Origin of the sequence: Vibrio sp. 1-Bac 57, from assembly GCF_037546855.1 — a bacterium.
Taxonomy (GTDB): Bacteria; Pseudomonadota; Gammaproteobacteria; order Enterobacterales; family Psychromonadaceae; genus Psychromonas.
In genome coordinates this window covers 1-206699 of sequence record NZ_JALAAC010000006.1, presented here as the reverse complement: position 1 = coordinate 206699, position 206699 = coordinate 1, and the positions used below count along the sequence as shown (strand labels likewise).

Below are 206699 nucleotides of genomic sequence, written 5' to 3'. Positions count from 1 at the left end.
AAAGCGACATAAAACTAAAAAAGCCGTTTTCCGATGCGCTCGGTAATAAATGAGTAAATGCTTCTCCCATAAACGCACCTACACCTGAAACATTAACCAATGTACCTAAGCCGAGTGCTGCAGCAACAAATACGACGGTACCAAAATCAACTGAACTGTTAAATTTCTTTGTTTCAAGTACACCCCATCGTGGTAATAATAAAACGATAGTCGCAACAAGACCGACCCAAGCTGGGTTCACACCATGTATTGAGTCAGTGATCCAAAACAGTAAGGTGAGTCCGAGAATAATGACAACTTTTCTTTGTAATTTATTGATATGTATATGGTCACTCGGTTCATTTGTATCCTGAGCATGCAGGCTCTTAGTAGGTTTGTCGACAATTGACGCAGGAAACAACTTCAATACTAAGTATATAATTAAGAGTGATTTAACAATTCCTAGTATTGGAAAATGTAATAGTAAATATTCCATATAACCAAAGTGTACATTAAACAGTGTTTCACTGGATCCGACTAAAATCATATTAGGAATATTTGCTGGTAGTACCGCAAAACTAGGCATGTTGCATGAAATTGCTAACGCCGTTGCCACACCTTTACGGCCATTACTTCCTTGAGCAAAGCCCACATGCTCAGCAAGCGCCATCCCCACTGGAATTAATACCACGGCGCGACCAACTGAAGAGGGCATAATAAACCCTAAAATAATGGCACTAAACACTAACCCTGAGATAAGTCGTGGATAGCTAAGTGTTAAATGTGGTGCGATGAATGATGCACATTTTTTATCTAAAGCTGAGGTGGAAATAGCTGAGCCAATAATAAACCCTGAAATAATAAGCCAAACAGCGGTGGATGAGAATCCTGAAAATAAAGCACTAGGTTCGATTAATTGCAATATCACTGATAAAGCAAAAAACATTAATCCAGTTAAGAAAGGGGGGAGCAATGAAGCACTCCAACAGGTCAGAGTTATTAGTATAACTGCAGCGCTATATGAAAATGAAACGGGATAGTTTGCTAATGGAAACGCCATCATATAGAGAGCGGCAGCAATAGCCGTAAATGCAGCTATGCTTTTAAAATTAAGTGTAGGCGCCACGACAGTGATCCTTGTTGTGTTGAAAAATGTTGCAACGAAGACGTTGATGCGTCTATGATATCTGACCTTTGTTGGCGTTTTAAGTGGTTATTATGACAAAAGATATCGCTAATGCGACAATGTTACCTCCGAGCAATGTCGCCTTTATTGTAGACTCGACCAAACCTCTACTTACCCATCAAAGGAGTATGCCGGCAGAAGCTAACATCATGTCCCATGCTCATCCTCGAGGTCAATTATTATGGGCTGAGAAAGGTGTATTGCGAGTGACAGGAGAAGAAAACGTTTGGGTTGTTCCTTCTTCACATGCAATGTGGATCCCTGGTGATATTACCCATCAAGTTAGTAGCGAAACCAATACACGTATTCGTAATTAATACCCGTTACCACTCAATATGCATTATTCAGTCGCTAACTCGGACATCAAGACAAGGCGTAACATGACGACAATGGTTAATCCTTATCGAATGTTACAACGCAGTATTGGTTTTCGAGTTAGCGACCCACAGGGCATGCCGTGAGATAACCATCTTCGTTGTTATAAAGTTTCGATTTAACTCATTATATCTTCAACTTTATGCCTAGAACCTGTTCACCTCACGTCTTGCTGATTTTTGCATCTTGAATGATAACGGGTATGTATCGACCCCAGTTATAAAGTACGGAAGAAAGAACAAACGATAGTGATGGTCGCTATTAGTCCGCTATTACAACAAATAATATTGCGTTTAACTGATACCAAGCAAACATTATCTGAAATACGTAAACAACGATTGGGTTTAGTAGCAATCGATGAATTAGAAATCTTGCCCGCGGTTAACGCGTGTATACATTCAGGACATGATCCAAGGTTACAACGTCTAGTTAGCTATATTGTGCTGCACCCTAAGCAGTCGCTCTCATTAGTAGAATTATCTAGGTTAGCTGGCGCAAGTGTAAGAACCATTGAACGACTCTTTAAAACTGAAACTGGTATGACCTTTCGTCAATGGCGAAGCCGGTTTCGATTAATGAATGCATTGGTGCAATTATCTGAAGGTGAAAGTTCAACGGCCGTAGCCTATGAATTAGGGTATAAAAGTGTCAGCAGTTTTATCCAAGCGTTCAAAATACAGTTTGGTTGTACACCCCAAGAATACAATAGGCGCCAATCATTGTAAGGCTTGTAACACACCAATTTAACGCATTATCTATTTATACCTGTTAAATGCTGTTTCGTTATTTTTTATGTAAAGGGCTGCTTCATTATTGAGCTACTTAATAGAACACGTAATGGACCATTTAATAGATTACGTAACCAAGGTAATTTGTTACCAAAATTAACATTTCCCTTTTATCCATTTTTCCTGACGTTCAAAAAATAACTTGGTCCTTATTACGCGAATCCAAAGAGTAATTAGATTGCGATTATTTGAAACAATAGACTGCTACAGATAAGTGTTATATTTTTTTGATTTATTAATAATTAATTTTAATGTGTTGATAAATAATGATATTTACATTTTATTGCTTTATAAAGGATGTTTCGAATTTGTATTAAAATTTAAGCGTGCTATAAATAATTGTCTAATTTAATTTTTATCAATTCGATAAATTAATATCATAAATAATAATCTATTGCGCTAATGCATCTGATTCAGTAATTACAATATTATTAGCTAGAAAAAGGCAACTTAAGGGAAACCTTAATACGCAAAACCACCGGCCTATTGACAATTTATTGTCTACGGTAGCGGAGTTACCGAGGCGATGATACTTCTCATTTATCCTCTTTATTTTTTTCTTCTGTTATATATAAAAATTTCTGAATCATCACTTTTGTTGGAGACAAAAATGATGATTTTAAAAACCACGCTATTTAAAGCGATGTTATGTCTTTGTCCTGTTTTATTAATGGGTTGTGGTTCATCTGGCTCATCAAGTTCAGAGTCAGCTAAAGTATCAGAACAAGCTGATTCAAGTGAAGAATCTGCTGCTAAAGAGTCATTAGATACAATAATCGCCACAGAAGATGATGCAGTAGAAGACTCTACTTCAGAGAACACTCTAGTTGAGGACTCAAGAAGTGAGACTCCTATTCTTAGTGAGTCGATTGATAATGGAGCGATTGTTAATGAATCTATTCTTGAAGAAGAAAGCACACAACAAACGGATACGTCTTCAAATACCGATGATTTACTCAGCACTCCTGAGTCAGAACAAGCGAGTGAAGTCGATTTATATATCACTTGGGGTGATAATTCTGATAATGAAGTAGAATTTATTATCGAGCGCCGTATTCAATCTAATGTTGATTATGGAACTACGTATTATGTTGCTGAAAATACAACATCATATAATGACGAAGGTGTTCAAGTAGGTGAAACTTACTGCTATCGTGTTAGTGCATCAAACAGTATTGGTAAATCGTCATCGTCTGAACAATGTATAGAATTATAATTTCAGTCCAAATCTAAGCCAAACACTCTGTTTGGCTTTGCAAATAAATCACTTTTTTATTCCATATCAAAACCCAGTGCTGGCATCGTACTGATATCAATACTATACGTTTGTGCTGATCATGGTATTTTCATGTTCGTTAGTAGTATTTTATCCTGTTTCGCTTTGCTAAAAGCAATTGATGATTTGCTAAGGCTTAACGTGGCTGGATGTAACTATGTTGAGCATGGTCTTATTCGAAGTGATTTTAGGTCATGGGGCAAAAGGCAATGCTTCTTCGGTTAGCTCTACACTCTCATTAGTCACTTAAAAGTAACCTATCCCAATTATAAGATTCTAATCTAAACGTAGATCAAATTGTCTTAGATCAATAAAGCTATTATAACACAATTGACGTATTCAAATTCCTACCTATTATTAACTGTTAATTTTGCAAATTTTGCTGAAATTAAATATATGACTGAAGATGATTTAAATCAATGGGGAAGGCAATACTGACCCCATCCATTGATACTTTTTTATTACCTGCTTATTCAATGACTGGAAGTTATTTAAAGCGGATCACTAGCTCATGAAGATCGTCAGCCGTTTTACTCAGGTCATTAATAGAAGAGGCTGCATCGCTTGTAATAGTTACATTGTCATCGGTTAAGTCTGAAATACTGACTACTTGGCGATTAATATCTTCAGATACGTGAGTTTGCTGTTCAACAGCTGCGGCGATTTGGATAGACATATCTGAAATTTTACCAACAGAGTCAACAATACCATTAAGCATTTCCCCACTCTCTAATACCCTTTCTAAACCGTTATTGGCTTCAATGGTGCCTTTTTGTACGTGAGCGACGGCATCGTCTGTTTTTTGGGTTAATAATTCAACGATATTATAAATCTCACTGGTTGAATCTTGTGTATTCTTCGCAAGGTTTCTCACTTCATCGGCAACAACCGCAAAACCTCTGCCTTGTTCGCCTGCTCGAGCGGCTTCAATCGCGGCATTTAATGCAAGTAAATTGGTCTGTTTTGCAATTTTCTCAATCATATTCGTCGCTGTAGCAATTAATTTTGCTTGTTCTGATACGCTAATAACCGATTGACTAATGGTTTGCACCGTTTCTCGAAGTTCATTGATTGAATTACTGGTAACTTCAGATAGTTTTTTACCCTCTATAGCAAGTCCAAATGCAGTTTCAGTATATTTTGCCGTATCGTTAACTCGTTCAGAGACCTCTGCAATTGTTGATGTTATTTCATTCATTGCAGTTGCAACTTGCGTGGTTTCTGACTGTTGTTGCTCCAGGCTATTTTTAGAGTTTTGCACAAGTGTCGATGATTGATGAGAGCTTGCAGACACTTTTTTTGCCGCATCTTCAATACGACTAATAATAGTTGTTAAATGAGCCTTTTGACTAAGAATTGCCACTTCTAAACTACCCAACATACCAGTGTTGTTTGTATAGGATTGCACTGCTTGTTCGTGTGAGAAGTTATGTTTTGTACATTGAGAAAAATTAGTGATAATGCGCTTTTTTACCGCGCTAACCCAAATGCCATATAAAATAGTTGAACAAACAAGAAGGTTAAATGCAACGGGTATTGACCCTGCTATATAACTAACAATAGACAAAATCAACATGACACTTGTAAATATAGTTGGCGCTGAAACAGGCGCAGGTTTCTTCAGTCCCTTTCCTGCAGTTACTCGTTTATAAAGCTTTTCTGCTCTTTCTACATTCTCCTGTTTAGGGCATGACCGAACAGACTCATAGCCAATAATTACACCATTTTCAGTCACGGGTGTGACATAGGCATCAACCCAATAATATTGCCCATCTTTGCAGCGGTTTTTAACCAAACCCATCCAAGGTTTACCTTGCTTTAGGTGCTCCCACATTACTTCAAATACTGCTGGTGGCATATCAGGGTGTCTGACTAGATTATGCGGTTGGCCAATTAACTCATCACGCGAAAAACCACTTATTTCAACAAAAGCATCGTTACAATAAGTTATATTGCCATCGTTATTTGTTACTGAAATTAACTTGGAATCTGGAGAGAATGTTTTTCGTTGATCGATAACGGGCAGATTTTTACGCATTAAATTTAACCTTGGTTGATATTAAAACTTGGTTGATATTAAAACCCATTAAATACAATAGATTTTTGATAAAAGTAAACTGTAGTGTGTCAAATAAGTTGTAAGGACTTAATACGAAATTAAATCGTTAATTACTGTAAAACCATAGTAAGAGCTCTGATGAATTTGCATGTAAGTAACTCCTACGAGGTATTTTTGGAGATGTTACAGGACTTGTTAACAAAAAAACACCTGATATCTGCCGGTTAATACTTTGTTTCTTATATAGTGATTTAGCCTTGTCTTTTGATGAAAATATTACTCTTTAAATACGTGAATGATGTAGGTAAGCAGTCGGGTTTTTCTCTTTTTATTTATATTCATGCACGAAGGTTGGCCCTATTTAAAGCACATTATTTATACCCTAGTAAGGTGGAAATTACGAAATTATTCAAATCTCTGGTTTGGTTTTGTTAAAAGCCATGCTTTTAAGAAAATATAACGGGGATGGATATTGCCTAAATTGCTTAAATGAATAAGGTTTTAAACGGAGAAACAGGCGCACTTACAAAATAAAAACGTTATTTTTTAGAACACTTTTAGTTTCTAATGGGTTTAAGTCTAACTGGTTTAATTTTAATTACTTTAACTACTCTAATCGCTTTAATCTTAATTTGTGTCTTATTTATTAAGCTTAATTATTTTCAGGTGTGGCGCATACCCTATAGGAGGTGTTTTTATTTTTTCATTAAAAATGAAAGGCTTTCATTACTTATTGTGCATATACTCGGCGAGTTAAATCAATTAATGTAGACAGGAGAATTTCGTTTATTTAGATAAAAGATTCAATAATACAGCGTGCTTTATCTGTATTTATTGGTTGTTATGGCGAACATCCATTAGAGGTTGTATGTTATGTATTTAGTCAATATATCTTCAGAGCTTATTTATACCGTTGAATCTCCCTCAAGCTTTGTTTTTAACATTGCAGCTGCGAATACTGTGCATCAAACAACAGTACAAGAAAATCTTATTATCTCTCCTTCCATCGACAGTGAATGGTTTCAACTTAATGATTTTGGTTGTCGTGGCTTGCGTTTAACAACAGAGCCCTGTGAGCTTAGCATTCGATATAATGCCAGCGTCGAATTATCACCAGAAATAGAACGCGTATTTTATTTAAATGAAGTAGAACATAAAAGGCTACCGGCTTCTGTTCTGCCTTTTTTAAGCCCGAGTCGTTATTGTGAATCAGACCGATTAGGGCGCTTTGCTTGGAAAGAGTTTGGTCAGTTAGCCAGTGGTTACTCGCGCGTTCAGGAAATTTGTAACTGGGTCAATACGCATATTGATTATGTTGCGGGCAGTACAGATAGTTCGACAAGTGCCTGTGATGTGCTCATTCAGCGTGCGGGTGTTTGTCGTGATTTTGCACATGTGAGTATTGCGCTATGTCGTGCTTTGGGGATCCCAGCACGCTATGTGTCGGGTTATGCGGTTGGATTAAAGCCGCCTGACTTTCATGGTTTCTTTGAAGTTTATTTGGAAGATCGTTGGTATCTTTTTGATGCAACCCGTATGGCGCCCATTAGTGGGTTGGTTAGGGCGGGGATTGGCCTTGATGCAGCGGATGCGTCATTTGCGAATATTGTTGGTCAAGTAACTATGTTGTCGATTAATGTGCAGGCGGATGCTGCAGATCCGTCTTTTTTATATAGTGATGGTGTACCAGTATCGACGGCGTAGTTTAGCTTTTTGAGTTATGCAGTATTTTATTATGTAGATATTCCTTTTAAATAAACACCATGTCACTGTGTAGTTATATAGCTATGGGGTTGATGTTCGTCTGCGCTCATTCAGTCATTTTTATTATTTTTTGTTTGTTGTTTCGCCCTTGCGGCGACTTTACTTTCCTTTGAGTGGCCAAAGGAAAGTAAGCAAAGGAAAGGCTAACCGAGTCCTTTTCTGATCCAAGTTGAGTATGTTTTATTTGAAGAGTGAAAAAAAGCAGTTTTTGTCCTTGTTAAAAAATTTAATTTGTAATGTTCTGCCGAGGTTGCTTTACATGGCTTAGTTTATTGGGGTAAGTAACCTGTAAACTCCCTATTTTTACCCAAGTTTTTTCAGGCGCATAAACATGAAGTGAAGGTATTGGAATAGTTTTTTTTCCATTATAGTTATACCTTTTGGCGCTGTATGTTTCGCATAAAAGTAAATGTGCAAATAATGCAGAATATTTTCGATTAATTTCTAATGATATATCCCATTTTTTTAAATAATTATGTTTATACAATTGTTTAAAATTTTTATTAAGTTTATCAATATCAAGTGGCTTGTGAGATTTATGGCATAGAAATGCTATTAAAATCAAAGCAAAATTCTTTTCTAAAGCTGAGCTAACTTCATAATTCTCAAACCTATTTTTTTCATAGAAACTTGTTTTTCCTGCTACGTATTTTATCCAACTACTTGCAAGAATTTCGGCTGCAATGGTTACATCAGAATTATTTGCTGTAAGTGGGTATTGGAGTTTCAAACCTTTAGGAAGAGGTAAGAAGTCATGTTGTTCAAGCTTGTAGTAAAAAGACTCTAAATAGGGGATTACGCTTAGATAATTACTTTTTGCCTGTTTAATATGGACTTCATCAAGTATACCTATGTAGCTTGCGTTTAGACGATAATATGTATTTTCAATTACCACCCATTTTTCCTCTGTAGACAATTGTCTGTCTTTGAGAACAGAAACCAGTCCGTTTATAATTTCTTTTTGCTCATCAAGTGAAGCCTTAGATAGCGCAAGCTTAGCTTTATATTTATTATCTAAGATTATAAATGCAAGGGTGCCTACTGTGCCAATAGCCGCGAATACAGTTGCTAGAGCTCCTACCCACATTGCCCAATTTCCAAATTCTGGCGAGTGATAAGCTACTATTTTTCCAGTTAAAACAAGAGTGATAAACACACTAACTGCGAACCCTAAAGCAGCCACTAACGTTAATAATAACTTTTGTATTATTGCTATGAGGGTCATTTTTTAGTTCCTTCAATTTCAAGCTGTTGTATAAGATCGGCATTTTCTTTTTTGAGTTTATAGGATTCTTGTTCCAGAGCTTTAAATTTTTGAAGTAATTTATTATTATAATTTTGATTTATTATTAATTGCTCAGTAAGAGTTCTTACCTCCTTATTCCTATTTAGGGCTTCTTCTTCTAATCGAATGAGCTTTATATCAATATTATTTTGATATTTTGAAACCGTCATAGTTAATTTAAGTTCAGTCTTTAAGTTTATATTTTCTTGCTCAAGTCTTGTTAGTTGAGCTTTAGAGCTATCAACAACAATAATATCAACCAAAATGACACTAATAACAAATCCCAAAATAAGAAAGGCAACAAAAAAGATAGCGTAAGTAAGCGGATTTTTTATGCATTTTTGGTCTGGCATCACAATGTATATCCTGATAAATAAAATATATTAATGTAAGTGGTAGTTGTCGCCAATCGTCTAAAGAAACCGAGAGAATAGCTAGAGTTTTTATGAGTGAATGGGACTGGCAAGCTCAATTCAATTGTTTCATAATGTATACTCTTAAGGATTAAGAGTATACAACGCGCCCGAAGAAAGCATCAAATTGATATGGCGTTAACCCATTGATTTAAAATATCTCCTAACGGTCGTAGATAACTAGGCGCTAAGTTAATACTTTACAAACTATTAATAGTTTCATTTTAAGTTGTTCTATTATTCGTTATCACATCAATCAAAAATAATTCCAAATAACTCCTCACTTTTCCACATAAATTCAATTGCTTAACCCAATCACGCTGGTGGCTTTTCATATTTAAAAAAATAACCATTGTCGAACTTGAAACTCGCTCTATAATGCGGCTAATTTTAGCGCTATAAAGCCGGTATTGGTTGCTTAAGGCGTATTGATAATGTGTTAAATAGTCATCAATTTGGGTGGCTATAGTGTGATGAAAGGGTTGGAAGATGAGTGATGTGTTGAGCATTGTTTTATTAATACTAGCAGGTGCTTTATTTGCTATGTCGGAGATTTCGGTTGCGGCGGCTAGGAAGATTAAGCTACGTGTGATGGCGGATGAAGGCAGTGCTAAAGCACTTGATGTGATTGAGCTGCAACAGCAACCGGGTAACTTTTTTGCAATGATGCAAATTGCATTAAATGGTATCTCTATTCTTGGCGGTATTATTGGTGAGCAAGCATTAACCCCTTATATTCGTAAGATGGTCAGTCTGTTTTATCAAGGCCCGTTATTGGGTGAAGTCAGTTTTGTCCTTTCTTTTATTTGCCTAACTTCTTTGTTTATTTTGTTTGCTGATTTATTACCTAAACGGTTGGCTATTATTATGCCGGAAGCGGTGGCTATTCGTATTGTGTCCTTGATGCGCTGGATAACCTTTTTGTTAATGCCGGCGGTGTTTTTGTTTAACGGCCTGACTAATATTATGCTGCGTTTGTTTGGTATTCCTACCGAGCGTACGGAGTTGGTGACAACGGAAGATATTATCGCAATGATGGATGCGGGCGCGGAAGATGGCAGTTTGCAAAAGCAAGAATATCAATTGATTGGTAACGTGTTTGATTTAGAAGTTAGCACCATCGGGAGTGTGATGACTCCGCGTGACCAGATCATCTTTTTTGATTTAGATGATAGTAGCGATGAAATCAGCAAGAAAATTATTGAACAGCCTCATAATGACTTTCTAGTGTGTGATGGTGGCTTGGATAAAATTCGTGGCAGTATTGAATCAAAAGAGATTTTACGCCTAGTGTTAAAAGGGGAGTTGGCACAAATTCACCCAACACAGGTGGATAAAGATTTGTTCTACTTACCTGAAACATTGACGCTTTCTGAAGCATTGAATGCCTTTAAAGTGGCGACTCAACCTTTTGCGGTGATTGTTAATGAATACGCCACTGTGGTGGGTATTGTGACGGTAAAAGATCTGTTGAGCAGCTTTATGGGTGAATTGATCACGCATCAAGACGAAGAGCAAATAGTACAAAGGGATGATTCGTCTTGGTTGATTGAGGGCTTAACACCAATTAATGAAGTGATGCGTTGCCTGGCGATTGAAGAGTTTCCTGATCGTATTCAATATGAAACGATTGCTGGTTTTATGATTTATACACTGAAACGTTTACCTAAACGCACCGACCATTTTACCCACCAAGGTTACAAGTTTGAGGTGTTGGATCTGGAAGGTGTTCGCGTTGAACAAATTCTGGTGACTAAGCTTAAGTAACCTCAGTTCTGGATAAGCAAAGCGATACAACACCGTTATTTCCGCGGATTTCTTTGTTAAACACTCTCTCAATAACCAGTTGTTGAGAGATAAAGTAGTTCATTTAACTTGTTTGATAGATACAAGCAAATATCTAGAACCACATAACCATCGCCACATAACCATCACCACACAACAATCACACAATAAGCGCACAAAATAAATTTTATTATTGTGCGCTTATATCCTGCCCATTCTCTTCTTATTTTGCACACTATTTAGCATCACTTTTTTGTAAGCTTAACTTGTCATTTTTGTGTATTTATTTTGTATAACGCTTTTTAAATCAATTACTTTTATTTCCCTAAGTTGCTTGTTTTTCAGTCTATATTGGCATTTTCAATCAATAAAAATTGTTGAACTAGCTGTCTGTTCAATTTTTTTTGTTGAACAACACAAAATTATTATCTAGACGTGATGCCGTTATTACCCAATAATCCGCGCCATAAATTGTGCGATAGCCATTGTTTTTAATTCTATTTAATTCTATTTAATTCCTGTTAATTAGAAAAATAAAAAGGCGGCCATCGAGCTGTGATTTCAGTTCACTGAGTCACCATTATTCCTACATTATTATTGAGAGATCTAAATTTGCAACATTCAACTGATATGGAACGCATTCGAGCGGAATACAATGTTCGTTACTGGAGCCAAGGTTTTTATGGGATCAACGACCAAGGTGAGGTGTATGTTTCACCGCGCAGTGGCAGTGATCATCAACTTGCATTAAGTGACATTGCAACGCAATTGGCTGAGCGTAATTTAAGCATGCCTGCATTAGTGCGTTTCCCACAAATATTACACCAACGTGTACATAATATTTGTGATGCTTTTAACCAAGCAATTCAAGAAGTTGAATACGATAATCGTTACTTATTGGTTTACCCTATTAAAGTTAACCAACAAAAAGAAGTGGTTGATGAAATTTTAGCAAGCCAAGCTGGATTAGAGCATAAGCAACTTGGGCTTGAAGCGGGCAGTAAACCGGAATTATTAGCCGTATTAGCGTTGGCGCATAAAGCCAGTTCAGTGATTGTTTGTAATGGTTACAAAGACAGAGAATATATTCGTTTAGCATTAATTGGTGAAAAACTAGGACATAAAGTACTGATCGTATTGGAGAAATTATCTGAACTTGATTTAGTGTTAGAAGAAGCTCGTTCGTTAGGCGTTAAACCGCGCATGGGCTTGCGTATTCGTTTAGCTTCTCAAGGTGCAGGTAAATGGCAATCAAGTGGTGGTGAAAAGTCTAAATTTGGTCTTGCTGCTGCTCAAGTATTAACGGTTGTTGAACGTTTAAAAGCAGAAAACCAATTAGATACATTACAGCTAGTACACTTTCATCTAGGTTCGCAAATGGCGAATATTCGTGATGTACGTAATGGTGTGAGTGAAGCGGCACGTTTTTATTGTGAATTACGTACGATGGGTGTGCCATTAGATTATTTAGATGTCGGCGGCGGTTTAGCGGTAGATTACGATGGAACACGTAGCCAATCTCATAATTCAATGAATTATAGTTTAGCGGAATATGCACGTAATATTGTGATCACGATTAGTGATATTTGTAATCTTTATGATCAACCTAAACCTGCGATCATCTCTGAGTCTGGTCGTTCATTAACAGCGCATCACGCGGTGTTAATCACCAATGTTATTGGTGCAGAAACTTACAAACCAGAAGTAATTGAAGCACCGGTTGAGCCTGGTTCGTTATTACTACAAAACATGTGGAATAACTGGAGTTTATTATCTGGCGGCAGTGATGACCGTGCGTTAATTGAGATTTACAACGATACACAAAGCGACATTGTAGAAGTACATAATCAATTTGCGACTGGTGTATTAAGTTTGCAAGAACGCGCTTGGGGTGAGCAAGTTGCATTACGCATTTACCATGAATTAAGTGCGCAAATGAGTACAAAAAACCGTTTTCATCGTCCTATCTTAGATGATTTAAACGAGCGTTTAGCGGATAAGTTCTTTGTTAACTTTTCACTATTCCAATCAGTACCAGATGCGTGGGGAATTGATCAAGTTTTCCCAATTTTACCGCTGTCTAATTTACAGAATGCGGGCGAACGTCGCGCTGTATTGTTAGATATTACCTGTGATTCTGATGGTGTGATTGACCAATATGTTGATGGACAAGGCATTGAAACAACCTTACCGGTACCAGCTTGGTCTGCTGATAAACCTTACTTAATGGGCTTTTTCTTAGTGGGGGCTTATCAAGAGATTTTAGGTGATATGCATAACCTATTTGGCGACACGCACAGCGTTGTGGTTAATGTGGATGAGCAGGGTGGATGGGAAATAGAATCGATTAATGAAGGTGATACGGTTGAAGATGTGATGAAATACGTACACATCGACGTTGAAGCGATTCGTGATAATTACCGTGCATTGGCATCATCGCGTATATCGGTTGACGAGCAGCAAAGTATTTTAGATGAGTTAGAGCAAGGTTTAGCGGGTTACACTTATTTAGAGGGTTTTTAAATGTCGGCATCCTTTAACGATTTATTCACCAAAGAAGATTACTCATTATATTCTAATGCGATGACGTTTATGCGTCGTCCGTTAGTGAAAAATCCTTTAGCGAAAGATCCATTGGCAGAAAGTGCGGATGTAGTGGTGTTAGGTGTGCCTTTTGATATGGCGACATCAGGTCGTTCTGGTGCGCGTATGGGCCCAGATGCTGTGCGCCGCGCATCGGTTAATTTATCTTGGGAAAGTAAAAAATTCCCATGGGAATTTAAACTGTTTGATCATACTAAGGTGATTGATGCCGGTGATTTAGTATTTGATTGTGGTGATGCAGAAGACATGACACAACGCCTTGAAGCTGCAGCGGATCAAATTCTAAGCAGTGGTAAAATGTTGCTGAGCTTAGGGGGCGATCACTTTGTTACGCTTCCTTTGTTACGTGCTTATGCGAAGCATCATGGTGAGATGGCATTAATTCATTTTGATGCGCATACGGACACCTACAATAACGGCAGTCGTTATGACCACGGCACGATGTTTTACCATGCGCCTAAGGAAGGGTTGATTGACCCTAAGTCGTCGGTACAAATTGGTATTCGTACTGAATATAAACAGCAAGGTCATGGCTTTAATGTGATTAACGCAATGCAAGCGAATGATTTATCAGTTGATGAGATTGTGTCTCAGGTAAAACAGATTGTCGGTGACAAACCGGTATATTTAACCTTTGATATTGATTGCTTAGATCCTGCTTTTGCGCCAGGTACTGGAACGCCTGTTTGTGGTGGTATTAGCTCCGATAGAGCGTTAAAGATTATTCGAGCTCTGCAGGGGATTAATTTGGTGGGTATGGATGTGGTCGAAGTGTCACCAGCCTACGACCAAAGCGAGATCACTGCGCTTGCTGCTGCAACAATCGCATTAGAGTTATTGTACGTTTGGACAGCTAACAAATTGAACGCGTCTAACGTCACTGCTTAGCATTTGCTTGGTACTTACTTAGCATTACTGCTATTTACTTTCTAATACAGCGTCTATTTACGGTAGGATTTTAAAAAATCCTGTAAATAGACGTTATGCACTTCAAAGTTGAATCTGCCGTTTAATTAACTGATTAATATACCAACTTAGTAAACCAACTTAGTAAACTATCTTAGCCTGCTAGTCTGCCGAAAAGTCATCTTAAACGTCATTAAAAATTGTTATCTAATAATGCTTTTAATACACGACGGCGAGATATCACACCAACCACTTTATTATTTTAGCTATTGTTTTCGTTGATAACTGGATAAGTTTTTGGTTGAGGACCCCACCATCTTTTCAGCTAATGAGAAAATCGTTTGATCTGCTCTAACACTTAATACTTCTTTACGTTACTTGATTTATTGCAAGGGGCTGTAGTTTGCTTTGAGCTTATTTTCTCTCATCTTATTTCTTTTCATCTCAAAACAATATTAATACAGGTATGGCTGGGGCAAGCTAGGTTAATGAGATTAATGAGTCGCAGAGCAGTCGTTAATTGAGCTGATATGTATAACGTTTAATTATTATTATGATAATTAATCATAATTTTAATGTATCAATAGGAAGGCGTATATTGCTACCTATCGAAGCGATACTGCGCTTCATAATTAATCATTACGCTTGGCGTTGAAGATATTTACGCAGCTTGCAGCAAGGTAAATGCAACAGGTAAAAAAGTGACTCGGCACTATTAAAGGTGGAATCACTCATATTACTTTTAATAAAGACTCCGATGAATATCAAACAGAATTGATTCAAAGTGAATCTTAATGCCAAGCTGAATAACTTTTAAAGGAAATTATAATGACAGATTTACTCTTTCAACCACTTCAATTAGGCAACATTTCATTAAAAAACCGTATTGTAATGCCTCCGATGACACGCTCTCGTGCTACTCAACCGGGAAATGAAGCGAATGAAATAATGGCTGAGTATTATTCACAACGCACAGGTGCTGGGCTTATTGTTAGTGAAGGCACACAAATTTCTGCATTAGGTCAAGGCTACGCTTGGACACCGGGTATCTATAGTGCAGCACAGATCGCAGGTTGGAAAAAAGTAACAGATGCCGTACATGAAAAAGGCGGTGTTATGTTTGCTCAGCTTTGGCATGTTGGTCGAGTATCACACCCAGATAACACGGGTGGTGTTCAACCGATTTCTTCTTCTACCTTGAAAGCTGAAAATGTAAAAGTATTTGTTGATGACGGTGTTGGCGCGCCTGGTTTTGTTGATGTAGTTGAACCTCGTCAAATGACGAAAGCGGATATTAAAGCTGTTATTGAAGAATATCGTCAAGCGGCACTGAATGCTCTTGAAGCGGGATTTGATGGTATTGAACTTCATGCTGCCAATGGTTATTTAATCAATCAATTCATTGATTCAAATGCTAATAATCGTACTGATGAATACGGTGGCAGTATTGAAAATCGTCTGCGTTTTCTGGGTGAAGTGGTTGCTGCAATGGCTGAAGCTATTGGCGCAGATCGTGTGGGTGTTCGATTGGCGCCGTTTACGTCATTAAATGGTACGGTTGATGAAACGCCTGTTGAGACTTATAGCGCCGCCGCTGCATTATTGAATACGCATAATGTTGTTTATATTCATATTGCAGAAGTGGATTGGGACGATGCACCTGAAACACCTTTATTATTTAAAGAAAATGTTCGCACAGCTTATCAAGGAACATTAATTTACGCGGGACGTTATGATGCTGAAAAAGGCGAGCAAGCTATTAAAAGTGGATTGGCTGATATGATTGGTTTTGGGCGTCCATTTGTGTCTAACCCCGACTTACCAAATCGTATTAAAAATGGATACCCATTAGCAGCTCATGATCCGGAGTCGTTATTCGGTGGAGCTGAAAAAGGCTTAACGGATTATCCTGAATACAGTCAGGCTGAGTAAGCTAAGCTGTCTCTTAAAAAGGTATACCTTAAAAACTATACCAGAATAAATCTAAGCATGGTTAATCTGAATGTTGCAAATAAGTTAAGCTAATTCTTGTGACTCAGTTAAACTAGCCTGACTAGTCATTCAGTTTATTAAAAGCAACCTTACGGAACAGTCTGGTTGCTTTTTTGTGTTTATAAAACGTAAAAATAAAACAACTAAAAAGAGAAAACCGATGCGCGGAGAGTTTCATTTATTATTAGCTACATTGCTAGCAGCTGTTGGTTGGATTGCTTCTAAAATAGTGATTGAGTCAGTACCGGGTGACATCTTTTTATCGGTTCGATTTTTGTTCGCGAGTCTTATCTTATTTCCTTTTTGTTACAAAAAAGTATTACGCTTAAACTTCAAACAAGTTATATCAGTGTGTTCCATTGGCCTTATTTTAGCCGCTTCAATGAAGGTCTGGGTATATGCGATGTCTATTACAGCAAGCGTCTCAGAAGGGGCTTTTATCATGAGTTTAGCGATGATTATTGCGCCTTTTACTTCATGGTTGTTTTTTCGTCAACGCCCTAACAGAGCATTCTGGTTCGCGTTACCTATTGCGATTGCTGGCATGATGTTGATGACACTGTCTAATGGTTGGCAGGTAGAGAAAAGCCAATGGTGTTTTTTACTTGCTTCTGCGTTACTGTCTATGCATTTTGTATTTAATAAAAAGATGTCCAGCAGTGTTAAACCGCTTATCTCTATCTTTATACAGTTATTGACGGTAGGTATTTTTACTGCACTTTTTGCTGTGTTTAGCGAACAAGCTCATTTTGAATTAACCAATTACGTGATAGTTTGGTTCGTTATTTCTGCTGTTGTTGCGACTTCAATCCGTTATTTATTACAAACCATGGGACAACTTTCAATTAAGATCGAAACAGCCGCATTAATCATGATTTTAGAACCCATTTGGACACTGCTCATGAGTATGCTGGTGCTTGGAGAAATACTTGAAACACAAAAACTGATAGGGGCTGCTATTATATTTTTGTCGTTATTTCTTTATATTAAGCTTTCTAGAAGATAGTGAAGTTTTGTAGAGAATAGTGCTGTTTTGTAGGAAATAGTGAAGTATTGTAGAAAATAGCGCAGTTTTGTAAATATTAGCTTAGTGATTAGTTTGCTTTAAAAGAGGAAATAGAATGTACAATCTAGACTTATTTTCAGCGCTAGAAGAGTCGCCGATTAACATTATTAATTACGATGGGATAGTAGAGTACCATGGGCTGTTAATTCCCTTTGATGAAGCGAATTATTTCTTTGATATCTTGCTTAACACCATTCAATGGAAACATGACCAAGCAAATATTTTAGGTGAAGTGATTGTGACTAAAAGAAAGGTCGCTTGGTATGCTAATGAATCTTTTAATTACACTTATTCTAATATGACGAAAGTCGCCTTACCTTGGACGCCTCAACTGCTAGTATTAAAAAAGAGAGTAGAAGAAGCAACGGGGCATAAGTTTAATTCTTGTTTATTAAACCTCTATAGTACGGGTGAAGAAGGGATGGCTTGGCATAACGACAGTGAAACTGATTTACAAAAGAATGGGGCAATTGCTTCATTAAGTTTTGGTGCAGAGCGTAAGTTTTCTTTTAAACATAGAGTAAACCAAGATACGAAGTCGATTTTCTTACAACATGGCAGTTTATTAGTCATGAAAGGCGCCACCCAAACTCACTGGTTACATCGATTGCCACCGACTAAAAAAGTCACTACAGCACGTATTAATTTGACGTTTCGTACCATTGATCAGAACTATTAAGTTATAGGCGGTTAAATAGTTAAGGAGCCTGTTAAAGCACTTTTATTATACCCGATTCAAAATTGATAATGCCGAAAAGCAAACACCTTCGTTGTTGTTATTAAAGAAATAGAGTTGTTATTAAAGAAAGAGATATCGACTTATACTTCTTGAATTCAAGACTTCTTTAACCTAACTATAAGATGATTTAAATCTGCTACGCTTATGGTTGTAGTGGTATGGGTGCAAATTTATAAATAAGAGCTAAACATATATTTCTTGTATTGCGGTTAATGATATTAGCTTAACGGGTATAAGTTCATGAAAGGGAGCAGTGTTAGTGAGTCAGCATCAACAAAGTGATTATCAACAAAGCAATGATTATAAAAGTGAGCAGAAAAACAAGGAACAAAAAAATAGCTATCACAACAGTCGTTTATTAAAAATGCTTAAAGGTTATCCGCAAGGGATCAAAGAGTATAATCTGTTAACACTGTTACAGCAGCAACAATGTCCACAACAGCCTCCACAAGAATCTCCAAAAAAAACGCCTGAATCGGCACCAAAAACACCACCAGAACAAGAGCAGCAAGAAAATTCGATAGATACGGCTTACTCGAAAAAAGAACCTTTTTCTAGAAATGCCACCTTCTTTGATAACTTAGACCTCTTTCAGAAACACTTTCTTTTATTTCATGCGCTCTATAAGTTAAATGATCAATTACAAGCAGCTCAAGAGGGCATGCTTATTATTGAAGCCTTAAATATTCAATTTTTACCCGCCGAGCAAGGTCAGCAAAATAGAGCTAATGACCCTAAGTATAATCTACACCTTGAGTTGGCGAATAATGATCCATTAAGGGATTATTATTTGGATATCGAAAACTTGCACGACACATCAAGTGAAGATGTCGATAATTTACTAGACAGTTTTTGGCTTAATATGGGAGACAATAGTGAAAAGGACAGCGCATTAGCTTTACTTGATTTACAAGAACCCTGTGATTTAGTGATTATTAAAAAGCGCTATCGACAATTATTGGCAAAATACCATCCCGATAAAGGCGGGTGTGTTGAAACGACTAAGGCATTGAATGATGCGATGTCAGTATTGAAGCGTTGTTATCCAGCTTAATGCTTGAGTTGAATAAGCTTTGTCTGGTTACGCTGTTATTCTAGCTAAAGTGAAAAGTGAATTAAAAGTGAAGTGAAAAAGGGCATCAAAAACTTTGTATATTTCCCCGATACTAGATTGTTATTTTTGGCTTTATGATATGTTTGCAACTTACAAAGCCGCAAAAAAAATGCATCGTGTATTAGCACGATGCATTTTTGTTAACTATTAGCATATTTTAGTGATATTTTAAGCCATGCTTGAAGTTATTCTTAAGGCTATGCTTAAAGCTATATTAGGCTAAAAGGTAGTTAGTTTTTAGTTCACCTTAATATGTTATGGCTTAGTGATTAACAGTCTTTATCTTCAGCGCCTAATTTACCTTTAACATCTTCACAGGCATCTTCTATTGCATTACCTGTATCAGTCGCTGCGTCTTTTATTTTGTCACCTGCATCGCTAGCGGCATCTTTAGAATCAGAGACAGCTTCGGTTAGTGTATCGCCAGCTTCTCCCGCTGCATTTTTAGTATCTGAGACAAGCGTATCAAGATTATCGCCAGCGTTTTCTGCAAATGATTTAGTTTCTGCAGCTGCTTCGTCAATGTTTTCGCCTGCTGTTTCTGCGCTATCATCGCTACAAGCCGCTAAACCTAATGTTGAAGCCAGTGTTAATACTAATAGTGTTTTTTGTTTGTTAAAGTTCATAGTCGATCTCCAGTAATAATTAATTTATGTGATATAGATTCACTTTAATGTTTAAAGTTCAAATGTTTAATGTGTATAAAATAGATTTGCTTAAATGCGTAACATTCAAATCCTTAAAGCTTTGGTGTTCGACCTCTTAGCGCATTAGCAATTAATGAAATCACCAGTAATACGACAAACACAAAGAATATTATTTTAGCTATTCCTGCCGCTGCTCCGGCTATTCCTGCAAAACCTAACACACCTGCGATAATTGCGACGATAAAGAAAGTTAATGCCCAACCTAACATGTGACGCTCCTTTTTTTGTATGTTGAATGATGTTGTTGATATAGATATTGCGAGATACGTGCCAGTTTTTAAGTGATTGATTTTAAAGTATTAAAATGTTTTTCCTGTTTTTTGGGAAATGAGTTGAAGTAAACTTTACAAGATAAAATGTAAAGTTTGCAGAGCAAAGAAGGCGTTAATTACTCTATTGCTGATGCTGTTTCAATACTGCGAGGAAGGCTGTTATTGAACTTGATTGGTTATGAGAGAGGGTTGGTTATGAAATTTGATAGGTTTTGAGACTTGGTAGGTTTTGGGAATAATAGGTCGAATAATCTTTAGAGGCATTTAATTTATTTTTAATAAATTGCACCGATAGCCATCGCAAATAATAAGCAATGGTTATCGGTGTAGTGATGTAATAGGGGAGTAGTTTAGTGATGCAGTAGCTTTAGCGATTTAGCTAAAAAGTTAAAACTACTTCAAGATTTAACTCGAAGTTAAATAGAAGTTAAATAATACTTTTAAGCATCGCTAAATTGATGGGTTTTAATAACGCTTGGTCAATCGCAAACTCGGTTAAGGTTTCAGTGCTAATTTCATTGCCGCTGATGATGGTTATTTTACTATCTGGCAATAACAAGCGTAATTCTTTTGAAAAAGCTAACCCGTTTGCATCGGGTAAATTGATATCCAGTAAAATACGGTCGTATAGATCATCTTTAGTTGGTTGATCTTTAATGGTTAATAAAGATATCGCTTCAGCGGCGCTGTGCGCAATTTGCGTTTGTACATTGAGGTTATTCAGTAATAATGCAGTTATTTGAGCGGCATCTTGATCGTCTTCAATAATTAAAAAGCGTTTTGACACCTCGGCAACCTCTAGATTCTGTGCTGTCGATTGAGAGCTTATTGTTGAAGTATTGCTCAGGTTATTCGTATGCAGTTGATCATCGATTGAGTTGTTTTTTGTTTGTTGCGGCGCGATTAAATGGCCATCTTTAGTATTAACAAGTGCTGACGAAGCGTTGCCAATTGTTTCAGTTTCAGTTTCAGTTTTAATATCAGAGGAGCTTATATTGATGCCTAAACAATTTATTAATGCTCGATATAATACTTCTCTATCTACCGGTTTTGCCACTACATCATTAAAACCGAGCAATTTTAGTTCTTGATCAACACCCTTCATGGTGGCAGCTGTAACCGCGATAACCGGTGTGGCGATCTCCATGCTTCTTAGTTTAGCAATGGCTCGTTTACCATCTAACACTGGCATATGAATATCCATCAAGATGCTATCAAAGGGCGTACCTTGTACCTGTGCTTCGATGATTTTAGTAACTGCTTGGCCACCATTAACTGCATAGCAAACACTTAACCCAAAGGAGCGGCAAATAAAGCCAATTAAGTTTCTAATATCTTTTATATCATCAACAATTAAAATACGTCCGCTTATTTGCGGCAGAGTAGCCTCAGGTGCTTGCGCGTTGATAGGGTTAAAGGCAAATGGTTCAATAGGTGTATTAGATAAGTCACCAAGATTCAAACTAATAATGAATTTACTGCCAACATTTTCCTCTGATTCAACTTTTATTGTGCCATCCATCTTTTTTAATAATTCGCAGCAAATGGCTAGCCCTAATCCCGCTCCTTCCTCATTACGAGAAACAATGTCTTCAACTTGCTCAAAGGGTTTAAAGATGGTTTTTAATAAATGTTGAGGAATACCAATACCTGTATCGGTGATAGTGAAATATAAGGTATTTTTATCCGCCTCTGTTTGTAACCAGATATCAATGGTCACGGCCCCATTATCGGTAAACTTGATGGCATTATGAATCAAGTTTATAAATACTTGCCTTAAACGAATAGGATCGGCATTGATTTCAAGTGGTAGTGGGGTGGTTGTGTTGATATTTAGTGAAATACCTTTGTCTTCTGCGGTCACTGACATTAACGCGTACAGGTCTGTAATAAAGTTGTCTAAGGCAATATCTGCATTATTTAATTCTAATTTATCTGCGGCTATTTTAGAGAGGTCTAATACGTTATTTAACAGCCCTAATAAATGCTTACCATTATTTAATATCGTATTTAATTCAGACTTAATATGGGTATTTTCCTGGTGCGATAATAAAAGTTCCGTATACCCCAAAATAGAGGTCAGGGGAGTTCGTAGTTCATGGCTTAGATGTGCAACAAACTTATCCTTAGAACGGTTTTTAGTCTCTGCTTTAATGCGCTCTAAGCGTTCATTTTCAACTTCTTTACGAGAAAGTGCATAGCGAATCGCACGGTGAAAACGCGTGGTATTAAGTTCTGACTTGATAACGTAATCAACCGCGCCGGCATCCAGCGCATTATTATCTAATTGGCTATCCGACTGCCCAGTCAACATAATAATAGGAATGGTACAGCCTGCATTAATCGCTTGCTTTAACACTTTTAAACCATTCAATGAGCCAAGTTGAAAATCAAGTAAACAGATATCGTGTTTATTTTGTTTGAGTAAGACTAAAGCTTCAACGGCACTATCTGTCCATTGAATTTCAAATTGATAATTGGAGACCTGTTGAAGATAGTCACTGGTTAATAGGTAATCATCTTCATCGTCTTCTACCAGCAATACTCTTTTTATAGATTCAGTCATGGCTAAGTCTTCATTGATTATAATTTAAATTGAATTCAGCTTTTAAAGCGCTTGGTTCAGGCGTTACAGAGTACTACTTCGGCGCTATTTAGAGGCTAGTTAAGTACTAGCCATATATTTTCAGACAGTAAGTGATGAGTTCTGTTGCTTTACGGACAAGTAACTCAAGCATTTTTAAAAACAATTAACATTTACAACTTACGCTAACAATTAATGCGAACAACAATTAGCGCTAGAAAAAATTGGTTATTACAAGAAGCGGTTAATCATCATTAGAAACAGGAAACTCAACAAACTCAATCCAATATTTCCCTAATACTTTCATCAATTCAACTAAACCTTCAAAATTGACGGGCTTAGTAATATACGACGCAGCGCCTAAGTTATAGCCCTTAATTTTGTCTTCTTCTTGTTTTGAAGTGGTTAAAATAACTACCGGAATACCCTTTAAGTTTGGGTTCTCTTTAATCTCTTTAAGCGCCTCGCGTCCATCTTTACGCGGCATATTAAGGTCTAGTAATATTAAATCAGGTCTTGGTGAGTTGCATTTATCTTGGTATTGACCTTCTCGGTTTAAATATTCAAGTAATTCAACACCGTCTTCAACACAATGCAGTTTATTTAATACACGGCTTTCTGCTAGCGCATCTTGAGCTAATAGGCGATCATCTTCATCATCATCTGCGATTAAAATGGTAATTGCTTTTGTATTCATTTATGTAACCTTAACTGGTTGTTGTAAAAGTAAAATTATGTGGGATTTTGATTGTAAATTCAGTGCCTACATCAACCTCACTTTGTACTGAAATAATACCGCCATGGCGCTCTACGATACGTCTACATACCGCTAGACCAATGCCTGTTCCTTTATACTGCGTACGTGCATGTAAACGTTGGAATGGAATAAATATTTTATCTTCAAACTCTTGTGAAAAACCAATGCCGTTATCTTTTACGATGATTTCATACCATAAACTGTCGGTTTCTAATTGCGGGTCGTAGACCATGGTTTCTTTGTAATTGACATTGATATGCGGTGAAACGGCTTCTTTTTTGAATTTTATTGCATTGCTTAGCAGGTTCAAAAATAGTTGATCAAGTTGTGATTTATCACCATTTATCATGGGTAATGAGGTTACTATGATCTCCGCCTTACTTTCTTCAACGGCCACTTCTAAATCATCTAATACGGCTTCTAATACTTCATCTAGCGCAACATTTACCAATTGCTTACCTCGAGTGTTGATACGAGAATACTCGAGTAGGTCATTGATTAAATTCGACATCCGTTCTGCCGCATTATACATTCGTTGAAGGTAATCCTGACCTTTAGGGTCAATTTCAGTAGCGTAGGTGGTCATCAGGCGATCACCAAAAGCCCTAATTTTTCTTAACGGCTCCTGCAAGTCATGTGATGCCACAAAAGCAAAGTCTTCTAATTCTCGGTTACTGCGTGATAACTCCTCGGAGTACAGAGTTAACTCTTTTGTACGCTCTCTCACTTCATCGGCTAGTTTTTCATTTTGTTGCTCTAAATTATCTTTGTATTGTTGCTCTGTTTTATTATTAATACGCACTAAAAACCATAATCCAAACAATAATAAAAAACTGGTGATAGCGGAGATACTGAAGGTCACCTGTGCTTCTTTTTCAATCTTATTGAGTTTTTTGTATAGGTTATAACGATGTTGAACTTCAGCATTTTGCAATTCATCAAAATAGGTTTTGATTTCGCTATAAAGGTTTTTACCTCTACCCGTCATTACTGCGCGAATAGCACTTTTTTCTTTGTCGTTCAGGGCGAGTTCAACGGTGTAGGTCAGTTCATCTAATTTTGTTTCAACGAGCTTCAGCAATACTTGTTGTTTTTCTTTATTAGCGACCATATCTAACTGCAGTGCTTTGACTTTTAGAATTTGACTTAATACTAATGAAAGCGCTTCTTGGTAGGGTGCTAAATATTCTTCATCTTCAGTTAATAAATAGCCACGTTGCCCAGTTTCTGCTGATAAAACAAGTATATGCAATTTATCTAACGCTAAAATAACTTCCCCTGTGTTGGTTAAGCTTTTCTGTGTTTTTGCTAGTTCATTGATTGTTTTTAATGCTAATACGACATTAATAGTGATCATGCCGATGACGATAAAGTAGATTAATGCCCATGAAATTCGTTTGTTATCTAATAAGCGAGCAATCGATGTCATTTATTTTCCTATATATTTGCTTTAAAAGCGTTTTTAAAGGTAAGTTACAATTTAATTTACCCCAGATAATCTAGCCTCGATTAATTCGATTTTTTATTCGCAATGTGTTCTAAAGACTCGCTGCATTGTTGGCACGAAATAAGAATTTTATCAGCGGCTTCTAATGCTTTTTCGATTGGCATATTATTTTCAAGTACTAATTTAATCATCTCTGCCTGCATTGAAATTCTATTTAATGGGGCACGGGCATCATGAATTAGTTCATTGATTTTTTTTGCTTCACTGTTGTTTATTTGCTCACTCATTACTTAAGTAACCTTATCTATTAGTTAATGATTTGTCGTGGAAGTCTTTGAAAATAGAACCTCACTCAGCTTTCGTTTTAGTTGCTAACTCAGCGCTTATACAAATGGCTTACTGAAATGCTTTACTCTTTAAATTCGCCATAGGCATGCAGGCGGTTGTATAAGGTTTTAGTACTAATGCCTAGCATCTCAGCTGCCAGTGATTTATTACCATTTACATCTTTTAAGGTGACTTTGATTAATTCTTTTTCAACATCTTCTATGGTTTGCCCCGCACTTACACTGTGGCTACTTTCTGATATCGAAGAGAAAGGTGACCTGAATATTGTTGGTAACTCAATCGATGTCGACTGTGGATCTGACATAATAAAAGCGCGATGAATGGCATGACGCAATTCTCGTACGTTACCTGGCCAGTCATAGTCCATAAGGCGTTGTAATTGTATCGCTTGCCATTGGTACTGGCGGTTATTCTCTTCATTAAGTTCATGCAAAAAAGTATGGGCTAATAAAGGGATGTCCTCTTTACGGTCGCGTAAAGCAGGGATCGCAATAGGAAAAACTGCCAACCTAAAATAGATATCTTCGCGTAAACATTTCTTCTCTGCAATCTCTGCAACGCTGCGATTAGAGGCTGAAATAACACGGCAATTAACCGTTACTTCTTTGGTACCACCTACCGAGGTGACTTTTTTATTCTCTAATACACGTAATAAATTCGGTTGCATATCAATTGGCATTTCAGTCACTTCATCTAAAAATAAAGTGCCATCACCTGCACGTTGAAATACGCCTTCTTTTTTAGCAATTGCTCCCGTAAAAGCACCTTTTTCATGACCAAACAATTCACTTACAATGAGCTCTTTGCTTAAAGCGCCACAGTTGGTTGCTATCAGTTGATGCTCTGTATTGTTCACTTTATTAGTCGCGCTATGAATAGCTTGTGCAACAACCTCTTTACCAACGCCGCTCTCTCCCATCAACATCACATTAGCCTGTGTCAAAGAAACACGTTCAATCATGGTATAAAGCGCTTTCATCGCATCGGACTCACCAATTAAACAACCAAAATGTTTATTTGGTAACGATGAATTATGTTTTTTATTTGTTGCTTTGGGACTTTTGTGTGAAAGCGCTTGTTCTAAATCTTCACGTTGTAAAGGTTTAGCAAGGTAGTCTATTTTAGGGCCACATAAGCTGTCTAACATCCCTTTTACTAAGGGGTGTCCTGTGATCAGTGTGATATAAGGTGTTTGATCAGACTTATTAATGTAATCAATTAAGTGCAAGCCGCTTCCATCGGGCAACATAAAGTCTAAAAAAATATGCTCAAAGTCATTATTTTCTAGTATCTGATACGCTTCCTGCAAAGAATTAGCCGTCATGATGTCATGCCCAAGAAATTCAATAATATGACATGCTACACTTGTAAACTCTTCATCGTCATCAACTAATAATATATTTAACACGGTCATCCTTTATGGTCATTCAATAGACTTTTTGCCTATCACTAAAATATTTTATAATGTCACATACTAGCAATTTTTAACGGCAAGTGATTACACATTTTTATTCAAATATCGACTTTTTAACAACCTGCCTCGTTTAAAAGGAAGATTTTTTATTGTGTATTATTAATTAGTTAAAGATCTTTATACAAATTACTCCTTAAGATATAGGCATTAATACTTTAGAATTTGATAGGGAGGTTTGTATGATTTAATCAAAAGGTTTAGATAGCTTTTAAATAGTTTTTAAATGGCTTTGAATTAGTAATGGCTTTATGTGCATGAAAAAAGCACACCGAAGTATGCTTTATTTGATTCTTGAGCACTGATTAATATTTAACTGTCAGCAACTTCTAATTTGTTTATAACAGATTTCACATCTTCGCTGTTTTTAGCGATCATCACTGCTAATTCTTCTTCACTGTCTGAGTCAACTTCACCGGTTAATATCACTACGCCATTAAGCACTTCAACTTCGATGCTTGTTCCGCTCACGTCCGATGACATTAATAATTTACTTTTAACCACGGCTTCAACTTTTGAGTCGGTTAACGAAGCAACCAATTCACTATCTTGTTCTTTATTAATCACTGAAAGTTTGTTGTCAACTGAATCAACACCTTCAAGGCTTGCTACTAGCTCTTCCGCCAAAGATTTATCTACGGTGCTATCTACTTTACCCGTTAGGATCACAACACGGTCTTGCACATCGGTATTAATATCAAAAGAGTTTAAATGACTGTTAAATAAAAGCGTTGTTTCTGCTTTACCATCTAACCATGCATCTTTAGATTTATCTTCCCATGTATTGTCTGCGAATACGGCTGTTGAACCTGCAGTGAACAAAGTAAGTGCAATAATTGAACGAATTGAGTTTTTCATCATTTTCTCCTTTTTGATTAGGTAATATAGATTAGCGATTATTATGCCAAAACTGTAAGTTGTTGATTTTTAATTGTTATAGTTTTTTTAGGTGGCTTTTTAGTAAACTCACTTTGTTTTTATTACATGCGTTAATGTAAAAATTACAAGGGAGTATCGCCGGTAAGCATTGACCTCACGGCTCGCTGGTTTTGCATCTTAAATGATCACGGTTATAGCACCCCTCTAGGATAACTTCACGAGTAATCCTAGAGGGGTGCTTTTGCCTATTATTAACGACTAGATATTAACGATTAGATTACTTAGTAATTATTTGTCGTGTTTGATTTAGCATCTGCATGAGTCTGTTTATTATGCGTTTCGTTAGTTGATGTAGCGCTTTGTTTGTCGTTAACTTGTTCAGTTAATACCTGACCTAACTGTTTTCCCCCTTTAATTGCAAAATCCAGCGTACGAATAGGGAATGGGATCAAGATATCAGCTTCTTCTAGCGTATTTTTAATAACAGAAATAGCTTGGTGTCTTGCTGCCATGAAACCTGTTTGGCCAGGGTAATCAATCCAAAACCACACTAGTAAATTAATAGCGCTATCTCCAAAACTTTCAGCGTATACATTGGTTTCCTGTTTTTTGATCACAAAGTCACATTCATTTAATGCGTTAACTAACAGCTTCGCAGCCTGGTCGGGATCGTCGGCATAGGAAATTGAAACGGGGATTTCAATACGTCTTTCTCCAATCACTGTGTAATTGGTTAATATATTTCTGAACAATATTTTGTTAGGGATGATTTCTAGTTGGCCAAAAAATGTTTCAACTAAGGTATTGCGTAAGTTAATGGTTTTAACAGTACCAAATACACCATCAGCTTCGACTATATCGCCGATTTTAAATGGTTTTCGTATACCCATTACAATGCCGGCAATTAGATTTTCAGTCATATCTTGGAAGGCAAAACCGATTGCCAAACCTATTATCCCTGCACCCGCTAATAACGAGGTGACTGTACCTTTTAAGCCAACAAAGTCTAAGCAAATGAAAATACCCATTAATATTAAGCAGGTTTTAAGAATCGCTGTGATTAAATCAGCTATTTGGTGGGAGTCAAATGTGCGCCTTAATACTTTACGCATTACATTACCGGCAATACGTGCGAATAAAGAGAAGAAAATAATAAAGATAATTGCCACGATTAAATTGGGTATATGCTGAATACCTGTCTCTATCCAAGTATTTAGCTTTTCTTCAATCAGCTTCCAATATTGATCAATATTTAATAAGTCCACGCCGTACTCCTAGAAAAATCATACATAAAACCCATACATACAAATTACACTGCAAATTTTAGGCCCGAACTTAACTTGCTGATATTATTTAATTTATTGGTTTTTTGATGGGTTTAAAAAAGCGAAATAGTAAATTTTACAAAGAAAATTGTCAGTTATTCCTAGAGCCGCATTCTCTTTGCTGAGGATAATATAGAGTTAAGTGCAATGACTGTTGCGCTGATGGAAGGGGGCTTGAAATAAAAGCGCTAAGTGTTATTCCCTATTGTGAACAGGTTCACTAAGCGCTGTTATTTTTATTGTTTTAAAAAAACCGTTAACGCACTGGGGTTAATACAAATATTGAGCGTATCACTTTCAAATAATTCACCATCAATGACGTATTTAATCGTTTCTTTACTATTGATTTTTATTTTTTTAACACGCTTAGCCCGAATATTTTGTTCACTATCTACTGGCCTTGGTTGGTCATTATTAAAGCTCAATCCAGCTGAAATTAATTCACCTAACCCCATTAATTTACTGCCTACCTGTTGTGTTGAGTTAATCCAAGTAACATCAAGGTAACCGTCTTGAATGTTAGGTGCACCATTACCTTGTGCTAGCAAACTTGTTACGGGAGCGGCATTGGCAACTACAAAACTTGTGGTTTCGATAGGGGTAAAATTCTGATCATCAAAGGCGACATCAACATGATAGGTTTTTCCCTCTGAATAGGCTTTCCAAAAACCATTTAAATATGCAAATTGCCCGTTATCATCTTTTACTTCTCTGTCTGCAAAATTGATCATGTCATATTCAAGGCCAATCCCTGCTAATAACAGCGCCGTTTTACCATTACATTTTGCTGTATCAATTTTAACTGTTTGCTTATTACATATGTGTGATAGCGCAAGCTCAACGGGGGTTATTTTAGACAGGTGGCCGTATAAATGGTGGGCTAATGCATTCGCGGTACCCATAGGTAAAAAACCAAATGTGATATTGGTATTCACCACCTCTTCAGCAACTTCTCTTAAAGTGCCATCTCCTCCCGCAGCAATGACTGTCGAAGTCTTAGCCGCCAGCGCTTGTTCGGTATAGTGTTTAGCGGATACTGTTGGGGTTGTTTCTCTTACTGTTAATGAGAAGTGTTTATTAAGTTGATTGATAACATCGACTTTATATTGCTCCCATTTCCCACCGCCTGCAGCCGGATTTACAATTAACCAAGCCGTTGGATAAGTATTAAGGCTTTTCTGTTCTCGATATTGCGCTAAGCGTCTTAACTGTTTTTTGTTTAAGCCTGCTTGGGTTCGCACACTTGATATGCTATCTAATACTTCTCGAACGGTTAAGTCCGGATTTTTTGCTAATAAATAAGCCGCGGCAACAAATACCGAACGTCCTCTGCCTAAAGCGCAGTGAACCACTACGTTGTTATCGTCATTAATATGGTTGTCGATCCAAGTGATTGCTTGCTGTAAAGAATCGAGATCCGGTGTTTGATGGTCTAATGTTGGAATATTCAAATAATCTAGTTCTAATGCAGTACTTCCCCAATCTAAGGCACTAAATTCAGCGGTCATATCTACAATTGCATGAATATCACTGATGTCTCCGGATATAAAGTCTTGTGTATTTAAACGCGTTGCGACGAATAAACCTTTGCCTACTTTATGTATTTTAGGGGTCTTATCCAGCCTCCTGGCAATGCCATTATAAATATAAACACCTGCAATAAATGGCCATAATAAAACATTGATATAGAGGGGAATGCGTCCATCGCTATTTTTTCTAAATATACTGGGCATCTTAATCAGGTAAGCAATTGAAATAACGGCGAGAGAGGCACTGATCCAATATAAAATAAAAGACAGTAAAAAAGTGTTGAAATAACCCAATAAAGCAAAAATGAAGGTTAATGCGATGTAATAAAAATAAATAGGCATTACTAATCCCCTTATGAAAAAACGATAGCATTACCAGAGGGGCGCACCCATCTATCAAAGCAATCAATAATTGAGTGTATTTGCAAAGGCCGTACCAAACTTTAACTTACTGATAAATATTGTTTTATTGTTTTTTCTAAATGAAAATTTAAACTGGTTGTGTAAATTTTACATGAGTGATTGTTAATACTGCTCGATTACAATGGCAATGGTGGCGCTTAAATTGGTAAGTTGTTTTTGTTTTAGTTGCTGTCGTATTTGTTGTAGCTATTGTCGGGAGTTTTTTAGCTTCTTGGTATCTGAGAAAGTCAGAGGTTATTGTCTTTTAATAACTGAATAAATTCACTTAATGAATGTTGGTAAAAATCACGGATTAAATTCTCTGTTTCAAGTGCATTTTCATCCATAAAAAGACTAAAAACATCTTGTTTAAAAAAGGGGCCTAAAAAGCGTCGGCGTTGAGAAACCTTGGCCGAAATAATCCATTTATCTTTCTCTAAGCTAGAAATCTGTAAAGAGGTATCGTCAAGCTCTGGAATTTGTAACATTAACATTTTCATCGTGGATGTTGGTTGTTTATTCTCCCATTGAAAGTTTCTAAAAAAATGTAATGCTTCATTTAAGGTCGGCTGTAACGGAACATCTTGTTCCATTTCTTGATCGTAATAACCACAAAAGATTCCGTTCACTTTTAGCTCCTATTCTAAGATCCTGAACAATACTGAGTCCAATACCTTACATAATTGATTTATTTAAAACCAGTAATTTTGAGCTGTATTGTTGATGAAAGTTAAAAAATAATGATGATTTTGTAATAGGCCATAATGCTGATTGTTACTGGCCCTTTTCTTTTAACAATAGCAATAACAATAAATGTAATTAGTTAATAATAACGCCCAATTGATGCAGTACAAAAAACATAGAAAAGCTGATTAATAAACCACTAATCCCTAATATCACTCCTACTTTAAGCATTTGAGAACTTCTTATATGTCCACTAGCATAAGCGAGTGCATTAGGTGGTGTACTGACGGGTAAAGACATACCTAAAGAGGCTGCAAAGGTTACTGATAATATGAGGACCATTTGACCGCCATAGGGAAGTAATGAATGCATCGATGCACCTAATGTGGCGACTAAAGGTAATAGCAGGTTAGCACTGGCTGTATTAGACATAAAATTAGCCATCAATAAACACAACATAGAAGCGCCAACAATCAGCACTAATGGGTGAAAGTGATGGAATGGAATCGCTTCGATGGTGCGTGCTGCTAGTCCTGTTTTATCTAATGCTAAACCTAAGGCTATGCCGCCGGAAACAAGCCATAAAACATCCCAGGAAATATGCTTTAAGTCTTCCTTACTAATGATATTAAAAATAGAGAATATAGCGACGGGTAACATAGCAACTACGTAAGAACTCATTCCATGCAAGTCTCCTAGTAACCATAATATGATGGTTAATAAAAAGGTTCCATAAACGAGCCAAGCCTTGGGCGTTTTTAAAAATGTGCCTTCGATATCTAGTTTTATGACATTAACGGAAGCAGGAAATAAATGGTTTAGTAACAACCAAGCTAGCAATAACATTACCGCAACAAAGGGCACACCCATTGCCATCCATTCTGCAAAGCTAACACTGTTTTCATTGACTAAGTATTTAAGCGCAACCGCATTCGGTGGTGTACCAATAGGCGTGGCGATACCGCCGATGTTAGCTGCAACAGGAACCGATAATGCAAAGGCTATCTTACCCATGTCCTTATTACCAAATAATGCTAACACTGGGGTTAAAATAGATAGCATCATAGCGGTGGTTGCGGTATTACTCATAAACATTGAAAAAACAGCGGTGATCAACATTATTCCAAGCATTACATATTTAGGCTGGTGGCCAAATGGGCGCAACAGTACGCGGGCTAAATTAATATCCAAACGATATTTGGTCGAGGCAATAGCTAAGAAAAAACCACCGAGAAAAAGCATGATAATCGGTGATGCGAAGGTGGCCATAATGTCAGTTTGGCTAAGTAAATTCCCTTGCAGTTGTGGTGTGTCATTGGTGGCAAACCATAATCCGTGATCGGAAATAAGCAGCAACTCTAATACAATAATTAACACGGAAGTGGCGTAAATTGGAATCGGCTCCAAGACCCAGCACAAAGCAGCCATTACAAAAATAGCCATCACACGTTGCTCTACTAATGTTAAACCAGCGAGTCCAAAGCTATCTGCGGGTAATAAAATAATAATTAAGGGCAATAAAATAGGCAGAATGTACTTCAAGTTTTTTTTTATCATTTAATATGCCTCCCACAAAGCGATCCAATTTACGTTGATATTAATGTTAAGCTGTTGAAGTAATTCTGTTTGTATCCTCGCGTTATTTTATTGTCTGCTGTTATTACGAACTCGTTATTATCAAAAGCTAATGCAGCAAAATTTATGATTTAAGTAATCGATACAGAGTAGGGGCATCGAGTTTCTTTATAAAAGGTTCATAGTCAATTCCTTTTTCAAGGATGAATTGTGTCAATAACTCCTTCACCATTTGAATTAGCTCGTCAGAGTCCCAGGTTTTGGCTAAGAAGCCATCAACCTTGGCGCTGTTAATCGCTTTGATAGTATCTGCTTGTGTGGCATGGCCCGTAAGCAGAATTTTTTTAGTGCCAATGAAGCGATTGTCGGTTGCTACTTCTGTTAATAATGCAACGCCTGATTTAACGGGTAAAAAATGCCCTGAAATAATTAAAGCGACATATTCTTGCTGAGCATCGAAGGTTTCTAATAATTGCTCACATTGCTCTGCAGATTGGCACTCTTCGATAGTGAACATTTCACTAAAAAAGCTAAGGTCTCGATTGACGGCCTCTAGGATTTCGCGATCATCGTCAACGCAAATAATATTAATTTTTTCCATTTTAATCCCTCCTACACAGCCATCAATAAAAGTAATCATTGCTAATAAAATGAAAAGTCATTCACTCCAATAAAAAAGTAATTAGCTCCAGTAAAACAAAAAGTAACGCTCTTCAATAGTAAGGTAATTAGTACTAACAAACGATGTTCATATCTAAGCGTTAACAAAGATACAGATAAAGGTATAGCATAGCCTCAACGGTCGAAATAGGTGGTCAGATCAAGTAAAGACAGGATCGCTATATCTTTTAGTTGAGTTTGATAAGGGCGTCTTTAAAAGGTGTTTTAGCGTTTTATTACCCGTTGAATTATTAGTGCTTAAATCCACATTTAATTCATATTTGAGAACTATTTATTTGCTATAGTATAACCATGGTAATAGTAGGTGAATTGCGTCGTTTTGAGCGCCTATTTAAGTCGCTATTACAATCCTTATTTAAGTTCTTAGAAGGCGAGGGTTATGCGTAGAATAAAATGGTTTATACCGGTTTTTTTTGGTTCATTGACCCTGTTATGGGTATTAGCCGAAAATTTTCAATTACTTCCCTGGTCTTACTTTCCCATTCGTAAAGTATTGATGCAGTATAGCGGTATTTTAGCAATGGCTACGATGAGCATTATTATGCTGCTAGCACTGCGTTTAAAGCCCTTAGAAAAGTTATTAAATGGTTTAGATAAGTCATATCGTTTACATAAATGGTTAGGCATAAGTAGTTTGGTGTTTATTCTTATCCATTGGTTTTGGACTAAAGGTTCAAAATATTTGGTCAACTGGGGGCTATTAGATAAGCCTGGTGGAAAAGGGCGAATGCTGTCAACGATTGATGCATCTTCATTTGAAGGGCTATTACATAGCTTACGTCATTCCGCTGAATCGGTAGGTGAGTGGAGTTTTTATGTGCTGCTACTATTGATTGCTATCGCCTTATTCAAAAAGATCAGTTACCCAATATTTTTGACAACACATAAACTAATGTCCGTTGTTTATCTATTGTTTGTATTTCATAGTTTAGTATTAGTGAAGTTTAGTTATTGGCAGCAACCTATAGGCTGGTTTGTTGGGTTATTAATCGTCATCGGTTGTTGGGCTGCAATACAAAGCTTAATAGGTAATATTGGACAAAAAAATAAAATACAGGGCCATATTGAAAGCTTTCATTTTTATAAAAGTAACCACGTATTAAGTCTCTGCGTGGGGACTTCAAAGCAATGGCCTGGTCATGAACCTGGGCAGTTTGCTTTTGTTACATTTTTGGGACAAGAGCCACATCCATTTACTATTGCGAGTATGCCAAACTCATCGGGTTCTGTGCGTTTTCATATTAAAGCGATTGGCGATTTTACGGATAGACTTAATACCAGTATTAAAGTGGGTGATCCGGTCACATTAGAAGGTCCTTACGGTTGTTTTAACTTTAAATCTAAAACCGGTCATCAAATTTGGATTGCAGGTGGAATTGGTATCGCTGCCTTTACTGCGAGAATGGAAGCGTTGGCGAATACAACTCAGTCTTGCTCTGTGGATCTTTTTTATTGTACTCAAAGCCCTGATCCTATTTTTATTCAATACATTAGCTCATTAGCTAAACAAGCAAATGTTAAATTACACCTTTGGGATGTGAATAATCAGGGATTTTTAAATGCTAAACAGATCACTGAAATGGCAATGGATTGGGCGGATTCAGATGTTTGGTTTTGTGGGCCTCAATCTTTTTCTAGTGCATTACAGCATGCATTTGATGAGCTTGGATTAAGCAAAAGTAAATTTCATTATGAGTTATTTCAGATGCGTTAGTGGTTAATTATTTGCAGTAGTAGTTAATTATTTACAGTAGTAATACTGCTGCTACATGTTTTGATGAGTGTATTAATAGTAATTTATTCTAATTGATACACTTAAATTCATACACCTAAACTCGTACATCAAAAATCCCAAATCAAGGTGTTAGCGTGATTATGGAAGTGTCAGAGGTCTTTGGCGGTTACAAATATGAGTTGGTCGCTATAAACATTCGCTAAGTACAGTCCAATTCGCATGAGATTACTTGCTCATCAATAAAACCTATTCATTCTGAGGGTTATATAAATTATTAAATACAAAAGTATGATGCATAGCATTATTTTTTATTATTTTTAGGACTAGGATGAAGTTCAAATCAACCGTGTCTATTAAAGAGATTTATTATGAAACAACCGAATGCTTTTCAACCTTTTTTATTTTCAAGTTTCCAAAAAATGCACAGTTTGACCTTGGGGGACTTAAAATGGAAAGCATTTGAGTCTCATGATTTTTTAGGTGATAGCGATGACTGGGGAATGGTAATTGAAAATATGTTAACCGAGAAAAACCCCGATCTTTTAGCAAAATTAACGCTGTGTAGCGACCATGATATGTTTTGTATTCGCAGCCAAGATAGAGATGCATTGCATGACGTAGCTGAAATGGTGTCTGAGTTTTATGATGATGATGCGCGTTTAGATACTTTTATTGAACGTTATGCGCAGTATGACTTTGTACCTAACGCATCTGCTTGAAAACCTTTGTACTTAATGCATCCGTTTGAAAGACTCTGTAAATAAAATCTTTGATTATCAAGAGGTAATATTGAGTAAATAGCGAATTATTACTCGTTCACTATTTGCTCTCCTTCCTTGTTATTCTTATTAACAATAATTCTTAGCCACCTGTGAGTCAGGTATTTAGCTACGTACTCTGCTATGTATACATTGAACTGTTCTACTATGTATTCGGCTTTCTATTCAATTTTTTAACTTTCTATTCACGTTCTATTCAGTTATTTATTCAGTTAACTATGCTGCAATGTAACTGCGATATATTTAACTATTACTCATCCAGACTCTTCCTGCCAATTATTATTGTTCGCCTTTTAATTTTAATTTTACTTTTGTCATTTGTAAAGTGATGTAAGGTTGTTGTTATAAGGTAAGTAGCTATAAGATAAGCCATTGTAAGGTAAGTGGCTATAAGATAAGTTGTTGTAAGTTCGGTAGTTATAAATAGGTGAGTATCTAATTCTTTTTATAAAGTAATCATGAGGGTGTTATGGATTTAGTGATTTTTGATTGTGATGGAACATTGGTCGACAGTGAGTTTCTCTGTAACCTAGCGATGCAGCAACAGCTGGCTGAATTAGGTCTTGAGGCAAGTGCTGAACAACTTGTTGCTGAGTATCGAGGTGTTAAGCTTAATGTGATCATGTCGAGCTTAGAAGCAGTATTTTCAACCACCTTTCCTGATAATTTCGAAGTTGAATATAGAAAGAAAGTAGCTCAACTTTTTGACCTTCACTTAACCCCTAATCAAGGTGTTATTGAGTTAATTGAATCGCTGAGTATTCCCTATTGTATTGCTTCATCAGCCCCTAGAATGAAAATAGAACAGGCACTACGGGTGACAGGGTTGGATAAGTATTTTAAAGGTAAAATATTCAGCGCCTATGAAGTCGGCTCTTGGAAGCCTGACCCAGGTTTATTTTTACATGCAGCAGAAACCATGCAGGTTGATCCCGCTAATTGTTATGTGATTGAAGATAGTCTAGTCGGTTTACAGGCAGCCAATGCAGCGCAGATGAAGAGTGTTTATTACGCGCCTAATGACGTTGAACAAAGTCCGCTTGCGATGTTGCAAGTACAACATATGTCGGAATTGATTGGCAAACTTTAAGTATGATTGATGTGCAAAGAATAAGGCGTTAAATCATCAACATACTCGATGATTTAACGCCTTTGCTTATGGAGTTGCTATCTTAAACCTATTTATCTTTAACATAGCTACTTTATAAATAGCTACCTTAAACTTGAGTGCGGTTAAGGTTATTTAAGCATCATAGGTGGTGGAGGAGATATTACCTCCATGTCCTGTCCAGTTGTTATGGAAGAACTCTCCAGCAGGTTTATCTATTCGCTCAAAGGTATGCGCGCCAAAATAATCTCGTTGTGCTTGGATCATATTCGCTGGCAATTGCGCCGTCGTGTAACCATCTAAAAAGGTCAGTGCAGAGGTCATACATGGCATTGGTAGCCCAATCTGCAGAGAGCTAGATGCGACGTCTCTCCATGCTGGTAAACAACGTTCTAGAATATCTTTAAAATAAGGGTCTAAGCCTAGGAAGTTGAGTTCAGGTTGTGTCGCAAAGGCATCTCGAATATTACCCAAAAATGCACTACGTATAATACAACCACCGCGCCACATTAATGCCACGTTACCGTAATTTAGCTCCCAATTATTTTCGTCCGATGCTTGTCTCATCAGCATAAAGCCCTGTGCATAGGAGATGATTTTACTCGCTAATAGTGCATCACGTAGGGCATTAACCCATTTTGCTTTATCTTCTTTGATAGGCGAAATAGATTTGTTAAATAGGCTACTCGCTTCCACACGTTGTTGTTTAATAGAAGATAAGTAACGCGCAAAAACAGATTCAGTAATTAATGTTAAAGGAATGCCGAGGTCAAGGGCATTAATACCTGTCCATTTGCCGGTACCTTTTTGCCCTGCGGTATCCATGATTTTTTCAACCAGTGGTTCGCCATCAGTGTCTTTAAAGGCCAGAATCTGTATGGTTATTTCTACTAAGTAACTATTTAACTCTGTTTCATTCCATTCACGGAAGGTGGCTTCCATCTCTTCATGTGACATCAATAATGCTTCTTTCATGAAGTGATAAGCTTCACTGATTAACTGCATATCACCGTATTCGATACCGTTATGGATCATTTTTACAAAATGGCCTGAGCCAGCATTACCTACCCAATCACAACAAGGTTCACCTTGATCTGTTTTTGCAGAAATACCTTGGAAGATAGGTTTGATATGCGGCCACGCTTTAATGTCGCCACCTGGCATAATAGAGGGGCCAAAGCGCGCACCTTCTTCACCACCTGAAACACCTGCACCTACAAAATGAAGGCCTAACTCGCTTAGTTTTTGAACACGGCGGTTACTGTCAACATAATTAGAATTACCGCCATCAATGATAATATCTCCTTTATCTAGGAGTGGCAGTAGGGCATCTATAAAATGATCAACAACGTCACCAGCTCGCACCATTAACATTATTTTACGCGGTGCTGCTAATAAGCTCACCATTTCCTCTAAGGAGTGTGCGCCAACAATATTGGTATCTTTTGCTGTTGATGCTAAAAATTGATCAACTTTTGACACGGTACGATTATAAGCAACCACTTTAAAACCATGGTCATTCATATTTAAAATTAGGTTTTGCCCCATCACGGCTAGGCCTATGACTGCGATATCAGCATTCATCATTGTTTCCTTTTTGTAATAGTGTTGCGGATTCTGGATCTAAATAAAACTCGGTTAATCCTGATTTAGTTGAAATATGAGCTGCAGGGTAGATGTCCCCACTGTTTGCTTGAGTATTTATGGTATAAATCATCTCAGCTTTACTCGCGCCCATCACTAAATAAGTAATGCGTTTACTCTGCTCTATTAAATGTGCAGTTTTAGAGATACGTAGTTGACCAGATTGCGGTTGTGTTGCAATAAAAGTTAAGTTGGTTTCTTCGTAATTAGTTTGCCCTGGGAAAATAGATGCTGTGTGTCCATCTCCCCCCATTCCTAAAATGATCCAATCAAATTGTGGAATATTATCATCACCGCAAGGGATTATGTCTTGTATCTCTTGAGCATAGCGCAGCTCCTCTTCAGCGGGAGGGTTTTCACCTTTAATACGATGAACATTTTCTGCTGGTATATCGATATGATCAAATAAACGTTGTTTACATTGACCGTAATTACTTTCTTCGTGGTCAGGGGCAACACAGCGTTCATCACCCCACCAAAAATGCAATTGCTGCCAATTGATGGTGTTTGCGTAATCGGAACTTGCTATATAATCAAATAACAGATTAGGCGTAGAACCTCCCGATAAAGAGATATGGATTTTATGCTCACTAAGACTGAGTTGTTGTAAATCAGTCGCAAGTTTATCAAGCAATGCTTGAGTGGAATTGAAAATTATATTATTCACATTAAAGCTCACAGTAGTCAGTATCAGTTAAATTCTTACAAGGAGAACGCCATGTTTGATCTTTTTCAAACAGCGCTTCTGCCTCAATCGGCCCCCATGTCCCTGCGGCATAACCGTAAAGATCAAAGGATTGTTTTTTATAATCAAGAATAGGTTGCACAAATTGCCAACAGGCGTGAACGGCATCACTTCTAGAAAATAAGGTCGCATCACCTTTTACAACATCCAATAATAAGCGCTCATAAGCGGTTAATAGTTGTGTGTTTTTTAAGTTTTTGTAATGGAAGTCCATGGAAACTTCCTCGGTGTTAAAACCAGACCCTGGTTTTTTTAAACCAAAAGTAAGTAAAGTACCTTCATCGGGTTGAATACGAATGATCAGTTTATTATCTGGTGGGTTTGCTGAAAAAACCGGATGTGGTGTTTTTTTGAAGTGAATAACTACTTCAGTAACACGAGTAGGCATGCGTTTAGCGGTACGTACATAAAATGGCACTCCGTCCCAACGCCAATTTTTGATAAACATCTTCAATGCTACATAGGTTTCAGTACGAGAATCATTAGGTACACCTTCTTCTTCTCGGTAGCTTGATAAGCATTTACCACGCACATGTGATTTTGTATATTGCCCTAACACTAGGTTATGTTTTAGGTCATGGTCGGTGAGAGGTTTTAGGCATTGCAAAACTTTGACAACTTCATCACGCATTGAATCGGCGTTAATCACTGCTGGCGGTTCCATTGCGACCATTGCGATCACTTGTAATAAATGATTCTGGATCATGTCGCGCATTGCACCAGAATTATCGTAGTAACCTCCACGTGTTCCTATGCCTAAATCTTCTGCGCCAGTGACTTCGATATAATCGATATATTTAGCATTCCATAAAGGTTCAAAAATACTATTTGCAAAGCGTAAAACTAACATGTTTTGTACTGTTTCTTTGCCTAGGTAATGGTCTATGCGATAAAGTTGTTTTTCGGTAAAGTCTTGATATAAGCTTTTGTCCAGTTCTATTGCAGATTCAAGGTCATAACCAAAGGGTTTTTCAATAACTAAGCGTTTCCATCCGTTATCTTCTTTATTCATGCCATGCGCAGCAAGATTTTTAGGGATGACGGAGTAAAGACTAGGTGGTGTTGCAAGATAATAGAGGGTATTACTTGGTATTTCTAATTGTGTCTCTAAGGACTCAATACGCTCTTTAAGGACTGCATATTGATCTACTTTAGCAGGATCTATCGCTTGGTAAAATAAGTGTTTAGAGAATTTATCCAGTGCTGCTTGATCAACATCAGGGTCAGATTCGATATGCTTAATTAACTTATCTCGAAAACTCTGGTCACTATAATCACTTCTACTGACCCCGATAATAGCAAATGAGGTTGGTAATTCTTTTAGCATATAAAGCTTAAAAAGGGCGGGTATTAACATGCGTTGTGTCAGGTCGCCAGATGCGCCAAAAATCACAATGCAGTTATTATCAAGAGTTAACATTAATCTATCCTTATTTAAATAGGCGAAAAAGATTAAAAAATCTGATTATTAGGTTATCGCGAATATAGATTTCATTTTTGTGTTTGATTAACAGCCAATGATATGGACACTGTTTAAAACATAAAGTTTTGCTTCTATAGACTGTTTACTGAGACACCATATTCTAAACATGTTTTGTTTAGCAAGGATCTTTTTTATAATAAATTATTATCAACATATACTCCTTACCAATCAATATACATTATTCAGTCGCTAACTCGGGCCTCGGACAAGACGTAACATGACAACAATAGTCAATCCTTATCGAATGTTATAACGCAGTATTGGTTTTCGAGTTAGCGAGCCGCAAGGTGATTATCTTCATTTTCGTGGCAGGAGGTTTGTAAGTCATTTATTTTAAACGTTATATATTCAAGCCTATATCTTCACCTTATGCATTGAACTTGTTCAATTCTCTTCTTGCTGATTTTTGCATCTTGGATGATAACGGGTATGATTAATGAATTTCATTTTATAAAATGACGACGGTGATAATGATGAAAACAATACTATGCTTTGGTGATTCAAATACTTGGGGAACAGTACCCGATGAGAATCGACGTTATGATTTAACTGAAAGGTGGACAAGCTTATTAAAAAACGCGCTTCCTGCTCATTTTGAAGTTATTGAGGCAGGGCAACCTGGGCGTACAACTGTGCATGATGACCCTTTTAATGCTGGCCGAAATGGACTGCAATATTTACGTCCATGTTTAGAATCTCATGTGCCTGATTTGGTGCTGATCATGCTCGGTACCAATGATTTAAAGCATCGTTTTGGCCTGTCTCCCGATGACATTTCACGTGGTGTGTCTGTGTTAGTTGAAACGGTACATAAATTTGACACTGCTTGTAAAAAAAAGGCACCTAAAGTTTTATTGATCTCTCCTCCTCCTATTTATGAGGTTGGTGAATTCGCTGATATGTTTGCAGGTGGGACTGCTAAATCCTTATCCTTAGCAGAATACTATCAACGTAGCGCAGAAAAACTAGGGTGTAGCTTCTTTGATGCTGGTAGCGTCGTTACCTCATGTAATAAAGAGGGAATCCATTGGGATGTAGAGCAACATAAACTTTTTGCTAATGCCTTAGTGCCAGTGATTCAAGCTATTTTTAGTCATGATATCTAGCGCAGTCCCTCACTATTAACACTCGCTAGTAAGGTTCGCTATTAAATCTTAATCATTTGATAGAAGCGACTAAAAGAGTGGCGCTGTTTTTTCATGATTTAGTGTTAATCAGAGTGCCACTTCCCCACCATGCTATTAGGCCAAGCTGTTCGATTGTAATTTATAGTTGTCGCTTTTTACTGATTGCTAAACTTCTCCACAGAATCCGATAGCCCTCAACCGTTAACAACCTCTATCAATTTTTATAAATTTGTTCAATAAGACTTATTTTTCAATTGGCCGACATTTTTTAACTGTTTGATTAAATAATTATCTTTGATATTGTGGTCGCGCACGTTGATAGCAATATTAATGTCGCATATCCACCGTGAATATGGACTTTTACTTATTGTGTTGAATTCATGATTCAATGATTACAATCGGTATTATGCAACTTAACAAAGATGTTGAGGCGATGGTGTCTGTAGGTTTTTTTATCATAATTAAAAATTAATGGAGTTTTTCATGAAAATTATATCGAGCATCGCATTGCTACTTGTTTTTTTATCACCTAGTGCTTTTGCAAAATGGCAACTGCAAGGGAATGAATCTAGCGTCAATTTTGTCTCTGTAAAAAGTTCACAAACGGCGGAAGTACATCATTTTAAAAAGCTCACTGGCGCTATTAGCGATACTGGCGCAGTTGAACTCAATATTGATCTTACTAGTGCAGAAACGAATATTGGTATTCGTAATGATAGAGTTAAAGCGATGTTATTTGAAACATCAACATTTTCAAAAGCAAAAGTTAGCGGTGCTATTGATATAGAGAAAGTTGCGCACTTAAATGTAGGCGATAGCTATATTGAAACCGTTAAGTTAGACCTCGACTTGCATGGGGCTTCACAGGAAGTATCAAACGAAGTACAAGTGGTTAAACTCAATGATGGAAAATTATTGGTTAGCTCGATAAGACCGGTTGTTATTAATGCAAGTAGTTTTGGATTAGAGAAAGGCATCGAGCAATTGCGAGAAGTTGCTAAGCTGCCATCAATTAGTACTGCCGTTCCGGTAACATTTAACCTCATCTTTGTGCAATAAAAACGTCGAAATTCCGTTCTACTTATCGTTACAAGCAAACAGTTGGTTATTGAATTGAATTACAAAGTCTATATGGACTGATTCATAACCGACTTTTTTCATGTTGTTTATAACAACGTAAATCTTGAAATTTTACAATTTAGAATTTAACTAATTAGGAGAAATATAATGACTCATTCAACAATGCAAGCTGGTGCGCTATTTCCGAGTACCGTGGTTACAAGTATTGACGGTGAAGCGGTTGATATCAGCCAGATTAGTGCAAATGCAGATTGGAGAATGGTGGTAGTTTATCGTGGAAAGCATTGCCCATTATGTACTAAATACCTGAACTTATTAGAAACTTATAAAGAAAGGTTTGCAGCTAACGGAGTAGAAATTGTTGCCGTTTCGGCAGACAGTAAAGAACAGCTTGAAATGCAATTACCTGCTTTAGAAATAAGCTTTCCTATCTACCATGGTTTGAGCATTGAGCAAATGAAAGCTTTGGGTGTCTATATTTCAGACCCTCGTTCTGAAAAAGAGACGGATCATGCTTTTGCTGAACCAGGTTTGTTTGTTATTAATACTAAAGGCCAAGTACAGCTAGTAGATATTTCAAATGGTCCATTCAGTCGACCTGATTTAGCTGTTTTAGCGGGTGGGTTAGAGTTTATTAAAGCGCCTGAAAATGATTATCCAATTCGTGGAACACATTAATAAACGAGTATAACGGTATAGTTTGTATTAGTTTAAACTAGAAAAATAGGGCTAAAATAAAAGAAAGCACTTTCTTTTTTTTAGCCCTTATTGTTTTAGTCTTTTTATTTTTCTGTTTGCTATTATTTTAGTTGATAAGCCTATAAAGCTTATTATTAACGAGGTCTTTATGGAATGGAGTACATGGTTAGTTTATATCAGTGTGATTAGTATATTGATATTCAGCCCTGGACCATCGGCGCTATTATGTATTGCTGATGGTGTTAAGTTTGGCAACAAGAAAACAATCCCTACTATTTTAGGTGGTGCAATAGCCGCTCTTATTTTGATGAGTATTTCAGCAATTGGACTTGGCGCTATTTTGGCCGCTTCAGAACATCTCTTTTTTGTTATCAAAATGCTTGGTGCGCTGTATTTGATCTATTTAGGTTGGAGTGCATGGAAAGAAGGTAAAATTGACCTTCCATCTGAGACTACAATAAACACTAAATTAGTCTCTTATTCCAGTGTTACACTTTTTCGTAAAGGGTTTATGGTTGGTATTAGTAACCCTAAAGATCTGCTGTTTTTTATCGCTTTGTTCCCAAGTTTTATGGATGCACAATTACCTCAAGTTGAACAATATATTGTATTAGCCAGCACTTGGTTTTTAATCGATTGTAGCTCTATGTTTATGTATGCGGGTTTAGGGTCCAAAATAAGTCCATTATTAGCTAAGCCTCGTACCATGAACATTGTTAACCGTGTTGTTGGTAGTGTGTTTATTACATTAGGCGGCGCATTAGCGGCTTCTGCTGGATTCGATAGGAAAGGGTAAGTATAAAACTATTCGAGCAGTAATGAGCATACTGATTCTTTAAAGCATTCAGTTGAGGTCGGTTTTACTAAACAATTAACCTCAACTGAATCAGTACTAATAATAACTATAAGCTAAAAGCTAATAACTATAAATTGAGTAAATAGGCTTCAATAAACTTACCTTGATTAGGTGCTTTAGGCGCAGTTTTGAAGGTTAGAGTTTTATTATTTTGACGTAGTTTTAGCGTATTACCAAATTCACATTCAATTTTATTAAATTGTGCAAACTGAGTTTTAAAGGTTTGATCATTTTTACACATATAAGCCATTTGCTCGGCAACTTGAGCACAAAAAGCACCTACAGCATATTGCTGCAATGTTTTATCATCGATAGCAGTCCATTCCACGTTTGTTTTTATTGCTAGCCCGCACTGTTTATTAATATCAGTATTGGCTTCAGCGACTTTCTGTTGCTGATAATTCAGGTGCTTCTGACGATTAAAAGTAGCCAGTTTAGCTTGTGTGCCTTGCTTTAATTGCTGCTCGTACTGCGCTTTTAAATCGGCGACTATAACTGGATCAGACTGTTTTTTTTTTGATAAATACATGCCGTCACGGGTATCCGGTATATACAGTGTGTACGAACAACAACCATAACTGTCTCCCACACTGACTAAGCCGCGCTCGGTACCATCATAGGTATATTTGTAAGCATTATTACTTCCATGAGGCTTAAAATCGGTCAGAAATGTAATGCCGTCAATCTCATGATTAATACCGGTTATTTTTATTAATGCTTGTTTTTTATCTGTTGTCGGTGCGATAACAACATTAACACCTTCTCTTGAACTGAGTTCAATAGGATATTTAGCTAGCTCCAAAGCATAGCTTTTTGATGATAGGAGTAGGCAAGTTAGTAATAATATTTTTTTCACAATAAGTCCTTTTAAGTATCTTAATTTTATATTTAAATTAGTTTATAGCATTGATCATAATGATTTAAAAGCACTATACGTGAAGGGAGTTTTAGATATTTTTAACCTTGGCGTGTAAAGTAGCGAATCAAAAATAATTAATGGGCAATAAGATGAAAAAAGTAATCGATAAGCTTGCTTGGTTGATGATCGTTGATGGGAAATTACTTAATGCACGCTCTAAAGATAAAAGTCTTTTTTATTTACCCGGTGGTAAACGCGAAATAGGTGAATCTGATCAACAAGCATTGATTAGGGAAATAAAAGAAGAAGTTTCTGTTGATATCATAGCCGACTCGATTCAATACGCCGGCACATTTGAAGCACCTGCCGATGGCGAAAAGGCTGAAGCGGTTGTGAAACTAACCTGTTATTTTGCTGATTTTGAAGGACAGCTTTGTGCTCAATCTGAAATAGCTGAGATCGCATTTATCGACTTTGAAAATAAATCGCGTTGTTCCTTGGGATCTATTCAAGTAATGCAATGGCTTAAGAATCAGAATTTAATACAATAAGACATTGTTTTTTTGCAAATTTTATACAGATACTTTTAAGCGAAGATCTGTTTTAATAGTTTCCATCAAATAAGATTAGTTAGGAAATATTATGAAAATTACAGGAAAGTGTCACTGTGGTGATATCGTTTACCACGCAGAAATAGATGAAACTAAAGTAGTAAGTTGCCACTGTAGTGATTGTCAGGTGATGTCCAGTGGACCTTTTAGAAGTGCGGTAATGTCATTACCCAATGCAGTTACTTTTATCGGAAAAAAACCCAAAGAATACATTAAGACAGCTGAAAGTGGTAATAAGCGAGCGCAAGGTTTTTGTGAAAACTGTGCAACAACATTGTATGCAACATCGGTCGGTGAGGGTGATAAAATCTATGGTTTACGCCTAGGTGCGATTGAACAACGTGAGTTGTTGACGCCAAAAGCACAAATATGGTGTCGTTCTGCAGCTCCATGGTTGAAGGCATTAGCGGATATTCCTGCCTTTGAGACTTCAATACCTAAATAAAATACTTTTACTTACAAGCCTAAACCTATATCTAACTTGATGGTAGCTCTATAAGTTAGGGCTTGTATTATATTAATCCAATCTGATTAAAGATGTTCATTGAAGGTGATGTTACGCCCACCCAAATAACCAAAAACACCACATAATAAACTGGATAATGCGCATAACCACAATACTGGAGTCCAGCTATCAAATTGAGAATGTAATAAACCTGCAAGCATTGGTCCTATCGCTGCTAGTAGATAGCCTATACATTGCGCCATTCCCGATAGTGAGGCTGCTTGTCCTGAATGATGGGTGCGTAAACTAATATATGATAGTCCGAGGATAAAAATAGCACCTGAACAAAACCCCATTGTTATTGACCAAACAAAAGCAAATTCCGGTAGGTACAATAATCCTAATGCACATATAAAACCTAATATCGCTAATGATAACGCCAACACTCGTTGATCTTTTAGTTTTGATAGCAGGGGAATCAAAATGATCCCGGGTACAGCAGAAGCAAGTTGAAAAGTGCCATGTAACACTCCCGCTTGCTGTGCATCATGCCCACCTTCCATCAATATATTGGGTAACCACGCAATCATTATGTAGGTAAAGAAGGAATTCAGTCCTAAACATAGTGTTATTTGCCACGCTAAGGCATGGTGCCAAATTCTTCCTGGCGAAAGTGCTTGGGTGAGGTCTTTAGTGGGTTTGGTATGTAATTTTAATTGCGGTAACCAAATAAGTGCGCTGAATAAGGTGACTAATCCAAAACAAGCCAAAGCAATCTGCCAACCTAAATCCTGATAAGCCGCAAGTGGAATAATCAGTGCTGAATAACTTCCGGCAAAAATACCCATTGCTAGCACATAAGCCGAAGTCATCACTGCTACTTTATGTGGAAAGTCACGTTTAATTAAACTGGGTAATAAAACATTACCAATGGCGATACCAACACCGATTATCGCGGTGCCAATGTAAAGCAATATCACCGAATCAATCAAACGAGAGCTTAACCCTAACCCAATCAATAACAATGCAATAAATAGTGAAATTTCAAGACCTTGTTTCTTGGCTAAGGTAGTGGCCACAGGTGAGGCAATCGCAAATGCGAGTAAAGGTAATGTGGTTAACATACCAGCTTGAGAAGCACTTAGATTAAAACTATTAATAACTTGATCTAACACTGGGCCAATACCGGTAATTGGCGCACGTAAATTAGCGGCAATAAATAAAATACCAATAATTAGAATAGCAGAAGCAAGTCGGGACCGTTGAGGCGAAATGGAATGCATAATCAGACTCTATTATTATAAAAAAAAAGAGCGCAGATGATAACAGATAATAGTAATTAAACGCATCTAATCGTCACTAAATAGTTGAGTAAAAATGATTTAAAATAATGGTTATTTAAGTAGAGATTTAATGCATAGCTACAGATAAAAAATCTGCTTGTTGTTGCTTGTATGAAATTATTTTTATTTAACCCCACTTTTACAAGTCATCCGTTTATATCAATAACAAAGGTTTATTAACCATCAATCGCAGAGGTTGATGAAACGTCTATTGACATAAAAAGTGATATTAAAGGTGATAATATGATGAACAACTTACAACAAAGCTCACAAGCAACTCATAGCATGAAAAAATACCGTTTAACTGTATTGAGTGGCGCTATTTTATGTACTTTAACTGCCTGTAATCAACCCAATATGGGCAATGTGAAAGAGAATGTTAAGGGCAACGAAAAAACAGCTCCTATTGAATTCCTTGAGCTGGAAAAAATCGCGATTGAAGATGCCGCCTTATACCAAGCTGCTGAGTCCCAAGCTGCCAAGTCGCATGCAGATCAATTAATGCATAAACAATCTCGCCTTCAATCCATGCAGTTAAGTGATATGGCAATAGTCGATTCAACGGTTTTATCGAAGATGATTGAGCCACCAATAACCAATCCAGAAGTTACCATTACACAATCTACCATTACACAATCTACCATTACACAAGATAATAATGAGCATTATTTAAGTTCACTTTCAAACCCTGTTAAACAGGTTAAAAGCGAACCATTGTCTACATTCTCAATTGATGTTGATAGTGGCAGTTATAGTAATATGCGTCGTTTTATTAATCATGGACAGTTGCCTCCTACAGATGCAGTACGTGAGGAAGCATTCATTAATTATTTTAATTATCATTACCGTGCACCTACCGATATCGATAGTCCGTTTAAAGTACATACGGAAGTAGCTAATGCTCCTTGGAATCATCAACGACAATTATTAAAAATAGGTATTAAGGGATTTGAGATAGCAAAATCTGACCTAAAATCTGCTAATTTAGTATTTTTATTGGATGTCTCTGGATCAATGAATACCGCAGATAAATTACCTTTGCTTAAAACAAGTTTATCGATGCTGACTAAGCAGCTTGATGGAAACGACTCCGTAGCGATTGTGGTTTATGCCGGTGCTGCAGGAGTTGTATTGCCAGCTACCGCTGGAAGTGATCAACAAACGATTACTAATTCGCTTAACAAATTAGCTGCGGGTGGATCAACCAATGGCGCACAAGGTATTGAACTTGCCTATCAAATAGCACAAAAAAACTATAAAGAAGGGGGCGTGAATCGAGTGATATTAGCTACCGATGGCGATTTTAATGTCGGTACTCAATCAATTGATAAGTTAAAAGAGATGATCGCCAAAAAACGTGAGTCAGGCATTGCTTTAACAACCTTAGGTTTTGGACAGGGGAATTATAATGATGCATTGATGGAGCAATTAGCGCAGATTGGAAATGGTCAACATGCCTACATTGATAATATTAATGAGGCACGCAAAATATTAGTTGATGAAATCAGTAGTACCATGCAGATAATCGCTAAAGATGTGAAAATTCAGGTAGAGTTTAATCCACAGCAAGTTGCTGAATATCGATTAATTGGTTATCAAAATCGTTTATTAGCCCGTGAAGATTTTAATAATGATAAGGTTGACGCGGCTGAGTTAGGAGCCGGTCATAGGGTTACTGCGTTATATGAAATTACCTTAAGTAACACACATCATAAATACATAGATGCATCGCGTTATCAAACTGACTCACTAAAAGGTCAGTCTCAAAATCAGCCAAACAACCAAGAATTAGCATTTGTGAAAGTACGTTACAAACAGCCTAATAGCGAAGTTAGTCAATTAATAACTCAAGCTGTGATGCTCGAAGACCAACCGACAGCAGCAAGTGATGACTTTAAGTTTGCTAGTGCAGTTGCCGGTTTTGCACAACTATTAAAAGGTGCAAAATACACTGGGCAATGGCAGTATCAAGATGTCATAAAATTAGCCTTAGAGAGTAAAGGTGAAGATCTTTTTGGTTACCGAGCTGAATTCATTCAGCTAGTAAGAACAGCAGATGCTTTACAATAAGGTCTTGGATTCAGATTATAAAAGGGTAATGGTAATTAAGGATATGATGACAGGGATCGCAGATGAAATGCTGATGCAACAATATGCCCAGGGCGATGTACAGGCTTTTAGTCAGCTGTACACTCGTCACAAAAATAGCCTCTATCGATACTTTCTACGCCAAGTGTCAACACCTGAGTTAGCAGAAGAATTATATCAAGAGGTCTGGAGTAAATTGATTAAAGCCAGCCCTAGTTATCAAGTGCAAAGTAAATTTAGTACTTGGTTATACCGAATTGCACATAATGAATTAATCGATTATTACCGACGTCATACCTCCCAAAAGAAAGTGTTCTCGACCAATGTAGAGCAAATAGAACATCCTTCAGTAGTTGAGAATGGTGAACTTGATCAAAGTGGTCAATCAAGCGAAAATTTTCTATCGGATACAACAGATACTACTGTCGAGGATGATATCTATGCAACGCAACAGATAAAACAGGTTAAATGGTGTTTACAGCAACTGCCGAGAGAGCAAAAAGAAGCCTTTTTACTTAAGCATGAATCAGGTTTTGCGGTGAATGAAATTGCATTATTAGTTGGCGAGTCCCATGACAGTATTAAAAGTCGCATTCGTTATGGATTAAATAAATTAAAGCATTGTGTGATGCATAATATGAGGAAATTTTATGAGTGATAAATTAACTGATCACGACCTTATATCCCTTTATCATCAAGGTGCAAAAGAGCAGCCGAGTACTGACTTGAACTCGAAAATTTTAACATTAGCGGAAGCACAAACTAATGCCACTGAGCAAAAGGTCGAGGAAACAACGGTAGCAACAACAAGGCTAGGCTTAGATAAGTCAAAACCGAATAAGAATTCTTCGACTGATATTGACTCTAGATTAAATAATGTAACACCATTATCCGAGCATTTGATAAACCATAACACCATAAAAAATAGCACCACCAATGAGTCTCCAAATAAGCTTCCTCAAAAGAAACCTCTTTACAAAACATGGTATGGACAGCTTTCAACGGCTGCTTCGTTAGTTTTGGTGGGCGTGTTGTACTTACAAAATTTACAGCCAATGCAAAGCATAGCGCCAATGTCAGATAAAACCTCAATGCAAGAGCAGCAGCAAATTGAAGAGCAATTACTGCAAAGAAAAAGTATTCAAGTAGAGTCTGAAGCTTTAATGGAAAGGGCTGGAAATAAGATCATGATGCAATCTAAACGCCTATCGCAGGAAGCCCCTCAGTTCAATACTGATAGTGCTAATAACTCTGACAGTATAAATAATGCTAAAGAAAACTTAATGGTAGATCGTTCGGTAGCAACAAAGAGCCAGAAATTAAACATAACTAATACGTTGCAGCAAATTGCGTTGTATTTGGATAAAGATGAAAAAGAACAAGCAGACAGACTTTTTAACGAGTTATTAACTAATTACCCAGAAATGACAAAAGAATTAACAATAAGTTATGAAGCCTTATTGTCTGAATCCAAGTAACTTATTTAATCAGTAATGCAATATGAAATAGTTGTGATCCTTTGATTAAATAAGCTGTTAAACTAGGTGCAGAAAAATGACAATGTAAATAGGAATATAAATGTTAATAGTAGATTATCAAAGTAAGAGTTATCACCGTTTTTTAAATGATATGCCTCAGATCGTAAACCATAAAACACGTTTTTTGATTACTGTAAATGGAGCGGATGATGCTGAGATTAGTGCTGCTACGGCAGAACTAGCTGCTATTACAAAAAGTATTGTGCAGCACTCTACTGCGATCAGCGATAAAGCTTCAAATGAACAAGTTGACCAATTATTTGTTGATGCTAGAACAAGCCGTAATATCTTATTATTTGAACAGTCTGATTTATTATTTGATAAAAAAACGATAGTAAAAAATTCACATCAACGCGATATCGGTTTTGATCTTAATAATTTATTCAAAAATATAGCAAAGCATAATGGCATGGTAATTTTAGCAACTGACCAAAAACAAACTTTAAGTGCCTCTATGTCTACTAAAATGGACGTATTGATCCGCTTTAGATAACCAGTTTTTTAGTCTCAATAGCTACAGTAGTAAAAATAACGAACAGCCATTCTTCTTAACTTCATTCAATAAAGCGAGTCTGTATGATCTTGCTCTTTTTATTGAATGGATCCCGCCCAATACAAACCTTTTTGAACTGCACAAAAGTCTATAACAAGGTTTATTTGCAACATATTGAAAAAATAAGTTTAGATTTCATTAGTCCGTGCAGAGGTTTCCTAATTATGCTTCAACTCACATTGATGACAATAAGAAGATATATTTTGCAATATTCCTCCCAAGTTGACTACAATACAATTATGGATGTACCTATAAAGTAGTGCTTTTAATGGTGAAGTCACTTTTTAGCTATGCCTTAACTTATTATACGAATCATATCTAATAAGTGATCTATATTTTAATAGGTGAAATAGCGCACTTGATTACTTGAATTCAAGTTTTGATTAGTATCACTAGGACTATTTAATGAAACAGCCAGATATTCCATTTAACGAAATAAATCGACTTGAGGTACTTCACAGCTTACGGATCATAGATACTCCCGCTGAAGAACGTTTTGATAGGCTAACGAGAATGGCTAAGCGTATGTTTAATGTACCCATTGCATTAGTCACTTTGGTTGATGAAAATAGGCAGTGGTTTAAGTCTAGTATTGGTATCGAGGCAACTGAAGTGTCGCGTGATATTTCATTTTGTGGCCATGCAATTCTCGATAGTGAAGTTTTAGTTGTTCCATCTGCAAGCAACGATCATCGTTTTGTTGATAATCCGCTAGTTATTGAAGAGCCAAATGTAGAGTTTTATGCGGGATGCCCTTTAGTAGTAGGGGGTTACCGACTCGGTACTTTATGTATTGCGGACAATCATGCAAGGGACTTTGATGATCAAGATATTGCAGCATTAAAAGATTTAGCGGCGACCGTTGAACATGAGCTTTCTGCATTACAAATGGCCACCCATGATGAACTAACTGGAATATTAAATAGACGTGGTTTTATCTCATTAGCTCAAAATAGTTTAACGCTAAGCGAGAGAAACGGGTTTACTTCTACACTTGTTTATTTAGATTTGGATGATTTTAAGGTTATTAATGATAGCTTGGGGCACGCAGTTGGAGACAAAATATTACATTCATTTGCTGCTTTATTAAACCGCTCATTTCGTGATTCAGATATTGTCGCTCGGCTTGCTGGGGACGAGTTTGTACTACTTTTAAACAATGCTTCACAGCGAGAGGCACAAAAAATAATGGTTAACTTTAAGCAGTCGCTATCAGATTACCTGCAACAAAGTGAAATGCGCTGTAATGTTTCGTTTTCAACGGGTTTTGTTGAGTTTGATCCTAATAAACATAGCTCCATAGACCTATTATTATCAGAAGCAGATCAGCAAATGTATGTCTGTAAAGGTGCAAAAAGGTAAAGCTTAGTGCTTTGAATGCGTAGCTAATACACTCTATGTAATATGAAAACTTTAAGCTAAATTTTTTAACTGCGAACTACTTTCACTAAACACTTCTTAATTAAATACTTTATGAGCAACAAATAAAAAAGGACCAATATTATATTAGTCCTTTAGTAGTAAGCAGTTCTTAATATTTGAGTATTAATGCTCGTTTATTAACGCTTCATAAATTAACTTTTAACAAATGATTTAGCATCTATATGGTTAAAAGCAAATGATTTATGAGTTTTGATCTCTTCAAGTGATAACCCTTGTAACTCATAGGGAAATACAACCCAATCATCGGTCTGATTAACAAAGTAGTCCGGGCCTATATTTTCCGGTAATGATGCTTTTTTCCATACGGTTGCAATACGGACATCAGAAGGCATGTTTCGCTTAAGTCTAACTTTAAGCTCGTTGATTACCGCATCAGCGTTTTTACCAGAGCGATACATGTCATCTACAATCAGTAACTTATCATCGGCATTTAGCTGTTTTACTAAGTAAGTTAAACCATGTACATGAATAGGTTGGTTTACACTATCTTGATCATGATAACTATCAAAACCACCGTAGGAAGTACGGATAGAGATATGGTCAGTTTTGACACCTAATGTTTGCAAACACTCCTGCACATAGATACCTACCGAACTACCACCGCGCCATAAGCCAACAATAAAGGTTGGCTTAAAATCACTTGCCATAATTTGCGTTGCTAATTGAAAGGATTCTTCGATTAGCGTGTCTTCATCTAAAAAGATTTTTTCACTGTATTTAGCCAAGAAATTACCAACTTAATGTGTTAAATTTACAAAATAATTTATCGAAAAATTAGAACATAAACAAGATTTTAATTCAATCTTTAGTGGCACTATCTTTAAATGTTTTACTGGGAAATAACATGTCAGACAAACAGTATTTAACCGCACAAACCCTATTAGAAGATTCTTATGCTTTAGCGCGTAAAATTTTAGACAGTGAGTTTAAACCTACTTTTATTGTTGCTATCTGGCGTGGTGGTGCGCCAATTGGTATTGCGGTGCAGGAGTTCTTAGCCGTACACGGAACTCAATCGGATCATATTGCTATCAGAACGTCTTCTTATGCTGCTGCCATCGACCAACAGCAAAAGGAAGTACGTGTACATGGTTTGAACTATTTAGTTAAAAACTTACAACATCACGATAAATTATTATTGGTGGATGATGTTTTTGACACAGGTCGTTCTATTGAAGCGATAATTCAAGAGTTACAAAGAAAAACCAGACTTAACATGCCTGAAGATGTAAGAGTGGCGGTGCCATATTACAAACCATCACGTAATCTAACCAACCGTGTGCCAGATTATTATATTCATGAAACCGATGCTTGGTTAAAATACCCGCATTCTCTTGAAGGTTTATGTGCACAGGAAATTGCTGCGCAACGTCCGCGCCTCTATGAAATTATCAAAGATTTCCTTCCTGCTGAAGATAAGTAGTTTCGGTAAAACTTTTTCCATAAACAACTATCCTACAAACCAGTGTTACGTTAAACACTGGTTTTATATCAAACATATAGCTGCTATTTCTATAGCGAAACCGGTCGTCTCACCCCCTATTGATTATTGCATCTGCAATGATAAAGGCTAAATAATAAACAAAACTCCCATTGGATTTTTAATTGTCGATATTCGACTAACATAAAGTGGCATAATTGGAGATTGCAGACTAGGCTAAGTGTCTAATTTAAAATCTTATACTATTTCAGAGTGGAACTTTATGACTATCAATTTACGTTTAATTATTGGTTTTGGCGTGGTGATTTTGATGATGATAGTGTTAACCGCTATCAGTATACATAGGGTTAATTTTATTGATGCTACGATCAGTGAAATGACAGATGTCAATTCGGTTAAGCAGCGTTATGCTATTAATTTTAGAGGCAGTGTTCACGACCGAGCGATTGCGATTCGAGATGTTGTGTTTGCAAGAAACGAAAGTGAATTAAATACCGATATTGCTAATATACAAAAACTAGATAAATTCTATCAACAATCTGCTGCAGAAATGCAATCACAAATGTCGTCTGCGGATGTTAGCGCAGAAGAAAAACGCATTTATACCTCGATTAATCAAATTGAACAGAAAACTATGCCTTTGATAGAGCAAGTGATAAGCGCTAAGCAAAGTGGCAATATTGTATTAGCGAATGATGTCTTACTTAACCAAGCAAGAGGTGCATTTGTAGACTGGCTGAGTATTATCAACGAATTTATTGATTATCAGGAAAAGGTTAACCAACAGGCCACTAAGGAAGTTCGTGAAGTTGCGAGTTCGTTTCAGAGCTGGATGATTATATTAACCAGTATTGCGATGGTAATAGGTTTAGCGGTTGCTTATCGCATTAGTTTTCAAGTTAGGCGGTCAGTGGGCGGCGATCCTCAGGAAGCGGCTAAAGTTGTGGCTAGAATTTCAAAGGGTGATTTGACGGGGCAGATAAACTCATGTTGTCCAAATAGCATGTTGGCATCGGTTGGTTTGATGCAACAGCAACTAAAAACGACTGTGAATAGTATTGTGGCTTCTTCGGCTGAGTTATCAGAACGTGCAATATCTGTAACCGCTGGCTCGTTGCAAGCACTGCATGCCGCTGATAAACAGGTTGTGCAAACTAATCATGCCAAAAACGATCTCGATTCTATGAGTCATAGTATTCACAATGTTGTTGATACCGTGAAACAAACTGAAAGTAATTCTCAAGCTACGGTTGAGCTATCAAAACGAGGTCGAGAAGCGGTTCAAAATGTTGCCACTGAAATTGAAAAAATTTCTAATACTGTAAAAGCGACAGTGACACAAGTTAACGTATTGCAAGAAAGAACCCGTGAAATTGGCGAAATTATTAATGTTATTCGTGGTATTTCAGATCAAACCAATCTTTTAGCTTTAAATGCAGCTATTGAGGCAGCCCGAGCTGGTGAAACTGGTAGAGGGTTTGCAGTTGTTGCCGATGAAGTTCGCCAACTGGCATTAAGAACAGGTGAGGCAACGGGGGAAATTGAAACCATGATTAATCAAGTACAGGGTGATACGCAAGCTTCTGTTACTGCAATGGAAACAACGGTACCGCAAGTAGAAAAAGGGTTAACACTGACCCATCAAGCAAATGAATTATTGAATGATATTCAACGCCAGGCTGATGATTCGTTAGTTAAGGTATTAGAGGTTGTCGGCGCTACCAATGAACAGGTTGCTACCATTGATAACGTGGCACAAGGAATGGAAGAGATAACGGTTATGTCTCGAGAAACGAGTGAAACATTGAAAAATAATGTTAACCAAGCTGAGCTGCTTGAGAATTTAGCCAAGAGCCTGAAAAAAGATACTGACTACTTTACTATTTAGTCACTTAACTTTCATACTATCATTCTCCAATCAAAGCCCTGTCACTGTTTTAGTGACGGGGCTTTTAGTAACTAACGCAAGCGTACCCATCTTATAGGTTTTGATCGTTAGCGTGCGATAAGAGAGCAATAGATAATAGAAGATGCATGATGAATCTACTAAAAAGCGCTAGCAAGGTCTCCCCTGATAGCGCTTAATATCGGCTACGTTAATCTCTAATTTGTTACCGGCTAAAGTTATTAAGATTAGTCCTGTAGCAGTGCGTTATTTGTATAGAGATCGTTCGCTATTTAAGCCTTTGATTAAACTCACGCACATAATCAACAGTACAAAAGTAAAGGGCAGTGCAGTGGTTACTACACCTGATTGCAATGCTTGTAGTGCTTCTTTACCACCAATCCACAGCATTACAGCTGCAATAGCACCTTCTATTGTTGCCCAGAAAATACGTTGAGGAACCGGTGCGTCAATTTTACCGCCTGCAGTAATACTATCGATAACTAATGACCCTGAGTCAGAAGATGTAACAAAGAATATCAGGATTAAAACAATTGAAATTACAGAGATGACATCACCATAAGGTAATGCATCGTATACGTGGAATAACGTTAACGATATATCTGTTAAGCCATTGGCGCCTAACTCACCTACTTTATTAATAACTTGATCAATTGCAATGCCACCAAAGATAGCCATCCAAATAATGGTCATAAAAGTGGGTACAAAGATCACGCAGAATAGGAATTGGCGAACGGTACGGCCTTTAGAAATACGAGCAATAAACATACCTACAAATGGTGACCAAGAGATCCACCAAGCCCAATAAAAGACGGTCCACCCTTGCATCCAAACTGTATCATCACGGCCATGAGGGTTACTCAATGCAACAATATTTTCAGCATAAGCGATAAAGGTCTCTGGAATGGTGACTACGATAATGTCAAAACCTACGTAAGCCACAAATAAAAGTAGAGCAAATGCAAAAATCATATTGATATTACTAAGTAATTTTACACCGCCTTCAATACCTCGAATGATCGATAAAATAGCAATAAAAGTAACAAAAGCAATCACTATAAATTGCATGCCCAAGCCACCGTCGGTACCAAATACATGATTAATACCACTGGTTGCTTGTTGTGCACCTAATCCTAAAGAAGTCGCTAAACCGAACAGTGTTGCTAATACCGCTAAGATATCAACAACGTGCCCTAACCATCCCCATGCTCTATCACCGAATATAGGAAAGAAGACAGAGCGAATTGATAAAGGTAACCCTTTATTATAAGCAAAAAAGGCTAATGATAAGGCCACAATGGCATAGATAGCCCAACCATGAATACCCCAGTGGAAAATAGTTGCGCCCATTGCGAGTGCTTTTGCTTCGGGTGTATAAGGGGTTACATTAAAGGGAGTTCCCCACCAATCTGTAAAGTAAGCTGTTGGTTCTGCTACGCCCCAAAAAAGAAGACCGATACCCATTCCTGCTGCAAATAGCATCGCTAGCCATGATGGTGTCGAATATTCAGCTTTTGCCTCTTTACCTCCGATGCGAATTTTTCCTAATGGCGAAACCATTAACACTAAGGAGAAAAGAAGAAAGAAGTTAGTGGCCCACATGAATAGCACGTCAAATTGTTCCATAATACCGTTTTTGACGCTATTTAATGCTTCTTTAGCTGTGATTGGGTCGACTAGTAAGGTGATTGCAATGAATAGGCAAATAAGTCCTGCACTGGTACCAAAGACAGGGTTGTGAATATCAAACCCCCATTTTTGTAAGTTATCTTGACCTACCTGATAGTCAGTAGTCTCGATACTGTATTTTTGTTGTTGATTATCCATAATATTATTCGTTTATGCCTTTAAAACATCTGTTAATTAAAAAGTAAATTAAAACGCTTAAAAAATTATTAACCGTCGTTAATCGTTGTTATTGATGATTAAGCTTAGCTTAGCTTAGCTTAATTAATGTTTGTTGCACCTTTGAGGGTGAAACGGTTACCGCATAGCGATAGTACAATGTAATCAGTAAATATCTAACTTTTATTCACTATTAGAACATAGTTTTTTGCAGTTAAATAAAACGACAAAAAATAATTATTCAGTGGCTAATTAGTACTGTTAAGGTAAAGGTATTCAATAGTAATTCTATTTTAGTTTGGTTAGATTATTCACTGTATCTTTTTGTTTATTAGCTGCAAGTTGTTTGAAAGTGTTCGAGCTAACCATATACGCTTTGCCTATTTAAGTGAACGTTGAAGTTGATTTTTAGCCATTGGGTTAATTTTGCTTTGCTTAGTTTTTTTATTGGCAATTAGTAATGTTAAGTTGCCGCTAAACTTTATAGCTTCATAAATAGTTGTATTAAACTGGGTAATATAGACTTAGTAGAGGAGGTTGGTTGACTAACGATACCTTTGGCAAAACCTGCACCAAAAGAAGCCATGAGCCCCTTTTTTGATGCTAATAATGTATCGATATTAGCTTTAGCATCAAGTGTGGCTTGCTTATCTAGGAGACTGGCATTAGTGTATTCTTGCTCAGTAAGACGTACTGCATCTATCTCGTTCTGAATAATAAACTTCATATTTTTATCCTGCTATGACTTCAGTGCAAGTTGCGCCAGCGTTGCATTAAATCCAACTAACTGCCATATGCTTTTTAATTGTTTAAATAACCAAAACCCTAATCCGATATTAATCACTAGCAATAATATAATTGGCATGCTCAGGGATAAGCTTAAGTAATAAATGATGAATCCAATACCGACATTAAGTAGTGCCCATACCATGACTGTAATCACTATTAATGTAATGCTAATAGCAAATGAGAGTAGAATCGCGCTGAGGCTTAACTTAGCCTCAGCGGCAACTAAATTCTTGGCGGCAATTAGCTTGACTACTTTACTGCCTAATAACGTTTCTAAACTGTCATAAGTGTTCTGAAATGATGCTGACTGTTCTTCTAAATCGTTATCAGGTTGCTTTTCAAATGAGTCTTTTTGCTCTGGAATATCCATACTAACCTTCGCTTCGATTGTTTACTTGACGGTTTCACTTTTTACTTTCTTTTTAATAGTGATGAGACCAGCATACCAACAGTGAATGCGATACCAGCAGCAGCTATTGGGTTTTCTGTCGCGTATTTTTTAACCGCAGACTTATTCCATTTATCTTCTATTTCACCCTGTTTCTTTGCTAGTGTTTCAGAACTGCTGTGCGCAGTTTCACGTAATGATTCTTCAGCTGTACCTACTTTATCAGCTAATGTATCTACAGAATCGTGTAACGTATCTTGTAACTTATCAGTAACTGGGTGATCTTCTTTTAAGGTGTTTTTTAAATCAGCTTTCGTTGCTTGTTTTGACTGTGCCATTTTATTTTCCTCTTCAGTTATTGAAATCGACAATGATTGAACTATGTAATCTCATGTAATCTCGGTAATGTTGATTACTTCATATTGTGTTCAATAAGGTAGTTGCAACTAATGGGCCAGTTATTTAATGTTTACTTATCAGTTACTTACTGTTTTCATTCGAGTGACATTAAAAGCGGGCATGTAAATTTTTCAGGCATTCGTTGTAATATTTTCACAATATAACAAATAGTGATTCTAATGACGTTTACTTCATCTATTAGTGTGAATATGACTTCCCCCTTAGATGTTTGGTCTTATTCAAACCTTTTGAGCCATTCAAATCCTTTTACTTATTCAAACCTTTTACTTATTCAAACATAAGGTCATCTATATTTTTTCTACATATGATTCATGTGACAGTGAATGTGTGAAGTAATAGAGCATATAAATCTTATCGTGTTTGCTTGTGAATTAACTGCTTGTACTAAATTGAATTAATAGGGGAAGTACTTAATTTTGAATAATTATTAATATTCCCATTTGTAGTACAAGTGTTGGCTTTATTTCAACTTTAATCATTGTTTTAAATAAGTTAATTGTCGCTACATTAAAATTTGAAAATACTATCTCACGAGTGATAGGTATTAAATACTTGATTTTTGTTTTTAAATTTAATTTAAGCTGTTGTTTTTGATTGTTTATTTTGTTTTTTGTTTGTTTTTGGTCATCTGATTGGATTCTTTGATATTTATGCGAACATCATTTAATAGTGATAAAGGTCTAAGTTTGTAGGGACTAAGCGTGATCCGTATCATACCCGTATGTTTTATTATTGTAATACTTAATGTTGTTTGTAATATACAAGGGTAGACGATTAATAACGACACAGTTTTTACAAAAATTTTTACCACTCATTGTAGTCATTACCCATTTATTTAATGAACCATGATTACAAAAATAAATATTTTTAATAAGGAAATGAAAATAATGAAAAAGATCTTATTACCTTTAGTAGCTACATTGCTACTTGCACCAAGTGCATATGCTAAAACACTAAACTTAGGGCACGCTATGTCTCTAGAAAGTGCTGCTCACCAAGGTATGGTTATCATGGCTGAGAAAGTTAAAGAAAAGTCTGATGGCGACCTTACTATTAAGATTTTCCCAAATGGACAACTTGGTTCTGAACGTGATCAGGCGGAGCAAGTGGTAACGGGTGCTATCGATATGGCTAAAATCAACGGTGGTTTAGCAGAATCTTTCGAACCCACTTTTAAAGTTAATGCGCTACCTTTCTTATTCCGTGATGTTCCACACATGAGAAAATTCATGAGAAGTGAAGCAGCAAAAGAGATGTTAGTTTCAAGCGAAGGTAAAGGTTTCATTGGTCTTACTTTTTATGATTCAGGTACACGTAGCTTTTACGCTAAAAAACCAATTAACTCTCCAGCAGATCTAGCCGGCATGAAAGTACGTGTTCCAGGGTCTCCAACTATGATGGAAATGGTTAATTTATTAGGCGGTAAAGCGACACCTGTACCATTCAATGAAGTTTACACTGCTTTGCAACAGGGCGTAATTGACGGTGCAGAAAATAATATTTCTAGCTTAGTTGAAATGAAACATAGTGAAGTTGCTAAATTTTACTCTATGGATCAGCATATGATGACCCCTGATGTGATTATCATTTCAGAAAACAAATGGAATTCATTAACAGCAGCAGAGCAAAAAATCTTAAAAGAAGCAGCGGCAGAGTCTCTTGAAGAACAGATCAAAATCTGGGACGCAACGGATAACATGAATAAAGCGAAAGGCATCAAAGAAGGCGTAACATTTATTGAAGTTGATAAAGCCCCTTTCCGCGCAGCTGTTAAACCAATGATTGATGAAGCTAAAAAAGATCCTAAGTTAGCGCACTTCATTGATAAAATTGAAGCACTTTAAATAAGTATTAGTAAAAATATAATTTTGCCCTGGCCTTGCTAGGGCAAAATCCTTCGAGGTATAACTACATGTTAACATCTTTCAGAAACCTACTTGATAGGTTGATTCTATTTATTTCTTCTTTTGCATTAATGTTGCTAGTAGTAACCGTCACCTGGCAAGTCTTTAGTCGTTATGTGTTAAATGACCCAAGCAGCTGGACTGGTGAACTTGCTCGCTATACGATGGTGTGGCTTGGATTATTAGGAGCTGGTTATTTATTTGGTGTTAAAGGACATTTAGCGATAACGCTATTAGATGGCTATCTTAGAGGAAGAGCACATACAGCATTACAATTACTCATCAATGGGATCTCTTTTGCATTTGTCTCTTTAGCAATGTTTAAAGGTGGTATTGCACTGATGGGAAGAACCGGCCAACAACTATCACCTGCGTTGCAACTACCAATGTCTACCGTTTATTCAATATTACCTATTTCAGCCGTTATTATTCTTATTTATTTGACATTAAATACGATTGAACTTTTTTGTAAACCTCACAAAAAATAAATTTTAAAAGGATTCATATTATGGACTTGTCCATTGGTGTTTGGCTACTAGGCCTATTTTTATTCATGATTGCGATAAGCGTGCCAATTGCCATTGCTATTGCCATGTCATCTTTAACCATCATGTACTTCATTTTACCCTTTGATGTAGCAAGTATTACAGCCGGCCAAAAAATTATTACTGGTATTGATAGTTTCAGTTTATTAGCTATCCCTTTCTTTATTCTCGCTGGGAATATTATGAATGTCGGTGGCATTGCGGGGCGGCTTATCAACCTAGCAAAGCTAATGGTTGGTTGGATCCCAGGATCTCTTTTACACGTAAATATATTTGCTAATATGATGTTTGGTGCCGTTTCTGGTTCTGCAGTTGCTGCCGCTGCTGCAGTTGGTAAAACCTTAGGTCCAGAACTAGAAAAAGAAGGTTATGACAAAAACTTAGCAACAGCAGTCAATGTTGCATCTTGTCCTGCAGGCTTACTGATTCCACCAAGTAACTCATTAATTGTATTTTCAGTCGTATCGGGTGGAACATCCGTTGCCGCACTGTTTATCGCAGGCTATGTCCCTGGTATTTTAATGGGATTAAGTTGTATGGTTGTGGCTTATTTTATCGCTAAAAAGAAAGGCTATAAAACAAGTGCCAATGACGGCTTCACAGCTAAAGATGTATTAAGAATTATTTGGCAAGCAACACCAAGTTTAGGGCTTATTTTTGTTGTTATTGGGGGGATTATTGGCGGTGTATTTACTGCAACAGAAGGCGCGTGTATAGCTGTGCTTTACTCTTTCACCCTATCACTCTGTTACCGAACACTTAAGTGGTCACATTTTCCAACAATTTGTAAAGAAACAACACTGATCACCGGTATTATGCTGTTCTTGATTGGTGCATCAACCATTATGTCATGGGCAATGGCTTTTACAGGTTTACCGACGATGATAAGCGATTGGATGTTATCAATTTCTGATAATCCAATTATTATATTTATTCTAATGAATTTAATTTTGCTAATTGTTGGTATGTTTATGGATCTTACGCCTGCCGTATTGATCTTTACACCTATATTTATGCCAATTGCAGAGCATCTGGGTATGCATCCAATTCACTTTGCAATGATGCTTATATTCAATCTATGTATTGGTATTGCAACACCACCCGTTGGCACCGCATTATTTGTTGGCTGCAGTGTGAGCGGCTCTAAGATTGAAAATGTAATAAGAAGTATTATGCCATTTTGTGCGGTATTGATTGTGACCTTATTATTAATCACTTTCATTCCTGAGATTAGTTTATTCTTACCAAGATTCTTTGGATTAATTTCTTAATCTGAATGCTTAATCGAATCTCTTAAGCTAACCACTTAAGCGCATTAATGAATTAATGCGCTTTAATATCATTGTTATTGTTCAAACGGCCAAAATCAGAAAACCTTTCGGTGGACTGATTTTGGTATTAAGCTAAAAGCCTAATAAGTTAACTCCCGCCTGGTCGTATTAAATATCTTTGTCTCTCAGATTTACTTTGATTATTATTATTCCGCAATACTTTGATCGCTTATGGTGTGAGTCACACTGTGAATGGTAAGATATTACCTTTATAACTTTTAAAGTTATCAGTAACCGTTTGTAGGGAGTTTCAATTGTCAATTACTAATCAGTTAATGCTATTTATCGATGTGGTGCAACAGGGCTCTTTTGCTAAAGCTGCGGCTATTCATGATATGGATAACTCCTCATTATCGAAACAAATTAAAAAACTAGAAACTGAGCTAGGTGTGCAACTACTGAATCGCTCAACACGTTCATTTTCTTTGACTTCTGCTGGAGAAGAGATTCTGCATCAAGCCCATATTATGATGGATACGCTGGATGATATGAAAAGTATTGCTGATTCCTATCAGGTTGAACCGAAAGGTATGTTACGTATTACTTCGGGGATGTTTTTTGGGCAACAATTCATCCAGCCTGCGATTAACCTGTTTATGCAGCAATACCCTGATGTAAAAATAACATTGATGTTAGATGATAAACGCAGCGATATTATTGCAGATCACTTTGATTTAGCCTTTAGAATTGGCAAATTGGATGATTCCAGTTTAATTGCTAAAAAAATTGCTAATACACATTTTGCGTTAGTTGCATCTGAAGATTTTATTTCTCGGCATGGCTTACCACAAACACCTGAACAGTTAATCGCTTTACCCGCGGTTATCTATGGCAATGGCGATGTGAGCTTGGATCAAATTAAAATAAGTGAACAAGCGCATAGCGATATACAGAAAACATTTAAAATGCGCGGCAATTACAAAGTGAGCGATGTTCGCGCTATGATGGAGGCGGTGCAAGCTGGACTAGGTTATACTTTGATTGATCTTTTTAATTTAGAAAAACCTATTAAAGAGATGGGGTTAGTTGCGTTGTTAACTGATTATAAACTATCAAATATGGATACCGCCATTTATGCTCTATATCCACATCGTAAACAAACTTTACTGGTCAGTGAGTTTATTAAAACGGTGCAAAATTATATCGGTGAGCCTGCTTTCTGGGTTGAACATATCCCTAATTACAAACAGCTTTATAAATAAAATTAGCACTGGATAGCGATGGTTTCGCTTCGATTATCCAGAGTAAATATTTAAGATTAATAGTCAGTTTTTGACTGCAATGACACCCAAAATATAGCTCAGACAATAAATTATTTACAGGGTTTAGTAATAAAGCTCATTACATGAGCTTTATTACTAAAAAGTAAGGTTAAAGCGATGGTTCTTAAAAACAATGGTTCTTAAAAACCTTCTAAAACAACTTTACCTTTTGCAGTTTGCGTCTCAAGGAACTGATGTGCTTTACGTAAATTAGCGGCATTAATTGGACCTAAATTTTGACCCACTGTAGTTTTAATTTGCCCTTTATCAATCATATTCGCCACGTTATTTAAAATTTCATGCTGCTTTTGCATATCATCTGTTTTGAAGATTGAACGTGTGAACATTAACTCCCAGTGAACTGAAACCGCTTTAGTTTTAAAAGGTACGATATCTAATGTCGCTGGATCATCAATTAAACCAAACTTGCCTTGAGGTTTAATGACTTTTTCAATCTCAACTAAATGCTGCTCTGTATTATTTAAGCTAACAACATAATCCACATTTGCTAAGCCTTTTGCTGCAAACTCTTCACTTAAAGGATTACGGTGATTAATAATGTTATCAGCACCTAAATCTTCTAACCAAGAAATAGTTTCTGCACGTGATGCCGTTGCAATAATTTCAAGTTTTGTTAGTCGTTTTAATAGTTGCACCATGATTGAACCCACGCCGCCGGCAGCACCAATGACTAAAATACTTTTAGATGCATCATCTTTTGCCACGTTAAGGCGATCGAATAACAATTCCCATGCCGTGATGCTGGTTAATGGTAATGCCGCTGCTTCACCGTAAGATAATGTAGTTGGCAAACCACCAACAATACGTTCATCAACAAGATGATATTGTGCGTTACTACCTGAGCGAGTTACATCACCAGCATACCAAACCTTGTCACCAGGCTTAAATAAGGTTACGTTTTCACCCACGGATTTAACAACACCTGTAGCGTCATAGCCTAATACTTTGTATTCACCTTCAGGAGCAGGGGCCGTCTGACGAATTTTAAAGTCAGCAGGGTTTACCGAAACAGCTTTAACTTCAACCAAAATATCCTGTCCCTGTGCAATAGGCATCTCTAATTCTATGTCTTGCAGAGATAGTTCATTTTCTACGGGTAAATTTTGTTGGTATCCAATTGCTTTCATTTTAAATCCTCTTCAGTTTAATGAGTTACGCTTGTTAGTTACGCTGTTAGTTACGTTAATGGGGACATTTTGAAGGGTTCTGCTGCTGTTGCACAGAGAAGAAAGTTCCAATTATTATGGAATAAATACCCCACAATTAAAGACTATCTATGAATAAAATTTATTAATTGAATTCAGATTAAGACTTAAATTGATGATGAAATGATTGAATTAAATGATTTTTATTTAAATATCTGGACCAGAGAGCCTGCAATTAGGGCTTACTATTATTTATTATTGTGCATCAATAGTGACTTCGCTGTACGTTGCCACTTTTTGAACATGATTGATCACTGAATGGACACTTTTTCGTTAACAAAATAGTTTATGATAGAATTTTTAAGATAAACTTAATGTCATTTTTATAATAACTGATAGCTAACAACTCATTGTTTATAGCTGATAGTTAACAGCTCATAGTTAACAGTAATTGGAGAGTCCTCATGTGGTTTAATAAAGTATTAAATGTCAGCTTATGTTGTTTGTTATTATTAGGGTGCCAGGAAAATACCGATCAACCATTAGTTGCTGAGCCATCGATTGCTGAATCCTCGACTGCCGAACAATTATCTGCAGAGCAATTACCGGTTGAAAAATTAGTTGAGCAGCAAGCTAGCACTGTCAATGTCGCACCGAATCCCAAATCGACTGCAGTATCAGTAGCGTTAAGGTTACTGGATGTCTCCGAGCGTGAAGTGGGCAATAGCAATGCCATCGAATTATTGTTTAATAGTCCCTTACAAGCAGAACAAAACTTTGATCGTTTTGTTGAAACTTCCCCTAAATTAGCCACTCCCGTGTTGAGCAAAGACGGGAAAAAGTTACAATTTTTTGGTATTCAACCGCAAACTGATTATACAATTAATGTGATTGCTGGATTAATGGCTGAAAATGACAGCTCTCTTAATAAAGCTTCACAATATTCAGTCACCACAAGAGCAATGCAGCCAGTTGTTAGTTTTAAAATGCAAGCGGGTGCAATATTAGTACCAGGACACTCTGAAAATTTAGGTATCTATTCAGTCAATGTTGAAGCTGCGAACCTTAATATTTATCGCGTTAAAGCCGATAAACTTAGCCGTTTTATTGGTGACTTCGATTATATTGCTAATAGCGGCGCCTATCATTACCAAAATGCAAACCGTGAGGAAATGGTTGAACATATCTATACGGCTCGCATTGAAACTGCAGGTAAAGCCAATCAACGCCATGTTACAAAATTTGCCATTGCAGATAAAAAATGGGCCAATGAAAGCGGTGTTTATTTTGCCACTATCGGTAAACCCGGGGGCTTTGAATTCGATGCAGCTACTTGGTTTTCGGTGTCTGCAATCGGTTTACAAATACGTCAATTTCCGACAAAAACCTATGTGATTGCGCAAGATATTAAAACCGGACAATTACTTTCGAATGTACAGATAGATTTTTTAGATAATAAATCAACACGATTTTCTTCATTAACCACCGATTCATCGGGTAAAGTCAGTATTAATAATAGTGACCGTTTAGCATTAATTGTGGCGCGTAATGACCAACAAGTAACTGTATTACCTTACCAACATCCACGTTTTGACCTTTCAGATTACAATGTAGCTGGCCCAACGCACAGTGATAGTCAAATATTTGTTTATTCTGAGCGAGATATTTATCGTCCGGGTGAAACCTTAAGGTTGAATATGCTACAGCGTAATGCGGATGGGCAAGTACTGCCATCTGAATTAAGCGTGACTGTGTTTAAACCTGATGGAAGCACTTACAAATCAATTTGGTTGAAAGCAACTGATAAAAAAAATGGTTACTATCAATATCAACTTGATCTGCCTAAATCTGGTCCAATGGGTAATTGGCAAGCTAAAGTTAATGCTAAAGGTAACAGTCAATATAGTGCGCGTTTTCATTTTAAAGTAGAAGATTTTTTACCGGATCGTATGCGCTTAATTTTTAACGGCGAAGAAGCATTAAACACCACTAAACTAAATAGTTTCAATGCCACACAAAAGCTAACCGTTAATGTGTTGGGAGAATATTTGTATGGTGCGGCTGCCGCAGGTAATAAATTACAAACTAAGGTCAGTGTGTCAGCTTGGACTTACCCATTTAAACAATGGCCTGATTATTACGTGGGGGATATTAACGGTGCTCGGAATGAAAATTTCGAATTGGCAGATGCTCAGTTAGATGAAACTGGGCAAGTTGTTACGAAAGTAGATAAAGATTGGAGTGATTGGAATGTACCCGTTAAAGTGCGCCTGCATTACAGTCTTTTTGAAACAGGTGGACGTGCAATTAACCGTTATTATGATAATTTATTATGGCCTAAAGCCAGCTTTATTGCGGTAAAACCAGGCTTTGATAATGACCAATCTGCAAGTAATAGTGGTATAAATTTCAGTCTATTAAAATTGAATAAAGCGGGGAAACCCCTTACCTCCGGTAATGTGAAAGCGGAATTGATACGTGAAGAAAAACGTTATTTTTGGAGTTATAACGATAATAATGGCTGGCACTATCAACGTATAGAAAAAGAGTATGTTGTTGATGACCGTATACTTAGCTTTGTCGACTCAACGCCACTGAACTTATCACAACAAGTTGAATGGGGTGATTACCGATTACAACTTACTGACTTAACAACGCAAGCGCAAACTGTTTATCATTTTCGCGCTGGACAGGATTGGTATAACGATTGGCAAAATAATAGTGCGACGATCCGACCTGATCGTGTCAATTTGGCGTTAGATAAAGCCGCTTATTTACCAGGAGAAAACTTAATATTACGTATTGGTTCGCCTACATCGGGTAGTGCATTGGTAACAATCGAATCCGACCAAGTATTATGGCAACAGTTAGTGGAAATAGACAAAGGTGAGTCTACGTTATCCTTAAGCGTACCGAAAAATCTTGCTAGGCATGATTTGTACATTTCTGCTTTTGTTGTCTCAGCAGCTGACAATGCATCCAAATCCATCACTAAGCGTAGTTTTGGTATTATTCCTTTGCCTTTGAATCGAAGTGATCGTCAATTAAATGTTGAAATTGATACTGCATTAAGTTGGATACCAAATCAGCAAGTAACGGCCAAAGTACTGGTAAAAGATGCACAGGGCAATCCTGTAACCGGAGATGCCAAAGTCACTTTATCCGCCGTTGATGCAGGTGTATTGAGCGTGAGTGGGTATCAGGTAGAAGACCCTCATCATTTCTTTTATAGCCAGCGAGCTTATCAAGGCGCCATAAGCGATGTTTACGATCAAGTGATGACTCCCTTATTAGGAGACTCGGCAAACATACGTTGGGGAGGCGATGCCGCATTAACACGTGGTGGCGAACAAGCACAAAGTGAAGTACAAATTGTAAGTCTATTCAGCGGGTTAGTATCGGTTAAACAAGGTATCGCCGAGATCCCTCTACAATTACCTGCCTTTGATGGACAACTAAATTTGACCGCGATTGTATTCAATAAAGCACAATTTGCTAAAGCAGAAAAAACCGTCAAGGTTGCTTCACCTGTGGTGATGCAAGTGGCGATGCCAAAATTTATGGCGCAGGGTGATAATAGTCAGATTGCGTTAGATTTAAGTAATAGCACAGATAAACCTCTACAAGGCGAGTTCACCTTCAGTGTCGGTGGCAAATTATTAGCGCAGAAACAGGTTAAAAATATCACTTTATTGCCTCATAAAAAGCAGACGTTGTATTTCTCTTTAGATGCTGAGCAAGCAATAGGGAAGGGTGAAATTAATGCCAGTATGGCTTTAGGGAAGGTTGTTATTAAGCGTCACTGGGCATTACCTGTTCGCCCAACACAAGCTAGTGAATACCACTCAGAGAAAGCATTGTTAATGTCTAATGAGCAAATGACATTGCCAAACGATTCGCTCTCTGCTTTTACTGATAGTAGTAAAAAATTACAATTGTCAGTGGCATTAAACCCACATTTAGATGCACAGGCACACTGGCAATATCTTGCGGATTATCCTTATACCTGCCTAGAGCAAACCACCAGTAAATCACGTCCATTTGTGACAGCATTGCACAGTCCAGTGAGCAATATAGAAGCTGTTGATACACAGATGGCACAACAAAAAATGCAAGATGCAATTCAACGATACAGTCAATTGCAACGCGCTGATGGTAGCTTTGGTTTATGGAGTAATCATTCACCAGAGCAGCACTGGTTAACTGTTTACGCCACCGACTTTCTTTATGATTTGCAAGCAAATGGAGTGACGGTGCCAGCGGATATGTTGGATAAAGCCACACAACGTTTGCAAAGTTATTTAAGCTCTCGTAGTCGCCATCGTGTTAACACTTGGTCTAGTAACCCGCAGCATTATGATGCCGCTTATCGTGCCTATGCCGCTTATGTGTTAGCAAAACAAAATAGTATTACCCTTGGGCCATTACGTGATATTGCTGAAAAAGATATGCCAGCGGCAATCGGTAAATTACCTGGTGTTCACCTTGGTTTAGCGATGTTAATGGCCGGTAGTGAACAAGAGGGGAATGCTTTAATTAAACAAGCATTAACGCAACAACGTGGACAAGATTACCTCGGAGATTATGGTAGTGAATTGCGCGATCAAGCGATGGCTATTAATGCAATATTAACCTCAGCTTCAGTAAACGCGTCATTACAACAAATAGCATTAAAGATGGTACCTGATTTAGCATTAAACATGCAGCAAAAACAGTGGTTAAGCACTCAAGAACGTAGTGCTATTTTGTCCTTGGCAATGACCATGAAAAAACAATATACAGCACACAAATGGCAGGGTGATCTGCTCATTAATGATAACAATATAGCGCTACAAACAAGCGGTGAATATCATCAAAATATTACAACCGATAATAATCAAAACAAAGGGATTCAAACGAGTTTTAAAAATACAGGCACTAGAGCTGTATATGCTTCCTTCGATTGGTCTGGCGTAAAAAAACAGCCTGATTATGACCTTGACCATGGTATTAAAGTGACTACACAACATTTCTTAGTGGATAAAAACAGTGCAATAGAGCTGCCTGATAATAGTACTTTACAATCAGGGCAATTATTATTAACGCGCATTACAGTGCGCAGCGAACAAAGAGTGGCAGATGCATTACTGGTTAATTTGATGCCGGCTGGGGTGGAGTTAGAAAACCAACAATTAAACAACAGTTTAAAATTGTCAGATCTTATGATTGAAGGTGAGCAGGTGGAAGTGACTGCCAATATTGTACATCAAGAATATAGAGATGATCGTTATGTGGCTGCGCTGGATTTGCGTGCGCAACAGATTCAAACGTTATACGTGTTGTCACGTGCAGTAAACCCCGGCAAATATGTGGTGCCTGCGGTACGTGTTGAATCTATGTATCAACCTTCTGTATACGGTGTTGGTGGAAGCATTAAGCATATTGACGTGAAAGCACTTGATTAAGCTTGTGTTTCAGCGGTTTACTGGTGTAGTGACAAAGACAACCTATCAAGGCTTATTAAAATGGCCATGGCTTTGTTTAGCATGGTGCTTTTTATTCATGATTTTAGTGCTGTGTAGTTTATGGATTGCTAATCGTTGTTATCCATTACTATTGTCTGATCAGCAACAGGATTTCGCTAGCGTGGTATTAGATGATCAAGGTTACCCGTTACGTGCCTTTGCGGATCAGCAAGGAGTGTGGCGTTATAAAGTCGATATAGAAAATATTTCCGATGAGTATTTATTAGCCTTAATTGCCTATGAAGATCGTTATTTTTATCAGCATCCTGGTGTTAATCCGATTAGTTTTTTAAGAGCAGCATGGCAATATTTAATCCATCAACGTATTGTTTCTGGTGGTTCAACTATCACCATGCAAGTTGCACGAATATTACACCCTCATCCGCGTACTTTATTGGGAAAACTACAGCAAGTATTGCGCGCTTTACAATTAGAATGGTATTTAAGCAAACAAGAAATATTAAATATTTACATTAATTACGCCCCATTTGGTGGCACTTTAGAAGGTGTGCAAGCTGCAAGTTATCAATATTTTCGAAAGCCTGCCTCGGCGTTGCGGCCTGCTGAAGCTGTTTTATTAGCGGTTTTACCACAAGCTCCCTCGCGATATCGACCAGATCGTTATCCTCAACGTGCCACGCAAGCAAGAAATAAAGTCATTGATCGACTAGTCAAGCAGGGCGATTGGAGCCCACAAAAAGGAAAACAAGTAAAACAAGAACCTGTGGTGGTATGGAAACCTGAGCAACCTTTTGTAGCACCGCTGTTAGCAAGGCGATTACATCAAGAAAACCCCAATGAAGCCGTTATCAATACTTATATTAAACGTGATTTACAACTGCAAATTAGTAGTTACGTTCAAGAATATGCGATGTTACAGGGGGCTGGTGTTTCGATGGCTGTGCTGGTGGTTGATAATCAAACACAACATGTAGTCAGTTATGTAGGATCTGCCTCGATGTTAGATGCAAGTCGTGCTGGCCACGTTGATATGATTCAAGCTATCCGCTCTCCTGGATCAACTTTAAAACCATTATTATTCGCTTTAGCGATTGATGACAACCTTATTCATTCACAATCCTTATTAGCCGATGTGCCTCGTTTAAATTCTCGCTATCAACCCGGTAACTTTGCTAAAGGGTTTGATGGCCCTGTGACTGTAACGGATGCATTGCAACGCTCTTTGAACATTCCTTTTGTGCAATTGATTGAAGCCTATGGAGAACAAAAGTTTGTGAATAAACTTGCACATGTATTGTATCCATTACGTATTCCCAATGGTCAAGCTAATGCGTCCGTTATATTAGGAGGTGCGGGGATTTCATTACAAAGTCTTGTGACTTTACACAGTAGTTTTGCTAATCAAGGTTGGGTTAAACCACTTATTTTTAAAAAGCCCGAAACTAATGAAAAGCCTAAAAATAGCAAAAATAATGCAGTTAAAGGACGTAGATTAGTTAGTGATGAAGCAGCTTGGATCACATGGAAAACCTTAACCGGATTAACTCCTCCTGCACAATTTAGTTGGGGTGTTTCACAACAAGTACGTCCAGTACTTGCTTGGAAAACTGGTACAAGTTGGTCTAGCCGGGATGCATGGGCAATTGGTAGCACTGAACAATATAGTATTGGTGTGTGGGTTGGGAAACCCAGTGGAGAGCCATTAAAAGGTGCACTAGGCGTAACCACCGCAGCGCCAGCATTATTTTCTGTGTTGAGCATGTTAAATAATGCAAAACAAGCGGATCTTCAATCTGTTTCAGCAATGCCTGAGCGGCCATTTAACGTACAGGAAAAAGAAATTTGTTGGCCCGATGGCAGAGCGAGCCATTTAAGTGAAGGTAGCTGTGATCGCCGTTTTGTTGCACTTACTAAAGGAGGGGTCACACCGAGAACGCTACAAATAGAATCGGGATTAGCTTTTCATCAGGTGATAGAAAACATTATGATTGATGCCGATAGCGGGCTGCGTTTATCGGGTCATTGTGGATCGTTAGTGGCAAAGCATAAAAAAGTTAGTGTATGGCCTCGACAGCTAGAACCTTGGCTTGCCGTTAATGAAAAAAGAGGACACCGTATTCCCATCTATTCTCCTCACTGTTTAGTGATCCCCAAACAAGCTGATGCACTTACTATTGTTGGTTTATTAAATCAACAACAAATATATAGACAGCAGCAGGAGTTAATTCTACAAACTGTCTATGCCGCGGGTGCTTCGGGGAAAGTTAGCTGGTATTTAAATGGACAATGGTTGGCCACACAAGCCGGTGCATTCACTTTAAAATTATTACCTCAATTACAAGGAAAAGCGGAGCTTGTTGCCATTGATCAACATGGCGTAACGGGACGAATCACTTTTACCATGAAAGATGATTTAATATCATTCTAGGTTTTATCTAAGTAGTTTATTTTGTAAAAATAACTACCTAGACAAAACCTAACTGCCTTAATAAAGCCCATAAATTGCCTTGTAATCATACGGTTAAACAAAGTAAGTTAGATCTAACTCTAAAATGGGGTTTAATTGATTATTTTTTTACATTATAAGTAAGCAAAAATATGCAAATTGCTTATACTCAGCGCAAATGTTTACCCCTATGCATTTTTACCCCTATGCATTATTTTCACTTCCTTAAAAGGAGGAGCAGGACTGAGTATGAATAAATTAAATCTTCTTCAAAAGCTGTTATTACTAACCCTATTGCCATTAGTGATCATTATTGTTTCACTTTCTTCTATCTCTTACTCTGTAGAAAAAGAAGGACTTGAGCGAGATGTTACTGAATTTCGTCAATCCTTGATGAAAGAGCGTAAGCAAGAACTAAGAGAAGTTACTGAAATTGCGTTAGGCATTATTGCTTATCAAAAATCTCTACCTAGTGGTGGTGATATTGATGCCGCACTGCGTGATATTCGATTTGGTAGTGCGGGATATTTTTATATTTATGATACCAAAGGCACTAGTATTTTCCATGCAGTAAAACCTGAAATGCAAGGCAAAAATTTTATTGATTTAAAAGATACAAAAGGCAATAAATTAATTGTTGGTTTATTAAATGCAGCTCAAAAGGGCGATGGCATCTATTCATTTTATTTCCAAAAACCAGGTTCTTCTGAGCAAATCGAGAAAATTGGTTATGCAACGATGATCCCCAATAGTAATTGGATGATAGGGACTGGTGCTTATGTTGATGATATTGAAAAAGTAATCGCTAACTATTCCAATAAAGCTGAGAAAGCATTATCTGAGAAAGTAATGTTTACTTTCATGATTTCGATCGCCTTAATCATTGTTACTGCCATTATCATCTATATCGCTGCAGTTAAAATGGTAAGACCGATTCAACGTATGGCTGATAACTTAAATGATATTGCTAAAGGCGAAGGAGACTTAACTCGACGCCTTGAAATTAATGGAAACGATGAAATTGCACAATTAGGCCGTTCTTTTAATCTGTTTGTTGATAAATTGAAAAATATCATTACTGATATCAGTGAAGCGACGATTGGCATCAATCAAGCTGGACGTGATATGGACCAACAAAGCCGCGGTATTGCGACACAATTAAAAGATCATAACAATGAAACAGAGCAAGTTGTATCTGCTGTGACTGAAATGTCATCAACGGCTAATGAAGTTGCAAGCAATACTAATCAAGTAGCGGAAGCAACCCGCGCAGTTTCAGAAGATGTTAATCACGCCCAAAGTTGTGTTGAAACGTCATTAACAGAAGTCTCTGCTTTAGTAGAGGAAATTAATGGTGCCGCAAGCAGTATGAATGCTTTAACGGAACAATCGCAAGAAATTAATAAGGTGTTGAGTGTGATTGGTGCGATTGCAGATCAAACTAATCTATTAGCATTGAATGCAGCCATTGAAGCAGCGCGAGCAGGAGAACATGGGCGCGGTTTTGCTGTGGTGGCAGATGAAGTAAGAAGCCTAGCAAGCCGTACACAAAAGAGTACCCTTGAAATCAATGAAATGCTTGGTGAATTACATCGTTTAGTAGAGCTTTCTGCCAAAGCGATGTCACTGAGTCAAGAGCGAAGTGTACGTTCTGTGGATTCATCGCGTGCTATTTCAGATAGTTTACATTCGGTGACTTCTGGTATTACCTCTATCAATGATATGAGTACTCAAATTGCTACTGCGGCAACGGAACAAAGTTCTGTGACGGAAGAGATCACTCGTAATGTTTATCAAATCCAAAGTATTGTGAATTCATTAACTGAAGGTAGCAGTGAAGCTGAAAAAATTGCGCGCGGTGTATTAATTGAAGGTAACAAACTAAATCAATTAGTGGGCCAATTTAAAATAAAGTAACTTGATGACGAGCAACGAGTATATTATTCATATGCTCGTTTGCGTCATATTGTTAATTAACATGGTTATTGCTTTATTATTTGAATCTAATCTTCTATGGATATCATGAGATAAGTTTACATAGGTATCAGGAACTAAGTTTAATAAAATAACGAGTTCTGATATTACACTAGCTCCTTTTTGCTGTTTTGTAATGTAGTGTTACTTCTTTGTTATGATTGCAGGAATAAAAACACATAAAAACACATAAAAACACATAAAAACACATAAAAAGAGTCATCTATGCCCTTACCTATGCCTTTAACTATGCCTTCATCTACACCTTCATTAACTCTGATACTTATTCGAGGTTTACCGGGAAGTGGAAAAAGTACTTTAGCTAAAAAAATAGTTAAAGAAGCGCAATATACAACGCAGCACTTAGAAGCTGATATGTTTTTTGTTAATGACAGTGATCGCTATCTATTTCAACCTGCTTTACTCAAACAAGCTCATGATTGGTGCCAACAACAGTGTCAGCATTTTTTAAAGTTGCAGCACAATGTGGTGGTCGCTAATACCTTTGTGGAGCAATGGGAGATGGAAGCTTATAGACAACTAGCCAAAAAGTATAATGCAACCTTACAAATTAAAGTATGCACAGGAAAGTTCATCAGCATTCATGATGTTCCTGCTGAAACAATTAAAAAAATGCGAAAGAAGTGGCAACCCTAGATATTTGTCACTTTAATTCACCGTGCTGTCACAATATTCTTTAGTCGTTAATCATTTTAAAATAGCAAAAATATGTCACAATTTATTGTATGAAAATACAAATATAGTGTATAAAAACACAAATATAGTGTCATTCCTCACGCAGCTTCTATCACCCACTTCACAGTTTTTATTTTATAGATAATACTGAAGGTATCTGTTTCTTTTTTAATTTTGCTGCTAAGAGCTATTCTTCTTTAGTACTGGTTCACCACGTTGAAAGTAAAAGATTGCCGATTAATTGACTTTTTCAGATTGAATAAAGTAAACAGATCCATTTTTAGTTCGATGGTAAGACCTTAAACTAAGGAAGTAAATCTATGCATAATCCCTCCGCTAATGAGCAACATGTTTTAAAAAATGGTCGCGCTACTATTGCAGTGTTAGTCGGTTCAATGTCCTCAGCATACCAAGAGGGAATTATGCGTGGCGCGGCTCATGTGGCAGAGAAAAATGATTATAACGTGATCGGTTATTGTGGTGGCGCGGTTAATTCTACAGACCCTTTATCATTAGTGCGAGACCGTGTTTTTGGGCTTGTTGATATGGACTTAATTGCGGGGGTGATTGGCCCCTTTAGTTCTCACTTACGTTTTTTAGATGATCACTCTAGTCAAAAACTGATCCATCGGTTTTCTACAGTACCCACGGTCAATATCGGTAGTTATGTGCAAGGGCACAGCAACGTCATTACCGATTATGCAATTGGTTTTGAACAGTTATTCGAGCACTTTTATGTCAAACATCAGTATCGTCATATTCTTATAATGAGAGGCCCTAAGCACCACGCCTCTTCAAATAGTCGAACCGAAATATACAAAGAAATGTTAATTAAGCATCAGCTTCCCTTTGATCAAGATGCTGTTTTATATGCTGATTTAAATCGCTTGGCTGCAAAGATCTCCTTTGAAAAATTCTTAGATCAAGTGGGTAAACCCGTTGAAGTTGTGATTGCAGTAAATGATAACCAAGCCCTCGGGGTTATCGACGCCTGCAAGGAGCGAGGTATTTCTGTTCCCGAAGAAATAGCAGTGATAGGGTCGATGGATACATTAGAAGGTGCCTTTGCTTCCCCTGCTTTAACTAGTATACAAGAACCGCTCTTTGAACTTGGTAGCGTTGCTGCTCAGGCACTTATTGATCAAATTGAAGGTAAATCACAACGAGTTGATATTTATGTCCCCACATCATTAGTGATAAGACAATCATGTGGGTGTTTACCTGAGGCTCATTTTAGATCCAATAAAGAGCAGTGCGACCTGACCAAAGCATTAGGGGATATAAAGAATAATGATCTCATTTTTAAAGGCATTCTGGATTATTTTGAGTCTAAGGTGGTCCCTTATAAGGGAGGTATTATTCGCGATGATGTCGCCTCAGTGATTCATTTATACCAGCAGGCGGTTCATGAAAAAGATTTTGATGGCTTTTTAAAAATACTACAATGCTACTTACAAGAGTCGGTGAAAACGGAAGAAATTATTCTATGGCTTGAATTGACTGACTGTATACAGTTTAGTGCATTACAATATTTAGAACAGGACAAAGATGCACATGGATTGGTTGGTTTTATAGGACAATTGATCTCTTTAAAAAATAAAATTGAGAAAGTGGCCATTAATTTTCAGCGCTTTGAAGCTGAATATTATTTGAATTATTTTAGAACCATCGTTAATAACCTCAACTCCTCATTTGATTTAACACGAATAAAAGAATATGCCGTTGATATTTTAAATTTATCGGAGCTACACATCTCTTTATTTAACGAGCTAAATAGCGAACCTCTTTACGCTACTAACATTGTATCTGTTCGTAATAACCAATTTATGCAAATAGAGAATAAAGAATTTCTTGCCAAGAAATTATTGCCGGATGGTCTAATACATTATCAAGATCGTTTTACATTGATGGTTTTTCCTTTGTCTTTTAGAAAGAAAGCATTGGGTTTTATGACCTTGAATTTAAGTAACCGTAAAGGCACTGCGTTTGAGAATTTGCGCGCTATTATTAGTGCCGCATTAAAAAATGAAATTTTGATTCAAGATTTAAAGAAAGAACAAATACGGTTTAGTGAGATAGCACATAGCTCATCTAATTGGTTATGGGAAACCGATAAAAATAATGAGTTTACGTATTGTTCCAACTCAACGAGCGAGATCATTGGTTATCCACCTGAATTATTGATGAAGAAAAAAATTAATGAATTTAATGTCGGAAAAGAAGGGTGTTTTATCAATAGAATGCATAGTCATGAGGTGATAATTGATTTTGAATGTTGGTATCGACATCACAATGGCAATGTTATTTGTTTGTTAATTTCAGCTAAACCTATTTTTATTAATCAGGTATTTACTGGTTATCGTGGGCTATTTGAAGATGTAACAGAAAAAAAACTACAAGCTGAGAAAATTAAAAACTTAGCAAATTTAGATATTTTAACTGGTTTGCCAAATCGTAAGTTATTTCAACATAAACTCACTGAAGTGATTGAGCATTGCCGAGTTGAGAATAAAAAATGTGCAATTATATGTATCGATGTCGACTACTTTAAGCATGTTAACGATACGCTTGGGCACGAAGGAGGTGATTTATTACTTGTGCAATTAACGCAACGTTTACAAAGTGCACTTTCTAAAGAGCATATCTTGGCGCGATTAGGTGGTGATGAATTTGTTATCATCGTGCCCGATATACAGAGTGAAGAAAATGTAGTCGAGGCTGTTCTATCTATCTTTAAGCATATAAAAGCACCTATTTTGATTAATGATAAACCTATTTACAGTACCTTGAGTTTAGGGGTTAGCTTGTATCCCAATGATGGTGATGATGTACAAACATTGCTGCAGAGTGGGGATAATGCAATGTATCAAGCAAAATCCCAAGGACGTAATGGTTATGTTTTTTATGATAAATTTTTAGAACAAAAGAATATTTTACGCAATAAATATGAAGATATATTACGAGAAGCGATCCTAAAGCAGCAATTCATTTTATATTATCAACCTCAAGTTTCGGTTAATACCGGAAACATTGTCGGTTTTGAAGCACTGGTTAGAATACAAAATAAAGAGCAGGAAATTATTGCGCCCAATAATTTTATTCCACTGGCTGAAGAGCTAGGGTTAATTGGGCAAGTTGATGAGTTAATCTTTGAAGAGGGATGTAGACAATATGGCTATTGGCGTAAAAATGGCCATCAAAATATCCGCTTATCAATAAATTTATCGGCACTGCAATTACGAAATGAAAAATTATTGAATACTTACATACAGATAATGAAAGCGCATCATGTTGACCCTAAAGATATTCAAATAGAAATTACTGAAAATGCTTTGATTGAAAATGAACAACTAGCATTAACTATTTTACAGGGCTTTAAAGACTATGGGTTGAGTATTGCTTTAGATGATTTTGGTACGGGTTATTCATCACTTAACTGTATCAACCTTTACCCCATTGATACGATTAAAATAGATAGAACGTTTGTTAAAGATGCGGTCAATAACCCAAAAAATAAGGCTGTTATTCAAGGCATGGTCTTAATTGCTAGCAGTTTAAATTTAAAAATTATTGCTGAAGGTGTTGAAACCGTCGAGCAATATGAATTTATTAAGCAACTAGGGTGCCATGAAATTCAAGGTTATTACTTTTATAAACCTTGCCCCGCTGCACAAGTCGAGCTGTTATTGCAACAACGGGCGGTAACAACTATTAAATAAAAGCTTTATTTACTTTGTGGGTAAGCCACTGGCTTAAATTATTAAATTTATACTCTACATAACTTACTGTCAGCATACGATGATTCGTTTGATACTGCCGTTGTTGATTGTTTACGACTATTTTCTGCTCTCCCTTCAAACGGGTGTTTGTCACTCTCAGCATGCTTTTACATTCGCGAACCCTTATATAAGAAGTTCGTTATATTGCGAGTCCTTACATTCGCCGCTAATTAAATACCCTAATGGTGGCGACAATAATATTGAGGTACTTGCCAACTAACTTTTGTCTACTTAATGTCTATATTTTTGTCTGTAGAACACGTCAGTTAAATATTTTTGGTGACTAAAATTGATTGCTACCTTGCTTTTTGTAATTAAGTCACCATCTAATGATAGTAATCAATTTTTTCTCTATTAACTAACGCCTAGGAAACGGTAGATTTGTTAACGATGAGATAAAGGAGTAGTTGAGTTTAAACTAACAATAGAAATTGCTTAAACAATAGGGTTAAAAAGTATGACTTTCAAAATAGTGTTTTAAATAGATTGTTTTAATGTTATTGTTTCGACATAATATGCCTAGAGTTATTTTGAAGTTTAATTTCATGTGAGCTTTAATTTGATTATTAATCACAAAGAATAAATAGTATCTGGGTGAAGAGTTAATGGTTAAATTGAACTAATTGTTCAAGTTAACACACTAATTAAAGTGACTAAGTAACGGCGATATCGGCGTGAGTTAAAAGGCCAAAATACGACCTTTTTATAGACTTGATATAAGTTTGTTTAAAGAGGGAAATGATTGAATATTATCGCTAGTTATTTTTCATTTTTAATGGTGGAAAGAGAGTTAAGAAATGCATCAAACTTTGAATGATTTAATTAATCAAAGCGTATTTTAAAACCCTCTATAAAGTAGTGTTTATGCTAGATGGGATAGTTGATTTTATAATCAGTAATATGTTGATTATAAATGAGAATTAACTTTTTTTAGGTCTCACTTTTTATAAAAGTTAGGTTTCTATCATGTTAATTTTTTTGCCCCTATAGTATATTGAGTATTGATACTTTATCGGTATCTATAATGTTAAAATAAACTTTTATTAAGTGGAGAATTAATATGGCTGTTTCGTTACAAAAAGGTGGAAATGTTTCTTTAGAGAAAGTTGCTCCTGGTATGACCAAATGTTTATTAGGGTTAGGTTGGGATTCTAGAGCGACTGATGGCGCAGATTTCGACTTAGATGCTTCTGTGTTTCTACTAACGGCTGATGGTAAAGTTAAATCAGATAAAGGCTTTATATTCTTTAATAACTTAATGTCTGAATGTAAATCGGTTGAGCACACGGGTGACAATCTTACGGGTGAAGGCGAAGGCGATGATGAAGCCGTTAAAGTTGATCTAAGCTTAGTACCTGCAGATGTATCAAAAATTGTTATCGCAGTGACTATTCATGAAGCTGAAGCAAGAAAACAAAACTTTGGTCAAGTATCAAATGCCTTTATTCGTATCGTAAATCAAGCTTCAAATGAAGAAGTAGCACGTTACGACTTATCTGAAGATTATTCTATTGAAACTGCATTAATTTTCGGTGAGTTATATCTACATAATGGCGCGTGGAAATTTAAAGCGATTGGACAAGGTTTTGAAGGTGGTTTAGGTCCTCTAGCTCGTCAATACGGCGTACAAGTTTAGTATTTGATCAAGTTTTAATAAAAGGTTGGCTGACAGTGTTCGCCAATCTTTATTTTTTGAATAACAATGTGGAGTATTAAATGGCAATTTCATTACAAAAAGGCCAAAAAATCAGCCTTGAGAAGAGTAACGGTACTGGCTTAACGAATATCTGTGTAGGCGTTAACTGGGGTGCGATCACTAAGAAAGGTTTTTTTGGCGGCGAGAAAAAAGTTGCTGTTGATTTAGATGCGAGCTGTGCTGTTTTTGATGCTAGCGGAAAAACATTAGATGTTGTCTACTTTGGTAAACTAACTAGTACGGGTATTAAACATTCTGGTGATGACCTAGAAGGTGATTTAGACGGTGATGATGGCTTAGATAATGAAATCATTAGCGTGAATCTTCCGCAGTTACCAGCTAATGCAGAGCAAGTTGTTTTTGTACTTAACTCATTCAGCGGTAACGATTTCAAAACTATCCCTTTTGCCTCTATCCGTTTGTATGAAGGTACACCGAGTCGCGTTGATTCTGTTCATGCCGTATATGATATTGCTAATGATCCACAGTTTGCAGGCTCTGTTTCTATGGTACTTGGTAAACTTTACAAGCATAATGGTAGCTGGAAGTTCTCTGCGATTGGTGAAACAACAGCAGATAAAGGCCTAGAAGGTACAATTAAAACTGTTGCAGGTGGTTACCTTTAGATTTTAAGTGATGATGTAACTTTGGTAAAGCAGCTGTAACAATCAAACTGTGCCAATTTAACAGTAACCATTTAGCAGTACTAATTTAACAATACCAATGTAACAGTACCAATGTAAAATAGAACAATTTAGTCATCAAACAATATTCGATGCAGCCTGTCTTGCTATTAGCAAACACTTAGCTTGAAAGGGTGAGGCAAGGGCTTATCGAGAGAAAGGAATTTAATAAACTGTTTACAGGTTGATTAAAACTGACTCACAGATTGGTGACTAAATATAAAACAAAGTAAGAAATAAATCTAAAGCGTTAATTGTATGGCTGTTAGTAACAGAACTGCTAGTTATAGAACTGTTAATGATAGAAGTAAGTTAATCGCAATAGGTTGAACATAACTTGTCTGATTTAACTCCAAACCCTGCATTTATATTTATAGTGGTTAATATCACTATTGATAAAGTGCGGTTAATGGAAATTGTACTGATTGCCTTAAATAAGTGATTGGTATTATTAGACAGCAATAAAAATTAGTTTATTAGCCACAAGCTACGGCATACAAGTAGCTTATTAATTTGGAGAGTATCTTGGATACAATATTACCGTTTTTTTATATCATTATTTCATGCTATTTACTTAAATATGCCTGTGATACGTTTGAACAAGCAGCTGGTTACTTAGGCCGTAATTTCGCACCCGGTATAAAAGGCGCAACGGTTAATGCTATCGGTTCAAGCATGCCAGAGATGTTTGTTGTTATTGCTTGTTTGTTTTGGTTCGACGATCCATCATTAGTGATGGTTGCTTTAGGTGTAACAGCGGGATCTGCTATTTTTAATGGTTGTGTGATCCCCGCTTTGTCTATCCTAATGGCAAAAGATGAAAGCGGCAAAAAAGTTGATCATATTGAACTTGATAAGCGTACTTTGATAAGAGACGTTTTTTGGGTGTTAGCGGCAGAAATTGCATTGATCGTGTGTTTAGGCTTTGATCATTTCACTATCTGGATGGCGATTATTCTTAACCTTATCTATGTAGGTTACGGAGCTCATTTATATTACGACTCTAAAAAATACAGTGAAGATGATGAAGAGTATGAATATGAAGAAATCGAAGATAAAGGCGTGATCGGTAACTTATTTACTTTTAACTTCAATGCATTGTTATTTTCAAATAAAAGTTTCACTTTAATCAGTTCCCTCGTTGTTTTAATACTCGCTATTTTAATCATTTCAGGCGCATCACATGTGCTGGTTGAAGGTGTATTAGGTAGTGCGACAGTATTAGGTGTTCCTGAGTTTTTTGCTGGCTTAATATTTGGTGCTGCAGCGTCTTCTATTCCTGATTTAATCCTATCGGTTAAAGATGCTCAAAAAGGCGAATATGAAGATGCAGTTGCTAACCCATTAGCGTCAAATACTTTTGATACCACGGTTGCCTTTGCATTACCATTATTAGCATGGTTCCTTATTAATGGTGTTGATTCATTACCATTAGAGCAAGATGCTAACTTGACTATTTTACGTTGGTCAATTGTTGCCATCACTGGCGCAGTAGCAGCAAGCTTATTGTTTAAACATAAGAAAGTAACCAAAGGCGTTGCATACTTCTTATTAGCAATGTTCGGTATTTGGGCGGCTGCAATGTACTTTGTTATTCAATAAAAGTACTTAATGCTCGCAAAAAAGGCTTATTCTTGAATAAGCCTTTTTTTATTGAGTTGTAATAAATTTACGCTGAAAATACAGTTAAGCAATAGGCGATGAGATATCATTGAGTAGACTTTAAAATTGCATAACCTTACAAGGAATAGCTTTTTTATGTGTATTTTATTCATCACAAATGCTTGATAAATAGCAATATATGACTGTCTTAGTCCACGCAGAGGCGGTACGATGGTGATGACTATAATTTTTAAACGTTTAAATATAATTTAATGGTTAATATGAAACATACTTATACAACTGCAGCGGGAGATATCTCCTTAAAGACCGATAATGACAGAGAATGTTTAGATAACATTTTGTCATTTGCTTGCAGACAGAACCCTAAAAGACATTTTATTATTATTAATAAGTTAATTGGTCGATATACGCCTACGGCTCCTAAGATCATGCGTGAAACTTATGAGCAACTTGTCGACCAAATTAAACCCGGTGCAAGCAGTTATGTGGTTAGTTTAGCTGAAGCGGCAACGGGATTAGGAGCAGGTGTTGCAGACAGCTTATCCAAAAGACAAAATAAAGTTTACTTCCAGCATACGACTAGACAAAAAATAGATGCTAAATTGTGGTTTAGTATTGATGAGGCTCACAGTCATGCCGTTAGCCATCTTTTTTACCAGCCTAAAGACGAGTTATTACCCGCCATTACTCAGGTAAAAAGATTGATCCTGGTTGATGACGAAATCACCACTGGAAAAACCATTAAACAATTACTTAACAACTTGATTGATTATCTACCCTGTTTAGAAGAAGTGATCGTGACTTCAATCATTAATTTAGGTGGTCAAAAAAGTTTAATTAATAGCGCAGATATAGGCTTACCGATTCGTTATGTATCCTTAGTTGATGCTGACCTTAGTATTGAAAAAAATCCAGAATTTAAGCCGCAATTACCGCAACATGCAGATACAAAACTAAGCACTTCAAAGGCTTCTTCTGCCGTTGGTAGACGAGGATTAGCAATGCCCTACGTTAGCGAATTGAATGAAATAAAATCTGCAAATAGCACCATTGTTATCGCCGATGGAGAGCACCAATATATTCCCTTTTTATTGGCGGAGAAATTAGAAGAAAGTGGGGTAGATGTAGTATTTCAATCAATTAATCGTTCACCTATTTTGCCCTGTGAAGTGATTCAAAACCAATATAAAATTGAAACCGAATCTAATACCGCGGAACATTATTTGTATAATTATTTTCCTGAAAATAAATCAGTATTTGTGGTCAGTGAGCACCAGTACGAAGGGTTAGAATTTGCCGATGGAGTTAAATGTCACCCATGGAAGTCTTAACCAAAAACAATGATCGCTTATTTGTATTTACTGACTTAGACGATACATTATTTGCGAGTGTAAAAGGGCAAGTTAGTGAACATATGATCCCTTCTACGGTGGGCGTGAACGGTCAACCCTATGCTTATTCTTCAGTACAACAACAAAAATTATTAAACGTAATGATCAAATCAAATGCGATCATTATTCCTGTTACAGGGCGAAGAAGTAGCTCTTTTTTGAATTGTAAGTTACCTGCAATTACCAATACTGATTACGCCATTGTTTCACATGGGGCAGTTATTTTAGATAATAAACATCAACTGTTAGATGAATGGAAAGTGTTTTTAGAACAGCAATTTAGCCTACAACTATGGCATAATAAATTAGTTGAATTGTATGAAAAATTATCTCATTACTTTGAAGTGATCAATAGTGGTGTGCGGGTTAGATTGATTATCGACCATGGCATTAGCACTTATCTTTGCTTAAAGATAAGTAAAGATTATGCAGATGTTAAAAAAATAGTACAAGTGAATGACTATTTAGAATCTACCTTACCTAAAGAGATGTTTTTACACGCTAATGGTCGTAACTTTGCCATATTACCTCCCTACGCACGCAAAAAAGTAGCCGTTGATTTCTTAAAAAAAATGATGAACGTAGGTGAGTTGGATACGGTTTTTGCAATGGGTGATAGTCACAGTGATTTGCCTTTTATGCAGGACTCCGATTTTTTAATTGTTCCGCAACAAGCACAAATTTTTAAGCAGGAATAAAATAATGAAAGAGCCATTATTAGGCAGTTATTCAAAACAAGATTGCCAGTTTTTATTAAAACAAATACAGCCTAATTTTTATACCGTGGAAGATAAAGAAAGGTTGATTCAAACAGGGCAATTACATTATTCGCAAATGGTCAGTCAAGAATCAAAACCCACTACTGAATATGAACAATTATTTCTTTCGCTGACCGCTCAGTATAAACAACAGTTAGCCAATGAAATTCTACAGCTGGCCTATTTAATAGGAGACAATATTCAACAGGATGTTTGTATTGTGTCTTTAGTGCGTGCAGGCACGCCTATTGGTGTATTGGTGAATAAAGCAATTAATCAATATGCGAACGTCAATGCTCAACATTTTTCGATCAGTATTGTGCGTGATAAAGGCATTGACGTTAATGCGCTTGATTACCTCATTTATGACTTAAAAATACCACCTGAAAGTATAGTGTTTATTGATGGGTGGACTGCAAAAGGCGTGATCACAAGAGAATTAAAACAAGCCATTGTTGAATATAATAACCGTCGACAAGTAAATATTGGTGCACAACTCTACGTTATTTCTGATATTGGCGGTACAGCGGATTTTTCAGTGACGTTACGTGATTATACTATCCCTAGCGCACTCATGAATTCGACCGTGAGTGGGTTAATAAGTCGCTCTGTGATCAATGACCAAATTGGTGAAACCGATTTTCATGGCTGTATTTCTTATCAGCACCTAGAGGATTATGATTATTCAAATTGGTTTATTGAAGAAATCTCAGCATGTTTTGTAGAAAAAGAATATCAAAGGGCAGAGTTGATAAGTCCTGAGCAACGCCAATTACGTCATCAACAAACACAGCAAGCAATCTCTGAGCTAATGCAAAAATTCAATGTCAGTGACATCAATCGTATTAAACCAGGTATTGCAGAAGCCACCCGTGTCATGCTGCGTAGAGTACCTGATTTGTTAATTGTGAATGACCCAAATAACCCTGATATAAAGCATTTATTACGTATTGCTAATGAAAAAGAAATTAGCATAATCACTTTTCCAGCGATGCCTTTTGGGGCATGCGCATTAATTAAAGATGTCATATGAATACAAAAAAAGTTGCCCTATTTGATTTTGATGAGACCTTAGTACACGAAAACTCCCTGAGTTATTTGTTTAAGTATTTGTTAGGTAGAAAACCATTATTTTTTTATTTATTCGCACTTTTTTGGGATCTTCGCGTCTATCGAGGACAGCTCAGATCTTTAATTAAACACCGCCTTTATAAAAAATCATTAGAGGGCAGGGATGCTGAACAAGTTTATCAAGCGGGGTTAGTGAGTGCGGCAAAACTCTCACAAATCAAAGAAGTGGTACAGCAGATGTATGACCTTCATGAAAAAGGCGTTGAAGTTTGGATCATCACTGCTTCACCACAACCTTTTATCGAAGGCATCGTGGCACAATTAAAGTGGCCGGTAGCGCGTGTGATCGGAACATTGCTTGAATCTGAAAATGGAAAATTAACTGGAGAAATCGGGCCTGAGTGCCAATTAGAAGAAAAAGTACGTCGCTTTAATTTAACCATTGAAGAAGATGCTTTAGACTATTGTGTAGAGGCATCCTATGGTAACTTACCTGTGGACATCCCGATGTTAGACCTTGCTCAACATAAGTTTTTTGTAGAAAACGGTAAATTAGATCCCTTTGTAGGGAATTGATATTAATACGCTTAATGCTAAACCTATCACTGGTTTAGTTTAATTTTAATTTGGAGAAGTAAAAATGAGTTTTTGGAATAATATTAAAGAAAAATTAAATGAGGCCAATGAAAATTTACAAAAAAACGTGGGTCAATTTAAAAATAAAAAATTTGCTGATGCGTCAATGGCAATTTGTGCATTAGTTGCTGCTGCTGATGGTGACATCGATGCAGACGAGCGTAAAAAAACAGCCGGTTTTATTATGGCTAATGAAACACTAAAAGTGTTTTCGCCTTCTGATCTAAAAGAAAAATTTGATTTCTTTTGTAACAAATTAGAAGCAGATTATGACTTTGGTAAAATTGAAGCGATTCAAGCACTAGGTGCATTAAAAGGTAAGCCAGAACAAGCACGCGCTTGTATTCAATTAGGTATCATTATTGGTGGTGCTGATGGCGAGTTTGATGCTGATGAAAAACAAGTCATTAAAGAAGCTTGTAATGCAGTGGGTATTGCCCCATCTGAATTCGATTTATAATCATCAATTGATATGCAGTCATTAATGCTTAACTGACCAATGACTGCTAAACTAATCAATGACTAGTAGTCATAAAAGGCTGAAATCTTTCACTAAAGATTTCAGCCTTTTTTATAAGCAGATTTTATCTAAAATGCTAATAACTTTGTTTAAAACAACTTTTAAAACAACTTTTAAAACAACTTTTAAAACAACTTCTAAAATAGACGTTAACAACAAGCTATCCAGTTAACTTCACCCTTCACCCTTCATCATCGCATCTAATTTTTCCATGCTTTGTTCAAAATAGGGGTTGTAAGTTAAGCGTGCCAGGGTTTTTCCTTCCTCTCTTGAACCGTAAGAAGAAAACCATACCTCATCACCTAGTTCACAGGCTTTTTCTTGTTCTTTACTTTGCCCGTTATTGCATATTCTAATCGCTGCTTGTTGACCATATTCGGCGTTATTAGGTGAAAATAATAATCCCATGTGAGAGCCATTAACAATGTGTAAATCGGGACGTTGCATAGTGAATCTTGTCGTTTTTTCAATGGATAAATCACGCTCACCTTGCCATATCAGCTGATTATTTTTATTGGTGAATTGTTTTTGAAACACGGTGGTGGGAAATTTGGTGTCAATAACACTATCACCTTCACTTATCATCATAAAAACGGGTTTGTTGTAGGTCGTATTTTCTAAATCATGTTGCACAACTTTTACTGTATCGTAATAAACAGCAGCGCCATTCATTGGCAAAGAGTTATAGCGCGTATAATTGGTCTCAGGATCTCGGTCCGCCCATGTCATTACATAACTAGCAACTTTAGCCCATTTCACTACCGAAGATTCTGGTTTAAAGGCGGGTGAAAATAGTAATAATCCTTCGATGCCATCATCATTTAATGCCTCTGATGTAACTAAGTTTGCACCTGTAGAATAACCGCCAAGCCACAGTTTGTTGGCCTTTGGTTTTAATAACGCAATATGATGGCTTACTACATTTTGCCAATCTTCTAATGTCGGTAACATCAAATCTCCGACTTTACTGCCATGTCCGGGTAATAATACCGTTCTAACAAGATACCCCTGTGCAGCAAGATGTTGTGCCACATCCATAAAGGAATAGGGGGAATCACCTAAACCATGTACCAATAATACTGCATCGCCATTTGGGTTTTCAGGAATTAGCTCAAAGGGTGCATTCGCTTGTAGCTCTTTTTCAATATTATCTGTTTTAAATACACGATGTTGAGATAACCATTGTTTAGTTTCATTAACATACTGTTGAAAATTATCTTGGGAGTAACTAGGTAATGATGCTGAAGCGACATAATTAGGGTCTGTCTTAGATTGGCTACAGGCCGTTAAAAGCCCAATGGCACTAATAAAAGCAATACGATACAAAGATGAAGTCACGATAAAGTCCTATTAAAAAATGAATGTGTAATGAAAAAAAAAGTAAATTTTTCGCTTAACTTATTTGTACTTAACTTGTTTAGAGCGCATCTCAACTTGACGCATTGGCATCGAGTCAATTTTTGAAAATATGGCTGCTAAATTGAGACGTTTAGCTGCCCATTTTATACCTCCGTCTTTACCAATCAACACGACGTTTCCTTGCTCTAGCTGAGCATTGATTTTGTAATTTTGAATCATGTTAGGCACAAAGTTGTCAGCAATATTCCCGCTGAAGTTACTGCTTACTGTGTTGTTTTGCATGATAAACCAAACAATATCGCGCTCATTAAGCTCAGTTTCATGTTGCTCAAATATTTTCGATATACTGTCTTTATCATTGACGGTACTAACGACAATTACTCTATTTTCCCATCTTAGAACGGAAAGATCTGTTAGCATCGCTAACTCCTTGGCCTTAATAGACAAACTAATGATAAAAAAACAAATAACGTATTTCATATTTTATTCCCTGATCAGTAGATCTAGCTTCGCATAATTAGCAAAGTCAACAATCCTGAAAAAGTTGTTAGCTGTTGTTAGATCTTGTTGTGTTTATAAATACGTATTGAAAGCGTTATTAGATCAAAGATAAGGTCATTGAGAAAGTCATTTGGTAAAGTCAATTGGTAAAGTCATTTGGCTAGATACATTCAGCGAGATGCTTGCTACTAGGTCGTCACTATGTAGTACTAGAGTAGAAGAAAGGTGACATCTTATTAAATACTTGATGATGGGTGCAGAGTAGCTTTTAGAGAGCATTCAAAAGAGGAAACATTGTAAAATTGTAAACTCAAGTGTATTTGTTTAGGAAACAAAATTCGGTAATAGCCACATATTTCATTGAGAACACTAAAACATTAGTGTTCAGTCTAATAATATGTGGCCGGTTTATGGTTTTGCTCGTTTTAAGTGCTATTTTACAACAGGGTACATTGGGTAAAACACCCCGCACATTTGCTGTGCAATACGAATAACCTGGTGGCTATAACCAAACTCGTTATCATACCAAACATATAAATTAACACGTTTATCACTAGTGATTGTCGCTTGCGCATCGACGATACCAGCGTGAGAGTTACCCACGAAATCGGTGGATACCACCTCTGAAGAGTTAACCCAATCAATTTGCTTCTGTACTGAAGAATACAAAGACATTTTACGAAGGAAGTCATTAACTCCTTCTGTAGTCACATCACTCTTTAGGTTCAAAGATAAGATGGCCATAGATACATTAGGGGTAGGGACACGAATTGAGTTACCCGTTAATAACCCTTTCATTTCAGGAAATGCTTTTGCAACGGCTGAAGCCGCACCTGTTTCAGTAATAACCATATTCAATGCAGCAGCACGGCCGCGTCGATCACCTTCATGATAGTTATCAATTAAATTTTGATCGTTAGTGTAAGAGTGGATAGTTTCCACGTGGCCATTAATAATGCCATATTCATTATCAATTACTTTTAATACAGGTGTGATTGCATTAGTTGTGCACGAAGCGGCAGATAATATAGTATCCGACTCTTCAATAACGTCATTATTAATACCGTAAACAACGTTTTTGATATCTCCCTTACCTGGAGCCGTCAATAATACTCTCGAAGCACCTTTAGCTTGCAAGTGACGTTCTAGGCCTGCTTGATCACGCCAGATACCTGTATTATCAATTACTAAAGCATTTTCAATACCGTAGGCTTCGTAATCAGCATTTTCAGGTGCATCTGAATAGATAACTTGAATATAATTACCGTTAGCAATAATCGCATTTTTTTCTTTGTCTATCGAGATAGTACCTCGAAAAGAGCCATGGATAGAATCTCGACGTAATAGACTTGCACGTTTTTCAAGGTCACTTCCTTTACCTTTACGAACTACAATCGCACGTAAGCGCAAACCATTACCGCCACCAGATCTTTCAATAATAAGACGAGCTAATAAACGCCCAATACGACCAAAACCATAAAGTACCACATCACGATTTTCTTTTGTTGCAGGACTATTTTGACCAAGTGCACCTTTAAGCTCTTCATTCAAGAACGTCTCAAGATCTGTTGCATTTTCTTGATTACGGAATTTAACCGCAAGCTTACCTACATCAACGTGAGCGCGATCTAGATCCATCGACATCATCGCATTAATGATAGGAAAGGTTTCTAATACAGAAAGTTCTTGGTCTTCCATATGACGAACAAAGCGATGCGCTTTTAATAAGTCAATAACAGAACGATTTATAATAGGACGACCGTATACAGAGGTAACAATGTTCTTTTTACGGTACAAAGCACCAATCATCGGAATCATGGTTTCTACTGTCGACTCGCGATCCGACCAATCTTGCATACAGGTATTAGAAATAACTTGGTTCATGCGTTTACCTTTCATTTATAATAATATATTTCTGCAAAGGAATAGAGCGTTGCTCGATCCCTAAAAATGAGGCCCAGATTATGCTCGTTTGACTCGCGTTGACAAAGTAAAAGCTTGAATGCGTTATGAAAAATGAGATCGCGGAGATGTTAAAAGAGTTAAATGAGATAGGTTATATTGTTAAAGCATTTTTTATGTTACTTATAATTTAATTATCAATATTTTAAGTGACAATTAATCCATAAGGTTTAAAATAAATAAGTACCTTAGAAATAATATCTGTTACGCCAAAGGAATAAACGAAGTAATTATATTGCACTTTCATGTCCCCCTTTCTAGATAGAGTAATTCGAACTTCGCAAAAAACAACAGGATGGTGTTGAACATCTTTAGCTGACTTCTTGATGCTAAATAGCTGGTTATTCAATATCAAGCTAGTAACACAGTGAGGATTTATTTTACCTTGCAAAGTCTTAATCTTTTATTTTCTTCGGTATATAAGAATAAATTTCAATCATTTAACTGGAGAAGATCGTAATGTCCAAAAGCATTAAAGGTACACAAACAGAAAAAAACTTACTGATTGCATTTGCAAATGAATCACGTGCAAGAAATGAATATACTTTTTTTGCCAGTGTAGCTAAAAAAGAAGGGTTAGTTCAGATATCATCTATATTTGAAGAAACAGCGCATCAAGAAAAAGAACATGCAGAAAGATTTTTTAGTTTTCTTGAAGGCAATAAAGTTGAGATAACTGAGACTATTTCTAGTGGGGGTATCGGTCATACATTTGAAAACCTAAAAAAAGCTGCAGCAGGTGAAGAACATGAATGGGGCGATATGTATCCAGCCTTTGCAAAAATAGCTAAAGAGGAAGGTTTTGGTCAGATTGCTGCTGCGTTTACTGCCATTTCAGTTTCAGAAAAACAGCATGAAAAACGATTTAATGATCTAGCTGATAATCTTGAAGCGGGTCGAGTATTTAAAAGGGATGGTGTCGTTGTTTGGCGCTGTAGAAACTGTGGCTACCTCCATGAAGCAAAAGAAGCACCTAAATTATGTCCAGCATGCCTTCACCCACAAGCTCATTTTGAATTATTAGGTGAAAACTGGTAAAAGAACATAGCAGACTATTATCTTTATTCATGCTCCAATTTGCTGATTGATAGTGGTTTGGCGATTACTATCAGAGCTAATTCAGAGCATTTTTTCAACTAATTTTCTTCTTAAGATCCAACCTATGAGACATTATTAGAAGGAATTGAAGGTGACAAATTTACCGATAGGTGGCAACCAACAGCTGACTCAACATGCCTTTACATTAACGCATAACTTAGCGGAATCTATAGACGTATCGATATTTTTACTGGATGCAACTGCAAAAATTGCTGTTGATGAGGATATGATTTTTTATGGTCTACCGACTTCACCTTGCGCAGGCGTTAAAATTGTTAATCAGACCATTGAATTTAATCTTGATAAAATTCCTAGCCGTATCGAAAAGCTTGCTATTACAGCAACGTTAGAGAATGCAGCATCTTGGGGGAAAAATATTCAGCTAAGTACTGCTCAATTTAACAGTGTTGTTGATACTTTAGATCGCCCTGAAAAAGCACTGATATTATTAGAGCTGTATAAGCGTAATGAACAATGGAAAGTGAGGTTTGTTGCGCAAGGTTTTAATGGTGGCTTGGCGCCACTAGCAGAACACTTTGGCGTGGAATTAGAAAAGCCAGGTGCAAATGAAGCACAGACAGAACCAACATTAGCTGAGGCTTCTGCAGAACATGTAGCTAGTACATCTTCAAGACCGAATGAACCTGTTAGGGTTAATTTGAGCAAAATCAGTTTAACAAAAGCACAACCCAAAGTGGATTTAACCAAGCGTGCCGGCACGTTAGGATTAATTAAAGCGAATTTGAATTGGACACAGGCATCAGGAGGCTTCTTTAGCTCAGCTATCGACTTAGATTTAGGCGCTTTTGTGGAGCTTAATAATGGGCAAAAGGCGTTAGTACAAGCACTAGGTAAACGCCTTGAATTTACACCTTATGTAGAACTGTTAGCCGATGACCGAACGGGGAAAAGTGTCGATGGTGAGTGGTTGCATATTAATGGCGATAAAATTCAAGATGTTAAACGGATAATCATTTTTGCTTTTATCTATGAAGGTTCACCGAACTGGGAAAAAGCCAATGCACAGGTAACAATGCATGTACCTGATATGGCACCGATCGAGTCAAAACTTACCGAAAAAAGTAAATCAAAACGATTTTGTGCCATTGCAGAAATAAAGGTCACTAATGGCAATGTGCAGGTTGAGCAGTTAAATAAATTATTTGATGGTCATAAAGATTGTGACCAACACTTTGGTTGGGGATTTACTTGGACCGAAGGGCGTAAGTAAATTTAACATTGTAAATTAATGAGAAGCGTTAGTTATTTAGTATTGTTTTTTGGCTAACGTTACTTTTTAACTAATTTGAGAGGTAACATTTTTACGCCCAAATAAAGTAATCATGTATTCAGGGGGATGATCGCTTATTTCTCCTATCCTTTCTCTTAAGGTTAATCTCTAATCTCAAAACTTTACTTGCAAATTCTTAGCTTTAACGCCCTGCATTTTTATTGAATATTTTCTGTATAACCAAGTGTATTAGCAATATTAATAACAGAGGATTTTAATAAATAAAACATCGTTTTAAAATTTATTGCTGTGAGTTCCATTTGTATGTATATTTAAGCTATTAATTTTTACGATCTAAATCGTAACTAGACGGTAATTAAACCGTCCCCTAAATTGTACCGAAGCTAGAAACATTTAATTAACGTTCGCAGGGATAAAGGTTGAGGTAAGCATTGGGGTGATGAGTGTGTAATGTATTTTGATGTAAACAATCATTTTCTGATTTAAAAATGAGTAAATACAACAAATGCATTCGGCCTTATTAAACCTTAATGACAATATTAATGACCAAAATGAACGGCGAACAGCACAGGAGTAAAATATGAAAATTGCGTTAATGATGGAAAATAGTCAAGCAGGTAAAAATGCAACCATTTTAAATGAATTAAATACAGTAGTCGGACCGCTTGATTATCCTGTTTATAATGTTGGAATGAGCGATGAAAATGATCATCATTTAACTTATATCCACCTTGGTATTATGGCCAGTCTTTTGCTCAATGCTAAAGCCGTTGATTTTGTTGTTGCTGGTTGTGGTACTGGTCAAGGTGCGATGATGTCATTAAACATACACCCAGGTGTGGTATGTGGTTATTGCTTAGACCCGTCCGATGCTTTTCTATTTAATCAAATCAATAATGGCAATGCGCTGGCTTTGGCTTTTGCAAAAGGTTACGGCTGGGGCGCTGAGCTAAATGTACGTTATATCTTTGAAAAAGCATTTACCACGGGCGAGCGTGGCCAGGGGTATCCTTTAGAGCGTGCAGCACCGCAACAAAGTAATGCAAGCATTTTAAATGACGTTAAGGCCGCCATTGTTAAAGAAAACTATTTAGATACATTACGTGCTATTGATCAAACACTGGTTAAAACGGCAGTATCGGGCGAACGTTTTCAACAATGCTTTTTCGATAATTGTCAGAATGCCGAGATTAAAGAATACGTACAATCTCTTCTTGCTTAGCTGCGGTGTTTGAATAGTTGCAGGCTCCGTAGCTTATTAATTAACTTTTACGTAGCTTTATAAGGTGCCTAGTTAGATAGGGCGCCTATATAACTATTCATATAACTATTATTCGCCTTGAACTACGCAAAACTAACGGCACTGTATAGCCAAAAAATATAATTTTATGATTTTAACTAACTTCAATTCCGCTTTCATTAACCAGAATTGAGGTTAAGTAATAATCGCCATCGTTATTCATCTTTAAAATTTATAAAATAAGAACATTGCTCTTAATAAGGGAGTAATTAGTATTAACACCTCTAGCCACTCCTTTCTACTCAGGTTATTCTAGTCACACAAGATAGCTTTAATTTATCAATGTTACTTTAATCTAGTTAGTGTCACTTAGTCAGGGATCTGCTGATATGTTTGAACAAATAAAAGAGTTTATTAACCCCAGTAAAAATCCTGATCTCAGCCAAGCGCAACAAGTTCAGCATGAGTATTTACCAACGTTGTGGTTACTAGGTAAAACAGGGGCGGGTAAATCTTCTTTTATTCAAGCGTTAACAGGGCTGTCGTCGATAGAAGTGGGTAACGGTTTTGAACCTTGCACCATGACTGCACAAGTTTATGATTTTCCGCAGCAAAAAGCAGTGATGCGATTTTTAGATACACGCGGTTTAGGTGAAGCGGATTACGATGCGAGTGAAGATATAAAAGAGATCAGTAAGTCAGGCAATGCGATTGTGGTGGTGATGAAAGTTGATGAGCCAGAACAAAGCGTAGTGTTGGATGCTTTGAAGCAGATTAAAAAAAATAAAAATATTGAACATTTATTGTTGATCCATAGTGCAGTTTTATTAACTAATGAAGCGGATAGAGAACGGCAAATTGCATTTAATGAAATGCAAGTGCGCGAGAGTTGGGGCAAACCTTTTAACTCGGTCAGCGTAGATTTTGAGGCTGCTGAAGGTGGTGTTTATAATGAGCAATTATTGATTTCAGAAGTCACAAAAATACTGCCTATTTTAGGTTTGCTGGTGGAAGATAAAGCACATTCTGATATTGAAAATGCAAACTTTAATCAAGTGCAAAAAGAAGTGCTGTGGTATTCCGGTAGTGCTGCCGCTAGTGATTTAATTCCAGGTCTTGGTTTGGTGACTGTGCCGGCTATTCAGGCGAAGATGTTACATAGTTTGGCGAATCAATATGGTGTGATGTGGAATAAACGCACATTTACAGAACTAACTGGCTCATTAGGCAGTAGTTTTGCCTTACAGTATTCTGCGAAGCTGGGCGCAAGACAGCTTATTAAATTAATTCCCGTGTATGGACAAACGATTGGTGCCGCAGCGGCTGCATCGATGAGCTTTGCTACAACCTATGGATTAGGGCGTGTTGCCTGTTATTACTTTTACCATAAGAGTAAAGGTGAGCCGATATCTGAACAGGTGATGCAAGATTTATATAAAAATGCCCTTAAAAAAGGCAAGGCGGCGGCAGGATATGAAAAAAATTAAACAACTCTTTTTACTTTTATCGCAGTTATCCGGTGGCCGTTGGGGGATTGCTGTCGTATCGGCTATTTTACCTGTGTTGATGATGGTGGGATTTGGCTTATTTCTGGCTATCCAATACGATTATCTGCTGATTTTATCTATTTGTATTGCCGTTAGCACGCTGCTGATCAGTTTGCCTTTATGGCTAACTAATCGTCATCAAGATAAACGTCGTCTTCAAGAGCAGCAAAAAAAGCTCAATGAAAATAGCACGCAGGTTGATGATAGTTTGGTTAAGGTCAATAAAGATTGGTCGACACATGAAGTGGTAATCTGGGAGCAGTCGAAGATCCAAGCTCGCCAATTATTAAGTGCTGATACAGAGTGGCGAGAACTGGATAAAGTTGCCTATCAGCTGATGAACTTTGTTGCACAGGCGTTTGATAAAAAAGGGTTAGATTTTTCAATTCCCGAAGGTTTGCAGTTATTAGAAGAAATAAGTCGGCGCTATCAATTAGTGGTTAAGGAGTATATTCCTGCCATAGAGTTGGTGAAAATTTCTCATTTAACAAGTGGCTATAAAGCGTATGAGCAATATGGTGAAGTAGGTCAAAAAGCGATTAAAGTGGCTATTTGGGCCAATTATGCAAAAAACTTATATTTAAATCCTGCTAAATTTGCTACTGACCTGCTCAAAGATCAATCTACCTCGGGCATGACTCAAGGTTTATTTGAAAATATTCAGATTCAAGCCAAACAAGCTTTATTAGATGAAGTGGTCTCGGTTGCGATTGATTTATACAGTGGCCGTTTTAGCTTTGAGCAGGGCAGTGTTACCGCTTCTGATATTGCGACGCAAGATGTTCAGCGAATGGCTGCTGATTTAGAGCCAATACGTATTGTTATTGTTGGGCAAACCAATGCAGGCAAGTCGTCGGTTATTAATGTACTAAAAGAGCAATTAATGGCCGAAGTGGATGTATTACCTTGCACCGATGGCACGATTGCTTATCAAGCAAGCTTGGATGACATTGATATTCGGCTAATCGACTTACAGGGCTTAGATGGTAAGCCTAAAACAGAACAAAGTATGCTTGCTGAAATGACCAGTGCGGATCTTATTCTTTGGATGTTAAAAGCTGACCAGCCTGCTCGTGCATTGGATAAAAACCTTAAAACTAAATTTGATGCCTATTACGATGATGTAAAACATATCTCTAGTAAAAAAGCGACGGTGGTTGGGATAGTTAACCAAGTTGATAGGCTTAAACCAATTGACGATTGGCAACCTCCCTATGATTTAATACAACCGAACTTAGTTGAAGCAAAGGCTGCCAAAGCGAAGATCATTAAGCAAGCGATGGATTATAATCAAACCCTATTAATGCCTGATAAAATGATTGCGCTGTCGATCAGCCCGAATAAACCACACTTTGGTATAGAAAGTCTAAAAAACACACTGCAAGCAGAGATTGAAAATGCAAATAATGTACAGCGTAATAGGCAAAGACGAGAAGCAATAGGTAAAGGCATTGGTATCAAAAAGCAGTTTGACCGTGTAATGCATAGCGGTAAAAAACTCTATCCTAATTTGTTAAGAGCGGCTGCGCCAAAGTTAAATGAAATAGTGGTTAAAAAGTTAAAGAAAAAATCATAACTTTTGGCCCCCCCTGAAATCAGCCTTATCGATTAATCAATGTGAAAACATTAACCTTCAATGCGTTGAGTATAAGAAAACCCAGTGAATGATTTACTGGGTCACAGGATTATTTACAGGAACTAAAAAAAATTATCACTTCTATCCTCACGGCTTTCATTTGTTTTAAAAATCACTGAGTCCCAGTATCATGCTTTCATTTTGTGTGCAGTGGCACATGCAGCTTACTTGTGTTTCTTGTATTAATAAGTTGTATTTTAAGCGCACTTTGACCTTCTATCAGGCTATTTATTATCATGACATCAATCACTTCAAGCTTCTTCGGTCGTCTCTTTGGGCATCATACTGAAATTAACCTCAATGCCGATGCGCTGAGTATCTACGTTGATAAAAATAAATCGGTAGTTAATTGGGGCGCGTTAACTAAACCACCAGTGTTCATTTCAACATGGTTTGGTCAAACGTTAGTTGTTGAATCTGACCATAAACACTACCACTTAAGTAAATTAAGCTATGACGCAGCTAAGCTTTATAAACATCAATGCCAACAATGGTGGATACAAGCAAATCAGCAGTCACTGATACAACTAATAGTAAAAATAGAACCCTTCATTAGCAGTCAATATCTTCGACAGTCAGTGGTAAAGCGACTACTAAATGTAGTAACCCTAGAGTATGAAAAGTGGTTTCCCTGGGTTTTATCTGCTAAACGAGTGCCCGCATCATTGGCACCTTACTTAGAGAAGCTATCACGCTATCGTCATTGGCAAGTGACGCAGATTAACGCATTTCGTGATACTTATATCGAGCAACAATTACAACAATATCAATCATTTTTTGATGCGGTTGAATCGAATCCATTAACTGCAATGCAACGTCGAGCTTGTGTGATTGATGACGATAACAATCTGTTGTTAGCAGGGGCGGGTACCGGTAAAACCAGCGTGATGGTAGGACGAACGGGGTATTTACTTAAAAGCCAACAGGCAAAAGCTAGCGAGATATTATTATTAGCCTATGGCAGAAAAGCAGCGCTTGAAATGGATCAACGTATAAAAGATAAGTTAGGTCTTGATACAATTAAAGCTTCTACGTTCCATCATTTAGGCTTGAGTATTATTGCCAAAGTAGAAGCTGCGAAACCTAATTTATCGCATTTTTCTGAAGATCAAACCGCTAAAGCTAAATGGGTACAGGATTGTTTTGAGCGATTAATGAAGGAGCAAGCTGAGTATAGACAAGCTGTATTCACTTATTTTAGTCGTTATTATTATGCTGAGAAAAATCACTTCGAGTTTGCTAGTTTAGGTGATTATTACCAATACCTCACTGACAATGATATTCGTACTTTGAAAGGCGAGCAGGTTAAAAGTTTTGGTGAATTGTATATTGCTAATTGGTTATTTAATCATGGTATCGATTATCAATATGAAGCAAACTATACGCTTGATGTGCGCACTACTGAACGTAAACAGTACCAACCCGATTTCTTTTTACCCACGCTTAATTTGTATATTGAATATTTTGGTATTGATGAAAATGGCGATACTGCACCCTATATTGATAGGGAAGATTACCATGCATCTATGCAGTGGAAACGCCAAACCCATCAACAACATAATACCGAGTGTATCGAATTAACCTATGCAATGCATAAACAGGGGATGCTTTTGAGTTATTTAAAAAAATCCCTTTCAGTGCAAGGTATAAAGTACCAACCCTTACCTGAGCAAGTGATATTAGCTAACCTTAAAGAAACTGGGCGCATTAGCGTATTAGCAGAACTCTTTTCCTCCTTGGTGGGTTTGTATAAAGCGGCTTGTTTAGATCCGTTGTTAGAAAAAAAGGTTATTGCTAATGCCATTGACCCCACGCAAACCAGTAAAGCTTTACAGTTATTACATCCTATTTTAAAGGCGTACCAAGCGTTTCTAGATACTCGTAATGAAATTGATTTTGAAGATATGATCAATAAAGCCTTGCAGTATATTGAAAATGGTCAATTTCGTTCCCCTTGGCGTTATATCATGGTTGATGAATTTCAGGATATTTCTGAGCCACGTGCTCGCCTTGTGAAGGCATTACGTGATAATCGTAAAAGTTGTTCAATATTTGCTGTTGGTGATGATTGGCAGGCTATTTATCGTTTTAGTGGTGGGGATGTGTCATTAACAACTGAGTTTGAACAGTATTTTGGTGCGAGTACACAAACACAACTGGATCAAACCTTTCGATTTAATAATAGCATTGCAAAGGTGGCTACTGAGTTTATTAGTAAAAATCCATCACAGTTAACTAAAACCATCGATGCAATTAAACAGGTTGATAAACCGGCTGTCTCTATTTTACGTAAAAGTGTCGTGAATCAAGGTATTAATAATGTTAATAAACAACAAACACAAAGCATTCCAGAAGTTGCCAACGGTGCACTAGCGGAAGTATTAACTGCCATTGCTAATAAACCTCATCAACGCGATAAAATGAACGTGTATTTATTAGCGCGTTATTGGTTTCAGTTGCCGGATAAGCAAGCCTTGGCAGAGTTAAATAAACAATACCCAACACTGTTTATTGAAAATCAAACCTTTCATGCTTCCAAGGGCAAAGAAGCCGATTTTGTGGTGATCATGGGGATGACATCGGGCAAACTTGGTTTTCCATCACAAAAAGCCACTCCTGCAATTATTGATGCTTTGTTAGCTAAGCCTGAAGATTTTGAATATGCGGAAGAAAGGCGGTTAATGTATGTGGCATTAACACGAGCGAAAGATCGTGCTTATATTATTGCGGATATGCTTGATGGCAGTGATTTTGTTAAGGAGCTGGTGGATGGTTATGATGTTGAGTTGAATGAATTTGGCATAACAATCAGTCAAACATTAGTGGATAAAATTACGTGCATGCTTTGCGAAACTGGTACGTTAATACCGCGTAACGGACGTTTTGGACACTTCTTTTCATGCTCGTATTTTCCACGTTGTGACCATAAAGAAAGAGGGTGTCGTCAATGTGATACGGCAATGACAAAAAGCAAATATAGTGGCTTTAAAGCTTGCCTTAATCCTGCTTGTTCTGAAATAGTGCCTCTATGCGTTCAGTGTGGTGCTGAAATGGTGTTAAGGAAAAGTAAAAAAGGTGAATTCTGGGGATGTCGAAACTTTAAAGGTAATGAGCCGATGAGCTGTAAAAATGGCATTGATAAAGCCAATTTACAGTGGCCAAATTAAGCTCAACCTTGTCCATAAATAACTTGAACTTTATTTAGTCTAGTATTCATTACCCTTTTAACCGGCTGAAATTAACTTTCAGCCGGTTAAATTTTTAGTTATTATCTGTTTTATAAACTTTATTATTTAGCGAATTCAACCTTGAAGTTTGCTAAAGGGTAATATGTTGTTCAAAAATAGGTAAAAACTCATCTCTTCGATGACTGACTAATAGCATGGTGCTGTGTTGTTGCGTTGCTAGATGCTCTAGGAAGTTAAGTACACGATGCCTATTTAGCTCATCTAAACCCTGCGTTGGTTCATCTAATATTAATAAATAGGGTGATTTCACCAGCGCTCTGGCGATTAAAGCCAGTCGTTGTTCACCATAACTTAAACTCTGAAACAGACTCTTTTGCTGATCCAATAAACCAATCTTTTCTAGCCATTGTTGTGCAATGTTAATTTCATGAGCGGTGGCCTGTTGATACATACCAATGGAGTCATAAAAACCCGACAATACCACGGTTAATAATTCGCCATTAACACGGTACTGGCGGTGTAATTCAGAGCTAACTATTCCCATGTTCTTTTTAACATCCCAAATAGTTTCTCCTGAACCTCTTTTGTAACCTAGTACATGGATATCGTTGCTATAACATTGTGGGCAATCTCCAGTAATCAATTGCATTAAGGTTGATTTTCCGCTGCCATTAGGCCCTGTAATCAAAGTATGCTGCAGTGGTTTTATTTCAACATCTAAATCCTCAAAAACATTAACGCCGCCATAATGCACAGTGCCTTTGTTTAGTTTAACTAAATAAGGATGATTATAATCAGATAATTGTTGTATGTTTTCTGGCCAAGGAATGTGGTCAGGTACTGGACTTAATAATGCATCTAATTGATTTTTTGTTTCAATATCATCGAGCTGGCCAATTACATCTACTCGGCCACGTTCAATAAAGGCGATGTTATTACACCAATTTGGAATATCTTGGCGATTACTTAGCATTAGTACAATGGTGAAGCCTGTATTAGATAAACGTGCTAACGCATTAGATAAAGTTTCACAGGATTGCACGTCTAAACTATCAAAGGGATTGTCACAAATTAACAATTCAGCACCGCTAAATATAGCTTGTAGAATCAATAGTTTTCTACTTTCACCCGTGCTTAATTGGATATAACGTGTTTGCATACGGTGGCTGAGTCCAAACTCACTAATCAGTGGGTCATTCCATTTATCTTGCGGTAAAAAGTCTTGTGCTTTGGTGCCAACATCGTTTGCGTCTACGTAGTCTGGCGCTTCCATCGCTAACGTATTTTCGTAGGTTTGTTGCTGTGCTTCAAATGAAATAATGCCTACTTTTTCTTTGCTTGGTAAAGTGAGTTGATCCACTTTGTCTATTTGTAGATCGCCAGTTAAAAGTTGATCAATATACTGTTTTCCTGACCCATTACGGCCTAATACGCACCAGCTTTCATTGTTGCGTATTTGCCAATGATCGATGGTTAACTTTTCATGCGCTAAATTTACAATATTTATCATAGAATTATTCAGTCTGTTAAAAGGAGGAAAATTTTATTTTGCCACAAAGTTAAATAAATGAGTAAGTTATAATTATCAATTTTAAAACTTAATTTAGAGAGCGTTACTGTGTTTTTCATACTTAGCTTATTCTCTAGCTTAGCCTCGAGCTAAGTATCTAGACTGGTCACTAGCACTGTTGATTTAGTTGTTTATTAACAGATGTTAACGCAAGGTAGTGGTATTAGTTAACATCTGTTCATCTTAATAAGGTTATGTCGACATCGTTAAGTAAGTACCAAAGCGAACATTGATCCATACCATAAATGTTTACATAGCATACTGATGAAAATTAATGTGACTCAATTCAATAAATTAAAGCATGGTCTCATTTATCGGTTGCGAACCCTGTGAATTTAGTTAATACCTTCAAATATAAGCCTATTTAATGTACTATGTCGATTCGTTTGCTATGTTAATCCTCATCTTTTAGTCATAAATTCTAATTTTTAACCGTAAATGCAAACTTCATTAATAAGGATATTAATATGCGTAAACTCATCTCATCTTCATTACTACTTGCCTGTGCTTCTTTCACTTTACCTGCTGCGGCAAGTGAATGTGGCAAAGTAACTATTGCTGATATGAACTGGGCTTCTGCAACCGTTATTGCCAATGTTGACCGCTTTATTGTTGAACATGGCTTTGATTGTGATGCAGAGCTTGTACCTGGTGATACTATGCCAACTGGTGCTGCAATGATTGAAAAAGGGCAACCTGATATCGCGCCTGAATTCTGGAGTAACGCAATGCGTGAAGCATTAGATAAAGGGGTTGCTGAAGGTCGAATTCGCTACGCGGGTACAACACTCTCCGATGGTGGAGAAGAAGGTTTTTGGGTACCTGCTTACATGGTTGAGAAAGACCCTACGTTAGCAACTATTGCAGGTATTAGAGCCAATGCAAAATTATTTAAACACCCTGAAGATCCAACTAAATCTGCTTTAATGGGCTGTCCTTCTGGTTGGAACTGTCAAATTTCAACTACTCAACTGTTTACGGCACTTGATCTAGAAGCTTCAGGTTTTGAGCTGTTAGATCCAGGTTCTGGTGCCGGTTTATCAGGTTCAATTGCTAAAGCTTATGAACGCAAAGAAGCTTGGTTAGGTTACTACTGGGCTCCAACATCTGTTTTAGGTAAATATAAAATGGTTAAAGTGGACTTTGGAACGGGCGTCGATAAAGATGAGTTCGTAAACTGTACAACTCAAATCGATTGTTTAAATCCTAAAGTGACCATGTATCCGCCTTCAGCAGTGGAATCAGTTGTTACTGAAGAGTTCGCGAAAAGAGCACCAGAGGTAGTGGCTTATCTTGCTGGTCGTTCATTTACTAACGAACAAATGAATGCCTTATTAGCTTGGAAAGAAGACGAACAAGCCGATGGTGATTATATTGTTGAATATTTCCTAACTAATCATGAAGAAATATGGACGCAATGGGTTGATGCTCCCACAGCAGCAAAAGTTAAAAAAGCATTAGCAGAATTATAATCCTTCCTATAAAGCCTAGTTAAGCTAGGCTTTATTATCATTCTAGGTAAGTAAATAACTTACACTGTATCAATTTTAGCGTTCTGCTTAGCTAGATATTTACCTAGGTTGGTTAAAATTTTTTCAGGAGAAAAAATAAAATGTCAGACAAGTCATGGATGTCAGAAATCCCGCAGCTTGATCGTAAAGAATTAAGAGATTTTAAAAAATTATTAGATGGTCTCTTTCGTGACTTTTCACGTGAATACGGCGATGCTATTCAATCTTTCTTTGACCCATTATTAAGCACCCTCATTTGGTTTGAAAAATTACTATTATCAACTCCTTGGTGGTTAGTTATCGCAGCCCTCGCTGCTTTTTCATATGCAGCCAGTCGTTCCTTTAAATTAACTATTTCAGTCGCAGTAGCTTTTGTCATCATTGGTTATTTCGGTATGTGGGAAGATACAATGCGTACCATGAGTATGATCATTGTTTCTACCTTATTAGCGATTCTAATAGGAATGCCAATTGGCGTCGCGATGGCGCGATCTAATCGAGTACAATCGCTTGTCACACCTATTTTAGATGTGATGCAAACAATGCCTGCCTTTGTTTATTTGATTCCGGTCGTTATGTTACTGGGTATCGGTAAAGTGCCAGGGGTGATTGCGGTGATTATCTATGCCATTCCTCCGGTTATTCGTTTAACAAACTTAGGTATTCGCCTTGTTGATAAAGAAGTGTTGGAAGCTGCCACCGCTTATGGTGCAAGCCCAATGCAACGGCTATTTGGCGTACAAATTCCGTTAGCAATGCCCACGATTATGGCGGGAATTAACCAAACTATTATGATGGCATTAGCAATGGTAGTTATTGCCTCAATGATTGGGGTTAAAGGATTGGGACAACCAGTGTTACAGGCGATTAGTAATCAATATTTTACACAAGGTTTATTAAATGGTCTTGCGATTGTGGCGTTAGCGATTATTTTTGATCGAATTTCGCAAAGTTATGCAAAACGTACGTTACAAAACTTTGGGGGGCATTAAGATGAGTTCGAATGAAAATAACGCTCCTTTAATTAGTATTAAAAATCTATATAAGATTTTTGGTAAAAATGAGAAGAAAGTTTTAGAAGAAGTAAAAGCAGGTAAATCTAAAGAGACTATTTTAGCTGAAACAGGCCATACTGTTGGTCTAGCGGATATCAACTTAGATATTTATCCCGGTGAAATATTTGTGATCATGGGGTTATCTGGCTCAGGTAAATCGACATTGATTCGTCACTTTAATCGTTTAATTGATCCAACAGCTGGTGAAATAGTGGTTGCTGGTGAAGATGTGATGCAGTTAAACGCCAAAGACCTACAAAATTTCCGCCGTCAAAAAATGGCGATGGTATTTCAACGTTTTGGTTTAATGCCGCATCGCACTGTGCTACAAAATATTACTTATGGTTTGCAAGTTCAGGGTGTTGCTAAAAATGAGCGAGAAGAACGTGGTAATGAATGGTTAAAAACGGTGGGGTTAGATGGGTATGCAAAACAATATCCTGGCCAACTCTCTGGTGGACAACAACAACGAGTTGGATTAGCGCGCGCATTATGTACTGATGCTGATATCTTATTAATGGACGAAGCCTTCTCTGCACTAGACCCTCTTATTCGAAGTGAAATGCAAGATCAGTTAATTGAACTACAAGATAAATTGCATAAAACCATTGTATTCATCACCCATGATTTAGATGAAGCGTTACGTATTGGTGACAAAATTGCGATTTTACGAGATGGTTTACTCATTCAACAAGGTACACCTGTAGATATTCTATTGAACCCTATAGATGACTATGTTGAAGCCTTTGTAAAAGATGTAAATAGAGCGCGCGCATTAACCGTTGAGACTGTTATGCAACCACAAATTTGTCGTATTTCTAGCGAGAATATTGGTGAAGCTGTTGCACAAATGCGAAAGTCTAAACAAGATTATGGTTACGTTGTAAATGATGATGGTTATCAAGGTATGATCACACAAGAAACATTAGAAAATGTTGAAAAAAGTGATTATGGCAATGCGATTACTGATGAACTATTCGAAGATGTGCCATCGGTACAAAGTGATGCACTATTGGAATCTGTTATTTCTGATATGTTAGATAATGAGCATCCTTTAGCTGTTTTAAATGCCGAAGGTGATGTAGAAGGGCACATATCTCGTACCACGTTAGCGGAAGTACTCAGTGATCAAGGAAGTAGTGAAAGTAGCGATAGTGATCAAGAGAGTAAAGATCCTGAACCCCAAAAATAGTAAATAACGTTGTTTGGAGATAAGCAAAATCAGCGTTATTAGCTAAACAGAATATTGAAAGCTCATTTTTTACAGAATGGGCTTTTTTATTATTTATTATTTGAACCTATGTTGTGTTTCACCTTCTACTAAAATTAGAAGTTGGTTGCGAGAGCAGGCTTTGAATCTATGGCCTTTGCCATGGTTTATAAAGAGCTGAGCCTGACGAGTTACTAGACTGCTTTATTGAGTTTCAATATTTGAAGTTATATTTATGCTTTTTCTTGGGATTAGTTCTTCTAAAGGTATTAGAAGTTGGTTGCAAGAGCAGGGTTTGAATCTATGGCCTTTGCCATGGTTTATAAAGAGCTGAGCCTGACGAGTTACTAGACTGCTTTATTGGGTTTCAATATTTGAAGTTATATTTATGCTTTTTCTTGGGATTAGTTCTTCTAAAGGTATTAGAAGTTGGTTGCGAGAGTAGGATTTGAATTTATGGCCTTTGCCATGGTTTATAAAGAGCTGAGCACGACGAGTTACTAGACTGCCTTATTGAGTGCCAATATTTTAAGTTTTATTTATACTTTATCTTGGAATTAGTTCTTCTAAAGGTATTAGAAGTTGGTTGCTAGAGCTGGGTTTGAATCTATGGTCTTCGCCATGATTTATAAAGAGTTGAGCCCGATGAGCTTTTCTTTATTTAAACAAAGATTGGTTGCGAGAGCAGGTTTTGAATCTATGGCCTTCGACATTGTTTATAGAGAGTTGAGCCCGATGAGCTTTTCTTTCTTTAAACAAAGATTGGTTGCGAGAGCAGGATTTGAACCTACGACCTTCGGGTTATGAGCCCGACGAGCTACCAGACTGCTCCATCTCGCGTCCGGATTTGATATTTCTTTTTTATTCTTTTAAACAAAAATTGGTTGCGAGAGCAGGATTTGAACCTACGACCTTCGGGTTATGAGCCCGACGAGCTACCAGACTGCTCCATCTCGCGTCCGGATTTATTGTTTCTTTTTCTAAAGCTTTTCATTTTAAAAATCGGTAACGATAGTAATATTATAATCTACGATCTTCGCCATTGTTTATAAGGAGATTAGCCCGATAGGCTTTGCTTCCTGTAAACAATATTGGTTGCGAGAGCAGGATTTGAACCTACGACCTTCGGGTTATGAGCCCGACGAGCTACCAGACTGCTCCATCTCGCGTCCGATATATAAAACTTAATACTTAAACAAGATTGGTTGCGAGAGCAGGATTTGAACCTACGACCTTCGGGTTATGAGCCCGACGAGCTACCAGACTGCTCCATCTCGCGTCCGTTTAAGTGCGGCGAATGATATAGAGATCACATTATATTGCAAGCGTTATTTACAGTATTGTAAGAAATTAGTATTTGATTGCTTAAAGAGTGAACAAATTGATCTTTTAAGGTGACAGTTACCTAGTATTTTGTTTTATAACTGATAATTATTATTTTTAACGGAAATGCTTTATTAATTAACTTAGATTCAAATGAGATGGGTGAATAAAAATGATAGGTCTCTTATAAGCATCATTTTATTGAGACAAACACTGAAATTGCATTTATCATACAAATGTTGGGTAGGCATTAAAAAGAGTTCATAAATTAAAACTATTCTTTTAATGGTCATAGCTGTAATGGTCATAGTTTTAATAGCTATAATTTTAATGATCATAATTTGCATAGGTTATTTTTAACGATAATCTATGTCATTTTGTTAAAAACGTGAGCTGTTTAATTCTCAATGTGAATCCGTAATGCTGAACAACACTCGTAATGTTTAAAATGAAGAGGTATATATGAAAAATAAGGATACAACACAGAGTGATTCAATCCTTGAGGATTTAACTGGTTTTCGTCCAAAAGAGTTTGTGATCATAATTGCTGTTGCGTATATGTCAGTCTTGACTATTCCTATGGTTGTTGCGTCTTTGGGGTTACCTGCATTACCGGTTGTGATTGGGATCATGCTGATCCAATATTGCCTTTTATACTTTGTAGGTAAAACTCATGGTGGTAGTATTTTAAAAACCATGAGGAGCAATGGTTTTATCGGTTGGCTTATGTGGTTGGCATTATTGTGTATGTTGATGTTGCCTATTATTCATTTGTTGAACCTAGCTGGTTTGTTTTCAGGCAGTTCCGCACTTTAATTAAAGTGGGTGGTTATTTAGTGATATTGATACCCCTCACGCTCATCAACTAACACGTGTCGTATGTTAAAATTACTTACGGCTTCCTCGTGAGTCTTGTCTCTGTTTTTATTAGTGATGGCTCAGCCTATTTTTTAACAATACCCTTGATTTTTAGTGACAGAGTCCACATCTAGTTATAAAGGGTTGATAGTTTAAATTGAATTAATAAGTAACTATCAATCTTTCTAACGGCATCAATTTACAATTCAAAGTAAACCTTTTTTCTGCGTACCACGTATATAGCCTATTGGTTAGAACCTTGTTGATAGTAAAAAATAGAACGTAATCATGATTTTTTATTATTTTATGAATTTATTTGTAGGTCGTGTTGTCATATCGCAATCAATTATTAACCTAGTTTGCGCGATGCTAATGATGTTATTTACTTTATTACTACCACAGTGAAACGGTTAACGAATTGAAAGTTAATTATTTTACGGAGATTTTTATGAAAAAATATATTATCGGTATGCTTTGTAGCGTGCTGTTTTTATCTGCCTGTTCAGAGAAGATTTCTCCTACTCAGCAATTGATGGCTAACCCTACTGAAATCAAAATTACTTCTTTAGAGGATCTAGAAAAGGTATTTAATGATTTACATTATACCCCTGGTTACTGGGATAAAGGCTCAAAGGAAGTTCCGCGTTTAACATTTGAAGGGATTAGTCCAGAGTGGCAGAAAGTTTCTCAAAATATGCCGGTGAACACCAAAAAGAGTATTTTTCTGCGTTTGATTTTACCTTTAATTTTAGTCTCAAATGAAAATATTTTACATGAGCGTGAGATTGTAAAAAATTCCAAGCTAACGTCTCCTGATTTAATCGCTATTGCTATTAAATATCGTGTTATAGATGAAGATACAGAGGTTTTAACCAATAAGCTTAAACAGAAGTTATTGAAGCGCGTTAATATTATTCCACCTTCGTTAGCATTAGCACAAGCAGCGGAGGAAAGTGCTTGGGGAACGTCACGTTTTGCACTTGAAGGAAATGCACTGTTCGGACAGTGGGATTTTAGTGGTAATGGAATTAAACCCAAACAACAACGTACTGAATTAGGTAATTATGGCATTGCGAGATTCGATACTCCGTTAGCTTCGGTAGAAGGTTATATGTTGAATATTAACTCTACTTCAGCATATCAATCATTACGTGACCTACGAGCAAAAAAAGTGGCAGCGAATAAAACCTTTTCAGGTACTTTGTTAGCGGGTACTTTGATTAAATATTCTGAGCGTGGGCAGGCTTATATTGATGGGTTACGCGAACTGATCCGTTATAACAAATTAGGTGTCACTGACGATACTTTTTTGTCTGATACTAATTTAGTACATCTTGTTTATTAATATTAATTTAAATTTTTAGATCTTCCTTATTTACGCTAGTGCATTAATTTTAATCACTTTTAATGCACTAGCTAACTGTTAAATTCATTCAATCCCTTCTTTATGTCGCCAATTAAGTAAAATTTCATGATAAGCATTTGCACTCTGTCACGCTTTTAGTGCATAACTGAGTGCAAATATCATTTCTGAATTATGCTTCTTTAATAATCATTAAGTGATAATGCAATACAGCTGAGATCACAATAGCAAGGATTGGTATTATGAGCACTCAGATGCAAGGTTTATGTTTCTTCCAAAAAACACTCTTAGCGAGTGCAATTTCACTCACTGCATTACAAGTTAATGCTGCTGGTTTTCAATTAAACTCACAGTCTGCAACAGGCTTAGGTCGCGCTTTTGCTGGTGATGCTGTTATTGCTGATAATGCCTCTGTTATGTCACGTAATGCAGCTGCAATGGCATTGTTTGATAAAACAGCTTTATCGTTAGGTGTTAATGTCTTAAAAACAGATATTTCAGTGTCAGATGGTGTTTATAATGGCTTAACTGCATCAGGTAAAAGCTCAAGTTATGATGATGCAGGTGGCGTCTCAGTCTCACCTAATCTACATGTTATTTTTCCAATTAACGAAACGTTTGCTGTGGGGGTTGATTTATATTCCAATTTTGGCACGCGAACTGACTTCAATGACTCATTTTCCGGCTCAGAGTTCGGTGGTCTCACAGATGTTAAAAGTTTAAATTTAGGGTTAGCAGCTTCTTATCGTATTAACCAGCAATGGAGCCTTGGTGCTGGAGTCGACATTATTTATGGAACAGGAGAATTAAAAAGAACATTAAGCGATGATTTAGGGCCTTATAGTGGTATTACTGCTTTAGATGCAGATGTTGCAGGAGTTGGGATTGGTTTTAATTTAGGCGCTGTATTTGAATTAAATGCAAATAATCGATTTGGATTATCTTATCACTATAGCCCAGAATTAAAGGTGAAAGGTGATGTAACCTTCAATGGTGTTAAGACTAAAGATGACTCATTATATTTAGGGTTACCAGATATGGCTGAATTTTCTGGTTATCATCGTATTAAAAATACTCAATATGCTGTTCATTATAGTGTTCAGTGGATTGGTTGGTCTTCATTCGACACATTAGAGTCTGACGCGTTCGATACTATCAGTACTTATAAGTGGAAAGATGCAATGCACTTCTCAATTGGAGGGACTTATTACTTAAATGAAACGTGGACATTACGTACAGGTTATATGTACGACATGAGCGCTCAAGATAAGGTGACTTCAATCTCGGTACCAGATTCAGATCGCCAATGGTTCTCTGCTGGCTTTACTTATCATTTCTCTGAAAATAGTAATATGGATTTTGGTGCAACTTATCTGTTAGGACAAAACGTATCAGTCTCTGAAAGTACTGCGCTATCTTCTATTACAGGTACGACACATGCAGATGCATTATTAATTGCTGTACAATATAGTCACGAATTTTAATCTTATGACTATAAAATAAAAATTGAATCGATCAAAAAAAGCGCCGAAAGGCGCTTTTTTGTAGGTAGCAGAAACATAAATTTTCATTATCAGGTTTCGTTACAAACTAACTCTTCTTCGCTTGCTTGGCTTTTTCTGCTCTTAGTTTACGCATCTCTTTGGGGTCAGCGGTTAGTGGCCGATAAATTTCAATTCTATCACCTTGCTTAACCGTATTATCTAATTTATCTGGCTTACTAAAAATACCTACAACCGCTTCACTAGGCACAATTTCAGGAAAGTGTTTTACAATACCTGATAACTTTATACAGTTTTCAATCGTTGTCCCTTCGGGTACTTTTAATGACAACAAAACTTGCTTGTGGGGAATGCCATAAACCACTTCGATATCTATTAATCCACTCATTACATGCTCCCTCGAGATATATTAACGTGTACCGTAAACGGTCTTTGCTCTGTTTGAAAAAGATTTAACCATAGAGCCGATTAATTCATGAAAAACACGTCCAAAGGCTAATTTAACAATGGAATTACTAAATTCAAACTCTAAATCTAAACTCACTTTACAGGCTTGCTCATCTAAAGCTGTGAAAGTCCAACCACCACTTAAATGTTTAAAGGGGCCTTCTAGCAATTTCATCGAAATAGATTGGCCTTCAACCAATGTGTTTTCTGTAACAAAGGTTTGACTAATACCCGCTTTAGAAACTTTAATGGACGCTTTCATTAAATTCACTTGATCTAACAAAACCGTTGTTTCGCTACAACCTGGTAAAAACTCAGGATAAGCATTCACATCATTCACTAGTTGATACATTTCTTGTGCGCTATACATCAACAATGCGCTGCGTGATACTTTAGCCATATCTTACCTCGTTGAAAAAGGGTATCTTACACGATGCGATGCGCGAACTGAAAAAAAATAGCAAAAAAATGCTGATAAATGAATGACTTTCAAACAAATAAAATAATCATTTAACAACAAATGCTAGTTACATTTCAGTCATTAACATGTTTTACTCCGTCACTAGCTTGTCGATTAAAATCAAGATCATAAGGTGATGATAATAGTTGATCATTACTCAGTATTGTATTACAAAGTTGATTCTCAGCGAGCGACTCATAGAGCAAATTCTGAAGTAAACATCTTAGTGGTTAGAAAGTTATAATTTAACCCGTTATATCTCCAACTTTCTGCCTAGATCCTGTTCATTTCAATGCTTGCTGAACTTTCCACCTTGAATGATAAAGGGTATAATGCAGGTTATGGCTAAAAAAAACTCAAAACCAAAAAATAACGACAATACGATTGCACGTAACAAACGTGCTTCTCATGAATACCACTTAGAGGAACGCTTTGAAGCGGGAATTGAGTTACAAGGTTGGGAAGTGAAATCTTTACGCGCAGGTAAAGCAAATATTGCAGATAGTTATATCTTCTTAAAAAATGGAGAGGCTTTCTTACTTAATGCAACATTTCCACCATTGCTCGCCGCATCATCGCACGTAGTTTGTGATCCTTTACGTTATCGTAAATTATTACTAAAACGCCGTGAGCTTGATAACTTAGTCGGTAAAGTAGAACGTCAGGGGTACTCCATTATTCCTATTTCACTCTATTGGAAACATGCGTGGGTAAAAATCTCGTTTGCTTTAGCAAAAGGTAAACAAGATCACGACAAACGTAGTGATGTTAAAGATCGTGAGTGGCAAGTTCAAAAAGAACGTATGATGAAGCATAGCGTTCGATAATTAAGCAGTTAGCAAACAACATGCAAGATAATGCTATCTTGCATCACTTAGCTTTGTTAAACTTAACTTGTTGGTGATTTATCACTAACCACTGTGGGGATGATTTAGGACTCGACGAGATTCTTGAAACCCAAGGTGCATGCCGAGGTGGCGGTTGGCCTCGTAAAAAGCCGCCAACGTTATAGTTGCAAACGACTCTAACTACTCTCTAGCAGCTTAGGCTAGCTAGCCTTCCACCCGCGCTTTTCCAATGGGTAGGGATTCGGAAGGTCATTTACATCGGATAGCGAGGGAACCTTGTTCGAGGGTGAACCGCGAAATAGTATCGGACTCGCTTTTTAATATCCTGTCAGTTGGAGATTAACGAGTTAACCAAATAACTGACTAAGCATGTAGTACCGAGGATGTAGGTTTTTCGGACGGGGGTTCGACTCCCCCCATCTCCACCACCTACTAAAAAAGGCTGATTTCTTAACGGATTTCAGCCTTTTTTGTATCTATCATATGTTGATATTAGTATCGTTATTGACGTTATTGACGTTAATGTCGCTATCGGTATTCTTTAAAATCTATTTAAATGCAGTGAACTGTTATGAATGACTTTGATTATAAGCCTCCCACAGACCCTTGGTTAGATACCATCTATAAAGATAAAGATATGATTGTATTTAATAAACCTGCTGGGATCTTATCGGTACCGGGGCGTGATATTGAACGACATGACAGTATCTACAGTCGTCTGCTTGAATTACATCCTAATAGCCATACTGTTCACCGCTTAGACTTAGCCACTTCTGGTGTGATCATTTTTGCTTTAAAAAAAGAAGCTGAAAGGGCGCTAAAAATACAGTTTCAAGAACGTGAAACAAAAAAAATCTACTATGCGCGTGTTTTAGGACATGTGCCACAGCCGCAAGGTTGTATCGATGTACCACTGAGTAAAGACAAAGAGAACCCGCCAAAACATAAGGTTGATTTTGAATCAGGTAAAGCCTGTAAAACCTTTTATGAAGTGGTGAGTTATGGAAAACAAAGCACATTAATTAAATTGATGCCTGTTACAGGGCGAACTCATCAATTACGATTGCATATGATGGCAATGGGTTACCCTATTTTAGGGGATGATTTTTATGCAGATCCGTTGGCATTAAGTTTATCTCCTCGTTTGTTATTGCATGCAAGTGAAATAAGCATCAAGCATCCTTACACTAAAAAAATGGTGTGCTTTAAAACTGATGTCCCCTTTCTAGAGGCCATTGGTGAGCAATAGTTAGCTTGGCTATAGTTAATCTGATCTTAGTTTTTTAATAGCAATCGCACTCATCTTATTTTTCTTTTTCGCATACAAAAAAACCTTGGTCATTGCTGAACAAGGTTTTTTATTAAGCTTAATAAAACAATGTTATTAGTGGTTAAGCTTGATAACCGCCTTTAATGCCCTTAGTGGTAACCGATACAGCATCATGCGCGTGTAAACTTTCATAATGATTTACGCGTAACCAAAAATCACTAAATTGTGTTTGTTGATGTAATGCATATTGTAATTGACGTGCAGCATCTTCACAGAACATTAAGTTTTGACCATTTAAACGTGCAAATTCTTGTTCATCTTCACGTTTTACCGCTGCTTGTACTGGCGTTTTTAATGTTGCTTCAATTAAATCAATCAGTGCAATAATTGGGAAGTTATCAGCAGTTGTCTGAAGTTTAACTTTCACCTGTGCAACACTACGTTGGCTATGCGGTGTTGCTACAATACCTTGAGTAGAACCTAACCAAGCCACAATTTCGTCTTTATCAAGTGTTGCTGCTTGCGCATATTTTTTACTGAATGCATCTTGAATCAATTGACGAGCTAACGCTGCTGAACATGGGCAAGTTGAAGAATATGGCACATCAACTTGAAGCTCAATATCCAGCTCTCCGTCTATTAAACGTCCGATAATAACAATTGGGTAAGCTTTCCAACCACGTTTTTCACTGATTAATGATTTGCGACGTAAATTATAATCAAATGCGATTTTAACAAAGGCTTCTGAACTTAAGTCTTGATGACTCTCGATAAACCCTTCTAATAAAGTCGTTAATGTCGCTAACGTTAGTTCAGATTCTGTTGAAAGTTGATCTAGTTGCAGGTACAAGCGTGACATGTGAATGCCTTTGGCTTGCGGGTCACCCAGATTAACAAATAATTCAGCATTAGCACTGACTTGTTGAGCAGGGCAGTTATCTGTTTGTACCATCAATGGTAACTCAATATTACTCATACCTACGCGATCTAACGCGCCTTCTGTTTGAGCTTGTGCACTATTTGCGATATCTGGCATTGCCATTCAATAAGGCTCCCTTCAACATGCTTTACATGGATAAATGAATATAAAAAGAAGCGCGCATTATAAACGGGATCACAAAAATTAAAAACCACCAAATACAAAGGTTTTATCTAAGTGATTGATAATTTATCCCTATACTTAAAAAATGATTGATTTTAAATGCTTTATTGATGTCGATTATGATTATATGTCGAGTCTAGGTGTAAAATGAATTGGATGAAGTTATAACGATACAATGCAACATCCAATTGCCTTTATTTGTATTGTGTCTCAGATAAATGAATATTGAATACAGAATAACAAACCCTGAGCACTTGGGATTATTTTTAATGGCTAAAAAACGGTTACACTAAGCGTCCTATCATTTAATCCTGTCATTCATTTAAGTTATTAATATTGTGAGGAACTGTGAGTTTATTTAATCTAAAAACATGGGTACATTATTATGTTTCGCTCTTGAAACGTTTAGGCCCTATAAAATTTAGTATGTTGTTAGCCTTTGCGATTATTCTAGGCGATGCTTGTATTCAAATTATCATTGCACAGCTATTTTCTGAAACACTCGATATGGCTGATATTTATCGTTCAGTTATGTTAGGTTTATTGATCACACCTTGGGCGGTGTATTTTTTAACGGTAGTGGTTGATGATTTAGATAATGCGCGTCAACGTTTAGCAATGACAGTCGCTAAATTAGAGAAAATATCACAGCGAGACAAAGCTAAAACACACTTGTTAGAAAATGAGATTGTTGATCATCAAAAAACACAGCGGCAACTGCGCGAAGGGAAAAAATTACTACAATCTTTTTTTGATACCTCTCCCGACTTGATTTTTCATCGAGATTTAGTGGAGCGCTTTGTCAGTTGTAACAAAGCAATGGAAGAGATCTCGGGTAAAACAGAAGCTGAATTAATTGGTTTATTACCTGCTGATATCTATTCCGATGAGTATGCTCACTCTGTGTCATTGAGACATAAAAAAGTGATTGAAACGCATCTTGAGCAGATCCATGAAACGTGGTTGGAATACCCAAACGGGCGCATGGCCTATTTTGAAATCCGTGCGTTGCCCTTATTTAATAGCCAGCGTGAATGTGTTGGTTTAATTGGTTTTGGTCGCGACATTACTGAGCGTAAAAAACACCAGGAATTTTTAGAAAAAGCCAGTCGCGATAAAACTACTTTTATTTCAACGATTAGTCATGAACTGCGAACGCCACTCAATGGTATCGTTGGCTTAAGTCGCATGTTACTAGATGAAAACTTTAATAAAGAACAGACTCAATATCTTAAAACCATTCATATGAGTGCTATCACCCTAGGGAATATATTCAATGATATTGTCGACCTTGATAAGTTAGACAGACGACGTCTTAATTTAGTCAATGACTGTATCAATGTAGATGATTTTATTAATGATTTACAAAGCCTTGCGTATATTCAAACGGAGCAAAAAAAGTTAATTTTAATCTTCAAACAACAAGGGGAGTTACCTAAATGTATTAACTCTGATGGTACCCGTTTACGACAAGTCCTATGGAACTTGATCACTAATGCCGTTAAGTTTACCGAACAAGGTGAAGTGACTATACGTTGTAGCAGTTTTATAGAAGATCAAAAAACATGGTTAAATTTTGAAGTCGAAGATACTGGCGTTGGTATTCCCAAAGATAAGTTAGATAAAATATTCGCCATGTACTATCAAGTGCAGGGGGAGCGTCATGCAACGGGAACGGGTATAGGTTTGTCGGTTTCAAGCCAAATTGCTAAAGCAATGAATGGGCGTTTAACGGTTCGTAGTGAATTAGGAAAAGGCAGTACATTCACGCTTAGTTTACCGACAGTGTGTGTTGCTGCATCAAAAAAAGAGTCAATCTTCCAAGTACCAACATTGTCTATTTTGCTAGTAGAAGATATAGAACTAAACATCTTAGTTGCAAGGGCCTTATTAGAAAAGCAAGGTCACCATGTAGATGTGGCAATGGATGGACAGCAAGCGCTCGATAAGGTGGCCGATAAAGAATATCAGTTGATTCTGATGGATATACAATTGCCGGACATGAATGGTTATGAGGTGACACAGCGTCTACGTGAAATTCATTCTGAATTACCGCCAATCGTTGCCTTAACAGCAAATGTATTTTCCGATACACAGCAGTTTATTGAAAAAGGCTTGGATGATGCAATTGGTAAACCCTTAAGTTTGCCTTTATTTAATAGCATGTTGGAACGCCATTTCAGTGAACAAAAAGAAGTGGTTACTAATCTCATTAATGTGCAGCCTGCGATACAAAAAGCGCCTAAGGTTGAATTATTTAATGAACAAATGTTGAAAGAATTAATGGAGTTTTTACCGACTTCAGTGATGTTAGATAACGTCTCTTTATTTGAAACTATGATGCCTGAATATTTGTCTATTCTAGAAAGTCATATGGTGGCAAAAAATGAAAAAGGGATCGCTTCGCAATCACATAAAATTAAAGGTGCTGCCGCTTCCGTAGGGCTATTACGTATTCAGAAGTTAGCGCAAAAGATGCAATCCCCAGACTTACCGGCTTGGTGGGACAATATTGATGATTGGCAAGAGTTGATCAAAGTCGGTTACCTTGAGGATGTAAAAAAACTGAGGAAGTGGATTGTTGCCAATAGCGGGTAATATCTATGTAGATTAGGTCTGAAGGTTTTTAAATTGGGTTAATAAATAAGGTGATTTTTACAATTTAGGCTTTCTAATTGAACGATTTTAATTAGTTGGCTCTAAGCCTAATTAAACCAGATAAATATGCTACAAATAATAAAAAAGGCCAGTAAAACTGGCCTTTTTAAATTTAATCAATGTAGATAACGATCTCTTTTTTGTTTACTTTAAATTCGCTCCACATTGAATTGGCAATAGCAGCGAGTTATTCTAATTCACCACAAAAGCGGTAACCTTCACCGTGAATCGTCGAAATAATTTCTGCTGACTCTGGGACGGTTTCAAAGTGTTTACGAATACGACGTATGGTGACATCTACCGTGCGGTCATGCGCTTTTAATTCTCGTCCTGTCATTTTCATTAATAGATCCGCTCTAGTTTGTATTTTCCCTGGATTTTCAATGAAATGTAAAATCGCTCGGAACTCACTACGCGGTAGTTTGAACACTTCACCATTGGGGCTAATCAACGAGCGACTATCTATTTCTAGTGTCCAACCACTGAATTTATAATGCTCAACCTTTTGGCGTACTTGCTCAAAATATAGGGTGTCTTGCATGGTACGTGTTAATAAGTTGCGCGCTCTAATGGTCAATTCACGCGGATTAAAAGGTTTAGTAATATAATCATCTGCGCCAATTTCTAAACCAAGGATTTTATCCACTTCGTTGTCACGACCGGTTAAGAAAATAAGTGCAATATTTTTATGTTCACGTATCTCTCTTGCTAATAAAAGTCCATTTTTACCTGGTAAGTTAATATCCATGATAATTAGGTTTATTTCATTTTGCTCTAATACTTGGTGCATTTCAGTACCGTCATTAGCTTCAAATACTTGATAACCTTCGGCTTCAAAAACGCTTTTTAATGTACTTCTTGTTACTAACTCATCTTCTACAACTAAAATGTTAGCGCTAGACATGAATTGACTCCTATAAAAATTAATAATGCTTTGCTCAACCTGTGCGGGATAATATTAGGTTAAGTGAAACTGTCATGGCGCGCAGATTTTCGGCCGTTTTTTTAAACAATTAATCATGCTAAATTTAATGCTGTTTAAAAAGTCTCAGTTTTCAGTGCTTAAAGTGTAATTACTTAACATATAGATAACAACTTATTATGGATTTAAACAAGCGTTTTACCTTGTCTATTTGATATTTATCAAGTCACAGAGGCTGGGAATTAACATTTTGTTATTTGTTATGCGAATTAATTGCAAGCTCGATCGGTTGTTTGTTCCAGTACGCTATAAGCTTTGATATAATCTCACCATAAATTTATTTAATAATGAAACTATTAACACACATGTATTTTATTTTATTTTCTCCGCTCAAACCGAAGAAAGCTGCGCTTAGTTCGCAGCTTTTTTTGCTATTTGTAAAAAAGAAAATCTATACATTCATAAAACCCGCTATTGAAAGCGGGTTTTTTCGTATTAAAGCAGGGAGGTACGATGCGCGTACTTAAATTTGGCGGCACTTCATTAGCAAATGCTCAACGTTTCAATCAGGTGGCTGATATTGTTATTAACAATCAGCAACAGTCTCAAATCGCTCTTGTATTATCAGCGCCTTCAGGGGTGACCAATAACTTGGTAGCGGTAGTAGAAAAAACCAGCCAAGGATTGTCTGCTGATGAGCATTTAATTGCAATTCAAAAAATCTTCTCTGAGCTCATTAAAGGCCTAAAAGAAACCTACGCAGAATTAGCAGACGACTTGTTACGCAACACCTTTGAAAATGAAATTGCTGAACTGAGTAATTTATTAGAAGGCGTGCGTTTATTAGGCCAATGTCCAGCGAGTATCGAAGCACGTATTTTAAGTAAAGGTGAAGTGTTAAGTGTTGCTTGTATGAAGCAATTGCTTATTGCTAAAGGCCAAGATGTTGAAGTAATTGTGCCTCAACAAAAATTAATCTCTTTTAAAGGTGGTTATTTAGAAGCACAAATAGATATTAAAACATCACGAAAATTATTAGCTGAAGATGCAATTGTTGCTAACGCTATCTATTTAATGCCGGGCTTTACAGCAGGTAATGAAGAAGGTGAAACATTAGTTTTAGGACGTAATGGTTCAGATTATTCAGCTGCCGTTTTAGCCGCTTGTTTAAAAGCAGAATGCTGTGAAATATGGACCGATGTTGATGGCGTTTACAGCTGTGACCCGCGTTTAGTTAAAGATGCAAAATTACTCACATCGTTAAGCTATGCAGAAGCCATGGAGCTTTCTTATTTTGGCGCAAAAGTATTGCATCCAAAAACTATCGCGCCTATTGCGCAGCACCATATTCCTTGTCTTATTAAAAATACACATAATCCTCAAGCGGAAGGTACCTTGATTAGTGCACAAACAAGTAATCAGAAGTTACGTGTAAAAGGCATTTCAGATCTTAAAGGACTGAGTATGCTAAGTATTTCAGGCCCTGGTATGAAAGGAATTGTAGGCATGGCGGGTCGTATCTTCTCGACGGTTTCTCGTGCTGGTGTTTCAATTATTTTGATCACTCAATCTTCATCGGAATATAGTTTAAGCTTTTGTATTTATTCAAATGATACACAACAAGCGATAGATGCATTAACTGAAGAATTTAGCCTAGAATTTGAAAATAATTTACTAGAAGAAATCGATGTGATTGACAAACAAGCTATTATTTCGCTTGTTGGTGATGGCATGAAAAAAGAAAAAGGTGTTGCCGCGCGTTTCCTAACCGCACTGACCGATGCTTCTATTAACGTGACTGCAATTGCACAGGGATCTTCAGAACGTTCTATCTCTGCCGTTGTTTCTGAGAAAAAAGCCAATGAAGCAGTGATTGCATGTCATCACAGTTTCTTTAGCAGTACGCAATTTATTGACCTGTTTGTAATTGGCTGTGGTGGTGTTGGTGGTGCATTGATTGATCAAATTCATCGCCAACAGACCTATTTAGCAGAACGCAATATTGCGATTCGAGTTTGTGGTGTGGTTAACAGCCGTGCGATGTTATTGGATGTTCATGGTGTTGACCTAAACAATTGGCGCGATTTATTAAAAGATGCCACTGAAGAGTTATCGCTAGTGGCAATGAAGAACCTCGTTAATGGTTCGCATATTATTAACCCTGTGATTGTTGACTGTACTAGTAATGATGGTATTGCAGCACGTTATGTTGACTTTTTAGGCGCAGGTTTCCACGTGGTCACTGCCAATAAAAAAGCTAACACAAGTAGCATGGATTACTACCACCAGTTACGTTTAACTGCGTTAATGAAACGTCGTAAGTTTTTATATGATACTAACGTGGGTGCTGGTCTACCGGTAATTGAAAATATACAAAATCTATTCAACGCAGGTGACCGTTTAGTTAAATTTAATGGTATTTTATCTGGCTCTTTATCGTTCATCTTTGGTAAGTTAGATGATGGAAAATCATTTTCAGATGTAACCTCTGAAGCGCGTAATCTTGGTTTTACTGAACCTGACCCTCGTGATGATTTAAGTGGAACAGACGTTGCGCGTAAGCTACTTATTTTAGCCCGTGAGTCTGGAATGGACATAACGTTAGATGATGTCGAAGTAGAGCAAGCATTACCGCCTGGTTTTGATGATACTGGGACTGCTGATGAGTTTATGGCACGTTTGCCAGAAGCAGATCAGTACTTTAAACAGTTGCAAGATAAAGCTAATGAAGAAGGTAAAGTATTACGTTACATTGGCAGCATTGAAGATGGTAAATGTAAATGTAGTATTATGGCCGTGGATGAAAACGATCCATTGAATAAAGTAAAAGATGGCGAAAATGCGCTGGCGTTTTATAGTCAATATTACCAACCTATTCCGTTAGTATTGCGCGGTTATGGTGCTGGTACGGAAGTCACGGCAGCAGGTGTGTTTGCTGATGTACTTCGTACATTGAACTGGAAACAGGAGTTCTAACATGGTTGCAATTTTTGCTACTATAAAACAATTTAAAAATGCTTGCGTAATGTGTTTTACGAACAGCGTTCAAATTCAGAAACAGGGGTTTTAATATGTCTATTGTTGTTTACGCTCCAGCTTCAACGGCAAATGTAAGTGTGGGATTTGACGTATTAGGTGGCGCTTTAACTCCTATTGACGGTTCTCCATTAGGTGACCGCGTTATGATCACTAAAGGTGATTACGGGTTTTCATTACAATGTGTTGGCCCTTATGCACATAAATTACCCGATGACTCTAAGAGTAATATTGTTTACGACTGTTATTTAGCTTACCAGGCGGAGCTTGCAAAGCAGCATAAAGAAATATTACCCGTGTCATTGACCTTAGAAAAAAATCTTCCTGTTGGAAGTGGTTTGGGGTCTAGTTCAAGTTCCATCGTAGCTGCACTAGAAGCCTTAAATGCATGGCATGACTATCTATTAGATGAGCATGTGATGTTAACTATCATGGGTGAAATGGAAGGTAAAATTAGTGGCAGCGTACATTATGATAATGTTGCTCCTTGTTACCTTGGTGGTATGCAATTGATGATCAATGAAGGTGGCGTTATTAGCCAGACCATCCCTTCATTTAAAGAGTGGTATTGGGTAGTTGCTTATCCTGGTATTACTATTTCAACCGCCGCAGCTCGTGACATATTACCATCGCAATATCGCTTGTCTGATGCCTTGACTTATGGCCGTCGCTTAGGGGCATTTGTGCATGCTTGTCATAGTGAACAACCGGCTTTAGCAGCGTTAATGCTGAATGACGTGATTGCTGAACCTTATCGTTCTCAATTGATTCCAGGTTTTGATCAAGCGCGCTTATTTGCACAACAAAGTGGTGCACTGGCGATGGGGATTTCTGGCTCTGGCCCAACGGTATTTGCAGTGATGAGTGATTTGTCACAAGCAGAATTATTAAAAACTTGGTTAACGGAAAACTTTCTTCAAAATGAAGAGGGGTTCTGTCATATTTGTCACCTTGATGAACAAGGTGCACGCGTGTTAGGAAAAGAATTATGAATTTATACAACATTAAAGACAACAGCGAACAAGTCAGCTTTCAACAAGCTGTTAAACAAGGATTAGGGCGTGGCCAAGGCTTATTTTTCCCTGAAGCTATTATTCCATTAGACAATATCGATTCGTTACTTGAAATGAATTTAGTGGATCGCTCAACTGAAATTTTATCACATTTGATTGGTGATGAACTGAGCAAGCAAGCTGTTTATGAAATCGTATCTAATGCCTTTACTTTTCCTGCTCCAGTTAAAAAAGTGACTGAAAATATTAATGCATTAGAGCTATTTCATGGTCCTACGTTAGCCTTTAAAGACTTTGGTGGCCGTTTCATGGCGCAGTGTTTAGCGCAATTCAAAGACGATGGAAAAATCACTATTTTAACCGCTACATCTGGTGATACTGGCGCTGCAGTTGCGCATGCTTTTTACGGCATGGAAAATATTAATGTTGTTATCCTTTATCCAAAAGGAAAAATTAGCCCATTACAAGAAAAATTATTTTGTACATTAGGTGGCAATATCACAACGGTTGCGATTGAAGGTGACTTTGATGATTGTCAGACGATGGTTAAACAAGCATTTGATGACCAAGAGTTAAAACAAGCAGTGGGTTTAAACTCTGCAAACTCAATTAATATTAGTCGTCTTGTTGCACAAATTTGTTACTACTTTGAAGCGTTTGCACAATTATCTGTTGAACAACGTGATAACTTGGTGGTTTCGGTACCGAGTGGTAATTTTGGTGATTTAACGGCGGGGCTATTAGCTAAAGCGTTAGGATTACCGATTAAACGTTTTATTGCTGCAACCAATGAAAATGATACGGTGCCTCGTTATTTACAAGAAGGCACATGGGCACCGAAAAAGACTGTAGCAACACTTTCAAATGCGATGGATGTGAGTGCGCCAAATAACTGGCCACGTATTGAAGAGCTATTTAAAGTTAAAGGCTGGTCATTAACGGAACTAGGTTATGGCAAGCTGTCGGATCAAGAAACAAAAGACACCTTGATCGAAATGGATAAACTAGGTTATTTATGTGAGCCACATGGCGCAATTGCTTATCATGAGTTGACGAAACAGCTTAAAGATAACGAAACTGGTTTGTTCTTATGTACAGCGCATCCTGCTAAGTTTAAAGAAAGTGTTGAAGATATTTTAGGGCGTGACATTTTCATTCCTGAAGAGTTAGCATCACGTGCAGAATTGCCTCTATTATCAAAAGAGTTCCCTGTTGATTTTGCAAAAGTACGTGAATTACTCATGTCTTTATAAGCTTCAACTACTTTTTAAATAATAAACAAGGGCGTATTACACGCCCTTTTTTGGGAGTTAAAAATGGGTAAAGTATTAAACGATCTGTTAAAGCAATTAAGCTTAGAAAAGTTAGAAGAAAACTTGTTTCGTGGTGATAGCCAAGATTTAGGGTTTGGCGCAGTATTTGGTGGCCAAGTAATGGGGCAAGCGATTTCTGCTGCTAAAGAAACCGTTAAAAAGGAACAGCAAGTACACTCATTTCACTCTTATTTTTTACGTCCAGGTAAAACAGATCGGGCTATTGTTTACGATGTTGAAAGAATTCGCGACGGTAATTCACTTTCTGCAAGACGAATCAAGGCTATTCAAAATGGTAAGCCTATTTTTTATATGACCGCTTCATTTAAAGCACCTGAAAAGGGCTTTGAGCATCAAGATGAGATGCCTGAAGCACCTGCCCCAGAAGATCTTATTTCTGAGCAAGAGATGGCTTTATTACATTCTGACCTGTTACCCGCTTCTATTCGTGACAAGTTAGTTGCTGAAAAACCGATAGAAATGCGTCCAGTAACATTAATCAATCCTATTGAACCTGAAATTGAACCGGCAACACGCTTAGTCTGGTTTAAGGCTAATGGACGTATGCCCGATGATTTACGCGTTCATCGCTATTTATTAGCCTATGCATCAGATTTCAATTTTTTACCAACAGCATTACAACCGCATGGTGTTTCTTTTTTTAGTGAAGGTATGCAAGTGGTGACGATTGATCACTCAATGTGGTTCCACCATGATTTTCGCTTAGATGAGTGGTTACTTTATTCGGTAAAAAGTTCAGTCGCATCCGATGGCCGTGGTTTAGTGTCAGGCAAGTTTTTCTCTCGAGACGGCAAGTTAGTTGCCTCCACTATTCAAGAAGGGCTGATTCGCCAGCGTCGTAAAGCAAAACCAGAAGCAAAGGTAGAAACGAGCGAAAAATAGCATTTTTTAGAAAAAGTGACTATGAGAAAAAGGTGACTACAAACAGGATGGCTATTTTGGATAGTTATTTTAATAGTGGCTTTTAATAGTTACTTTGAATGATTATTTAGGATAGTCATTATGAATTGTTATTTATCAATAACTGTTTTGAATAGTAACTATAAACTCATTTGGCAGAGTTGCTTTTAAAGATGATCAGTGTGAAAACTAGTCAGTTTGGAAGCTAATCAGTTTGAAAGATAGCTACTTTGAAAATAATCGCTTTAAATTAAAATATGTAGAGGGGAAATCTTGAAAAAGTGGTGGAGCTATGCGGGATCGAACCGCAGACCTCAACGCTGCCAGCGTTGCGCTCTCCCAGCTGAGCTATAGCCCCACTATAGTGCGTGATCAATAACGCAGTGGATGTTTTAGTAGGTTGGGAAATCTATTTACTAAAAACAGAGCGGATTGTATTCGCCCTGTTTTTAGTTGTCAATTTCAAATAGTGTAAAAACTCTGTTTCGATTCAAATATTTGTTGGTTCTTGTGTTTTTACTCTGTATTTGTACAATAGTTAATCAAGTCGATAAGTAAATAACGGGTTGAGCATATGTTGTTATTTTATTGCTATTCGATAAAAACGTGTTGTACCACTGACCTCGTTACCTACTATTAAAATTGGTGTACCGCTTGGGCTATCTTTTGCACTTACAAACTTGAAGCCTTCAGGACCTAAGTCACCAGCATCAACTTGATAGGTGGTGATCCCTTGTTCATTCTTTTGCTTATTTTGTGCTGGATTGATCGTCATATCGCGATTATTAAGATATTGTACAAATCGTGCCTGTTCAGGTTGGCTAATATCATAAACCATAATTCCACCCATTCGCTCTAACCCTATAAATGCGTAAGTTTTAGCATTTATTGAGCCAGTGGTTAATGCCTCTGGTTCAGGACCTTTTTTTGCACTTCGATTTTCTGCTTTGAGTTTGTTGTGCGTTTGGTTGAAATTATTACCGTATTTTTGTGCTGTTAATCGTTCAAAATCACTACCTGAATCAAATACCATTTTACTGCTATTAATGTCCCATATAGAAAAAGAGCGTCCTCCGAAGGTTAATAAACGATCTATTTTTCCATCACCGTCTAAATCACCATGCTGAGCTGTTAATGAATGTGAAAATTTAATTCTTTTAACCGTCTCCTGATATGCTCCACCTTTTGTAAAGTTGGATAAGTCTAATTTAGCACTAGCCAATTGCGGTTGATAATCCTTAGAAGATAATGCATTTTTTAATCTTATATCATCGCCACACTGAGCATCTTGTAAATGGTAATAAAAATGCCCAGCTTCACAATCAGCTTGTGTTAAATCACTTATCCAATCACTGCGGTCGTCACCTTCATTCGCTGTAATTAAATAATCAAGACCGTTAATGCGAGTGGTCGCAATTGAATCCGGTTGATACATTCCTAACAACGCTTCATTTTTTAATAAAGCTTGTTTGTCTTTATCATTGCCATCAATTTCATTGCCTTTTAGCAAGTGGTCTTTAAAACCAAGTGACATAATACGTTCAATGGACTTTGCTGCTAAATCTATAATCGCGATAGCATTATTTTCCTGCAGTGCGACATAAGCTTTACTACTATCTGAGTTGATGGCTATATATTCAGGCTCTAAATCTTGCGAAACACTAGCTTGGTAACCATTTAATAATAAATTTTTTGGTAGTTGATGGTGACGCGATCCACCATGATTGAAATCAGTGAATGTTAAGCGGGTGAGGGCGGTATTTAATATTTTATTGGTCCATTTAATATCTAAGATAGCAATCTCGCCTTCTGGGTCAACGGCATAATTTCCGTTGCTAGGCTCTGCCTCTATAGCGACGACTAACTGTTGTCCGTTAGGAGTAAAAGTTAACATGTCAGGTAAGGCACCGACAGAAAGTGCAGAGATAAAGCGTAAATCTTGGGTATCGTAAAATGCGATCCAGCCATTATCTGTTTTAGTTTTAGCTGCAATAGCAACTGCTAATAATCCATTATATACATCAACACTATTAGCAGCTCCGGCTTCGCTGTTGAATTGCTTTTTTATATCTGCTTTGATATCTAGGCTGTTAACAAAAGTGGGGTTATCAATATTTTTGCTATCTAATATATCAATCTTGCCTGATTGTGCATTGACGACAAATGTTTTCTGGGTCAGCTTATCAAAAGTAACAATTTCAGCTGCACTCTGGTCAAAGATATTTGACTGGTATCGTCCTGCTTCCTGTAATTCAATGCTTTGGTTGATGTGTTGCTCAATGCTTTCGCTTATATTGCGATCAATGTTCTGCTCAGATCCAGATATTGTTACAGGAGTATTTGTACAGCCAATTAAAGTAGAAGAAAGAATAATGCTAGTCAGTAAATTAAGTTTCATTGATAACCTTCCATAGAATAGTAAATAAAGTGCGCATACTTGTACCGTTAAAAGATGACATTTTTATTAAAATCCGTTTTTTATAATAAAAAAGGCAAATAAATTATTTGGCCTGCTGTTTACCTATTTATCTATTCATTTATGTACCTATATATTTGTAAGTGACTTCAAGCGTTAAATGTTAGTGGGGGTATTTTAAGCTAAAATTGTTTGTTAAATATCAATATGTTGAAATAATCAGCAATCAGTTAGTAAATTATATTTTATTGCGGTTTAGGGGTTGTGACTGACATTAATTTCTCTATAATGCTCGTCATTGCTTAAGCACGCTTTAAAGCAATCGCCCGGGTGGTGAAATCGGTAGACACAAGGGATTTAAAATCCCTCGACTTATGGTCGTGACGGTTCAAGTCCGTCTCCGGGCACCAATTATAAGAAAAAGCCTCAACTAATGTTGAGGCTTTTTTTTGCTTAAAATTCGAGTTGTATTGGCATTAGAAAGTTTGATTTAGGGGAACTGAAAATCGTTCCCCATCTTTATATTCTCTTATCTTTTACATGTTAACGATCGCTGAGCCTAATTTTTCAGCCTCGCTTAAGGAGTGCGTCACCATTATGAAAGTAGTATTAGTCTGCTGATGAATACTCTTTACTAAATCTTGTAAACTTTCACGTGTTTCTGGATCCAGTGCTGAAAATGGTTCATCCATCAACACAATGGCAGGGCGATGAGCAATACCTCTGATAATACCCACTCTTTGACGTTGACCACCACTGAGTTGATCAGGAAATTGATGTAGTAGTTCATGACTCAAATTGACCAAGGGCAACAATTCATCGATGCGTTTTTGACAGGCTTCAGACGACATATTTAATAGCGTGAGGCAATAGATCATATTTTGGTAAACGGTTAAGTGAGGGAATAAAGCACCTTCTTGTAGTATATAACCAATGCGACGTCGGTTATCTATTGCATTTTCTGCGGTCAATCGTTTGCCATCAATATTGATATCACCTTGTTGCGGTATTAGTAAACCATTCATCAAGCGTAATAATGTTGATTTTCCACAGCCACTTTCACCAGTTAAACAAACGAAACTACCTGCCTCAATGTTAAGGTAAAAATTCTTAAGCACTATTTTATCATCATAGGAAAAAGTCACATTATTAACGGCAACCACTATTTTTTTATTGCTCATGTTTATTCCTTAGTGTTGCTAAAAATTCTTGTGCTATTGCCTTAGGTGTTTCCTTTAACACTTCAAGTTGGTAGTTCATTTTGCGCATTTTATCGGTAGAAATTTCACCTTCCAATTGCATCAACAGTTTAGTTAACGCTGGGTATTGTTGTAATATCGCTTCTCTTATTACGATCCCCGCCTCATAGTCGGGAAAGAAGTGCTTATCATCGACTAATACCTGCAAGTTCAAGGCTTCAATTTGTGCGTCCGTGGTAAAGGCATCGATGGCATTAACCTTGCCTTCTTCGATGGCTTTATAGCGTAAACTGATATCCATTTCATGAAGTTTGGCAAATTTAAAAGGGTAAACCTTGATCAAGCTGGGATAAGCATCTGCGCGCTCAAAAAATTCAAATTCTGCACCAAAATCAAAATCACCACTATGGCGTACTAAATCTGAATACGTTTTTATCTGTTTTTGTGCTGCGATAGATTCTGGAATTGCAATGGCATAGGTATTATTCATCCCCAATAAACCTAACCACTTTAATTGGTAATTTTCTTGGTACTGTTGTTGTAATTGCCCAAAATCTAGCTGTGATTTTTGGTTTAACACATTCATCCAAGCTGTACCCGTATACTCTACATACATGTCCAGATCACCAGACAGTAGTGCTGGGTGTATATTAGTCGTGCCGCCGCCAATACCAAACTGTCGAATTACATGGATATCAGTTTCATTTTCAATTAGTTGAGACATTATTTCGCCCAATATGTATTGTTCTGACATGGGTTTTGAAGCAATTGTAATCACCCTTTCTTTAGCACTTGCGAAGGGATTAATATAAGCCAAGGACATCACTAATAAAACAGCTAAAACGGCGAGGTTAATATAGATAAAATGCTTTTGTGAAGGCAGTGCATTACGACTAATGATGCGCTGAAGATTATTCTTTTTCTCTAATGTCCCTACAAACTTATCGCCCAAAATAGCAAATAACGAAATCCCTAAAGAACCGGTTACAATTAATGACGTATTCATTGTATTCAAGCCGCGGAAAATAGCTTGCCCAAGGCCGCCTGCACCAATGAGAGCGGCTAACCCTGTCAAAGCAATCACCATCACCGTGGTAATTCGTAATCCAGATAAAATGCTGGGTAACGCTAGGGGGAAGTAAATATGACGAAATAATTGCAGTGGTGTTGAGCCTAACCCTTTGGCAGCATCTACTAAATTATAAGGGACTTCTTTCATACCACTATAGGTGCTGTGCACAATAGGTAATAAGCCATATAATACCAATACAATTAATGCATTTTGTAACCCAATACCGACGATTGGAATGAGTAAACCAAACATTGCAATGGAGGGAATGGTGTATAAAAAGTTAACGGTAGGCATGATAATGCGTTGTGCTTTTGATGAATAAAAAACCCAAATACCAATAGCGACCCCAAACACACTAACAATGAGCATAGCTAAAAATGAAATTAGTAAATGCTCACTAAATAATGTTAAAAAATAACCTATTCTATCAATCAAATCCATTTAAGCAGACTTCCCTTTTAAGTGAGTAAAAAAACTATCCCAACTCTGATGTTCACGGCCAGCAGCTTGTAAAAAATCACTCGGATTATTCACTTTGTTTTCACGTATGCCTTGGTAAATACCTGCGATAATAGTGCCTAGAAAATCGCCTAATTCATTAGAGCGGGTTTTACGATAATCTTCTACGCTCATTGATTGGTAGGTTAGCTGTGCATCAAAGGCATCATTTAAATAGTTCGTCAGCTTTTGCTGTGAAATTGCCTCGCCATTTAGGTTATAAATTTTACCATTATGTTTATCTTCACTAATCATACGCGCGTAAGCATAAGCTAGTTCAGGCCGCGTCGTATAACCACATAGGCCTTTATCTGCACAGTTAAAAACATGTCCAACTTTTTTATAATTATCGATATATTCAATATCAGGTTCAATATAAATACCATTTCGACCGATCACCCAATCTAAACCACTATCTATCACATCTTGTTCTGTTTGGCGGTTACTTTGCACCACTGGGGAAAAAGCGGTGCCTTCCTCGGCACCTTGAATGCTGGTATAAACAATCTTATTAACGCCCACTTGTTTAGCTGCATTGATTACATTACGGTGTTGACCAATTCGCTTACTGGGTTCATCCATACCTGATATGAGTAATAATGTATCTACATCTTGCAAAGATTGTTGCAATTGAGTGGGGTTTTCATAGTCGCCAGGACGCACCTCAACACCTAAATTTTCGGCTTTTTCTGGTGTACGAGCTAATGCAATAATATTTCCTTTAGGAATAAGTGCTAATAAAGCATTAACAATGCTAGCACCTAAGTGACCGCTCGCGGCTGTAACTGCAATTTTCATAGGGATCCCTTTGGTGTTAAAAGTATTTATATCCGTTAGCGCTTTACCTATAAGCCTAGAATCTGCTCACCTTACGACTTACTGATTTTTATCTTGAATGATAACGGTTATATGACTGAGTTAAGTTATTTTAAATACTGACTTTGTTATTACAACTAATCCTGATAAGTTTATGAAAAAACATCAGGGCAGATATAATAAATGTGAACAAATTAACAGGAAAGGTTAATAGTGTCCTATTAATGGTAAATAAATAACTTTTTCAATTGCTTCCATTTTTTAACGTTGACTCTTATTTGAGTGCGTAGGTTTGAATAAATGGGTATTTGAATACGTGGCTTTAAGTGCATGGTTATTTCAGTAAATGGATACTGAGTACATGCGCAATTAATTGATAATAAAAACATAATTATTTAAATAATTTAATAATAAAAGGTTCCTATGCAGACTAAGCAAATAAAGCAGACTAAATTATCACCTTCACTTTGTATCGATGCTGTTTTTGGCAATTTATCTTTTGATCAAGCTTGCCAAGCAACGGCTCAAGCGAATATATCAACCATAGAGTTCTGGTCTTGGTGGGATAAAGATTTAACCGCATTGCAAGCCGCTGTTAATCGTTATGACTTATCAATTTCCTGTTGCTGTACTAAATTTATCAGCTTAGTAGACGCTGAACAACGTGGTGCTTATTTACAAGCATTAAGTGATTCAATTGCTGTGGCTAAAGCGTTAAAAATTAAAACTATTATTTCTCAAGTGGGGGATTTTATTGTAGGGATGCCACGCGAACAGCAAAAACAGTCATTAATAGATGGTTTAACTGCCGCTGCACCATTGTTAGAGGCCGCTGATATTACGTTAGTTGTTGAGCCTTTAAATGAACTAGTTGATCACCCTGGTTATTACTTAATAAAAAGTGCTGAAGCTTTTGATATTATTAAACAAGTTTCCAGCCCTAACGTAAAAGTGTTATTTGATATTTATCACCAGCAAATTAGCGAAGGAAATATTATCAACAATATATTGGCTAATATCGATTATATTGGTCATTTTCATGCAGCAGGACATCCTGGTCGCCATGAACTACAACATGGAGAGATTAACTATCCTGAAATTTTTTCTGCTATTAAACAAACTAATTTTAGCGGATATATAGGTTTAGAATATTGGCCACTAACAGATAATACTACCGAATCATTACAGGGAGTGGTGCGTTGGTTAGAGTAGTAGGTGCTACGATTTATTTTCAAGTCGATAATATTGGGACGCCTTAGATTTGAATAATAAACAATGTTAAATCTGCTTTAGGTAGGGTTATTGTGTCGCCATTCCAAAACTAGAGTTAATGGGTATTGTTTTATTTTTCATCAATCAACTGATTTTATTTGGTTATTTTACTATTACGTCTTGTACTTAATAAAAAGTACTATATAATTCGCGCCACTTATCTAGAAACTTAGATAATAGCCCGGGTGGTGAAATCGGTAGACACAAGGGATTTAAAATCCCTCGACTTATGGTCGTGACGGTTCAAGTCCGTCTCCGGGCACCAATTTTAAGAAAAAGCTTCGCATTTGCGAAGCTTTTTTTTTGCCTATCATTTATGCTCTTTATTTTTCCACCTCTTCATCTTTCAATCATAGGGTATGCACCCATTTCATCTCTTTTAGATTAACCGCTCAATTCAGTAAATAGAAGCTTAATGATAAAAAGAGAACAAAATCATAAAAACAACTCAAAAGTAGTGGTTTGCATCATAGATATATTTATCTAGTTAAGTTAAATTTGACTTAATCATCTACTTGTCATTTTTTAGTTCGTTTAATACATTACTGAAAGAATAGTGACTCATAATAAAATGATATGAATAATCAATACAGAAAAATAGAGAATGGGACAGCTTTTTATTTGCAGCAGAAATGAATAGTTCAAGATTAATTAAGAAATAACCTAGTCAGTTAAAGTTAAAGTTAAAGTTAAAGTTAAACTTAAACCAAAGCTGTGTTGTGAATGATGAGGTGGGGCCTATTATCTTTATTTGTTACGTTGCTCGTTTCTCCTTTATCAGTATTTTTGGTGAGTTCTTTGTATATTAATGCAGTCATTGCGTTATGTTGAGTAAGGTAATAGATAAATGCTCACTTTTCTCCATTCATTAAAATCTCGATTATTATTTTTAATTTTTATGATTATATTGCCGGGATTTATTGCTGTTTTTTTTCAAGCAACTCAAGAGCGCAGTAGTGCCATCGAAACTGCTAGATTACGTGCGATTGATGTTGTTGATTATATGGCAGCGGAACAAATAAAAATTATTGATGAAACTGAAAAATTCTTAAAACGACTATCTAAATATCCTCAGTTATTAACCCCTGATTCCGCAGAATGTAATGCTTTTTTATCTGATATCGAGCAGCTATCTGAGTCCTATGTCAATCTTGGGGCCCCTAACATAAAAGGTCAATTACTCTGTAATGCTCATCCTTTAACGACGCCTGTAAACGTCGCTGACAGACCTTATATTCAAAAGGCGATATCTAAGCGGTCCTTTGCCATCGGTCAATTTCAATTTGATAGAGCTAGCCAGACCACCAGTATTAACTTTGCTTATCCTGTGATTGATACTAAAACAGATCAGCTTGCTGCGGTGGTCGTTGCTGTGGTATCACTGGAATGGTGGAGTAAAAAGTTAGAATCTACGCATTTACCGGTAAATACCGTTGCCTATATCACTGACGTTAATGACAAAATAATTGCTAACTATCCTGAAAATAAAGCGCTCATTGGGAAATCAGTTAAAGATATTCCAAGTTTTAGTAAAGCAACATCTGCTCAACAAACCCAAATAAGAAAAGATCAAAATGGTTACATGAGGATCTTTGTTAATAGAAAACTAAGTTCTGAAGTTAATGATCAAGCTGTACGATTTATCGTAGGTATACCCTTTGATCATGAATTAGCTATTATCGACTCAAGATTGTCACGCATCACTATATTTCTTGTTGGCTTTATCTTATTGATCACTTTATTTGCAGTCTGGGTAATAAGGGAAAATATTTTAAAACCAATTAAAGCACTTGAAGTCTCCAGTAAACAACTTGAACTAGGTGAAAAAACAGATTTAGATTTTGTTGGTGAAACCAAGGAGCTTATTGATTTACAAAAAAACTTTTCTGCAATGGCCAAAACGAGACTAGAAGCTGAACAACAACTTAAAGATAGCCAGTTATTTTTAAGGGAAAGCGAAGCCAGTTTATCAAGACATTTACGAAATACCCCATTAGGCTCAATAGCATGGGATGTTAATTTTATCTGTACTGAGTGGAATCATGCAGCACAAGCGATCTTTGGTTATGCTTCCGAAGAGGCTATTGGTTCAAATATTGTAAACCTAATTGTTGCACCTGATTTACGAAGTGATTTTTTTGCCTATTATGATTCACTATTAGGTCATCGAGGAGGGAAGCAATTTAGTATATCTAATATCACTAAAGACGGACACACCATTTATTGCAATTGGTATAACACCCTAATTCTTAATAGCCTCGGGAAGGTAACCGGAATGGGCGCTTTTGTGAAAGATATGACGGTTGATAAACACAATCGCGATACATTAAATGAGTTTTTTAAACTGCCGATGAATTTGCATGTAATAGTGAGCTTTGATGGTTTGATTCTTAAGGCTAATACAGGGTGGCAGTCGATACTTGGTTTTAGTCGTGAAGAATTACTGAATAGTAATGTTTTCGATTTACTCCACCCTGATGATGCCGATAAAACAGCATCAGAAACAATCAATTTGCAAGCAGGAGAGAGCACTTACTCTTTTGAAAATAGATACATGAATAAACAAGGGAAATATCGTTTAATTATGTGGTCCGCAACAGCATCGGTGGAGCAACAGCGAATTTATGCCGTGGGAGTGGACATCACTGACCGTCGATTAGCTGAAGATAAATTAAAACTAGCTGCAGGTGTGTTCACGCATGCTAAAGAAGCAATTATTATTGCCGATGAAAACAATCATATTATTGAAGTAAATAGTGCTTTTACTCACTTAACTGGTTACTCAAGCGATGAAGTATTTGGTAAAAAAACTAATATTTTTAAATCAGGAAATTACTCGGATGATTTTTATCATGAAATGTGGCAAGCAATTTATCATCAAGGGTATTGGACTGGAGAAATTTGGAACCGTTGTAAAAATGGCGATATTGTTCCTCATTTATTAACTATCAGCACCGTATCTGATGATGCTGGTAAAGTGAAAAATTTTATTGCCTTTTATACTGATATTGCTGCTATTAAAGTACATCAAAAGCAGCTTGAGCATATTGCGCAATATGATGTTTTAACGAATCTACCAAATCGTAGCTTGCTAGCAGACCGTTTAAAACAAGCAATGCGCTTATGTAAACGTAACAATTTTTCATTAGCGGTCGTTTTTCTCGATTTAGATAATTTTAAAGCGATTAATGACTTTCATGGGCACGATGTTGGCGATAAATTATTAGTTGAAATTTCACAGCGGATGCAAAAAACACTGCGCGATGAAGATACGTTATCTCGTTTTGGTGGTGATGAGTTTGTCGCAGTATTGGTTAACTTGGATACACCGGAAGCCTGTGAACCTTTATTAGAGAGGTTGTTAAAATCAGTGTCAGAACCTGTTGCCATCGAACATTTAACTATTAATGTTTCAGCTAGCGTAGGTGTCACTATTTATCCCCATGATGGCGTTGATGCAGAGCAACTTTTACGCCATGCAGACCAAGCTATGTATAGCGCAAAACAAGAAGGTAAAAATCGTTATCATCTATTTGATATGGCTCAGGATATAGCGTTAAAAAGTTTACATGAGAACTTACTCCGTATTGGTGTTGCTTTGCAAAAGAATGAATTTGTTTTGTATTATCAACCTAAAGTGAATATGCGAAGTGGTGAAATGATCGGAGTAGAAGCATTGCTCCGTTGGATTCACCCTGAAAGAGGGTTACTTTCTCCAGATGACTTTTTACCGATAGTTGATCGCCATGAATTGACCATTATTATTGGCGAATGGGTCATTGATAGTGCACTTACACAAATATCAGATTGGAAAAAAATAGGCCTACATACCACTATCAGTGTCAATATTGATGCATTGCAGTTACAACAAAATAACTTTGTTCAGCGCTTATCGGAGCTATTGAATGCACACCCATATGTTGATCCAAGCTCATTACAATTAGAAGTACTAGAAACGAGCGCGCTTGCTGACATCAAGAAGGTTTCAAAAATCATGTCTGATTGTATTAAGCTTGGTGTCAGATTTGCACTTGATGATTTTGGTACTGGGTATTGCTCCCTTACTTATTTGAAACAGTTGCCTGTGGATGTGATCAAAATAGATCAGACTTTTATTCGAGATATGTTACATGATCCTGATGACCTTTCTATTGTTGAAGGTGTCATGGGATTATCTAAAGCCTTTAAACGAGAAGTCATTGCTGAAGGAGTGGAAACGTTACAACATGGTGTTGCATTATTGCATTTAGGCTGTCACTTTGCTCAAGGCTTTGGTATTGCAAGGCCGATGCCGGCTGCTAAATTACCTTCTTGGGTGAATAGTTGGCGACCAGATAAAACCTGGACACTGATAAAACTTGAACACAAATAAAAAATGAAGCTAGCCTTTCCAGTTCTGAAAGGTATAGCTAGGTAAGGCAAAGTAAGCTATTTGGCTGCTTTGGGTGTTTATCGATGCGATTGTGTTAATCGCAGTGCATTTCATTTCCGTTAACTTCTCCGTTATGCTTTAATATAGCGTTTTATATTCATGGCACTTCAACTTGTAAAGTCAGCAGTAAAACACGCCCCAAGATACTAGTCATAAAATGACAGATTAGCTTTTTAGTTAGCTAGCCTAGAAGCCTATTTTGCTTAGTAATATTCTTTGGCGATTTTATAATACTGTTGATAGCAGCAGAGCAGATTGGTATTAGCTTTATTGTGTCCGGTTATCTGAATTTAGCTACTGAACTTACCTACTTGAACTTAGTTACACGAACTTAGTTACTTGAATTCGTGCATCGCTTTTAGATTGCAACAATCAAGTTGGGCAATGATTGTTAGTATTGCATATGTACTGATAGGTAAGTTCGCGCGAGACCAAGATCTTGAAGTACGATGGGTATGTAGTCATAAAATAAATAACATTGGGGTTTACTGTGAGTCAAGATATCGAGAAACGTCTTAATAAATTTATCAGTGATTCGGGGTATTGCTCTCGACGCGAAGCTGATAAATTAATTGAACAAAGCCGCGTTAAAATTAATGGGCAAGTTCCTGAACTTGGCACTAAAGTGCAACCCGGTGATGAAGTTTTTGTTGATGGTAAACGTATCAATAAAATTGCGACAAATAAATCTGATCGTATTTATATTGCTTACAATAAACCGATTGGCATCACCTGTACCACTGAACGAAATGTGTACGGAAATATCATTGATGCAATCAAACATAAAGAACGTATTTTTCCTATTGGTCGTTTAGATAAACCCTCTGAGGGACTTATCTTTTTAACCAGTGATGGCGATATTGTTAATAAAATATTACGTGCAGAAAATGCGCATGATAAAGAATACCGTGTCACAGTGGATACCCCATTAAGCGAACGCTTTGTTGACAGAATGCAACGTGGTGTACCAATTTTAGATACGATCACTAAACCCTGTATTGTTAAAGTTGAAAGTCGTTTTGTATTTACTATTATTCTAACGCAAGGCTTAAACCGCCAGATACGTCGTATGTGTGAGTATTTAGGGTATGAAGTGACACGTCTGCAAAGAACGCGGATCATGAATGTTACACTTAATAATCTAAAAGCAGGGCAATGGCGTAATTTATCAGATCAGGAAATGGCTGACATTAATGCAGCTGTGGCAGGCTCTTCAAAGACAGCTATCAATACGACTTTGCCTAAATCTCAACAGTCGAGCGATGATGCGAATAGCGCTAAATTATCTCGTCAGAATCAGAGTAACGATAGCAACCCGTATTATGGGAAAGGTGAAAAAACAGATTTTAAATCAACGCCTAAAGCCAAGAAGGTATTTGTGAATAAAAATGCAAAAACGACTTCGACATCAAAAAACAACCCAGCAACTAAACCTAAATTGTCATTAAAAAGAAAATGAGCAAGGGTGAGTTTGACATTATTTCACGTTATTTCCAGCGCAAGACCCAGTCCGCAAAGGATGTGGTGATTGGCATTGGAGATGATTGTGCGATTTTAGATATCGCCAATGGCTATCAACTTGCCGTCACAACGGATAGTTTAGTCAGTGGCGTACACTTCTTTGAAGATGTAGATCCCTATCGCCTAGGTTATAAATCATTAGCAGTTAACTTAAGTGATCTCGCTGCAATGGGGGCGACAGCAAGGTGGGTTTCACTCGCTATTACTTTGCCGAGCATAGATGAACCTTGGTTGGCTGAATTCTGTCGCGGTTTTTTTACGTTAGCAGATAAGTATAATGTGCAATTAATTGGTGGCGATACGACTAAGGGGCCTTTATCAATAACAGTCTCCGCAAAAGGAGTCATAAAATCAGGACAAGCATTAACCCGTAAACAGGCTCAAGCAGGTGATATTATATGTGTGAGTGGCTGTTTAGGGAATGGGGCGCTGGGCTTAGCTGTAAAATTGCAACAGCAGCAATCAGACAATCAGCAACAAGCTTTATCACTTGATGACCCTCAAGCTTTTATCGATGCCTTAGAGTTCACCGAGCCAAGGTTAGATATGGGCGCATTATTAGTGGGGAGCGCCTCTAGTTGCATCGATATTTCTGACGGATTGAATCAAGATTTATCGCATATTTTAAAGCAATCACAATGTAGTGCTGAAATAGGGTTACAGGATTTACCTTTATCTAATTCTATGCTTAAAGAAATAAAATCAGGCAATATTACGCTTTCACAGGCATGGCAGTTTGCTGTTAATGGTGGCGATGACTATGAGTTATTGTTTACTATTTCTCCTCATAAACTTGCTTTACTAAAGGATCAGTTAGCAATTCAGGGGAGCGAGTCATCGTTATCGTGTTTTGAAATTGGTAAAGTCAACGCAATTACCAAGACCACTGATGTCGTTGGTGGCCTATCTAATAACTTATCTACTAGCCTACCTATGCATAAAGAACCAGAGATCGTTTTTACTCACCATGAGCAGCTTGTCATATTAGACAATAGTAGCTGGGATCATTTTAAATAAGGTCACACATACATGTTAACTCGAGATGATTTGAAAGGTTTAAAGCTTTCAAATCCGATACACCTTGCTGCCGTTGGTTTTGGTAGCGGTTTAGCGCCTAAAGCACCTGGAACATTTGGTACTTTAGCAGCGGTTCCACTATTTTATTTATTAGCCATGCTGAGTATTGAATATTACCTAGCGGTATTAGTGATCACCAGTTTTGCTGGGTTTTGGTTTTGTCACGTTACCAGCGAAGCAATGGGTGTGCATGATCATAAAGCGATTGTCTGGGATGAGTTTGTAGGTTATTGGATCACCATGCTGCCGCTTTTATTGGTTTACCCAGAGATTAAAAATGGCATGGCGATTCCTTTTGTTTGGGTGTGCATCGGTTTTCTATTATTTCGTTTTTTTGATGTATTAAAACCTTTTCCAATTAGTTGGTTAGATAAAAAAGTAGAGGGTGGTTTCGGGATCATGATCGACGATATTGTGGCTGGTATCTTTGCTGCGATAGGTTTATTCTTGCTCATCCAATTCTATTCTTTATAAGCAATTGTCAGAGGTAAATATGCGTTTACGTTGGTTTTTTATTACTTCAATATTTTACGCTGTTGGTTGTTTCGCACAAAATCCAAATGTATTTAATCCTCAAGCGATTACCGTTGCCGTTGATAAAATACCAACCTCATTTAATCCCTTTGCGGACCAAAAATTAATCGAAGAACAATTTAAGCATCTATTATTTGATCCACTGTTTCGTTGGGATCAGCAGCAACAGTTGGAAGCTCGCTTAGTTAAAAATTGGAAAAGAATTAATAACAAAACAATTCGTTTTTATTTACGTAAAAATGTCCATTTCCATTCTGGTAATATATTGACAGCAAAAGATGTTATTTGGTCTTTTGAGCAGGCAACAAATAATGCGAAGTTACGTTTTTTTAATAAAATAGATACTATAACGTCCAATGACAGCAATAGCTTCGATATTCGCTCTGGACTGAGCGAAATTCAGTTGCTGGATGATTTAACTAATTTATTTGTGCTAGATTCAGCTTTTTATCAAAGTAATAAAAGATTATTAGATACCCCTCCGTCAATCATTTTACCGCCTATTACCCAATTGACTATGTCTGGTACTGGCCCGTATTTAGTACAAAAATATAATCCTGTGCTAGGGGTGTTAGTGATTGCAAACAATAACTATTGGGAAGGAGCGTTACCTACCAAATTCTTTCGTTTTATGCGTGTTAATAAACCACAATCGCGTTTGTTTGCACTCTTAGCAAATGATGTACAAGTCAGTTATGCAATTCCTAATAAGTTTATGGATGACCTTGCTGAAAACACCTCTACACGATTAGTACAAGTTCCTTCATCCAATGCCATCTTTCTTGCGATTAATGATCAATTGTCACCTGTATTAAGCGATAAAAAGGTACGTGAGGCTATCCATATGGCGATTAATCAACCGGGTATGCTGAAATATATTCTGAAAGATAATGGTCAAATTCAGCCTTCTGTAATGGCATTTACTGATAATAGTTTGGTACAAAAAGAAGATAAAAATACGCTGTCAATGCCTGAGTATAATTTAGAAAAAGCAAAGCAAATATTACAGGTACAACCTTTGCCTAAGCAGATGTCTTTGTTAGTCATGTTGGATGATGTGGGAAATACAAGAAAGGTTGCCGATGCATTAACACATATGCTAGATAAAATTGGCGTTAATCTGGTGGTACAAGAGGTAAGCTCTCAGAACGTTTGGGATAATACGAACCTTTATTATGATTTTACTATCTCTAGTTGGCAAACCAATTTGATGAGTAAAGATAATATTTATGAGGACTTATTTAAAAATAGTTTTTTAACTGGTTATCTGGAAGATAAATTTAAACAAAAAAAGATAGATGGAAATTTTAAATCTCAAGCTAACTACTTTCAAAAGTTGCAACAAGATAACTGGATTTTCCCTCTATTTTACCAAGATAAAATTTGGGCTCAAAACAATCAGTTTAACCTGCAAGATATTTTTTCAAGTAATGGTATTCCCTACTGGTCTCTGTTTAAAGTTAACAAAGATAGTAGATTATCTAATCAGGATGGTTAATAGAACAACAAACTTTAAAGTCTGTTGTTCGTATGCATAAGAAACTTAAGCCGTTTATGAAGATTAATCGCCATATATTAAAAGCTAAAAAACCTCAAAATTAACCTTATATAGCGAGTTAAAACCGATACATCTAGTTAAAAAAGGCATCAATTTGTGCTGCAATGCCTTCACTGTCTAGTTGCAACATATGATAAATTTCCGCTTGCGTACCTTGTTCAACAAATGAGTCAGGTAATCCTAAATGTAAAATCTTACCCGTATATTGTTGTGACATTAAAAATTCACTCACTGCAGAGCCTGCCCCACCCAAAATACTATTTTCTTCAATAGTCACTATTTGCGAATGTGTTTGCGCAAGCTTGATTAATAATGATTGGTCTAAAGGTTTAACAAAACGCATATCAATTATTGTTGCGTTTAATTCCTCTGCGACGGGAATAGCTGCTTGTAAAAAGGTGCCAAAACATAAGATAGCCGTTTTTTGACCTTCAGCAATCACCTTGGCTTTGCCTATTTCTAGGATTGTCATGCTGCTATCAACTTCAATACCTGTTCCACTGCCTCTTGGATAACGTACTGCCGCAGGAGTATTAAGTAAATGTCCTGTATATAACATGTTACGACATTCCTGTTCATCGGAAGGGGTCATCACTGTCATATTAGGTACACAACGTAAAAAACTTAGGTCATAAGCGCCTTGATGTGTTGGACCATCGGCGCCAACAATACCCGCTCTATCAATGGCAAATAACACGCCAAGATTTTGAATAGCAACATCATGTATCACTTGATCATAGGCACGTTGTAGAAAGCTGGAATAGATAGCAACAATTGGGTTTAAATCAGCAATAGCCATACCGGCGGCTAAGGTAACGGCATGCTGCTCAGCAATAGCAACATCGTAGTATTTGTCTGGGTGACGTTTAGAAAACTCAACCATTCCAGAACCTTCACGCATTGCTGGGGTAATAGCTGTTAGTTTTTCGTCTTGATCGGCCATGTCATTTAACCACTGGCCAAATATTTTAGAAAAAGTAGGTGCACAGGGTTTAGGCACTGGCAAAGCTTCATCGGGGGTGAATTTGGGCACAGCATGGTAAGTAATAGGGTCTAACTCTGCTTGTTTATAACCTTTACCTTTTTTAGTCATTACGTGTAAAAATTGCGGCCCTGCATGAGAGCGCATATTACGTAACGTATCCACTAGGTCGATCACATTATGACCATCCATTGGACCAATATAATTGAAGCCAAATTCTTCAAAAATAGTCGCAGGAGAAACCATGCCTTTTAAATGTTCTTCGGTTTTTCTTGCTAACTCTTTAATCGGAGGCACAGTGGACAGTACTTTTTTGCCCCCTTCACGTAGCTGAGTATATAAATCACCGGATAATATTTTTGCCAAATGATTATTTAACGCACCAACATTTTCTGAAATAGACATTTCATTGTCATTAAGCACTACTAACATATCGTTGTGTAATGCACCTGCGTGGTTTAATGCCTCAAAAGCCATCCCCGCAGTAATAGCGCCATCACCAATCACCGCAACTACTTTACGATTTTTTTGTTCTTTCCCCGCGGCAATAGCTAACCCTAGGGCAGCGCCAATTGATGTCGAAGAATGACCGACACTCAGTACATCGTATTCACTTTCTTCACGCCAAGGGAAAGGATGTAAGCCTTTAAACTGTCGTATGCTATCCATTTGGTCGCGGCGGCCGGTTAAAATCTTATGCGGATAGGCTTGATGTCCAACATCCCAAACTAGATGATCAAAAGGTGTGTGATAAACATAATGTAAAGCAACAGTAAGCTCTACTACACCTAACCCCGAAGCGAGGTGGCCACTGGTTTGACTAACACTGGTTAACAAAAAACGACGTAGCTCTTCGCAAAATGCAGGGAGCTGCTGTTTTTTTAATAAACGCAGGTCTTCTGGGTAATTAATGTTAGCGAGCAACGGGTAATTTTTTAAATCCAATGGCATATTTATTTATCGCGTTTGATGATGTAATGAGAAAACAACTCGAGTAACTGCGTATTATAAGGCAATTGTGATAAAGCATGAAGCGCTTCTTGATATAAGTCTTGAGCTTTTTGTTGTGCACCTTGCAAACCAAGCAAAGCAGGGTACGTTGATTTATGTAATTGTTGATCAGAGCCCTGCGGTTTACCTAGGGTTTCAGTATCACTGATGATATCTAAAATATCATCCTGCACTTGAAACGCTAAACCAATTGCGGTGGCAAATTTTGTTAATAGCAAAAATTCAGCGTCATCGATATCTGTTTTACTTAACGCTCCCATCTGCACTGCCGCGATAATTAATGCGCCTGTTTTGGCATTATGAATCATTTCTAAATCAATTAATGAGATCGCTGTATTTTCTGCGGCAATATCTAACACTTGCCCTGCACACATACCTTTTTCGCCAGCAGCCTTGGCTAAAATATTAAGCATTTTTAACTGCGATTTAGCCGGTAACGCGGGTATTTCATTAGATAAAATTTCAAAAGCTAATGTTTGTAATGCATCGCCTGCTAAGATTGCCGTTGCTTCATCATATTTGATATGGCAGGTTGCATTACCGCGACGCAGTGCATCATCATCCATTGCTGGTAAATCATCATGGATTAAGGAGTAGGCATGAATACATTCAATTGATGCTGCAATCGGGTCAAGTGTATCTAATTTACTACCGAGCATTTGTCCTACGGCATACACTAAAAAAGGTCTAACACGCTTTCCTCCTAATAAGGCACCATAAGCCATCGCCTCATTTAATGTTTTTGAATAAGAAGCGGGATGATTGATATATTGTTCAAGCTGATCGTTTACACGTGCTTGATGTTGCTGCATGGTAGAAATTAATTGTGTCATGTAAGCTGCTTAGTCTTCGGGATAAAGGTAAAAGTTATTCTTCAAATTTTTGCAAAGGTGCTTGTGCATCATTTTGCATTAAAATACTAACTTGTTGTTGTGCATGTTGTAATTTTTGGCTATTACTACGGGCGAGAGAAATGCCTCGTTCGAATTGTTTTAATGCATCTTCCAGAGGCAAATCACCTTGCTCTAGATGCTGTACTATTTGTTCAAGCTCAATAATTGCTTCTTCATATTGCATATTTTCAGGTTTTTTTAGGGCCATGGGAGATCTCTTTTGAGTATTTTGTGCAAGATTACCGTGACTGTTAAGGATGTCAAACTAAGGGCTAAAAATAATTTCTAAATAGTGAAGTTGTTGGCTGTTTACTGGCTTGTGTAAAATGTTGTTTTAAATAAAGTATCTTTGACTGCAAACTAACCAGAAATGGCTATACTATCATCTTAGTAATGTTTAACTATTAAAATTAAAAAGGATTAATCTGTGGATTTAGCAACTCTAGTTGGAATTATAGGCGCCTTCGGCTTTGTTATTATGGCGATGTTAATGGGTGGCACTATTGATATGTTTATTGATATGACCTCTATTTTAATTGTTTTTGGCGGTACCGCTTTTGTTGTAATGATGAAATATAATATGGGGCAATTCTTTGGTGCGATTAAAGTTGCCATGAAAGCCTTCATGTTCAAAATAGATCCTGCAGAAGAATTAATTGTAAAAGTAGTTGAGATGGCTGATGCAGCGCGCAAAGGTGGATTTTTGGCATTAGAAGAAGCCCAAATTAGCAATCCGTTTATGCAAAAAGGCGTTGATATGTTGGTGGATGGCCATGATGCCGATGTGGTCCGTAGTACACTGCAAAATGATATTCGATTAACCGCAGAGCGTCATGAAGTTGGCGCTGATATATTCAAAAACTTTGGTGATGTTGCCCCTGCGATGGGCATGATTGGTACATTGGTGGGACTGGTTGCCATGCTCTCTAACATGGATGACCCTAAATCCATTGGCCCTGCGATGGCGGTTGCACTATTAACTACTTTGTATGGTGCGGTAGTGGCAAACATGGTCGCATTACCTATCTCAGATAAATTAAAACTAAGAGCTGCGGAAGAAAAATTGAACCGTAGCCTTATTCTAGATGGCGTCTTAGGTATTCAAGACGGTCAAAACCCACGTGTTATTGAAGGCATGTTGCGTAACTATTTACCTGAATCTAAACGAGGTAGCGGTGCTGCTGGTGAAGGAGCAGAGTAATGGAAGAAGAGTGTAAATGTCCCCCGGAGGGATTGCCTGCATGGATGGGCACCTTTGCCGATTTGATGTCATTACTTATGTGCTTCTTTGTTTTACTTTTATCATTTTCCGAGATGGATGTTTTAAAGTTTAAACAAATAGCGGGTTCAATGGAGTTTGCTTTCGGTGTCCAAAATAGCATTGAGGTAAAAGATATTCCTAAAGGAACGTCGGTGATAGCACAGGAATTTAGACCTGGTAAACCCGATCCCACACCGATTGAAGTGATTATGCAAAATACCACTGAAATTACTAAAGCAGATCTAGATTTTGAAGAGGGTGAAAGTAGTCGAGCGGGGGGGGATGCCAATGTTCCTTTGCAAGAGACCGCAGTTGAAGTTAATGAAGATACTAATGAAGAGGTTTCTAAGGAACAGAAGGATACCTCAGTAGGAGCGCAGGGCGATGATGAGGGTGATGCTGCATCAACTAAAGCATCACAGCAAGCGGATAGTGATGTGCCTGCTCCTGAAGTCGCTGCACAACAAGGTTTAGCTAAAAAAGTAGCAGAAAGCTTAAAAGAAGAAATTGTTGATGGCGCAATAGAAATTGAGTCTTTAGGGCAACAGTTAATTATACGAGTAAGAGAAAAAGGATCTTTTCCAGCTGGTTCTGCATTTTTACAGCCTCGCTTTAGGCCTGTGATAGCAAAAGTGGCTAAAATATTAGTGGATGTACCCGGTGTGTTGACTATTTCAGGTCATACGGACAATGAACCAATACAGTCGGAATTATATCGATCTAATTGGGACTTATCTGCGCAACGAGCTGTGTCTGTTGCACAAGAAATGCTTAAAGTTGACGGCATTCAAGATAAAAAAATGCAGGTGGTTGGGTACGCAAATAGTAAACCGCTTACTTTGGGTAATACCGTTACCGAGCAACGTCGTAATCGTCGCGTTGAAATTACCATTATGCAAGGTCAGGCTGCTGAAAGTAATGAGATAGTTACCGAAAAATAAGAGCTGAAAAAATCAGTAAACTCTAAAAAGGGTTGCCATCCATTAGTTGTAGGTGCATTAATGGATGGGCCGCTCTAAATTTTGCTCTAAGATATGTTATAAATCACTGAGTGTCGGTATCTACCATAAAATAGTAAATCTTATACTCGGATGCAGCGTCTACAATAATTTGGATTCTATTTAGATCAAAATAATCAGTGCGACATAAATAGAAATAGCGACAAACTATCTTATTGGTTTTGTCTTATTGAAGGTAAATCACTCAAAGTCAGAGTATTGTATTTTATTAACATTTAAATGTTGAAATCATAGGAGGTTAGGCTCGAACATTGTGAATAAACTTAATGCGCTAAATTTGTTGTGCATATAAATGGATTTTTGTAGTCATTGAAGGAACACTAGCCTATGAGTCAGGGTAAAAATAAACGTACCACTTTATTTTCACTACCAAAAATTGTGTGCTTGGTGTTGATATTGATAGCGAGCCTTTTTCTTTTAAAGTATTATTTTTCTAACGAAAAACCTACGTTGACAGTGTTAACATGGGTTGGTGGTGAGACTTATTTGCCACGTAATGGCCATCCTCAAGACCTCGAATTACAATACCTGCAGCAATTCTCAACACAGCAAAACCTTCAGTTTAAACAAGTTAAAGTGACCAAGTTTGACCAGTTATTTAGTAAGTTAATCGCAGGTGAAGGGGATGTGATTGCAGCGAATTTAACCATTACCACGGCACGTAAAAAACGCGTTAATTTTAGTGATGCTTTAATTCAAAGTAATGAGTACTTCATTTTGGGCAAGCAATCACCTCCACTGAAAAAAGGGAGTGCATTAAATGGGCGTGAAGTGGTCATTCAAAAAGGGAAAAGCTACCAAACTACCGCGCTAGGATTACAACAAATATACCCTAAGATGCGTATTCGTTATATTGACAATAGTATTAGCACTGAGCTTTTATATGATCGACTTGCCAGTGGCGAATATGACCTTGCAATACAAGATGAAAATCTAATCGCCTCTGCTTTAGCCTATCGGGACGATATTAAAAAAAGTATTCAAGCAAGTGGCAAGCGTGATATTGCATGGGCTGTTAATATTGAAAATAAAAACTTATTAACACAATTGAATGCTTTCATTCAGTCGCAGCAGCTAGCAACTGAGTTGCTAAAAATAACGACTGCTTCATCGAATGCAACCACAGATAATGACATTTCAGACGCGAAGGTTGCACCTTCATCATCTATCAAAAAATCTAATCTCACGCAGTGGCAAACGATACAAGCTAAGGGCAGAGTTCGCTTTGTATTAAGGAATAATCTTTCATCTTATTATATCTGGCGAGGGGAGTTGTTAGGATTTCATTATGAATTGGCAAAGCGCTTTGCTAAAGAAAATAAATTACGTTACGAAATTATAGTTGCTCCAGATAATGTTGCATTGCTAGATTACTTAATTGAAGATAAAGCAGATATTGCATTAGGCTTTTTAACACCAACCGAGGCAAGAAGGGCAAAGGGGATCGGATTTTCTCGTCCTTACCATTATGCTTCCGAGTTGGTGGTTGGGCAATCCGGTGTAACAGGGATAGAAACAACTCAAGATCTCAAAGGGCATAAAATTTATACACGTTCTTCTAGTGCTTACTGGAGCACTGCATTGCAACTGCAAAAAACAGTACCTGGTGTTAAATTGATTGCCGTACCTGAGAATATGGAAACGGAATCAATTATTGAAGCGGTGGCGGATAAAAAGTATGACATGACCATCGCCGACAGTCATATTGTTGATTTAGAGTTAACCTTTCGTGATGATATTCAATCCTTTATGGCCTTAGGAGAACCTAAGGCACAAAGTTGGGGAATTAAAGCGGGTAATGAAACGTTATTAAAAGAGGTCAATGTTTTCATCAAAAAACATTATAAAGGTCTGTTTTATAATGTAATTTATAATAAATACTTTAAAAATAAAAAACGCTTAGATCAGCAATATAAAGGTTATGTGGCTGAAATTGAGTCTGGTGTTATGTCTCCTTTTGATGACCTAGTAAAAAAACATGCCAAGGAGTATGGGTTTGACTGGCGTTTGTTAGTTGCGCAAATGCATCAAGAAAGCCGTTTTGATCCCAATGCAAAATCCTTATCGGGAGCGCAAGGGTTATTCCAAGTAATGCCTCGCACTGCTGAGCAATTGGGGATCCAAGATATGCATGATCCCGAGCAGGGTATTGAAGCTGGTATTCGTTATATGGACTGGGTAAGAGAGCGAATGCAAGCAGACGAAATCCCTAAGTCAGAGCTAACTTGGTTTACGTTAGCTTCCTATAATGCTGGGGCTGGCCATGTTCGAGACGCTATTCGCTTGGCAAGGCAAAAAGGTTGGCAAGACGATGTCTGGTTTAATCATGTTGAAAAAGCCATGCTATTATTATCGCAACCTAAGTATGCAGCCAAAGCACGTTACGGCTATGTTCGAGGTCAAGAGCCCGTAACTTATGTACGTGAAATAAAACGGCGTTATGATACTTATTTGAATATTTCAAATCATCAATAACTGTACATAATATCTAACGTTAGATTTGTCATCATCACGTTGGTTATAGTTACGTCGGTTATAAGTCCTAGATTCGCATAATAAGTACAATTTCTTATAGTTACGTTGGTTATAAGTTAATTGATTGGCTTATTCTTCGATGATTTTTTTTAACAGCATAATTAAACCAAGTACCGGAATGCCTATTAAGGCGGAGCCGACAAAGAAGTTAACATAACCAAAACTATCTACATAGACCCCAGAAAAACCGGCAATAAATTTCGGGAATAACAACATCATTGAACTAAATAATGCGTATTGAGTAGCAGAGAATTCAATATTTGTTAGTTTAGAAATATAAGTGATAAAGGCTGTGGTCGCGATGCCTGCACTAATATTGTCCATGGAGATGATCAGCGTTAATAACGTTAAATCTTTTCCTACAAAAGCTAAAATGGCAAAGATAAAATTAGTTACAACAACTAAAAATGCGCCTAAAAATAGGATCGTATAGGTGCTATAACGTGTTAATAATATGCCGCCTAATCCTGCGCCAAGCAGAGTCATTATTACCCCAAATACCTTAGAAATGGCTGCTACTTCCCCTTTGCTATAGCCCATATCAACATAAAAAGGGTTAGCCATAATGCCCATTACAATATCAGAAATACGATAGCTACCTATCAGCAATAATATTAATAAAGCATGCTTGCCATAGCGTTTAAAAAAGTCTGAAAAAGGCGCGACTATTGCGATTTCTAACCATGCCCTAAAACGTGCGATAGGGGTTAAATGTACTTTTGTATGTGGCTGTAAAGTACTTTTATATTCAGGTTCTTGGGCAATAAATGTAGTAATAATCCCTACGCTCATACAAGCCGCCATTACAAAGTATGATGTTGACCATGCCGATAATTGGTAAGCCTGTGAGTCGCTGACTAATGCTGCAATAGCTAAAGAACCTGCTCCAGCCATGATCATTGCTAGTCGATATCCTGTCATGTAGGCAGCTGCCATAGCGGCTTGAAACTTTTCTGGTGCAGATTCGATACGAAAAGCGTCAATGACGATATCCTGCGTCGCTGAACTGTAAGCAACGACTAAAGCACAAATAGCAAATAAGGTGAGATTTTGCTGAGGATCGCTCATTGCCATGCCAATAATTGCAGCGGTAATGGCTAGTTGAGATAGTAATAACCATGAACGTCGTCGTCCAAGCCAAGCGGTTAACATTGGAATAGATAAACGGTCCACAAACGGTGACCAGATCCATTTAAACGCGTAAGCCAAGGCTATCCAACTAAAAAAGCCAATACTAGCGCGACTTACTCCGGCTTCTCGTAACCAAAAGGACAAAGTTGAAAAAACTAATAGGATGGGAAGGCCTGCAGAAAAGCCAAGAAAAAATAAAATAGCAACTCGCTTTTGTAGATAAATTTTGCTGCTTTCTAGCCATGTTGGTTTATCGGTGGGCGATGTTGTTTTTATTATCATTTATTAACCTAGTTACGTATTAATTGATACGCATTAATCTATATGCATCAGATGCATAAAAGAAATTAGTTTAAGACTGTAGGCTAACCGTCTAGATCAATTAGACGGTTTTTAGATTCGCTTGTCTTCTTTTTGAATCAAAACAGTAGTTAATCGAAACAGTGATGAATGAAATCAGCGATTCTTATAATCTGTCATTGTTCGCAGTTAAATTAATGGTTAAATTGATGCCCGATCAGCTCAAAACGCCATCCGCTTAACAGTTTTGGTTTAGGTGCTGTTAAACGCTGTTGATCATTTAATTTCCAAGACCAACTTAAATACTCATTAATGACACGTTTAGACGCAATTAATTCAACTGGTAGCTCATTTTTTTCTGCGCAGGCTTTAATTTTATCACGCATCTCTTTTAAGGTTTTTTTGTATTCAGGAAAATCAATTAAACGAGAAATAAGGGGCGGATAGGTTTCAGGATCTTGCGTGGACACTTCTGCGATAACGGATAAAATATTTTGCCCGTGAATACGAATTTCATTAGGTAATAAGTTTAAGCGTTTTAAATCGTTGACTGAAGCTGGCTGATAATAAGCTAATAACCATAAATGTTCTGCTTTCACTACAAAGTTAAGCGCCAGATTACGCGCCTGTGCAGTTTGTAATCGCCATTTAGCTAATGCTTTAATGATGGCTAAGCTGTGTCTATCTAACTTAAACAGATTATCTAATGATTTATAAACTTTATCGGGGTCAATTGGTTTCATCTTTTGATCTAAAATCATTTGGCATTCTTGTTCAAAAAAATCGGTCATTTTCTTTTCTGCAAGTTGCGCTTGTAAAACAACTAAACTCGGCTCGAGATATAACACATCAGCGGCGGCATAATGTTGCTGCTTTTGGGTTAACGGTCGAGCACACCAATCGGTACGAGACTCTCCCTTATCTAATACAGCGCCATCTATTAATTCAACCATTTTGGCATAACCCAAGGACGCGCCGTGGTTCAAAAATGCGCAGGCTACCTGTGTATCAAACAACTTAATATTTAAGTCACCCTTTTGTTGCCTGATGATTTCTAAATCTTCACTACTGGCATGTAAAATACAGGCTTTATTATCTATCGCCTGCCAAAATGCACTGATATCTCCGATCGCGATAGGATCGATTAAGACGATCTTTTCATTTTGTGATACTTGTAATAGACCTAAATTGGCATAAAAAGTACGGGTGCGGACGAATTCAGTGTCTAAAGAAATAGGTGAGTTATCTAATGTGGCAACATACTCAGATAATTGTATTGGTGTAGTGATGATATCAAATTGCATCAACGATAAGCCTAATAGAGAGTTAATATGCCGCTATATTACGGAGTTTGTTATCTTTTTTCTATTGAAATATTGATTATATGATTTTCACTCGCCTCTATTTTTATGCATAAAATGTGTTAATTAGTGCATAAATATTTAATTGCTGCAGATAAAGTTATGTCACTATATTGTAGGATTGACCTTGATCAATTAGAATGATGCTTTACAAATGCGCCGCGATCTGCTTATTGATAATCATTCGCATTATCCAAATATGTTTAGGCCGGAAAAAGATTTTAAGTAATAGTGTGGTAAGGGAAACAATGACTAGAACAATGTATGAAAAAATCTGGGATGCGAACTTAGTTCATGAACCAGAAGCAGGCTCTCCGCTTTTGTTTGTTGACAGACATCTAATGCATGAAGTAACAAGTCCACAAGCGTTTGAAGGCCTTCGTCTGCAAAACCGTAAAGTACGTAACGTACATAGTATTCTAGGTACAATCGATCACTGTGTACCAACTAAAGACCGTTTTAATATTGTTGATGTTATTGCAAAAAAACAAGTTGAAACGATGACTGCTAACTGTGAAGAAAATGATATTAATCTTTACGGTATGGACAGTAAGCAAAACGGTGTTATTCACATCGTTGTGCCTGAGCATGGTTTCGTTCATCCTGGTATGGTTGTATGTTGTGGTGATAGCCATACAGCAACACACGGTGCATTTGGCGCGTTAGCGTTTGGTATCGGTACGAGTGAAGTTGAGCATGTAATGGCAACACAAACATTACAACAGAAAAAAGCAAAAACAATGCTAGTGAAAGTAGAAGGTAAATTACCTGCTTTCTCAACAGCAAAAGATATCGCATTAGCTATCATTGCTAAAACAGGTACTGCTGGCGGTACAGGTTACGTAATGGAATTCGCAGGTAATACCATTACCGACCTAACAATGGAAGGGCGAATGACGCTATGTAATATGGCGATTGAAGCGGGTGCACGTGCTGGTCTTGTTGCACCTGACCAAGTAACATTTGATTACCTTGAAGGCAAAGAGTTTGCACCTAAAGGCGAAGATTGGCCTGTAGCTGTTGAATACTGGAAATCATTGGTATCTGATCAAGGCGCAGAGTTTGATGCCGTTATTGAATTAAAAGCTGAAGATATTGCTCCACAAGTATCTTGGGGTACATCACCTGAGCAAGTTATTTCTGTAACAGGTGTGGTTCCTTCTCCATCTGATTTCACTAATGAAGTTAAATCACAAGCTTGTGCTAATGCGCTTAAATACATGGCATTAGATGCAGGCCAAAAAATTACTGATATCCACATCGATGTGGTATTTATCGGTTCTTGTACTAATGGTCGTATTGAAGATTTCCGTGCTGCTGCCGAATTACTGAAAGGTAAAAAAGTAGCTGCTGGTGTACAAGCGTTTGCAGTACCAGGTTCTTTCCCTGTTAAAGTACAGGCAGAAAAAGAAGGTCTTGATAAGATCTTTTTAGATGCAGGTTGGGAATGGCGTGATCCAGGTTGTTCAATGTGTCTAGCTATGAACGGTGATGAGCTTGAAGATGGACAACGTAGTGCATCTACTTCAAACCGTAATTTCGAAGGACGTCAAGGTAAAGGTGGACGTACTCACCTTGTTTCACCAGCAATGGCCGCTGCAGCATCAGTTGCAGGTCACTTTGTAGACATTCGAGATTGGAAATAGGGGCTAGATAATGCAACCATATATTAAACATACAAGTATCGCAGCGTTAATGGATCGTAGTAACGTCGATACGGATCAAATCATCCCAAAAAACTTCATGAAAAAAGTGGAGCGTACAGGTTTTGGTATTAACTTATTCCATAACTGGCGTTACCTTGCGGATAACATTACACCAAACCCAGAGTTTGAATTAAACAAACCAGCTTTCCAAGGCGCTAAAATACTAGTTGCTGGTGAAAACTTTGGTTGTGGTTCATCTCGTGAGCATGCGCCTTGGGCAATCGCTGACTATGGATTTAATACTGTTATATCAACTAGCTTTGCTGATATTTTTTATAGCAACTGTTTTAAAAATAGTATTTTACCGATTATCGTAACTGATGAGCAACTTGCTGCTTTAATGGCTGAAATTTCTGCTAATGAAGGTGTTGAATTCACAGTTGATCTAGAAGCACAAAAAGTAACAACACCAGGTGGTTTATCAATCTCTTTTGAAGTTGATGCATTCCGTAAAGAATCATTACTTGATGGTCTTGATGACATTGCTTGGACATTGAAGCATGAAGAACAAATTTCTGCGTACGAAAATGCACAGAAAAAACGTCTTCCATGGTTATGGCCTAGCGCTTAATCAGTAAAATTTAAGCTATTGAAAAATAGTTTAAAAACAGAATCAAAGGCGCACTGGTTGCGCCTTTTTTATCGAAAACTTATTGCAGTGAAGACTGAATGTACTGACTGCAATAAGTTTTTTCTTAAGATCTCAAGTGGAGTAAACAATGACTCAAGATAATGTCACTGTACAGTTGATGGATACAACATTACGCGATGGAGAACAAACGCAAGCGGTTTCGTTTTCTCCTGCAGAAAAAGTTAGCCTAGCGAAAGCACTATTACAGAAGCTTAAAATTGATCGTATCGAAGTTGCATCAGCACGTGTTTCTGAAGGAGAAAAAGAAGCGGTAAGCAAGTTGAACACTTGGGCTGCAAAAGAAGGGTTAGTGGAGCGCATTGAAGTATTAGGATTTGTGGATCACACCTTAAGTGTTGATTGGATCAAAGATACTGGTGGCAAAGTACTTAATTTGTTAGCTAAAGGCAGTTTGAAACATTGTACTGAGCAATTAAAAAAATCCTTAGATGAACATGTTGCAGATGTTAAACAAACAATAAGTTATGCACTTGAGCAAGGTCTAAAAGTTAATATTTATTTAGAAGATTGGTCAAATGGTTACCAAGATAGCCCTCAATATGTCTATGAAATGGTCACTCAACTAGCCGATACCGGTATTGATCATTTTATGTTACCCGATACTTTAGGAGTAATGTCTCCCGATGAAGTGTTCGCCAGCTTAAGTGATATGGTGACTCGTTTCCCTAAATTGCAATTTGATTTCCATCCACATAATGATTACGGCTTGGCTACGGCGAATGCTATGTACGCGGTTAAAGCAGGGGTTTCTTCTATCCATTGTACGATGAACTGTTTAGGTGAACGTGCTGGAAATGCATCGTTAACTGAAGTTGCTGTGGTGTTGAAAGATAAATTAGGTAAAAAAGTAAATATTGATGAATCGGAAATTCACAACCTAAGTAAATTAGTCGAAAATTTTTCAGGTAAGCGCATTGCCGATAATACGCCTATTGTCGGGGCCGATGTATTTACTCAAACCAGTGGTATTCATGCCGATGGTGACCGCAAAGGTGGCTTATATATTTCAGCGCTGACACCGGAACGTTTTGCGCGTTCACGTAGTTATGCACTAGGTAAAATGAGTGGCAAAGCCTCATTAGCAAAAAACTTAGAAGCAATGGATATTGAACTGGATGCGGATCAACAGAAAAAACTATTAAAACGAGTCGTGCGTTTAGGTGATCAAAAAGCGTCTATTACTGCTGATGATTTACCCTTTATTATTGCAGATTTATTAGAGCGTAACGATTACAACTACGTTGAGTTGTTAAACTGCTCAATAAATTCTGGACTAGATTTAGAGTCAACGGTAAGTATTAGAGTACGTGTTAAAGATAAAATCTATAAAAGCAGTGGTAGTGGTAATGGTGGTTTTGATGCCTTTATTAGTGCAATGACTAAAGTCTTAGATAACAGCGCCTTTGTGTTCCCTGAGCTGGTGGATTTTGAATTACGTATTCCTCCTGGTGGTAAAACTAGTGCATTCACTGAGTGTACCGTTACTTGGGCCGATGGCGATGAGCAATTTACTACACGTGGCGTGAACGCTAACCAAGTACTTGCCGGTATTGGCGCAACTATTCGTATGATAAATTTACGTATGCATGCTAACTAGTTAAAGTGTATACTCGCGCTTTACATAAAAATAAAAAATAATTTGCGGCACGAATATGAGATGCATGTTCATTGACTATTCATTTAATGTTCAGCGAGTTATTACAAAAGCCTTAATCTTTGATTAGGGCTTTTGTTTTTTGGCTAATATACTATTAGCAGATGAATAATGATTGAAAGATAAGAGGAAAGACAATGAGAGTATGTGGTGTTGAATTAACAGGTAACGAAGCCGTTATTGCGATTATGCAGTTTAAAAACGGTCTTTACGACGTACCGCCTGTGCGTACAACAAAACTAACATTAAATGACCCTATTAATACTGAACCGTTAAAAAAGTTTCAGTTTGATTTTGCACAGTTAATGAAAGATTACCAAATTGATAAAGTGATCATTCGTGAACGTGCGTTAAAAGGTAAGTTTGCAGGTCATACTTTAAGCTTCAAAATTGAAGGTGCATTGCAATTAATGCGTGATGTAGAGGTACAAGTTATCTCATCTGACTATATCAAAAAAGGCCTTAAGCAAGCACAAAATACACCTACAGCGGTTGAATTAGGACTTAAGAAGTTCCAAGAGCAAGCAATGTTAACCGCATTTGGTTATTTGCAAAATAAATTAGGTTAATATTTATACCCGTTACTGCCATGCTCTGTTCTCTCTGAAGCTTGAGGTAGCGGAGTTGGTATTAACAAACAAGGTTAGATCATCATAATACAGCTATGATGAAATGAGTGGGTCATGTTCTACTAAAAATGACAGGGAGAAACCTGTGGATACAAATTTTGAAAGTTTTGTTGCGCAATTTAAAACACAACAACCAGTTTCATTGGCTGCGTTTTTTTATCAAGCAGAATTACATTTAATAACACAATTAAAAGATTATCTTGGTGTTGAACAATCAACCGACAGAAGCTTTTTTTCGTTAATTGAAGAAGCTAGAAAAACACATAATGCTGATACTAATAAACATTTTTGGAATGCATTAACCGCGTTTAATCAAGTTAACTTTAACCCAAGCAAACACAATACATTGCCTTGGTTACGTTACGTTAACATTATTGAATCTTTACAAGGTTATGCTGGTAGCCAACTATTTGCCTCAAAAAGCATTAAAATAAAACGCCAACATCGTTTGTTTTTTGCTTATATGCTAACTTGGGAACACCTACGTTATATTGCAGGTAATGATGACGATTACAGTCCTAGCAGTGAAGTATTAGCTTCATACTCAAATGCACATAGTGAAGACGATCATCAGCATGATGAAAATTGTCAGCACGATACATGTAGTGTTGATTAATATCAGTTAATATAAAAAGCCCTTTGTTTAAGTGAATTGAAGTGAGCACAAATAGTTGTTGTGGTTTTGCTTTTCACTGGGCTTTGTATTTTACTTTTGCAATCACAGCTTCTTAAATAAATAGACCATTTAAATGACAGAACAAACAAATCAAGCCGCTTGTCCGCTTTGTTTACAAACTAATGGATGCGATGTTGCAGCTAAGCAAGGCTGTTGGTGTAATGATTTAAGCGTACCACAGGAACTATTAAACCTATTGCCTGAAGCACTAAAAAATAAAAGCTGCATTTGTCGACAATGCATTGTCAGTTTTAATGAAAACCCCTCACTATTTTTGAAAAAATAAAGCCTTCCCTTTGATTACATGCTTTTTAAACTATGCTCGTTTTTCGTTAAAAGATTCAGTTTGTATTCTCCTAGATTCGCATAATAATATCGCTATCATTTAGAATATAAGTTTTTAGTCAAAGCCTTAATAGCTTCATACCTTAAAACCAGTCACACTAATTAACGGATCTATTTTGCTTGCTAAAACAACTTATCTCTTCGTTATAAGTTTTGTAAATAAAATAACCATTTACGAAATTTACGCCTTAAGTTACGTCATTTTTTCTGTACAAAATTTAGAACGTTTATTTAAAATAATTGATATAACATTATTTGCTACTGTTTTGTTTTTTCCTTTAGCAATTTTTATGTGATTTCAAATTAGTTACGCTATAATTCGCGCGCTTTGTTGTGCAATAAAAAAATCGCCATTATTTTATATCATGGCTATCGCTTCTTAAGCAGTGAGCTAATAAACTAGTGCACAATATCGCCGCATTATAGTAACTACAATGGAATTATTGAGAGAAAAATGTCGAAACGTGATTGTTATGAAGTATTAGGTGTCAGTAAAACTACATCTGAGAAAGAGATTAAAAAAGCCTATAAAAAATTAGCGATGAAATATCATCCTGATAGAAATCCAGATAACCCAGTTGCGCAAGAAAAATTCCGTGAAGTTAAAGCGGCCTATGAAATATTAAATGATCCAGAAAAACGTCAGCAGTATGATGATTTTGGGCATAGCGCCTTTGAAAATGGCCAAGCGCAAGGGCGAGGCGGTTTTGGGCAGGGCGGATTCGGGCAAGGTGGTGAATTCAATGATATGTTTGGGGATATGTTCGGACAACGCCAGCAGCGTCAAGAACGTTACCAACCTCAGCCACAGAAAGGTTCAGACATTATTTTACAAATCGACATGACCTTAGAAGAGTCGGTTGAAGGTTGTATTAAAGAAGTGCGTTTACCAAATACAACTGAACCTTTATTAGTCACAATGCCGGCGGGTATTAATGATAAACAACGAGTTCGTGTACCTGGTAAAGGTAACCCTGGCACATTAGGTGCTGGACGCGGTGATTTATTTGTTGAAGTCGTGTTATTAGCACATGATTTTTTCACTCGAAAAGGCGATGATCTTTACTGTGATTTAATCACTTCATTTCCGGTTGCAGCTGTAGGTGGAACCGCTAAGGCTTCAACCTTTAGTGGACATATTAATCTGAAAATACCTGCTGGAACGCAAATGGGACGTAAATTCAGAATTAAAGGCCGCGGTGTTAAATCCATGAATAGTGACCATATTGGTGATTTAATTTACACCGTTGTGATCCCAACGCCAACGGAATTAACAGATCATCAGCATAAGCTGCTAAGTGAATTAGCTGAGACAATGACTTAATACATTAACTTAGATTTGAGCAACAAGGCCCATACTATTTTATGAACTATCTATTACAGTTAATAAGAAAATATTGGATAGCACTATCGTTATTGTTAGTCGCGATAATAGCTTCACTATCATTATCTCCTTTACCCAGTTTACCGGGCGTACCGGGCAGTGATAAAACCCATCATTTTATTGCATACAGTGTTTTGGTTTTGCCATTAATGTTAAAAAAGCCGAATAATTGGGTGGTTGTTTTTATTTTATATGTACTGTTAAGTGGAAGCATTGAGTTAATACAGCCTTATGTTAATCGATATGGTGAATGGTTGGATATGGTGGCCAATATCGGTGGGTTAGTCTGTGGTTCAATCATTGCTTATTTTATTAATCGTTTTGCTAGTAAACAGTAAACATTTACAAACCTAGCGTTAATAGAATTTATATTTTGCCCTTAACCTGTTTTAAATCATTATTAAAATAAGTTAAGGGCATTATTGTAGGTTGCCATTTCAACGCTATACTATTTTATATTTCTAACATTTAATTAATTTTATGAAGGTCAATTTTGAATAAAAATCACTGTGTCGTTATCGCAATTGCAGGAGCTTCAGCTTCAGGGAAAAGTTTAATTGCACATACTATTTGTAATGAGCTTCGCCAAGAATTAGGCACCGATCAAATAGGCATCATTTCTGAAGATGCATATTATAAAGATCAATCTCACATGCCAATGGAAGAACGTGTACAAACTAATTACGATCACCCAAAAGCCTTTGACCATCAGTTATTAAGCCAGCATATAAAATTACTGCAAAATAACCAATCTGTTGAAATTCCCGTTTATAGTTACACCGAACATACACGTACCGATGAAGTGATTAACTTATCTCCTAAAAAAATTATTATCATTGAAGGTATTTTATTACTAACAGATTCAACATTACGCAACCAAATTGATGCTAGTATTTTTATCGATACACCATTAGATATTTGTTTAATGCGCCGTTTAACACGCGACATTATGGAGCGTGGAAGAACATTAGATTCAGTGATGTCACAATACAAAAAAACAGTAAGACCGATGTTTTTACAATTTATTGAACCATCAAAGCAACACGCCGATATCATCATTCCACGTGGTGGAAAAAATCGTATCGCAACGGATATATTAAAAACACGTATCAAATATTTATTGAATAAATAAGTTCATTTCCGCACTCAATAACCATTAAAAAACGCTTCTATTTTGAGGCGTTTTTTATTTTTAGTCACACACCATAAAGGCGTAAAATTCCATAGGGATAATACAGTTTGCAAGGTATAATATGCCCTATTTTTTTATTCAACAATTGCATGAGAGCGTCTATGTTCAGTTATTTTATCCCCACCGCGAAAGGGCTTGCGCCTTTATTAGAAGTAGAACTTAAAGAACTTGGTATTGAAAATACTAAGCAAATTGCTGGTGGTGTTAGCTTTGACGGTTCATTAGAGCAAGGTTACCAAGTGTGTTTATGGTCTCGTTTTGCATCTCGTGTTTTACTTAAATTAAGTGAATTCAAAGTGATCGACCCAATGGATTTATATCTTGGGTGTAGCAACATTCCTTGGGAATCACATTTTGATGTAGATAAAACATTCTCAATTGATTTCTCTGGTAGTAATGACGAAATTCGTAATACACAGTTTGGCGCATTAAAAATTAAAGATGCGATTGTGGATCGTTTTCGTAAAAAATTCGATGAACGTCCTAATGTTGAAAAACGCGATGCCGATATTCGTTTCAATGGTCGTTTATACAAAGATAAAGCCTCTATCTATATTGACCTTTCTGGCTCTCCATTGCATCTGCGTGGTTACCGTACTATCGCTGGTGAAGCTCCATTACGTGAAACCTTGGCGGCGGGTATTGTTAAACGCAGTGGCTGGGAAGGCGAAGCGTTATTAGATCCAATGTGTGGTTCAGGTACGCTTATTATTGAAGCTGCAATGATGTCGTTGAATATTGCGCCGGGTTCTTTACGTGAAACATTTGGTTTTGAGCATTGGAAAAAACACGATGCTGAAACGTGGAAAACATTAAAAACGACGGCTCAGGTTTATGCTAAACGTGCTGTTAAAGATTGCACTACACGTTTTTATGCCTCTGATTTAAGTAAAGATATGATTAGCATCGCACGCCAAAATGCACAACGTGCTGGGGTTGCAGAGTTAATTGAATTCTGCGTTCAAGATGCTAAAAAAGTATTACCACCGGAAGAGTTAAGCACCGGATTAGTCATTTCAAATCCACCATACGGTGAACGTTTAGGCGGGTTTAGTGACACCATTAGTTTGTATACAGAGTTAGGTCATCATTTTAAAGAAGCTTTTGCTGGTTGGAATCTGAGCATGTTTGCAATGGATACTGAACTACTGAGCTGTTTAGGAATGCGCGCAGCAAGAAGCTATAAGTTCTTTAATGGACCGATTGAATGTGTGCTTAAAAATTACCGAATCTCTCCTAAACGTGTTGTTGAAGGCGCGGCTATTGTTGAAGAAGCGGCTAAACCAGTTAAACAACCTAAACAAGGGAAGCAAGCAAAAGCTGCTGAAGTTGTTTATAAAGAATCAACGGATGATAATCCTTGGGGAACGATCACACCAACTCAAGAATTCCCGATGGCTGAAGAATCTGAATCTGAAATTGTATTTAAAGCAGTTAAGCAAATTAAGCCTGCTATCTATGCGGAAGACTTTGCTAACCGTTTATTAAAAAATATGAAACGTTTAGACAAATGGGCTAAACGCGAAGATATTCAATGTTACCGTTTATACGACGCAGATTTACCTGAATATAACGTAGCAATTGACCGTTATAACGAATATTTAATTATTCAAGAATACCGCGCTCCTAAAGAAATTGATGCACAGAAAGTACGTCGTCGTTTCTTAGATATCGTTTCAACTACGCGTTATTTATTAGATTTAACCGATGACCAATTAATCATCAAAGTGCGTGAGCGTCAAAAAGGACGCCAACAATATGAAAAACTAGATAGTAAAAAACAACGTTTAGTGGTGCAAGAAGGGCCTGCAAAACTGATTGTAAATTTACAAGATTATTTAGATACTGGTCTGTTTTTGGATCACCGTCCAACACGTTTACGTATTGGTAATATGGCCAAGGGCAAAGACTTCTTAAATCTATTTTGTTACACCGCAACCGCTTCTGTTCATGCTGCATTAGGTGGCGCTAAATCAACAACCAGTGTTGATATGTCTAACACTTACCTAAATTGGGGCCAAGAGAATTTTACTGAAAATGGCATTCAAGGTAAGCATGAATTTATTCAACAGGATTGTATTAAATGGTTACAACATGCACATGAAATGTATGACCTTATTTTTATTGATCCACCTACCTTCTCAAACTCTAAACGTATGAGTGATGTGTTTGATGTTCAAGATGACCATGTTGCGTTATTAACCTCAGCGAGTGAGCGTGTTAATCCAAACGGGGAGATTATTTTCTCGAATAACAAACGCGGGTTTAAACTTGACCTTGAAGCGATCAAAGCACTTGGTTTTTATGTTAAAGATATTAGTAAAGCATCGATCCCTGAAGATTTTAAAGGTAATGATAAAATCCATCAGTGTTGGTTACTGACTAAGCATAGTTAACAAATTATAAGTAATAGACAATTAAAAATGAGTTTACCTGTTTTATATCATACCGATGGTTGCCATCTTTGTGAGCAAGCAATGGCATTGTTAGTACAATGCCAAGTTGACTATGTGTTAGTCGATATCATTAGCGAGCAACACTTGGTAGATTCATTTGGTATTCGTATTCCAGTATTAGAAAATGCAAAAGGCCAACATCTTGATTGGCCTTTTACGTTATCTCAAATCGAACAATTCTTATCACCTAATAAAGAGTGAATAACCGTGGCATTATTAACATTACATAACGCAGAACTGGCTTTTGGCGGTGGTGCATTATTAAATAAATCAAATTTAGTTATTGAACCAAACGAGCGAGTTTGTTTAGTAGGAAGAAACGGTGCGGGTAAATCGACACTGTTAAAAGTCCTTGATGGTCGTATTCAATTAGACGATGGTTCGTTATTAATAAATAACGATGTGAAAATCGCACGTCTTGAGCAAGATCCACCAACGGCAAGCACCATGAGTGCCTATGACTTTGTTGCATCAGGCATGGAAAATGCGGGTGTGGTGTTGAGTCAATACCATGAACAATTGCATATCATTGCTGAAGATTGCAGTGAAAAAGCGATGAATAAATTACAACGCTTACAGGAACAAATTGACCAACTTAATGCGTGGCAATTAGATTCGAAAATCAACCAAATCTTAGACCGTTTGGCCATTGATCCTGAAATTACATTGGATCAATTATCCGGTGGTTGGTTACGTAAAGTCGCACTGGCTAAAGCGTTAGTGAATGACCCTGATTTATTATTATTGGATGAACCGACTAACCATTTAGATGTTGGGACTATTGAATGGCTTGAGCAATTTTTAATGTCATTCCAAGGCTCTATTGTTTTTATCAGTCATGACCGTGAATTTATTCGTCGTTTAGCAACCCGTATTGTTGATATTGACCGTGGTAAGTTAAGCTCATGGCCTGGTGGTTATGAAGATTACTTAATTGCTAAAGAAGAAGCATTACGTGTTGAAGATGAACAAAATGCAGAATTTGATCGTAAATTAGCCATTGAAGAAACCTGGATCCGTCAAGGTATTAAAGCGCGTCGAACTCGTAATGAAGGGCGTGTACGTGCTTTAAAATCTTTACGACAAGAGCGTTCAGAGCGAACGAATGTACAAGGCAAAGCCAAAATTATTGTCGATGAAGCCGCACGTTCAGGTAAAATTATCTTTGAAACTGAAGGCTTAACTTACAGTTACGATGATTTACGTATTGTGCGTGACTTTTCAACCACGATCATGCGTGGTGATAAAATTGCATTAGTGGGCCGAAATGGCTGTGGTAAAAGTACATTACTTAAATTGTTACTGGGTAATCTTGAACCTGATCAAGGTACGGTAAAATGTGGTACTAAATTAGAAGTTGCTTATTTTGACCAATACCGCGATGCATTAGATCCTGAAAAAACCGTGGTTGATAACCTGGCAGAAGGTAAACAAGAAGTAGAAATCAATGGTAATAAACGCCATGTTTTAGGTTACCTACAAGACTTCTTGTTCCACCCTGATCGCGCACGTACTCCGGTTAAAGCATTATCAGGTGGAGAGAAAAACCGTCTTTTATTAGCCAAAATATTCTTAAAACCAAGTAATTTCTTGATCTTAGATGAACCGACCAATGATCTTGATGTCGAAACGCTGGAGTTATTAGAAGAGTTATTAGCAAATTATCAAGGCACCTTATTATTAGTGAGCCATGACCGTAGTTTTGTTGATAACACAGTAACACACACTTGGTTCTTTGATGGCAATGGTAATATTCAACAATTTGTTGGTGGTTACAGTGATGCTGTGCGTCATAAAGCGCAAAGTGAAGCGTCGGTGGCTAACGATAAAGGCAGTAACGTTAAAGACAATAGCTTTAAAGGCAATAACGTTAAAGAAAAAAAATCAACACAGGCTGTTGAAAAAACGGTGTCTAAAGCGCCTGCTAAAAAGAAAAAATTGTCATATAAAATTCAACTTGAATTAGACGGTTTACCAGCTTTACTAGAACAATTAGAAGAGCAAGTAGGCACATTACAAGAAACCATTAATACGCCTGAGTTTTTTACTAAAGATAAAAAAGAAGCCGACCAATTCTTAGCGCTATTGGCTGAAACGGAAGAGAAGCTAGACACCGCTTTTGCACGTTGGGAAGAATTGGACGAGTTACAAAACGGAGAGTAATGTTTACATGAAATACACAAAAAGTATCTCAATTATCGCCCTGTTATCTGCAAGCAGTGCCTGGGCCGCGACGACAACACCTTATTATAGTGTTGAAATATTATCTGTTGATACAGACGGCAGTATTATAGGCCCATTCCCGTCAGCTATTACTGAAGAAGGCAGTTTATTTGCAGCTTACGCTTTCAAAGCGCAACTAGATCAAGATATCGACTTAGGATTGCCTTTTACCTTTAATCAAACCTGTTTTTATGATGATGATATTTGTGATTTTGCATTTGAAGGTAGTGAAAGTAGTGCGGATTTAAGTTTTGAAAATGGTTATCAAGCTTGGCGTAATGCAATGTTTGATATTGATGCTGGTAATGCTGATCCAAGTAGTTATTTCTTCGGTGCAACCAGTAATATTAATATCGAAGGTTTTGGCAGCGATACCGATGTTAAAGTAACAGATGTTGTAGATTCTAGTTTATTAAGTGGCAGTTTTGCTGTCGGATATGGCTCTGCGCCTTACGCATCAGATGCAACACGTGACTTTGTGCGTCGTGGTTTTATCACTGATGCGAGTACCAGCACAGCATCGGTTTCATTAATGCCTGACTTTGATACAGATGGTGGTTTTACTAGTGCTTATAAAATGCGTGATGTGACTTATGGCACGGCCTCTAAGCAAATCACTAAAACGCTAATTATAGGTAGCAGCAGTAAGTCTTTATCTGGCGGTGATGATGATACTGATAATTTTGACCTTTGTTATAGCAGCGGTGATATCGATGAGGTTGATACTCTCAATGACCTTGTTTATTGCCCTGGTTTTGATACACAAGCTTGGGCTTGGGAATACACCGGGACTGAAACTGAAATAACAGGTTTTGCTCTGGCAACAAAATGGTTAGATGATAATACAACAAACGAAGGCAGTAACGCGACATACAGTGCAGCGGCGTTAGACATTAACAGTGCTGGGATTGCGGTCGGTGTTTCATCATATGAATACTCAGATAGTGATGTAGGTGCGCGTCAACGTGCGATTATCATGACTCCTAGTGACGACGGTGTTTATGGGGAACCAACAGCAATAACATCAGCAACAGATGAAAGTTATGATGGTAGTGGTGATTATGACGATGATGATACTTACTATAGCTCATGGGCTCAAACGATTACCGACGATAATATCGTAATGGGTAATCGACAATACTCATCATCTACAAACGTAAATAAACCTATAGAAATGTTTATTTATGATATCGACAATAAAAGTATTGACGAGCCATTGGAAAATAAAAAAGTATTATCAACTAAACAACGTTTAGCTGGCGACAGTGCTTCTAAAGTCGGAGCGAATAGCCAGGGTTATGATATGAATAACAAGGGGCTGATTGTCGGTAAAGCCGATGCCTATGACCAAACGGCTCCTGTTTCAGGTGGTAATTCTCGCACACAAAGTGCATTTTTATATGATAAAACCAGCGGTGATAGTTGGTTCTTAGAAGATTTGCTGTGCAGCGCGGATGCTGATGGTGTGGTTACACATCCGTTAATTCGTTTACAAAGTGCAACGGCGATTAATGATAACGGCGTGATTTTGGCTCAAGGTTATCAATACGACAGTATTGACGACTATACCAATAAAACTAATGCATCACAGATAATGGTGAAATTAACACCTGACTTAACTTCAGAGCCTGATAACAGCCCAAACTGTTGGGAATCTGAAGCGTTGGTTGATAGTGAGACTTCTTACGAGCGCAGCGGTGGTGCAAGTTTTTGGTTATGGATATTTGCTTTACCGTTAATATTAATACGCAGACTTAGCGTTAATAAAAAATAATTTAAGATAGTTAACGTTATGATTTAAAGGGCTTATTACTTAAATGTAATAAGCCTTTTTTGTTTCTACCCATAAAACAATGAATAAAAAATGAATAAAATAATTCACTTGTAATCAAAGTGTCACATTAAAGCTGCATATTAAGCAACATCGCTACGAAGCGTAATGAATATTTTGTTAAATAATTAATGAAATACAAATCATAAAAATTAACTTAGTAGAAAATGGAGTTTTGAATGAAACTTAAAATGTTAGCAGCAGCGGTTACTTTAGGTACTGCGTCATTAATTTCAACGCCTGTTCTTGCAGCAGATCATGTTTTGCCAACTTACACTAAAGTAAGCGGTATTTCTGGTAACCTTTCATCTGTTGGTTCTGACACATTAGCAAACATGATGACATTTTGGGCTGAAGAATTTAAACGCCAATACCCAAATATTAACATTCAAATTCAAGCTGCAGGCTCTTCAACAGCGCCGCCATCTCTTACAGAAGGTACTTCTCAGTTCGGTCCAATGAGCCGTAAAATGAAGTCTAAAGAAATAGAAGCATTCGAGAAGCGTTACGGTTACAAGCCAACTCAAGTTCGTGTTGCAATCGATGCACTGGCAGTATTTGTTAATAAAGATAACCCAATTAAAGGTTTGTCAATCAAACAGGTTGATGCGATTTTCTCCTCTACACAAAAATGTGGTAATGACAAAAATGCAACTCGCTGGGCTGATATTGGCCTAGAAGGTAGTTGGTCTGGTAAAGATATTCAATTATTTGGACGTAACTCTGTATCTGGAACTTACGGTTACTTTAAGTCAAAAGCATTATGTAAAGGTGACTTTAAAAACTCTGTTAATGAGCAGCCTGGTTCAGCATCAGTTGTTCAATCTGTTGCTTCTTCTTTAAATTCTATCGGTTACTCTGGTATTGGTTATAAAGTAGCAGGTGTTAAAGCCGTAGCTTTATCTAAGAAAGGCGGCCCATTTGTTGAAGCGAGCATGGAAAATGCAATCAGTGGTAAATACCCACTATCTCGTTTCCTATACGTTTATGTTAACAAGCACCCAAACAAACCACTTTCACCGCTACAAGCTGAGTTCATTAAGCTAATGTTATCTGAGCAGGGCCAAGGCATAGTGAAAAAAGATGGTTATATTCCACTGCCTGTTGCAGTAGTAGAAAAAGAGCTAGCTAAACTAGGGCTTTAATTCCTCAGTAGAGTTCCTAGTAAAGAAAGTAATAAAAAAACAGCGCTTTTTAGCGCTGTTTTTGTTTCTGCTGTAAAAGCGTTATTCAGGCGATACAACCATTAACATTGAAGACGCAAAAATCAATAAGCTGTAGGGGGAAACGGATGTTAGGAATATGATCTTGAGTCGCTCATCATAGAGGTGTCTCAAAATTTTTTAAAGCATCGCGCTCATGCTCATCAATATCTTCTTCTGAGTAAGGTAAAACAAGCTCTTAAGATAATGTTAATAACAGGTATTATCAAACTAGTTCGATTAAAGACAAGCGATCCATATTGATTAAAATTATGCACGCAACTAGCTCCATTTCTATCAACTAGCTCCATTTCTATCAACTAGCTCCATTTCTATCAACTAGCTCCATTTCTATCAACTACCTCCATTTCTATTAAGAAACACAGCTCCACGAGAACGCTAAAACATTTCCCTCTAATTTAATAAAGATAACAATTAATAATATTTAAAGAATTTCATAATTTCAGTACTTATTTTAAAAATAATAACTCAGTTTAACTTCTATTTTTTTATGAATTATTGAGAAATACAAGATGAAAGAGTAAGATCCAATTTTATCGTTAGAGCCTATAAGTGAGCACATCTTGTTTTCTGCATTAAAAAAATCTATTTCGAGCAAACCGACACTTTTTGATATTCAAGCAAATGTATTAGCGGGGTTAGCCGTAGGCGTTATTGCCTTGCCTCTCTCTATGGCATTAGCTATTGCCAGTGGTGTCCCCCCCCAACATGGATTATATACCGCTATTATTTCCGGTCTTTTTATTGCTGTTTGTGGCGGCTCAAAAGTAAATATATCAGGACCTACAGCCGCCTTTGTGGTTGTCTTGTTACCAATTGTTCATCAATTTGGAATCGGGGGATTGTTGATCAGTGGATTTATGGCGGGTATCTTTTTAATTTTGATGGGGGTCGGTAAGCTTGGAAAGCTTATTGAGATTGTTCCCTACCCGGTTATTATTGGATTTACAGCGGGTATTGGTGTTGTTATAGGCACATTACAAATAAAAGATTTTTTAGGGCTGAGCATTGCGACATTTGAAGGGGATTATCTTGAAAAACTCTCTTTAATTATCTATTCATTGCCAACGATCAATTTTCAAGAATTTTTCATCGGTGGGCTTACCATTGCCATTTTATTGTTGTGGCCTCGAGTACACTCAAAAGTACCAGGGCATCTGATTGCACTGCTTGTTGGCTCTATTACTGCTTGGGGGTTCCAATACTTTTATGCGGACTTTTCCGTTGCTACTATTGGCAGTCGATTTCACTATGATATAAACGGCATAACCGGTGATGGTATTCCTGCTATTTTACCTGCTTTTGAATGGCCATGGAATTTACCAAATGCAGATGGTCAGCCAATTGGCATCAGCTTTGACCTTATCAAAATGCTTTTACCTGCCGCGATCACTATTGCGATATTAGGTTCGCTTGAGTCTTTGTTATGTGCAGTAGTCGCTGACGGGATGTCTGGCAAGAAACATAACCCCAATGATGAACTTATCGGTCAAGGTATTGGTAACATGATTGCGCCATTATTTGGTGGTATTCCAGCAACCGCTGCAATAGCTCGTACGGCGGCAAATATCAAAGCAGGCGGTACGATCCCTCTTGCTGCTGTCGTTCATGGTTTATTTATTCTTGGCTCAATACTCGCATTGACACCTTTGTTAGCTTATATCCCCATGGCATCGATGGCGGCATTATTATTAGTGGTTGCATGGAATATGAGTGAAGCGAAACATTTCATCCGTACGGTTAAAGTTGCACCTAAAGACGATGTTATTGTACTTATTTTATGTTTTGTTCTGACGGTACTTTTTGATATGACCATTGCAGTGGCCGTTGGAATTGGTTTAGCTGCGATGTTGTTTATTCGCCGAAGTATTACTCTGACAGATACCTCGCGAGTCGAGAAAAATCATGAAGTTTATGATGATCTCTCTGACAGCATTGTTATCTATGATATTAACGGTTCATTATTTTTTGGGTCAGCGCAAAAAGCGTTGCAAAGTATTTCAATTGTCACACCAAATCTTCGTGTCATCATACTCGATATGTCCGAAGTCACTATGCTGGATATGAGTGCGATTATTGCTATTGAATCGATTAAAGAAAGTCTTGATAAACAGCAGATAGGCTTAGTGATTAATAATCTACAGCCGCGTATGGTGTTGAAATTACGACGTGCAGGTATTCGCTTTAAACCACGTAAATTACAATTCTCTCGAACACTTAAAGATGGGATTGCAATTGCACGTAATATGCATTGATACAGGTAACAACCGATTTAAATCTTATGACAAGTAAATGCTGCCTATCGGCTGAGCCTTTGTATCAATATCCCGAAATCAAGGTATGTTGTTCGGCTTGATAGGGTGGCATGGGTATAATAGATGCAGCAATGAAAAGTGTTCTTAATATGAAACGGATGTGCGACTAAAAATACGATTTTGAAGTCCGTTTTATACATGCTTGATTATTTCTTCAATAAAATCTAAAGCTGTCTGACTGCGATATTTAGGGGACTTTGACCAAACACCAAGGTGATAGTGCCAAATCGGTTCTTTAATGCGTACTTCTGTAATATCAGACTGGTTATACTGATTAAGTTGACGGTTGGAAATACACATTAATGCATCGCTGTGTTTAACCATAGTTAAGGCCATTTGTAGAAAATCAGTTTGTAAAATGAAGTTAACAGGTCTTATTCGCTCTAGGTCTAACTGCTGATTAAGATGATCCAACATGACTTTAGAATTTTGAAAAGCTACCCAAGGGTATTGAGTTAACATTTCGAGGTCGCATATTTGGCCTTGTGCTAGGGGATGATTCTTATTCGCCATAATACACATGCGGCTTTTCATCATAGGCGTGAAGCTGAGTTCATTATTTTTAACCAAAGATGCGCCATCTTCGCCACCAAAAGCTAACTCAATTTCATCATTAAGTAGGGCAGGAATAAGCTGATAAATAGTATTAGACTGCACCTCTATTCTTACATGTGGATATTTTAAGTAAAAGTTGGGTAAAAAATTACAAATAGGGCCTTCCCAAGCACTTCCTGCACCAATTTTTAAGATTGTTTTTTGATGATCTAACGCTTTGATTTCCTGTGTTATGGCGACTAATTCATTTTCTATTCGCTGCACGCGATCAAGTAATATTCTACCAGCAGGAGTCAATGTTACACCTCGAGCTTTACGTTCAAATAATGAGGTCTGGTAACGGGCTTCTAATAGCTTAATACTTTTGCTGATAGCAGGTTGGCTAACCCCTAACTCAATACTTGCTTGAGAAATAGAGGCCTGTAGAGCCGCTTCTTTAAAATGTAATAAGAGTTTTTCCATATTCATTCCTGTAAACGCCAGAGTTATAACAAGGCTAACTTTATTATTCCTAGACTTGCATCATAGGAGCAAAATAATTGTTCTAAACAGCAGTTCTAAATAAAGGTCAAAAAGTATTAAAAAATATTGTATAACGTAGAGATGCATGAAAGTAAGCGTACTGGCTCGCTTATGGGCTTAAACCCATAATAATAGTATATATCCCTTAGATACTTCACCTTTGTGTGCAGTGATACAGTTCCTAGGAACAGTTCACACCATGAGTTGTGGTTTTGTACATCTTGAATGAAGAGGGTATTAATGAGACTTATCCCATTAGTTCAGTGTAAGTATGATTTTCAAACAAAAAAGGCCACATCACAAAAGTAATGTGGCCACCCTTAACTCAGGGTTAAACTTGTTTTATTAATTCCTCTTTAAGGTCACTTTCAAAAATACTATTGGCTTTATTATCACAATATCTTTTAATAACTGCATTAATCGCCCAGGTGCTGAATAGAGAAGCGAATAAAATAATCATTAAATTACCAGGGATCTCCTCAATAGGCGCAACAACGCCGATTGGAGAAGCGACGGCATAAGTTGCGACCATTAATACTGTCGTAGCCACTGATGCTAGACGAAGATGTTTCCAGTTTTGAATATTAACAGGCGCTTCTTGAACTCTTCTTTTAACAATTTCAGCAGGGTGCAAATAAGTGATAACAGCGGTGACCAGTAAACCACAACCAAAGTAGATGGCAGTTTTATGCAAGAAATGTAAATCCCAACCTGTATAACCAAAGCGGAAGAATAAATATAGAGCCATGTAGGTCAACATACCAGAAATAGTCGCCGTTGAACTAGCGCGTTTAGATACCATACCAACCAAAATCATTAACAACATAGGAATAGTAAATAATGCATTGAATTCTTGCATGAACATATATAAACCCTGCGGTGCAAATTTTATAAATGGTGCACATATGGCTGCGAATAAAGCCAAGCCTGCACCAAACCATTTACCGGCAGTAATACATTTTGCCGGATCCATTTTTCCTTTATGGTATGGCTTATAAATATTAACCGCAAAGATAGTAGAGCAAGAGTTAATGGTTGAATTGAAAGTTGAAATAATTGCACCAAAAAGAACGGCACCAAAAAAACCAACCACGGCTTCAGGTAACAGGCGATTAATTAATAGCGGGTAGGCTTCATCTGGGCGAATATTTTCAGAGCCATAAAGGTGGTAAGCTGCAATACCAGGTACAATCAAAATGAAAATACTAATAATCTTAATTATGCCGGCTATTAATACCCCTTTTTGCCCTTCAGCTAAGCTTTTGGCACCAAGTGCTCGTTGAATGATAACTTGATTTGTACAAGCAAAATAAATGTTCATCAATAACATACCAGTGAAAATAGCCCCAAAAGGCACATTCACCTTAGGAGAGCTAACGGCATTAAGCATTTGTGGTTCTTTAGTGACAAGTTCAACTAATCCATCACCTGCGTCACCTGCGCCTAATGCTCGCAATGCTAATATGAGTACTAAAATGCTACCAATAAAAAAGCCAATACCGTTGACCGTATCCGAAACAACAACTGCTTTTAAGCCGCCAAAAATGGCATAGAACCCACCGATAATAGTAATAAAAATAATAGAGATGATCAGTGCACTTGAATCTGAAATACCGAATAGAGAGGAAACATCAAAAATCTTACTAAGGCCTAATGCACCAGCATAAACCACCGAAGGTAATGCCACTGCTGCCATATTAACCAAAATACACCAAGCAATCACATTACGTGCTGTAGGCCCAAATCGGTCTTCTATATAGTCGGGAATAGTGGTGATCCCTTTGCGAATGAACATAGGCAAAAACACGCAAGCCATTAATACAAAAGCAATGGCAGATGTCACCGCCCAACCCATGTTAGATAAACCAACACTAAAGCCTTGGCCATTAAGACCAATTAATTGCTCCGCAGACCAGTTAGTTAGCAAAATAGAAAAACCAATTGAAATGCCGGTCAGGCTTCGTCCTCCGAGAAAATACCCATCACTGGATTTTAAATCTTCTTTCTTTGTTGCTATATACGAAATAATGGCAACGAGTGCTGTAAAACCAATAAAACTTAATAGAGTCCATGTATTCATTTTAATGCTTCCTTTTTATTTCTGATAAGCGATAGCGGGGCCATATTCGGCCATACCAACCATGATATAAGGGTTTATATTCTGATCGCCTACGCTAGCGGCAAATTGCCAAAGTTGTTGATGCAGATCTTTTTTGATCTGATCAAGTTTTGGATCGTTGATACGGTTACACAATTCATTAGGGTCATTGTTGAGGTCATACAATTCATCGGTGTCTAATGGGTTATGTACAAGTTTCCAATGGAGGTTAAAAACACTGCGTTGAGTGCAGTAAAGCTCATTACCGTTAGTTTGAGTAAATAAGAACTCTCGATACTGAGCCTGCTCATTTTCTTTAAACAGTGACGCTAAACTATTACCAACAACGGGATGTTTGAATTGCGTGCCTGCGACCTCTAAAAAGGTAGGGGCAAAGTCTGTTAATGAAACAAGTTGCTCGCAGACTCGGCCTGGATTTTCAATGCCATTTTTCCAATAAGCAACGGCGGGTATGTGGTATGCGCCTTTAAATGCCGGTAGGCCTTTGCACCAAAGTCCATGCTCCCCATTGTAATCCCCGTGATCGCTAGTGGCTAAGATCAAGGTGTTATCGAAGTCAGGATGTTGTTTTAACTCCGTGAGTACCAGTCCTAATAGATAATCTTCATAGGTGCAAAATGCCATGTAATGGCGAATTGCATCTTTCTTTTCAAGGACACTAAGTTGATCAAAAAGACATCTTACTTTGCGATTGTAAAAGGGTTTATCAAGCATAAAATCATCATGAATTTCACTTAACTTGACCTCATAATTCGCATACATATCCAAAAATGCTTGTGGTACAAAGTAAGGGTCATGTGGGCCTAAAGTACCTATGTACATTGACCAAGGTTTTTCTGTATTTGATTCGCGAATTTGTTTGAGTTTTTCTATTGCAGAGTCAACTATTCCTCGGTCATTAAAGGGGTTTTCATCAATGCCATAATGTATGTATTCTGGGTAACCAGGACGTTTAATTTCACCTTCTTTACGAATTGATGCTGGTTCATTAGCAATCGCTTTGTACATATCCCAACCTGGAGACATTGCATCATTAGTAACGTCATTCTTTTGCTCTTTATTACAAGTGACTAATAATTCTTCATAGCCGTAATCTTCAGGGCCTGTATCAAAACAGACATGCCACTTACCAGCAAAATACAGTGAGTAATCTTGCTCTTTGAGATAATCACTGAATAACTCACTACCTGCATTTAAACCACGAGAGAGTGCATTCTGCACACAAACATTATTCCAAACTCCATGTTGAGTGGGGTATAAGCCTGTAAAAAAAGATGCACGAGAAGGGCAACAATGTGGAGATGGACAATAGGTATTATTAAAGTGAATACCACCTGCCATTAATTCACGAGTATTAGGCATGAAAATATCTTGATTATTTAACGTATCACCACGCTGCTGATCAGTCATGAAAATAAGTATATTAGGTTTTTTTAACATCTAAAGTTCCCCTTGTAGAGAGGGCAGTATGGTGAGTTTTTTCAATAAAATGTTGATGAATATCTCACTAATTTGTATCTTTATTTTGGATATTAATAACCATGAAACGGCTTAAACTAGCCATAACCTAAAACACGTTTAGAGATAAAAATAAGTAATGGCAGTAATGATAGAAGCATCTTTATTGTTGTTATAAATAGCTCTAACGTCTGGGTTCAGCTGTTAGATTTTCATTTAAATGCCTCAAATTGGTTTATTTAGTGGCTTGCTGAATTTGTATTTAGAATGGTAACGGACATAAAATCCGATGTTAGAAAAGTTCTTTGTGGAATAGCAGTCATATTGGCTATTGAGTTGACCGATTATTAGTAGTCAACTAATTGCAACACCCGGTAAAAAATTGATACATAACCATATTTATGGGGGAAGTCGATACCTATTTAAAGCAGTAGCTTATGACCTACTTATTGTTTTAGTATTTCCATTAATAAAGTGAGGGGGTAATGATTAAAGAAGTGTTTGTAACCTTCATATAAATAGCTGGGGTTATTGTCTGACTCATTCAACAGTTCATTCGACGTAATTTACCTAGATAAGATACGATTCAAATATACGATTATAACTAGACATAATGATTGATAATGCGAATACAAGCGCACTAAAGATGATAGCAAAACAGATCATTTTTTTAACTATTACTGAGCCGTAAGAAGTGAGTACTGTGCTTCTTTCATCGAACAGGTTCCGTTTGTAGGCATAGATGCAAACACCAATATTACAGAGCAATAAAATAATACTACCTGCGACTAAAATAAGGTCATTTTTAATGAAGCCTAACCTTAAAAATAACATCGAGACGCCGATGATTAAAAATAACGTTCGATACCATGATAATGAGGTTCTTTCAGGTTGTAATCCTGGGTCGTCATGACGTCTTGATATACGGCTAAATGGCATTGCTGATCATCAATATTATGGCGCAAGCAATAAGAGTCATGAAGATACTCACTAAGCGCAAAATTTTAGTATATGGCAGGTCTGTATTCTGACGCATTGCTTTTTCATTTGCGACCCAACGTAAATAAGCATAAAGCGCTATCAGGGCGGCAAATAAACACAGCGCTAAAGAAAGCATTTCTCTGATTGCTGGAGAGGCTAAATTAGGGGCTAACTGATCTAAGCCAATGGCTGCGGCTAAAAAAGCCAGTGAGGTTCTGATCCACGCCAAAAAAGTACGTTCGTTGGCTAAAGAGAACCGGTAGTCAGGTGCGTTGCCTTGCTTGATCCATTTCATAAAATTACTCGAGTAATAATAAACACATTATTAAAATATATTTTATATGCCCAAGCTTTATTTGGAAGTCACTTAGGCATAAATTAAATAGTCGTTTAGAACTTTTGTTTTTTATCTTCCACTTTGACACCTTGTGTGGGCATGCCAGTATCGTAATCTCGCACTACTTTAGAAAAACCATCGCGTGGTTTGGGTCTAAAAGCCCCCATCCAATTTGCCTCAATACCTTTTCTCCAGGGTCTTACCGCCCATTGATAGCTTCTGAAAGGGTCTCGAATAGTATCCATATAGGCTAATAAAGTATCATGTATTTGGTCACGAATCACTTCATGTTTTGGCGACGTAATAAGATTATTTAACTCATCTGGATCGTTTTTTCTATCGTATAGTTCATCGCTTGTGAGTAAGTTAAGCACCAATTTATAATCGTTATTAACCCAACAACGCACAGGGATAAAACCACCAAAACTATCGTGTTCAATTTCATAACGATTAAACTCTACCATCACACCGCGTGTGATATTGAGTTGATCATTAATCGATAATAAGTTTTCACCAGGTAAAATTTCAGGTGGAGTGATGCCTGCTAGCATCATTAACGTTGGCAAAATATCGATGTGACTGACAGGCGTATTAATGACTTTTTCACTCGCATCAAGTGCTCTATCAGAAGAGGGCGGACGAATAATTAAAGGGATGTTAGTGATGTCGTCATACATAGCAGCACCTTTACTCACTAACTTATGTGCTCCCATCATTTCTCCGTGATCAGAGGTATAGACAATCCATGTATTGTCTAGCTCAGATTGATCAAGATGTTTAATAACTCGCCCAATTTCATCATCAACATAGTCATTGCAAGCAAAATAAAGTGGATGACGATATTGCCCATCTTCCCCTACAGGCGAAGGCATCGCATCACTCCACAGCTTATGATGTATAGGTTTTTTTTCTAAAGTATCAAAGGCTTTTTTACCTAAGTCATAGGCAAAGTTTTCATATTTATCAACATATTCTGGTGGGCAAGTGAAAGGGTGGTGTGGCTCATCGTATGAAAGTACCATCAAAAAGGGTTGGTCTTTTTCCTGTTCACGACGATTAATATAATCAACAGCACGATTGCTTATACGGTTAGCCCAAGTAAATTCAGCGGTGATATTATTAGCCCTTAATTCCGCTGCTGAATTAAGACCATTGCGCCACAGATCTATTTCTTTATCACTTAATTCAGCCAAGTAATTAGCACCTTCATACCAAAACTCTTCATCCCATTCTGGCGGGCAAACACCCGTTCCAAAGTAATCGTGGCCATCTAAATGCCATTTCCCGATATAACAGGTTTTATAATTTGCATGTTTAAAATGATGGCCCATGTTTCTAATATTTAACCCCGGTGCAAGATTATTTGTCCAAGGGCCGGATTGATTGGAATATATACCAGTAAATAATCCGCCTCGAGCAGGCGTACAAACCGGTGAGCACGTATAAGCTGAGTTAAACTGAATACCTTCACTTGCAAGCTGGTCTATATTATTTGTATTCAGCGCTTTACCACTGTAACAACCGACCATGTTAGTGGCTTGTGTATCAGTCATGATTAAAATTATATTTGGTTTTTTCATGGGAAATCCTACTTCTATATTGATAAAAGGGAGCCTGATAATATGGCCCCCTTTATTGTTCTATCTATGATGCTGCATTGATGCTTTTAGTCTTAATGGGATCCGCTGTGGATTTATTGGCTAATACTTTTTTGATGCTGTTATAAACAAAATAGAGCAGCAACATACTACCTGAAATAGTGAGGGCTACTTTCAACCATGAACCTGTTTCAGAAGTTAAACCTAGTGGAGAGAAAACCGTGTAAAGTGTAATGAAAGCAAAAATCAATATCCAACTAGCAAGTTTTGCATGCTTCCATTCATTTACTTCAACTTCATTGGTTGCAACCTGAATATAAGGTTTATCCATTGGTTTCCAGTAGCGGATCGCAGTCATAACCGCTAACATTAATACTAAGTTCATGCCTACTAAATTTAACCAGTGAACTTGGAATAAACCAAAGTCACCATTAAGGATAAATTTACTGACAAAGAAGAAGACCATACCGGTTACCAAACCTACATAACCGGCAAGAGCAGGTGCTCTTTTAGAAATGACTCCCATTAATAATACGGCAAAGATAGGCACATTGATGACCGCCATAATGGTTCGCATTAGAGTATATAAACTTTCCGCTGTAGAGATAAATGGCGCAATACCAATACAAATTACAATCGTTGCAATACCGAATAATTTACCGATACGTACCGTTTCAATTTCTGTTGCGGCTGGTTTAATAAGTTGTTTGTAAATATCAAGGCTGATCAGGGTTGATAAACTATTAACGCCACTATTGAATGAGCTTAATACTGCACCAAATAAAACCGCGCCAAAGAATCCAGTTAACCAAGTAGGTAATACTGCTCTTACTAATACCGGGTAAGACATATCAGAGTTAACTACCATTCCACCGACTTCTTTCATTGGAATGGAGATCATACCGCGTTGATACATATGCCAAGCAATGATGCCCGGTAATACCAACATGACAACACCTAGTATTTTTAAAGCTGCCGCAGCGAGTACACCTTTCTGACCTTCCGCTAATGTTTTTGCTGCTAGCGCACGTTGTACGATGGCTTGGTTTGTACACCAATAAAAAAGGTTAATAATGAGCACACCTGAAATAAGTCCGTGCCATGGAATGTTTGCATCTTCGGTTAAACCTAACGCCTGCATACGCTCTGGCGCTTCTACTAGTAAGATATTAAAACCATTTGAAAAGTCGCCTGAGCCTAATTGGTACAAAGCAATAATAGGCACGAATAAAGCAGCAATTAATAATCCGATGCCATTAATAGTGTCGGAAATGGCCACGGCTTTTAACCCACCAAATACCGCATAAATACCACCTACAACACCAATCGCGATTACCATCACCCAGGTTGTTGCGTAATCAGAGATACCTAATACACCACTAATATCAAATAATTTACCTAAGGTGATAGCACCTGCGTACAAAACAAAAGGTAAAAATCCAATAACGATCGCATAGATAAAAATGGCAGATGCAACGGTACGCATTTTCTTTCCATAACGGATTTCAAGAAACTGTGGGATCGTAGAAATGCCTGATTTTAAAAAGCGCGGTAAAAAGATAAACGCCAACACAATTAAGGTCAGTGCAGAGGTGGCTTCCCAGGCCATTACATTCGCGCCATTACGAAATGCATTAGCGTTAAGGCCTGCTAATTGTTCTGCAGAGATATTGGTTAAAAAAAGTGACCCTGCAATCACATACCAAGGTAAGCTCCTTCCCGCGAGAAAATAACCTTTTAAGCTGGATAAGTTTTCACCCTTTGTTTTGTAATAGGAGATGATCGCAACCAACCCAGTAAAAAATATAAACGATAAAATAGTTAGCATAATAATTCTCCATAATTTGGTGCTACTGCGGGCTGAAATTCGTCATGTAAAATAAAATATACGATTTGCATAGTTTGCTCCTTAGCTCACATTAATAACTTGTTTTGTTATCACATTTTTTATTCTGTCTTTAAGATAACGGCTATATTCCACAGGTATTACAAATTAATGAATGGATTAAATAATAAGGTGCATGTAAAAAACGAACTTATTCACGATACGCCGATTATTATTGGTGATAATGTGACATCGAGTGGTATTTCGCTACTGGCATTATGGAATACCTATGCGGATAAGGGATACATGGTGCGTTGGCCTGAAGATAAAAGGTTGCCTTTGATTGCAAGTTCAACCATTGCCGTATTTACTAAACAAGGCTATGGCGAGCTTGAGCTGCATAACGGCGAAATATTAGAACTTAAAGGCGCATCTATTGTTTTTTTAGACCCAATGACCATTAAGCATTATTTTTGCAAAGGATTGATATGGGATCTTTTTTGGATAGAGTTCATTCCAAATGGTGTGATGGAGATCTCCTATGGAGAAATTATTCAACTCGATACATTAAAAAAATTAGAAAATGAGTTTAATGAAATAAGCATTAATTTATTGAGTAAACGGCAAAAGTTAAAAGAACTTGCCGTTGCTTCCTTAACTAAAATTATATATGAATGGTTATGTTTAATTGAAACTAAGCCAATTGAAGATCATCAATTTTTATTAGTCCAAAAAGTGATTTCTCATATTCATTTAAAAATAGCAGACCATTGGACAGTCAAAGAAATGGCCGAATTTTCAGGGTGTAGTGAACAGCATTTACGACGCTTATTCCTAAAATTTACCAAGCAATCACCAAAAGAATATTTTTTAAATACTAAGTTGGAAACCGCTTTTTTCTTAATGGACAAGAAAAACTATAACGTTAATCAGGTTTCTATTGAGCTTAACTTTTATGATCAATTTCACTTTAGTAAAAGCTTCAAGAAAAAATTTGGTATATCACCTTCAGAAGTAATACAAGGAAGTGAAAGGTTGCAGGTTAATAGAACGGACTATCTACCGATCAATAACAACTAGTTGTACCGATTTAGCTATGTCGATAATGCTTCTGAACAAGATAAAAAATGACGGCATTCAATATTAATTTTAAAATGCCGTCATTTAATCACTGTAGCTAGATTATCTACCCGATAGGATTAATGGACACTAAATCCTACTTGGTTTCGGCCATTATTTTTTGCCAAATACAAGCCTAAATCAGCCATTTTAACCCAAGCCTTGAAGTCTTCAATACTATCCGTTATTTGTGCAATACCTAAACTCACGGTGACTTTGACTTCTTTTCCATCACATTCAAAGCGCAGTGCTTCAATAGCCGCACGTATGCGTTCAGCGACAACTTTTGCACCCGCTAGGTCAGTATCAACCAATAAAAGTGAAAACTCTTCACCGCCGACACGACCCACAATATCCGGTTCGCGTTGATTTTGGCGCAGACTTTCTGCCACACCTTTGATTACTTGATCGCCAAAAGGATGCCCGTAGGTATCATTAATTTTTTTGAAATGATCGATATCTAAGGTCACCATGGATGTTTTGTGGTGTGCACGCTGATGGCGTTTAAACTCAACTTGACATCTCTCTTGCCAATAACTTTGATTAATCAGTTGTGTTAATCCGTCAGTATGGCTCAAATGTTCAAGCTTGTAGTTCGCCTCTTGTAGCGCTTGTCGATTTAATGCTACGTCGGTTACATCGTAAATAATCATGCATATTTGTGTAACTGTACCCACTATGTCGGTTAAGGGTAAAAAGGTCACATTTTGATACATAAATTCAGCATTACTGGTGATCGGTCGGTAACTTTTAAATTTAAATAAATAAGGACGTTGTTCCCAGGTAGTAAACGCTTTATTTTTTAATAAACAAACGCTGTTCACTTTTTGTTGTAACCAGTCTTCAGGAATACTGGTAAACACATCGGTGATTTTTTTATCAACCATGTGTGCAGTTAATAAACCAGAATGATTTTCCATAAAACCATTCCATACTTTGACATTGAAGTCTTTATCGATGATCGCCAGCCCTACATCTATGTTATGCACCATATCAATAAGCCAATGGATATCTTTTAATGCTATATTTGTACTCATTGGTCTAAGAGGTATCCTATTTTATGTTGAATGACTTTAATCGATTCTTCTGTGAATAAAAGTAGCAGGTCACATTTGATGTCGTGATCTTGAATACTGTAGCTGACTTCGATAGTTAATGTTTTTTGCCAATCCTTTTGGCGGCTTTTAATCAAATCTTCGACTTTTCCATGTTGCCCTAATACGCTAGGTTGACCTTGACTAAAGTGAATATCTAACTGCTCAGCTAAGCCATTCAAAAATGCACCAACCAGAATATTAGAAATATCGTTCATTACTTCCAATTCTAAATGATCACTGATCATATTTTCATATTTGAGCAGTTTCGTCATATCATCAAAATTTGAATCATGAAAAATAACAATCGCTTCACCGCTGATACCAGAGCTAATAAACCCCTGTGTTACTGCTGACACCGTATTATCTTTTGCGATATTAGTGAGCGCCATGTGCAATTCGCTACTTTCAAAGGTGTTTACATTGGGAATAGGTAATAAGATAAAAACATCTAATAGTCGGCCTAATAAGTCACCGGCTCGGCCCATTGCAATATTAGAGACTTCTTGTAACACATCTCGAATACTGACTTTTTCTAAGCTTTCAGGACTTGTAAGTGAATGATGACTACCGGGTTTATAAATGCCATATTGTTCAAGAATTGCCATTAACTTAGCATTGTTGATAGGTTTTTCTATGAAATCAATCGCGCCCAACTCTTTTACTCGACGATGTGCTTCTGGCTGAATATCTCCAGAGATAACAATCACTATCGCGGGTAGATCATCGCGCTGAATCTCTTCTAATACTTGGTAACCATCCATGATCGGCATATTCAAATCGAGAAATACAATATCTCCCTTTTTTTGACGAATAGTTTCTAGGCCAATTTTACCGTTCTCAGCAAAATTGACAGTAATATCCCAATCTCTGGGCAATGAACGAGCAATTTGTTTCCTGGCTAGTGCAGAATCATCACAGATTAAAATGGGTAAGGGCATATTATTCCTATTATATGTCTTTGGCACAAGGCTAGCGAAGTGTAAAGCAAATGTGACTAAGCTAAAAATGCCTACAATTATTCTTACTGCAACAAGGGTAGGCTAATAATGACAAAATAGAACTGATTTTAAATGCTTTTTTTAAATTTATTGCGAGTTAGATTAAAACATCATTAATTTATGTGAAGATAGGTATCGATATAGTTATTAATAGGGCTAATTTACTGGATGTAGTGATTTATTTTAATCAATCAATCAATCAAGTAGGTGCACTGTTAAACGCCTACTTAGATTGCTAATTCAATCTGTTGAGCTTGTTGTAAGGCGAGTAGCATTTCATTCGGCTGACGGAGCGCACGCACTGATTGTAAAAAAGGATCCGCTTGTGGATGCTGTAACTTCATAAACATCAACCACTGTTTAATACGGCTTGGCATGAACTTTTCTTTATCTTCAATTTCGCGTAGCCATTGAAAATATTGCTCCATTACCTGTAGATTTTGTAACCAAGAATAGGGAGATTCAGTACCTTTTAACGCATTCGCAAGGTTGGGGACTGCTAGGGAGCCACGGCCAATCATTAAATGGTCACAACCACTGATTTCAATACAACGCTGAGCATCCTCAAAACTAAAGATATCGCCATTGGCCACCACTGGAATATCGATTGATTGTTTAATCTTTTTTATCCAATGCCAATGTGCAGGTGGTTTATAACCTTCCTCTTTGGTACGGGCATGAACCGCTAATTCGCTAGCTCCAGCTTCTGCAATCGCTTGCGCATTTTCAATCGCCAAGCTTTTATCCGCATAACCCAAACGAATTTTAGCACTAACAATATGTTCACTAGGTACGGCATCACGCACTGCTTTAACTATTTGATGTAAAGCTTCAGGGTCTTTTAATAACACTGCGCCACCGCGACTTTTATTAACTGTTTTTGCAGGACAACCAAAGTTTAAATCAATTCCCTCTGAGCCTAACTTAATCGCTCGAAAAGCATTTTCAGCTAAACACGCGGGATCTTGTCCAAGCAATTGTACGCGCACAGGTGTACCAGATTCGGTACGACTCGCATTGTGTAATTCAGGGCATAAACGATAAAATACACGAGAGGGTAAGGGTAGTTCGACAACACGTACAAACTCAGTCACGCAACGGTCAATACCTCCAATCTGGGTTAAAAATTGGCGCATGTGAAAATCCATCACACCTTCCATTGGGGCAAGCGTTATATGCATTATTTATCTCAGTTTATTAGGGAGGCAGGATTATACCCGCTCTGTTTATTTAAGCAAAAGCAATTAACGACGAAGGTATGAAGGGTGAAGAGGGGTAGGTTAAAAAAGCGTTATAAAGAATGTTTATGTTTTTACAATAAAAATCTAAAAGCAATGAACCACGAAGACACGAAGGGTGGAGAAGGTTAAGTCAAAATCATTATGTAAAAGCATTTGAAACTTATATTTATTCACTTGGGTTTGCTTAGCTTTTCTTCGTGCTCTCTGTGAAGTGCAGCGGCTTCGTGGTTGCTTTATGTTTTTAAGATAAAAAGCGAAAAGCGGTTAACCACGAAGGCACGAAGGGTGAAGAAGGTTAGGTCAAAATATTTTAAGAAATAAAAAATTCTCGCTTTACTATCCATCCCTTTAAGGTTTTATATTATCTTTTTCTTCGTGTTCTCTGTGAAGCGCAGCGGCTTCGTGGTTGCTTTATGTTTTTAAGATCAAAAGCAAAAAGCAATGAACCACGAAGGTACGAAGGGTGAAGAAGGTTAAGTCAAAATCATTATGTAAAAGCATTTGAAATTTATATTTATTCACTTGGGTTTGTTTAGCTTTTCTTCGTGCTCTCTGTGAAGCGCAGCGGCTTCGTGGTTGCTTTGTTTTTTAAGATTACAAGCAAAAAGCAATGAACCACGAAGGCACGAAGGGTGAAGAAGGTTAGGTCAAAATCATTATGTAAAAGCATTTGAAACTTATATTTATTCACTTGGGTTTGTTTAGCTTTTCTTCGTGCTCTCTGTGCAGCGCAGCGGCTTCGTGGTTGCTTTATGTTTTTAAGATCAAAAGCAAAAAGCAATTAACCACGAAGGCACGAAGGGTGAAGAAGGTTAGGTCAAAATCATTATGTAAAAGGATTTGAAACTTATATTTATTCACTTGATGCTTGTTTTATTTTTATTATTTAGCTTTTCTTCGTGTTCTCTGTGGAGCGCAGCAGCTTCGTGGTTGCTTTATGTTTTTAAGATAAAAAGCGAAAAGCAATGAACCACGAAGAAGATCGGGTTAAAACTGTTATAAATAACCCCCATATTTCAAGCTTTCTTCTATGTTCACAGTATGGCTCGATGGTTAAATATTTAAATTCACCGCATTACTTTCGCATTCAATTTATATTACCAAGCCAATCAGATTATTTTTCAGGCGATAAATGAAAATAGTTACGCACTTTTGACCAACACAACTTGCACAACCGCAAGCAACTATTTACCCTTATGGCATTAGATAATGACAGGACATAAAAGATGAGCACGGAATCACTAGCACTAATCAAAAACAGTATCAAAAGCATCGACGATTATCCGTTGCCAGGTATTACTTTCAGAGACATTACCAGCTTGATTGAAAATGGTGCTGCTTTTGCTGCTACGATTGAATTATTCAAAGCACGTTACAACCATCAAAAAATCGATAAAATAGTCGGAACGGAAGCGCGTGGCTTTATTTTTGGTGCACCATTAGCCGCAGCTTTAGGGGCAGGGTTTGTACCGGTTCGTAAACCTAACAAGCTACCTCGTGAAACTATCGAAGAACACTATGAGTTAGAATATGGTAACGATACTTTGCAGATCCATAAAGATGCTATTAAAGAAGGCGAAAAAGTATTATTGATAGATGATCTATTAGCCACTGGCGGAACTGCTGAAGCATCGGTTAAATTAATTCAACGTCTAGGAGGTGAAGTGATTGAAGCTGCTTTTGTTATTTCCTTACCAGATTTACATGGTGAAGATAAATTATCAGCAATGTCGATTCCTGTTTTCTCTTTGATTGAATACGCGGGTGAATAATTAGTGAGCTATCAAGTTTTAGCACGAAAGTGGCGACCACAGACTTTTAAAGAAGTTATTGGTCAACCCCATGTATTAACCGCATTGGAAAATGGGTTAGTACAAGATCGCGTCCACCATGCCTATTTATTCAGTGGCACGCGTGGTGTTGGTAAAACAACTATCGCTCGTATTTTAGCAAAAAGCTTAAACTGTGAAGTAGGGGTTACTGCAACTCCCTGTGGAAAGTGTGCGAATTGCCAAGCGATTGATCAAGGGCGATTTGTTGATTTATTAGAAATCGATGCTGCTTCTCGTACTAAAGTGGATGATACCCGTGAATTATTAGATAACGTGCAATATAAACCGGCGCAAGGGCGTTATAAGGTTTATTTAATCGATGAAGTGCACATGTTATCTAAGCATAGTTTTAATGCATTATTAAAAACCTTAGAAGAGCCGCCTGAGTATGTGAAATTTTTACTCGCAACGACGGATCCGCAAAAATTACCGATCACGGTATTATCACGATGCCTACAGTTTCATTTAAAAGCGATTTTACCTGAGCAGATAGAACATCAATTAGCCGAAATATTAAAGCATGAAAAAGCAACCTTTGAGCAAGCCGCATTAGGTGTTATTGCAAAAGCTGCTGATGGCAGTATGCGTGATGCATTGAGTTTAACGGATCAAGCCTTGGCATTTGGTGCCGGACATATTGAATATGCCGCCGTACTTAAAATGTTAGGTACGATAGACCAATCTCATTTACATTATTTACTGCATTTCATTGCTTCGGGTAATAGCCAAAAAGTATTTGAAAAAATTCAAGAGTTTGTGCATTTAGGGGCTGATTTCTCAGCCTTACATCAAGAGTTGGCGAGTCTGTGCCATCAAATAGCATTAATTCAATTACAGCTTAATGCTAATGTCAGCAAAAAAAGTGCAGTACAACTGCTAGCTGAACGTTTAACCCCTGAAGAAGTACAACTTTTCTATCAAATCGCAGTGCAAGGTTTTAAAGATTATGCCTATGCGCCAAATGGAAAAATCGCATTAGAGATGACCGTGATGCGTTTGTTGGCGTTTAAACCCGCCAATTATGTTGATATTGATGAATCAATGTTGGAACAGGTAAATCAAAATCAGCCTGAATTACCTGCTGCCTCAAATACAAATACAACAGCAAGCGCAAAAGCTGAACCAGAACAGCATTTATCGTCTCAGCCAGCACCTACAATGGTGGCCGCACCTATTGTTGAAACTGCGCAAGAGCCAACAGTCGTTCCTACTTCAGAGCCTAGCCCTGTTGAACTTAATCTTAGTGATCCTCAAATCGGTAAATCTAGTTCTGTTGAAATTAATAATAATGAACCTAATGTTGCCGACAACAGCAAAACTACAGTTACGCCAGTGCAAGAAACACCTGTTCAAGCAATACCAGCTCAGGCTACTTCTGCAGTAACCTCAGAAATCGTTACTGAACATTCTGCTGAGCAACCTATAGAACAAGCTTCGCCTGCAGAATATCAACAATACTCGAATGCAGCCGCTGAGAAGTACTATGCAAACCCTGAACAACCTCAGCAAGCACCAAATTATCAGCCTATAACACAAGACAATAACCCTGATAATAATGCAGTGCAACATGCAGCGGCACCAGTTACTTCGAAAGTGGCTGACACAAGTCAATCACGCAATATGTTACGTAGTCATCGTTTGAAAAGAGAGGCATTAAAAAAGACTGAAGCGGCAACTGAACAACAGTCATCGAACATTCATGATCGGTCTGTCGCACCAGTAACACCAACTGTCCCTCAACAAAGTGTAGATGTGCCGAAAGCTAGAGTGCCTGACAGTGCTGCGAAAATAGAAGCAGCACCGAAATCACAGCCACAAGCCAAAGTGAGTAATGAGCAAGAATTACCACCGCTGAGTAGTTATCAAGAACAACCTCCGCAAGGTGATTATAACGAATATGATGCTGGTGGTTATTTTGACCAACAAGCAACGAATATGCCCGAAGAATATGCGCCACGAAGCAATTATTCAGGTAACCCTGCATCAGCAGAAAATCATACTGCTCATGCTGCAGAAGTTCAGAATATAGCACCTCCTGTGAATGCTAATTCTTCACAACCTGTTCAGACTAACCCTGCTCAACCTAAGCCTTTTCAACACAAGCCTGTTAAGCAAGCACCTATTCAACCAGAGCAGCCTCAGCAGAGCGTGCCTCAAGTCATTGCCAATAATGATATTTCAGCACTCAGTATTGGGCAAAATAATGCCACCGATGTTGAACTGGTCGGTAACAATAATTTACAAACACTTGAGATTGATATCGCGAATTATGTCGAAGACAAGATGACCGATGAATGGTTCTTAGCGATAAAAGCAATGCAGTTGGTAGGGTTTGAAAAGCTATTAGCTAAGAGTACGGTGATGCAAAAAAACGAACAACATATTCAGCTATCATTGCATGAATCACAGCAGCACTTACTAAATAACCAAAGTTTATGTGAAGATTTAAAAGCAAAACTGCGTAATTATTACGGCCAACAATTTAGTATTACCATTGAAGCAGGCAATGTAGCGGGCAGCAATACACCGATGGAATTAGAGCAAATCGTATATCAGCAATATTTAGATAATGCCAAACTATCGATTAAAAATGATCCAATTGTACAAACCTTTGTGCGAGATTATGCCGCAAAGGTCTATGAAAATAGTGTAGTGCCGTTATAATCGGGACACATTAACCTTAACTTATAAAAGAGAGAAATTATGTTTAGTAAAGGCGGAATGGGCGACTTAATGAAAAAAGCCCAAGAAATGCAAGAAAATATGAAAAAAGCACAAGCTGAAATTGCCAATACTGAAGTTGTTGGTGAGTCAGGTGCTGGCTTAGTAAAAATTACATTATTAGGTAACCATAATGTACGTAAGGTTGAGATCGACCCAAGCTTACTAGAAGACGATAAAGATATGCTTGAAGATTTAGTTGCAGCAGCAATGAACGATGCCGTACGTCGTGTTGAAGAAGTGAACAAAAGTAAAATGAGTGGTTTAACAGGTGGTATGGATTTACCGCCAGGCTTTAAAATGCCTTTCTAGGCTAGATTAAAACCAATAATTTGGCTCTCATTCCCTTTACTGTGAATATTGAGAGCCATTTATAGCATTCACTCATCACTACCACTTCAAAGTTCCAAATCTTTTATTATTCATCACCTAGTAATATTCATTTCCCTCACTCTAAAATAGTTAACCTTTTATTATCACTTTACATACAATTAGATATTGCTACCCGATATCGCCACAACAAAACCATCACCCACTGTGGATGAACAAACCCAGCGTAAAGTTTTCCCAAGCTAAACTGGCATTTTAGTAATCGCAAACAGGACGTTTGCGATAATGTCAGAATGGCCATGGACGGCCATCCTTAGATGGTGCGTATAAAATGCCGGTTTAGATTGGAACAGAAAACGCTCCGCTGTCAGTTTCTTTGCCGCCTTTCTTTTATGATAAAAGAAAGACGTGTCGCCGACAGGGCGAAACCAGAGCTAATAATGATAAAACTGACCCCACGAGCGCAGACGAGCCAAAAAACCAAAGAAAATAACGATGAAACAGCCGCGTCGAGCGAACCCGCGCCTAAGTTTTAATAAACCTTAAATCGCTACTTAGAAAAAACCACCGTTTTACTACCATTCAAGAAAATACGATGTTCAATATGCCAACGTACCGCGCGTGACAAAGTTAAACACTCGATATCGCGGCCCTTAGCGGCCAAATCTTGTGGGTAATAACTATGGTCAACGGTTTCTACACATTGACTAATGATAGGGCCTTCATCAAGGTCATCACTGACGTAATGGGCGGTTGCTCCCACCAACTTAATACCACGGTCATAGGCTTGGTAATAAGGCTTTGCGCCTTTAAATCCGGGTAATAATGAATGATGAATATTAATCGCTTTGCCGGACAGTTTTTTAGACATTTCGCTGGAAAGCACCTGCATATAACGGGCTAATACCACTAAATCAGCGTCACTATCTTCAATGATTTTAAGTACCTTTGCTTCTTGTTGTGGTTTTGTCTCTTTAGAGATCGGTAAGTGGTAATAAGGAATACCATGCCATTTAGCTAGTTCTTCTAAGTCAGGATGGTTTGATATAATCGCCGGAATTTCAATATTAAGGTCACCAGTACGGTAACGATATAAAAGGTCATTTAAACAGTGGTCATGCTTAGAAACCATGATCACTACCTTTGATTTATAAGGTCTAGAAGCTAATTGCCATTGCATATCAAATTCATTGGCTCGTTGTTGAAACTGCTCACAAAAGTCTTCGCGGTCAAACACCTTATCTGTCTCTGCTCTAAACTCTACGCGTATAAAAAAGCGATTTTCAGTTGTATCAACAAATGAATGGATCTCATTAATATAAAAACCTTGTTTAAATAAAAAGCGAGTAACCACATCAACAGTGCCTGGTTTGCTAATGCAGTCTGCAGTGATGATGTGAGTTTGTGGTATTGATTTGATATCAGACATTGTTGATCCTTGATTAAAATATAAAACGCCACCTAGCCAGATTAAACAAGCTACGCTTCTGTTCGTTTTTCGGGTAGGCGCAGCTTAAAAACGGAGTTAACATTTTGTTAAATAAAGTAATATTTAAATAATTAAGGTGTTAAATAAAGTACAGTTTAAAAGAGAGCATTGATTACTAAATATTGCTGCTAGTTTGTTGAATTAATAGCTAAATATTAACAAAACGTTAACCTATACAACTCATTGCAACTTGTCGTGAATGAATAATAAAATCTGTGCGCTAGTCTTCTAAAAGTGTGTCAGTAATATGATCAGTAAGCGCTTTTTGAAGAAGAAATTTAATCAACGTGCGATCTATAGTTAGCGTATTTTAAAATCGTGTAGATAGGTTTATAGTGGCTTGGTAACTTTTAATTGATGTTGGGAGTAAAGCAAATGAAACATATAGTTATCTATTTAATATGCTTGTTCAGTAGCATGCTAAATGCGGCAATCAATGAAATCAATATCATTCCCAATGCAACAACTTCAATTAGCAAAGCGATTAATCTAGCCGAGCCTTTTAAAGATCGTATTACCATTCCCCTAGAAATACAGGATCAAATTTCTAACGCTAACCTAATTATTGTAGCTAATAAAAACGATAAAATAAGAACGAGTTTACAGCTCGAAACAAGCATGTCGATTCAAGATGAAGGCCCACATTTAGACTTATTGGATTGGAAGCATTGCACTAGCGATTGGCTAACGATCGACAATTCCGCTACACACCAATTTAAATTGCCTGACTTTGAGAACATCCCGTTAGATTGCTTTCCTGAAGTAACCCTTGCTGAAATTAAGCAAGCTGTTTTACAACACGATGGGCAGGAGTGGATGCCACTATTTGATAGAGATTCATTTAATAAAGAGATGAATATCTTAATCGGAATCAGTGCCGCTAGGATTAAAATAGAACAAATGATTGAAGGTAAATGGGTGGTGGTGACAATAGTAAACCTTAACATTCCCATTGGATGTTAGGGCATATTTCTGAATATGAGCACCTATTTACTTTATTCGATATTAAATAACTTTAAGCATTAACATCCCATTCTTCTTGAATAACAATAAACCATAAGGAACAACTGTAATGACTAATACGACCAGAACTGCCTTAGTAACCGGTGCATCGCGAGGCATTGGCCGCGCAATAGCAGAACGTTTAGCTAATGATGGTTATAGCGTGATTGTAAATTATGCAGGTAACAAAGAGAGTGCACAGGAAACGGTCAGCATTATTCAAGCGAAGGGCGGTCAAGCTGTTGCTATACAAGCTGATATCGCCAATGACGAAGATGTTAAACGCTTATTTAACGAGAGCATGGCAATTAACGGACAATTAGATGTCGTGATCCATAATGCAGGCATGATGACCATGACAAAAATAACGCCAGAAGGCTTGGCTGATTTTGATAAAACCATTCAAACCAATTTACGTGGTGCTTTCTTAGTACTTGCTTATGCCGCACAACACTTAACAGATGGTGGACGAATTATTGCAATCTCTACCAGTGTGATTGCCAAATCATTTCCAGCTTATGGCCCTTATATCGCTTCAAAATCCGGAGTAGAAGGGTTGGTACACGTACTCGCAAACGAGCTAACTGGCCGCAATATTACTGTGAACGCGATAGCACCAGGCCCAATCGGTACAGAGCTATTCTTCACGGGCAAATCAGAAGAACAAATTAATGGCATGGCAAAAATGTCTCCTTTAGGTCGCATTGGTACACCAGAAGAAGTCGCCAACGTAGTTGCAAGTATTGTTGGTCCAGATGGTAATTGGATAAACTCACAAGTCATTCGTGTCAACGGTGGTTTAGCTTAATAAGTTATTTGCCTAAACGACATAAAGGCAATATTCGGTAAATCTCAAAGCCTGCTTTCTTATTAATAAATTGACGCATTCACATGCGCTAATTAAGTGGCAGGTTATTTATCATTATTCTTGCTGAGAGAGTATTTTATTGCGTTCGACAATGTAAGCACTAAAATTCCGGTGCAAATTCAATGTAAAAAAAAATAATAACAGCGCGACGGTTAATGCGTTTGTAAACATATACCCATGCTACCTCAAGATGCAAAGTCAGCAAGGCAAATTGTACCGAGATGCTAGGCATAAAATTGAAGTATAGTTATTCTACATAGAGATTTTATAACAACGCAGATTGGTACAAGTTGCCTTGCCCTTCGGGGCGCAACCTCGAAAATCAGCCCTGCGTTGCAACAATCAAAAAGGGAGTAACCATTAACTCGTGTTGCGCCTGACAAAGCATCTTGAGGTGGCATGGGTATAGCATTAGCTGCAAAGTCTTGAGGACTATAACTATAGTCAACGTTCTCAATGCCTTGACTAATAATTGACCCTCCATCAAGGTCATCGCTTTCATAATGAGGGGGAGCACCCACCCATTTATTACCCCGATCATAGGTTTGATAATAAGGTTTTGCATCTTGCATGGTGACGTGTATATCCCATGTTGCTTCAAAATGCTTATCAGGCTCGATCTTGGATATCAGAGCAGACCATATGAGTTAATGGCCACTCTCTGTTGCAATGTGGGATTGGTTAATAAGCGAAGCCGATAGGGCAACGCAAATAAAACTAATTCGTATTATTATAAAAGATTAGCAACTGAACCTCGTTCGATTAACTCAACGGATACGCTAGAACGTGTTGTTGTTTTATTTACGCTATTGGCATTAGTCACCAGTTTATGTAAGGCTGTTTGAGCAATTTTATTATAATCGGTAGCGATTGTTGTCAGTGGTGGTTTAGATATTGCGCCCATCCCTAAATTATCAAAACCAATAACAGAAACATCTTCAGGTACGCGAATACCAACACTTGAGAGGGCTTCTATTAGGGATAATGCGATCATGTCACAAATGCAGAAAACTGCAGTGCACTGATCGAAAGCATTCTCTTTTATCAATAAGGGTAAAATCTCTCGAGCGCCAAAATCTCCCGATGGATTAGTGATTAATGCTTCACCAGCCAACCCTCTACTAGATTTAACTTTATCGATGTAATCAATGAAATCGATAACAGTATCTGCTCTATTATATTCTATACCTGACATCGTTAACGCACGTAGAAAACCATCCGTTCGCTGGAAGGTCGAGTGTCGGTCGTTGGCCGTGAGTATTTTTATACTTCGATGACCATTTTTAATAAAATAATCGGCTGCCATAAACCCACCAAACTCATAATCTGGAGAAATACTCTGTGTTTTCATATAGGGGTCTACGCCGTTAATGATAATAACAGGGGTACTGTTTTGGGCTGCTAAATCAATGATATCTTTATTTGGGTTACCTAAAACCAATAATGCTTCGGTATCATTGAATTTTTGACTGACTTGGTTTAAGGATGTGAGTTGATTAAACATCGACATTTCGAGTTGAATAAACAACTTATTCGCTTCAATTTTTAACTCACTTAGTAGGTTTCCATAAAAAGTATGAGAGGCCACTGCGGAATCGTCGCAGATAACCGTTAACTTATTAAACGGTAATGATATATCAACACTTTTTCTTTTTTTTACATAACCTATTTGTTGAATTACTTTTTGTACTCGAGATATAACTTCAGGTTTCACCAGAGGATTATCGTTTAACACTCTAGAAACTGTTGCCTTTGATACCCCAGATAACTCTGCAATTTGCTCAAGAGTAGGTTTGCGTTTAATTATTTCTTGCTTATTCAAGGTTGAGTCCTTGTTTTAATTGTTTTTAATTTATTTTAGATTTTACCAAAATAGTGCAACCCGAGTTAACGTTAGAAGGCAGTCTAGCACTTTTTAATACATAATCCATTAATTACTGAAACGTTTCATAATAATAAATGTTTCAGCGGGGTGAGTTTAGTCACAGAAATTATTTTAACTCCTCTATACCATGTTTCATGCAAGTTAAGGGGGAGTTAAGTGATTTAGATGTTGATTTGAACTCTTTTTATGAAATGTTTCAATTTATGACCGTGAGTTGTTTCTTGAACAGGTGAGGCTTAATAAATGATGAATGACTTGGAAAAAATAAAATTAAATATTGTTGATAGTGTTGAACGTAACGCACCCATTATTGGTTTAAGAAATCCAATGATAGGTGCAGGCGCAGATGCACATCAATGGATATATCCTGAAGAATACTTTTGGACTGATTCTTTTTGGACTGGTGAGCTGTGGCTTGCATATATGGTTACCGGCAAGCAAGAACTAAAAAATATGGCTCGTATGCGCAATGCACATTTACAAAAAATATTAAATACACCGCTTTGGTTAAACCATGATTTAGGTTTCGAGTTTAGCCTTTCAGCAGTTGCTGATTACAAATTGACTGGTAATTTAAAGGCTAGAGAATTGGGTTTAAGAGCAGCAGAAGCTTTAAGGAGTCGATACAACTGGAATGGTGAATATATTGTTGCTTGGACTGCTGGTGCAGAAGATAAAGCACATGCTGAAAGTGTTCAGGGTAAAATTATTATCGACTGTATGCAAAATTTACCCTTATTACTTTGGGCTTACGAAGAAACTAATATTGAGTCATTTAAACAAGTCGCTATTGGACAAGCTGAAACATCACTTAAGTATTTAGTACGTGATGATTTTAGCACTTACCATACTTTTGACTTCGATCCTGTTACCAATAAACCCCTAAGAGGCTGTACACATCAAGGATACAGTGATGAATCATGCTGGAGTCGAGGCCAAGGTTGGGCAATACACGGTTTTGCACAAATGGCTATTATGACGGGGGATCATCGTTATGCAGAATTAAGCGAAAAGCTGACTGAATATATGCTAGACAAGATTACTGACGACATGGTGCCTATTTGGGACTATTTACTGCCTGAACATGAAACTCAATTTAAAGATACTTCCGCAGGATCTCTTACTTCCGCAGGCCTTTATATTTTGTCTGAATATTTTAGTAAACGTGGTCAAAAAGATAAAGCTGAATACTATCAAAGAATTGCAACTCAAATGTTATTAGCATTGCATCAAAATTATGACTTGACGCAACAAGAGGGAGCACAAGGTTTGCTTTCTAATTCAGCATCTTCAGTACCTCATTCGATACAACGAAACTTGCCTAATTTGGCAAATGCAATGCTTCCTTATGGAGATTATTACTATTTTGAAGCAACTTTACGATCAATTGGACATACCAAGTTTTTTTGGTAAACAACAAATAAAATAAGGAAAGGTGATGTATGAAAGGTCTTAAATTAAAACTATTACTTGTAAGCGCTTTAGTGATGGCTACAACCAACTTACAAGCAAAAACTTACAAATTTGCGACAAATATTCCTAGTAAAGATGCCGCTGGTACTTTGCTAACTGCAATGGGCGAAAATATTAAAGATCGTACCGAAGGGCGAGTTAAAATACGTTTCTTTTGGAATGGTACTTTAGGCGGGCAAGCTCAATACTTACAACAAGTGCAAAGTGGTGTAATTGACTTAGGATTAGTTAATAGTGCTACCTTAGAAAATTTAGCTCCTGAAATTACAGCTGTGAATCTACCTTATGTATTCCGTAGTTTAGATGAATACAAAAGTACAATGTTGAATCCTGAAGTTGCAAAAATTATTGAAGATTCAATTGCAGCTAAAAATGTTTACTTATTCGGGTTCCTCAGTAATGGCTTTAGAAGTATTTATACAACTAAACCGACTTCATCATTGAAAGACTTAGAGGGGCTTAAACTTAGAACTTCTCCTAGTGAAACCTATATGACTTTGGTTCGAAACTTAGGGGCTGTACCGACACCAATGGACTTTGGTGAAGTTTATCCTGCGCTTCAGCAAGGGATTATTGATGGGGCAGAAGGTGGTTTAGCTGGTCTGTGGGAAGTGAAGTTTGGTGAAGTATCAAAATATGCACTACGTACTGAGCATACTAGATTGACAGACTTTCTTGTTTCCAGTGAAAAATTCACTAAATCAGTCAGTGCTGAAGATATGAAAATAGTGAAAGAAGAATTCTTAAAAACCAGTAAAGAGTCTTTCAGCGCAGTAGCGAAGCAGATTGAAAAATCTGAAGCGTTAGCAGAATCTAAATTAGGTGTTCAATATACGGTTATTGATAAAGAACCACTTATCAAACGTATGCAACCTATGTATGACAGCGCGCTTGCTGATCCTGTTAAATCTAAATTGTTGGAAACTATATTTAAAATACAAGGACGTTAGGCTTTAACTGGCAAGATACTTCTTGTCAGTTTCACTATTTTATACCAATTAATTTAATGAATAAATCAGATGTTGTATGGGTCATTTCTGCACTGGCAGGGCGTGAGCGTGGGAGAGAGCATTCTGCATTTAAAGTTCACCACGCAGTTAAGGGGCCCACTTAACTAGATTGAACAGCTCTTTAGTTTTTTGGTAATCGTATATTGCATATTAGGATATTCGCATGAATCAGTTAAATTCAACAACACCAAAAGTCATCGAATGCAAGCCTTGGTCTTTTAACCAAGCTTTGGAAAAATTTTTAAAAACAGTGCTCGTATCATTACTTGCTATCATGAGTATTCTCATTGTTTATCAAGTGTTGGTTCGATATGTTTTTAATTCTCCTAGTGCAATGTCTGAAGAGTTACTACGATTTTCGCTAATTTGGCTAGGGATCCTAGGTGCTGCATTGTGTTTTATTAAATCAACACATCTCAGCCTGCCGTTATTGCTGGATCATGTGACGTCATCGACACGCCATAAAATGAATCTATTTAATCTCTACATGTATGTGTTACTTGGTGCTGTGATGACTTGGGGAGGGTATGTTGCATCATCAAAAAACTTCAGTATGTTAACCCCAACCATGCAAATACCTTTGGGTTTTGTACAAAGTGTTTTCATTATTAGCGGTCTAATAATTGCCGGAAGTCAACTCTATAAAATATGTCAAGATATCAGTAAAAACCCTAAACAAGGGGTTATATTAGCAATCTATATAGCGTTGTCGATTTTCATATTCTTTGGATTTACCTATGTAAAAGGCTTAGATAGCTTTGATACATATCTTTATGACAACATTGAAATAATTTCTTTCTTTATGTTGTTTGTTTCATTTATATTTTTCCTTCTAATGGGAACATCAATTGCTGTTGGTTTAGCATTTTCGGGCATATTTACGTTATTTCTACAAATTGACTTTGTCAATCTCATTGGCACCACCAGTGAGAAATTATTCAGTGGTTTAGATAGTTTTGGCTTTTTAGCTCTGCCTTTTTTCATTCTTGCGGGGAATATTATGAATCAAGGAGGCATTGCAAAGCGACTCATAATTTTTGCTATGTTAATTGGTAAAGGAATTCCTGGCAGCCTTTGGCAAACGAATATTGTCGCAAATATGATGTTTGGGTCACTATCTGGTTCTGCTATAGCAGCCTCTACAGCTATTGGTGGAATAATAACGCCAATGGCCAGAGAAAAGAAATATGACATGCCTTTCTCAACAGCCGTTAATGCAAGTTCATCTATTGCAGGAATGCTTATTCCACCAGCGGGTGCCTTTATTGTTTACTCTATGATCACTGGAGGGGATGCATCAATTGCTGCCTTATTCTTAGCAGGTTATTTTCCAGGGCTTATTATTGGTGCGAGTGTTATGTTGGTGGCTTATCATTTTGCTAAAAAAAATAACTATCCAGTAGATACGACACACTACGCATTAGGTGATATTGCCAACATTATTTGGCGCGCATTACCAAGTATGTTCCTTGTTTTTGTTGTTATAGGAGGAATTATTGGCGGGATGTTTACTGCCATTGAAGCTTCTGGTATTGCCGTAGTATATAGCCTATTGCTAGCGATTTGTTATAGAACACTGACTATCAAAGGCTTAATTAAAACGCTTTATGATTCTGCTTTAAGTAGCGCTGTGATCTTATTCTTGATTGCTTGCTCTAGCTTGATGAGCTGGTCAATGACCTTCGCTAGTATTCCGGAGGTGGTAGGTGATATGCTAATTGCAGTGAGTGATAACAAATATGTCATTTTATTGGTTATTAATATCACTCTATTACTGGTTGGTGTATTTATGGATATGGCACCAGCACAGCTTATTTTTACGCCTATTTTATACCCTGTCGTGACTGGGTTAGGTGTGGATCCAGTACATTTTGGCGTGATCATGATTTATAACCTATCAATGGGCATCGTAACTCCACCTGTTGGTACAGTATTATTTGTCTCATGTGGTATTAGCGGTGAAAAAATTACCAATGTAATTAAACCTCTTCTCCCCATTTTCTTAGTACAATTTATCGGGTTGTTATTAGTCACCTACCTTCCAATTATTAGTCTAGGTTTACCTCGATTCTTTGGCTTAATAAATTAAAAGGATGAATTGATGAAGTACTCGTTATTCTCTGGCAACACTATAGTTAATAAAATTGACATTCAACAACTAGCGAAGGATTTAAAATGAAGTATTCATTATTCTCTGACAACCCTATGGTTAATAAAGCTGATTTTCAGCAGCTAGTGAAAGATTTATTTGAACCATTGATTCCATTTTATGAGAAGCAAGGTTCACTGATTGATTTTGATGAAGGCGGAGCTTGTTTTGACATGGTCGCAAGTTCACTGGAAGGTGTTGCTCGCCCATTATGGGGGTTAGTGCCTTTACAGCTAGGTGGTGGCAATTTTGAACACTGGGGATTAATGCGTCAACTGATCATACAGGGCACAGACCCTAGCTCAAATGGATACTGGGGTATTTTACATGATGTTGACCAACGTAGTGTAGAAATGGCCGCAATTGGTTTTTTTATCGCTCTATTACCAGAACAAGCTTGGCAACCGTTAAATAAAGCACAGCAAGAGAACTTAGCGATTTGGTTAGCCAGTATTCAATATAAAGAAACATCGCATAATAATTGGCTCTTTTTTACTTTAATCATTCAACATGCTCTTAAAACAGTGGGTCGAGAAGATCTAGTTGACTTGAAATTAGAACAGAAATTCTTAGGTAAAATAATAAACTGGTACCTAGGTGATGGTTGGTATGGTGATGGCGATATTGAAGCAATTGATCACTATGGTGGTTTTGCTTTACATTATTACAGTCTCATTTATGCAACAAAATTCGATCACAAAAATGATCAACTCGCTAAACTTTTCAAAGCAAGAGCAGATGCGTTTGCAATTCCATTTAGTTACTGGTTTGCAGACAATGGCGATACCTTAGTGCAGGGACGTTCATTAACTTATCGTTTTGCCTGTTGTGGTTTTTGGGCTGCTTACGCCATTAGCGATAATACGGTATTCACTCTAGGCCAAATTAAAGGACTTTGGGCAAGGCATCTACGCAGTTGGAAAGATAAACCAATTTTTACCGAGAGCGGCATTCTTACGCGTGGTTATAGCTACCCGAATCTACAAATGTGTGAAGTCTATAACTCACCCACATCACCGTATTGGGCAATGAAAGCATTTTTACCTTTAATGCTTGCTGATGATGCTGAATTTTGGACAAGTAAAGAAGAAGCTATTGAATATCTGGCGGAAATACAAGCGATGCCAGCAAACAAAACCATTGCTCAACGTGTTGATGGCAACTCAATTATTCACTATGGGGCTGCCGTTCATCCTGGTTTTCAGCTAGATAAATATAATAAATTTGCTTATTCAACCTTCGGTGGAATGGACTGTAATGCTTTATTGTATTCAGAGAAATTGAGCTTCGGCGATAATATTTTAGCGCTGAGTTTCGATGGTGGTTGTAATTGGCAGATGCGACAAAAGAATCTTGATGTGAGTATCGAGGGAGCTAGGCTCAATATAACGTGGTCAACGGGTAAAATAAATATATTTACAACCATTGATGTTGGCGTAAATGGTCAGTGCATCAGAACCCATTCATTTGCTAGTGATGAGGATGTTTGGATCGTAGAAAGTGGTTTTGCTGTTGGTAAGTGGTATCAAGAAGAGCTGATAATGAATGCAGGAAATCATACCCAAAATAATGAGGCTTCAGAAATAGCTGTTAAAGGCAGTAATGGCACTTCAGTAATAAAAAGCTTAGATAAACATCTAAAATCTATACATGTCACTACGCGAGTTAATAGTGATGCATCTTTTCCTCGCAGTGCAGTTCCTTTTTTATTAACTAAATTAAAATCAGGAAAGCATATTATCTCAAGTCAGTTTAAAATGAATAAATGATTTTTTGCTGGTTAAGTTTCAATATTGATAGTTATTATCGGTCTCCTTAGTCACCATCATAAAATGGTGACCGATAATAAGTACCTGGGACTGGTTAGGTACTTTTTTTACTCGATTTTAAAAGTGTTGAGTGTTTGATTTTATTATTTAACAGTTCTTCGTATGCAGCCCCATCAAGTGGCATTTCAACGGTCATCTCTTTAAAAGATGAAAAAATCATCGCATTAGCTAGTTCAACTGATTTAACACCTTCTTCAGCTGGTGCGATAAGGGTTAATTCTTTATCGAGAATACAATCACAGAAGTTCTCTAAAATGACTTGATGCTCCTGCGTTTTCTGCTCTTTAATTTCAACATCTATCTTCTGTACTTCAGGCTTTGAAAACCTTTGCTTTGCTTGCTTACTAAATATTGACATTTCTTGCTGATTACGGGTAAAAGTGAGCTTATCGTCTTCTAAGACAAATTTTCCTAATTCTCCTGTTACCTCTAGTCGATTTGTTCCCGGCGCTTCTCCTGTTGAAGCAATAAATATACCTGTAGCACCATTTTTAAATTCACAGTAAGCAGTTACGTTATCTTCAACTTCAATCTGGTGGTATTGACCAATTTGGCAGAATGCTCTCACCTTGATGGGGAGGCCAAAAAACCATTGAAAAAGGTCAAGCTGGTGAGGGCATTGATTAAGGAGAACACCTCCTCCTTCTCCTTGCCATGTGCCTCGCCAGCCACCGGAATTGTAATAGTGTTCAGTTCTAAACCAGTCCGTAATGGTCCAGTTAATTCGACGAATTTCGCCAAGCCCTCCATCTTCGATTATTTTTTTTATTGCTAGGTGGGCAGGCTTTGTTCTCTGGTTGAACATTGCTGCAAAACGAAGATCTGGTCGCAGGTTATGTGCGGTAATCATTTTTAGGGCATCAGCTTTATGAACTGCAATAGGCTTTTCAGTCAAGACATGAAGGCCTGCTACGAAAGCTTTTATTGTGATTGTGGTGTGCTCGTAATGTGGAGTTGCGATGATAATTGCTTCAATATCGCCAGAATTTATCATTTCATCCACATCGTAGTAAGCCTTAGCATTTATTTTTTTAGCGAATATATCGGCTTTATTTTTTTGTAAAGCACAGATAGCGGTAATATTTGCGGTAGGCATTTTACCCAGCGTAGCAGCATGGGCCATGCCCATATTACCGATACCTACAATACCAATATTTACTTTTCTGTGTAACATTAACATATCCTTGTGCCTGAAAGATCCTACTCACATCTTACTTGAATAGGCTCTTTCAGGCACGAGTTCCATGCACTGAGTAGATCACAATGTGAGCTAGCGATTATTATCTTTTTGATTGTTGTAATTGAGACCTTTTTGTTCAAATGTTAATCAAAGTCATCAACTGGCAAATAAACAAAACATTCAATTATCGTAGCTACAAAATGAACAGTTTATTATTTTTAATCGCGATGAAGCACTCGGCTTGTTCGATGAAAAAATTATGCTTTGTAAACACTAAAATTCCGGTGCAAATTCAATATAAAAAAATAATAGCTGCGCGACGGTTAATCCGTTTATAAATATTGCATTAGCTGCAAAGCATGAAATACAGCAAAGTATGACAAGTTAAATAGGATGAAAAGCTTTTGTATTGAGCTAGATTCAGATAAATTAACATTAGTACCTAATTTTGAGTAATCAGCCTGATAAAAATATTTTAGATTCAAAATATTCAAGACAGATAAAACTGGACTACACTCAACACTTATTTGTATTTTACCTTCAGGAGCTGATGTTGAAACATTCTTTATTCTTTCGCTTTTTCGTTATTCGTTTTTCATTTTTACGTTTCGGTTTACCTATTTTTTCAGCGCTTATCTTTACGTTTGCATCGACCTCAGTACAAGCTTGCACAAAAGAAGATCCAACGTGTGTTCAAGTCCAAGTAAATAACGTAAAGAATCAACCTTTGGCTAATATGGTGGTATATCTTGAACCGTTAGCAAATCAGGTTGTTCCACAGCAGAATAAGACGCTTGAAATTAGCCAACATAGCAAATCTTTTATTCCCTATATCAGTGTTAGCCAAAAATCCGATAAGGTTAACTTTGTGAATAAAGATGATATTACCCATCATATTTATTCAGCCGATAGTGAAAACAAATTTTCTTTTAAAATTCGCGCCGGTGAGACTGATTCATCAGCACATTTTGATCACGCAGCTGAAATTGCTATGGGATGTAATATCCATGATTGGATGAGTGGTTACCTTTTAGTTGTTGATACACCATATTTTGCTAAAACTGATGAGCAAGGAGTGGCGAGTTTTACATTAACTGAATTAGGAAAGTACAGAGTGGTGATTTGGCACCCACAAATGCGTGCTGAAAATAATCGCATGATAGTAGAAAAAGAACTATTAAGTGCAGAGATCACCACATTTACGCTACAAAAAGCGATGGATGATATCCCCGTGCAAACAAGTGATGATTTTGATTTTATTTCCGATTACTAGCCGCAGAAAATAGAAGAAGTTAATGCATGAAAAGTTTACAGAATAAAATATTTTTATTTTTTGTCATCCTACTATTAATGGTTCAATCGATCGCTTTTTGGACCCTTTACAGCGGTAAGAAAAATCAAGAAGCAGCAGAAATCAATAACCGTTTAACCACTGCAAAAACAATTTTTACTGAGTTATTTGATCGCAGATTGACTTACCTATCAACGTTTGCCGAAACTGTCGCTAAAGATTATGGCTTGAAGGAAGTGTTTAACGAGGATACGCGCAGTTTATTGTTTGCTTTAAATAATCATAGAAAGCGTATTGATGCTGATTTAGCCATGACAATCACTGCAGAAGGCATTATCAATGGCCAACTACAACGATACTTCATCAATGGAAAAGATAAAATTCGACAAGGCGCGGAGCGAGACACTATTTTTCGTTTTAATGAGTGGCTTGGTGCTGGGCAAGCCGCCCATCTTTATATGATTGACAATGCACTTTATCAACTGAGTTTATCACCCGTAACTGTTGGTGCTAAAACATTAGGATGGATTGCTTTTGGCTTTGAAATAGATCACCGATTAGCGAATGAATTTAAAAAAATAACCGACT

At 37.2% G+C, this 206699-nt stretch carries 157 protein-coding genes, 7 tRNA genes, 1 other RNA gene and 1 riboswitch; of the genes, 102 read left to right on the top strand and 63 right to left on the bottom strand.

Going from position 1 to position 206699, the window contains the following annotated elements; genetic code table 11:
* On the bottom strand, window positions 1-1105 hold a 1105-nt coding region (locus MT391_RS06145), incomplete at its 3' end, for an SLC13 family permease (RefSeq protein WP_499497228.1).
* 92 nt (window positions 1106-1197) lie between these two features.
* On the opposite strand from MT391_RS06145, the gene MT391_RS06140 reads away from it, so the two are divergent.
* The 3 genes from MT391_RS06140 to MT391_RS06130 all read left to right on the top strand — a co-directional run bounded on the left by MT391_RS06140 (window position 1198) and on the right by MT391_RS06130 (window position 3544).
* Window positions 1198-1482: a cupin domain-containing protein gene (locus MT391_RS06140; protein WP_499497227.1), complete on the top strand. Its 285-nt coding sequence runs from the start codon at window positions 1198-1200 to the stop codon at window positions 1480-1482.
* 309 nt (window positions 1483-1791) lie between these two features.
* A complete protein-coding gene (locus tag MT391_RS06135; RefSeq protein WP_499497226.1) occupies window positions 1792-2265 on the top strand; it encodes a helix-turn-helix domain-containing protein in 474 nt (157 codons plus the stop codon).
* Window positions 2266-2762: 497 nt separating this feature from the next.
* Window positions 2763-2851, top strand: a riboswitch (cyclic di-GMP riboswitch).
* A gap of 87 nt (window positions 2852-2938) precedes the next feature.
* Entirely contained in the window at window positions 2939-3544 is a 606-nt protein-coding gene (locus MT391_RS06130) for a hypothetical protein (RefSeq protein ID WP_499497225.1), read from the top strand.
* 547 nt (window positions 3545-4091) lie between these two features.
* Here MT391_RS06130 and MT391_RS06125 read toward each other — a convergent pair.
* Window positions 4092-5642, bottom strand: coding sequence for a methyl-accepting chemotaxis protein (locus MT391_RS06125; RefSeq protein ID WP_499497224.1), 1551 nt, complete (start codon window positions 5640-5642; stop codon window positions 4092-4094).
* An 894-nt stretch (window positions 5643-6536) separates the two neighbouring features.
* Here MT391_RS06125 and MT391_RS06120 point away from each other — a divergent pair.
* Window positions 6537-7367: a transglutaminase-like domain-containing protein gene (locus MT391_RS06120; RefSeq protein WP_499497223.1), complete on the top strand. Its 831-nt coding sequence runs from the start codon at window positions 6537-6539 to the stop codon at window positions 7365-7367.
* Window positions 7368-7653: 286 nt separating this feature from the next.
* Here the strand turns inward: MT391_RS06120 and MT391_RS06115 are convergent, their stop codons facing one another.
* Together MT391_RS06115 and MT391_RS06110 are read right to left on the bottom strand one after the other, a co-directional pair.
* Window positions 7654-8652, bottom strand: a complete 999-nt coding sequence (locus MT391_RS06115) for a hypothetical protein (protein ID WP_499497222.1) — start codon at window positions 8650-8652, stop codon at window positions 7654-7656.
* Complete coding sequence (locus MT391_RS06110) at window positions 8649-9065, bottom strand: hypothetical protein (protein WP_499497221.1); 417 nt, start codon at window positions 9063-9065, stop codon at window positions 8649-8651. The genes MT391_RS06115 and MT391_RS06110 overlap by 4 nt, the downstream gene beginning before the upstream one ends.
* A 549-nt stretch (window positions 9066-9614) precedes the next feature.
* Here MT391_RS06110 and paeA point away from each other — a divergent pair.
* The 7 genes from paeA (at window position 9615) to MT391_RS06075 (ending at window position 19271) form a co-directional block, all read left to right on the top strand.
* Window positions 9615-10892: a polyamine export protein PaeA gene (paeA, locus tag MT391_RS06105; RefSeq protein WP_166369844.1), complete on the top strand. Its 1278-nt coding sequence runs from the start codon at window positions 9615-9617 to the stop codon at window positions 10890-10892.
* A 615-nt stretch (window positions 10893-11507) separates the two neighbouring features.
* A complete protein-coding gene (speA, locus tag MT391_RS06100; protein ID WP_499441406.1) occupies window positions 11508-13433 on the top strand; it encodes a biosynthetic arginine decarboxylase in 1926 nt (641 codons plus the stop codon).
* Entirely contained in the window at window positions 13434-14402 is a 969-nt protein-coding gene (gene speB, locus MT391_RS06095; RefSeq protein ID WP_499441404.1) for an agmatinase, read from the top strand.
* Between the two features lie 846 nt (window positions 14403-15248).
* Window positions 15249-16352: an alkene reductase gene (locus MT391_RS06090; RefSeq protein ID WP_499497220.1), complete on the top strand. Its 1104-nt coding sequence runs from the start codon at window positions 15249-15251 to the stop codon at window positions 16350-16352.
* Between the two features lie 220 nt (window positions 16353-16572).
* Complete coding sequence (locus tag MT391_RS06085) at window positions 16573-17418, top strand: DMT family transporter (RefSeq protein WP_499497219.1); 846 nt, start codon at window positions 16573-16575, stop codon at window positions 17416-17418.
* 115 nt (window positions 17419-17533) lie between these two features.
* Window positions 17534-18157 carry an alpha-ketoglutarate-dependent dioxygenase AlkB family protein gene (locus MT391_RS06080; protein WP_499497218.1) on the top strand — a complete coding sequence of 208 codons (624 nt, stop codon included), beginning with the start codon at window positions 17534-17536 and terminating at the stop codon, window positions 18155-18157.
* 319 nt (window positions 18158-18476) lie between these two features.
* The gene (locus MT391_RS06075; RefSeq protein ID WP_499497217.1) at window positions 18477-19271 is read left to right on the top strand and encodes a DNA-J related domain-containing protein; all 795 of its coding nucleotides are present in this window, start codon (window positions 18477-18479) and stop codon (window positions 19269-19271) included.
* Window positions 19272-19600: 329 nt separating this feature from the next.
* Here MT391_RS06075 and MT391_RS06070 read toward each other — a convergent pair whose 3' ends face one another.
* From MT391_RS06070 to MT391_RS06010, 13 genes are all read right to left on the bottom strand, one after another.
* Window positions 19601-19957, bottom strand: coding sequence for a hypothetical protein (locus tag MT391_RS06070; protein WP_299664128.1), 357 nt, complete (start codon window positions 19955-19957; stop codon window positions 19601-19603).
* A 113-nt stretch (window positions 19958-20070) separates the two neighbouring features.
* Window positions 20071-20247: a DUF1328 domain-containing protein gene (locus tag MT391_RS06065; RefSeq protein ID WP_166369880.1), complete on the bottom strand. Its 177-nt coding sequence runs from the start codon at window positions 20245-20247 to the stop codon at window positions 20071-20073.
* Window positions 20248-20737: 490 nt separating this feature from the next.
* On the bottom strand, window positions 20738-22876 hold the full coding sequence (locus MT391_RS06060) for a response regulator (protein WP_499497216.1): 2139 nt from the start codon (window positions 22874-22876) through the stop codon (window positions 20738-20740).
* Window positions 22877-23138: 262 nt separating this feature from the next.
* The gene (locus MT391_RS06055) at window positions 23139-23591 is read right to left on the bottom strand and encodes a response regulator (RefSeq protein ID WP_166369884.1); all 453 of its coding nucleotides are present in this window, start codon (window positions 23589-23591) and stop codon (window positions 23139-23141) included.
* A gap of 10 nt (window positions 23592-23601) precedes the next feature.
* A complete protein-coding gene (locus MT391_RS06050) occupies window positions 23602-25080 on the bottom strand; it encodes a sensor histidine kinase (protein WP_499497215.1) in 1479 nt (492 codons plus the stop codon).
* A gap of 80 nt (window positions 25081-25160) precedes the next feature.
* Entirely contained in the window at window positions 25161-25385 is a 225-nt protein-coding gene (locus tag MT391_RS06045; protein WP_499497214.1) for a hypothetical protein, read from the bottom strand.
* Window positions 25386-25507: 122 nt separating this feature from the next.
* Window positions 25508-26854, bottom strand: a complete 1347-nt coding sequence (locus MT391_RS06040; protein WP_499497213.1) for a sigma-54-dependent transcriptional regulator — start codon at window positions 26852-26854, stop codon at window positions 25508-25510.
* 375 nt (window positions 26855-27229) lie between these two features.
* Window positions 27230-27775: a BON domain-containing protein gene (locus MT391_RS06035; RefSeq protein ID WP_499497212.1), complete on the bottom strand. Its 546-nt coding sequence runs from the start codon at window positions 27773-27775 to the stop codon at window positions 27230-27232.
* A 302-nt stretch (window positions 27776-28077) separates the two neighbouring features.
* Window positions 28078-29061, bottom strand: a complete 984-nt coding sequence (locus tag MT391_RS06030) for a mechanosensitive ion channel family protein (protein ID WP_499497211.1) — start codon at window positions 29059-29061, stop codon at window positions 28078-28080.
* 296 nt (window positions 29062-29357) lie between these two features.
* Complete coding sequence (locus MT391_RS06025; protein WP_499497210.1) at window positions 29358-30992, bottom strand: diacylglycerol kinase family protein; 1635 nt, start codon at window positions 30990-30992, stop codon at window positions 29358-29360.
* Window positions 30993-31300: 308 nt separating this feature from the next.
* Entirely contained in the window at window positions 31301-31681 is a 381-nt protein-coding gene (locus MT391_RS06020; RefSeq protein ID WP_499497209.1) for a hypothetical protein, read from the bottom strand.
* 190 nt (window positions 31682-31871) lie between these two features.
* Window positions 31872-33293, bottom strand: coding sequence for an SLC13 family permease (locus MT391_RS06015; RefSeq protein WP_499497208.1), 1422 nt, complete (start codon window positions 33291-33293; stop codon window positions 31872-31874).
* Between the two features lie 142 nt (window positions 33294-33435).
* On the bottom strand, window positions 33436-33912 hold the full coding sequence (locus MT391_RS06010; RefSeq protein WP_499497207.1) for a response regulator: 477 nt from the start codon (window positions 33910-33912) through the stop codon (window positions 33436-33438).
* Window positions 33913-34371: 459 nt separating this feature from the next.
* On the opposite strand from MT391_RS06010, the gene MT391_RS06005 reads away from it, so the two are divergent.
* The 3 genes from MT391_RS06005 to MT391_RS05995 all read left to right on the top strand — a co-directional run bounded on the left by MT391_RS06005 (window position 34372) and on the right by MT391_RS05995 (window position 37596).
* A complete protein-coding gene (locus MT391_RS06005) occupies window positions 34372-35706 on the top strand; it encodes a ferredoxin reductase family protein (protein WP_499497206.1) in 1335 nt (444 codons plus the stop codon).
* A 389-nt stretch (window positions 35707-36095) separates the two neighbouring features.
* On the top strand, window positions 36096-36446 hold the full coding sequence (locus MT391_RS06000; protein ID WP_499497205.1) for an Imm51 family immunity protein: 351 nt from the start codon (window positions 36096-36098) through the stop codon (window positions 36444-36446).
* Between the two features lie 529 nt (window positions 36447-36975).
* Entirely contained in the window at window positions 36976-37596 is a 621-nt protein-coding gene (locus MT391_RS05995; RefSeq protein ID WP_499497204.1) for an HAD family hydrolase, read from the top strand.
* A gap of 153 nt (window positions 37597-37749) precedes the next feature.
* On the opposite strand, the gene gnd is transcribed toward MT391_RS05995, so the two are convergent.
* From gnd to zwf, 3 genes are read right to left on the bottom strand one after another with little or no spacing between them, the layout of a single operon-like run.
* On the bottom strand, window positions 37750-39198 hold the full coding sequence (gene gnd, locus MT391_RS05990; protein ID WP_028869577.1) for a decarboxylating NADP(+)-dependent phosphogluconate dehydrogenase: 1449 nt from the start codon (window positions 39196-39198) through the stop codon (window positions 37750-37752).
* Window positions 39188-39925, bottom strand: coding sequence for a 6-phosphogluconolactonase (pgl, locus tag MT391_RS05985; RefSeq protein ID WP_499442280.1), 738 nt, complete (start codon window positions 39923-39925; stop codon window positions 39188-39190). The genes gnd and pgl overlap by 11 nt, the downstream gene beginning before the upstream one ends.
* Before the next feature lies 1 nt (window position 39926).
* Window positions 39927-41423: a glucose-6-phosphate dehydrogenase gene (zwf, locus tag MT391_RS05980; RefSeq protein WP_499442278.1), complete on the bottom strand. Its 1497-nt coding sequence runs from the start codon at window positions 41421-41423 to the stop codon at window positions 39927-39929.
* A 536-nt stretch (window positions 41424-41959) separates the two neighbouring features.
* Here zwf and MT391_RS05975 point away from each other — a divergent pair.
* The 4 genes from MT391_RS05975 to MT391_RS05960 all read left to right on the top strand — a co-directional run bounded on the left by MT391_RS05975 (window position 41960) and on the right by MT391_RS05960 (window position 45188).
* Window positions 41960-42592 carry an SGNH/GDSL hydrolase family protein gene (locus MT391_RS05975; protein ID WP_166369912.1) on the top strand — a complete coding sequence of 211 codons (633 nt, stop codon included), beginning with the start codon at window positions 41960-41962 and terminating at the stop codon, window positions 42590-42592.
* A gap of 504 nt (window positions 42593-43096) precedes the next feature.
* Window positions 43097-43672: a YceI family protein gene (locus MT391_RS05970; protein WP_166369914.1), complete on the top strand. Its 576-nt coding sequence runs from the start codon at window positions 43097-43099 to the stop codon at window positions 43670-43672.
* 168 nt (window positions 43673-43840) lie between these two features.
* Window positions 43841-44371, top strand: coding sequence for a redoxin domain-containing protein (locus tag MT391_RS05965; protein ID WP_166369916.1), 531 nt, complete (start codon window positions 43841-43843; stop codon window positions 44369-44371).
* Window positions 44372-44540: 169 nt separating this feature from the next.
* Window positions 44541-45188, top strand: coding sequence for a LysE family translocator (locus MT391_RS05960; RefSeq protein ID WP_499497203.1), 648 nt, complete (start codon window positions 44541-44543; stop codon window positions 45186-45188).
* Window positions 45189-45315: 127 nt separating this feature from the next.
* On the opposite strand, the gene MT391_RS05955 is transcribed toward MT391_RS05960, so the two are convergent.
* Window positions 45316-46104, bottom strand: coding sequence for a hypothetical protein (locus MT391_RS05955; RefSeq protein WP_499497202.1), 789 nt, complete (start codon window positions 46102-46104; stop codon window positions 45316-45318).
* Between the two features lie 152 nt (window positions 46105-46256).
* Here MT391_RS05955 and MT391_RS05950 point away from each other — a divergent pair, with 152 nt between their 5' ends.
* A complete protein-coding gene (locus MT391_RS05950; RefSeq protein WP_499442270.1) occupies window positions 46257-46658 on the top strand; it encodes an NUDIX hydrolase in 402 nt (133 codons plus the stop codon).
* Window positions 46659-46749: 91 nt separating this feature from the next.
* The gene (locus tag MT391_RS05945) at window positions 46750-47163 is read left to right on the top strand and encodes a GFA family protein (RefSeq protein WP_299664171.1); all 414 of its coding nucleotides are present in this window, start codon (window positions 46750-46752) and stop codon (window positions 47161-47163) included.
* Window positions 47164-47249: 86 nt separating this feature from the next.
* Here the strand turns inward: MT391_RS05945 and MT391_RS05940 are convergent, their stop codons facing one another.
* Window positions 47250-48446, bottom strand: a complete 1197-nt coding sequence (locus tag MT391_RS05940) for an MFS transporter (protein ID WP_166369926.1) — start codon at window positions 48444-48446, stop codon at window positions 47250-47252.
* Between the two features lie 303 nt (window positions 48447-48749).
* On the opposite strand from MT391_RS05940, the gene MT391_RS05935 reads away from it, so the two are divergent.
* From MT391_RS05935 to MT391_RS05915, 5 genes are all read left to right on the top strand, one after another.
* A complete protein-coding gene (locus MT391_RS05935; protein WP_499497201.1) occupies window positions 48750-50576 on the top strand; it encodes a vWA domain-containing protein in 1827 nt (608 codons plus the stop codon).
* A gap of 43 nt (window positions 50577-50619) precedes the next feature.
* A complete protein-coding gene (locus MT391_RS05930; RefSeq protein WP_499497200.1) occupies window positions 50620-51252 on the top strand; it encodes a sigma-70 family RNA polymerase sigma factor in 633 nt (210 codons plus the stop codon).
* A complete protein-coding gene (locus tag MT391_RS05925) occupies window positions 51245-52072 on the top strand; it encodes a hypothetical protein (protein WP_499497199.1) in 828 nt (275 codons plus the stop codon). Before MT391_RS05930 ends, MT391_RS05925 begins: the two co-directional genes overlap by 8 nt.
* A 100-nt stretch (window positions 52073-52172) precedes the next feature.
* Complete coding sequence (locus MT391_RS05920) at window positions 52173-52625, top strand: hypothetical protein (protein WP_499442263.1); 453 nt, start codon at window positions 52173-52175, stop codon at window positions 52623-52625.
* 465 nt (window positions 52626-53090) lie between these two features.
* On the top strand, window positions 53091-54047 hold the full coding sequence (locus tag MT391_RS05915) for a sensor domain-containing diguanylate cyclase (protein WP_499442261.1): 957 nt from the start codon (window positions 53091-53093) through the stop codon (window positions 54045-54047).
* Window positions 54048-54259: 212 nt separating this feature from the next.
* On the opposite strand, the gene MT391_RS05910 is transcribed toward MT391_RS05915, so the two are convergent.
* On the bottom strand, window positions 54260-54853 hold the full coding sequence (locus MT391_RS05910) for a phosphoribosyltransferase (protein WP_299664184.1): 594 nt from the start codon (window positions 54851-54853) through the stop codon (window positions 54260-54262).
* Between the two features lie 119 nt (window positions 54854-54972).
* Here MT391_RS05910 and MT391_RS05905 point away from each other — a divergent pair, with 119 nt between their 5' ends.
* Together MT391_RS05905 and MT391_RS05900 are read left to right on the top strand one after the other, a co-directional pair.
* The gene (locus tag MT391_RS05905; RefSeq protein ID WP_166369938.1) at window positions 54973-55551 is read left to right on the top strand and encodes a phosphoribosyltransferase; all 579 of its coding nucleotides are present in this window, start codon (window positions 54973-54975) and stop codon (window positions 55549-55551) included.
* A 280-nt stretch (window positions 55552-55831) separates the two neighbouring features.
* On the top strand, window positions 55832-57457 hold the full coding sequence (locus tag MT391_RS05900) for a methyl-accepting chemotaxis protein (protein WP_499497198.1): 1626 nt from the start codon (window positions 55832-55834) through the stop codon (window positions 57455-57457).
* Window positions 57458-57721: 264 nt separating this feature from the next.
* Here MT391_RS05900 and MT391_RS05895 read toward each other — a convergent pair whose 3' ends face one another.
* The 4 genes from MT391_RS05895 to MT391_RS05880 all read right to left on the bottom strand — a co-directional run bounded on the left by MT391_RS05895 (window position 57722) and on the right by MT391_RS05880 (window position 60835).
* Window positions 57722-59302: a BCCT family transporter gene (locus tag MT391_RS05895; protein ID WP_166369942.1), complete on the bottom strand. Its 1581-nt coding sequence runs from the start codon at window positions 59300-59302 to the stop codon at window positions 57722-57724.
* A 499-nt stretch (window positions 59303-59801) separates the two neighbouring features.
* Window positions 59802-60047, bottom strand: coding sequence for a hypothetical protein (locus MT391_RS05890; RefSeq protein WP_499497197.1), 246 nt, complete (start codon window positions 60045-60047; stop codon window positions 59802-59804).
* Between the two features lie 12 nt (window positions 60048-60059).
* Entirely contained in the window at window positions 60060-60479 is a 420-nt protein-coding gene (locus MT391_RS05885) for a hypothetical protein (RefSeq protein ID WP_499497196.1), read from the bottom strand.
* Between the two features lie 41 nt (window positions 60480-60520).
* A complete protein-coding gene (locus MT391_RS05880; RefSeq protein WP_166369948.1) occupies window positions 60521-60835 on the bottom strand; it encodes a DUF883 domain-containing protein in 315 nt (104 codons plus the stop codon).
* Between the two features lie 969 nt (window positions 60836-61804).
* Between MT391_RS05880 and MT391_RS05875 the strand changes: the two genes are divergently transcribed.
* The 4 genes from MT391_RS05875 (at window position 61805) to MT391_RS05860 (ending at window position 65899) form a co-directional block, all read left to right on the top strand.
* Window positions 61805-62761 (top strand): TRAP transporter substrate-binding protein, encoded by a 957-nt coding sequence (locus MT391_RS05875; RefSeq protein WP_499442253.1) that lies wholly within the window; start codon window positions 61805-61807, stop codon window positions 62759-62761.
* Between the two features lie 68 nt (window positions 62762-62829).
* Complete coding sequence (locus MT391_RS05870; RefSeq protein WP_166369952.1) at window positions 62830-63309, top strand: TRAP transporter small permease; 480 nt, start codon at window positions 62830-62832, stop codon at window positions 63307-63309.
* Between the two features lie 20 nt (window positions 63310-63329).
* Window positions 63330-64637, top strand: coding sequence for a TRAP transporter large permease (locus MT391_RS05865; RefSeq protein WP_166369954.1), 1308 nt, complete (start codon window positions 63330-63332; stop codon window positions 64635-64637).
* A 314-nt stretch (window positions 64638-64951) separates the two neighbouring features.
* Window positions 64952-65899: a LysR family transcriptional regulator gene (locus MT391_RS05860; protein WP_499497195.1), complete on the top strand. Its 948-nt coding sequence runs from the start codon at window positions 64952-64954 to the stop codon at window positions 65897-65899.
* A 200-nt stretch (window positions 65900-66099) separates the two neighbouring features.
* Here the strand turns inward: MT391_RS05860 and MT391_RS05855 are convergent, their stop codons facing one another.
* Window positions 66100-67107: a zinc-binding alcohol dehydrogenase family protein gene (locus MT391_RS05855; RefSeq protein ID WP_499497194.1), complete on the bottom strand. Its 1008-nt coding sequence runs from the start codon at window positions 67105-67107 to the stop codon at window positions 66100-66102.
* Window positions 67108-67589: 482 nt separating this feature from the next.
* Here MT391_RS05855 and MT391_RS05850 point away from each other — a divergent pair, with 482 nt between their 5' ends.
* From MT391_RS05850 to MT391_RS05790, 13 genes are all read left to right on the top strand, one after another.
* The gene (locus MT391_RS05850; RefSeq protein WP_499497193.1) at window positions 67590-72569 is read left to right on the top strand and encodes an alpha-2-macroglobulin family protein; all 4980 of its coding nucleotides are present in this window, start codon (window positions 67590-67592) and stop codon (window positions 72567-72569) included.
* A 97-nt stretch (window positions 72570-72666) separates the two neighbouring features.
* On the top strand, window positions 72667-75018 hold the full coding sequence (gene pbpC, locus MT391_RS05845) for a penicillin-binding protein 1C (RefSeq protein WP_499497192.1): 2352 nt from the start codon (window positions 72667-72669) through the stop codon (window positions 75016-75018).
* Between the two features lie 267 nt (window positions 75019-75285).
* Window positions 75286-76953, top strand: coding sequence for a methyl-accepting chemotaxis protein (locus tag MT391_RS05840; protein WP_499497191.1), 1668 nt, complete (start codon window positions 75286-75288; stop codon window positions 76951-76953).
* A 282-nt stretch (window positions 76954-77235) separates the two neighbouring features.
* Window positions 77236-77667, top strand: a complete 432-nt coding sequence (locus MT391_RS05835; RefSeq protein WP_499497190.1) for an ATP-binding protein — start codon at window positions 77236-77238, stop codon at window positions 77665-77667.
* 359 nt (window positions 77668-78026) lie between these two features.
* Window positions 78027-81425: an EAL domain-containing protein gene (locus tag MT391_RS05830; RefSeq protein WP_499497189.1), complete on the top strand. Its 3399-nt coding sequence runs from the start codon at window positions 78027-78029 to the stop codon at window positions 81423-81425.
* A gap of 1120 nt (window positions 81426-82545) precedes the next feature.
* Window positions 82546-83121, top strand: a complete 576-nt coding sequence (locus MT391_RS05825) for a TerD family protein (RefSeq protein WP_028869612.1) — start codon at window positions 82546-82548, stop codon at window positions 83119-83121.
* Between the two features lie 80 nt (window positions 83122-83201).
* Window positions 83202-83807 carry a TerD family protein gene (locus MT391_RS05820; RefSeq protein ID WP_166369968.1) on the top strand — a complete coding sequence of 202 codons (606 nt, stop codon included), beginning with the start codon at window positions 83202-83204 and terminating at the stop codon, window positions 83805-83807.
* Window positions 83808-84389: 582 nt separating this feature from the next.
* Complete coding sequence (locus MT391_RS05815) at window positions 84390-85466, top strand: sodium:calcium antiporter (RefSeq protein WP_240923564.1); 1077 nt, start codon at window positions 84390-84392, stop codon at window positions 85464-85466.
* Between the two features lie 281 nt (window positions 85467-85747).
* Window positions 85748-86818: a phosphoribosyltransferase domain-containing protein gene (locus MT391_RS05810; RefSeq protein ID WP_166369972.1), complete on the top strand. Its 1071-nt coding sequence runs from the start codon at window positions 85748-85750 to the stop codon at window positions 86816-86818.
* On the top strand, window positions 86797-87576 hold the full coding sequence (locus tag MT391_RS05805; protein ID WP_166369974.1) for an HAD hydrolase family protein: 780 nt from the start codon (window positions 86797-86799) through the stop codon (window positions 87574-87576). Before MT391_RS05810 ends, MT391_RS05805 begins: the two co-directional genes overlap by 22 nt.
* A 4-nt stretch (window positions 87577-87580) precedes the next feature.
* Window positions 87581-88669, top strand: coding sequence for a cysteine protease StiP family protein (locus tag MT391_RS05800; RefSeq protein WP_499497188.1), 1089 nt, complete (start codon window positions 87581-87583; stop codon window positions 88667-88669).
* Complete coding sequence (locus MT391_RS05795; RefSeq protein WP_166369978.1) at window positions 88666-89283, top strand: HAD-IB family phosphatase; 618 nt, start codon at window positions 88666-88668, stop codon at window positions 89281-89283. The genes MT391_RS05800 and MT391_RS05795 overlap by 4 nt, the downstream gene beginning before the upstream one ends.
* A gap of 64 nt (window positions 89284-89347) precedes the next feature.
* The gene (locus MT391_RS05790; protein WP_166369980.1) at window positions 89348-89803 is read left to right on the top strand and encodes a tellurite resistance TerB family protein; all 456 of its coding nucleotides are present in this window, start codon (window positions 89348-89350) and stop codon (window positions 89801-89803) included.
* 234 nt (window positions 89804-90037) lie between these two features.
* Here MT391_RS05790 and MT391_RS05785 read toward each other — a convergent pair whose 3' ends face one another.
* The 3 genes from MT391_RS05785 to MT391_RS05775 form a co-directional block, all read right to left on the bottom strand.
* Entirely contained in the window at window positions 90038-91201 is a 1164-nt protein-coding gene (locus MT391_RS05785) for an alpha/beta hydrolase (protein ID WP_499497187.1), read from the bottom strand.
* Window positions 91202-91261: 60 nt separating this feature from the next.
* Window positions 91262-91702 (bottom strand): DUF4174 domain-containing protein, encoded by a 441-nt coding sequence (locus tag MT391_RS05780; RefSeq protein ID WP_499497186.1) that lies wholly within the window; start codon window positions 91700-91702, stop codon window positions 91262-91264.
* 453 nt (window positions 91703-92155) lie between these two features.
* Window positions 92156-93607 (bottom strand): glyceraldehyde-3-phosphate dehydrogenase, encoded by a 1452-nt coding sequence (locus tag MT391_RS05775; protein WP_299664235.1) that lies wholly within the window; start codon window positions 93605-93607, stop codon window positions 92156-92158.
* 537 nt (window positions 93608-94144) lie between these two features.
* Here MT391_RS05775 and rbr point away from each other — a divergent pair.
* From rbr to MT391_RS05745, 6 genes are all read left to right on the top strand, one after another.
* The gene (gene rbr, locus MT391_RS05770; RefSeq protein WP_166369986.1) at window positions 94145-94723 is read left to right on the top strand and encodes a rubrerythrin; all 579 of its coding nucleotides are present in this window, start codon (window positions 94145-94147) and stop codon (window positions 94721-94723) included.
* 151 nt (window positions 94724-94874) lie between these two features.
* The gene (locus tag MT391_RS05765) at window positions 94875-96014 is read left to right on the top strand and encodes a TerD family protein (RefSeq protein ID WP_499497185.1); all 1140 of its coding nucleotides are present in this window, start codon (window positions 94875-94877) and stop codon (window positions 96012-96014) included.
* Between the two features lie 601 nt (window positions 96015-96615).
* Window positions 96616-97257: an RpiB/LacA/LacB family sugar-phosphate isomerase gene (locus MT391_RS05760; protein WP_299664240.1), complete on the top strand. Its 642-nt coding sequence runs from the start codon at window positions 96616-96618 to the stop codon at window positions 97255-97257.
* 407 nt (window positions 97258-97664) lie between these two features.
* The gene (locus MT391_RS05755; RefSeq protein ID WP_499497184.1) at window positions 97665-98762 is read left to right on the top strand and encodes a YcjF family protein; all 1098 of its coding nucleotides are present in this window, start codon (window positions 97665-97667) and stop codon (window positions 98760-98762) included.
* Window positions 98749-100398, top strand: a complete 1650-nt coding sequence (locus MT391_RS05750) for a GTPase family protein (protein WP_499497183.1) — start codon at window positions 98749-98751, stop codon at window positions 100396-100398. The genes MT391_RS05755 and MT391_RS05750 overlap by 14 nt, the downstream gene beginning before the upstream one ends.
* A gap of 296 nt (window positions 100399-100694) precedes the next feature.
* A complete protein-coding gene (locus tag MT391_RS05745) occupies window positions 100695-103625 on the top strand; it encodes a UvrD-helicase domain-containing protein (RefSeq protein ID WP_499497182.1) in 2931 nt (976 codons plus the stop codon).
* Between the two features lie 151 nt (window positions 103626-103776).
* Here MT391_RS05745 and MT391_RS05740 read toward each other — a convergent pair whose 3' ends face one another.
* Window positions 103777-105156, bottom strand: coding sequence for an ATP-binding cassette domain-containing protein (locus MT391_RS05740; protein ID WP_166369998.1), 1380 nt, complete (start codon window positions 105154-105156; stop codon window positions 103777-103779).
* 527 nt (window positions 105157-105683) lie between these two features.
* Between MT391_RS05740 and MT391_RS05735 the strand changes: the two genes are divergently transcribed.
* From MT391_RS05735 to MT391_RS05725, 3 genes are all read left to right on the top strand, one after another.
* A complete protein-coding gene (locus MT391_RS05735) occupies window positions 105684-106688 on the top strand; it encodes an ABC transporter substrate-binding protein (protein ID WP_166370000.1) in 1005 nt (334 codons plus the stop codon).
* A gap of 140 nt (window positions 106689-106828) precedes the next feature.
* Window positions 106829-107719, top strand: coding sequence for an ABC transporter permease (locus MT391_RS05730; protein ID WP_166370002.1), 891 nt, complete (start codon window positions 106829-106831; stop codon window positions 107717-107719).
* 1 nt (window position 107720) lies between these two features.
* Complete coding sequence (locus MT391_RS05725) at window positions 107721-108974, top strand: quaternary amine ABC transporter ATP-binding protein (protein ID WP_166370004.1); 1254 nt, start codon at window positions 107721-107723, stop codon at window positions 108972-108974.
* Between the two features lie 781 nt (window positions 108975-109755).
* Here the strand turns inward: MT391_RS05725 and MT391_RS05720 are convergent.
* The 4 genes from MT391_RS05720 to MT391_RS05705 all read right to left on the bottom strand — a co-directional run bounded on the left by MT391_RS05720 (window position 109756) and on the right by MT391_RS05705 (window position 110271).
* Window positions 109756-109832 (bottom strand) — tRNA-Met (locus tag MT391_RS05720).
* A gap of 41 nt (window positions 109833-109873) precedes the next feature.
* A tRNA-Met gene (locus MT391_RS05715) sits at window positions 109874-109950 on the bottom strand.
* 134 nt (window positions 109951-110084) lie between these two features.
* Window positions 110085-110161 (bottom strand) — tRNA-Met (locus tag MT391_RS05710).
* A 33-nt stretch (window positions 110162-110194) separates the two neighbouring features.
* A tRNA-Met gene (locus MT391_RS05705) sits at window positions 110195-110271 on the bottom strand.
* A 506-nt stretch (window positions 110272-110777) separates the two neighbouring features.
* On the opposite strand from MT391_RS05705, the gene MT391_RS05700 reads away from it, so the two are divergent.
* The 3 genes from MT391_RS05700 (at window position 110778) to MT391_RS05690 (ending at window position 114020) form a co-directional block, all read left to right on the top strand.
* Window positions 110778-111131 (top strand): hypothetical protein, encoded by a 354-nt coding sequence (locus MT391_RS05700; RefSeq protein ID WP_028869634.1) that lies wholly within the window; start codon window positions 110778-110780, stop codon window positions 111129-111131.
* A 490-nt stretch (window positions 111132-111621) separates the two neighbouring features.
* Window positions 111622-112518, top strand: coding sequence for a glucosaminidase domain-containing protein (locus MT391_RS05695; protein ID WP_499497181.1), 897 nt, complete (start codon window positions 111622-111624; stop codon window positions 112516-112518).
* Window positions 112519-112778: 260 nt separating this feature from the next.
* The gene (locus MT391_RS05690) at window positions 112779-114020 is read left to right on the top strand and encodes an outer membrane protein transport protein (RefSeq protein ID WP_499497180.1); all 1242 of its coding nucleotides are present in this window, start codon (window positions 112779-112781) and stop codon (window positions 114018-114020) included.
* Window positions 114021-114126: 106 nt separating this feature from the next.
* Here MT391_RS05690 and MT391_RS05685 read toward each other — a convergent pair whose 3' ends face one another.
* Both MT391_RS05685 and MT391_RS05680 read right to left on the bottom strand, forming a co-directional pair.
* Window positions 114127-114426 carry an RnfH family protein gene (locus MT391_RS05685; RefSeq protein WP_299659042.1) on the bottom strand — a complete coding sequence of 100 codons (300 nt, stop codon included), beginning with the start codon at window positions 114424-114426 and terminating at the stop codon, window positions 114127-114129.
* A gap of 21 nt (window positions 114427-114447) precedes the next feature.
* Window positions 114448-114885, bottom strand: a complete 438-nt coding sequence (locus MT391_RS05680) for a type II toxin-antitoxin system RatA family toxin (protein WP_499497179.1) — start codon at window positions 114883-114885, stop codon at window positions 114448-114450.
* A 401-nt stretch (window positions 114886-115286) separates the two neighbouring features.
* Here MT391_RS05680 and smpB point away from each other — a divergent pair, with 401 nt between their 5' ends.
* The 3 genes from smpB (at window position 115287) to MT391_RS05665 (ending at window position 117042) form a co-directional block, all read left to right on the top strand.
* Entirely contained in the window at window positions 115287-115772 is a 486-nt protein-coding gene (smpB, locus tag MT391_RS05675) for an SsrA-binding protein SmpB (protein WP_025565722.1), read from the top strand.
* 95 nt (window positions 115773-115867) lie between these two features.
* Window positions 115868-116221, top strand: a transfer-messenger RNA (tmRNA) gene (gene ssrA / locus MT391_RS05670).
* A 143-nt stretch (window positions 116222-116364) separates the two neighbouring features.
* A complete protein-coding gene (locus tag MT391_RS05665) occupies window positions 116365-117042 on the top strand; it encodes a pseudouridine synthase (RefSeq protein ID WP_499442219.1) in 678 nt (225 codons plus the stop codon).
* Window positions 117043-117184: 142 nt separating this feature from the next.
* Here the strand turns inward: MT391_RS05665 and folE2 are convergent, their stop codons facing one another.
* The gene (folE2, locus tag MT391_RS05660) at window positions 117185-118105 is read right to left on the bottom strand and encodes a GTP cyclohydrolase FolE2 (RefSeq protein WP_166371874.1); all 921 of its coding nucleotides are present in this window, start codon (window positions 118103-118105) and stop codon (window positions 117185-117187) included.
* A gap of 408 nt (window positions 118106-118513) precedes the next feature.
* Here folE2 and arcB point away from each other — a divergent pair, with 408 nt between their 5' ends.
* Complete coding sequence (gene arcB, locus MT391_RS05655; protein WP_499497178.1) at window positions 118514-120763, top strand: aerobic respiration two-component sensor histidine kinase ArcB; 2250 nt, start codon at window positions 118514-118516, stop codon at window positions 120761-120763.
* A 247-nt stretch (window positions 120764-121010) separates the two neighbouring features.
* Here arcB and arcA read toward each other — a convergent pair whose 3' ends face one another.
* Window positions 121011-121727: a two-component system response regulator ArcA gene (arcA, locus tag MT391_RS05650; protein ID WP_166371872.1), complete on the bottom strand. Its 717-nt coding sequence runs from the start codon at window positions 121725-121727 to the stop codon at window positions 121011-121013.
* 531 nt (window positions 121728-122258) lie between these two features.
* Between arcA and thrA the strand changes: the two genes are divergently transcribed.
* The 4 genes from thrA to tesB all read left to right on the top strand — a co-directional run bounded on the left by thrA (window position 122259) and on the right by tesB (window position 128010).
* Entirely contained in the window at window positions 122259-124721 is a 2463-nt protein-coding gene (thrA, locus tag MT391_RS05645) for a bifunctional aspartate kinase/homoserine dehydrogenase I (RefSeq protein ID WP_299659065.1), read from the top strand.
* Between the two features lie 95 nt (window positions 124722-124816).
* Window positions 124817-125773, top strand: a complete 957-nt coding sequence (gene thrB / locus MT391_RS05640; protein WP_166371870.1) for a homoserine kinase — start codon at window positions 124817-124819, stop codon at window positions 125771-125773.
* Window positions 125770-127047 (top strand): threonine synthase, encoded by a 1278-nt coding sequence (thrC, locus tag MT391_RS05635; protein ID WP_166371869.1) that lies wholly within the window; start codon window positions 125770-125772, stop codon window positions 127045-127047. Before thrB ends, thrC begins: the two co-directional genes overlap by 4 nt.
* A gap of 63 nt (window positions 127048-127110) precedes the next feature.
* Window positions 127111-128010, top strand: a complete 900-nt coding sequence (gene tesB / locus MT391_RS05630; RefSeq protein ID WP_299659075.1) for an acyl-CoA thioesterase II — start codon at window positions 127111-127113, stop codon at window positions 128008-128010.
* Between the two features lie 300 nt (window positions 128011-128310).
* On the opposite strand, the gene MT391_RS05625 is transcribed toward tesB, so the two are convergent.
* Window positions 128311-128386, bottom strand: a tRNA-Ala gene (locus MT391_RS05625).
* A 222-nt stretch (window positions 128387-128608) separates the two neighbouring features.
* Window positions 128609-130426: a choice-of-anchor I family protein gene (locus MT391_RS05620; RefSeq protein WP_499497177.1), complete on the bottom strand. Its 1818-nt coding sequence runs from the start codon at window positions 130424-130426 to the stop codon at window positions 128609-128611.
* 342 nt (window positions 130427-130768) lie between these two features.
* Here MT391_RS05620 and MT391_RS05615 point away from each other — a divergent pair.
* Window positions 130769-130854, top strand: a tRNA-Leu gene (locus MT391_RS05615).
* A 126-nt stretch (window positions 130855-130980) separates the two neighbouring features.
* Here the strand turns inward: MT391_RS05615 and MT391_RS05610 are convergent.
* The 3 genes from MT391_RS05610 to MT391_RS05600 are packed head-to-tail and all read right to left on the bottom strand — an operon-like array spanning window position 130981 to window position 134011.
* Window positions 130981-131625 carry an ATP-binding cassette domain-containing protein gene (locus MT391_RS05610; protein WP_499442209.1) on the bottom strand — a complete coding sequence of 215 codons (645 nt, stop codon included), beginning with the start codon at window positions 131623-131625 and terminating at the stop codon, window positions 130981-130983.
* Window positions 131615-133156, bottom strand: a complete 1542-nt coding sequence (locus tag MT391_RS05605) for an ABC transporter permease/substrate-binding protein (protein WP_499442207.1) — start codon at window positions 133154-133156, stop codon at window positions 131615-131617. Before MT391_RS05605 ends, MT391_RS05610 begins: the two co-directional genes overlap by 11 nt.
* Entirely contained in the window at window positions 133157-134011 is an 855-nt protein-coding gene (locus tag MT391_RS05600) for an SDR family oxidoreductase (RefSeq protein WP_499497176.1), read from the bottom strand.
* Between the two features lie 441 nt (window positions 134012-134452).
* Here MT391_RS05600 and MT391_RS05595 point away from each other — a divergent pair, with 441 nt between their 5' ends.
* The 7 genes from MT391_RS05595 to MT391_RS05565 all read left to right on the top strand — a co-directional run bounded on the left by MT391_RS05595 (window position 134453) and on the right by MT391_RS05565 (window position 144363).
* Entirely contained in the window at window positions 134453-135241 is a 789-nt protein-coding gene (locus MT391_RS05595; RefSeq protein ID WP_499497175.1) for a TIM barrel protein, read from the top strand.
* 239 nt (window positions 135242-135480) lie between these two features.
* Window positions 135481-135566: transfer RNA gene (locus MT391_RS05590), tRNA-Leu, on the top strand.
* A gap of 582 nt (window positions 135567-136148) precedes the next feature.
* Window positions 136149-139673 carry an EAL domain-containing protein gene (locus MT391_RS05585; RefSeq protein ID WP_499497174.1) on the top strand — a complete coding sequence of 1175 codons (3525 nt, stop codon included), beginning with the start codon at window positions 136149-136151 and terminating at the stop codon, window positions 139671-139673.
* 550 nt (window positions 139674-140223) lie between these two features.
* Window positions 140224-141192, top strand: coding sequence for a 23S rRNA pseudouridine(2604) synthase RluF (gene rluF / locus MT391_RS05580; protein ID WP_499497173.1), 969 nt, complete (start codon window positions 140224-140226; stop codon window positions 141190-141192).
* Window positions 141189-142271, top strand: coding sequence for a thiamine-phosphate kinase (gene thiL, locus MT391_RS05575; protein ID WP_499497172.1), 1083 nt, complete (start codon window positions 141189-141191; stop codon window positions 142269-142271). Before rluF ends, thiL begins: the two co-directional genes overlap by 4 nt.
* 12 nt (window positions 142272-142283) lie before the next feature.
* Window positions 142284-142805 carry a phosphatidylglycerophosphatase A family protein gene (locus tag MT391_RS05570; RefSeq protein ID WP_499442786.1) on the top strand — a complete coding sequence of 174 codons (522 nt, stop codon included), beginning with the start codon at window positions 142284-142286 and terminating at the stop codon, window positions 142803-142805.
* Between the two features lie 19 nt (window positions 142806-142824).
* On the top strand, window positions 142825-144363 hold the full coding sequence (locus MT391_RS05565) for an ABC transporter substrate-binding protein (protein ID WP_499497171.1): 1539 nt from the start codon (window positions 142825-142827) through the stop codon (window positions 144361-144363).
* Between the two features lie 133 nt (window positions 144364-144496).
* On the opposite strand, the gene dxs is transcribed toward MT391_RS05565, so the two are convergent.
* Genes dxs through xseB form a run of 3 tightly spaced genes read right to left on the bottom strand, consistent with a single transcriptional unit; the run spans window position 144497 to window position 147517 of the window.
* A complete protein-coding gene (gene dxs / locus MT391_RS05560; protein WP_166371857.1) occupies window positions 144497-146356 on the bottom strand; it encodes a 1-deoxy-D-xylulose-5-phosphate synthase in 1860 nt (619 codons plus the stop codon).
* A gap of 2 nt (window positions 146357-146358) precedes the next feature.
* Window positions 146359-147249 carry a (2E,6E)-farnesyl diphosphate synthase gene (gene ispA, locus MT391_RS05555; protein ID WP_166371856.1) on the bottom strand — a complete coding sequence of 297 codons (891 nt, stop codon included), beginning with the start codon at window positions 147247-147249 and terminating at the stop codon, window positions 146359-146361.
* A gap of 34 nt (window positions 147250-147283) precedes the next feature.
* Complete coding sequence (gene xseB / locus MT391_RS05550; RefSeq protein ID WP_299659110.1) at window positions 147284-147517, bottom strand: exodeoxyribonuclease VII small subunit; 234 nt, start codon at window positions 147515-147517, stop codon at window positions 147284-147286.
* Window positions 147518-147736: 219 nt separating this feature from the next.
* On the opposite strand from xseB, the gene pomA reads away from it, so the two are divergent.
* From pomA to MT391_RS05535, 3 genes are all read left to right on the top strand, one after another.
* Entirely contained in the window at window positions 147737-148510 is a 774-nt protein-coding gene (gene pomA / locus MT391_RS05545; RefSeq protein WP_166371854.1) for a flagellar motor protein PomA, read from the top strand.
* On the top strand, window positions 148510-149511 hold the full coding sequence (locus tag MT391_RS05540) for a flagellar motor protein MotB (protein WP_166371853.1): 1002 nt from the start codon (window positions 148510-148512) through the stop codon (window positions 149509-149511). Before pomA ends, MT391_RS05540 begins: the two co-directional genes overlap by 1 nt.
* Window positions 149512-149916: 405 nt before the next feature.
* A complete protein-coding gene (locus tag MT391_RS05535) occupies window positions 149917-152064 on the top strand; it encodes an MltF family protein (RefSeq protein ID WP_499497170.1) in 2148 nt (715 codons plus the stop codon).
* 129 nt (window positions 152065-152193) lie between these two features.
* On the opposite strand, the gene MT391_RS05530 is transcribed toward MT391_RS05535, so the two are convergent.
* Window positions 152194-153537: an AmpG family muropeptide MFS transporter gene (locus tag MT391_RS05530; protein ID WP_499442780.1), complete on the bottom strand. Its 1344-nt coding sequence runs from the start codon at window positions 153535-153537 to the stop codon at window positions 152194-152196.
* A gap of 212 nt (window positions 153538-153749) precedes the next feature.
* Window positions 153750-154859, bottom strand: coding sequence for a ribonuclease D (gene rnd, locus MT391_RS05525; RefSeq protein ID WP_499497169.1), 1110 nt, complete (start codon window positions 154857-154859; stop codon window positions 153750-153752).
* Between the two features lie 305 nt (window positions 154860-155164).
* Between rnd and leuC the strand changes: the two genes are divergently transcribed.
* From leuC to dauA, 15 genes are all read left to right on the top strand, one after another.
* Entirely contained in the window at window positions 155165-156562 is a 1398-nt protein-coding gene (gene leuC, locus MT391_RS05520) for a 3-isopropylmalate dehydratase large subunit (RefSeq protein ID WP_037072059.1), read from the top strand.
* A 10-nt stretch (window positions 156563-156572) separates the two neighbouring features.
* Complete coding sequence (gene leuD / locus MT391_RS05515; protein WP_166371849.1) at window positions 156573-157193, top strand: 3-isopropylmalate dehydratase small subunit; 621 nt, start codon at window positions 156573-156575, stop codon at window positions 157191-157193.
* A 148-nt stretch (window positions 157194-157341) separates the two neighbouring features.
* Window positions 157342-158871 (top strand): hydroxymethylglutaryl-CoA lyase-like TIM-barrel protein, encoded by a 1530-nt coding sequence (locus tag MT391_RS05510; protein WP_499442777.1) that lies wholly within the window; start codon window positions 157342-157344, stop codon window positions 158869-158871.
* Between the two features lie 194 nt (window positions 158872-159065).
* Window positions 159066-159497 (top strand): DUF3010 family protein, encoded by a 432-nt coding sequence (locus MT391_RS05505; RefSeq protein ID WP_028869829.1) that lies wholly within the window; start codon window positions 159066-159068, stop codon window positions 159495-159497.
* 145 nt (window positions 159498-159642) lie between these two features.
* Window positions 159643-160173 carry a hypothetical protein gene (locus MT391_RS05500; protein ID WP_499497168.1) on the top strand — a complete coding sequence of 177 codons (531 nt, stop codon included), beginning with the start codon at window positions 159643-159645 and terminating at the stop codon, window positions 160171-160173.
* Window positions 160174-160306: 133 nt separating this feature from the next.
* A complete protein-coding gene (locus MT391_RS05495; protein WP_499497167.1) occupies window positions 160307-160519 on the top strand; it encodes a cysteine-rich CWC family protein in 213 nt (70 codons plus the stop codon).
* A 513-nt stretch (window positions 160520-161032) separates the two neighbouring features.
* Window positions 161033-161902: a DnaJ C-terminal domain-containing protein gene (locus MT391_RS05490; RefSeq protein ID WP_499497166.1), complete on the top strand. Its 870-nt coding sequence runs from the start codon at window positions 161033-161035 to the stop codon at window positions 161900-161902.
* A 41-nt stretch (window positions 161903-161943) separates the two neighbouring features.
* A complete protein-coding gene (locus MT391_RS05485) occupies window positions 161944-162300 on the top strand; it encodes a VanZ family protein (RefSeq protein ID WP_499497165.1) in 357 nt (118 codons plus the stop codon).
* Window positions 162301-162452: 152 nt separating this feature from the next.
* Entirely contained in the window at window positions 162453-163094 is a 642-nt protein-coding gene (udk, locus tag MT391_RS05480) for a uridine kinase (RefSeq protein WP_499442792.1), read from the top strand.
* Between the two features lie 161 nt (window positions 163095-163255).
* Window positions 163256-165550, top strand: a complete 2295-nt coding sequence (rlmKL, locus tag MT391_RS05475; RefSeq protein WP_499497164.1) for a bifunctional 23S rRNA (guanine(2069)-N(7))-methyltransferase RlmK/23S rRNA (guanine(2445)-N(2))-methyltransferase RlmL — start codon at window positions 163256-163258, stop codon at window positions 165548-165550.
* A 27-nt stretch (window positions 165551-165577) separates the two neighbouring features.
* Window positions 165578-165811: a glutaredoxin family protein gene (locus MT391_RS05470; protein ID WP_499497163.1), complete on the top strand. Its 234-nt coding sequence runs from the start codon at window positions 165578-165580 to the stop codon at window positions 165809-165811.
* A gap of 6 nt (window positions 165812-165817) precedes the next feature.
* Window positions 165818-167773 carry an ATP-binding cassette ATPase Uup gene (gene uup / locus MT391_RS05465; protein ID WP_499497162.1) on the top strand — a complete coding sequence of 652 codons (1956 nt, stop codon included), beginning with the start codon at window positions 165818-165820 and terminating at the stop codon, window positions 167771-167773.
* Window positions 167774-167780: 7 nt separating this feature from the next.
* Window positions 167781-169607 carry a DUF3466 family protein gene (locus MT391_RS05460; RefSeq protein ID WP_499497161.1) on the top strand — a complete coding sequence of 609 codons (1827 nt, stop codon included), beginning with the start codon at window positions 167781-167783 and terminating at the stop codon, window positions 169605-169607.
* Between the two features lie 236 nt (window positions 169608-169843).
* Window positions 169844-170809 (top strand): PstS family phosphate ABC transporter substrate-binding protein, encoded by a 966-nt coding sequence (locus MT391_RS05455; protein WP_499497160.1) that lies wholly within the window; start codon window positions 169844-169846, stop codon window positions 170807-170809.
* Window positions 170810-171450: 641 nt separating this feature from the next.
* Window positions 171451-173142, top strand: coding sequence for a C4-dicarboxylic acid transporter DauA (gene dauA / locus MT391_RS05450; RefSeq protein WP_166371837.1), 1692 nt, complete (start codon window positions 171451-171453; stop codon window positions 173140-173142).
* A 192-nt stretch (window positions 173143-173334) separates the two neighbouring features.
* Here the strand turns inward: dauA and MT391_RS05445 are convergent, their stop codons facing one another.
* From MT391_RS05445 to MT391_RS05415, 7 genes are all read right to left on the bottom strand, one after another.
* Window positions 173335-174219, bottom strand: coding sequence for a LysR family transcriptional regulator (locus MT391_RS05445; RefSeq protein ID WP_166371836.1), 885 nt, complete (start codon window positions 174217-174219; stop codon window positions 173335-173337).
* A 391-nt stretch (window positions 174220-174610) separates the two neighbouring features.
* Window positions 174611-176359 carry a solute:sodium symporter family transporter gene (locus MT391_RS05440; RefSeq protein WP_499497159.1) on the bottom strand — a complete coding sequence of 583 codons (1749 nt, stop codon included), beginning with the start codon at window positions 176357-176359 and terminating at the stop codon, window positions 174611-174613.
* Between the two features lie 15 nt (window positions 176360-176374).
* A complete protein-coding gene (locus MT391_RS05435; protein ID WP_499497158.1) occupies window positions 176375-177838 on the bottom strand; it encodes a sulfatase-like hydrolase/transferase in 1464 nt (487 codons plus the stop codon).
* A 588-nt stretch (window positions 177839-178426) separates the two neighbouring features.
* Window positions 178427-178795, bottom strand: a complete 369-nt coding sequence (locus MT391_RS05430) for a DUF202 domain-containing protein (protein ID WP_299659187.1) — start codon at window positions 178793-178795, stop codon at window positions 178427-178429.
* The gene (locus MT391_RS05425; RefSeq protein WP_166371832.1) at window positions 178785-179132 is read right to left on the bottom strand and encodes a YidH family protein; all 348 of its coding nucleotides are present in this window, start codon (window positions 179130-179132) and stop codon (window positions 178785-178787) included. The genes MT391_RS05430 and MT391_RS05425 overlap by 11 nt, the downstream gene beginning before the upstream one ends.
* 95 nt (window positions 179133-179227) lie before the next feature.
* A complete protein-coding gene (locus tag MT391_RS05420; RefSeq protein ID WP_499497157.1) occupies window positions 179228-180754 on the bottom strand; it encodes a sulfatase-like hydrolase/transferase in 1527 nt (508 codons plus the stop codon).
* 64 nt (window positions 180755-180818) lie between these two features.
* Window positions 180819-182600, bottom strand: a complete 1782-nt coding sequence (locus tag MT391_RS05415) for a solute:sodium symporter family transporter (RefSeq protein WP_166371830.1) — start codon at window positions 182598-182600, stop codon at window positions 180819-180821.
* Between the two features lie 168 nt (window positions 182601-182768).
* Between MT391_RS05415 and MT391_RS05410 the strand changes: the two genes are divergently transcribed.
* On the top strand, window positions 182769-183677 hold the full coding sequence (locus tag MT391_RS05410) for an AraC family transcriptional regulator (protein WP_299659197.1): 909 nt from the start codon (window positions 182769-182771) through the stop codon (window positions 183675-183677).
* Between the two features lie 119 nt (window positions 183678-183796).
* On the opposite strand, the gene MT391_RS05405 is transcribed toward MT391_RS05410, so the two are convergent.
* The 3 genes from MT391_RS05405 to MT391_RS05395 all read right to left on the bottom strand — a co-directional run bounded on the left by MT391_RS05405 (window position 183797) and on the right by MT391_RS05395 (window position 186971).
* Window positions 183797-184753 carry a sensor domain-containing diguanylate cyclase gene (locus tag MT391_RS05405; protein ID WP_499497156.1) on the bottom strand — a complete coding sequence of 319 codons (957 nt, stop codon included), beginning with the start codon at window positions 184751-184753 and terminating at the stop codon, window positions 183797-183799.
* The gene (locus tag MT391_RS05400) at window positions 184750-185751 is read right to left on the bottom strand and encodes a response regulator (protein ID WP_499497155.1); all 1002 of its coding nucleotides are present in this window, start codon (window positions 185749-185751) and stop codon (window positions 184750-184752) included. Before MT391_RS05400 ends, MT391_RS05405 begins: the two co-directional genes overlap by 4 nt.
* Before the next feature lie 287 nt (window positions 185752-186038).
* Entirely contained in the window at window positions 186039-186971 is a 933-nt protein-coding gene (locus MT391_RS05395) for a tRNA-dihydrouridine synthase (protein WP_499497229.1), read from the bottom strand.
* A gap of 1307 nt (window positions 186972-188278) precedes the next feature.
* Between MT391_RS05395 and apt the strand changes: the two genes are divergently transcribed.
* From apt to MT391_RS05380, 3 genes are read left to right on the top strand one after another with little or no spacing between them, the layout of a single operon-like run.
* Complete coding sequence (gene apt, locus MT391_RS05390; RefSeq protein ID WP_499497154.1) at window positions 188279-188824, top strand: adenine phosphoribosyltransferase; 546 nt, start codon at window positions 188279-188281, stop codon at window positions 188822-188824.
* Window positions 188825-188827: 3 nt separating this feature from the next.
* Window positions 188828-191548 (top strand): DNA polymerase III subunit gamma/tau, encoded by a 2721-nt coding sequence (dnaX, locus tag MT391_RS05385; RefSeq protein ID WP_499497153.1) that lies wholly within the window; start codon window positions 188828-188830, stop codon window positions 191546-191548.
* Between the two features lie 39 nt (window positions 191549-191587).
* A complete protein-coding gene (locus tag MT391_RS05380; RefSeq protein WP_028869849.1) occupies window positions 191588-191917 on the top strand; it encodes a YbaB/EbfC family nucleoid-associated protein in 330 nt (109 codons plus the stop codon).
* A 568-nt stretch (window positions 191918-192485) separates the two neighbouring features.
* On the opposite strand, the gene purU is transcribed toward MT391_RS05380, so the two are convergent.
* Window positions 192486-193364 (bottom strand): formyltetrahydrofolate deformylase, encoded by an 879-nt coding sequence (gene purU / locus MT391_RS05375; protein WP_166371804.1) that lies wholly within the window; start codon window positions 193362-193364, stop codon window positions 192486-192488.
* Window positions 193365-193799: 435 nt separating this feature from the next.
* Between purU and MT391_RS05370 the strand changes: the two genes are divergently transcribed.
* Both MT391_RS05370 and MT391_RS05365 read left to right on the top strand, forming a co-directional pair.
* A complete protein-coding gene (locus tag MT391_RS05370; protein WP_499497152.1) occupies window positions 193800-194387 on the top strand; it encodes a hypothetical protein in 588 nt (195 codons plus the stop codon).
* Window positions 194388-194496: 109 nt separating this feature from the next.
* The gene (locus MT391_RS05365) at window positions 194497-195234 is read left to right on the top strand and encodes an SDR family oxidoreductase (RefSeq protein WP_499497151.1); all 738 of its coding nucleotides are present in this window, start codon (window positions 194497-194499) and stop codon (window positions 195232-195234) included.
* A 790-nt stretch (window positions 195235-196024) separates the two neighbouring features.
* Here MT391_RS05365 and MT391_RS05360 read toward each other — a convergent pair.
* Window positions 196025-197116: a LacI family DNA-binding transcriptional regulator gene (locus MT391_RS05360; protein ID WP_299659224.1), complete on the bottom strand. Its 1092-nt coding sequence runs from the start codon at window positions 197114-197116 to the stop codon at window positions 196025-196027.
* A gap of 306 nt (window positions 197117-197422) precedes the next feature.
* Between MT391_RS05360 and MT391_RS05355 the strand changes: the two genes are divergently transcribed.
* The 4 genes from MT391_RS05355 to MT391_RS05340 all read left to right on the top strand — a co-directional run bounded on the left by MT391_RS05355 (window position 197423) and on the right by MT391_RS05340 (window position 203580).
* Window positions 197423-198592, top strand: a complete 1170-nt coding sequence (locus MT391_RS05355; RefSeq protein ID WP_499497150.1) for a glycoside hydrolase family 88 protein — start codon at window positions 197423-197425, stop codon at window positions 198590-198592.
* 29 nt (window positions 198593-198621) lie between these two features.
* A complete protein-coding gene (gene dctP, locus MT391_RS05350) occupies window positions 198622-199602 on the top strand; it encodes a TRAP transporter substrate-binding protein DctP (RefSeq protein WP_299659230.1) in 981 nt (326 codons plus the stop codon).
* Between the two features lie 223 nt (window positions 199603-199825).
* The gene (locus MT391_RS05345) at window positions 199826-201751 is read left to right on the top strand and encodes a TRAP transporter large permease (protein ID WP_499497149.1); all 1926 of its coding nucleotides are present in this window, start codon (window positions 199826-199828) and stop codon (window positions 201749-201751) included.
* Between the two features lie 86 nt (window positions 201752-201837).
* A complete protein-coding gene (locus MT391_RS05340; RefSeq protein WP_499497148.1) occupies window positions 201838-203580 on the top strand; it encodes a DUF2264 domain-containing protein in 1743 nt (580 codons plus the stop codon).
* A gap of 94 nt (window positions 203581-203674) precedes the next feature.
* Here MT391_RS05340 and MT391_RS05335 read toward each other — a convergent pair whose 3' ends face one another.
* A complete protein-coding gene (locus MT391_RS05335; protein WP_499497147.1) occupies window positions 203675-204814 on the bottom strand; it encodes a Gfo/Idh/MocA family protein in 1140 nt (379 codons plus the stop codon).
* Between the two features lie 556 nt (window positions 204815-205370).
* On the opposite strand from MT391_RS05335, the gene MT391_RS05330 reads away from it, so the two are divergent.
* Together MT391_RS05330 and MT391_RS05325 are read left to right on the top strand one after the other, a co-directional pair.
* Window positions 205371-206093, top strand: a complete 723-nt coding sequence (locus MT391_RS05330) for a cupredoxin domain-containing protein (RefSeq protein WP_499497146.1) — start codon at window positions 205371-205373, stop codon at window positions 206091-206093.
* A gap of 26 nt (window positions 206094-206119) precedes the next feature.
* On the top strand, window positions 206120-206699 hold a 580-nt coding region (locus MT391_RS05325), incomplete at its 3' end, for a hypothetical protein (RefSeq protein WP_499497145.1).

Excerpts from the sequence above, each read along its gene's own strand:
- MT391_RS06015 (WP_499497208.1), bottom strand. The coding sequence starts at position 33,293 with ATGATAAAAAAAAACTTGAAGTACATTCTGCCTATTTTATTGCCCTTA.
- MT391_RS05620 (WP_499497177.1), bottom strand. The coding sequence starts at position 130,426 with ATGAAACTTAATTTACTGACTAGCATTATTCTTTCTTCTACTTTAATT.
- MT391_RS05950 (WP_499442270.1), top strand. The coding sequence starts at position 46,257 with ATGAAAAAAGTAATCGATAAGCTTGCTTGGTTGATGATCGTTGATGGG.
- MT391_RS05365 (WP_499497151.1), top strand. The coding sequence starts at position 194,497 with ATGACTAATACGACCAGAACTGCCTTAGTAACCGGTGCATCGCGAGGC.
- purU (WP_166371804.1), bottom strand. The coding sequence starts at position 193,364 with ATGTCTGATATCAAATCAATACCACAAACTCACATCATCACTGCAGAC.
- thrB (WP_166371870.1), top strand. The coding sequence starts at position 124,817 with ATGTCTATTGTTGTTTACGCTCCAGCTTCAACGGCAAATGTAAGTGTG.
- MT391_RS05410 (WP_299659197.1), top strand. The coding sequence starts at position 182,769 with ATGAATGGATTAAATAATAAGGTGCATGTAAAAAACGAACTTATTCAC.
- rnd (WP_499497169.1), bottom strand. The coding sequence starts at position 154,859 with ATGCAATTTGATATCATCACTACACCAATACAATTATCTGAGTATGTT.
- MT391_RS05530 (WP_499442780.1), bottom strand. The coding sequence starts at position 153,537 with ATGATAATAAAAACAACATCGCCCACCGATAAACCAACATGGCTAGAA.
- MT391_RS05445 (WP_166371836.1), bottom strand. The coding sequence starts at position 174,219 with ATGGAAAAACTCTTATTACATTTTAAAGAAGCGGCTCTACAGGCCTCT.
- MT391_RS05760 (WP_299664240.1), top strand. The coding sequence starts at position 96,616 with ATGAAAATTGCGTTAATGATGGAAAATAGTCAAGCAGGTAAAAATGCA.
- MT391_RS05750 (WP_499497183.1), top strand. The coding sequence starts at position 98,749 with ATGAAAAAAATTAAACAACTCTTTTTACTTTTATCGCAGTTATCCGGT.
- MT391_RS05925 (WP_499497199.1), top strand. The coding sequence starts at position 51,245 with ATGAGTGATAAATTAACTGATCACGACCTTATATCCCTTTATCATCAA.
- MT391_RS05940 (WP_166369926.1), bottom strand. The coding sequence starts at position 48,446 with ATGCATTCCATTTCGCCTCAACGGTCCCGACTTGCTTCTGCTATTCTA.
- MT391_RS05740 (WP_166369998.1), bottom strand. The coding sequence starts at position 105,156 with ATGATAAATATTGTAAATTTAGCGCATGAAAAGTTAACCATCGATCAT.
- tesB (WP_299659075.1), top strand. The coding sequence starts at position 127,111 with ATGGGTAAAGTATTAAACGATCTGTTAAAGCAATTAAGCTTAGAAAAG.
- MT391_RS06060 (WP_499497216.1), bottom strand. The coding sequence starts at position 22,876 with ATGACTGAATCTATAAAAAGAGTATTGCTGGTAGAAGACGATGAAGAT.
- MT391_RS05585 (WP_499497174.1), top strand. The coding sequence starts at position 136,149 with ATGCTCACTTTTCTCCATTCATTAAAATCTCGATTATTATTTTTAATT.
- MT391_RS05735 (WP_166370000.1), top strand. The coding sequence starts at position 105,684 with ATGCGTAAACTCATCTCATCTTCATTACTACTTGCCTGTGCTTCTTTC.
- MT391_RS05380 (WP_028869849.1), top strand. The coding sequence starts at position 191,588 with ATGTTTAGTAAAGGCGGAATGGGCGACTTAATGAAAAAAGCCCAAGAA.
- MT391_RS05780 (WP_499497186.1), bottom strand. The coding sequence starts at position 91,702 with ATGAAATACGTTATTTGTTTTTTTATCATTAGTTTGTCTATTAAGGCC.
- MT391_RS05540 (WP_166371853.1), top strand. The coding sequence starts at position 148,510 with ATGGAAGAAGAGTGTAAATGTCCCCCGGAGGGATTGCCTGCATGGATG.
- MT391_RS05825 (WP_028869612.1), top strand. The coding sequence starts at position 82,546 with ATGGCTGTTTCGTTACAAAAAGGTGGAAATGTTTCTTTAGAGAAAGTT.
- MT391_RS06010 (WP_499497207.1), bottom strand. The coding sequence starts at position 33,912 with ATGGAAAAAATTAATATTATTTGCGTTGACGATGATCGCGAAATCCTA.
- MT391_RS06025 (WP_499497210.1), bottom strand. The coding sequence starts at position 30,992 with ATGCCTATTTATTTTTATTACATCGCATTAACCTTCATTTTTGCTTTA.
- MT391_RS05795 (WP_166369978.1), top strand. The coding sequence starts at position 88,666 with ATGAATACAAAAAAAGTTGCCCTATTTGATTTTGATGAGACCTTAGTA.
- MT391_RS05820 (WP_166369968.1), top strand. The coding sequence starts at position 83,202 with ATGGCAATTTCATTACAAAAAGGCCAAAAAATCAGCCTTGAGAAGAGT.
- MT391_RS05920 (WP_499442263.1), top strand. The coding sequence starts at position 52,173 with ATGTTAATAGTAGATTATCAAAGTAAGAGTTATCACCGTTTTTTAAAT.
- folE2 (WP_166371874.1), bottom strand. The coding sequence starts at position 118,105 with ATGGCAATGCCAGATATCGCAAATAGTGCACAAGCTCAAACAGAAGGC.
- MT391_RS05600 (WP_499497176.1), bottom strand. The coding sequence starts at position 134,011 with ATGAAAATTGCAGTTACAGCCGCGAGCGGTCACTTAGGTGCTAGCATT.
- MT391_RS05505 (WP_028869829.1), top strand. The coding sequence starts at position 159,066 with ATGAGAGTATGTGGTGTTGAATTAACAGGTAACGAAGCCGTTATTGCG.
- MT391_RS06070 (WP_299664128.1), bottom strand. The coding sequence starts at position 19,957 with ATGAACTTTAACAAACAAAAAACACTATTAGTATTAACACTGGCTTCA.
- MT391_RS06080 (WP_499497218.1), top strand. The coding sequence starts at position 17,534 with ATGTACAATCTAGACTTATTTTCAGCGCTAGAAGAGTCGCCGATTAAC.
- MT391_RS05510 (WP_499442777.1), top strand. The coding sequence starts at position 157,342 with ATGACTCAAGATAATGTCACTGTACAGTTGATGGATACAACATTACGC.
- MT391_RS06090 (WP_499497220.1), top strand. The coding sequence starts at position 15,249 with ATGACAGATTTACTCTTTCAACCACTTCAATTAGGCAACATTTCATTA.
- MT391_RS05905 (WP_166369938.1), top strand. The coding sequence starts at position 54,973 with ATGTCAGACAAACAGTATTTAACCGCACAAACCCTATTAGAAGATTCT.
- MT391_RS05400 (WP_499497155.1), bottom strand. The coding sequence starts at position 185,751 with ATGCCCTTACCCATTTTAATCTGTGATGATTCTGCACTAGCCAGGAAA.
- MT391_RS05790 (WP_166369980.1), top strand. The coding sequence starts at position 89,348 with ATGAGTTTTTGGAATAATATTAAAGAAAAATTAAATGAGGCCAATGAA.
- MT391_RS05945 (WP_299664171.1), top strand. The coding sequence starts at position 46,750 with ATGAAAATTACAGGAAAGTGTCACTGTGGTGATATCGTTTACCACGCA.
- leuD (WP_166371849.1), top strand. The coding sequence starts at position 156,573 with ATGCAACCATATATTAAACATACAAGTATCGCAGCGTTAATGGATCGT.
- MT391_RS05755 (WP_499497184.1), top strand. The coding sequence starts at position 97,665 with ATGTTTGAACAAATAAAAGAGTTTATTAACCCCAGTAAAAATCCTGAT.
- MT391_RS05425 (WP_166371832.1), bottom strand. The coding sequence starts at position 179,132 with ATGAAATGGATCAAGCAAGGCAACGCACCTGACTACCGGTTCTCTTTA.
- MT391_RS05440 (WP_499497159.1), bottom strand. The coding sequence starts at position 176,359 with ATGAATACATGGACTCTATTAAGTTTTATTGGTTTTACAGCACTCGTT.
- MT391_RS05430 (WP_299659187.1), bottom strand. The coding sequence starts at position 178,795 with ATGCCATTTAGCCGTATATCAAGACGTCATGACGACCCAGGATTACAA.
- MT391_RS05680 (WP_499497179.1), bottom strand. The coding sequence starts at position 114,885 with ATGGCTAAAGTATCACGCAGCGCATTGTTGATGTATAGCGCACAAGAA.
- MT391_RS05935 (WP_499497201.1), top strand. The coding sequence starts at position 48,750 with ATGATGAACAACTTACAACAAAGCTCACAAGCAACTCATAGCATGAAA.
- MT391_RS05665 (WP_499442219.1), top strand. The coding sequence starts at position 116,365 with ATGAATGACTTTGATTATAAGCCTCCCACAGACCCTTGGTTAGATACC.
- MT391_RS05850 (WP_499497193.1), top strand. The coding sequence starts at position 67,590 with ATGTGGTTTAATAAAGTATTAAATGTCAGCTTATGTTGTTTGTTATTA.
- MT391_RS05855 (WP_499497194.1), bottom strand. The coding sequence starts at position 67,107 with ATGAAAGCAATTGGATACCAACAAAATTTACCCGTAGAAAATGAACTA.
- MT391_RS05975 (WP_166369912.1), top strand. The coding sequence starts at position 41,960 with ATGAAAACAATACTATGCTTTGGTGATTCAAATACTTGGGGAACAGTA.
- MT391_RS05595 (WP_499497175.1), top strand. The coding sequence starts at position 134,453 with ATGCAGACTAAGCAAATAAAGCAGACTAAATTATCACCTTCACTTTGT.
- MT391_RS06065 (WP_166369880.1), bottom strand. The coding sequence starts at position 20,247 with ATGTTAGGTTGGGCATTAACTTTCTTTATCGTCGCAATTATCGCAGGT.
- MT391_RS05930 (WP_499497200.1), top strand. The coding sequence starts at position 50,620 with ATGATGACAGGGATCGCAGATGAAATGCTGATGCAACAATATGCCCAG.
- MT391_RS06115 (WP_499497222.1), bottom strand. The coding sequence starts at position 8,652 with ATGACCCTCATAGCAATAATACAAAAGTTATTATTAACGTTAGTGGCT.
- thrC (WP_166371869.1), top strand. The coding sequence starts at position 125,770 with ATGAATTTATACAACATTAAAGACAACAGCGAACAAGTCAGCTTTCAA.
- speB (WP_499441404.1), top strand. The coding sequence starts at position 13,434 with ATGTCGGCATCCTTTAACGATTTATTCACCAAAGAAGATTACTCATTA.
- MT391_RS05570 (WP_499442786.1), top strand. The coding sequence starts at position 142,284 with ATGTTAACTCGAGATGATTTGAAAGGTTTAAAGCTTTCAAATCCGATA.
- dxs (WP_166371857.1), bottom strand. The coding sequence starts at position 146,356 with ATGCCATTGGATTTAAAAAATTACCCGTTGCTCGCTAACATTAATTAC.
- arcA (WP_166371872.1), bottom strand. The coding sequence starts at position 121,727 with ATGTCTAGCGCTAACATTTTAGTTGTAGAAGATGAGTTAGTAACAAGA.
- dctP (WP_299659230.1), top strand. The coding sequence starts at position 198,622 with ATGAAAGGTCTTAAATTAAAACTATTACTTGTAAGCGCTTTAGTGATG.
- MT391_RS05435 (WP_499497158.1), bottom strand. The coding sequence starts at position 177,838 with ATGTTAAAAAAACCTAATATACTTATTTTCATGACTGATCAGCAGCGT.
- MT391_RS05800 (WP_499497188.1), top strand. The coding sequence starts at position 87,581 with ATGAAAGAGCCATTATTAGGCAGTTATTCAAAACAAGATTGCCAGTTT.
- MT391_RS05470 (WP_499497163.1), top strand. The coding sequence starts at position 165,578 with ATGAGTTTACCTGTTTTATATCATACCGATGGTTGCCATCTTTGTGAG.
- MT391_RS05840 (WP_499497191.1), top strand. The coding sequence starts at position 75,286 with ATGAATAAATTAAATCTTCTTCAAAAGCTGTTATTACTAACCCTATTG.
- MT391_RS05340 (WP_499497148.1), top strand. The coding sequence starts at position 201,838 with ATGAAGTATTCATTATTCTCTGACAACCCTATGGTTAATAAAGCTGAT.
- MT391_RS05730 (WP_166370002.1), top strand. The coding sequence starts at position 106,829 with ATGTCAGACAAGTCATGGATGTCAGAAATCCCGCAGCTTGATCGTAAA.
- MT391_RS05885 (WP_499497196.1), bottom strand. The coding sequence starts at position 60,479 with ATGGATATTCCAGAGCAAAAAGACTCATTTGAAAAGCAACCTGATAAC.
- MT391_RS06135 (WP_499497226.1), top strand. The coding sequence starts at position 1,792 with ATGGTCGCTATTAGTCCGCTATTACAACAAATAATATTGCGTTTAACT.
- MT391_RS05915 (WP_499442261.1), top strand. The coding sequence starts at position 53,091 with ATGAAACAGCCAGATATTCCATTTAACGAAATAAATCGACTTGAGGTA.
- rbr (WP_166369986.1), top strand. The coding sequence starts at position 94,145 with ATGTCCAAAAGCATTAAAGGTACACAAACAGAAAAAAACTTACTGATT.
- MT391_RS05960 (WP_499497203.1), top strand. The coding sequence starts at position 44,541 with ATGGAATGGAGTACATGGTTAGTTTATATCAGTGTGATTAGTATATTG.
- MT391_RS05460 (WP_499497161.1), top strand. The coding sequence starts at position 167,781 with ATGAAATACACAAAAAGTATCTCAATTATCGCCCTGTTATCTGCAAGC.
- MT391_RS05880 (WP_166369948.1), bottom strand. The coding sequence starts at position 60,835 with ATGGCACAGTCAAAACAAGCAACGAAAGCTGATTTAAAAAACACCTTA.
- MT391_RS05605 (WP_499442207.1), bottom strand. The coding sequence starts at position 133,156 with ATGGATTTGATTGATAGAATAGGTTATTTTTTAACATTATTTAGTGAG.
- MT391_RS05490 (WP_499497166.1), top strand. The coding sequence starts at position 161,033 with ATGTCGAAACGTGATTGTTATGAAGTATTAGGTGTCAGTAAAACTACA.
- thrA (WP_299659065.1), top strand. The coding sequence starts at position 122,259 with ATGCGCGTACTTAAATTTGGCGGCACTTCATTAGCAAATGCTCAACGT.
- ispA (WP_166371856.1), bottom strand. The coding sequence starts at position 147,249 with ATGACACAATTAATTTCTACCATGCAGCAACATCAAGCACGTGTAAAC.
- MT391_RS05995 (WP_499497204.1), top strand. The coding sequence starts at position 36,976 with ATGGATTTAGTGATTTTTGATTGTGATGGAACATTGGTCGACAGTGAG.
- MT391_RS05370 (WP_499497152.1), top strand. The coding sequence starts at position 193,800 with ATGAAACATATAGTTATCTATTTAATATGCTTGTTCAGTAGCATGCTA.
- MT391_RS06110 (WP_499497221.1), bottom strand. The coding sequence starts at position 9,065 with ATGCCAGACCAAAAATGCATAAAAAATCCGCTTACTTACGCTATCTTT.
- thiL (WP_499497172.1), top strand. The coding sequence starts at position 141,189 with ATGAGCAAGGGTGAGTTTGACATTATTTCACGTTATTTCCAGCGCAAG.
- MT391_RS05775 (WP_299664235.1), bottom strand. The coding sequence starts at position 93,607 with ATGAACCAAGTTATTTCTAATACCTGTATGCAAGATTGGTCGGATCGC.
- rlmKL (WP_499497164.1), top strand. The coding sequence starts at position 163,256 with ATGTTCAGTTATTTTATCCCCACCGCGAAAGGGCTTGCGCCTTTATTA.
- MT391_RS05495 (WP_499497167.1), top strand. The coding sequence starts at position 160,307 with ATGACAGAACAAACAAATCAAGCCGCTTGTCCGCTTTGTTTACAAACT.
- MT391_RS06005 (WP_499497206.1), top strand. The coding sequence starts at position 34,372 with ATGCGTAGAATAAAATGGTTTATACCGGTTTTTTTTGGTTCATTGACC.
- MT391_RS05725 (WP_166370004.1), top strand. The coding sequence starts at position 107,721 with ATGAGTTCGAATGAAAATAACGCTCCTTTAATTAGTATTAAAAATCTA.
- MT391_RS06035 (WP_499497212.1), bottom strand. The coding sequence starts at position 27,775 with ATGAAAAACTCAATTCGTTCAATTATTGCACTTACTTTGTTCACTGCA.
- MT391_RS05565 (WP_499497171.1), top strand. The coding sequence starts at position 142,825 with ATGCGTTTACGTTGGTTTTTTATTACTTCAATATTTTACGCTGTTGGT.
- zwf (WP_499442278.1), bottom strand. The coding sequence starts at position 41,423 with ATGTTAACTCTTGATAATAACTGCATTGTGATTTTTGGCGCATCTGGC.
- MT391_RS06055 (WP_166369884.1), bottom strand. The coding sequence starts at position 23,591 with ATGAATACAAAAGCAATTACCATTTTAATCGCAGATGATGATGAAGAT.
- MT391_RS05420 (WP_499497157.1), bottom strand. The coding sequence starts at position 180,754 with ATGAAAAAACCAAATATAATTTTAATCATGACTGATACACAAGCCACT.
- MT391_RS06050 (WP_499497215.1), bottom strand. The coding sequence starts at position 25,080 with ATGACATCGATTGCTCGCTTATTAGATAACAAACGAATTTCATGGGCA.
- MT391_RS05405 (WP_499497156.1), bottom strand. The coding sequence starts at position 184,753 with ATGAGTACAAATATAGCATTAAAAGATATCCATTGGCTTATTGATATG.
- MT391_RS05415 (WP_166371830.1), bottom strand. The coding sequence starts at position 182,600 with ATGCTAACTATTTTATCGTTTATATTTTTTACTGGGTTGGTTGCGATC.
- MT391_RS05970 (WP_166369914.1), top strand. The coding sequence starts at position 43,097 with ATGAAAATTATATCGAGCATCGCATTGCTACTTGTTTTTTTATCACCT.
- MT391_RS05875 (WP_499442253.1), top strand. The coding sequence starts at position 61,805 with ATGAAAAAGATCTTATTACCTTTAGTAGCTACATTGCTACTTGCACCA.
- gnd (WP_028869577.1), bottom strand. The coding sequence starts at position 39,198 with ATGAATGCTGATATCGCAGTCATAGGCCTAGCCGTGATGGGGCAAAAC.
- MT391_RS05695 (WP_499497181.1), top strand. The coding sequence starts at position 111,622 with ATGAAAAAATATATTATCGGTATGCTTTGTAGCGTGCTGTTTTTATCT.
- MT391_RS05900 (WP_499497198.1), top strand. The coding sequence starts at position 55,832 with ATGACTATCAATTTACGTTTAATTATTGGTTTTGGCGTGGTGATTTTG.
- paeA (WP_166369844.1), top strand. The coding sequence starts at position 9,615 with ATGAGTGATGTGTTGAGCATTGTTTTATTAATACTAGCAGGTGCTTTA.
- smpB (WP_025565722.1), top strand. The coding sequence starts at position 115,287 with ATGGCTAAAAAAAACTCAAAACCAAAAAATAACGACAATACGATTGCA.
- MT391_RS05455 (WP_499497160.1), top strand. The coding sequence starts at position 169,844 with ATGAAACTTAAAATGTTAGCAGCAGCGGTTACTTTAGGTACTGCGTCA.
- MT391_RS05810 (WP_166369972.1), top strand. The coding sequence starts at position 85,748 with ATGAAACATACTTATACAACTGCAGCGGGAGATATCTCCTTAAAGACC.
- MT391_RS06130 (WP_499497225.1), top strand. The coding sequence starts at position 2,939 with ATGATGATTTTAAAAACCACGCTATTTAAAGCGATGTTATGTCTTTGT.
- leuC (WP_037072059.1), top strand. The coding sequence starts at position 155,165 with ATGACTAGAACAATGTATGAAAAAATCTGGGATGCGAACTTAGTTCAT.
- MT391_RS05830 (WP_499497189.1), top strand. The coding sequence starts at position 78,027 with ATGCATAATCCCTCCGCTAATGAGCAACATGTTTTAAAAAATGGTCGC.
- xseB (WP_299659110.1), bottom strand. The coding sequence starts at position 147,517 with ATGGCCCTAAAAAAACCTGAAAATATGCAATATGAAGAAGCAATTATT.
- MT391_RS05685 (WP_299659042.1), bottom strand. The coding sequence starts at position 114,426 with ATGAGTGGATTAATAGATATCGAAGTGGTTTATGGCATTCCCCACAAG.
- MT391_RS05890 (WP_499497197.1), bottom strand. The coding sequence starts at position 60,047 with ATGAAGTTTATTATTCAGAACGAGATAGATGCAGTACGTCTTACTGAG.
- MT391_RS06085 (WP_499497219.1), top strand. The coding sequence starts at position 16,573 with ATGCGCGGAGAGTTTCATTTATTATTAGCTACATTGCTAGCAGCTGTT.
- MT391_RS06120 (WP_499497223.1), top strand. The coding sequence starts at position 6,537 with ATGTATTTAGTCAATATATCTTCAGAGCTTATTTATACCGTTGAATCT.
- MT391_RS05345 (WP_499497149.1), top strand. The coding sequence starts at position 199,826 with ATGAATCAGTTAAATTCAACAACACCAAAAGTCATCGAATGCAAGCCT.
- MT391_RS05610 (WP_499442209.1), bottom strand. The coding sequence starts at position 131,625 with ATGAGCAATAAAAAAATAGTGGTTGCCGTTAATAATGTGACTTTTTCC.
- MT391_RS05535 (WP_499497170.1), top strand. The coding sequence starts at position 149,917 with ATGAGTCAGGGTAAAAATAAACGTACCACTTTATTTTCACTACCAAAA.
- MT391_RS05330 (WP_499497146.1), top strand. The coding sequence starts at position 205,371 with ATGTTGAAACATTCTTTATTCTTTCGCTTTTTCGTTATTCGTTTTTCA.
- MT391_RS06125 (WP_499497224.1), bottom strand. The coding sequence starts at position 5,642 with ATGCGTAAAAATCTGCCCGTTATCGATCAACGAAAAACATTCTCTCCA.
- pbpC (WP_499497192.1), top strand. The coding sequence starts at position 72,667 with ATGATTTTAGTGCTGTGTAGTTTATGGATTGCTAATCGTTGTTATCCA.
- MT391_RS05690 (WP_499497180.1), top strand. The coding sequence starts at position 112,779 with ATGAGCACTCAGATGCAAGGTTTATGTTTCTTCCAAAAAACACTCTTA.
- MT391_RS06140 (WP_499497227.1), top strand. The coding sequence starts at position 1,198 with ATGACAAAAGATATCGCTAATGCGACAATGTTACCTCCGAGCAATGTC.
- MT391_RS05870 (WP_166369952.1), top strand. The coding sequence starts at position 62,830 with ATGTTAACATCTTTCAGAAACCTACTTGATAGGTTGATTCTATTTATT.
- MT391_RS05745 (WP_499497182.1), top strand. The coding sequence starts at position 100,695 with ATGACATCAATCACTTCAAGCTTCTTCGGTCGTCTCTTTGGGCATCAT.
- MT391_RS05355 (WP_499497150.1), top strand. The coding sequence starts at position 197,423 with ATGATGAATGACTTGGAAAAAATAAAATTAAATATTGTTGATAGTGTT.
- apt (WP_499497154.1), top strand. The coding sequence starts at position 188,279 with ATGAGCACGGAATCACTAGCACTAATCAAAAACAGTATCAAAAGCATC.
- MT391_RS05395 (WP_499497229.1), bottom strand. The coding sequence starts at position 186,971 with ATGGAAGGTGTGATGGATTTTCACATGCGCCAATTTTTAACCCAGATT.
- MT391_RS05335 (WP_499497147.1), bottom strand. The coding sequence starts at position 204,814 with ATGTTACACAGAAAAGTAAATATTGGTATTGTAGGTATCGGTAATATG.
- MT391_RS05865 (WP_166369954.1), top strand. The coding sequence starts at position 63,330 with ATGGACTTGTCCATTGGTGTTTGGCTACTAGGCCTATTTTTATTCATG.
- MT391_RS05805 (WP_166369974.1), top strand. The coding sequence starts at position 86,797 with ATGTCACCCATGGAAGTCTTAACCAAAAACAATGATCGCTTATTTGTA.
- MT391_RS06000 (WP_499497205.1), top strand. The coding sequence starts at position 36,096 with ATGAAACAACCGAATGCTTTTCAACCTTTTTTATTTTCAAGTTTCCAA.
- MT391_RS05835 (WP_499497190.1), top strand. The coding sequence starts at position 77,236 with ATGCCCTTACCTATGCCTTTAACTATGCCTTCATCTACACCTTCATTA.
- MT391_RS05700 (WP_028869634.1), top strand. The coding sequence starts at position 110,778 with ATGAAAAATAAGGATACAACACAGAGTGATTCAATCCTTGAGGATTTA.
- MT391_RS05485 (WP_499497165.1), top strand. The coding sequence starts at position 161,944 with ATGAACTATCTATTACAGTTAATAAGAAAATATTGGATAGCACTATCG.
- MT391_RS05895 (WP_166369942.1), bottom strand. The coding sequence starts at position 59,302 with ATGGATAATCAACAACAAAAATACAGTATCGAGACTACTGACTATCAG.
- MT391_RS05965 (WP_166369916.1), top strand. The coding sequence starts at position 43,841 with ATGACTCATTCAACAATGCAAGCTGGTGCGCTATTTCCGAGTACCGTG.
- MT391_RS06045 (WP_499497214.1), bottom strand. The coding sequence starts at position 25,385 with ATGAGTGAGCAAATAAACAACAGTGAAGCAAAAAAAATCAATGAACTA.